The 230,686-nt window shown below is 43.4% G+C and carries 240 protein-coding genes and 3 pseudogenes (2 of these 243 running past the window's edge); 153 read left to right on the forward strand and 90 right to left on the reverse strand.

From position 1 onward, the window contains the following. From murF to lpxC, 12 genes are all read left to right on the forward strand, one after another. Positions 1-1,370 carry the 3' portion of a UDP-N-acetylmuramoyl-tripeptide--D-alanyl-D-alanine ligase gene (gene murF, locus ICV89_RS00845; protein WP_251370862.1) on the forward strand. 67 nt of this gene lie to the left of the window's left edge, so 1,370 of the gene's 1,437 nt are visible here — the last part of the coding sequence; its start codon lies off the left edge, out of view; its stop codon occupies positions 1,368-1,370. Further along, positions 1,361-2,530, forward strand: coding sequence for a phospho-N-acetylmuramoyl-pentapeptide-transferase (gene mraY / locus ICV89_RS00850; protein WP_215308841.1), 1,170 nt, complete (start codon positions 1,361-1,363; stop codon positions 2,528-2,530). The genes murF and mraY overlap by 10 nt, the downstream gene beginning before the upstream one ends. A gap of 10 nt (positions 2,531-2,540) precedes the next feature. Beyond that, a complete protein-coding gene (gene murD, locus ICV89_RS00855; protein ID WP_215308843.1) occupies positions 2,541-4,160 on the forward strand; it encodes a UDP-N-acetylmuramoyl-L-alanine--D-glutamate ligase in 1,620 nt (539 codons plus the stop codon). Beyond that, complete coding sequence (gene ftsW, locus ICV89_RS00860; protein WP_215308845.1) at positions 4,157-5,428, forward strand: putative lipid II flippase FtsW; 1,272 nt, start codon at positions 4,157-4,159, stop codon at positions 5,426-5,428. The genes murD and ftsW overlap by 4 nt, the downstream gene beginning before the upstream one ends. Continuing rightward, entirely contained in the window at positions 5,425-6,498 is a 1,074-nt protein-coding gene (gene murG / locus ICV89_RS00865; RefSeq protein WP_215308847.1) for an undecaprenyldiphospho-muramoylpentapeptide beta-N-acetylglucosaminyltransferase, read from the forward strand. Before ftsW ends, murG begins: the two co-directional genes overlap by 4 nt. Further along, entirely contained in the window at positions 6,495-7,931 is a 1,437-nt protein-coding gene (murC, locus tag ICV89_RS00870) for a UDP-N-acetylmuramate--L-alanine ligase (RefSeq protein ID WP_215308849.1), read from the forward strand. The genes murG and murC overlap by 4 nt, the downstream gene beginning before the upstream one ends. A gap of 13 nt (positions 7,932-7,944) precedes the next feature. Further along, positions 7,945-8,937: a D-alanine--D-alanine ligase gene (locus ICV89_RS00875; RefSeq protein WP_251370928.1), complete on the forward strand. Its 993-nt coding sequence runs from the start codon at positions 7,945-7,947 to the stop codon at positions 8,935-8,937. Beyond that, on the forward strand, positions 8,934-9,806 hold the full coding sequence (locus ICV89_RS00880) for a cell division protein FtsQ/DivIB (protein ID WP_251370863.1): 873 nt from the start codon (positions 8,934-8,936) through the stop codon (positions 9,804-9,806). Before ICV89_RS00875 ends, ICV89_RS00880 begins: the two co-directional genes overlap by 4 nt. Positions 9,807-9,808: 2 nt before the next feature. Next, complete coding sequence (ftsA, locus tag ICV89_RS00885) at positions 9,809-11,038, forward strand: cell division protein FtsA (protein ID WP_215308851.1); 1,230 nt, start codon at positions 9,809-9,811, stop codon at positions 11,036-11,038. Positions 11,039-11,083: 45 nt separating this feature from the next. Next, positions 11,084-12,424, forward strand: coding sequence for a cell division protein FtsZ (ftsZ, locus tag ICV89_RS00890; protein ID WP_215308852.1), 1,341 nt, complete (start codon positions 11,084-11,086; stop codon positions 12,422-12,424). A 111-nt stretch (positions 12,425-12,535) separates the two neighbouring features. Continuing rightward, positions 12,536-13,036 carry a peroxiredoxin gene (locus tag ICV89_RS00895; protein ID WP_215308853.1) on the forward strand — a complete coding sequence of 167 codons (501 nt, stop codon included), beginning with the start codon at positions 12,536-12,538 and terminating at the stop codon, positions 13,034-13,036. Positions 13,037-13,063: 27 nt separating this feature from the next. Beyond that, positions 13,064-13,978, forward strand: a complete 915-nt coding sequence (lpxC, locus tag ICV89_RS00900) for a UDP-3-O-acyl-N-acetylglucosamine deacetylase (protein ID WP_215308854.1) — start codon at positions 13,064-13,066, stop codon at positions 13,976-13,978. Between the two features lie 2 nt (positions 13,979-13,980). On the opposite strand, the gene ICV89_RS00905 is transcribed toward lpxC, so the two are convergent. Continuing rightward, on the reverse strand, positions 13,981-14,514 hold the full coding sequence (locus tag ICV89_RS00905; RefSeq protein WP_251370864.1) for a hypothetical protein: 534 nt from the start codon (positions 14,512-14,514) through the stop codon (positions 13,981-13,983). 24 nt (positions 14,515-14,538) lie between these two features. On the opposite strand from ICV89_RS00905, the gene secA reads away from it, so the two are divergent. The 4 genes from secA (at position 14,539) to ICV89_RS00925 (ending at position 19,911) form a co-directional block, all read left to right on the forward strand. Then, positions 14,539-17,304 (forward strand): preprotein translocase subunit SecA, encoded by a 2,766-nt coding sequence (secA, locus tag ICV89_RS00910; RefSeq protein WP_215308855.1) that lies wholly within the window; start codon positions 14,539-14,541, stop codon positions 17,302-17,304. Between the two features lie 69 nt (positions 17,305-17,373). Next, positions 17,374-18,609, forward strand: a complete 1,236-nt coding sequence (gene argJ, locus ICV89_RS00915) for a bifunctional glutamate N-acetyltransferase/amino-acid acetyltransferase ArgJ (protein ID WP_215308856.1) — start codon at positions 17,374-17,376, stop codon at positions 18,607-18,609. A gap of 11 nt (positions 18,610-18,620) precedes the next feature. Continuing rightward, positions 18,621-19,481, forward strand: coding sequence for an ATP-binding protein (locus ICV89_RS00920; protein ID WP_215308857.1), 861 nt, complete (start codon positions 18,621-18,623; stop codon positions 19,479-19,481). Positions 19,482-19,494: 13 nt separating this feature from the next. Beyond that, positions 19,495-19,911 (forward strand): NUDIX domain-containing protein, encoded by a 417-nt coding sequence (locus ICV89_RS00925; protein WP_215308858.1) that lies wholly within the window; start codon positions 19,495-19,497, stop codon positions 19,909-19,911. Here ICV89_RS00925 and zapD read toward each other — a convergent pair. The 6 genes from zapD to ICV89_RS00955 are packed head-to-tail and all read right to left on the reverse strand — an operon-like array spanning position 19,908 to position 25,233. Next, on the reverse strand, positions 19,908-20,660 hold the full coding sequence (gene zapD / locus ICV89_RS00930) for a cell division protein ZapD (protein ID WP_215308859.1): 753 nt from the start codon (positions 20,658-20,660) through the stop codon (positions 19,908-19,910). The two genes, ICV89_RS00925 and zapD, sit on opposite strands and share 4 nt — an antisense overlap. A gap of 11 nt (positions 20,661-20,671) precedes the next feature. After that, positions 20,672-21,358 carry a dephospho-CoA kinase gene (gene coaE / locus ICV89_RS00935; RefSeq protein WP_371817855.1) on the reverse strand — a complete coding sequence of 229 codons (687 nt, stop codon included), beginning with the start codon at positions 21,356-21,358 and terminating at the stop codon, positions 20,672-20,674. Beyond that, positions 21,313-21,813 carry an A24 family peptidase gene (locus ICV89_RS00940; RefSeq protein WP_215308861.1) on the reverse strand — a complete coding sequence of 167 codons (501 nt, stop codon included), beginning with the start codon at positions 21,811-21,813 and terminating at the stop codon, positions 21,313-21,315. The genes coaE and ICV89_RS00940 overlap by 46 nt, the downstream gene beginning before the upstream one ends. Next, a complete protein-coding gene (locus tag ICV89_RS00945; RefSeq protein ID WP_251370865.1) occupies positions 21,813-22,886 on the reverse strand; it encodes a type II secretion system F family protein in 1,074 nt (357 codons plus the stop codon). The genes ICV89_RS00940 and ICV89_RS00945 overlap by 1 nt, the downstream gene beginning before the upstream one ends. After that, positions 22,877-23,947 (reverse strand): GspE/PulE family protein, encoded by a 1,071-nt coding sequence (locus tag ICV89_RS00950; RefSeq protein ID WP_215308863.1) that lies wholly within the window; start codon positions 23,945-23,947, stop codon positions 22,877-22,879. The genes ICV89_RS00945 and ICV89_RS00950 overlap by 10 nt, the downstream gene beginning before the upstream one ends. Then, complete coding sequence (locus ICV89_RS00955; protein WP_215308870.1) at positions 23,944-25,233, reverse strand: HlyC/CorC family transporter; 1,290 nt, start codon at positions 25,231-25,233, stop codon at positions 23,944-23,946. The genes ICV89_RS00950 and ICV89_RS00955 overlap by 4 nt, the downstream gene beginning before the upstream one ends. A gap of 117 nt (positions 25,234-25,350) precedes the next feature. Between ICV89_RS00955 and ICV89_RS00960 the strand changes: the two genes are divergently transcribed. After that, a complete protein-coding gene (locus ICV89_RS00960) occupies positions 25,351-25,845 on the forward strand; it encodes a methylated-DNA--[protein]-cysteine S-methyltransferase (protein WP_215308872.1) in 495 nt (164 codons plus the stop codon). Here ICV89_RS00960 and ICV89_RS00965 read toward each other — a convergent pair. After that, entirely contained in the window at positions 25,842-26,819 is a 978-nt protein-coding gene (locus ICV89_RS00965; RefSeq protein ID WP_215308874.1) for a squalene/phytoene synthase family protein, read from the reverse strand. The two genes, ICV89_RS00960 and ICV89_RS00965, sit on opposite strands and share 4 nt — an antisense overlap. A gap of 120 nt (positions 26,820-26,939) precedes the next feature. Between ICV89_RS00965 and ICV89_RS00970 the strand changes: the two genes are divergently transcribed. Together ICV89_RS00970 and ICV89_RS00975 are read left to right on the forward strand one after the other, a co-directional pair. Next, complete coding sequence (locus ICV89_RS00970; protein ID WP_215308876.1) at positions 26,940-28,373, forward strand: sodium:solute symporter family protein; 1,434 nt, start codon at positions 26,940-26,942, stop codon at positions 28,371-28,373. Between the two features lie 82 nt (positions 28,374-28,455). Next, complete coding sequence (locus ICV89_RS00975; RefSeq protein ID WP_215308878.1) at positions 28,456-29,475, forward strand: 2-dehydropantoate 2-reductase; 1,020 nt, start codon at positions 28,456-28,458, stop codon at positions 29,473-29,475. A gap of 121 nt (positions 29,476-29,596) precedes the next feature. Here the strand turns inward: ICV89_RS00975 and ICV89_RS00980 are convergent, their stop codons facing one another. Continuing rightward, positions 29,597-30,364 carry a fumarylacetoacetate hydrolase family protein gene (locus ICV89_RS00980; RefSeq protein WP_215308880.1) on the reverse strand — a complete coding sequence of 256 codons (768 nt, stop codon included), beginning with the start codon at positions 30,362-30,364 and terminating at the stop codon, positions 29,597-29,599. Positions 30,365-30,419: 55 nt separating this feature from the next. On the opposite strand from ICV89_RS00980, the gene ICV89_RS00985 reads away from it, so the two are divergent. Continuing rightward, on the forward strand, positions 30,420-31,355 hold the full coding sequence (locus ICV89_RS00985) for a reductase (protein ID WP_215308882.1): 936 nt from the start codon (positions 30,420-30,422) through the stop codon (positions 31,353-31,355). On the opposite strand, the gene ICV89_RS00990 is transcribed toward ICV89_RS00985, so the two are convergent. Next, positions 31,352-32,356 (reverse strand): polyprenyl synthetase family protein, encoded by a 1,005-nt coding sequence (locus tag ICV89_RS00990; protein ID WP_215308883.1) that lies wholly within the window; start codon positions 32,354-32,356, stop codon positions 31,352-31,354. The two genes, ICV89_RS00985 and ICV89_RS00990, sit on opposite strands and share 4 nt — an antisense overlap. Positions 32,357-32,431: 75 nt before the next feature. Between ICV89_RS00990 and rplU the strand changes: the two genes are divergently transcribed. The 4 genes and pseudogenes from rplU to proB all read left to right on the forward strand — a co-directional run. Then, a complete protein-coding gene (rplU, locus tag ICV89_RS00995; protein WP_041484800.1) occupies positions 32,432-32,743 on the forward strand; it encodes a 50S ribosomal protein L21 in 312 nt (103 codons plus the stop codon). A gap of 34 nt (positions 32,744-32,777) precedes the next feature. Beyond that, complete coding sequence (gene rpmA, locus ICV89_RS01000) at positions 32,778-33,038, forward strand: 50S ribosomal protein L27 (protein ID WP_015420374.1); 261 nt, start codon at positions 32,778-32,780, stop codon at positions 33,036-33,038. Positions 33,039-33,125: 87 nt separating this feature from the next. Then, positions 33,126-34,220, forward strand: a complete 1,095-nt coding sequence (obgE, locus tag ICV89_RS01005; protein WP_215308885.1) for a GTPase ObgE — start codon at positions 33,126-33,128, stop codon at positions 34,218-34,220. 29 nt (positions 34,221-34,249) lie between these two features. Then, positions 34,250-35,035, forward strand: a pseudogene (proB, locus tag ICV89_RS01010) (glutamate 5-kinase); the annotation flags it as partial. 23 nt (positions 35,036-35,058) lie between these two features. On the opposite strand, the gene ICV89_RS01015 reads toward proB, so the two are convergent. Both ICV89_RS01015 and ICV89_RS01020 read right to left on the reverse strand, forming a co-directional pair. After that, on the reverse strand, positions 35,059-35,628 hold the full coding sequence (locus ICV89_RS01015) for a CNP1-like family protein (protein WP_251370867.1): 570 nt from the start codon (positions 35,626-35,628) through the stop codon (positions 35,059-35,061). Further along, the gene (locus tag ICV89_RS01020) at positions 35,625-36,221 is read right to left on the reverse strand and encodes an RNA pyrophosphohydrolase (protein WP_215308889.1); all 597 of its coding nucleotides are present in this window, start codon (positions 36,219-36,221) and stop codon (positions 35,625-35,627) included. Before ICV89_RS01020 ends, ICV89_RS01015 begins: the two co-directional genes overlap by 4 nt. Positions 36,222-36,271: 50 nt before the next feature. Here ICV89_RS01020 and ICV89_RS01025 point away from each other — a divergent pair, with 50 nt between their 5' ends. Beyond that, a complete protein-coding gene (locus ICV89_RS01025) occupies positions 36,272-38,014 on the forward strand; it encodes a proline--tRNA ligase (RefSeq protein WP_215308891.1) in 1,743 nt (580 codons plus the stop codon). A 19-nt stretch (positions 38,015-38,033) separates the two neighbouring features. On the opposite strand, the gene ffh is transcribed toward ICV89_RS01025, so the two are convergent. Continuing rightward, positions 38,034-39,416 (reverse strand): signal recognition particle protein, encoded by a 1,383-nt coding sequence (gene ffh, locus ICV89_RS01030; RefSeq protein ID WP_215308893.1) that lies wholly within the window; start codon positions 39,414-39,416, stop codon positions 38,034-38,036. A 20-nt stretch (positions 39,417-39,436) separates the two neighbouring features. On the opposite strand from ffh, the gene ICV89_RS01035 reads away from it, so the two are divergent. From ICV89_RS01035 to ICV89_RS01055, 5 genes are all read left to right on the forward strand, one after another. After that, the gene (locus tag ICV89_RS01035; protein WP_215308904.1) at positions 39,437-40,285 is read left to right on the forward strand and encodes an inner membrane protein YpjD; all 849 of its coding nucleotides are present in this window, start codon (positions 39,437-39,439) and stop codon (positions 40,283-40,285) included. A 4-nt stretch (positions 40,286-40,289) separates the two neighbouring features. After that, entirely contained in the window at positions 40,290-41,105 is an 816-nt protein-coding gene (gene ampD / locus ICV89_RS01040; RefSeq protein WP_256441775.1) for a 1,6-anhydro-N-acetylmuramyl-L-alanine amidase AmpD, read from the forward strand. A 273-nt stretch (positions 41,106-41,378) separates the two neighbouring features. Further along, a complete protein-coding gene (locus ICV89_RS01045; protein ID WP_215308906.1) occupies positions 41,379-44,345 on the forward strand; it encodes a ribonucleoside-diphosphate reductase subunit alpha in 2,967 nt (988 codons plus the stop codon). A 45-nt stretch (positions 44,346-44,390) separates the two neighbouring features. Further along, positions 44,391-45,578 carry a ribonucleotide-diphosphate reductase subunit beta gene (locus ICV89_RS01050; RefSeq protein WP_215308917.1) on the forward strand — a complete coding sequence of 396 codons (1,188 nt, stop codon included), beginning with the start codon at positions 44,391-44,393 and terminating at the stop codon, positions 45,576-45,578. A 334-nt stretch (positions 45,579-45,912) separates the two neighbouring features. Further along, on the forward strand, positions 45,913-46,200 hold the full coding sequence (locus tag ICV89_RS01055; RefSeq protein WP_370624461.1) for a hypothetical protein: 288 nt from the start codon (positions 45,913-45,915) through the stop codon (positions 46,198-46,200). Between the two features lie 203 nt (positions 46,201-46,403). Here ICV89_RS01055 and ICV89_RS01060 read toward each other — a convergent pair whose 3' ends face one another. From ICV89_RS01060 to ICV89_RS01085, 7 genes and pseudogenes are all read right to left on the reverse strand, one after another. Next, a complete protein-coding gene (locus ICV89_RS01060; RefSeq protein WP_215308919.1) occupies positions 46,404-47,363 on the reverse strand; it encodes a carbohydrate kinase family protein in 960 nt (319 codons plus the stop codon). A 57-nt stretch (positions 47,364-47,420) separates the two neighbouring features. Continuing rightward, positions 47,421-47,822 (reverse strand): DUF3426 domain-containing protein, encoded by a 402-nt coding sequence (locus tag ICV89_RS10900; protein WP_251370929.1) that lies wholly within the window; start codon positions 47,820-47,822, stop codon positions 47,421-47,423. A 225-nt stretch (positions 47,823-48,047) separates the two neighbouring features. After that, a pseudogene (gene prmA / locus ICV89_RS10905) lies at positions 48,048-48,968 on the reverse strand (50S ribosomal protein L11 methyltransferase); the annotation flags it as partial. A gap of 34 nt (positions 48,969-49,002) precedes the next feature. Continuing rightward, positions 49,003-50,367, reverse strand: coding sequence for an acetyl-CoA carboxylase biotin carboxylase subunit (gene accC / locus ICV89_RS01070; RefSeq protein ID WP_215308923.1), 1,365 nt, complete (start codon positions 50,365-50,367; stop codon positions 49,003-49,005). Between the two features lie 52 nt (positions 50,368-50,419). Continuing rightward, positions 50,420-50,881 carry an acetyl-CoA carboxylase biotin carboxyl carrier protein gene (gene accB, locus ICV89_RS01075; RefSeq protein ID WP_215308925.1) on the reverse strand — a complete coding sequence of 154 codons (462 nt, stop codon included), beginning with the start codon at positions 50,879-50,881 and terminating at the stop codon, positions 50,420-50,422. Between the two features lie 36 nt (positions 50,882-50,917). Continuing rightward, the gene (gene aroQ / locus ICV89_RS01080; RefSeq protein ID WP_215308927.1) at positions 50,918-51,367 is read right to left on the reverse strand and encodes a type II 3-dehydroquinate dehydratase; all 450 of its coding nucleotides are present in this window, start codon (positions 51,365-51,367) and stop codon (positions 50,918-50,920) included. A 248-nt stretch (positions 51,368-51,615) separates the two neighbouring features. Next, the gene (locus tag ICV89_RS01085) at positions 51,616-52,143 is read right to left on the reverse strand and encodes a TlpA disulfide reductase family protein (RefSeq protein WP_215308929.1); all 528 of its coding nucleotides are present in this window, start codon (positions 52,141-52,143) and stop codon (positions 51,616-51,618) included. Positions 52,144-52,169: 26 nt separating this feature from the next. Here ICV89_RS01085 and mpl point away from each other — a divergent pair, with 26 nt between their 5' ends. The 6 genes from mpl to mtgA are packed head-to-tail and all read left to right on the forward strand — an operon-like array spanning position 52,170 to position 58,856. Continuing rightward, complete coding sequence (gene mpl, locus ICV89_RS01090) at positions 52,170-53,576, forward strand: UDP-N-acetylmuramate:L-alanyl-gamma-D-glutamyl-meso-diaminopimelate ligase (protein WP_215308931.1); 1,407 nt, start codon at positions 52,170-52,172, stop codon at positions 53,574-53,576. A 5-nt stretch (positions 53,577-53,581) separates the two neighbouring features. After that, positions 53,582-54,310 carry a 3-oxoacyl-ACP reductase FabG gene (fabG, locus tag ICV89_RS01095; protein ID WP_215310273.1) on the forward strand — a complete coding sequence of 243 codons (729 nt, stop codon included), beginning with the start codon at positions 53,582-53,584 and terminating at the stop codon, positions 54,308-54,310. Positions 54,311-54,312: 2 nt separating this feature from the next. Continuing rightward, complete coding sequence (locus ICV89_RS01100) at positions 54,313-56,301, forward strand: ribonuclease catalytic domain-containing protein (protein ID WP_215308933.1); 1,989 nt, start codon at positions 54,313-54,315, stop codon at positions 56,299-56,301. After that, entirely contained in the window at positions 56,285-57,145 is an 861-nt protein-coding gene (locus ICV89_RS01105) for an energy transducer TonB (protein ID WP_215308935.1), read from the forward strand. The genes ICV89_RS01100 and ICV89_RS01105 overlap by 17 nt, the downstream gene beginning before the upstream one ends. Before the next feature lie 41 nt (positions 57,146-57,186). Further along, positions 57,187-58,095 (forward strand): shikimate dehydrogenase, encoded by a 909-nt coding sequence (gene aroE, locus ICV89_RS01110; RefSeq protein ID WP_215308937.1) that lies wholly within the window; start codon positions 57,187-57,189, stop codon positions 58,093-58,095. A gap of 17 nt (positions 58,096-58,112) precedes the next feature. Continuing rightward, on the forward strand, positions 58,113-58,856 hold the full coding sequence (gene mtgA, locus ICV89_RS01115) for a monofunctional biosynthetic peptidoglycan transglycosylase (RefSeq protein ID WP_215308938.1): 744 nt from the start codon (positions 58,113-58,115) through the stop codon (positions 58,854-58,856). 2 nt (positions 58,857-58,858) lie between these two features. On the opposite strand, the gene pyrF is transcribed toward mtgA, so the two are convergent. Further along, complete coding sequence (gene pyrF / locus ICV89_RS01120; protein ID WP_215308940.1) at positions 58,859-59,704, reverse strand: orotidine-5'-phosphate decarboxylase; 846 nt, start codon at positions 59,702-59,704, stop codon at positions 58,859-58,861. Positions 59,705-59,778: 74 nt separating this feature from the next. Here pyrF and corA point away from each other — a divergent pair, with 74 nt between their 5' ends. After that, the gene (gene corA, locus ICV89_RS01125) at positions 59,779-60,750 is read left to right on the forward strand and encodes a magnesium/cobalt transporter CorA (protein ID WP_046329509.1); all 972 of its coding nucleotides are present in this window, start codon (positions 59,779-59,781) and stop codon (positions 60,748-60,750) included. A gap of 18 nt (positions 60,751-60,768) precedes the next feature. Here the strand turns inward: corA and ICV89_RS01130 are convergent, their stop codons facing one another. From ICV89_RS01130 to thiL, 3 genes are read right to left on the reverse strand one after another with little or no spacing between them, the layout of a single operon-like run. Then, on the reverse strand, positions 60,769-61,293 hold the full coding sequence (locus tag ICV89_RS01130) for a CinA family protein (RefSeq protein WP_215308943.1): 525 nt from the start codon (positions 61,291-61,293) through the stop codon (positions 60,769-60,771). Continuing rightward, positions 61,290-61,871, reverse strand: coding sequence for a phosphatidylglycerophosphatase A (locus tag ICV89_RS01135; RefSeq protein WP_215308945.1), 582 nt, complete (start codon positions 61,869-61,871; stop codon positions 61,290-61,292). The genes ICV89_RS01130 and ICV89_RS01135 overlap by 4 nt, the downstream gene beginning before the upstream one ends. Next, positions 61,868-62,890 carry a thiamine-phosphate kinase gene (thiL, locus tag ICV89_RS01140; protein WP_215308946.1) on the reverse strand — a complete coding sequence of 341 codons (1,023 nt, stop codon included), beginning with the start codon at positions 62,888-62,890 and terminating at the stop codon, positions 61,868-61,870. Before thiL ends, ICV89_RS01135 begins: the two co-directional genes overlap by 4 nt. Before the next feature lie 84 nt (positions 62,891-62,974). Between thiL and ICV89_RS01145 the strand changes: the two genes are divergently transcribed. Continuing rightward, complete coding sequence (locus ICV89_RS01145; RefSeq protein WP_215308948.1) at positions 62,975-65,302, forward strand: NADP-dependent malic enzyme; 2,328 nt, start codon at positions 62,975-62,977, stop codon at positions 65,300-65,302. A 138-nt stretch (positions 65,303-65,440) separates the two neighbouring features. Beyond that, positions 65,441-66,061, forward strand: a complete 621-nt coding sequence (locus tag ICV89_RS01150) for a barstar family protein (RefSeq protein WP_015420405.1) — start codon at positions 65,441-65,443, stop codon at positions 66,059-66,061. A 46-nt stretch (positions 66,062-66,107) separates the two neighbouring features. Here the strand turns inward: ICV89_RS01150 and ICV89_RS01155 are convergent, their stop codons facing one another. Next, positions 66,108-66,869 carry a 16S rRNA (uracil(1498)-N(3))-methyltransferase gene (locus ICV89_RS01155; protein WP_215308950.1) on the reverse strand — a complete coding sequence of 254 codons (762 nt, stop codon included), beginning with the start codon at positions 66,867-66,869 and terminating at the stop codon, positions 66,108-66,110. A gap of 43 nt (positions 66,870-66,912) precedes the next feature. Here ICV89_RS01155 and tkt point away from each other — a divergent pair, with 43 nt between their 5' ends. Together tkt and gap are read left to right on the forward strand one after the other, a co-directional pair. After that, a complete protein-coding gene (gene tkt, locus ICV89_RS01160) occupies positions 66,913-68,907 on the forward strand; it encodes a transketolase (protein ID WP_215308951.1) in 1,995 nt (664 codons plus the stop codon). 56 nt (positions 68,908-68,963) lie between these two features. Beyond that, a complete protein-coding gene (gene gap, locus ICV89_RS01165) occupies positions 68,964-69,992 on the forward strand; it encodes a type I glyceraldehyde-3-phosphate dehydrogenase (RefSeq protein WP_215308953.1) in 1,029 nt (342 codons plus the stop codon). 105 nt (positions 69,993-70,097) lie between these two features. On the opposite strand, the gene fur is transcribed toward gap, so the two are convergent. Further along, positions 70,098-70,550: a ferric iron uptake transcriptional regulator gene (gene fur / locus ICV89_RS01170; protein WP_215308956.1), complete on the reverse strand. Its 453-nt coding sequence runs from the start codon at positions 70,548-70,550 to the stop codon at positions 70,098-70,100. A gap of 48 nt (positions 70,551-70,598) precedes the next feature. Between fur and ICV89_RS01175 the strand changes: the two genes are divergently transcribed. The 10 genes from ICV89_RS01175 to hemL all read left to right on the forward strand — a co-directional run bounded on the left by ICV89_RS01175 (position 70,599) and on the right by hemL (position 81,377). Beyond that, on the forward strand, positions 70,599-71,318 hold the full coding sequence (locus ICV89_RS01175; protein ID WP_251370868.1) for an outer membrane protein assembly factor BamE: 720 nt from the start codon (positions 70,599-70,601) through the stop codon (positions 71,316-71,318). A 68-nt stretch (positions 71,319-71,386) separates the two neighbouring features. Then, complete coding sequence (gene dapB, locus ICV89_RS01180) at positions 71,387-72,187, forward strand: 4-hydroxy-tetrahydrodipicolinate reductase (RefSeq protein ID WP_215310275.1); 801 nt, start codon at positions 71,387-71,389, stop codon at positions 72,185-72,187. Positions 72,188-72,227: 40 nt separating this feature from the next. Further along, the gene (gene leuS, locus ICV89_RS01185) at positions 72,228-74,900 is read left to right on the forward strand and encodes a leucine--tRNA ligase (RefSeq protein ID WP_215308958.1); all 2,673 of its coding nucleotides are present in this window, start codon (positions 72,228-72,230) and stop codon (positions 74,898-74,900) included. A gap of 36 nt (positions 74,901-74,936) precedes the next feature. Beyond that, entirely contained in the window at positions 74,937-75,464 is a 528-nt protein-coding gene (gene lptE, locus ICV89_RS01190) for an LPS assembly lipoprotein LptE (protein WP_215308960.1), read from the forward strand. Between the two features lie 19 nt (positions 75,465-75,483). Further along, positions 75,484-76,545, forward strand: coding sequence for a DNA polymerase III subunit delta (gene holA / locus ICV89_RS01195; RefSeq protein ID WP_215308962.1), 1,062 nt, complete (start codon positions 75,484-75,486; stop codon positions 76,543-76,545). Between the two features lie 32 nt (positions 76,546-76,577). Beyond that, positions 76,578-77,864, forward strand: coding sequence for a glutamate-5-semialdehyde dehydrogenase (locus ICV89_RS01200; protein WP_215308964.1), 1,287 nt, complete (start codon positions 76,578-76,580; stop codon positions 77,862-77,864). A gap of 45 nt (positions 77,865-77,909) precedes the next feature. Then, a complete protein-coding gene (locus ICV89_RS01205; RefSeq protein WP_215308966.1) occupies positions 77,910-78,335 on the forward strand; it encodes a CopD family protein in 426 nt (141 codons plus the stop codon). A 31-nt stretch (positions 78,336-78,366) separates the two neighbouring features. After that, positions 78,367-79,833, forward strand: coding sequence for a class I SAM-dependent RNA methyltransferase (locus tag ICV89_RS01210; RefSeq protein ID WP_215308968.1), 1,467 nt, complete (start codon positions 78,367-78,369; stop codon positions 79,831-79,833). A 24-nt stretch (positions 79,834-79,857) separates the two neighbouring features. After that, entirely contained in the window at positions 79,858-80,028 is a 171-nt protein-coding gene (locus ICV89_RS01215) for a rubredoxin (RefSeq protein WP_011902084.1), read from the forward strand. A 56-nt stretch (positions 80,029-80,084) separates the two neighbouring features. Next, positions 80,085-81,377 (forward strand): glutamate-1-semialdehyde 2,1-aminomutase, encoded by a 1,293-nt coding sequence (hemL, locus tag ICV89_RS01220; RefSeq protein WP_215308970.1) that lies wholly within the window; start codon positions 80,085-80,087, stop codon positions 81,375-81,377. 25 nt (positions 81,378-81,402) lie between these two features. Here the strand turns inward: hemL and ICV89_RS01225 are convergent, their stop codons facing one another. Next, positions 81,403-82,242: a symmetrical bis(5'-nucleosyl)-tetraphosphatase gene (locus ICV89_RS01225; protein WP_215308972.1), complete on the reverse strand. Its 840-nt coding sequence runs from the start codon at positions 82,240-82,242 to the stop codon at positions 81,403-81,405. 40 nt (positions 82,243-82,282) lie between these two features. Beyond that, entirely contained in the window at positions 82,283-83,773 is a 1,491-nt protein-coding gene (locus tag ICV89_RS01230) for a deoxyribodipyrimidine photo-lyase (RefSeq protein ID WP_215308974.1), read from the reverse strand. Positions 83,774-83,851: 78 nt separating this feature from the next. Here ICV89_RS01230 and ICV89_RS01235 point away from each other — a divergent pair, with 78 nt between their 5' ends. From ICV89_RS01235 to ICV89_RS01275, 9 genes are all read left to right on the forward strand, one after another. Next, positions 83,852-84,670 (forward strand): YdcF family protein, encoded by an 819-nt coding sequence (locus tag ICV89_RS01235; RefSeq protein WP_215308975.1) that lies wholly within the window; start codon positions 83,852-83,854, stop codon positions 84,668-84,670. A 113-nt stretch (positions 84,671-84,783) separates the two neighbouring features. Next, positions 84,784-85,368: a YqgE/AlgH family protein gene (locus ICV89_RS01240; protein ID WP_215310276.1), complete on the forward strand. Its 585-nt coding sequence runs from the start codon at positions 84,784-84,786 to the stop codon at positions 85,366-85,368. Continuing rightward, positions 85,361-85,786, forward strand: a complete 426-nt coding sequence (gene ruvX, locus ICV89_RS01245) for a Holliday junction resolvase RuvX (protein ID WP_215308977.1) — start codon at positions 85,361-85,363, stop codon at positions 85,784-85,786. The genes ICV89_RS01240 and ruvX overlap by 8 nt, the downstream gene beginning before the upstream one ends. Before the next feature lies 1 nt (position 85,787). Next, the gene (gene pyrR, locus ICV89_RS01250) at positions 85,788-86,294 is read left to right on the forward strand and encodes a bifunctional pyr operon transcriptional regulator/uracil phosphoribosyltransferase PyrR (protein WP_215310277.1); all 507 of its coding nucleotides are present in this window, start codon (positions 85,788-85,790) and stop codon (positions 86,292-86,294) included. Positions 86,295-86,299: 5 nt separating this feature from the next. Continuing rightward, positions 86,300-87,271 carry an aspartate carbamoyltransferase catalytic subunit gene (locus ICV89_RS01255; RefSeq protein ID WP_215310278.1) on the forward strand — a complete coding sequence of 324 codons (972 nt, stop codon included), beginning with the start codon at positions 86,300-86,302 and terminating at the stop codon, positions 87,269-87,271. 24 nt (positions 87,272-87,295) lie between these two features. Next, positions 87,296-88,636 carry a hypothetical protein gene (locus ICV89_RS01260; RefSeq protein ID WP_215308979.1) on the forward strand — a complete coding sequence of 447 codons (1,341 nt, stop codon included), beginning with the start codon at positions 87,296-87,298 and terminating at the stop codon, positions 88,634-88,636. Then, complete coding sequence (locus ICV89_RS01265) at positions 88,633-89,535, forward strand: DUF6492 family protein (protein WP_215308980.1); 903 nt, start codon at positions 88,633-88,635, stop codon at positions 89,533-89,535. Before ICV89_RS01260 ends, ICV89_RS01265 begins: the two co-directional genes overlap by 4 nt. A gap of 7 nt (positions 89,536-89,542) precedes the next feature. Further along, positions 89,543-90,496, forward strand: a complete 954-nt coding sequence (locus ICV89_RS01270) for a glycosyltransferase family 2 protein (RefSeq protein WP_215308981.1) — start codon at positions 89,543-89,545, stop codon at positions 90,494-90,496. A gap of 73 nt (positions 90,497-90,569) precedes the next feature. Next, positions 90,570-92,456: an acyltransferase family protein gene (locus ICV89_RS01275; RefSeq protein ID WP_215308983.1), complete on the forward strand. Its 1,887-nt coding sequence runs from the start codon at positions 90,570-90,572 to the stop codon at positions 92,454-92,456. A gap of 206 nt (positions 92,457-92,662) precedes the next feature. On the opposite strand, the gene ICV89_RS01280 is transcribed toward ICV89_RS01275, so the two are convergent. Continuing rightward, positions 92,663-93,691: a glycosyltransferase family 10 domain-containing protein gene (locus ICV89_RS01280; protein ID WP_215308985.1), complete on the reverse strand. Its 1,029-nt coding sequence runs from the start codon at positions 93,689-93,691 to the stop codon at positions 92,663-92,665. A gap of 501 nt (positions 93,692-94,192) precedes the next feature. On the opposite strand from ICV89_RS01280, the gene rfbB reads away from it, so the two are divergent. The 5 genes and pseudogenes from rfbB (at position 94,193) to waaC (ending at position 98,036) form a co-directional block, all read left to right on the forward strand. After that, positions 94,193-95,251, forward strand: a complete 1,059-nt coding sequence (rfbB, locus tag ICV89_RS01285) for a dTDP-glucose 4,6-dehydratase (RefSeq protein WP_215308987.1) — start codon at positions 94,193-94,195, stop codon at positions 95,249-95,251. Beyond that, on the forward strand, positions 95,223-96,221 hold the full coding sequence (gene rfbD / locus ICV89_RS01290; protein ID WP_251370869.1) for a dTDP-4-dehydrorhamnose reductase: 999 nt from the start codon (positions 95,223-95,225) through the stop codon (positions 96,219-96,221). Before rfbB ends, rfbD begins: the two co-directional genes overlap by 29 nt. 25 nt (positions 96,222-96,246) lie before the next feature. After that, positions 96,247-96,333 (forward strand): annotated as a pseudogene (locus ICV89_RS01295) (sugar phosphate nucleotidyltransferase); the annotation flags it as partial. Between the two features lie 78 nt (positions 96,334-96,411). After that, entirely contained in the window at positions 96,412-96,969 is a 558-nt protein-coding gene (gene rfbC, locus ICV89_RS01300) for a dTDP-4-dehydrorhamnose 3,5-epimerase (protein ID WP_215308989.1), read from the forward strand. Positions 96,970-97,010: 41 nt separating this feature from the next. Further along, on the forward strand, positions 97,011-98,036 hold the full coding sequence (gene waaC, locus ICV89_RS01305; protein ID WP_215308991.1) for a lipopolysaccharide heptosyltransferase I: 1,026 nt from the start codon (positions 97,011-97,013) through the stop codon (positions 98,034-98,036). Positions 98,037-98,040: 4 nt separating this feature from the next. On the opposite strand, the gene ICV89_RS01310 is transcribed toward waaC, so the two are convergent. After that, complete coding sequence (locus ICV89_RS01310) at positions 98,041-99,660, reverse strand: TolC family protein (protein WP_215308993.1); 1,620 nt, start codon at positions 99,658-99,660, stop codon at positions 98,041-98,043. A 119-nt stretch (positions 99,661-99,779) separates the two neighbouring features. Here ICV89_RS01310 and ICV89_RS01315 point away from each other — a divergent pair, with 119 nt between their 5' ends. Genes ICV89_RS01315 through trmB form a run of 4 tightly spaced genes read left to right on the forward strand, consistent with a single transcriptional unit; the run spans position 99,780 to position 102,895 of the window. Then, positions 99,780-100,625 carry an undecaprenyl-diphosphate phosphatase gene (locus ICV89_RS01315; RefSeq protein WP_215308995.1) on the forward strand — a complete coding sequence of 282 codons (846 nt, stop codon included), beginning with the start codon at positions 99,780-99,782 and terminating at the stop codon, positions 100,623-100,625. Between the two features lie 42 nt (positions 100,626-100,667). Next, a complete protein-coding gene (locus ICV89_RS01320) occupies positions 100,668-101,126 on the forward strand; it encodes a DUF2721 domain-containing protein (protein WP_215308997.1) in 459 nt (152 codons plus the stop codon). A gap of 4 nt (positions 101,127-101,130) precedes the next feature. Beyond that, positions 101,131-102,081 carry a UDP-glucuronic acid decarboxylase family protein gene (locus ICV89_RS01325; protein ID WP_215308998.1) on the forward strand — a complete coding sequence of 317 codons (951 nt, stop codon included), beginning with the start codon at positions 101,131-101,133 and terminating at the stop codon, positions 102,079-102,081. A 4-nt stretch (positions 102,082-102,085) separates the two neighbouring features. Next, positions 102,086-102,895: a tRNA (guanosine(46)-N7)-methyltransferase TrmB gene (trmB, locus tag ICV89_RS01330; RefSeq protein WP_251370874.1), complete on the forward strand. Its 810-nt coding sequence runs from the start codon at positions 102,086-102,088 to the stop codon at positions 102,893-102,895. A gap of 35 nt (positions 102,896-102,930) precedes the next feature. Here trmB and nusB read toward each other — a convergent pair whose 3' ends face one another. From nusB to ribBA, 3 genes are read right to left on the reverse strand one after another with little or no spacing between them, the layout of a single operon-like run. Then, entirely contained in the window at positions 102,931-103,440 is a 510-nt protein-coding gene (gene nusB / locus ICV89_RS01335; RefSeq protein WP_215309002.1) for a transcription antitermination factor NusB, read from the reverse strand. Positions 103,441-103,448: 8 nt separating this feature from the next. After that, entirely contained in the window at positions 103,449-103,964 is a 516-nt protein-coding gene (ribH, locus tag ICV89_RS01340; RefSeq protein ID WP_215309003.1) for a 6,7-dimethyl-8-ribityllumazine synthase, read from the reverse strand. A gap of 18 nt (positions 103,965-103,982) precedes the next feature. Next, positions 103,983-105,122 (reverse strand): bifunctional 3,4-dihydroxy-2-butanone-4-phosphate synthase/GTP cyclohydrolase II, encoded by a 1,140-nt coding sequence (ribBA, locus tag ICV89_RS01345; RefSeq protein ID WP_215309004.1) that lies wholly within the window; start codon positions 105,120-105,122, stop codon positions 103,983-103,985. A gap of 411 nt (positions 105,123-105,533) precedes the next feature. On the opposite strand from ribBA, the gene ICV89_RS01350 reads away from it, so the two are divergent. Genes ICV89_RS01350 through ICV89_RS01370 form a run of 5 tightly spaced genes read left to right on the forward strand, consistent with a single transcriptional unit; the run spans position 105,534 to position 108,874 of the window. Beyond that, positions 105,534-106,160, forward strand: a complete 627-nt coding sequence (locus ICV89_RS01350) for a PilW family protein (RefSeq protein ID WP_215309005.1) — start codon at positions 105,534-105,536, stop codon at positions 106,158-106,160. Between the two features lie 7 nt (positions 106,161-106,167). Then, positions 106,168-106,497, forward strand: coding sequence for a hypothetical protein (locus ICV89_RS01355; RefSeq protein WP_215309006.1), 330 nt, complete (start codon positions 106,168-106,170; stop codon positions 106,495-106,497). Then, on the forward strand, positions 106,490-107,038 hold the full coding sequence (locus tag ICV89_RS01360) for a GspH/FimT family pseudopilin (protein ID WP_251370876.1): 549 nt from the start codon (positions 106,490-106,492) through the stop codon (positions 107,036-107,038). The genes ICV89_RS01355 and ICV89_RS01360 overlap by 8 nt, the downstream gene beginning before the upstream one ends. 47 nt (positions 107,039-107,085) lie before the next feature. Beyond that, a complete protein-coding gene (gene ribD, locus ICV89_RS01365) occupies positions 107,086-108,201 on the forward strand; it encodes a bifunctional diaminohydroxyphosphoribosylaminopyrimidine deaminase/5-amino-6-(5-phosphoribosylamino)uracil reductase RibD (protein ID WP_215309008.1) in 1,116 nt (371 codons plus the stop codon). Positions 108,202-108,256: 55 nt separating this feature from the next. Then, positions 108,257-108,874, forward strand: a complete 618-nt coding sequence (locus tag ICV89_RS01370) for a riboflavin synthase (RefSeq protein ID WP_215309010.1) — start codon at positions 108,257-108,259, stop codon at positions 108,872-108,874. A gap of 12 nt (positions 108,875-108,886) precedes the next feature. Here ICV89_RS01370 and queC read toward each other — a convergent pair whose 3' ends face one another. From queC to tolQ, 7 genes are all read right to left on the reverse strand, one after another. Beyond that, positions 108,887-109,627, reverse strand: a complete 741-nt coding sequence (gene queC / locus ICV89_RS01375) for a 7-cyano-7-deazaguanine synthase QueC (RefSeq protein ID WP_215309012.1) — start codon at positions 109,625-109,627, stop codon at positions 108,887-108,889. A gap of 29 nt (positions 109,628-109,656) precedes the next feature. Beyond that, on the reverse strand, positions 109,657-110,388 hold the full coding sequence (ybgF, locus tag ICV89_RS01380; protein WP_215309014.1) for a tol-pal system protein YbgF: 732 nt from the start codon (positions 110,386-110,388) through the stop codon (positions 109,657-109,659). Further along, positions 110,388-110,888: a peptidoglycan-associated lipoprotein Pal gene (gene pal / locus ICV89_RS01385; RefSeq protein ID WP_215309016.1), complete on the reverse strand. Its 501-nt coding sequence runs from the start codon at positions 110,886-110,888 to the stop codon at positions 110,388-110,390. Before pal ends, ybgF begins: the two co-directional genes overlap by 1 nt. A 125-nt stretch (positions 110,889-111,013) precedes the next feature. Then, complete coding sequence (tolB, locus tag ICV89_RS01390; RefSeq protein ID WP_215309018.1) at positions 111,014-112,321, reverse strand: Tol-Pal system beta propeller repeat protein TolB; 1,308 nt, start codon at positions 112,319-112,321, stop codon at positions 111,014-111,016. Positions 112,322-112,324: 3 nt separating this feature from the next. Beyond that, a complete protein-coding gene (gene tolA / locus ICV89_RS01395; protein WP_215309019.1) occupies positions 112,325-113,143 on the reverse strand; it encodes a cell envelope integrity protein TolA in 819 nt (272 codons plus the stop codon). A 19-nt stretch (positions 113,144-113,162) separates the two neighbouring features. After that, entirely contained in the window at positions 113,163-113,582 is a 420-nt protein-coding gene (locus ICV89_RS01400) for an ExbD/TolR family protein (protein ID WP_215309021.1), read from the reverse strand. Positions 113,583-113,584: 2 nt separating this feature from the next. Then, complete coding sequence (tolQ, locus tag ICV89_RS01405; protein WP_215309022.1) at positions 113,585-114,241, reverse strand: protein TolQ; 657 nt, start codon at positions 114,239-114,241, stop codon at positions 113,585-113,587. A gap of 76 nt (positions 114,242-114,317) precedes the next feature. Between tolQ and glyA the strand changes: the two genes are divergently transcribed. Both glyA and nrdR read left to right on the forward strand, forming a co-directional pair. After that, positions 114,318-115,562: a serine hydroxymethyltransferase gene (gene glyA, locus ICV89_RS01410; RefSeq protein ID WP_215309024.1), complete on the forward strand. Its 1,245-nt coding sequence runs from the start codon at positions 114,318-114,320 to the stop codon at positions 115,560-115,562. A gap of 41 nt (positions 115,563-115,603) precedes the next feature. After that, positions 115,604-116,050 (forward strand): transcriptional regulator NrdR, encoded by a 447-nt coding sequence (gene nrdR, locus ICV89_RS01415; RefSeq protein WP_046329561.1) that lies wholly within the window; start codon positions 115,604-115,606, stop codon positions 116,048-116,050. A 3-nt stretch (positions 116,051-116,053) separates the two neighbouring features. On the opposite strand, the gene ICV89_RS01420 is transcribed toward nrdR, so the two are convergent. From ICV89_RS01420 to ICV89_RS01450, 7 genes are all read right to left on the reverse strand, one after another. After that, positions 116,054-117,022 carry a GDP-mannose 4,6-dehydratase gene (locus ICV89_RS01420; RefSeq protein WP_215309026.1) on the reverse strand — a complete coding sequence of 323 codons (969 nt, stop codon included), beginning with the start codon at positions 117,020-117,022 and terminating at the stop codon, positions 116,054-116,056. A gap of 4 nt (positions 117,023-117,026) precedes the next feature. After that, positions 117,027-117,692, reverse strand: coding sequence for an adenylate kinase (gene adk / locus ICV89_RS01425; RefSeq protein ID WP_215309028.1), 666 nt, complete (start codon positions 117,690-117,692; stop codon positions 117,027-117,029). A gap of 103 nt (positions 117,693-117,795) precedes the next feature. After that, a complete protein-coding gene (gene kdsB / locus ICV89_RS01430) occupies positions 117,796-118,560 on the reverse strand; it encodes a 3-deoxy-manno-octulosonate cytidylyltransferase (protein WP_215309030.1) in 765 nt (254 codons plus the stop codon). A 24-nt stretch (positions 118,561-118,584) separates the two neighbouring features. Continuing rightward, the gene (locus ICV89_RS01435) at positions 118,585-118,764 is read right to left on the reverse strand and encodes a Trm112 family protein (RefSeq protein ID WP_215309032.1); all 180 of its coding nucleotides are present in this window, start codon (positions 118,762-118,764) and stop codon (positions 118,585-118,587) included. Between the two features lie 19 nt (positions 118,765-118,783). Next, positions 118,784-119,875 carry a tetraacyldisaccharide 4'-kinase gene (gene lpxK, locus ICV89_RS01440; RefSeq protein ID WP_215309034.1) on the reverse strand — a complete coding sequence of 364 codons (1,092 nt, stop codon included), beginning with the start codon at positions 119,873-119,875 and terminating at the stop codon, positions 118,784-118,786. A 40-nt stretch (positions 119,876-119,915) separates the two neighbouring features. Next, positions 119,916-120,362 carry a biopolymer transporter ExbD gene (locus tag ICV89_RS01445; protein ID WP_215309036.1) on the reverse strand — a complete coding sequence of 149 codons (447 nt, stop codon included), beginning with the start codon at positions 120,360-120,362 and terminating at the stop codon, positions 119,916-119,918. Beyond that, complete coding sequence (locus tag ICV89_RS01450; RefSeq protein WP_215309038.1) at positions 120,359-120,985, reverse strand: MotA/TolQ/ExbB proton channel family protein; 627 nt, start codon at positions 120,983-120,985, stop codon at positions 120,359-120,361. The genes ICV89_RS01445 and ICV89_RS01450 overlap by 4 nt, the downstream gene beginning before the upstream one ends. A gap of 314 nt (positions 120,986-121,299) precedes the next feature. Here ICV89_RS01450 and xseA point away from each other — a divergent pair, with 314 nt between their 5' ends. Beyond that, entirely contained in the window at positions 121,300-122,514 is a 1,215-nt protein-coding gene (gene xseA, locus ICV89_RS01455) for an exodeoxyribonuclease VII large subunit (protein ID WP_215309040.1), read from the forward strand. Positions 122,515-122,516: 2 nt separating this feature from the next. On the opposite strand, the gene murB is transcribed toward xseA, so the two are convergent. Beyond that, positions 122,517-123,557: a UDP-N-acetylmuramate dehydrogenase gene (gene murB, locus ICV89_RS01460; RefSeq protein ID WP_215309042.1), complete on the reverse strand. Its 1,041-nt coding sequence runs from the start codon at positions 123,555-123,557 to the stop codon at positions 122,517-122,519. 117 nt (positions 123,558-123,674) lie between these two features. On the opposite strand from murB, the gene ICV89_RS01465 reads away from it, so the two are divergent. From ICV89_RS01465 to ICV89_RS01495, 7 genes are all read left to right on the forward strand, one after another. Further along, on the forward strand, positions 123,675-124,160 hold the full coding sequence (locus tag ICV89_RS01465; RefSeq protein ID WP_215309044.1) for a YajQ family cyclic di-GMP-binding protein: 486 nt from the start codon (positions 123,675-123,677) through the stop codon (positions 124,158-124,160). Continuing rightward, on the forward strand, positions 124,144-125,079 hold the full coding sequence (gene xerD, locus ICV89_RS01470) for a site-specific tyrosine recombinase XerD (protein ID WP_371817883.1): 936 nt from the start codon (positions 124,144-124,146) through the stop codon (positions 125,077-125,079). The genes ICV89_RS01465 and xerD overlap by 17 nt, the downstream gene beginning before the upstream one ends. Positions 125,080-125,133: 54 nt before the next feature. After that, positions 125,134-125,769 carry a glycerol-3-phosphate 1-O-acyltransferase PlsY gene (gene plsY / locus ICV89_RS01475; protein WP_215309048.1) on the forward strand — a complete coding sequence of 212 codons (636 nt, stop codon included), beginning with the start codon at positions 125,134-125,136 and terminating at the stop codon, positions 125,767-125,769. Further along, the gene (locus ICV89_RS01480) at positions 125,766-126,137 is read left to right on the forward strand and encodes an MAPEG family protein (RefSeq protein WP_215309050.1); all 372 of its coding nucleotides are present in this window, start codon (positions 125,766-125,768) and stop codon (positions 126,135-126,137) included. Before plsY ends, ICV89_RS01480 begins: the two co-directional genes overlap by 4 nt. A gap of 46 nt (positions 126,138-126,183) precedes the next feature. Next, complete coding sequence (gene folE, locus ICV89_RS01485; protein ID WP_215309052.1) at positions 126,184-126,963, forward strand: GTP cyclohydrolase I; 780 nt, start codon at positions 126,184-126,186, stop codon at positions 126,961-126,963. A 15-nt stretch (positions 126,964-126,978) separates the two neighbouring features. Further along, positions 126,979-127,212, forward strand: a complete 234-nt coding sequence (locus ICV89_RS01490; RefSeq protein ID WP_251370877.1) for a hypothetical protein — start codon at positions 126,979-126,981, stop codon at positions 127,210-127,212. 148 nt (positions 127,213-127,360) lie between these two features. Beyond that, positions 127,361-127,669, forward strand: a complete 309-nt coding sequence (locus tag ICV89_RS01495; protein WP_215309054.1) for a high-potential iron-sulfur protein — start codon at positions 127,361-127,363, stop codon at positions 127,667-127,669. A gap of 98 nt (positions 127,670-127,767) precedes the next feature. Here ICV89_RS01495 and ICV89_RS01500 read toward each other — a convergent pair whose 3' ends face one another. Further along, positions 127,768-128,997 (reverse strand): PQQ-dependent sugar dehydrogenase, encoded by a 1,230-nt coding sequence (locus ICV89_RS01500; protein ID WP_215309056.1) that lies wholly within the window; start codon positions 128,995-128,997, stop codon positions 127,768-127,770. Between the two features lie 318 nt (positions 128,998-129,315). Here ICV89_RS01500 and ICV89_RS01505 point away from each other — a divergent pair, with 318 nt between their 5' ends. The 7 genes from ICV89_RS01505 (at position 129,316) to ICV89_RS01535 (ending at position 137,176) form a co-directional block, all read left to right on the forward strand. Further along, the gene (locus ICV89_RS01505; protein ID WP_215309058.1) at positions 129,316-130,059 is read left to right on the forward strand and encodes an FkbM family methyltransferase; all 744 of its coding nucleotides are present in this window, start codon (positions 129,316-129,318) and stop codon (positions 130,057-130,059) included. Next, complete coding sequence (locus ICV89_RS01510; RefSeq protein WP_215309060.1) at positions 130,056-131,123, forward strand: glycosyltransferase; 1,068 nt, start codon at positions 130,056-130,058, stop codon at positions 131,121-131,123. The genes ICV89_RS01505 and ICV89_RS01510 overlap by 4 nt, the downstream gene beginning before the upstream one ends. 376 nt (positions 131,124-131,499) lie before the next feature. After that, positions 131,500-132,045, forward strand: a complete 546-nt coding sequence (locus tag ICV89_RS01515; protein ID WP_215309062.1) for an HPP family protein — start codon at positions 131,500-131,502, stop codon at positions 132,043-132,045. A gap of 38 nt (positions 132,046-132,083) precedes the next feature. Further along, positions 132,084-133,565, forward strand: a complete 1,482-nt coding sequence (locus ICV89_RS01520) for a mannose-1-phosphate guanylyltransferase/mannose-6-phosphate isomerase (protein ID WP_215309064.1) — start codon at positions 132,084-132,086, stop codon at positions 133,563-133,565. 44 nt (positions 133,566-133,609) lie between these two features. Beyond that, positions 133,610-134,737: a GDP-mannose 4,6-dehydratase gene (gene gmd, locus ICV89_RS01525; protein ID WP_215309066.1), complete on the forward strand. Its 1,128-nt coding sequence runs from the start codon at positions 133,610-133,612 to the stop codon at positions 134,735-134,737. 43 nt (positions 134,738-134,780) lie between these two features. After that, positions 134,781-135,755, forward strand: a complete 975-nt coding sequence (locus ICV89_RS01530) for a GDP-L-fucose synthase (RefSeq protein ID WP_215309068.1) — start codon at positions 134,781-134,783, stop codon at positions 135,753-135,755. Positions 135,756-135,793: 38 nt separating this feature from the next. Continuing rightward, on the forward strand, positions 135,794-137,176 hold the full coding sequence (locus tag ICV89_RS01535; RefSeq protein ID WP_215309069.1) for a hypothetical protein: 1,383 nt from the start codon (positions 135,794-135,796) through the stop codon (positions 137,174-137,176). Positions 137,177-137,315: 139 nt separating this feature from the next. Here the strand turns inward: ICV89_RS01535 and ICV89_RS01540 are convergent, their stop codons facing one another. The 10 genes from ICV89_RS01540 to ICV89_RS01585 all read right to left on the reverse strand — a co-directional run bounded on the left by ICV89_RS01540 (position 137,316) and on the right by ICV89_RS01585 (position 147,588). Beyond that, complete coding sequence (locus ICV89_RS01540) at positions 137,316-138,050, reverse strand: class I SAM-dependent methyltransferase (protein ID WP_215309071.1); 735 nt, start codon at positions 138,048-138,050, stop codon at positions 137,316-137,318. Further along, positions 138,037-138,618 carry a hypothetical protein gene (locus ICV89_RS01545; RefSeq protein WP_215309074.1) on the reverse strand — a complete coding sequence of 194 codons (582 nt, stop codon included), beginning with the start codon at positions 138,616-138,618 and terminating at the stop codon, positions 138,037-138,039. Before ICV89_RS01545 ends, ICV89_RS01540 begins: the two co-directional genes overlap by 14 nt. An 868-nt stretch (positions 138,619-139,486) precedes the next feature. Continuing rightward, positions 139,487-140,797, reverse strand: coding sequence for a nucleotide sugar dehydrogenase (locus tag ICV89_RS01550; RefSeq protein ID WP_215309076.1), 1,311 nt, complete (start codon positions 140,795-140,797; stop codon positions 139,487-139,489). Then, a complete protein-coding gene (asnB, locus tag ICV89_RS01555; RefSeq protein WP_215309078.1) occupies positions 140,794-142,629 on the reverse strand; it encodes an asparagine synthase (glutamine-hydrolyzing) in 1,836 nt (611 codons plus the stop codon). Before asnB ends, ICV89_RS01550 begins: the two co-directional genes overlap by 4 nt. A gap of 1 nt (position 142,630) precedes the next feature. Beyond that, the gene (locus tag ICV89_RS01560) at positions 142,631-143,377 is read right to left on the reverse strand and encodes a cytidylyltransferase domain-containing protein (protein WP_215309080.1); all 747 of its coding nucleotides are present in this window, start codon (positions 143,375-143,377) and stop codon (positions 142,631-142,633) included. Beyond that, positions 143,367-144,527, reverse strand: coding sequence for a UDP-N-acetylglucosamine 2-epimerase (gene neuC, locus ICV89_RS01565; RefSeq protein WP_215309082.1), 1,161 nt, complete (start codon positions 144,525-144,527; stop codon positions 143,367-143,369). The genes ICV89_RS01560 and neuC overlap by 11 nt, the downstream gene beginning before the upstream one ends. Continuing rightward, complete coding sequence (locus tag ICV89_RS01570) at positions 144,524-145,564, reverse strand: N-acetylneuraminate synthase family protein (RefSeq protein ID WP_215309084.1); 1,041 nt, start codon at positions 145,562-145,564, stop codon at positions 144,524-144,526. The genes neuC and ICV89_RS01570 overlap by 4 nt, the downstream gene beginning before the upstream one ends. 9 nt (positions 145,565-145,573) lie before the next feature. After that, entirely contained in the window at positions 145,574-146,482 is a 909-nt protein-coding gene (locus ICV89_RS01575; protein ID WP_215309086.1) for an SMP-30/gluconolactonase/LRE family protein, read from the reverse strand. Continuing rightward, positions 146,483-146,701: a hypothetical protein gene (locus ICV89_RS01580; RefSeq protein WP_215309087.1), complete on the reverse strand. Its 219-nt coding sequence runs from the start codon at positions 146,699-146,701 to the stop codon at positions 146,483-146,485. Beyond that, entirely contained in the window at positions 146,695-147,588 is an 894-nt protein-coding gene (locus ICV89_RS01585; protein WP_215309089.1) for a class I SAM-dependent methyltransferase, read from the reverse strand. Before ICV89_RS01585 ends, ICV89_RS01580 begins: the two co-directional genes overlap by 7 nt. Before the next feature lie 41 nt (positions 147,589-147,629). On the opposite strand from ICV89_RS01585, the gene ICV89_RS01590 reads away from it, so the two are divergent. From ICV89_RS01590 to ICV89_RS01730, 29 genes are all read left to right on the forward strand, one after another. Continuing rightward, on the forward strand, positions 147,630-149,384 hold the full coding sequence (locus ICV89_RS01590; protein ID WP_215309091.1) for an ABC transporter ATP-binding protein: 1,755 nt from the start codon (positions 147,630-147,632) through the stop codon (positions 149,382-149,384). A 58-nt stretch (positions 149,385-149,442) separates the two neighbouring features. Beyond that, entirely contained in the window at positions 149,443-150,657 is a 1,215-nt protein-coding gene (locus ICV89_RS01595) for an N-acetyl sugar amidotransferase (RefSeq protein ID WP_215309094.1), read from the forward strand. A gap of 2 nt (positions 150,658-150,659) precedes the next feature. Further along, positions 150,660-151,421: an imidazole glycerol phosphate synthase subunit HisF gene (gene hisF, locus ICV89_RS01600; RefSeq protein ID WP_215309095.1), complete on the forward strand. Its 762-nt coding sequence runs from the start codon at positions 150,660-150,662 to the stop codon at positions 151,419-151,421. Then, positions 151,418-152,068, forward strand: a complete 651-nt coding sequence (hisH, locus tag ICV89_RS01605; protein ID WP_215309097.1) for an imidazole glycerol phosphate synthase subunit HisH — start codon at positions 151,418-151,420, stop codon at positions 152,066-152,068. The genes hisF and hisH overlap by 4 nt, the downstream gene beginning before the upstream one ends. Continuing rightward, positions 152,065-153,201: a hypothetical protein gene (locus ICV89_RS01610; RefSeq protein ID WP_215309099.1), complete on the forward strand. Its 1,137-nt coding sequence runs from the start codon at positions 152,065-152,067 to the stop codon at positions 153,199-153,201. Before hisH ends, ICV89_RS01610 begins: the two co-directional genes overlap by 4 nt. After that, a complete protein-coding gene (locus tag ICV89_RS01615) occupies positions 153,202-154,173 on the forward strand; it encodes a hypothetical protein (RefSeq protein WP_215309100.1) in 972 nt (323 codons plus the stop codon). Between the two features lie 6 nt (positions 154,174-154,179). Further along, the gene (locus ICV89_RS01620) at positions 154,180-155,340 is read left to right on the forward strand and encodes a sedoheptulose 7-phosphate cyclase (protein WP_215309102.1); all 1,161 of its coding nucleotides are present in this window, start codon (positions 154,180-154,182) and stop codon (positions 155,338-155,340) included. Then, the gene (locus ICV89_RS01625; RefSeq protein WP_215309104.1) at positions 155,337-156,032 is read left to right on the forward strand and encodes an SDR family oxidoreductase; all 696 of its coding nucleotides are present in this window, start codon (positions 155,337-155,339) and stop codon (positions 156,030-156,032) included. Before ICV89_RS01620 ends, ICV89_RS01625 begins: the two co-directional genes overlap by 4 nt. 11 nt (positions 156,033-156,043) lie before the next feature. Beyond that, positions 156,044-156,769, forward strand: a complete 726-nt coding sequence (locus tag ICV89_RS01630; RefSeq protein ID WP_215309106.1) for a sugar phosphate nucleotidyltransferase — start codon at positions 156,044-156,046, stop codon at positions 156,767-156,769. Between the two features lie 70 nt (positions 156,770-156,839). Next, on the forward strand, positions 156,840-157,769 hold the full coding sequence (locus ICV89_RS01635) for a WavE lipopolysaccharide synthesis family protein (protein WP_215309107.1): 930 nt from the start codon (positions 156,840-156,842) through the stop codon (positions 157,767-157,769). Further along, a complete protein-coding gene (locus ICV89_RS01640; RefSeq protein WP_215309108.1) occupies positions 157,762-158,808 on the forward strand; it encodes a Gfo/Idh/MocA family protein in 1,047 nt (348 codons plus the stop codon). The genes ICV89_RS01635 and ICV89_RS01640 overlap by 8 nt, the downstream gene beginning before the upstream one ends. Next, positions 158,805-159,413: an SIS domain-containing protein gene (locus ICV89_RS01645; protein ID WP_215309109.1), complete on the forward strand. Its 609-nt coding sequence runs from the start codon at positions 158,805-158,807 to the stop codon at positions 159,411-159,413. Before ICV89_RS01640 ends, ICV89_RS01645 begins: the two co-directional genes overlap by 4 nt. A gap of 3 nt (positions 159,414-159,416) precedes the next feature. Further along, positions 159,417-160,154 carry an SDR family NAD(P)-dependent oxidoreductase gene (locus tag ICV89_RS01650; RefSeq protein ID WP_215309110.1) on the forward strand — a complete coding sequence of 246 codons (738 nt, stop codon included), beginning with the start codon at positions 159,417-159,419 and terminating at the stop codon, positions 160,152-160,154. Next, entirely contained in the window at positions 160,144-161,214 is a 1,071-nt protein-coding gene (locus ICV89_RS01655; RefSeq protein ID WP_215309112.1) for an AroB-related putative sugar phosphate phospholyase (cyclizing), read from the forward strand. Before ICV89_RS01650 ends, ICV89_RS01655 begins: the two co-directional genes overlap by 11 nt. Then, positions 161,211-162,182, forward strand: coding sequence for a phosphoglycerate dehydrogenase (locus tag ICV89_RS01660; RefSeq protein ID WP_215309113.1), 972 nt, complete (start codon positions 161,211-161,213; stop codon positions 162,180-162,182). The genes ICV89_RS01655 and ICV89_RS01660 overlap by 4 nt, the downstream gene beginning before the upstream one ends. A 2-nt stretch (positions 162,183-162,184) precedes the next feature. Beyond that, entirely contained in the window at positions 162,185-163,273 is a 1,089-nt protein-coding gene (locus ICV89_RS01665) for a histidinol-phosphate transaminase (RefSeq protein WP_215309115.1), read from the forward strand. After that, entirely contained in the window at positions 163,260-164,375 is a 1,116-nt protein-coding gene (locus ICV89_RS01670; RefSeq protein ID WP_215309117.1) for a Gfo/Idh/MocA family protein, read from the forward strand. The genes ICV89_RS01665 and ICV89_RS01670 overlap by 14 nt, the downstream gene beginning before the upstream one ends. Beyond that, entirely contained in the window at positions 164,372-165,139 is a 768-nt protein-coding gene (locus ICV89_RS01675) for a 3-deoxy-manno-octulosonate cytidylyltransferase (RefSeq protein WP_215309119.1), read from the forward strand. Before ICV89_RS01670 ends, ICV89_RS01675 begins: the two co-directional genes overlap by 4 nt. Positions 165,140-165,177: 38 nt before the next feature. Further along, positions 165,178-167,070, forward strand: coding sequence for a TIGR04326 family surface carbohydrate biosynthesis protein (locus ICV89_RS01680; RefSeq protein WP_215309121.1), 1,893 nt, complete (start codon positions 165,178-165,180; stop codon positions 167,068-167,070). A gap of 29 nt (positions 167,071-167,099) precedes the next feature. Beyond that, positions 167,100-168,176 carry a CDP-glucose 4,6-dehydratase gene (rfbG, locus tag ICV89_RS01685; protein ID WP_215309123.1) on the forward strand — a complete coding sequence of 359 codons (1,077 nt, stop codon included), beginning with the start codon at positions 167,100-167,102 and terminating at the stop codon, positions 168,174-168,176. After that, entirely contained in the window at positions 168,166-168,597 is a 432-nt protein-coding gene (locus ICV89_RS01690) for a WxcM-like domain-containing protein (protein ID WP_215309125.1), read from the forward strand. The genes rfbG and ICV89_RS01690 overlap by 11 nt, the downstream gene beginning before the upstream one ends. Further along, complete coding sequence (gene rfbF / locus ICV89_RS01695; RefSeq protein ID WP_215309127.1) at positions 168,594-169,361, forward strand: glucose-1-phosphate cytidylyltransferase; 768 nt, start codon at positions 168,594-168,596, stop codon at positions 169,359-169,361. The genes ICV89_RS01690 and rfbF overlap by 4 nt, the downstream gene beginning before the upstream one ends. Beyond that, positions 169,349-170,281, forward strand: a complete 933-nt coding sequence (locus ICV89_RS01700) for an NAD(P)-dependent oxidoreductase (RefSeq protein WP_215309129.1) — start codon at positions 169,349-169,351, stop codon at positions 170,279-170,281. Before rfbF ends, ICV89_RS01700 begins: the two co-directional genes overlap by 13 nt. After that, positions 170,268-171,143: a glycosyltransferase gene (locus ICV89_RS01705; protein WP_215309131.1), complete on the forward strand. Its 876-nt coding sequence runs from the start codon at positions 170,268-170,270 to the stop codon at positions 171,141-171,143. The genes ICV89_RS01700 and ICV89_RS01705 overlap by 14 nt, the downstream gene beginning before the upstream one ends. Positions 171,144-171,148: 5 nt before the next feature. Continuing rightward, a complete protein-coding gene (locus ICV89_RS01710) occupies positions 171,149-172,276 on the forward strand; it encodes a hypothetical protein (RefSeq protein ID WP_215309133.1) in 1,128 nt (375 codons plus the stop codon). After that, positions 172,273-173,367, forward strand: coding sequence for a glycosyltransferase family 1 protein (locus tag ICV89_RS01715; protein WP_215309135.1), 1,095 nt, complete (start codon positions 172,273-172,275; stop codon positions 173,365-173,367). Before ICV89_RS01710 ends, ICV89_RS01715 begins: the two co-directional genes overlap by 4 nt. After that, positions 173,357-174,373, forward strand: coding sequence for a hypothetical protein (locus ICV89_RS01720; RefSeq protein ID WP_215309137.1), 1,017 nt, complete (start codon positions 173,357-173,359; stop codon positions 174,371-174,373). Before ICV89_RS01715 ends, ICV89_RS01720 begins: the two co-directional genes overlap by 11 nt. A gap of 86 nt (positions 174,374-174,459) precedes the next feature. Further along, the gene (locus ICV89_RS01725; RefSeq protein WP_215309139.1) at positions 174,460-175,554 is read left to right on the forward strand and encodes a glycosyltransferase; all 1,095 of its coding nucleotides are present in this window, start codon (positions 174,460-174,462) and stop codon (positions 175,552-175,554) included. 30 nt (positions 175,555-175,584) lie between these two features. After that, entirely contained in the window at positions 175,585-176,562 is a 978-nt protein-coding gene (locus ICV89_RS01730) for an NAD(P)-dependent oxidoreductase (protein ID WP_215309141.1), read from the forward strand. Here the strand turns inward: ICV89_RS01730 and ICV89_RS01735 are convergent. The 4 genes from ICV89_RS01735 to ICV89_RS01750 form a co-directional block, all read right to left on the reverse strand. After that, a complete protein-coding gene (locus tag ICV89_RS01735; RefSeq protein WP_215309143.1) occupies positions 176,546-177,271 on the reverse strand; it encodes a hypothetical protein in 726 nt (241 codons plus the stop codon). The genes ICV89_RS01730 and ICV89_RS01735 overlap by 17 nt on opposite strands. Before the next feature lies 1 nt (position 177,272). Continuing rightward, positions 177,273-178,166, reverse strand: coding sequence for a glycosyltransferase (locus ICV89_RS01740; protein WP_215309146.1), 894 nt, complete (start codon positions 178,164-178,166; stop codon positions 177,273-177,275). 344 nt (positions 178,167-178,510) lie between these two features. Beyond that, complete coding sequence (locus ICV89_RS01745; RefSeq protein ID WP_251370878.1) at positions 178,511-178,906, reverse strand: hypothetical protein; 396 nt, start codon at positions 178,904-178,906, stop codon at positions 178,511-178,513. 284 nt (positions 178,907-179,190) lie between these two features. Continuing rightward, positions 179,191-179,490 carry a hypothetical protein gene (locus ICV89_RS01750; protein WP_215309150.1) on the reverse strand — a complete coding sequence of 100 codons (300 nt, stop codon included), beginning with the start codon at positions 179,488-179,490 and terminating at the stop codon, positions 179,191-179,193. Between the two features lie 192 nt (positions 179,491-179,682). On the opposite strand from ICV89_RS01750, the gene ICV89_RS01755 reads away from it, so the two are divergent. Continuing rightward, positions 179,683-180,045 (forward strand): sirohydrochlorin chelatase, encoded by a 363-nt coding sequence (locus ICV89_RS01755; RefSeq protein ID WP_215309152.1) that lies wholly within the window; start codon positions 179,683-179,685, stop codon positions 180,043-180,045. Here ICV89_RS01755 and cobA read toward each other — a convergent pair. Genes cobA through ICV89_RS01770 form a run of 3 tightly spaced genes read right to left on the reverse strand, consistent with a single transcriptional unit; the run spans position 179,968 to position 183,113 of the window. Continuing rightward, entirely contained in the window at positions 179,968-180,828 is an 861-nt protein-coding gene (cobA, locus tag ICV89_RS01760) for a uroporphyrinogen-III C-methyltransferase (RefSeq protein WP_215309154.1), read from the reverse strand. The two genes, ICV89_RS01755 and cobA, sit on opposite strands and share 78 nt — an antisense overlap. A 6-nt stretch (positions 180,829-180,834) precedes the next feature. Then, complete coding sequence (locus ICV89_RS01765) at positions 180,835-181,395, reverse strand: DUF934 domain-containing protein (protein ID WP_215309156.1); 561 nt, start codon at positions 181,393-181,395, stop codon at positions 180,835-180,837. A 2-nt stretch (positions 181,396-181,397) separates the two neighbouring features. Continuing rightward, the gene (locus ICV89_RS01770) at positions 181,398-183,113 is read right to left on the reverse strand and encodes a nitrite/sulfite reductase (RefSeq protein ID WP_215309158.1); all 1,716 of its coding nucleotides are present in this window, start codon (positions 183,111-183,113) and stop codon (positions 181,398-181,400) included. Positions 183,114-183,289: 176 nt separating this feature from the next. Between ICV89_RS01770 and ICV89_RS01775 the strand changes: the two genes are divergently transcribed. Beyond that, entirely contained in the window at positions 183,290-184,561 is a 1,272-nt protein-coding gene (locus tag ICV89_RS01775) for a serine hydrolase (protein ID WP_215309160.1), read from the forward strand. 121 nt (positions 184,562-184,682) lie between these two features. Here ICV89_RS01775 and ICV89_RS01780 read toward each other — a convergent pair whose 3' ends face one another. Next, on the reverse strand, positions 184,683-186,911 hold the full coding sequence (locus ICV89_RS01780; RefSeq protein ID WP_215309162.1) for a xanthine dehydrogenase family protein molybdopterin-binding subunit: 2,229 nt from the start codon (positions 186,909-186,911) through the stop codon (positions 184,683-184,685). Positions 186,912-186,921: 10 nt separating this feature from the next. Next, positions 186,922-187,419, reverse strand: coding sequence for a (2Fe-2S)-binding protein (locus tag ICV89_RS01785; protein WP_215309164.1), 498 nt, complete (start codon positions 187,417-187,419; stop codon positions 186,922-186,924). 351 nt (positions 187,420-187,770) lie between these two features. Between ICV89_RS01785 and ICV89_RS01790 the strand changes: the two genes are divergently transcribed. After that, positions 187,771-188,016, forward strand: a complete 246-nt coding sequence (locus ICV89_RS01790; RefSeq protein WP_215309166.1) for a hypothetical protein — start codon at positions 187,771-187,773, stop codon at positions 188,014-188,016. Between the two features lie 8 nt (positions 188,017-188,024). Here ICV89_RS01790 and ICV89_RS01795 read toward each other — a convergent pair whose 3' ends face one another. From ICV89_RS01795 to ICV89_RS01820, 6 genes are all read right to left on the reverse strand, one after another. Then, positions 188,025-188,390, reverse strand: coding sequence for a type II toxin-antitoxin system death-on-curing family toxin (locus ICV89_RS01795; RefSeq protein ID WP_251370879.1), 366 nt, complete (start codon positions 188,388-188,390; stop codon positions 188,025-188,027). Next, the gene (locus tag ICV89_RS01800; protein WP_215309168.1) at positions 188,390-188,620 is read right to left on the reverse strand and encodes a hypothetical protein; all 231 of its coding nucleotides are present in this window, start codon (positions 188,618-188,620) and stop codon (positions 188,390-188,392) included. Before ICV89_RS01800 ends, ICV89_RS01795 begins: the two co-directional genes overlap by 1 nt. A gap of 83 nt (positions 188,621-188,703) precedes the next feature. Further along, a complete protein-coding gene (locus ICV89_RS01805) occupies positions 188,704-189,075 on the reverse strand; it encodes a hypothetical protein (RefSeq protein WP_215309170.1) in 372 nt (123 codons plus the stop codon). 27 nt (positions 189,076-189,102) lie between these two features. Then, complete coding sequence (locus tag ICV89_RS01810) at positions 189,103-189,330, reverse strand: hypothetical protein (protein WP_215309172.1); 228 nt, start codon at positions 189,328-189,330, stop codon at positions 189,103-189,105. 27 nt (positions 189,331-189,357) lie between these two features. Continuing rightward, positions 189,358-190,266 (reverse strand): amidohydrolase family protein, encoded by a 909-nt coding sequence (locus ICV89_RS01815; RefSeq protein WP_215309173.1) that lies wholly within the window; start codon positions 190,264-190,266, stop codon positions 189,358-189,360. A 15-nt stretch (positions 190,267-190,281) separates the two neighbouring features. Then, positions 190,282-191,292: a tripartite tricarboxylate transporter substrate binding protein gene (locus ICV89_RS01820; RefSeq protein WP_215309175.1), complete on the reverse strand. Its 1,011-nt coding sequence runs from the start codon at positions 191,290-191,292 to the stop codon at positions 190,282-190,284. 114 nt (positions 191,293-191,406) lie between these two features. Here ICV89_RS01820 and pcaD point away from each other — a divergent pair, with 114 nt between their 5' ends. The 6 genes from pcaD (at position 191,407) to ICV89_RS01850 (ending at position 197,759) form a co-directional block, all read left to right on the forward strand. Beyond that, positions 191,407-192,222, forward strand: a complete 816-nt coding sequence (gene pcaD, locus ICV89_RS01825; RefSeq protein WP_215309177.1) for a 3-oxoadipate enol-lactonase — start codon at positions 191,407-191,409, stop codon at positions 192,220-192,222. 31 nt (positions 192,223-192,253) lie between these two features. Further along, positions 192,254-192,433 (forward strand): hypothetical protein, encoded by a 180-nt coding sequence (locus ICV89_RS01830; RefSeq protein ID WP_215309178.1) that lies wholly within the window; start codon positions 192,254-192,256, stop codon positions 192,431-192,433. Between the two features lie 64 nt (positions 192,434-192,497). Further along, a complete protein-coding gene (locus tag ICV89_RS01835) occupies positions 192,498-194,618 on the forward strand; it encodes a TonB-dependent receptor (protein ID WP_215309179.1) in 2,121 nt (706 codons plus the stop codon). A gap of 122 nt (positions 194,619-194,740) precedes the next feature. After that, positions 194,741-196,006: a sorbosone dehydrogenase family protein gene (locus ICV89_RS01840; RefSeq protein WP_251370880.1), complete on the forward strand. Its 1,266-nt coding sequence runs from the start codon at positions 194,741-194,743 to the stop codon at positions 196,004-196,006. Between the two features lie 12 nt (positions 196,007-196,018). Further along, the gene (locus ICV89_RS01845) at positions 196,019-196,597 is read left to right on the forward strand and encodes a c-type cytochrome (RefSeq protein WP_215309180.1); all 579 of its coding nucleotides are present in this window, start codon (positions 196,019-196,021) and stop codon (positions 196,595-196,597) included. An 85-nt stretch (positions 196,598-196,682) separates the two neighbouring features. Beyond that, positions 196,683-197,759, forward strand: coding sequence for an acyltransferase (locus ICV89_RS01850; protein ID WP_215309181.1), 1,077 nt, complete (start codon positions 196,683-196,685; stop codon positions 197,757-197,759). 9 nt (positions 197,760-197,768) lie between these two features. Here the strand turns inward: ICV89_RS01850 and yjgA are convergent, their stop codons facing one another. After that, positions 197,769-198,296 carry a ribosome biogenesis factor YjgA gene (yjgA, locus tag ICV89_RS01855; RefSeq protein ID WP_215309182.1) on the reverse strand — a complete coding sequence of 176 codons (528 nt, stop codon included), beginning with the start codon at positions 198,294-198,296 and terminating at the stop codon, positions 197,769-197,771. A 113-nt stretch (positions 198,297-198,409) separates the two neighbouring features. On the opposite strand from yjgA, the gene ICV89_RS01860 reads away from it, so the two are divergent. The 6 genes from ICV89_RS01860 to ICV89_RS01885 all read left to right on the forward strand — a co-directional run bounded on the left by ICV89_RS01860 (position 198,410) and on the right by ICV89_RS01885 (position 206,017). Beyond that, complete coding sequence (locus ICV89_RS01860; protein ID WP_215309183.1) at positions 198,410-200,044, forward strand: GMC family oxidoreductase; 1,635 nt, start codon at positions 198,410-198,412, stop codon at positions 200,042-200,044. Next, positions 200,037-200,966, forward strand: a complete 930-nt coding sequence (locus tag ICV89_RS01865; RefSeq protein ID WP_251370881.1) for an EamA family transporter — start codon at positions 200,037-200,039, stop codon at positions 200,964-200,966. The genes ICV89_RS01860 and ICV89_RS01865 overlap by 8 nt, the downstream gene beginning before the upstream one ends. Positions 200,967-201,111: 145 nt before the next feature. Continuing rightward, a complete protein-coding gene (locus tag ICV89_RS01870; protein WP_215309184.1) occupies positions 201,112-202,296 on the forward strand; it encodes an ABC transporter substrate-binding protein in 1,185 nt (394 codons plus the stop codon). Positions 202,297-202,447: 151 nt separating this feature from the next. Next, a complete protein-coding gene (locus ICV89_RS01875; RefSeq protein WP_215309185.1) occupies positions 202,448-203,326 on the forward strand; it encodes a branched-chain amino acid ABC transporter permease in 879 nt (292 codons plus the stop codon). Positions 203,327-203,328: 2 nt separating this feature from the next. Further along, complete coding sequence (locus ICV89_RS01880; RefSeq protein ID WP_215309186.1) at positions 203,329-205,257, forward strand: ATP-binding cassette domain-containing protein; 1,929 nt, start codon at positions 203,329-203,331, stop codon at positions 205,255-205,257. Between the two features lie 31 nt (positions 205,258-205,288). Beyond that, a complete protein-coding gene (locus ICV89_RS01885) occupies positions 205,289-206,017 on the forward strand; it encodes an ABC transporter ATP-binding protein (protein WP_215309187.1) in 729 nt (242 codons plus the stop codon). 104 nt (positions 206,018-206,121) lie between these two features. On the opposite strand, the gene ICV89_RS01890 is transcribed toward ICV89_RS01885, so the two are convergent. After that, positions 206,122-206,946: a sulfite exporter TauE/SafE family protein gene (locus ICV89_RS01890; protein WP_215309188.1), complete on the reverse strand. Its 825-nt coding sequence runs from the start codon at positions 206,944-206,946 to the stop codon at positions 206,122-206,124. Between the two features lie 133 nt (positions 206,947-207,079). Here ICV89_RS01890 and ICV89_RS01895 point away from each other — a divergent pair, with 133 nt between their 5' ends. The 3 genes from ICV89_RS01895 to ICV89_RS01905 are packed head-to-tail and all read left to right on the forward strand — an operon-like array spanning position 207,080 to position 208,436. Further along, complete coding sequence (locus ICV89_RS01895) at positions 207,080-207,886, forward strand: MBL fold metallo-hydrolase (protein ID WP_371817858.1); 807 nt, start codon at positions 207,080-207,082, stop codon at positions 207,884-207,886. A gap of 19 nt (positions 207,887-207,905) precedes the next feature. Beyond that, complete coding sequence (locus tag ICV89_RS01900) at positions 207,906-208,217, forward strand: metalloregulator ArsR/SmtB family transcription factor (protein ID WP_371817884.1); 312 nt, start codon at positions 207,906-207,908, stop codon at positions 208,215-208,217. Between the two features lie 33 nt (positions 208,218-208,250). Then, positions 208,251-208,436: a DUF2892 domain-containing protein gene (locus ICV89_RS01905; protein ID WP_215309192.1), complete on the forward strand. Its 186-nt coding sequence runs from the start codon at positions 208,251-208,253 to the stop codon at positions 208,434-208,436. Between the two features lie 69 nt (positions 208,437-208,505). On the opposite strand, the gene ICV89_RS01910 is transcribed toward ICV89_RS01905, so the two are convergent. From ICV89_RS01910 to ICV89_RS01925, 4 genes are read right to left on the reverse strand one after another with little or no spacing between them, the layout of a single operon-like run. Continuing rightward, positions 208,506-208,922 (reverse strand): hypothetical protein, encoded by a 417-nt coding sequence (locus ICV89_RS01910; protein WP_215309193.1) that lies wholly within the window; start codon positions 208,920-208,922, stop codon positions 208,506-208,508. Continuing rightward, positions 208,919-209,746, reverse strand: a complete 828-nt coding sequence (locus ICV89_RS01915; protein ID WP_215309195.1) for an FAD:protein FMN transferase — start codon at positions 209,744-209,746, stop codon at positions 208,919-208,921. Before ICV89_RS01915 ends, ICV89_RS01910 begins: the two co-directional genes overlap by 4 nt. Beyond that, complete coding sequence (locus tag ICV89_RS01920; RefSeq protein WP_215309197.1) at positions 209,743-210,297, reverse strand: FMN-binding protein; 555 nt, start codon at positions 210,295-210,297, stop codon at positions 209,743-209,745. The genes ICV89_RS01915 and ICV89_RS01920 overlap by 4 nt, the downstream gene beginning before the upstream one ends. A 10-nt stretch (positions 210,298-210,307) precedes the next feature. Beyond that, on the reverse strand, positions 210,308-211,216 hold the full coding sequence (locus ICV89_RS01925) for a DUF6662 family protein (protein WP_251370882.1): 909 nt from the start codon (positions 211,214-211,216) through the stop codon (positions 210,308-210,310). A 153-nt stretch (positions 211,217-211,369) separates the two neighbouring features. On the opposite strand from ICV89_RS01925, the gene ICV89_RS01930 reads away from it, so the two are divergent. After that, positions 211,370-211,612, forward strand: coding sequence for a DUF3820 family protein (locus ICV89_RS01930; protein WP_215309201.1), 243 nt, complete (start codon positions 211,370-211,372; stop codon positions 211,610-211,612). A gap of 4 nt (positions 211,613-211,616) precedes the next feature. Here ICV89_RS01930 and ICV89_RS01935 read toward each other — a convergent pair whose 3' ends face one another. After that, positions 211,617-212,636, reverse strand: a complete 1,020-nt coding sequence (locus ICV89_RS01935) for a DNA/RNA non-specific endonuclease (protein WP_215309202.1) — start codon at positions 212,634-212,636, stop codon at positions 211,617-211,619. Positions 212,637-212,650: 14 nt separating this feature from the next. On the opposite strand from ICV89_RS01935, the gene ICV89_RS10965 reads away from it, so the two are divergent. Both ICV89_RS10965 and ICV89_RS01940 read left to right on the forward strand, forming a co-directional pair. After that, complete coding sequence (locus ICV89_RS10965) at positions 212,651-212,776, forward strand: hypothetical protein (protein ID WP_256441778.1); 126 nt, start codon at positions 212,651-212,653, stop codon at positions 212,774-212,776. A 411-nt stretch (positions 212,777-213,187) separates the two neighbouring features. After that, complete coding sequence (locus ICV89_RS01940; RefSeq protein WP_251370883.1) at positions 213,188-214,138, forward strand: transglycosylase SLT domain-containing protein; 951 nt, start codon at positions 213,188-213,190, stop codon at positions 214,136-214,138. Between the two features lie 87 nt (positions 214,139-214,225). Here the strand turns inward: ICV89_RS01940 and ICV89_RS01945 are convergent, their stop codons facing one another. After that, complete coding sequence (locus ICV89_RS01945) at positions 214,226-214,573, reverse strand: FKBP-type peptidyl-prolyl cis-trans isomerase (protein ID WP_215309207.1); 348 nt, start codon at positions 214,571-214,573, stop codon at positions 214,226-214,228. A gap of 75 nt (positions 214,574-214,648) precedes the next feature. On the opposite strand from ICV89_RS01945, the gene ICV89_RS01950 reads away from it, so the two are divergent. Next, positions 214,649-215,665 carry a DUF6352 family protein gene (locus ICV89_RS01950; RefSeq protein ID WP_215309209.1) on the forward strand — a complete coding sequence of 339 codons (1,017 nt, stop codon included), beginning with the start codon at positions 214,649-214,651 and terminating at the stop codon, positions 215,663-215,665. Positions 215,666-215,668: 3 nt separating this feature from the next. Here the strand turns inward: ICV89_RS01950 and ICV89_RS01955 are convergent, their stop codons facing one another. After that, the gene (locus ICV89_RS01955) at positions 215,669-216,865 is read right to left on the reverse strand and encodes an MFS transporter (protein ID WP_251370884.1); all 1,197 of its coding nucleotides are present in this window, start codon (positions 216,863-216,865) and stop codon (positions 215,669-215,671) included. A gap of 251 nt (positions 216,866-217,116) precedes the next feature. Between ICV89_RS01955 and ICV89_RS01960 the strand changes: the two genes are divergently transcribed. From ICV89_RS01960 to ICV89_RS01980, 5 genes are all read left to right on the forward strand, one after another. Beyond that, positions 217,117-219,354, forward strand: a complete 2,238-nt coding sequence (locus ICV89_RS01960) for an NADP-dependent isocitrate dehydrogenase (protein WP_215309211.1) — start codon at positions 217,117-217,119, stop codon at positions 219,352-219,354. A gap of 156 nt (positions 219,355-219,510) precedes the next feature. Beyond that, entirely contained in the window at positions 219,511-220,473 is a 963-nt protein-coding gene (gene msrP, locus ICV89_RS01965; protein ID WP_215309212.1) for a protein-methionine-sulfoxide reductase catalytic subunit MsrP, read from the forward strand. A gap of 23 nt (positions 220,474-220,496) precedes the next feature. Next, a complete protein-coding gene (locus ICV89_RS01970) occupies positions 220,497-221,084 on the forward strand; it encodes a sulfite oxidase heme-binding subunit YedZ (protein WP_215309213.1) in 588 nt (195 codons plus the stop codon). Positions 221,085-221,097: 13 nt separating this feature from the next. Next, positions 221,098-221,682 carry a lipocalin family protein gene (locus ICV89_RS01975; protein ID WP_215309214.1) on the forward strand — a complete coding sequence of 195 codons (585 nt, stop codon included), beginning with the start codon at positions 221,098-221,100 and terminating at the stop codon, positions 221,680-221,682. Next, positions 221,669-222,613 (forward strand): MBL fold metallo-hydrolase, encoded by a 945-nt coding sequence (locus tag ICV89_RS01980; protein WP_215309215.1) that lies wholly within the window; start codon positions 221,669-221,671, stop codon positions 222,611-222,613. The genes ICV89_RS01975 and ICV89_RS01980 overlap by 14 nt, the downstream gene beginning before the upstream one ends. An 8-nt stretch (positions 222,614-222,621) precedes the next feature. Here ICV89_RS01980 and ICV89_RS01985 read toward each other — a convergent pair whose 3' ends face one another. Next, a complete protein-coding gene (locus tag ICV89_RS01985; protein WP_251370885.1) occupies positions 222,622-223,446 on the reverse strand; it encodes a hypothetical protein in 825 nt (274 codons plus the stop codon). A gap of 51 nt (positions 223,447-223,497) precedes the next feature. Here ICV89_RS01985 and ICV89_RS01990 point away from each other — a divergent pair, with 51 nt between their 5' ends. Further along, positions 223,498-224,271: an SDR family oxidoreductase gene (locus ICV89_RS01990; RefSeq protein ID WP_215309216.1), complete on the forward strand. Its 774-nt coding sequence runs from the start codon at positions 223,498-223,500 to the stop codon at positions 224,269-224,271. 3 nt (positions 224,272-224,274) lie between these two features. On the opposite strand, the gene ICV89_RS01995 is transcribed toward ICV89_RS01990, so the two are convergent. After that, positions 224,275-224,814: a DUF2889 domain-containing protein gene (locus ICV89_RS01995; RefSeq protein WP_215309217.1), complete on the reverse strand. Its 540-nt coding sequence runs from the start codon at positions 224,812-224,814 to the stop codon at positions 224,275-224,277. A gap of 100 nt (positions 224,815-224,914) precedes the next feature. On the opposite strand from ICV89_RS01995, the gene ICV89_RS02000 reads away from it, so the two are divergent. Both ICV89_RS02000 and ICV89_RS02005 read left to right on the forward strand, forming a co-directional pair. Then, on the forward strand, positions 224,915-225,649 hold the full coding sequence (locus ICV89_RS02000) for a pseudouridine synthase (RefSeq protein WP_215309219.1): 735 nt from the start codon (positions 224,915-224,917) through the stop codon (positions 225,647-225,649). Next, on the forward strand, positions 225,642-225,944 hold the full coding sequence (locus ICV89_RS02005; RefSeq protein ID WP_251370886.1) for a 4a-hydroxytetrahydrobiopterin dehydratase: 303 nt from the start codon (positions 225,642-225,644) through the stop codon (positions 225,942-225,944). The genes ICV89_RS02000 and ICV89_RS02005 overlap by 8 nt, the downstream gene beginning before the upstream one ends. A gap of 6 nt (positions 225,945-225,950) precedes the next feature. On the opposite strand, the gene ICV89_RS02010 is transcribed toward ICV89_RS02005, so the two are convergent. Genes ICV89_RS02010 through ICV89_RS02020 form a run of 3 tightly spaced genes read right to left on the reverse strand, consistent with a single transcriptional unit; the run spans position 225,951 to position 227,297 of the window. Beyond that, complete coding sequence (locus ICV89_RS02010) at positions 225,951-226,169, reverse strand: hypothetical protein (protein ID WP_015420558.1); 219 nt, start codon at positions 226,167-226,169, stop codon at positions 225,951-225,953. Between the two features lie 58 nt (positions 226,170-226,227). Continuing rightward, a complete protein-coding gene (locus tag ICV89_RS02015; RefSeq protein ID WP_251370887.1) occupies positions 226,228-226,770 on the reverse strand; it encodes an isochorismatase family protein in 543 nt (180 codons plus the stop codon). After that, complete coding sequence (locus ICV89_RS02020; RefSeq protein WP_215309221.1) at positions 226,767-227,297, reverse strand: GNAT family N-acetyltransferase; 531 nt, start codon at positions 227,295-227,297, stop codon at positions 226,767-226,769. The genes ICV89_RS02015 and ICV89_RS02020 overlap by 4 nt, the downstream gene beginning before the upstream one ends. A 144-nt stretch (positions 227,298-227,441) precedes the next feature. On the opposite strand from ICV89_RS02020, the gene ICV89_RS02025 reads away from it, so the two are divergent. The 3 genes from ICV89_RS02025 to ICV89_RS02035 all read left to right on the forward strand — a co-directional run bounded on the left by ICV89_RS02025 (position 227,442) and on the right by ICV89_RS02035 (position 229,300). Further along, the gene (locus ICV89_RS02025) at positions 227,442-227,759 is read left to right on the forward strand and encodes a hypothetical protein (RefSeq protein WP_215309222.1); all 318 of its coding nucleotides are present in this window, start codon (positions 227,442-227,444) and stop codon (positions 227,757-227,759) included. Beyond that, on the forward strand, positions 227,680-228,627 hold the full coding sequence (locus ICV89_RS02030) for a peptidylprolyl isomerase (protein ID WP_215309223.1): 948 nt from the start codon (positions 227,680-227,682) through the stop codon (positions 228,625-228,627). Before ICV89_RS02025 ends, ICV89_RS02030 begins: the two co-directional genes overlap by 80 nt. A gap of 148 nt (positions 228,628-228,775) precedes the next feature. Then, positions 228,776-229,300, forward strand: a complete 525-nt coding sequence (locus ICV89_RS02035) for a phasin family protein (RefSeq protein ID WP_215309225.1) — start codon at positions 228,776-228,778, stop codon at positions 229,298-229,300. 55 nt (positions 229,301-229,355) lie between these two features. Here the strand turns inward: ICV89_RS02035 and ICV89_RS02040 are convergent, their stop codons facing one another. Both ICV89_RS02040 and ICV89_RS02045 read right to left on the reverse strand, forming a co-directional pair. After that, the gene (locus ICV89_RS02040; RefSeq protein WP_215309227.1) at positions 229,356-230,138 is read right to left on the reverse strand and encodes a DUF6671 family protein; all 783 of its coding nucleotides are present in this window, start codon (positions 230,136-230,138) and stop codon (positions 229,356-229,358) included. A 92-nt stretch (positions 230,139-230,230) separates the two neighbouring features. Further along, a protein-coding gene (locus ICV89_RS02045; RefSeq protein WP_215309230.1) for a sodium-dependent bicarbonate transport family permease crosses the window boundary here: on the reverse strand, positions 230,231-230,686 show its 3' portion. It continues 513 nt past the right edge of the window; only the last 456 of its 969 coding nucleotides appear in the window; its start codon lies off the right edge, out of view; its stop codon occupies positions 230,231-230,233.

Raw genomic sequence — 230,686 nt, forward strand, 5'->3', positions numbered from 1 at the left:
CTGCGCAAGCAATCACTATTTCTCGTATTGGTAGTGATAGTCGTCAGATTGAGTCTGGTGAATTATTCATCGCTTTGGCGGGCGAACGTTTTGATGCACATGATTTTTTGGATGATGTCATCAAGGCAGGCGCCAGTGCAGCACTCATTAGTCAAAAAGAAAAGTGCCCTGCAAACTTAGCTGCAGTATGTGTCCAAGATGTTAAGCAAGGCTTGGGTGAATTAGCAAAGGCATGGCGTGCACAGTTTTCTATTCCAGTGGCTTTAGTAACTGGATCTAATGGCAAGACCACAGTAAAGGAGATGATTGCTTCGATCTTTAAGGTGGCTGCAGGTGAAGAACGCACTCTGGTTACTAAGGGTAACCTCAATAACGATATTGGCTTACCTTTAACCTTGCTACGCATGCGATCAACTGATCGCCTAGCAGTGATTGAGTTGGGTATGAATCATCCTGGTGAAACGGCAGAGTTAGCAGTCATTACTCAGGCCACTATTGCTCTGATTAACAATGCACAGCGTGAGCATCAAGAATTCATGGCGACTGTGGAGACTGTTGCAAAAGAACATGCAACTGCCTTAAGTTCACTCCCTGCAGATGGTGTCGCAGTATTTCCAGCTGACTCTGAATTTTCTGATGTTTGGTATCAAGCTGCTGCAGGACGAAAGGTAATTGATTTTGCTTTATCTACTAACTCTGCCTTGGCTACGGCCTCTGTTACGGGCAAATTATTGACTAGCGGAAAAATTGAGATTGCAACTAAACTCGGCAAGATTGAGGTCCAGCTCAAGACCTTGGGAAATCACAATGTGCGTAATGCTTTAGCAGCTAGCGCCGTTGCTTTAGGCGCCGGCTTAAGTTTGGAGCAAATTCAAGCAGGTCTGGAATCTTTTGTCCCAGTAAATGGACGTATGCAATCAAAGCCTTTCAATGCAGGCCGAACTCTGATTGACGATAGCTACAACGCGAATCCTGATTCTGTAAGAGCTGCTATTGATGCACTTAAGCAGTCTGGAAATATTTCTTGGTTGGTATTGGGTGATATGGGTGAAGTGGGCGATCAAGGCCCTGACTTCCATGTGGAAGTTGGCGCCTATGCTGCCGAGCAGGGTGTTAGCAAGTTATTTGCATTCGGAGAGCAGTGTAAATACGCGGTGCAGGGTTTTAATGAATCAGAGAAGTTTTCGCTTACTAGTAGCGCTACTCATTTCGCCACATTGGATCAGTTGCTTGAAGAGCTTAATGTAGCGCTAGCAGATCATGAGTCAAGCCAGCAGCTGCATTTAGATATTTTGGTTAAGGGATCTCGTTTTATGCGTATGGAGCGTGTAGTGCATGCCCTATTAGAGGAGGCTAAAACATGCTCTTGATATTGGCGCAATGGTTGCAAGATGATTTTGGATTTTTCCGAGTCTTTAGCTACATCACATTTAGAGCAGTGATGGCAACACTGACTGCTTTGCTGATAGGTTTAGCAGCTGGTCCATGGGTTATTCGGAAGTTGACTGCATTAAAGATGGGTCAAGCGGTTCGTACTGATGGCCCACAAACTCATTTGGTGAAATCAGGTACCCCTACTATGGGTGGCGTACTAATTCTGTTGGGTATTTTTATCTCCTGCATGCTGTGGGCTGATCTGAGCAATCGTTTTATCTGGATTGTGATGATTGTGACTTTTGGATTTGGCTTGGTTGGTTGGGTTGATGATTACCGCAAAGTAGCACGGAAAGATCCTAAAGGCATGGCCTCAAGAGAAAAATTCTTTTGGCAAACTTTGATTGGCTTATTTGCTGCTATTTATTTGGCTTTTTCTGTATCTGAAGTGAATAACCTCAAAGTTTTACAGTTGTTCTTTGATTGGCTCAAGAGTGGCTTTGCTTTGAACTTGCCAGCTAAATCAAACTTACTCATTCCTTTCATGAAAGAGGTGAGTTACCCATTAGGTGTAATGGGCTTCATTATTTTGAGCTACTTGGTGATTGTTGGAAGTAGTAATGCCGTCAATCTGACGGATGGACTAGATGGTCTAGTAATCATGCCAGTCATATTAGTCGGTGCTGCTTTAGGCGCATTTGCTTATGTGATGGGAAATGCGATTTACGCAAAGTATTTATTGTTTCCTTATATTCCCGGTGCAGGTGAGCTCATGATTTTCTGTGGAGCTATGGGTGGTGCGGGATTAGCCTTTCTTTGGTACAACACGCATCCGGCCCAGGTATTTATGGGCGACGTTGGCGCACTCGCATTGGGTGGCGCACTCGGAACTATTGCCGTGATTGTTCGCCAAGAAATCGTACTCTTTGTCATGGGCGGGATCTTCGTCGCAGAAACACTGTCAGTGATGCTGCAAGTTTTCTGGTTCAAATTCACCAAGAAGCGTTTTGGTGAGGGCCGTCGTATTTTTAGGATGGCTCCACTGCATCACCATTTCGAATTGGGTGGCTGGCGCGAAACACAGGTTGTGGTTCGCTTCTGGATCATCACTATTTTATTAGTTCTCATTGGCCTCTCCAGCCTGAAATTAAGGTAAGCCAAAGAATATGCATAACTTAGACCAAGCCTTCGCTAACCCAGCTCTCATCGCAGATGGGAATTATCAAGCACCCCAACATTTCTTGATCTTAGGATTGGGTGAATCTGGCTATGCTATGGCTAAGTGGTGTTTAAGGAATGCTGCAAAGGTCAGACTGGCAGATACGCGTGATCGTGAAAAGTTGAATGAGCAACAAAAAGCTTGGTTAGCGGATCTTGAATTTGCAGGGCTTCAAGAGGCTTATTTCGGACCTTTGGATGGTCTTAATGTAAAGAGTGTTGAAGTCATTGGAATTAGTCCTGGTTTATCGCCACTTCAAGAGCCAGTAGCTACTTTCTTAGTTAAAGCGCAAGAATCTAATATTGATATTTGGGGAGAATTAGAATTCTTTGCCAGAGCCATTGCTGCAATGGATCGCATGGCCCAAGTTCAGCAGTCTCAATACAAGCCTGCTGTATTGGCCATTACTGGAACAAATGGAAAGACAACCACAACGGCCTTAACAGGTCAATTGTGTGAACGAGCTGGTAAGAAAGTTGCTGTAGCTGGCAATATCAGTCCAGCAGCTCTAGATAAGTTGATGTCTTGTTTAGATGGGTCTGACCAAGTTGCCGACATGCCTGAGATATGGGTACTCGAGTTATCTAGCTTCCAGCTGGTTTACACGAGTAACTTCAATGCAACAGCAGCGACCGTATTAAACATTACGCAAGATCACTTAGATTGGCATGGTGATATGCAGGCTTATGTTAATGCAAAAGCCAATATCTTTGGACGGGACAGTATCTGCATCTTGAATCGCGATGATGCGCTGGTCATGAATCTGCTTACTGACGAGCAGAAATCCAATAAATCAGTCATTACTTTTGGTGCCGGCCGCCCTGATGAGCAGGGTGATTTTGGAATTGAACATGATCTACGTGCTGGTGGAATTGATTGGTTGGTCTGGGCTGAAGTTGATGAAGATCTCGAGCCACAACCGAAGCGTCGCCGTAAAGCAGTTGTTGTAGAGGATGAACCATTAAGACTCAAGCGTTTAATTCCAGCTGATGCTTTACGGATTCGCGGACGCCACAATGCTTTGAATGCGCTAGCTGCTTTAGCCTTAGCACGATCAGCTGGTTTACCAATGAATGCGCTTTTACATGGTTTGCGTGATTACCATGGCGAGCCTCATCGTGTTCAAACTGTTTCAATTGTGTCGAATGTTGAATATGTGGACGATAGCAAGGGCACTAACGTAGGAGCAACAGTAGCTGCTTTAAATGGCTTAAGCGCTAATGAGTCTGGCAAGCGTATTTGGTTGATTGCTGGTGGTGAGGGTAAGGGCCAAGACTTTGGCCCCTTGCGTGATCCTGCATTACGTTTTGTAAAAGGTGTTTTCCTGATTGGCAAAGATGCCCCAATCATTGCTCAAGCTTTAGGTGATTCAGTGCCATCTGTCATGAGCGAGACTCTGCAAAACGCAGTAGCACAAGCCGCAAAAGTAGCTCAGTCAGGCGATATTGTTTTGTTATCACCGGCTTGCGCTAGCTTTGATCAGTTCAGTGATTACGTTGCACGTGCTGAGGCGTTTATTGCTGAAGTCCAAGAATTGGGAATGCAATTTGAAGGAGCTGATGCATGAGTTTGAAGGAAAAACTTTTTCCTGAGAATCGTTTAGGTCTTGACCGCTTCTGGAATTTTTCCAGAGGTGGGATAGATAATTTCCGCAGTGGCTTGAGAGATGCAGTTTCTGGCGTTGAGCAAACGCGCTCACGCATGATGGACTATGACCAGCTTCTAGTTTGGGCGGTACTTTCTTTAGCCCTAATTGGTTTAGTTATGGTGTATTCAGCGTCCATTACTTTGGCAGATGGCCCTAAGTACGCAAATTACAGCAGCAATTTTTTCTTAATTCGACATTGCATTTCATTGGCAATTGCGATTGGTGTTGCTATTTGGGTATTTAAGATCCCAACTCAAGTGTGGGATCGCTATTCCCCAATCATTTTTGGATTTACCGTCTTGTTATTAATTGCCGTACTTATTCCGGGCATTGGAAAAGGCGTAAATGGCGCCAAACGTTGGATTCCATTGGGTCTCATGAACTTCCAGCCGTCCGAATTAATGAAGTTTGCTGCGGTGATATTTGCTGCAAGCTATACAGTTCAACGCCAAGAATATCTCCACTCATTTGTTAAAGGCATGCTCCCAATGGGTATTGCTGTTGCCTTAGTTGGTGGCTTGCTGATGGCTGAACCAGATATGGGTGCGCTCGTCGTGATATCGCTCATTGCATTTGGAATTTTATTTTTAGGTGGGATCAACGCTAAATTATTTGGTGGATTGTTAGCAGTTGGAATATTAAGTGCAGTGACAATTATTGCCTTCTCGCCATTTCGTCAAAAGCGAATCATGGCTTTTATTGATCCTTGGCAAGTCGACAATGCAGCTAATAAAGGCTACCAGTTAACTCACTCTCTGATGGCATTTGGTCGAGGCGAATGGTTTGGTCTAGGCCTGGGCGGTAGTGTTGAAAAATTACATTACCTACCTGAGGCACATACCGATTTCATCATGGCAGTAATTGGTGAAGAGCTCGGATTTGTTGGTGTTGTAGTGATGATCTTCTTGTTCTACTGGATCGTGCGTCGTGCATTCTTGATTGGCCGTACTGCATTGCAATTGGATCGTAGTTTTGCAGGTCTTGCCGCTAAAGGTGTGGCGATATGGATTGGTTGGCAAGCATTTATCAATATGGGTGTGAATTTAGGTTTGCTTCCTACTAAAGGATTGACACTTCCACTCGTTAGTTATGGTGGCTCAGGAATCTTGATGAATGCCGTAGCTATCGCAATGCTACTTCGGATTGATTATGAAAACCGCATCTTAATGCGGGGTGGCAAGCTATGACCAAGCCATCCATCTTGATTATGGCCGGCGGTACTGGGGGACATATTTTCCCGGGGCTCGCTGTTGCCCAATACCTACGCATTTGTGGTTGGAATGTATCTTGGCTAGGTAATCAAGGCGGGATGGAGTTTCGCTTAGTAAAAGCTTGCGACTTCCCATTTGAGGCGGTTAACTTTGGTGGCTTGCGTGGCAAAGGCATCAAAGCGACATTGATGTTGCCATTTAATCTTGCAAGAGCCTTTATGCAGAGTTGGAAGATTATGCGTCGCATCAAGCCAAATGTAGTTTTAGGTATGGGTGGTTACATTACTTTCCCCGGTGGTCTAGTGACAAAGTTTTTGAAGACGCCACTCGTTCTGCATGAAGCCAACTCCGTTGCAGGAAGTGCCAATCGCGCTTTAGCCAAAATTGCTATGCGTACCTTGACTGGATTTCCAGATACGATGACTCACGCTGAGTGGGTAGGAAATCCAATCCGTGAAGAATTTGAAGCTGTAGGTGCGCCAGCAAAACGTTACGAAGAGCGCATCGGCCCACTGTCGATTTTGGTTGTGGGTGGCAGTCTAGGTGCCGCCGCCTTAAATGAAGTCATTCCAGCAGCCTTGGCATTGATGGATAAAGAGGCGCGACCCCATGTAATTCACCAGGCAGGTGATAAGCATCTTGTAGATCTACAACAGCGCTATACCAACTTAGGTGTTGCTGCTGATATTCGCCCTTTTATTGAAGATATGCCAAGCGCTTACGCCCAAGCAGATCTGGTGATCTGCCGCTCTGGTGCAATGACCGTATCTGAGATCGCAGCTTGTGGTGTTGCATCTTGTTTGATTCCATTTCCATATGCAATTGATGACCATCAGACTGCAAATGCACGATTTTTATCGGATGCAGATGCTGCTATTTTATTACCACAGCAAGATCTCAATCCGCAGGATCTGGCATCTATGATTCAAAATTTTAGCCGCCAAGATTTACAGGCGATGGCTAAGCGTGCTCATGCTTTAGCTAAGCCCCATGCAACTCAGCGTGTGGCTGAAGTATGTGCAGACTGTGCAGGAGTGGGTATATGAAACATATCGTTCAGCAAATCCATTTTGTTGGTATCGGCGGAGCAGGCATGAGTGGTATTGCCGAAGTTTTGCTGAATCTGGGATATCAGGTATCTGGATCCGACTTAGCTGAAGGTGCTGTAACGAAGCGCCTAAAAGATTTGGGTGCAGTGATTCATATTGGGCATGACCCTAAAAATATTGGTACTGCAGAAGCGGTAGTCATTTCGACTGCAGTTGCAGGCAATAACCCCGAAGTATTAGCTGCTCGCGCAGCCAAGGTGCCCGTTATTCAGCGGGCTGTCATGCTCGGCGAGCTTATGCGTTTAAAGCAGGGTATTGCGATTGCAGGTACTCATGGCAAAACAACGACCACTAGTTTAGTTGCCTCAGTCTTGGCTGAGGGTGGTTTAGATCCAACCTTCGTTATTGGAGGTAAGTTAAATTCTGCAGGTGCAAACGCACGCTTAGGTCAGGGCGACTTTATTGTGGTGGAAGCTGATGAGTCTGATGCCTCCTTCTTGCAATTATTTCCTGCGATGGAAGTCGTTACCAATATTGATGCTGATCATATGGATACCTATCAACATGATATGGCCAGATTGAAGCAGGCTTTTGTGCAGTTTATTCAACGTATGCCTTTTTACGGTGTTGCTGTTCTGTGCATTGATGATGCCAATGTTCGCGATATTGTTCCGTTTGTATCACAGCCAGTATTGCGCTATGGCTTGTCTGATGATGCAGATATTCGTGCAAGCAATGTACGGGCCGTAGGTACTGGTATGCACTTTACGGTTGATCGTAAAACTGTACGCCGTCATGGCAATAAGCCAGGTCGACTTGAGGTGCAATTAAATTTACCCGGTCTACACAATGTTCAAAATGCTTTAGCAGCAATTGGTATTGCAACGGAATTGGGTGTTAGCGATGAGGCTATTGTGAAGGCTTTATCTGAATTTAGTGGCGTTGGTCGTCGCTTCCAAAGGTATGGAGAAATTCCTTTGGCCTCTGGTGGAAGCTTCACATTAATAGATGATTACGGACACCATCCCGTTGAAATGGCCGCTACATTATCCGCAGCCCGTGGTGCTTATCCAGGCCGTCGTTTGGTATTGGCATTCCAGCCCCATCGCTTTACAAGAACTCGTGATTGCTTTGGTGAATTTGTGCAAGTACTCAAAAATTTTGATGCACTTGTGTTAACCGAAGTATATCCAGCTGGTGAGGCAAAGATTCCAGGTGCGGATGGTCAAAGTCTTATTAAGGCAGCACTCACAACCGATAAGGGTGTGAACAGTTCCTTGGATAGCGCAGCCGTTGCGTTTGCTTTAAACGTTGCGGAAATGCCAGAAAAACTCAGCGTCTTATTGCGTGATGGCGATGTCTTAATCACGATGGGTGCAGGCTCTATCTCCGGCTTACCTCATGTATTAGCGGAGGCGAAACATGTCTAAACAAAATACGCAAATGCATTCGTGGGGCGAGCGTGTAAAGAGTGATCTCGTTCACTTGGATGTCAAGTCATTAGGTCGAGTAGGCGTTTTATTGGGTGGTCGCTCCGGTGAGCGAGAGATTTCCCTAATGTCAGGTAAGGGCGTATTGGAAGCCTTGCTCTCTAAGGGGGTTGATGCGCACCCATTTGATCCGGGATTACGTTGTCCAACTGAGTTAGCCCAAGAAAAATTTGACCGTGTATTTATTTCCTTACATGGACGTTACGGTGAAGATGGCACTATTCAAGGATTGCTCGAACTATTAGGCTTACCTTATACCGGTAGTGGTGTACTAGCTTCTGCACTGGCAATCGACAAAATTGCGACCAAGCTGGTTTGGCTTAGTAGTGGTCTTTCAACTCCTGAATTTGAAGAGCTGAAAGCCGACAGCGACTGGAATGCTGTAGTGAAGCATTTGGGCTTGCCATTAATTGTGAAGCCCGCACATGAAGGCTCTTCACTGGGCTTAACTAAAGTGAAATCCGCTGAAGAATTGCCTGCTGCCTATAAGTTAGCCGCCGGAATGGATAAGAAGGTGATTGCTGAGACTTGTATTGTTGGCGATGAGTTGACTTGCCCGTTGGTTGGGTTTGGAGCAAATGCAGAAGCATTGCCTGTGATCAAAATCATTCCGCCGGAAGCTAACTATGATTTTCATAATAAGTATTTCTCTGATGAGACCAAATACCTATGCCCAACTGGACTTGCGCCAGAAGTAAATAAAGCAGTTCAAGAATTAGCGTTAGCTGCTTATCGTGCGCTTGGATGCAAAACGTGGGGTCGAGCTGATGTGATGCTCGATAAAAAAACTGGTAAACCCTATCTCTTGGAGATGAATACCTCTCCAGGTATGACCTCACATTCTTTGGTTCCTATGGCGGCAAAAGCGGCTGGTATTGAGTATGCCGAACTAGTTCTCTGGGTCATTAGCCAAACCTTAAATGTTAAAGGGATTGCGCAAGCATGAGTCGGATCGGCGCCTTCTTAAATGGTTGTGGTGAAGTATTTACTTCACTGGCCTCTCCGCTTTGGAATTATCCAGGGCGGATGCAAAAGCTGAGCCGTTTTTTGATGCGCTGTTTTGTAGTGATGGTTTTAGTTGGAATGTTGATGTGGTTGAGTCAGCGCCCAGTATTTGCATTGCGCCAAATAGTGATAGAGCCAGTGGCTGGCCAAACGCTCAAACATATTAATAAACCTGTTGTTAAACAGCAGGTTTTAGAGACGGTCCAAGGTAACTTCTTTAGTGTGAGATTAGAGGATGTCAAGCGTGGCTTTGAGTCGATGCCTTGGGTGCGTCATGCAAACGTTCGAAGAGTTTGGCCTAACGGATTAATAGTCAGTATTGAAGAACAAAAGCCCTTTGGTACATGGGGCGGTGCTGATAGTCATACCCTCATGAATACGCATGGCGAGCTTTTTGCTGGGCGCGTCTCTGATGTGGGAGATGGTATTTCTTTGGTTGATTTCTCAGGACCAGAAGATGCCAGCAAAGAAGTAATGCGCTTGTATGAAAGAGCGAACGCTTGGTTTAAGCCTTGGAGTACAGAAGTGAAAAGCTTAACTCTTTCTGATCGTTACGCTTGGCATGTCAAGCTGTCCAATGGCATGAAGGTGGAGTTTGGTCGGGATGAAGAGAATTCGGACAAAACATTAACTGAAGATCGTGTCGCACGTCTTTTTAAGTATTGGCCGCAGGTTCAAGAGAAGTGGGCTAACCGGGTAGATGCAATTGATCTGCGCTATGCAAATGGTTTTGCAGTGCATCTTGCTTCGGTCAGTTTGAAAAAAAATGAAGCAGATGGCAAAAAAGCGAGCAGAAGCAATGAGGAATGAGAATGAGTAAAGACAACCGCGATTTATTGGTCGGATTAGATATTGGAACATCCAAGGTGGTTGCTTTGGTTGCTGAGTTAGCCGCTGACGGCCAATTTAATGTCGTCGGCGTTGGTCAAACTGCATCTAAAGGTTTGAAGAAGGGTGTAGTTGTCAATATTGAAGCTACTGTTCAGTCTATTCAGAAAGCGCTTGAAGAAGCTGAAGTGATGGCCGATCGCCAGATTGTGCAAGTATTTACTGGTATTGCTGGAAACCATATTGTGAGTTTTAACTCCAGCGGTATGGTAGCGATACGCGATAAAGAAGTTAGTGCTGGCGATGTTGAGCGTGTTTTGGAAACTGCAAAAGCAATCAATATTCCAACGGATCAACAAATCCTTCATATCCTTGTTCAAGAATTCATTATTGATGGGCAGGAGGATGTGCGTGAGCCAATTGGTATGAGTGGTTTGCGCCTAGAGGTGAAGGTGCACATTGTTACTGGTGCCGTTAGTGCTGCGCAAAATATTGTGAAGTGTGTGCGTCGCTGTGGATTAGAAGTAAATGATCTCATTTTGCAGCCGCTTGCATCTAGCTTAGCCGTGTTAACGGAAGATGAAAAAGAGCTGGGCGTTGTCTTGGTGGATATTGGTGGCGGCACAACTGACATTGCTATCTATTGCCAAGGCTCCATTCGACATACTGCTGTGATTCCAATTGCGGGCGATCAAATTACTAATGACATTGCAATGGCATTGCGCACCCCGACTATTGATGCGGAAGATCTCAAGATTCAATATGGCATTGCTCGCCAGGATATGGCAGATCCAAGCACCATGATTGATGTCCCAGGCGTTGGTGATCGTGAGTCACGACCAATGTCAAAGCAAGCATTAGCCGCTGTGATCGAACCACGTGTTGAGGAGTTATTCACTTTAGTAAGGGGCGTAGTTCGTGATTCTGGTTATGAAGATATGGTGTCCTCAGGAATCGTGCTGACTGGTGGCACCTCTTTAATGCCGGGCATGGTTGAGCTTGCTGAGCAAGTGTTCTTGCGCCCAGCGCGTATCGGAACTCCTGAATACCGTGGCCACTTACATGAGGTTTTGCGTAGCCCCCGTTTTGCTACCAGCATTGGTTTATTGATGGAAGGCCAGGCGCAGTTGTTGCGTGGTCGTCGAGTATCGCAGTCAGGCGCCTTGCAAAGTGTGGTTACGCGCATGAAGGAATGGTTCGCAGGAAATTTTTAAGTTTTTCGTCGTCGTCAATGTAGTACTTATTACCTAGGAGGGTATATGGAATTTGAAATGTTAGATCAAGAAACAGCCGGTAAAACCATTATTAAAGTGGTTGGAGTTGGTGGGGCAGGTGGTAATGCAGTTCAGCACATGATTCGTCGCGGTGTTAATGGCGTAGAGTTTATTTGCATGAACACCGATGCTGGCGCTTTACAGCGTTCTGAGGCATCTGTGAATTTGCAACTAGGCTCTAGCGGACTCGGTGCTGGTGCAAAACCTGAAATCGGTGCAGCTTCCGCTGAAGAAGCGCGAGCCCGTATAGCAGATACATTGCAAGGTGCACACATGGTCTTCATCACTGCCGGTATGGGTGGTGGCACAGGTACTGGTGCAGCGCCAATCGTTGCTCAGGTTGCCAAAGAGATGGGTATTTTGACTGTCGGTGTGATTAGCAAGCCATTTGATTTTGAGGGCGTTAAGCGTCTTAAGGTTGCGGAGAATGGCGCTACCGAACTTGAAGCATATGTTGATTCATTGATTGTAGTTCTCAATGAAAAACTCTTTGAAGTCATGGGTGAAGATGCGGAGTTTGATAAGGCATTTGCATGTGCTGATGATGTATTGCACAACGCTGTTTCAGGTATTGCAGAAATTATTAACGTGCAAGGTTTGATCAACGTCGACTTTGAAGATGTCAAAACAGTAATGGGCGAACAGGGCAAGGCAATGATGGGAACTGCAACAGTTTCCGGTATGGACCGTGCACGCTTAGCCGCTGAAGCTGCAGTTGCTTCGCCACTACTCGAAGGGGTCGATTTATCTGGTGCGCGTGGTGTATTGGTCAATATTACTGCTAGCCGTTCATTGAAATTGTCTGAAACTCGCGAAGTAATGGCAGCAATTCGTGGTTATGCTGCAGATGATGCTACTGTGATTTTTGGTACTGTGTATGACGAGAGCTTAGGGGATGCATTGCGTGTCACAGTTGTTGCTACTGGCTTGAATAATCCACAAGCACGCCAACATCATCAACCAGAAGTGGTTTGGAGACAAGCTACTGGTACGCATGATGCGATGCCAACAATGGCTGACTTAAACAGCTTTGCTCCAGCAAGTGCTTCAGCAGCAATCAGTAGAGTGAATTTAGATTCAGCTCTGAGTACTAGTGCTGGTTTGGCAATGACAGGTGCAGGGAATGCGCCTTCGATAGCTGCTCAACCTACCTCTAGTGGTGTTGATTACAGTCAATATGATTTGCCACGTGTATTCCGTAGTTCTCGTGAAGCGACACCTGCTCCTGCATTGGGTGCTGATAGCTCTCCGCAGGCAAAAACCATGTTGGATAAAGGGGCTGATTACTACGAAATCCCAGCTTTTTTACGTAAGCAAGCAGACTAAACCACTGCTCAATACAATAGATCTTGCAGAATGCCAGCGCGGCGCCCCTCCGGACGACGAATCCCGCGCTAGCGTTGGCATACTCATGACAACTATTTCATTGGAGACTTTATGATCGCAGTCGGACAAAAATTACCAAACGCTACTCTTTATGAGTTTTTAGATGAAGCTAGCGAGGGTTGCGCTATTGGACCAAACGCATTTGAAGTTGAAAAACTCACTGCCGGCAAAAAGATAGTGATCTTTGCATTACCTGGTGCATTCACGCCAACTTGTTCAGCAAAGCACGTTCCTAGCTATGTTGAGCACTTTGATGCAATCAAAGCAAAAGGCGTTGATGAAATTTGGTGTGTTTCTGTAAACGACCCATTCGTTATGGGTGCTTGGGGCCGAGACCAAAAGGTTGGCAAAAAGATTCGCATGCTGGGTGATGGTAGTGCTGAATTTACTAAGAAACTTGGCCTAGAGCTGGATTTGGTTGCTCGTGGTTTGGGTGTTCGTTCAGATCGCTACGCCATGATTGTTGAGGATGGTGTTGTGACAACCTTGAATCGCGAAGCGCCTGGTAAATTTGAAGTAAGCGATGCCGCTTCTATCTTGAAAAAGCTTTAATAAATCATCCCTGAATTTAGACAAATCATGATGAAGCAACGCACAATCGCCACCCCGATTAAAACCGTGGGGATTGGCTTGCACTCTGGACGCAAGGTGACTTTGTCTATTAAGCCTGCACCGGTAAATTCAGGAATTGTATTTGTACGTGTAGATACCCCAGAGCAATCGCTTATACCGGCCACTGCTCTGGCGGTTTGCGATACTCGCCTGGCCTCAGTAATACAAAAGGATGGCGTGCGTGTCTCCACTGTGGAGCATTTACTTTCAGCTTGTGCAGGCCTAGGACTTGATAATTTATTAATTGAGCTTGATGGCGAAGAAGTGCCCATCATGGATGGCAGCGCAGCATCATTTTTGTTCCTAATGGAATCAGCTGGTATAGCTGAGCAAGAAGCTTCTAGACAGTTTGTGGTGATTAAAAAACCTGTAGAAGTAAAGGAGGGCGACAAGCTTGCACGCCTAGAACCTTTTTTTGGATTTAAGTTGGATTTCACCATTGACTTTAAGCATCCCGCAGTAGATAAAACTGGCCAACGTTTTGTGGTGGATTTTGCTGAGCATGCTTATCGTAGTGAGATTGGCCGTGCCAGAACCTTTGGTTTTGCTCACGAGGTTGAGGCCTTGCGAGAGATGGGTTTAGCGCGTGGTGGAAGCTTGGATAACGCGATTGTGCTCGATGAGCACCGTATTCTCAATAATGAAGAGTTACGTTATGAAGATGAGTTCGTGCGCCATAAAATCTTGGATGCCATTGGCGATCTGTATTTAGTTGGGCACCCGATTGTGGGTTCCTATGTTGCTGAAAAATCAGGACATGCCTTAAATAACGCGCTCTTGCGTAAACTTTTGGAAGATCCTAGCACTTATGAAATCAGCAGTTTCCCGGAAAACAAGGCTCCAGCAGCCTATTCCAAAGAGAGTCAACCCCTCTTTTTCTAGGTTTATTTAGGCTTGCTATGAAGTAGGCGTTCAACTGCCTTATGTAGATCCGAATCAGGCGCTAATTTATTCAACAATGATTCCCAAGAAGCCCTTGCAACAGCATTAAAGCCCCTTGGTTTTTGGCTAGCCTGGAGACCCTCGCGAGGCTTGATTTCCCAGGTGGATGGCGCTGGCTTTAGACGCACCTTAATACTAGTGCAGACTACCCCTTTTTTAGCTAACTCATTGATTAGGCTAGGTAAAACTTGTTGAAGGCGAGTAGCAACACTTGCCCCGTTCACTAACAAAAAGAGTTCATTCTGACCACCTGAACGCCACCCAGCCTCAATTTTGGGCGCTAAATTTTCTAAATCTAGCTCGAATAGAGCAGCTTTTAGAGCAATTTTGAGTTTGGCCAAATCTTCAGTTTTAGCCAGAATTCCGCCCAAGCCCTCAGACTCGCGCAAATACTCCAACCACTCATGGGCGGCTTTCGTACGAATAGGTTTAGGGGCAAAGTTCATATAAAAAGAGGGTGCGGGTGATAAACTCAAGGTCTTAATTTACTTCAATATCCCATGGTAATCGGTCTTCTTAAAACCCTGGTTGGCAGTCGTAACGACCGCCTCTTAAAACAGTATCGCAAAGTAGTTGCCAAAGTTAGTGCTTTCGAGCCTAGCCTGCAAGCTTTGGGTGATGCCGCACTGCAAGCAAAAACTGCTGAGTTCAAATCACGTTTGGCTGCGGGCGAGTCATTAGATGATATTGCTCCAGAAGCTTTTGCAGTAGTTCGTGAGGCAAGCACAAGGGTAATGAAGATGCGCCATTTTGATGCGCAGATGATGGGTGGCCTCGCACTTCATCAAGGCAAGATTGCTGAAATGGGAACTGGTGAAGGCAAGACCTTAACTGCTACGCTTCCCGTCTATTTAAATGCTCTCACAGGCAAGGGTGTTCACGTCATTACAGTAAACGATTACTTAGCTCAGCGCGATGCCGAGTGGATGTCAACGCTCTATAACTTTCTAGGAATGAAGGTTGGCGTGAATCTATCGCAAATGGATCACGCTACTAAGCAAGAGGCTTATGCAGCTGATATTACCTACGGGACCAATAACGAATTTGGTTTTGATTACCTTCGTGACAATATGGTCCAAGACTTGGGTCAGCGTGTTCAGCGTGGTCTAGCCTATGCAATTGTTGACGAAGTAGACTCTATTTTGATTGATGAGGCGCGCACCCCATTGATCATTTCGGGGCAGGCTGAAGATCATACTGATTTATATATCAAGATCAATGCATTACCTGCTCACTTAGAGCGCCAAATCGGTGAAGAGAAAGCAGATGGCACTGGTGTTGAAAAGCCGGGTGACTACTGGGTTGATGAAAAGTCCCATCAAGTTTATTTAACAGAGCGCGGCCATGATAAGGCTGAGACAGTCTTAGTTGAGATTGGCGCCTTGAATGATGGCGACTCCTTATACGCCCCACAAAATATTACCTTGATGCACCACGTTTACGCAGCTTTGCGTGCGCATACTCTTTACAACCGCGACCAGCAATATGTCGTTCAAAATAATGAAGTCATCATTGTTGATGAGTTCACTGGACGCTTAATGCAGGGTCGTCGCTGGTCTGATGGTTTGCATCAAGCTGTAGAGGCAAAAGAAGGCGTGCAGATTCAGAATGAGAATCAGACGCTAGCGACGATCACTTTCCAAAACTACTTCCGTATGTATGGCAAGTTGGCCGGTATGACTGGTACTGCCGATACTGAAGCTTATGAGTTCAAGGAAATCTACAGTCTTGAGACTGTAGTCATCCCTCCAAATCGTATTAGCCAAAGAAAAGATCGCCAAGATCAGATCTATAAGACATCGCGCGAGCGTTATGACGCAGTGATTAAGGATATTGAGGACTGTTACCAGCGTGGTCAGCCTGTCTTGGTGGGTACAACTTCGATTGAGAACTCAGAACTCATTGCAGGCTTGCTAGATCAGCGTCAACTACCCCATCAAGTCTTGAATGCGAAACAGCATGCTCGTGAAGCAGAGATCATTGCTCAAGCCGGTCGGCCTAAGATGATCACCATTGCTACCAATATGGCGGGCCGTGGAACAGATATCGTTTTGGGCGGCAATGTTGGTAAGCAATCATCCTTGATTGAGGCTGATGCCGCTCTTTCAGATGTAGAAAAATCAGCCAAGATTAAGACTTTGCAGGACGAATGGCAAAGCCTGCATGACAAAGTGTTAGTTGCTGGTGGTTTGCACATTATCGGTACGGAGCGCCATGAGAGTCGTCGTATCGATAATCAGCTTCGTGGTCGTGCTGGTCGTCAGGGTGACCCAGGCTCTTCCCGCTTCTATCTCTCTTTAGATGATTCGCTTTTACGTATTTTTGCTGGAGATCGTCTACGTGCAGTCATGGACCGTCTCAAGATGCCAGATGGCGAGCCGATTGAGGCGGGTATGGTGACTCGCTCCATCGAGTCCGCACAGCGCAAGGTTGAAGGTCGCAACTTTGATATTCGTAAGCAATTATTGGAATACGACGACGTTGCTAATGATCAACGTAAAGAAACTTACCGCCTCAGAAATGAAGTATTGGAAAGTAGCGATGTTGGAGATCTGATTGCGAACTTGCGCGAAGATGTATTGCGTGGCATTTGCGCCCTATACATTCCTTTGGAGTCTATGGAAGAGCAGTGGGACTTAGTTGGTCTAGAGAATGCATTGGCCGGCGATTGGGGTTTAACAGTCGATCTAAAAAATTGGGTTGAAAATGCTACTTCTATGGACGATGAGCAAATTGTTAATCGTGTACTAGCAGTTGCAAAAGAAACTTATGATGCAAAAGTAGAGCTTTCTGGACGCACATCTTTCGCTGGGTTTGAGCGCTCGGTTTTGCTATACAGTTTAGATACCCATTGGCGTGAACACTTAGCTGCCTTAGACCATTTACGTCAAGGCATTCATTTGCGTGGCTATGCTCAGAAAGATCCAAAGCAGGAGTACCGTCGCGAAGCATTTGAGCTTTACGGTGAGTTGCTCAATGTTATCAAGAATGACGTTGTGAAAAGCATCATGACGGTGCAGATTCGTAGTGCCAGTGAGTTAGATGAGGCCTCCGAGTCAATTAATGAAGATTTAGCCAAACTCTCAGATGTCCAATATCAGCATGCCGATGCAGATCTTGAGCTGGCAGGGTCGACAGGTGATCGTGGCGCAGCCATCGAAATTGCTCCAGCACCATTACGTGCTGGTCCTAAGGTGGGTCGTAATGATCCTTGCACCTGCGGAAGTGGTAAGAAGTACAAGAACTGCTGCGGCGCATTAAGCTAAATCGATTAGGATGAAAAAGAGCTGCTAGACTCCGCAGCTCGGCAATGCCTCATCTACAATTGTCAGATCATGACAGTTAACTTACCACTCCCCCAAAAAGACCAACTAAAACCTGTTAAAGGTTTTCAGATGGGCATCGCTGAAGCTGGAATCAAAAAAGCTAATCGTAAGGATCTATTGGTGATGACCTTAGTCCCTGGCTCACAAGTTGCTGGTGTTTTTACCTTAAACCGGTTCTGCGCTGCACCAGTTCAGGTTTGCCGAGAGCATTTGGCTTTGGATGGCGCTAACGGCGAGATTCGGGCGCTGGTGGTCAATACGGGTAATGCCAATGCAGGAACGGGTGAGCGGGGCATGAAAGATGCGCTGGGAACTTGTGCCGAGTTAGCAAAAGAGCTTAAGCTCAACCCAGAACAGATTCTGCCTTTTTCAACTGGCGTTATTCTAGAGCCACTGCCAATTGATAAATTGATTTCTGCTTTACCGAAAGCAGTAGCCAATCTAGACGAAGACCATTGGTTTGATGCGGCAGAAGCGATCATGACAACGGATACGCAGCCTAAGGCAACATCGATGATGGCGCAGACTCCAGCTGGTACTGTGACTATTACTGGTATCTGCAAGGGTGCGGGAATGATTCACCCGAATATGGCCACTATGTTGGGATTCATCGCAACTGATGTTGGTTTTGCACCGGGTCTACTTGCCGCCTTGACTCAAGAGGTTGCTGATCAATCATTTAACGCAATTACGATTGATGGCGATACCTCGACCAATGACTCATTCATCATCATGGCAACTAATCAATCGGCTGTACAGATTAAATCAAAGGATGATGTTGCTTATAGTGTAGTTCGGACTGCATTAATTGATCTTGCACGCAAGCTTGCTCAAATGATTGTGAGAGATGGTGAGGGCGCAACAAAATTTATTACGATTCATGTACAAGGTGGCAAGACTGAAGAGGAGTGTCGCTTAGTGGCGGAGGCAATCGCCCACTCACCTTTAGTAAAGACAGCCTTCTTTGCGAGTGATCCTAATTTAGGTCGTATCCTTGCTGCGATTGGCTATGCTGGCATAACTGATCTTGACGTGAACCAAGTGCAAATGTGGCTTGGAGATGTATGGGTTGCCAAGAATGGTGGCCGCAATCCTGATTATCAAGAGCTTGATGGTCAGAGGGTAATGCAGGCTCCAGAAATTACGGTCAAGATTGATCTAGGTCGCGGATCAGCGCAGCAGACAATGTGGACTTGTGATCTATCGCATGACTACGTTTCTATAAATGCTGATTACCGGTCATAGGAACTCGTTATATGAATGAAAAATTAGAGCAACTCTTAAGCCATCTTGAAACATTTTTGCCTAAGGCGCTGACCGAAGAGCAGTGGAAATCTTCAACTGCTTTTAGATGGCGTCGTCGCGATAGTATATTTGGCAGCATTGGATTTTTGCAGTCAGTAAAGCATGTCGCTGATATCTCCTTTGAAGATCTAAAAAATATCGATCGTCAACGTGATGCGATTCGTGACAATACGAAAAATTTTATTCAGAAGAAGCCTGCTAATAATATTTTGTTAACGGGCGCACGTGGTACAGGAAAGTCATCGCTTATTAAAGCTAGCTTACATGAGTTTGCTAGCCAGGGCTTGCGCTTAGTTGAGGTTGAAAAAGAGCATTTAGCAGACTTAGCTGATATCACGGATTTATTAGCCGATCGTCCAGAGCGCTTTATTGTTTTTTGTGATGATCTCTCATTTGAGGATGGCGAATCTGGTTATAAGGCGATGAAGTCTGCCCTGGATGGTTCTGTGTCAGCTCAAGTGGACAATATTTTAATTTATGCCACTTCTAACCGACGCCATCTTTTACCTGAATATATGAAGGACAACGAGGGTTATGTTCATGGCGATGATGGAGAAATTCATCCGGGTGAAGTCGTGGAAGAAAAAATTTCTCTATCAGAGCGTTTTGGCTTATGGCTCTCTTTCTATCCACCAAAACAAGACGAGTATTTAGAAATTGTCGCCCATTGGCTAGGCCATTTTGGTTTAAGTGATGCGCAAATTGAGGGCGCTAGAGCTGAGGCATTGGTTTGGGCCCTAGAGCGCGGTTCGCGTTCTGGTCGTGTAGCTTGGCAGTTTGCTAAGCACTGGGCTGGTTCACATACCGCTTAATCATTGATAATTCATGAGTGACGCTAATCGCCCTGTGACGGAAGTTGCCGCTGGAATTCTGTTGGATGCGGAAGGACGCTATCTTTTAGGTCAGCGCCCTGAGGGCAAGCCATATGCGGGTTACTGGGAAGTGCCAGGTGGAAAAATTGAAGCCGGTGAATCCGTTTTTACAGCCCTGAAACGTGAATTACAAGAAGAGCTTGGGATTGATATTGAGTCTAGCGAAGAGTTGCTTATCTTAGAGCATGACTATCCACATGCTTATGTACGTTTGCATGTCAACATCATTCGAAACTGGTCTGGTATACCCACAGGTTGTGAGGGTCAGGCGCTCTCTTGGCAGTTGCTTGGGGATGCGCATCCGACGGTAGAGCCTTTATTACCGGCTGCATGGCCCATGCTAGAAAAGCTCAAACAGCTCAAGATTTAGAGCTGGCAGAGGGTGATCCTAAAAGGTACATTCTCATTCATCGTCTGCGGCTTTTTATCTTGATCAATTTTCAGAAAACGAATTGAGAGCAGATATTTATTGGCGCTGATTTCTGAATAGAGAGAGTCATCTTCAACAGCAATGCGCATTAATTGATACACCTTGCCTGACGGCGCCTGTTGATAGGCGCCTTGATGTGCCACAACATCTTTCGCCTCGCCAGATTGGCGAAGTAGTCTTAAGAAAATTTGACAAGCTTCATGCCATGGCAAAAGTGGTGCAACATATTTTTCTAACAACTCTCTACGTTGAGTCGAAGAAGTATTTTTCCAAGCATGATAGCTAGGTAAATCAATCGGACTTGTTCCGCCTGGAATATTTAACCTAGTCCGAATAGCATTAAGCCACTCACTCTCGGTAATTGCAGCATTAGGCTTACCCACAGACTGATTAATATTTTGCGCAGCTTTGTCAATTTCAGACAGCGTTTGTGTGAGCGCTTCTTGATCTACCTTTTGGGAGGACTTCAAGCCATTTAAGGCATATCTTTGGCGCTCAAATTCTTTAAGCAATAGGGACTTAATATCGCCTCTAGAACCAATATCTCCCAGGTCAAACAACATTGCAATCGCATTGTGGTGCAGCTCGGGGTCATCTGATCGGAGAAAGTGATTAAAACGGGCGAACAAATACTCAAGTCGAAGCATGCTTCGAACTAATTCATTGAAAGGGTATTCGTAGACAATCACAAGCCTATATTCTATGACGAACTTAAAGGTTCTTCTAAAATTTTGAGCAATTGTTGGTGCAGTTTTAAAACCGCTGGCTTGAGCTCATCTAAGCTACCGTGATTTTCAATAACAGCATTGGCTGTTGTGAGACGAGTATTTCGGCTAGTTTGTGCTTTGAGAATATTTTCTACTTCTGAGCGTGCCATATTGTTGCGGTGCATCACCCGTTGAATTTGGCTCTCTTCTGTGCAATCCACCACTACAAGATAGTCAATGAGCTTGATCCAAAATCCAGACTCAATTAGTAGGGGAACTACAAAAACAAGGTAGGGCACTCCGGACTTGGCTAGCTCCAGGGCTTGCTTAGCAGTTTCTGCCTGAATCAATGGGTGGGTGATTTGCTCTAAAACCTGACGGGCACTAGGATCTTCGAAGACTACAGCCCGCATTTTGGGTCGATTAAGAGCGCCTTGGGGATCAATAAAGTCAGCCCCGAAGGCCTTGGTAATTAATGGAATAGCTTTTCCGCCAGGGGCGGTGATTTGATGTGAAATCTTGTCTGTATCAATAATGCCGGCGCCGTACCCACCTAGCAAGTCACTAACTACAGTTTTTCCAGACCCAATGCCACCAGTTAAGCCAACGAGAGGAATTTTCCCTTTTAAGGCTTTTAAATCAGCTTGGGCAGAATCAAAGTTTGAATGAGTTGAGGCCATAACAACTCAATGATGCCAGCAATAGCTAAAAAGGGGCCAAAAGGAAATGCTTCCTGTAAATGATGTCTACGTAATTTAAGCCAAATGATGCCACCCAGCATCCCTGTAAGGGAGGCCATCAGTAGGATGCTAGGCAGGGTACTCCAGCCTAAGCAAGCACCCAGCGCCGCTAGGAGCTTGGCATCGCCCATGCCAATACCATCTCGGTTTTTCAGGAGGCGATAGCCAGTATTTAATGCCCACAACAAACCATACCCTAGAAATGCGCCAACTAATGCCGAGCTTGGACTGGTAAAGCGCAAGTCTGAGAATGCGTTAAAGGCAATGCCCAGAATAATCAAGGGGAAGGTGATTGCATTCGGTAGACGGAAAGTGCGCCAATCGATATAAGCTAAATACAGTAAAACCAGTATCAGCAGAGATTGAATTATCCAGATGCTTACTTTGGGATCCACTAAACGATTTGTCCTAAATTAAAGATGGGTAGATATAAGATTATGACTAAGCCTCCAATGATGGCGCCAACAAACAGAATCAATGCAGGCTCCAAGCTTTGACTGAGTGCATTGAGTCGGCCACTCAGTTGGGAGCCTAGAGTTGTGGCGCGCTTATTTAACATTTCAGCCAATGCGCCACTTTCAGCGCCAATGTGAAGTAGTAGTAGCGTCTCTACATCAAGAATTCTTGACTTGGGATCGGCTCGCTTGAGCGATTCCCCCAAGGGCCAGCCACGAGTGAGGTGTTTAAATACCTCGGCACTGAAGTCATGGCTGACCCAGTGATTGGAGGACTGTGCGGTAACTCTGAGCGCATCTGGGAGTGGTAAGCCAGTTTCTAAAAGATGTCCTAAAGTTCGACACCAATGGCTTAGTGTCGCTAGCCTAAACAAGCCGCCAAAAAATGGAATGCGCAACAAGAGGGCATCACAATATTTTTGGAGTGAGCTTGATTTGAGCCAGACGTATACAAAGCCTGTGGCGATTAAGAAAATAGTTAGCAATATTTCTCTAAAGTAATTTTGAATACCTGTGGAAATGAAGATGAGGATTCTGGTTGGCGCTGGTAACTCAGCCTGAAAATGCCCAAAGACCTCTTTAAATACAGGTACAACCCAAATCATCATCACCAGGACAAGTAGAAAAGATGTTAGTAAAGTAATGATGGGATACGTTAGTGACTGCTGTACTTTTCTTCGCAACTCAATCTGAGCTTCCAGTTGTTGTGAAATTGTTCGTAGCGCTAGGCCCAGATCACCTGTTCTCTCGCTCACTCTGATGAGGTTAGAAAACTCTGGGGAAAATTTTCCATCTGGTGCACTCAGGCAAAAAGAAAAACTATTCCCCTTTTGAAGAAGGGTACGAACATCTTCTAGCCAAGCCTGCCAGGATTTTGGTGCAGACTGAATTAATAGCTCGATAGCATTGAGCAAGGGAAGTCCAGCCTGAAGAAGGGCGAGCATCTGCTCTGCAAAATGGAGTTGCTCAGACTTGCTGAGTTTTCTCTTGAAAAGCATTTCGACTAATGCCAAGTACCAAGCTCAGCATCTAGCGATAGCTGATCAATTAAGCCGGACTTTAGTAATTGCATTCCTGCTGAGTGAATATCTAGAGCTTTAGCTGACTCAAACAACTGTTTTTCTCCCAAGACCTCATGTATGCCAATGCGACCAAAGTAGCCAGATCCCTTACAAAGCTTACAAGGCACCTCATTTAGAATGAGATTGCAATGATTGCAGCGTTTACGAATTAATCTTTGAGAGCTGACGCAAAGAAGGCAAGATTCAATAGATTCTTGATCTATACCGAGGCTTTTAAGTCGGCTTAATGCACCAATGGCATTGCGTGTATGAAGGGTACTTAAAACCAAATGCCCTGTTTGTGCCGCTTGAATAGCAAGCTGTGCGCTGGCTGCATCCCGTATTTCACCAATCATGATGACATCCGGATCTTGGCGCAAGAGTGCGCGAATAATAGTTGGAAAATCAAGCCCTGCTTTTGGGTGATAGGCCACTTGATTTATTCCGGGTAGCCTGATTTCAATAGGATCTTCAACCGAGCAAATATTGCGTTGCACGTGATTCAATGAGCTCAAACAGCTGTACAAGGTTCGTGTCTTGCCGCTTCCAGTAGGTCCTGTTACCAGAATCAATCCATTAGTTTGGCTAATCGCCTCTTGGACTATTTCTAGCTGCTCCGGGAGTAAGCCAATTTGATCTAAGGCTAAATCTTCTAAGCAGCTAGGCAAAATACGTACTACTGCCTTTTCACCATGCAAGGTGGGAAGAATGGATACTCGGCAATCAATATTGGGTTTGCTAAAGTTATAGCCAATCACAAGACGCCCATCTTGAGGTAGACGTTTTTCTGCAATATCAAGACGCGCCAATATTTTGATGCGCGTAATTAGACGTTCATGAAAATCAATAGGGTATTGGTTTTGTAGGGTGAGAAGGCCATCTATTCTCATGCGTACTACAGTTTCTTGAGATCTCGCCTCAATATGAATATCCGTAGCACGATTATTTAATGCATTAACAGCGATGTCATGCCAGGTTCGAATGATGTGGGAGTCATGCAGTAGGTCACTCAATCTTGGTTCGGCTGAGCAAGGGGTTGGTATAGCTTCACTGTTTTCACGCCATGCTCATCAAACTGTACGATTTCCATCACCACGCCAGCAATTCGAATGCTGACATCGTAATCAGGAATGGCTTCGAGCTTTTCTAGGATAAGCCCATTTAAGGTGCGCGGCCCATCGAGCGGGAGATCCAATTTCAGAAGACGATTTAAGTCTCGTAATGAGGCAGTGCCGCTAGCAAGGTAAGTGCCATCGGTAAGCCAATGAGGATCATGAGAAAGATTAGAAAAAGAGGTGGTGAACTCACCAATAAGTTCTTCAACAATATCTTCAAAAGTGACTAGACCTAGGACTTCGCCATATTCATTTACTACTAAGCTTAAGCGTTGTTGGTTATCTTGAAAAAATTGCATCTGCTGTAGAACGGGCGTACCACTAGGAATGAAATAGGGCTCATTGAGTAGGGATCTGAAGTCTTCATGATGAAGTTCTGCATTACCTAGTAATGAGAGTGCTTTTTTCACAGATAGAATTCCAACGATGCGCTCAGAGTCGCCATCGCATACTGGAAGTTTGTTGTGATAGCAGGTTTCTAATTGCTCGATCACCTCCTCAATAGGGCGAGAAAGATCAAGTACTTCGATTTTGGAGCGCGGCGTCATCACATCATCAACCAAAATATTTTCAAGATTGAAAAGATTTAACAAAATATTGCGATGATGTGCAGAAACAAATCGATTGGATTCTAGAACTAAGCTACGTAATTCTTCTTTACTCATGACCCCGTTATCAGTCGATGCTTGTAATCCTGAAACCTTCATCAATCCCGATACAAAGCTATTAATGAACCAGAGTAGTGGCTTGAGTGCAAAAGTGAGGGGCAGAATGAACCAGCCAACATTACTTGCAATTTTTTCTGGAAAAGCAGCACCGATTACTTTCGGAGTGATTTCGCTAAAAATAATGATGAGTAGTGCAACAGCCAATGTAGCAATAGATAACACTAGGCCGCTATCACCAAAAATATGTAAAGCAATACCAGTGACTAAAATTGGTAGGATGGTATTGATGAGGTTATTGGATATCAGTAATACTGAAAGCAGTGAATCCATCCGCTTTAATAGTCGTTCGGCAAGCGCAGCTCCAGCATTACCACCCTGAGCCATAGCCCGCAGACGATGACGATTGGACGAAAGCATGCTGGTTTCGGCCATAGAAAAGAAACCAGATAGTGCGAGTAAGAATAGGACTAATGCGACTTGGCCAATAAAAGGCCAATCATCAAAAAAAGTGTCCATCAGTTATGCCTGCAAAGAATAAGGAACAACCAATATAGCAAAGTGCTATTTCACTAGCTATAGCTATATCGGAATCCCGTATGAATTTATCCCTCAATCTGTGTCAGAATCTTCTGCATGTCTACCCTTGGATCAGTCGAGTATTGCGTTATATCCGCCCCTTTTGGGCGTTTAGGCGTGCAAACAGAGTTAGTGGATGGGAGTTTGATGATCTCAAAAATCGATTACCTCCCTCCAGAAGCTGCCTTGATTCCGCCGGGAAATGCGTTGGCGAGAGCTTTCTCAAAGCAGTGCGCTCAGTACTTCAATAATGCTTTATCCATATTTGATGTTCCGCTCAAGCCTGCCGGAACTGCTCATCAGCAAAAAGTTTGGAATGCCACTCTAGGTATTGGGGTGGGAAAGACAATCACCTATGGTGAGATTGCAAAACAGATTAAAAGTGGGCCTCGTGCAGTTGGGACTGCTTGCGGCGCCAATCCTTACCCTTTAGTTACCCCATGCCATAGAGTAGTTTCTGCACAAGGTCTTGGGGGTTTTATGAAAGAAGATAGCCCAGGTTTTTATCGCCAGATCAAAATTTGGCTCTTAAAGCATGAGGGCGCGCTCTAACAACTCTTTGCCGAGAGTTTTCTGAGTTGCTGAGATGCTGCGTAAAAGAATGATTTCATCAGGAGTGCATTCCCGGCTGCAATCTTTGTGAAGGCATAGAAAATCCAAACGGAATTTCTAGAAAGTTTTACCTCAGACTGATTGCTAAATTCTTTTCCACGAGCAATTTTTTCTAGCGTCATGACCGCAAGCCCAAAGGCTAGGAAGCAGAAGCGTCTCATGCCAATTTCATTCTCTGGAAGCAAAATAATGTAGCTCATGGAGTTTTGAAGTTTTTCGTAGGCAAGCTTTAGGAGCTCTAATTGGCTCATCTGCGCTGGTTTCCAAGAGACGCCACGTGCATGATCTGCTGGTGAGTCTTTCAGAATATTGGTCATTTGCAAGGCTTGACCAAAAGCGATGGCTAACTGCTCATGACCTTGAATGCGTTTTGCAAACTCCGGGGAATAATGACTAAAGATGTCTGTCAGCAACTCTCCCACTACGCCAGCTACTACATAGCAATACTCTTCAAATTCTGCGAGGTCTTTTAGTCCTGCTTGCGTTTGTCGATTATGAAAATGGGACATACCATCAGACATAATCGAAACACAACGGTTAATGGCCGCCTGATCCTTATCTGGGAAAGTATGCAGAATGCGCAGAACAGTAGGGGTGTGCCTAATTAAATCTAGCTCATCAACATTGGAGTAGCCCTTTAGAGCATCCAGACAAGGACCTACAAATGACGCTACTGGAATAGTCCCTAGCGTTGCCTCCAAAAATAGCTTAGATAAGCGCTGCTTTTCTGCTGGAACGAGATCGGTGGCATCTTCGATCGTGTCGACAATGCGGCACAGTAAGTAGGTGTTACCAACTACTGCTTCAATCGCTGGCGGCAAGAGAGGAATTGTGAGCGCAAAAGTGCGTGATACAGAACCCAAAATCGCTTTTTGATAGGCTAAATCGCTATCGGGGTTCTCTTTAGGGTGCATGGCGGAATTCACCCCTGAATTATGTCAGACCAGCATGCCCAAATTTAGCCCCAGTTGGTTAAATGGCATAAGTAACAAAGCCATATAATTTGTGCAAATTCCAGGAGGAGAAATTAGGCGATGTTGATTTGGTTTGTCATCATCTATTGGGTGGTTTCTGTAGGTATTGGCCTATGGGCTGCGCTACGAGTCAAAAACACTGCTGACTTTGCTGCAGCGGGTCATAGCCTTCCTTTACCTATTGTTACCGCCACCGTATTTGCTACTTGGTTTGGCTCCGAGGCAGTTTTAGGTATTCCTGCAACCTTCTTAAAAGAGGGTTTGGGGGGAATCGTATCTGACCCCTTTGGCTCATCTTTATGCCTCATATTAGTGGGCCTGTTTTTTGCTCGTCACCTCTATAACCGTCGCATGCTCACTATTGGTGATTTCTTTGGAGAGAAATACGGTCGTACCGTTGAAGTACTGGTTACGCTTTGCATTGTAATTTCATATTTAGGGTGGGTTTCAGCTCAAATTAAAGCTCTCGGACTAGTTTTTAATGTAGTTTCCGACGGCAGTATTACGCAAACTGCTGGCATGTTAATTGGTGCTGGAAGTGTGCTGATTTATACATTGTTTGGTGGTATGTGGTCGGTAGCAATAACCGATTTCATTCAAATGATCATTATTGTGGTGGGCATGCTCTACATTGGTGGGGAGATGACAACCCAAGCGGGTGGGGTGGGTATAGTTTTTGATCATGCGCTTGCAGCGGGCCAATTTTCTAATTTTTGGCCTGATATGAACCTAGCCTCCATTCTGGGTTTTACTGCTGCTTTGTGCACCATGATGCTAGGTTCCATTCCGCAGCAAGATGTCTTTCAGCGGATTACCTCATCTAAGAACGTCAATATTGCCGTTCAGGCTGCCTTGTTAGGTGGGGTCTTGTATTTCGTATTTGCCTTTGTGCCGCTATACCTAGCTTATTCAGCAACCATTATTAGCCCTGATTTGGTAAAGCAGTACATAGATGCTGATCCACAAATGATTTTGCCTAAACTCATTCTGAATCATGCTCCACTGATTGCGCAGGTGATGTTTTTTGGCGCCTTGCTATCGGCAATTAAGAGTTGTGCCAGTGCGACTTTGTTGGCACCCTCTGTCACTTTCGCTGAAAATATCATGCGGGGTTTTTATAAGCACTTATCTGATCGAGACTTGCTGAAGATTATGCGAATCACCGTACTATGCTTCACAGTGGCGGTAACCTTTTTTGCAATTAATTCAGAGCTATCTATTTTTAAGATGGTTGAAAATGCCTACAAGATCACGCTAGTAGCGGCTTTTGTGCCCTTGGCATTTGGTGTGTATTGGTCAAGAGCAAATTCTTTGGGCGGATTGTTGGCTGTTTTAGGGGGTTTAGCGACTTGGATTAGCTGTGAAATCATGGCCCCGACAGCAATCCTGCCCCCTCAATTGGCTGGTCTTTTAGTCAGTATTGCCGGCATGCTATTGGGCGGATTGATAGCAAGGCCGGGGCCAATAGTAAGCTCAGGCGCATTGGATAAGTAGGACCTCAATATTTTATTGCACCCCTAAATGTTCTCCTCTAATATGAGATTAATTCAAAATTTCTTATCTTTATGGGGTTCCTATGAAAATCTGTGTGATCGGTGGAGGGGGTGCGATTGGCGGCTATCTTGCTGTCATGTTGGCGCGGGCCGGTAATGAAGTTACGGTAGTTGCGCGTGGCGCCACCTTGGCGGCAATCAAAGAGCGTGGGCTTGCATTAATTATGGATGACCAACCTGAGCCTTTAGTAGCGCAGGTAAAAGCAGTTGAAAAAATCCGGGATGTAGAAACACCTGACGTAGTGATCTTGGCGGTAAAAGCCCATCAGGTTGAGCCAGTCATTGAAGATCTTGCCGCAATCATGGGCCCGGAAACCATTTTAATTCCAATGCAAAACGGAATTCCTTGGTGGTACTTCCAGAAATTAGGCGGCGATTATCAGGATCATTCTGTTGAAACGGTTGATGCGGGCGGCCTTGCTAAAAATGCAATCAATCCCAATAATATTATTGGTTGCGTAGTGTATCCAGCAACCTTTACACAAGCTCCTGGCGTGATTCGTCACGTTGAAGGTAACCGTTTCCCATTGGGCGAGTTGGACGGTAAGCAAACTGAGCGTATTCAGAAGATATCTGAAATGATGACAACTGCTGGATTTAAGTCACCCATCTTAGAAGATATTCGCTCTGAGATTTGGTTGAAATTATGGGGCAATATGACTTTCAATCCGATTAGTTCTCTAACGCATGGAACATTGGAGGGCATTTGCCAATATCCGCTCACTAAAGAACTGGCTCGCAATATGATGGCTGAAGCACAAACCATTGCCGAGAAGTTGGGTGTCACTTTCCGCGTGGATATTGAACGTCGTATTGCTGGCGCAGAAAAAGTTGGCAAACACAAGACCTCGATGTTGCAGGATTTGGAAGCCGGCCGTAGCTTGGAAATTGATGCCTTATTAGGCTCTGTAATTGAGCTTGGCCAGATTACTAAAATACCAACACCATGCCTCAATACGGTCTTTGCTTTAACAAAGTACCTTGATGAAAATGTTCAAGCCTCTAAAGGTAGCTTGGCATTGCCATCTGTTTCTGGCTATTAAGAATCTGCTGCATAGGTAGATTCAATACCTAGAGTAATTGAGCATTAAAAACCCTCGCCGCTAAACACGGTGAGGGTTTTTGTTTTGAGGCTTTAGTTTTTAAATCAACAGCCTTGATGATTTACTCGAAGCGATTATCTAGGCGTCCAACACCCTCAATAATGATGCTGACATTGCTTCCGGGTTTCATCGAGCCAACACCAATAGAGGTACCACAGGCGATGATGTCGCCAGCCTGCAGTGGGACATCTTGAGAAATCAAGCTGACCAATTTTGCGGGTGCAAAAATCATGTCTGCAACGGGGTAGTTCTGGCGCTCTTGGTCATTCAAGATGGTTTTAATTGTTAACTTGCTTGGATCTATATCAGTAGTGATATATGGACCAAAGACACCAAAGGTATTGAAGCTCTTAGAGCGAGTCCACTGCGCGTAGCCGGGATCGCGATTCAAAATCTCGATTGCAGTGACATCATTAATGCAGGTGTAACCAAAAATAGCATTGGCTGCTTGGGCCTCATCTGCTTCATGACAGGCTTTGCCGATAACAATACCAAGTTCACCCTCATAAACTACTTTTCCAGAGTAGGACTTGGGAGTACGAATGAGTTGATTGGCTGCCAAGAAAGAATTATTGCCTTTCAGAAAATACAAAGGCTCTACTGGCACCGCATGCTCAAGCTTGGTAACTAGTGCATGAAAGTTGTCCACCATAGCAACCATCTTGGATGGGATACATGGGGTATCGATAGTGACATCAGATAGCTTTAATGTTTCGCCAGTAGCTTGCGGATGATTAAATAGATCACCGGTGTACACAGCGACCTGATCACCCTGTACTTGTCCTAAGCCAGTCTTGCCTTGATGTTGAAACCTGAGCCATTGAGCCATAATGAATCCTCCTGATGGTTAATATTTATAAGCAATATCTTACAGGGATGAATTGATGGTTAAGCATTCTGAATTACTATTTGCGCCTGAATTCGATCAGCCAGTTCGCTATATTGAGCGTACCCGTAATTACTATCTTGGCTTGGGGTATGAAACGCCGTATGTTTGGGCTCATTACACTAATGTGCCTTTTACTCCGTTGCAAAAACCTCTTAGTCAATCAACCCTCGGTTTAGTGACTACTGCCGTACCCTTTGATGCCAGTAAGGGCCCACAAGGACCTGGTGCGCCTTATAACGCTGCCGCTAAGTTTTATGACCCCTATGTATGCTCGATTGATGAGAATGTGGATCTACGTATTGCCCATGTGGGTGTTGATAGGCTCAATGCCAATATGCAGGACAGTAACTGTTGGTTTCCAATGAGTGCGGCGAAACGGGCTGTTGCAAAGAGGCGTATCCAATCTCTATCTCAGCATTTTTACGGCCTGCCAACCAATCGCAGCCAACGCCATACTCTGGAAATTGATGCGCCCTTGATTCTGAGCAAGATGCGCGCAGATCACGTGGATGTTGCTGTATTAATTCCAAATTGCCCGATTTGTCACCAAAGTCAAAGTTTATTAGCGCGTTATTTAGAGGAAGCTGGTATCCCCACGGTCATTATGGGCGCAGCGAAAGATATTGTGGAATATTGCGGTGTGCCACGCTTGCTCTTTAGCGACTTTCCGCTGGGTAATGCTGCAGCACTCCCTGATCATGAGCAATCGCAAGACTCTAATTTTGAATTGGCTCTGCGTTTGCTGGAAAGCGCTCCAAGCGCACGTACAACGGTGCAGTCACCTTTGGTCTGGGATTCTGACCCCTCTTGGAAATTAGACTATTCCAATCTAGAGCGTCTGAGTACTGAGGAAATTGAGCATTTGCGTGATGAAGCTGAAAAGGCACGTATTACAGCGCGTGATATCAGAATGAAAAGCGTTGGCGCTTAAGTCTGTCTAGATAGCGAGTATCTGCTCAGGGCATGTAGCGCTGTTGTCGCCGCATTTTGAGGAAATTCTTTAAGGCATTCAAGTGCGAGATCAACCTCTCGCTTAGCGGCAGCTTGGGTGTAATCCAATGCACCAGAATTTTGAACCGCACTCAGAATCTGTTGGAAGACATCATCCGGCAAATCTTGATTTTGTTCAATTGCCGCGCGAACCAGTAAGCGTTCTTCGGTGCTGCCATTTTCTAGAAGATAAATGAGTGGTAGGGTGGGCTTACCTTCTCTTAAATCATCACCAGCATTTTTTCCCATTTGGGAAGCATCGGCGGTGTAATCCAGCAGGTCATCCATTAATTGGAAGGCAGTACCAATATGGCGACCAAAAGCAGCAGATTGCTCTCTTTGCTTGGCGTCAGCGCCAGCCAAGATTGCTCCAAGCTCGGTGGATGCTTCAAATAACTTAGCGGTTTTATAGCGAATCACCCGTAAATAGCTCTCTTCATCCACCTCAGGATCGTTCATATTGAGTAGCTGCAAAACCTCCCCTTCAGCTATCGTATTGGTGGCATCGGAGAGGATTTCCATGACCCGGAGATCGTTGGGCCCCACCATCATCTGAAAGGCTCTCGAATACAGAAAATCGCCTACCAGCACGCTTGCTGCATTGCCAAAAGCAGCATTGGCGGTTTCTCGACCTCTTCTGAGGGTGGATTCATCGACAACATCATCATGCAGTAGGGTGGCTGTGTGGATAAATTCCACTACTGCTGCCAGCTCTAGTGCATGTGGACTTGTTTTGTTATTGGCTAAAGCCTTACTGACTAAGAGCAAAAGAGCGGGCCTAACCCGTTTTCCACCCGCTTGAATGATGTAAGTCGAGATTTGATCAATTAAGGCAACTTTTGAGGCCAATCGCAGGCGAATAACCTCATCTAAGGCCTTGAAATCTAAGGCAATTGGGGCCAAAATTTGGCTTAATTCGTTGGTTTTGACAGTGCTCGTCATGCAAGATATAATAATCGGCTTAGCTCATCCAGGGTGGATTAGCTTAAATGTAGATATTAATTGAGGTTTCACACCATGTACGCGGTCATAAAAACCGGTGGCAAACAGTATAAAGTTGCTGCAGGCGAAAAATTGAAAATAGAACAGATACCAGCGGAAATCGGCAGCGAAATCACTCTTGACCAAGTCTTAGCCGTAGGCGAAGGCGCTTCACTCAAATTGGGTGATCCATTGGTTAATGGTGCAGCTGTGATGGCCACTGTCGTCTCCCAGGGACGTCACGATAAAGTGACAATCTTTAAGATGCGCCGTCGCAAGCATTACCAAAAGCACCAAGGCCATCGTCAGAATTACACAGAAATTCTGATTAACACGATTAAAGCCTAATTTAGGCTAACGGCTCAATAGCAGGAGAAAAGATATGGCACAGAAAAAAGGCGGCGGCTCGACACGAAATGGCCGCGACTCAGAATCGAAACGTTTAGGCGTTAAAGTTTTTGGCGGCGAGCAAATCAATGCTGGCAGTATCATCATTCGTCAACGTGGTACACGAGTTCATCCGGGCATGAACGTTGGTATTGGTAAGGACCACACTTTGTTTGCCTTGGTTGACGGACAAGTGGAATTTGGCGTTAAGGGTGCTTTGAAGAAGGCCCAGGTTTCAGTTCTCCCGCGTTCATAAGACGCCTGACTGAGACACGTTTGATTCAGATTTATTCCGAATTTAACTCTTAGGAACAGGCCTCGCTAAGCGAGGCCTTTTTTATTCATGAAATTTATAGACGAAGCTCGTATTGAAGTCATAGCTGGCCAAGGTGGCGCCGGGAGTGCCTCCATGCGCCGGGAAAAGTTTATCGAATTCGGTGGTCCTGATGGTGGTGACGGTGGCAAAGGCGGAAGCGTTTGGGCTACTGCAGATCGCAACATCAACACCTTAATTGACTATCGCTACGCTAAAACGCACACCGCAAAAAATGGTGAGCCTGGTCGTGGCGCTGATTGCTATGGTCGCGCGGGCGACGACATTGAATTGCGTATGCCAGTTGGTACGATTATTTCTGATTATGAAACTGGTGAGCCAATTGCTGACTTAACTACCCACGGGGAGCGCCTTTGCTTAGCGCAAGGCGGTGTGGGTGGCTGGGGAAATATTCACTTTAAGAGTAGTACGAACCGTGCTCCTCGGCAGAAAACAAATGGTAAAGAAGGTGAGCGTCGTAAGCTCAAGCTGGAATTAAAGGTATTGGCTGATGTAGGTTTGTTAGGCATGCCTAATGCTGGTAAATCGACCCTGATTACTGCTGTATCCAATGCACGTCCAAAGATTGCGGACTATCCATTTACAACACTGCACCCGAATTTAGGGGTGGTGCGCGTAGGTGCTGAGCGTAGCTTTGTGATTGCAGATATTCCGGGATTGATTGAAGGTGCTGCTGAAGGTGCCGGTCTGGGGCATCGTTTCTTAAGGCACTTACAACGTACTGGTGTACTGTTGCATTTAGTAGATATTGCACCATTTGATGACAATATTGATCCAGTGGCAGATGCTGTTGCTATCGTGAATGAATTGCGTAAGTATGATGAAGCCCTGGTTGAAAAGCCACGTTGGTTGGTGCTTAACAAAGTCGATATGATTCCTGAAGAAGATCGTAAGAAGGTAGTTGCGGACTTTATTAAACGGTTTAAGTGGAAGGGTCCGGTATTTGAGATCTCTGCTTTGACAGGCCTCGGTTGCGATAAGCTGTGCTATGCATTGCAGGATTATTTAGACTCTATTCGTAAGGATAGGGATGATGAAGATGAGCGTGCTTCTGATCCGCGTTACCAAGAGCAAGTTCAGCCAGAAGATAAAAGCCCAGATTAAACAGTAGTCATTTGAGATCCGCATTTGTTATGAACACTCAGAAAGCTAAACGAATCGTAGTAAAAGTTGGCTCAAGCCTAGTTACCAACAATGGTGAGGGCTTAGATCATGCTGCAATCGGCATGTGGGCTGAGCAAATGGCTGCCTTATTAGCTGATGGCCATGAGGTATTGATGGTCAGTTCTGGCGCTATTGCGGAAGGTATGCAACGTCTTGGTTGGACTAAGCGTCCAACAGAAATTCATCAGTTGCAAGCTGCGGCTGCCGTTGGTCAGATGGGATTAGTTCAGGTTTATGAAAGTTGTTTTGCACGTTTTAATTTACGTAGCGCACAGGTCTTGTTAACTAATGCTGATTTGGCAGATGCTGAGCGTAACGCCAATGCCAAGGCAACTTTAGATACCTTGCTCAAGCTAGGTGTTGTTCCCATCATCAATGAAAACGATACTGTGGTTACTGATGAAATTAAATTTGGCGATAACGATAGCTTAGCTGCTTTGGTAACGAATCTTATTCATGCGGATTTATTAGTAATCCTGACGGATCAGGGTGGCTTATATACCGCTGACCCTCGTCAAGATGCTTCCGCGACTCTTTTAATTGATGCTATTGCAGGTGACCCTACTTTAGAAAAAATGGCTGGGGGTGCTGCAAGCGAGTTAAGTAAGGGTGGCATGCTGACGAAAGTATTGGCTGCGAAAGTCGCTGCTCTGACAGGTGCAGATACTGTCATTGCTTCTGGGCACGAACCTCAGGTTCTCACTCGTTTGATGCGTGGTGAAAAAATTGGTACTTGCTTGACTGCTACCTCAGCAACAAAAACTATTTAATTCCGGATTTAATTGAACACGCCATATGAATTAGTGGGTTTGGTCTGCCCTGTAAATCCATTAGGATTGAGGGCGTTAATAATAGTCTTGATATTTTTTTCTTGAGACGCAAAGTTACAAAAAGCGCCCTGAGCTAATGCTGCTTGATATCGATTTGGTACATTGCTCTGGATGGTGCGCCAAGTAGATAAAGGATTTTCTTTCCATACTCCGCTTTCAAATGTGCCATAAAGGCGCCATTGGAACGAGTCACAGCGAATGCCTTCATATTGAACTTGGCTATTGCCATTAGGGCTGGTCAGAGTCACGATGTATCTGGTGATGCCATCGTTACCAATCAAAATAGAGTTGGTATCGACCGCAAACTTAAAAACGGTTTGTTGTGATACATAAAAAGGCTGAATAGTTGCTTGATTAGGCGGGTTTAGTGGCATCGCTGTTGCACCCTCTTTAAAAACCATCGGAGCAAATGGATCAACACCACTTTCTAATGGATCTCCCGCACATCCTGCTATAGCTAAGCTGATAGCTAAGCCAGGGATTGAAAGTCGAAGATTGCAAATGGAGAGTTTCATCATGGCTTATCGGTAGGTTTTATTTCTGTAGGCTCGTCTTCCTCGCCCCCGTAAAGGGATTGAAACAAATCGAGCGGGGATCCCCAGGCAAGTTGTTGCATACGCATGCCACGGGATAAGTAGCGCGCAAGCTCAGAAAGGGCTAATTGATAGACTTCGCGTTTGAAATCAATGACTGAGTCGAGCTGGATCCAAAAAGGAACCCAGCGCCAAGCATCGAATTCAGGGTGCTCCGAAGCGCGTAAGTGAATATCGCTGTCTAAGCCCACTAAACGCAGTAAAAACCAGATTTGCTTTTGGCCGCGATAGCTTGCACGATGATTTTTTGAGGTTTGCTGGCGGCGTAAGAACTCCTCCGGGACGTCATAACGAAGCCAGTCCCTGGTTCGTCCAATAATTTGGACATGTTCTGGCAGCAAGCCAACTTCCTCATGCAATTCGCGGTACATGGCCTGCTCCGGGCTTTCTCCATGTTGAATGCCACCCTGCGGGAACTGCCACGAATGCTGCCCAACGCGTTTTCCCCAGAAAACCTCGTTATGGCTGTTGAGGATGACTATGCCGACATTGGGTCGATACCCTTCACGGTCAAGCATGAGATCGCGCCTCAAATCCTTTAAAATCAATGATTTGATTATATCCATACATGAAAGCTTCACAATCATTTCTCGCCACGCTAAAAGAAGCCCCTTCAGACGCTGAGGTGGTATCGCACAAACTCATGGTGCGCGCCGGTTTAATTCGTAAGCTCAGTGCAGGCATTTATAACTATTTGCCCTTGGGTTTGAAGTCCATACGCAAGGTTGAAAATATTATTCGCGAAGAAATGAATCGCGCTGGTGCCATTGAGTTACTCATGCCAATGATTCAACCTGCAGAGTTATGGCAAGAGACCGGTCGCTGGGAAAAGATGGGGCCAGAATTGCTCCGCATCAAAGATCGCCATGATCGCGATTTTTTAATTCAGCCAACCTCTGAAGAGGTGGTAACAGATTTAGCGCGCAACGAAATTAAGAGTTACAAACAGCTCCCAGTGAATTTTTATCAAATTCAGACCAAGTTCCGAGATGAGCGCCGCCCACGTTTTGGAATTATGCGTGGACGCGAGTTCAGTATGAAAGATGCTTATTCCTTTGATCGTGATGCTGAGGGCTTGAAGAAATCCTATCAAATCATGTTTGATGCATACACTCGTATTTTCAAACGCATGGGTTTGAAGTTCCGTGCAGTCACGGCGGATAACGGCGCTATTGGTGGTTCTGGTAGTCAAGAGTTCCATGTGATTGCCGATACCGGTGAAGACGCCATTGTGTATTGTCCGAATTCGGACTACGCCGCTAATCTTGAGGCTGCTGAGTCGGTCTCATTGATTGATACGCGTGTTGCTGCAGCTCATGCTCTGACTAAAGTTGCGACACCAAATCAAACAAACTGTGCAGAGGTAGCCCAATTTTTAAAGTTGCCACTTGAGCAAACTGTGAAGTCCTTACTGTTTGCTGCCGATCAAGAAGAAGGTCCAGCAAAATTATTTATGGTGCTAGTGCGCGGTGACCATGAGCTTAATGAAATCAAGGCGAGCAAGATTCCTGGTATGGCTGAATCACGTTTTGCTAGTGAAGCTGAGATCAAGCAAGCCTGTAATGCGCCAGCAGGATATTTGGGTCCGGTTGGAGTTGCTGCTGATGTAACCGTAGTCGCAGATCGTACCGTAGCTAATATGTCTGATTTTGTTTGCGGTGCTAATGATGTGGGGCATCATTTGACCGGTGTGAACTGGGGCCGTGATTTACCAGAGCCTTTGGTGATGGATTTGCGTAATGCTGTAGCGGGAGATCCTTCCCCTGATGGTAAGGGGGTTGTCGATATTTGCCGCGGCATTGAAGTGGGCCATGTATTCCAATTGGGTACGCGTTACTCTGAAGCGATGGGTTGCACCTACTTAGATCAGCAAGGCAAAGCGCAGCCAATGGTGATGGGTTGTTATGGCATTGGTGTAACTCGCTTATTAGGCGCTGCAATTGAGCAGGGCAATGATGAGCGTGGAATCATTTGGCCGATTTCGATGGCACCATTTGAAGTGGTGATTTGTCCAATGGGTTACGATAAATCAGAGGCTGTGAAAGCTGCTGCCGATCAATTACATGATGAATTAATTGCTGCCGGGGTAGATGTAGTACTCGATGATCGCGGCGAGAGGCCCGGTGCGATGTTTGCTGATTGGGAGTTAATCGGCATTCCGTTCCGAGTTGTGATTGGTGATCGCGGCCTTGCAGATGCTCAAGTGGAATTGAAGGGTCGCACTAATGCTGAATCAGCAAATATCCCACTAGCAGAAATTAAAGCAAAAGTGATTGCTGAAGTTGATGCAGCCAGAAAACTCGTTTCTTAAATTAAAAATTTTTTGACTATTACTTCTTAAAGAGTCCGCCAATGCCCTTGGCGGCTCCTTTGGCTGCCATGGAGGCCATGGTGCGGGCCATCTTGCCACCCTTAAACTGCTTCATCATGGTTTGCATTTGCTCAAACTGCGCTAATAGGCGGTTGACTTCTTGAACCTCAACGCCTGCACCAGCTGCAATACGACGCTTGCGAGTCGCTTTTAGCAATTCAGGTTTTGTGCGCTCTTGAGGTGTCATGCTATCGATAATGCCGCGCATACGCTTGGTCTGTTTGTCAGCAGCGCTCATATTCGTTTTGGAAGCCGCTTGTGCCATATGACTTGGTAGCTTATCCATCAAGCTAGCCATGCCACCCATCTGTTGCATCTGTGCAAGTTGATCTCTGAAGTCACCTAGATCAAATCCACCTTTAGAAATCTTACTCGCCAGCTTTTCTGCTTTGGCAACATCCACGTTCTGTTGGGCTTGCTCAACTAGGGCAAGAATATCGCCCATGCCCAAAATACGGCTTGCCATTCTCTCAGCATCAAATGCTTCGAGACCGTCCATTTTTTCGGCAACACCAATGAACTTGAGTGGCACGCCGGTAACCTGACGCACTGAAAGTGCTGCACCACCTCGTGAATCACCATCTAGCTTGGTGAGGATCACACCCGTAAGTGGGAGTGCCTCATGGAAAGCTTTAGCTGTATTGACGGCATCTTGACCCAGCATGGCATCAACCACAAACAGGGTTTCAATCGGCTTGAGATTGGTATGCAAGGCTTTGATTTCTTGCATAAGCGCTTCATCAATACCGAGACGACCAGCTGTATCTACTAGCAGCACATCAAAATAATGGCGGCGCGCCCAATCTAGAGCAGCAGCAGCGATTTCACTCGGCTTTTGATTGATATTGCTTGGGAAAAATTCAGCGCCAACTTGTTTGCTGACAGTTTCTAGTTGCTCGATAGCTGCAGGACGATAGACGTCACAAGAGACGGTGAGTACTTTCTTTTTCTTTTTTTCTTGCAGAAATTTGGCTAATTTACCAACTGATGTGGTTTTTCCTGCGCCCTGCAAGCCAGCCATGAGGATGACTGCTGGTGGTTGGGTTGCTAGATTCAGCTCACCGTTTTGGGTAGCGTCACCTCGCATGACCTGAGCCAGTTCGCGCTGAACAACGCCAACCAGCGCTTGTCCTGGACTGAGGCTTCCAACCACTTCCTCGCCAAGGGCTTTAAATCTAATTTGCTCGAGTAAGGATTTAACGACTGGAAGGGCAACGTCCGCCTCCAGCAAGGCCAGGCGGATCTCCCGGAGCATTTCTGCAGTGTTCTCTTCGGTCAGGCGAGCTTGGCCCCGCATTGTTTTAACAACACGAGATAGGCGATCGGTGAGATTCTCTAGCATTTATCGATTAGACTTTCTAGATGGATATTTTAGGTTACTCAAGCTTGAATTGGCTCCCTTCGGCGCTTTATTTGCTTCTTTTGGTCTTTTTGGGTTCACGGCCCAAGGGAAAGATTGAATCCCCGGCTTTTACAGGCCTAGTTCAGGCATTGATTCTATTGATTTTGCTGGTGCATGGAATTGAGCTACACGACTCGGTTTTTACACCCCAAGGATTTGTATTTGGTTTTGCTCAGGATCTTTCTCTGATTGCTTGGGTGGGTCTCGCGTTTTACTGGTTTCAGTCATGGTTCCTGCCGATTTCCAGTTTACGTTGGCTTGTCTTATGTTTTGCTCTGTTTTGCTCTGTATTGCCAGTGATGTTTTCCGGTACCTTGATTTCGCCAAAGGCGGTATCCGATCCTTGGTTTAAGGGGCATTTTATTGTTGCCACTATTTCAGTTGGATTATTGAGTTTGGCAGCATTGCATGCCATGTTGATGAGTATTCAAGATCGAGCATTACACCGTCAGTTAGCCGTCACCCCTAATAGCCGCATCTCCCATTGGTTGGAAGATTTGCCACCACTGATGGCAATGGAAAGCCTTCTCTTTAACTTGCTCTACGTGGGTGTTGCACTCCTGAGCTTGACAGTCTTTTCTGGACTCCTCTTTTCGCAAACATTATTTGGTAAACCACTTGTTTTTGATCACAAGACCATCTTTGCTTTGATTTCCTGGTTCTTATTTTCTGGTCTTCTAATAGCCCGTTGGCGTGTTGGTTTACGTGGGCGCGTAGCTGTTCGTTGGGTCTTGAGTGCTTATACCGCCTTGCTTCTGGCCTATGTTGGCAGTCGATTTGTTTTGGAAGTGATTCTTCAGAGAGCATGACGTTTTGATTAAGTGGCTTCTATTATTTGCTGGCGTAGGCGTTTTGTACCTTTGGATAAAAGGCAAAAAACAAGTAAAGCTCAATACGGATGAGGCCGCCAAGATAAAGGCAGAGCAAAGCAAAGTTGTTGAGCCGGAGGTGATTGTCCAGTGCCACCATTGCTCTCTTCACCTTCCAAAATCTGAAGCAGTCATGCAAGAGTCGCGCTTCTATTGCTCTCAAGAGCATCTTGATAGCTTGGATGCCCAAGGTTGGCTTGGTTCAGCTACTTGGCGTATCTCACCCAACCAAGATATGCGACCAGAGGGTCTTGTTCCGGATTTGCTAGTGATTCATCACATTAGCCTTCCCCCTAGTGGATTTGTCGATCACAACTCCACCCGCTTTATTGTGGATTTTTTTCAAAACAAACTGGATTCTTCTTTGCATCCCTATTTTGAAGAAATTGCTGATCAAAAAGTATCTAGCCATTTTTTGATTTCTCGTCGTGGCGAGGTCTTTCAGTTTGTATCCACTCAAAGCAAAGCCTGGCATGCCGGCGCATCATCGTTTTTGGGGCGAGAAAAGTGCAATGATTTTTCGATTGGTATTGAGCTAGAGGGGGATGGCGACCATCCCTTTGAGGATATTCAGTATTCCGCTTTGGCTAAATTAAGCGCCCAAATACACTCTGTTTACCCTAATCTTCAAATTGCTGGACATAGTGATATTGCCCCGGGCAGAAAAGTCGATCCAGGAGTGCAATTTGATTGGAAAAAGTTTCAGGGTAAAAGCAACACTCCTGTCGAAAAATTCCCCTTTGGTTTAGGCCCGCGTTAGGGCTCTAAGTTAGTATGTGAGCACACGCTCACTTTCTTGCCCTTTAGCTAAAAAGGGCTGCAAAAACTGCACCAAAATGAACCCTAATTTATTGAAAATATAGGGAAAAATACTTATAAATATTCGTCAGAAATGACTTACTAATTTCTGAATATTTCCCTATACTTAGTGTCAAATGCACTTCGAAACACTAGATGTAGTGTTTGAATACAGCAATACCCTATTGTTTTTTAACGATTTTTGTCCAAATAACTATATATAAGCAGGAACAATATGACATACGCCAACCCCCAAGCAGTGGGACAAACTACCGGCACAAATAATCCAGGGATAAGCTCCTCCGAATCGATGAATCAAGCCCCATCAGCCGGCTTTGTAGCTGGCGGAATAGGTGGTGGCCAAGCTACTCAATTATCAGATTACAAGATTATTCGCCGAAATGGCTCAGTGGTGGCATTCGAGCCATCCAAAATCGCCATTGCAGTTACAAAAGCTTTTTTAGCGGTTAACGGTGGTCAGGGCGCGGCTTCTGCGCGTGTACGTGAGCAGGTTGAGCAACTAACCCATGCAGTAGTTCGTGCCTTATTGCGCAGCCGTCCAAATGGTGGCACTTTCCACATTGAGGATATTCAAGATCAAGTGGAATTGGCGTTGATGCGCAGTGGTGAGCATAACGTTGCACGCGCATATGTTCTTTATCGTGAAAAGCGCAATCAAGAGCGCGCTGCACAACAAACTACTGCACAAGAAACTCAAGCATCAACTCAGACTAGTGAGCCTGGTTTGAAGGTAACTGATAATGGTGTTGAGAAGTTATTAGATATGGCGGCCTTGCGCACCATTATCGAGGCTGCCTGTGAAGGCCTTGGCAACCACATTGACGCAAGCCCAATCATTACTGAAACCATCAAGAATTTGTACGATGGCGTACCGATGGCTCAAGTGTATGACTCCGCAATTTTGGCATCACGCACATTGATTGAAAAAGATCCTGCATACAGTCAAGTGACTGCACGCATTTTGATGCACGTGATTCGTAAGGAGATCCTTGGGCGCGAAGTGTTGCAAGGCGATATGCAAGCTGAGTATGGTAGCTACTTTGCCAAGTACATCAATGAAGGCATCTCTGCTGAGCTCTTAGACCCACGTATGCGTGAGTTTGATTTACCAAGATTGGCTGCCGCTTTGAATGCAAGCCGTGACTTACAGTTCAACTACCTCGGTTTGCAAACCTTGTATGACCGTTATTTCTTGCACATTGAAGACCGCCGTATTGAAATGCCGCAGGCATTCTTCATGCGCGTTGCCATGGGCTTGTCTTTGAATGAGTTAGATCGTGAGCGTCGTGCAATCGAGTTCTATGAAATCCTTTCTACATTTGATTTCATGTCCAGCACACCAACCCTATTTAACTCAGCGACGACACGCCCGCAGTTATCCAGCTGCTACCTAACAACTGTAGATGATGATCTTGACGGGATCTATGAGGCTTTGAAAGAGAATGCACTCTTGTCGAAGTTTGCTGGCGGTTTAGGTAATGACTGGACAAACGTACGCGCCTTAGGAAGTCATATCAAGGGCACTAACGGTAAGTCACAAGGTGTTGTGCCATTCTTAAAAGTGGTAAACGATACAGCGGTGGCAGTAAACCAAGGCGGTAAGCGGAAGGGCGCAGTTTGTGCCTATTTAGAGACGTGGCACTTAGATATTGAAGAGTTCCTTGAGTTACGTAAGAACACCGGCGATGATCGTCGCCGTACGCATGATATGAATACTTCAAATTGGATTCCTGACTTGTTCATGAAGCGCGTGATGGAAGGTGGAGAGTGGACACTATTCTCACCTTCAAATACACCTGACTTGCATGACAAATTCGGCAAGGCCTTTGAAGAGGCTTATGTTGCTTACGAGAAAAAAGCAGACGCTGGTGAATTGAAGCCATTCCGTCGCATTCCTGCGCAGCAATTGTGGCGCAAGATGTTAGGCATGTTGTTTGAAACTGGCCACCCATGGATCACATTTAAAGATCCTTGCAACATTCGTAGCCCGCAACAGCATATCGGCGTAGTTCACTCTTCTAACTTGTGTACTGAGATCACTTTGAACACAAATGAGAGCGAGATTGCAGTTTGTAACCTAGGTTCTGTGAACTTGACAGCCCACATGACAACCGATGCATCTGGCAAGATGATTTTGGATCATGAGAAACTCCAAAAAACAATCCGTACTGCAATGCGGATGTTGGATAACGTGATTGACATCAACTATTACGCTGTTGCTAAAGCGCGTAACTCCAACTTGAAGCATCGTCCAGTCGGTATGGGCATCATGGGCTTCCAGGATTGCCTGCACATGCAACGCATTCCTTATGCTAGTGATGAGGCAGTGAAGTTTGCCGATTCTTCAATGGAAGCAGTTTGCTACTACGCCTATCAAGCATCTAACGAGTTAGCCGAAGAGCGTGGCGTTTACAGCACCTATAAAGGTTCATTATGGGATCGTGGCATTCTTCCACAAGACTCGGTGGCATTGTTGGCGGCAGAGCGTGGTGGGTACCTTGAAGTAGATAGCTCTTCCACTATGAATTGGGATGGCTTGCGTGCCCGCATTAAGCAGCATGGTATGCGTAACTCAAACTGTGTTGCGATTGCACCGACTGCAACCATTTCCAATATCATTGGCGTATCAGCTTGTATTGAGCCGACATTCCAGAACTTGTTTGTGAAATCCAACCTCTCAGGTGAGTTCACAGTAGTAAACGAGTATTTGGTCCGTGATCTGAAAGATCGTGGTCTCTGGGATGAAGTGATGATTGCGGATTTGAAGTATTTTGACGGTACCTTGTCCAAGATTGATCGTGTGCCACAAGATTTGCGTGACTTATATGCCACCGCATTTGAAGTGGAGCCAAGTTGGTTGGTTGAAGCCGCTTCACGTCGTCAGAAGTGGATTGACCAGGCGCAGTCACTCAATATTTACATGGGTGGGGCATCTGGCAAGAAATTGGATGACACGTATAAATTGGCATGGCTGCGCGGTTTGAAGACCACCTATTACCTCCGCACAATGGCCGCAACGCACGTGGAGAAGTCTACGGTTGCAAGTGGCCAGTTAAATGCGGTATCTAGTGGCGGTGGTGTGAATGGTACTGATGCATCAGCAGCCCAAGAGTTAGATGGCCCTGCTTGCACAATGCGCCCAGGCGATGCTGGATTTGAGGAATGTGAAGCATGTCAGTAAGCTATTTGCTAACTGATTTAGAAAAATAAGAATTTGGAGAAAGTTATGTTGAATTGGGAAGAAGAAGTAGCTCCTGCGATAGCCAAGGTTGGCTTGGTGCCACAACCTGTGTTTGCAGAGCCACAACGTCCACAAGCAGACCAGGTTGCCATTGCCGCCCCTCAGAATGTGGAGTCTGCACCTGTGCAAGCCGCTGCATTGACTGGTGGTGCTGCTTTGCGTGTCAATGCTGCTGATAAGCGCGTGATTAATGCCAAGACTGACGTGAATCAACTGGTTCCATTTAAATATAAGTGGGCTTGGGAGAAATATCTGGCTGGTTGCGCAAACCATTGGATGCCACAAGAGATCAATATGAACCGCGATATCGCGCTTTGGAAGGATCCTAATGGCTTAACTGAGGATGAGCGTCGCATCATTAAGCGTAATCTTGGTTTCTTCACAACCGCGGACTCTTTAGCGGCAAACAATATTGTTCTGGGTACTTATCGCCACATTACTGCCCCAGAATGCCGTCAATATCTATTACGTCAGGCTTTTGAGGAAGCAATTCATACTCACGCCTATCAATATATTGTGGAATCTTTGGGTTTAGACCAGAGCGAAATCTTTAATGCGTATAACGAAATCGAGTCAATTCGTGCCAAAGATCAGTTCTTAATTCCGTTTATTGATGTATTGACTGACCCTAATTTCAAAACCGGGACATTAGAAACTGATCAAATGTTGCTCAAATCATTGATCGTTTTTGCCTGCGTAATGGAAGGATTATTCTTTTATGTTGGTTTTACGCAAATACTTGCAATGGGTCGTCAAAACAAAATGACGGGTGCTGCTGAGCAGTATCAATACATCCTTCGTGACGAGTCTATGCACTGTAATTTTGGTATTGATTTAATTAATCAAATCAAGCTGGAGAACCCGCAGTTATGGACTTCTGCGTTCAAAGACGAGATCAAATCTATCTTCGAAAAAGCAGTGGAATTAGAGTACCGTTATGCAGAGGATACGATGCCTCGCGGAGTGCTTGGATTGAACGCGCCGATGTTCAAAGGTTACCTAAGATACATCTGTAATCGCAGATGTTTGCAAATAGGACTTGACGCGATGTTCCCAAATGAAGAGAATCCATTCCCATGGATGTCAGAAATGATTGATCTGAAAAAAGAGAGAAACTTTTTTGAGACACGCGTTATTGAGTATCAAACTGGCGGTGCGCTAAGTTGGGAATAAGTAGTTAATTAAAAAGCGCATAGCCGGCTAAATAGGAGATTAGACGGTTGGATAGTTTTAAAAGTCAGCAAAACCAGACTCAAATCCGAAAACCCTTGTCCAAGGGTGTCTGGTCTACTCTCTCTATTTTTTCCAGCAAATTCAAGAAGCCGTTGCCCTTTGGGGTCGCGGCTTTTTTTCCAAGATTCATTAGCGTGCAGCACTTAGTATCAAGCCGCGCGCCGATGAATGGCTCGCTCGTCGGCTCCAATCGGTTGCAAAACCAGGCGGAAATGAATGGTCGGGTCTTCTTAATCGGTAGTTTGTACTAATCCTCACGTGAAGGAGCATTACTATGGCAATCGCCAAGAAAAAAGTTGCTGCAAAGAAACCAGCTGCAAAGAAAAAAGTAGCTGCTAAGAAGCCTGCTGCTAAAAAAGCTGCTGCTAAGAAGCCTGCTGCTAAGAAGAAGCCTGCCGCTAAAAAGCGCCCTGCTGCTAAAAAAGCTGCTGCTAAGAAGCCTGCTGCTAAGAAGAAGCCTGCCGCTAAAAAGCGTCCTGCTGCTAAAAAAGCTGCTGCTAAGAAGCCTGCCGCTAAAAAGCGTCCTGCTGCTAAGAAGCGCGTAGCTGCAAAAAAAAAGTAAGTAAGCCTGCTGCGAAGAAAGCGGGCAAAGCTGTAAAAAAGCCCGTGGCTAAAAAAGCTGCTACTTCAACAACGTTGAATCCTGCCGCTGCTTGGCCCTTCCCAACTGGCACACGTCCATAAGCTCTGTTTGTAGGCGTGTGAAGTTCAAAGGGATCTCTCACGAGATCCCTTTTTTATTACTACTCTAGGTAATTATTAGCTTTAGAGGGCAAATCCAAATGCGGATTTGAATTGAGCGGCGATTTCATCTTTGCTTATTTGGTGATTTTGTGGTCCCTGATGGGTGATTTTGATCGAACCCATTAAGCTAGCCAATCGCCCAGTGGTTTCCCAATCCATGCCGTTTTCTAATCCAAATAGCAAGCCGCCCCGGAATGCATCACCGCAACCAGTTGGATCAACTACTTTCGCTGCTGGTACCGGCGGAATTGAGATACATTGACCTTCAAAGTAAATGTCTGCACCTTCAGCACCCTTGGTAACGATGAGAGCTTTGACCCTCTCAGCTACTTTTGCCAGGTTCAAGCCAGTTCTTTGCGATAGCATTTCACCTTCATAGTCATTTACGGCCAGATAGCTTGCAATATCTACAAGCTCAAGGAGTTCTGGGCCATTGAACATCGGCAAACCTTGCCCTGGATCAAATATAAATGGAACACCTGCTGCTGCTAACTGATGACAGTGTTCCCACATGCCTTGGCGACCATCTGGGGCAACGATTCCGAATTTGGCAGCACCCTTCATGTTCTTGCTGCGCTCCGTAATAACGGCCGAAACTTGATTTAAGTGAGACTCATTCATGGCGCCTGGATGAAAGGCAGTGATTTGATTATTAGTTTGATCGGTAGTAATCATCGCTTGAGCAGTGAATGCTTGCTCAATCTGACCAATATGCGTTGTATCAATCTGGAGCTGCTTCAGGCGATCCAAATAAGGAGCTGCATCACCCCCGACGGTTGCCATGATGATCGGATCGCCCCCGAGAAGTTTGAGGTTATAGGCGATATTGCCTGCGCAACCACCGAATTCACGACGCATGGTAGGAACTAGGAAGGCAACATTCAAAATATGAATCTGCTCTGGCAGAATTTGATCGGCAAATTTGCCTTCAAAGTTCATGATGGTGTCGTAAGCGATGGAACCGCAGATCAAGCTAGCCATAAATAATTACTTTCTAATAAAAATCAATTGAAATGAGTATGAAATAGGGTTTGCAGTCTATTTTTCAGGGTAAAAAATTCTGACACGATATCCAGCAGCATTTTGCGGAAGTGAAATCAGCAATGCAGACGAAAAGATTTCACCGGCAGGGGCGCCTTGACGTAAAAAATCTGAATGTGACTCTTGCCAAGTAGTCGGTAACCATTCTTGCGGAGTGAGTTGAATCTTTTTGATTTCAGATTCCTCTGCATCGGTGAGGGAAATTTCTAAATTTGGGAATAAAACAGGGATGGCAAGACGATTTTGTACGCCAACTTGTAAAACAGATTGATTTGAAACGTTTTTAAGGCCCTCTCGCACGTTTTCGGTCGAAAGGGTAACCGAAGTTATTTTCCAAGCAGCAAAATCGCTTACAGGGCGATTTACGCACCCTAGTGCATGACATACTTGTTGATCCAACTTCTGTAAAAGAGAAAAACTAGTTCTTGCAATCGCAGAGGAGCTGCCATCAACACGCGTTGCTAATGCTGATAGTAGGAAATTTCTGGAAAGGTGCTCGCCAAAAATAATGAGCAGAATGAAAAAAAGACTGAGAAAAATGAATTTAAGACTTTTTTTTTGAGCCGGAGCAAAAGTATCTCTATTTTTGTCTGCTGAACTTGCTTTAGCATCTTTTGCAAGAAGTGTGCCGTGCAGACAGACCCAGCCTTCGCTTTCCTTCCAAACAGAAAGGCTTAGCCATTGGCTATAGGTTGTAATTACTTCCTCTGCTTGACGCGCAAGCACGCCTGAGAGAACAATTTTTCCACCTGGGCGCATCTTGTTTACCAGCGCTGGCGCTAAAACTTGCAAGGGATTAGCCAAAATATTGGCCATCACGATGTCGTACTTGGTTTCTGCCGCAAGTTCTGGTGCATTTTCATTAGGCAGGACAAAGCGAATGACTACCTTGTTGATTTCTGCATTGCTACGTGCTGCAACCATTGCTTGTGGATCAATATCAGTGCCAACTACTGGCTTGCATCCCAGTTTCGCGGCCGCAATAGCTAAGATTCCGGATCCACAACCATAATCGAGCAAGCTTTGCTTGGCAAGCTGGGTATTTTGTTCAAGCCAAAGCAAGCAAAGATGTGTAGTCGGGTGACTGCCTGTGCCAAATGCCAAACCTGGATCTACCGCCAAACAAATTGCGTTGAGGTCGGTAGGCGCTTCATGCCAAGAAGGCACTACCCAAATACGCTCACCTATCTGAATCGGAGCAAATTGACTCTGGGTTAAGCGAACCCAATCTTGCTCTTCAACAATCTTTTCTTGCGGAGTTGGAAGATTGAATCCCGCTTCCTGAAGGGATGCGAGAAGTTCGGGGATAAAGTTCGCTGCATCAGAATTATCAATTTCTGGATTGAAAAGTGCAGTGACAGCAGATCGATCCCAAGCCTGTACTTCCGGCGATAGACCTGGCTCACCATAGAGTGGATTTTCATCGTAACCGCCAGCAGCATCATCTTCAACAGTAACGGAGAGTGCGCCCACTTCCAGTAAAGCATCACCTAAAGGTTCTGCAATCTCAGCCGGGACCGTGAAAATAAGTTCACGATAGGACATGCTCACCCCAAATGGACATTAACTGACCTGCAACTTAGGGCTTACCGCGACTAGCGGCTTGCTCTTCGAGGCGATGCTCCAAATAGTGAATGCTGGTTCCGCCTTCGATGAAGTTCGGATCAAGCATGAGTTCACGATGCAGTGGCACATTGGTTGTGATGCCATCGATCACCATCTCGGAAAGCGCAATCTGCATACGGCGTATCGCTTGCTCGCGAGTATTGCCATAAGCAATTAACTTGCCAATCATGGAGTCGTAATTGGACGGCACTACATAACCACTATAGGCATGTGAATCGACGCGAATGCCGGGGCCGCCTGGCATATGGAATGAACCAATTTTTCCTGGGCTTGGTGTGAATTTGAATGGGTCCTCTGCATTCAGACGGCATTCGATGGCATGGCCACGGAAAACAATGTCTTTCTGGCGATAGCTGAGTTTTAAGCCGGCAGCAATACGAATTTGTTCTTGAACAATATCAACGCCTGTAATCATTTCGGTGACTGGGTGTTCAACTTGAACGCGGGTATTCATCTCAATGAAGAAGAATTCACCATCTTCATACAAGAACTCAAAAGTACCAGCACCACGGTAAGCAATTTTCCTACAGGCTTCAGCGCAGCGCTCACCAATTTTGGCGATAGCGCGGCGATCAATACCGGGTGCCGGAGCTTCTTCGATCACTTTTTGGTGGCGACGTTGCATGGAGCAATCACGCTCACCTAACCAAATGGCATTGCCATGGGTATCAGCCAAAATCTGGATCTCTACATGGCGAGGCTTTTCTAAAAACTTCTCCATATAGACTTCTGGATTACTAAAAGCACGACCAGCTTCTTCTTTAGTCATATTGACCGCATTGAGAAGAGCAGCCTCAGTATGCACGACACGCATTCCACGACCACCGCCACCGCCAGCAGCTTTAATAATGACCGGATAGCCAACGCGTTTTGCGGTTGAAATAATTTCTTTTGGGTCGCTTGACAGCGCACCCTCAGAGCCCGGAACGCAAGGAACGCCGGCTTTAATCATGGCGCGCTTCGCTGAGACCTTATCGCCCATGAGACGAATTGAGGTTGCGGTGGGGCCAATGAATGCAAAACCGGACTTCTCAACACGTTCTGCAAAGTCGGCATTCTCAGAGAGGAATCCATAGCCAGGATGAATTGCTTCAGCATCTGTCACTTCCGCTGCTGAAATGATGGCCGGCATATTGAGATAGCTGAGTGGTGATGGGGCGGGCCCAATACAGACCGCTTCGTCTGCAAGCTTTACATATTTAGCTTCTTTATCTGCGGTCGAGTAGACCACCACAGTTTTAATTCCCAACTCGCGACATGCGCGTTGGATACGGAGAGCAATTTCTCCGCGATTGGCAATCAGAATCTTATCGAACATGTCGGCTCTGAGTTAAGTAACGGTGGATTGGAATAGATCTAAGGGAGATCTATTAAGCGATGATGAACAGCGGCTGATCAAATTCAACGCCTTGACCGTTTTCACACAGAATTTGTTTAATAACACCCGCTTGCTCAGACTCAATCTCATTGAGAAGTTTCATCGCTTCAATAATGCACAGCGTTTGCCCCACTTTGACTGTGTCGCCGACTTTGACAAAATCTGGAGACTCAGGGTTTGGTGCGCGATAGAAGGTGCCGACCATTGGTGAGCGAGCAACAAAACCAGTTTCAGCTTGCGCTTCATCAGCAGCAGGTGTAGTAACTGGTGCAGCCGCAGGAGGAGCTTGCATTACTTGAGCAGGCGCTGGATTGGCGTATACCACTTGACCTGCAGGGGCTGGAGAGCCGGCATTCACAATGCGAACACGATCTTCACCTTCATTGACTTCTAATTCAGAAATTCCTGATTCAGAAACAAGGTCGATTAGGGTTTTTAGTTTTCTTAGATCCATGGAAAGGCTTCCTCTCTGGTAATTCTTAGTTAATCTTTATTTTTGCAAGCGGGCGATAGCTGCTTGCAGTGCTAATTCGTAACCAATCGCGCCCAAACCGCAGATAACGCCAGTAGCAATATCAGACAGGTAGGAGTGTTTACGAAACTCCTCACGTTGGTGAATGTTAGACAGGTGTATTTCAGTAAACGGTATAGCAACTCCAGCCAGTGCATCACGCAAGGCAACGCTGGTGTGGGTAAAAGCGCCTGGATTAATGATGATGAAATCCACCCCATCTTGTTTAGCCTTTTGAACTCGGTCAATCAGCTCGCCCTCATGGTTGCTTTGGAAGGTGGATAAATCGACTAAGTGGGACTTTGCGATGACACCTAGCTTGGTATGAATATCTTCGAGAGTAGTTTTGCCATAAACCTCTGGCTCACGGGTTCCCAACAGATTGAGGTTGGGGCCTTGGATAACGAGAATTGAAGTATTTTTCGACATAGATCGATATTTTTAGAGGCAGTTAGGTTTTATTGCGGAGATAAAGCTTTTCTCTGAAAACTGCTTATTTAATGAAGAATGCTCCTCATCTTGCTCATAAAGTATACCCCCGGAGTCCCACCTCAAGCCTAAAAATGACACAATAAACTGGCTATTTTTTAAGATTTGAAGCGTAACTATTGCAATTTTTGGCTCAGAAAACGCTAATTTTGACCTAGATGGTGATCACAAAGATCATTTAAAAAGTCTTATAAAGCCGATTTAATTGCACTTCTGAGCTCTTCTTCGCTTATCTTTCCTAATTTACTGCTAGTCGCCTTGCCTTGAGTATTAACAATAACGGTATAGGGAAGCGCCCCTTGGGCATTCCCCATCTGTTTCGAGATATTGCTGCCCTCAAGTCCACCAATCACAATTGGATAAGAAACTGGGGTCTTTTCTAGAAATTCACGAATATTAGAGGGTGAATCGATACCGATGCCTACAAATAAGACATGTTGACTCTTAAACTCTGACTGTAATTTATCCAAAGTAGGCATTTCTTCAACGCAGGGAGGGCACCAGGAAGCCCAAAAGTTGATAACCAAGACTTTTTCGCGCCATTCTTTGGTGTCAACCGATTTTCCATCAGATGTTTGCCAAGGGTTGGTAAAAAAGGCCTTCATTGCAGGATCGTCTGCCGGCTCTGTTCTGAAGATCCATTGCGAAGTCGCCACTCCCGCAGCAAGGGCTACTAGGTTAAATCCAATGATGCTTATCCACTGTCTTCGGTTCATTGCTGCTCCTTAGCTAAAATTGCCCAATGCATATTCATATCTTGGGCATTTGCGGTACTTTCATGGGCGGCATTGCCGCAATCGCTCGGCAGGCCGGACATCGTGTTACTGGGTGCGATGCCAACGTATATCCACCGATGAGCACGCAGCTGGAAGCGCAGGGCATTGAGCTCATTGAGGGATTCTCGCCCGATCAATTATTACAGTTTGAGACGATGCCAGATTTATTTGTAATCGGTAATGTGGTTTCGCGTGGCAATCCACTAATGGAGGCCATTCTGAATCAAGGGCTTCCTTACACCTCTGGACCTCAGTGGCTGGGTGAGCAAGTTCTATTTGGTAGACATGTCTTGGCTGTTGCCGGTACGCATGGCAAAACAACTACCTCCGCCATGTTGGCTTGGATTTTAGAGTTCAATGATTACAAGCCAGGTTATCTCATCGGTGGAGTGCCACTGAATTTCACGGTATCTGCTCGCTTAGGTGAGAGCAAGTATTTTGTAATCGAAGCCGATGAATATGACACAGCGTTTTTTGATAAGCGCAGTAAGTTTGTTCACTATCGCCCACGCACCGCTTTGTTGAATAATCTCGAGTTTGATCACGCCGATATTTTTGCTGATCTTGCTGCAATCGAGACCCAATTCCATCATTTAGTGCGCACCGTCCCGGGTAATGGTCTTGTTGTGGTTAATGGCGAAGAGCCCGCCCTAGAAAGAGTTATTTCCAGAGGTGCTTGGGCGCCCGTTGAAAAATTTGGGCAAGATAAACACAATGTCTGGTCATTAGTTTCTCAAGCAGCGGATGGCTTTATTGTGTTGCAAGATGGTAAAGAGGTCGCCACAGTGACCTGGGCTCCAGACTCGGGAGTCATGGGCCGTCACAATCAACTCAATGCATTGGCAGCCATTGCGTCAGCAAATCATATTGGCATTGCACCAACCGATGCCGCACGTGCTTTAGCTGAGTTCAAAAATGTGAAGCGTCGTTTAGAGACGATTGGTGTCGCAAATGGAGTAACTGTATACGATGACTTTGCGCATCACCCAACTGCCATAACTACCACGGTAGATGGCTTGCGTCGCCGTGTAGGGCAGGCACGAATTTTGGCAGTCTTGGAACCTCGCTCCAATACGATGAAACTCGGGGTGATGAAAGCTCAACTACCCAATAGCCTCGAAGCTGCTGACAAGATTTTTACTTACGGCGCAAGCACTGGTAAAGATTCTTTGGGCTGGGACTTAAATGCAGTATTAGCCCCATTAAATGCAATGAGCGAAAATCGTGCTGCAGCCTTTGATGATCTATCTACTTTGGTTAAAGCTGTTGCAAATGAAGCAAGGCCTGGCGATCATATTTTGGTGATGAGCAATGGCGGCTTTGGTGGGGTGCACCAAAAGATATTGACTGCAATACAAGAGAAAGCAAAGTAATGAGCATGAGACTGAAAGATAAAGTAGCCATCATTACTGGTGCTGCAAAAGGCATTGGTTTTGCAACTGCAAAACGTTTTGCTCAAGAAGGTGCCAAAGTCATGATTGCCGATGTGAATCCCGATGCGGTTAAAGCTGCTACAGATCTGATTCCGGGCTCAGAAGCTTATGTCATGAACGTGACTGATCGTGCAAGTGTTGAAGCGGCTGTTGATCAGATCATGCAGCGCCACGGACGCATTGATATCCTAATTAACAATGCAGGCATTACACAAGATGCACGCTTAGTCAAAATGACAGAAGCACAATTTGATACGGTAATTGATGTCAATCTCAAGGGTGTTTTTAATTGCACGCAGTTGGTAGTGCCGCATATGTTGGAGGCTGGTAAAGGCGCTGTCGTCAATGCTTCTAGTGTTGTGGGCATTTATGGAAACTTTGGACAAACTAACTATTCAGCAACCAAGTTTGGAGTGATTGGATTTACTAAAACTTGGGCGCGTGAATTGGGCCCAAAAGGTATTCGGGTAAATGCAGTTTGCCCAGGCTTTATTGCTACTGAGATGGTGAAAGCGATGCCAGAAAATATTCTGAAAGATATTGAGAGGCGCAGTTGGCTTGGTCGCTTAGGGACTCCTGAAGAAATGGCGAACGTCTATTTATTCTTAGCAAGCGATGAAGCTAGCTATGTGAACGGTGTTGCACTTGAGGCCAGTGGCGGGATCTCCCTCTAAGCATGCATCTTTTATATGAAGAGGGTGGCGACATCAAGGTCGCTACGGTTCAGTCTGCTTCGGGCGCTGGAGATGCTGAATCATGGCAAGCAACTAGTCTTTCTGGGAAAAAGATTAAGTTAAAAGCCAAAGAAGTTTGGCTCCGTTTTGAAAAGCCAGAACCGCAAGTCTTAATGGATGAGGCAAATATTTTATCCAAAGAGATTGATCTGCAGTTCTTATGGGATTGCGCACCTGATGAAGAGTTTGGCTTATTAGATGTTGCTCATGAGTACTTTGGCGCACAAGCCAGCGTACCGCAACAGACTGCATTAGCCATCGCCTTGCAAAGTGCGCCAGTATTTTTTCGTCGTAAAGGGCGTGGACGTTTTCAAAGGGCGCCACTAGAGCAACTGCAGGCTGGTTTGGTTGCGCTTGAGCGCAAGCAAAAAGAATTAGAGCAACAGACTGCATGGCAGCAAGAACTGGTGGCTGGGGTGTTTCCAGAGATGCTTCAATCTCAGGCAAATCAACTTCTGTTTTCTCCGGATAAAAATACCTCTGCCTATAAAGCATTAATTGCAGCATGTACTGAGTCAGGAGAATCACCTGCGCAGCTCATGATCCGCTGTGGCGCGATTGACTCACCTTTGCAATATCACCAAGGGATGTTCTTAAAAGCGCATTTCCCTCAGGGCGCTGCACATGACCTAAGTTTGGCGGTTGATCAAGCTGCTTTAGATGCTGCTATTTCAGAATTGCCTATCGCTGAAGTCACTGCGTTCTCAATAGATGACTCAGGTACTACTGAAATTGACGATGCTTTATCAGTTACTGCGCTCGAGGGTGGCGGACATCGTATCGGTATTCATATTGCGGCCCCTGGTTTAGTGATTACTAAGGATGACGCTTTAGATAAAGTTGCACGCATACGTATGTCTACGGTGTATTTCCCTGGCGACAAAATTACGATGTTGCCTGATCAGGTGATTACTCAGTTCTCATTAGATGAGGGTGCTGCTCGCCCAGCTTTATCGATTTATGTAGATATTGATGCGGCTGGAGTTGTGGATAAAGAGACTCTGCAGTTACGCGCTGAGATGGTTCCGATAGGGGCCAATCTTCGCTTGGAGAACTTAGAGCATTTGGTGACGGAAGAAAGTTTGGCCGATGAATCTGCTGAGTATGCTTATCGTCAAGAGCTCAGTGTTTTGTGGGCAGCGGCAAAGTTATTGCATGCAGGGCGCCAGGAGCAGCGTATAGCTAATGGATTGCGTTCTGAGCAATTAGGGGTCTTGGATCCCAATGCCTTGGCAAGAGACTTTCATTTTCAAATTAAAGAAGTTGATGGTGCGCAGCGAGTGGAGATTACTCCTCGTCAACGCGGCTCCATTCTCGATACCATCGTTGCTGAGTGGATGATTTATTGCAATAGTGCTTCAGGACGTTTATTGGCAGATCATGGAATGCCTGGTTTGTTCCGTACTCAAAAGGGCTGGGGCCCCTTACGCACGCGTATGCAGACAACCCCCGGTCCACATGAAGGATTGGGTTTGGAGTATTACGCTTGGTGTACTTCGCCTTTGCGCCGTTACTCAGATTTAGTGAATCAGTGGCAGTTAATCGCTATAGCAAAACATGGCATTACCGCCAAAATGGTGGCACCTTTTCCTCCACGTGATGCTGCATTAATGGGTATCGCCGCCGACTTTGAAGCTTGTTATTCAGCCTATGGTGAATACCAAGATCGCCTTGAGAAATATTGGTGTTTGCGCTGGATTGCTCAAGATGAAGTTCCTAGACAAGTCTTTGTGAGGCATCTCAAAGAAGGGATGTCTCGAGTAGAGTTAGTCCCATTGCATCTTCCAGTTCCCGAGTTGGCGGCCCATCCACGTATGACTCGAGCTGAAGTGAGTGTGGCTGATGTAGACCTATTGCAGCTCACTGCCGGGGTTCGGGTTCTTCATATAGAAACTCCAGAAGTTCCTGAGGGTGATGAAAGTTCCATCTAAGCTGACGCAGCTAGTAGGTCGTTTAAATGGTATTTGGCGACGCCACCCATTTCGCTATGCCCTTGGCCTCTCAATTTTGTTTCATCTGATCTTTTTATCCTTCCGCTGGGGTCTAGGAGAAATAGAAAATCGTCGTCTGAATACACCACTCAGCGTTGTCTTGGTGAATGCTAGTAATCAAGTCGCACCCAAGCAGGCCAATAAATTAGCCCAAGCAGATTTGCATGGAGGCGGCAATACCTCCAATCAAGATGCTAGTGCGCTCCATCAGGCAAGACTCGGTGCCGATGCCCGCCTCGAGGTTTTGGAAAAACAGCAAAAGCAAATGCTGGCCAAGCTTGAAGCGGATCGAGCGCTCTCGGGCGGTCGCAAAAGTGGAGATGAGAAACTAGCAACATCCCAGCTGAATTCTTTAGAGGCTGAGCTAGCTAAGCGTTTGCAAGCCAATGGTCGAGAACCTCGTCGTAAGGTCTTGACTGGAGCCAGTACCAAGGCAGTTGTCTTTGCGCAGTATTACGATGCCATGCGCCAAAAGATAGAGGCTTATGGCAGCGCATTTTTCCCGCGTGCTAACGGTCGCCCTTTGTATGGCAGTCTGGTGATTGTCGTTAGCGTGGATTCCCAAGGACGCATTGCCAATAATGCTCAGGGTAAGGATGGTTTGAGTATTGGAAGAAGCTCTGGTAATCCCGAGTTGGATCGCCAGGCCCTAGCGATTATTCGTGCTTCTGCCCCCTTTGGCGCTTTCCCTGCAGAAATGCGTCAGCAGATTGATGTCCTAGATTGGGTTTCTACTTTTGATTTCACGCGGGATGGATCTGATCGCCTAGATTTGCGTCCTTAATTCAGAGGGCATCACGCAATTTCGCTTATCCTGTAGTTACTATGAGTCAAGTCACTTCTGCCCAATTGCATACTGATCCCACCCAATTTCCTGGTGTGGATGTGTATGTGGTTGCCGGTAATCCGATCGCACATAGTAAATCACCCGCCATTCATAAACGATTTGCTGAGCAGTCAAATCAAAAAATGCATTACGGGCGTTTACAGCCTGAACTTGGTGAATTCAAAACCGCTGCGCAAGCTTTCTTTGCTGCTGGCGGTAAGGGTATGAATGTTACTGTCCCATTTAAGTTGGACGCTCAGGCTCTGGCAGATGTATTAACACCGCGTGCGCAGCTAGCTGGCGCTGTCAATACTTTGCGTATTGAAGATGGAAAAATATTTGGTGACAACACGGATGGCGCTGGCTTAGTTAGAGACTTATTGGCTCAGGGTATTCAGATTCAAGGCTCCCGAATTTTATTGCTGGGAGCAGGTGGCGCTTCTCGCGGAGTGCTAGGTCCTTTGCTAGAGAAATCGCCCGCAGAGTTAATTATTGTCAATCGATCCAATGCTAAGGCCCAGGACTTGGTTCAATTATTTAGCGATTTGGCTCTCTCTCTACAAGTTATATTGACAGCAGCAACTTTGAACGAACTGGAAGATGTAAGTAAGACCACATCTCCTTTTGATCTCATTATTAATGCTACTGCTGCAGGTCTATCGGATGAATCTCCTATCAGCGATGCTGCGGCAAGCAATGTATTTACTCCCAAGTCTTTTGCCTACGACATGGTCTACGGCAAAGTCACTGCTTTGATGCAGCAAGCACTGCATCGCGGTGCGCGGGTTAGTGATGGTTTGGGTATGTTGGTTGAGCAAGCTGCAGATGCTTTCTTAATTTGGCGTGGTGCTCAGCTGACTGATGCGATTAATTCTCGCGCTGTATTGGCAGAACTTCGCACTTCCTAATTCCTAGCTAAGCTTGAATGCGTTGGCTTTCTTATCTTCTGAAATGTTTAGTGGGTGGCTTTATTGCCATGCAAATGTACTTTGTCATGCAGATTGGCTTATGGGTAGTTCTTGATCCTAGCAGCACTGCATTTCAAAGGGCTGAACGTTGGCGTCTTTGTGGTCTGTCATGGCCTTGCCCAGTGCAGTCATCTTGGGTTCCATACGATAAAATCTCGGCCAATCTCAAGCGTGCTGTTTTAGTGAGCGAAGACGATATCTTCTTTCAGCATATGGGTGTTCGGGTTGAGGATATGAAAAAAGCATGGGCTAAAAATTCACAACTCAATCAACAGGGTAGTGGCAAATCCAAAACTGCATTGCGTGGGGGCTCTACGATCACACAGCAACTAGCAAAGAATCTTTTTCTTTCTTCTGAGCAGAATTATTTTCGCAAAGCTCAGGAGCTCATCATTACGGGCTTATTGGAGGTAATGCTGCCTAAGCAACGTCTTTATGAAATCTATTTAAATTCAGTGGAGTGGGGCGAAGGCATTTTTGGTATTGGCGCAGCTTCTCAGCATTACTACGGTATTAAGCCAGCATCACTTGATCGCGAACAGGCAGCAGCTTTAGCATCAGCTTTACCTGCACCGAAGTGTTTTGACAAAGTGCAGTACTGCCGTAAGGCTAATATTCATTTCCCCACACGACAAGACTTTATTCTAGAAAATATGGACAGGGTCGCTTTGGCGCCTATTCAGAAACCAAAAGCGCGCTAGCCTTACTTATTACTTGCAGTTCTTAACGCATCTCTCGTTGCGATGGCCACTGTTCTAGCTGCCTCAGCAAAATCATGATTAGCGCTTGCATACAAGATTGCTCTAGAGGAGTTGATCATCATGCCCGAGCCTGGCTGGTTAGGTATGCCGCCAGCTTTAACAGTGGCATCAATATCGCCACCTTGAGCACCAATGCCCGGAATGAGTAAAGGCATCTCACCAACAATCGCTCGCACCCGAGCAATTTCTTCAGGGAAGGTTGCCCCAACTACCAAGCTAATTTGTCCAGAGGTATTCCACTGTTGTGCAGCGAGTTTGGCAACGTACAAATATAGCGGTTCACCATTGGGCGAAACATTCAAGAACTGAAGGTCCGAACCTCCTGGATTTGAGGTGCGACATAAAACAATCACGCCCTTGCCAGCGTGCTTTAGATAAGGCTCGATGGTGTCAAAACCCATATACGGGTTCACAGTGACAGCATCAGCGCCATAGCGCTCAAACGCCTCTAAAGCGTAGTGGTCAGCTGTACTGCCGATATCCCCGCGTTTGGAATCGAGGATGACGGGGATGTGGGGGTATTTATCTTTAAGGTAGCGAGTCAGTTTTTCTAGTTGAGCTTCGGCTCTTTGGGAGGCAAAGTAGGCGAACTGGGGCTTAAAGGAACAGGCGGTATCCGCAGTAGCATCGGCGATCTCGCGGCAGAACTCAAAAATCCCCTCAGGCTTACCCTGAAATACAGCAGGCAAACGCTTGGGATCTGGATCAAAGCCCACGCACAACATACTGCCTTGGGAAGCCCACGCAGACTGGAGTTGTTGGGTAAAGGTATTTGAGCTAGAGTTCATTAGGATTAAGCTTATTTTAGTCAAACTGTCATGAGCTATAGGATAAACTAGCGACCATTCCTTAGGAGTTCACCATGATCAACTTGTTCGTCCTGCAAAATGGCCGCCTCTCTCAAGAGCAAGTGGAAGATCGCAATGAATTGTTGCAATACTCCAACCCTATCTGGATCGACGTTGTAGACCCTGAAGAGGAAGAACTCCTGTGGATTAAAGAGGCTTTTGGCGTTCTCTTGCCTGAATTGGATGATTTGGGTGACTTAGAAGCTTCTGCGCGTTATTTCGAGGCGGATGATGGCCACCTTCATATTCGTACCGATTTCTTATTAGACGAAGAAGAAACCTCTCGCAACGTGCGAGTTGCTTTCGTGATGACCAAGCAAGTTTTGTTCTCTATTCATGACGAAGATTTGCCAGTATTCCGCTTGGTGCGTTTGCGTGCCCGTTTGCGTCCAGGATCAGTCAGTAACGCGAAAGACGTTTTACTTGACCTGTACTCCACTGATGCTGAGTATTCTGCTGATGCCTTGGAAGAGGTTTATGAAAACCTCGAGCAAGCAGGTAAGCGCGTTCTGCAAGATGACATCACCGATCACGATGCAGAAGAAGTGCTCGAAACAATTGCTAAGGAAGAAGATACCAACGGACGTATTCGTCGTAATGTGATGGATACTCGCCGTGCATTGTCTTTCTTGATGCGGAGCAAATTATTATCTGATGAGCAGCAAGAAGAGGCGCGTCAGATTCTGCGAGATATTGATTCATTAGAAAACCATACTGCGTTCTTGTTCGATAAGATTAACTTCTTGATGGATGCGACAGTTGGTTTTATTAATTTGAACCAAAGTAAGATCATCAAGATCTTCTCGGTGGTGTCGGTTGCCTTAATGCCGCCAACATTGTTAGCTAGCGTGTGGGGAATGAACTTCCGCTATATGCCTGAACTAGAGCAGACCTGGGGTTACCCAGTTGCCATTATTTCTATGGTGATTTCAGCGATGATTCCATTGGGCTACTTCCGCCACAAGGGTTGGTTAAGCTCACGCTAATTCTGTAGTGCTACCTTGTTATGCGTTTTTGGGTTTAAGTAATTCCAAAAAGTGAGAAAGCGCAAAATCACGCGCTTGTTCTCGCACTACTTGACGATCGCCATTGAAGTGTTTGGTGAGCGTGACAGTATTCATCACATCATGCCCAATATTTTCTTTGACCGCCCAGCCAAAGCAGACGGTGCCAACCGGCTTTTCTGCTGAGCCACCTGTTGGACCAGCGATGCCGGTAATCGAGATCGCAGCGTTGACATTGGCATGACGTAGTGCCCCCTCGGCCATGGCTTTGGCGACCTGCTCGCTCACTGCGCCAAAAGATTCAATCGCTTCCATTGAAACATCTAAGCATTCTGATTTGGCGGCATTGCTGTAGGTGACATAGCCTCGCTCAAGCCAATCACTGGAGCCTGCTAGGTCTGTTAGTGTTGCGCAGACGAGGCCACCAGTGCAGGACTCTGCCAAGGCAATTTTCCAGCCCCGGTTCATTAAAGTCAGGGCAATAGCTCTGGCTAGTTCATGCTGAGGATCATTATTATTTTTCATGAGATGTAGCTCAATCCAATAGGTAAAAGCATCATGGTGAGCAGTGTAAAAAATGCTGCAGCAAGATCATCTGCAATGATTCCGAAGCCGCGCCATAGTATTAAGCCAACACTGGATGGAGATGAGTGATCACCATTCTCTACATGTTTAAAGTACCGATCAATCATTCCGATCGGACCGGGTTTCACGGCATCAAAGAATCGGAATAGTGCAAATGCCAACATCTGCATCCATAAGTTTGCTGGCATGATGAATATCAATACAAGCCAGAAAGCGACTACTTCATCCAACACAATTCCACCAAAATCTTTTTCCCCTAACTCTTCGCTGACTTGTCCGCAGATCCAGCAACCTAGAAGAATGCCTGCGCCAATAACCCACAGCCATGCTTCGGTAGATAGAAAATATTCGCCAAGTAAGAATGCGGCCCATGCCCACAGCGTTCCTGCAGTGCCGGGTGCAAATGGTGCTAGACCACTGCCCATACCGAATGCAATAGCGCGGCTGGGTTTGCTAAATACCCACTTGAAGCTGGGGGTAAATCCGGAGGAGCTTGGCGTATTAGTTTGGGTATTCATGCGAAGTGATCAAAAGATTTCAGTAGTAAACCCGCTTCTTGAGTATCCAATTCTTTTCCATCGTTACCGACGATGTGTATCTCAGGTGCCGAGGATTGCATGGATTTGATGCTGCCAATTTGGGTGAGTGGAAGATTTAAGTCCTCACTGATTTTGGTGATCGCATCTCTTGAACTGCTTGCTGCAGTAAAACATAGCTCGTAATCATCACCACCAGTCGCTGCGTATTGATTCTGAATAGTTTGCGATTGCTTACGCAATGTTGTCGATTTTGGGATTCGGTCTAAGAAGATTTCTGCATCCTTGCCTGATTGCTTGAGGATATGCCTCAGATCACCCAACAGGCCATCAGAGATATCTAGAGCAGAATTGGCAATGCCTCTTAAGGCAATGCCTAAATGAACTCTAGGGGTGGGTTGATGCATGCGAGCCTCAATGATTTCCAAATCCCCGTTTTTTAATTCCAACTCATGACGCAGTGCAGCAAGGGCAAGTCGGGCATCACCAACGGCACCGGAAACCCAAATGTCATCACCTGCCAATGCCCCTGTTCTACGAATGGCCTCGTCTTTTGGGATGCTGCCAAAAGCGGTGATACAAATATTGAGTGGACCAGCGGTAGTGTCGCCGCCAATGAGTGGACAAGCAAATTGATTGGCGATGGTAAATAAACCTTTGCTAAAGGCCTCTAACCAAGCTGAATTTGCCTCAGGCAGTGCCAGTGCGAGTGTGAAACCCAGCGGCCTAGCGCCCATAGCCGCTAGGTCTGAGAGGTTGACTGCTAGGGCTTTCCAGCCTAGCCACTCTGGATTAGCGTCTGGAAAAAAGTGTCTGCCACATACCAACATATCGCTGGTAATAGCAATTTCCTCAGCGGGGTCAGTTTTTAGTAGTGCGCAATCATCGCCAATCCCCAGCTTTACTGAGCCGGGGTTGCTGACAAGCATGAGTTCCGACTGCGTTTTAAAGAAACGCTGAATGAGATCAAATTCGCCGAGCGAGGAGGTTTGAGATTGCATGCCCCATTTTATGGCTCTTGGGACTCTTTCATCTGAGAGGAATAGAATTAGAAGCTTGAATACGTCTGATTGATGAGTGAACTAATGAGCAAACCAAGCAATAGCAGTAAAGAACAGCAAATAGCGGATTTAAGGGCGGCTGCTCTTCACTATCATGAGTTTCCAACTCCGGGGAAGATTGAAATCGCCCCAACGAAGCAGCTAACCAATCAGCGTGACTTGGCCCTAGCTTATACGCCAGGCGTTGCTGCGCCTTGCGAGGAAATTGTTAAAGATCCCGCGAATGCTTTCAAATATACCGCTCGAGGTAATTTAGTTGGTGTGATAACCAACGGTACCGCAGTATTGGGTCTAGGAAATATTGGCCCATTGGCTAGTAAGCCGGTGATGGAAGGTAAAGCAGTTCTTTTTAAGAAATTTGCTGGCATTGATGTTTTTGATATTGAAGTTAATGAAAACGATCCAGATAAATTAGTTGAAATCATTGCAGCGCTCGAGCCTACTTTTGGCGGTATCAACCTAGAAGACATCAAAGCCCCAGATTGTTTTATTGTTGAGCGCAAGTTGCGAGCACGTATGAAGATTCCGGTCTTTCATGATGACCAACATGGAACTGCAATTGTGGTTGCTGCTGCGATTCTGAATGGCTTAAAAGTAGTCGGTAAAGATGTCGCTAATGTGAAATTAGTCACTTCTGGTGCTGGCGCTGCTGCATTAGCTTGTTTAGATTTATTAGTTGACCTTGGTATCCCGCGTAAGAATATTTGGGTTACTGACTTAGTTGGTGTTGCATACAAAGGTCGTCAAGAATTAATGGATCCGCAAAAGGAGCCGTTCTGTCAGGAGACAGATTTACGCACTCTAGATCAAGTGATTGAAGGCGCTGATATTTTTTTAGGCCTTTCAGCTGGCGGTGTTCTGAAGCAATCGATGGTGAAGAAGATGGCTGATAAGCCATTGATCTATGCCTTGGCAAATCCAACTCCTGAGATTCTGCCTGAGGAGGTAAAGGAAGTTCGTCCTGACGCGGTGATGGCAACTGGCCGTACTGATTACCCAAACCAAGTAAATAACGTGTTGTGCTTTCCATTTATCTTCCGCGGTGCATTAGACGTTGGCGCTACCACCATCACGCGTGGCATGGAAGTCGCAGCGGTTAAGGCTGTGGCGGAGTTGGCACGTGCTGAGCAGAGCGAAATAGTGACCTCGGTATACGGTATTGAGAACTTGTCTTTTGGTCCGGAGTACTTAATTCCGAAGCCGTTTGATCCGCGTTTGATTACCGTCATCGCACCCGCTGTTGCTAAGGCGGCCATGGAGGACGGCGTAGCTCTGCGCCCAATTAAAGACTTCGATGCTTACCGCAATCAATTACAACAATTTGTGTACCACTCCGGTACTTTGATGAAGCCATTGTTTAGCATTGCTAAGGGAGTGCCTGCCGCTCAAAAACGGATTGTGTTTGCTGAAGGTGAGGATGAGCGCGTATTGCGTGCAGTACAAATCATTATTGATGAGCATTTAGCAACACCAATTCTGATCGGTCGTCCTGCGGTAATTGAGCACCGCATTGACAAGTTCGGATTACGTATTAAAGCGGGTGAAGACTTTGAGATCGTGAACCCAGAGAGTGACTCACGCTTCCGTGATTTCTGGCAAACGTATTTAGGCTTGACTGAGCGTAAGGGTGTTACCGAATCTTTTGCTAAGCTAGAAATGCGTCGCCGCAATAGCTTGATCGGATCCATCATGATTAGTAAAGGCATGGCTGATGGCATGATCTGTGGCACCGTTGGCAATTTAGCAACCCATTTGAAGTACATCGATGAGGTGGTCGGTCAAGAGCCGGGTGCCAATGTGTATGGCGCCATGTCTGGATTAATTTTGCCGGGTCGCCAAGTCTTCTTGGTCGATACCCATGTGAATATCGATCCAACAGCAGAACAATTGGCTGAACTCACCTTGATGGCTGCAAACGAAATGCGTAAATTGGGCATAGCGCCTAAGGTGGCGCTCTTGTCCCATTCCAACTTCGGTTCAAGTAGCGCTCCATCTGCAGTCAAAATGCGTGACGTTCTCGCTTTGATTCAAAAAGCAGACCCTAGTCTTGAAGTGGATGGTGAAATGCACGGTGATAGCGCTTTGGATGAAACTATTCGCGCCGGTGCGGTTACTTCATCACCGCTAAAAGGTGATGCTAATTTGTTAGTTCTGCCAAATATTGATGCTGCCAATATTTCTTACAACTTATTGAAGACGGCTGCCGGTAACGGTATCGCAATCGGACCATTACTTTTAGGGGTTGCTAAGCCAATTCATATTTTGACGCCAGCAGCTACAGTGCGTCGTATCGTCAATGTGACTACCTTGGCGGTAGTTGAAGCTGCAAGTAACGCTAGAGGGGCGGCCTAAGACCTGGGGATGGGCCTTTATTTATGTTAGTTAGCATTAACTAACATAAATAATTATTATATAAATCAATGGTTTATATAAAATGTACTGTAATTGGACTTGATTTGATGGCGTGTTAAGGGTAATCTAGCATCCATCATGAATAATCGCTCTGAAAACGGCACTACAGTAGGCTTTGACGAACACAGTCGGGCTGAAAGTTGGGATAGTAACGATCGACTCGAAACCGAGTCATCCGCTGCCAATATCTATGCTGAGGGCGGTTTATCTCGTTTACAAACCTATGCAGCAAATCAAGTTTCGGGGAAAAAAGTGACTGCTTCTTGGCGTGCCGCTTTGGCCGTTCGCGATGCCGGACCGCCGGCAATGTTGCGCAGTGTGCGCCCTAATATCGTGCAATCTATTCGTGCTTTTCGCACTCCTGATCTTCAGGAGGCGGCTACTGAACTTGGCCAGCATTTCATTTACGCAAATTGTGCAAATGCAATGACTAAAGGCGAAGTTTTAGAGGCGATTGCAATTGCTTACACCTTTACCAAGCAACAGGCGAAGAATTTCGATCCTTTATTGGACGCTTTGACGACAACTGTTGATAAGTCTGGCCCTCAGCCAGGTTTTGTAGTGGTGCTCGAAGGTTTGCCTTGTACTCAGAAGTTTGACAAAGAGGCCCGTGAGACCCTGCTAGATGTATTCCGTGATGCTGTGGACTTTTGGTCTGAACGCCGCACACCGTATCGCGTGTTCTACTCTTTTGCTTAATTCCTTGTTTAACAAATAAGCAGCAGTCAATCAGCAAAAATCGCCTCTATTTGAGGCGATTTTGCATTTCTGGGCCCCAAATACTGTGAACAACAGTAATAGCCACAATTCCAGCAGTTTCAGTTCTCAATACGCGATCACCCAGAGAAACTATTTGATAACCGGCTGCCTGAGCTTGTGCTTCCTCTTCTGGGGAGTGTCCACCTTCGGGCCCAATCATCAAAATGACATCCTGCGGTGGGTTATCCACTAAAACAGAATATAAGCTTTTATCAGTATCTGGGCTTAAAAGTAGTTTAAGTTTAGCTTTTTGAGTCTTCTGTAGATAACTTGCAAAACTTTGAACAGGCTCTACTGTAGCTAAGACTGTGCGATCACATTGTTCGCAAGCTGCTTGAACAATGCCTTGCCAGTGCAAAAGACGCTTTTGGGCACGTTCAGCATCACTAGAGCGGGTTAATTTAATCACTGAGCGCTCACACTGTAATGGGGCAATAAGCTGAGCCCCAGTCTCTATAGCCTTTTCAACCACCCAATCCATTTTGTCGCCCCCAGCAAGCCCTTGCGCCAGAGTAATGGCATACGGGCTCTCACGATGAGTGTCTTGGCGAATATCGCTCAACTCGGCTTCCCCCGATTTATTGCTGAGGGAAAGGAGTTTGGCTAGGGCAACTTGGCCATTTCCATCAAAGATGGGGAAAAATTCTCCAACTTGGATACGGCGCACGCGCAGGTGATGTGCAAGCTCGGGGGTGAGGGTATTTGGCTTTTGGTTTTCCCATGGGCCGGGAAGATAAAATTGAGGCATTACTGAAATATAGCTAATTAATTTTCTCGAGACCCAATTTACGATGTCAAACCTTCAAATTCGTATGGCAAATGCCATTCGTGCTTTATCCATGGATGCAGTTCAACAAGCCAATTCCGGACATCCTGGAATGCCAATGGGTATGGCTGATATTGCAGTTGGTCTGTGGAATGAACATTTGCAGCACAATCCAACCGATCCCCATTGGATGAATCGTGATCGCTTCGTTTTATCTAACGGCCATGGCTCGATGTTGTTGTATTCCTTATTGCATCTCACTGGCTATGACTTGCCGATGAGCGAGTTAAAAAATTTCCGTCAGTTGCACAGCAAAACTGCTGGCCATCCAGAATATGGAATTACTCCCGGAGTAGAAACCACTACCGGTCCTTTAGGTCAGGGAATTTCAAACGCGGTTGGCATGGCGCTGGCAGAAAAATTATTATCTGCGGAATTTAATCGCCCAGGCCACGATATTGTTGATCACTACACCTATGTTTTTTTAGGCGATGGATGTTTGATGGAAGGCATCAGTCATGAAGTATGTTCATTGGCTGGCACACTCAAACTTAATAAACTCATTGCACTATGGGATGACAACGGCATCTCGATTGATGGCAAAGTAGTCTCTTGGTTTAACGAGGATACGCCAAAGCGTTTTGAGGCTTACGGCTGGAATGTTCTTCGTGCTGTGGATGGTCATGATGCAGAGGCTGTATCTAGTGCAATCGCTCAAGCGAAGAAGAGTGACAAACCGACATTGATTTGTTGCAAGACTGCGATTGGTCAAGGTTCTCCCAATATGGCGGGTAGCGATAAGGTGCATGGCTCCCCATTGGGCGCAGCTGAAATTGCTGCAACCCGTGTTGCATTGAACTGGCCCTATGCGCCGTTTGAAATCCCAAACGATATTTATGAAGCTTGGGATTTTAAGAAGCGTGGTCAAGCTGCTGAGCATGAGTGGAATAAAGAATTCCAGGCCTACAAAAATAAATATCCAGAGTTGGCTTCTGAATTACAGCGCCGTATGCAAGGCGATTTATCTAAAGACTTTTCAAAAACTTTAGACGCTTATTTAAAAACCTGTGAAGTCAAAGCAGAAACAATTGCTACTCGCAAGGCCAGTCAAAATGCGATCGAGGCATTAGCGCCAGCTTTGCCGGAGTTCATGGGCGGATCTGCCGACTTAACAGGCTCTAACTTAACCAACTGGTCTTCATGCAAGGCTGTGCGTGGAGATCAATGGGGCAACCACATCAACTACGGTGTGCGTGAGTTTGGTATGAGTGCCATCATGAACGGTATCGCTTTACATGGTGGATATATTCCATTCGGTGGCACCTTCTTAACCTTCTCTGATTACAGTCGCAATGCATTGCGCATGGCTGCATTGATGAAATTGCGTAGCATCTTTGTCTTTACACATGACTCTATTGGCTTGGGTGAGGATGGTCCAACCCACCAGTCTGTTGAGCATGTCGCAAGCTTGCGCCTCATTCCGAACTTGATGGTCTGGCGTCCATGTGACACCACTGAGAGTGCAGTTGCATGGGGTGCTGCGATTGAACGTCAGCATGGCCCAAGCGCCTTGATCTTCAGTCGTCAAAATTGCCCATTTGTGCCACGTAATAGTCAGCAAGTAAAAGATATTGCCCGCGGTGGATATGTTTTACGTGATCCCAAGAAATTGAAGATCAAGGCGGTGATTATTGCTACTGGTTCAGAAATTGCCTTGGCATTGCAAACAGCCGAGCGTTTAGAGGGTGAAGGTTTTGGTATTCGTGTGGTATCGATTCCATCAACGACAGTATTTGATCAACAGGACGCTGCGTATAAAGCAACAGTTTTACCAGCGGATATTCCACGCATTGCTGTTGAAGCGGGCGTAAGTGATTTCTGGTGGAAGTATGGTTGTGCAGCAGTCCATGGCGTTGATACCTTCGGAGAATCTGCGCCAGCACCTGTGCTCTATGAATACTTTGGTTTAACGGTTGATCAGATTACTAAAACAGTGAAGCAATGTATTGCAAAGAAATAGACAAGATTAGAAATAAAGTATTTATTTAAGAATTCAAAATTAGCAAGGGAAATGGAATGACAATTCGTGTCGCAATTAATGGTTATGGTCGTATTGGTCGTATGGTCTTACGTGCTTTGTATGAAGATCAAGTCAATGGCAAGCCTAGACGTGATATCAAAATCGTTGCAATTAATGCGATGGGTGATATCGACATCAATGCGCACCTGACTCAGTATGATTCTGCGCATGGTCGTTTTCCTGCTGAAGTAAAGGTAGATGGCGATTGCATGGTGGTCAATGGCGATAGCATCAAAATGTTCTCTACTCGTAATCCTTTGGAAACTCCTTGGGGTGAGTTGGGTGTGGATTTAGTGCTTGAGTGCTCGGGCAAATTCACTTCCAAAGAAAAAGCCATGGTGCATATTTCTCAGGGTGCGAAGAAGGTATTGATCTCTGCCCCAGGTGAAAAAGATGTTGATGCCACTATTGTTTATGGTGTGAATCAACAAGTTCTCAAGTCAAGCGATGTTGTAGTTTCTAATGCGAGCTGCACAACCAACTGTTTAGCCCCATTGGTTAAGCCATTACTAGAAAAAATTGGGATCGAATCTGGTTTGATGACCACGATTCATGCGTTTACTAATGACCAGGTTCTAACCGATGTGTACCACAAGGATATGCGCCGTGCGCGTTCTGCTGTGACCAGCATGATTCCAACCAAGACAGGTGCAGCAAAAGCAGTTGGCTTGGTATTGCCAGCTTTAGCAGGACGCTTTGACGGTTTTGCAATGCGCGTACCCGTCATTAACGTTTCGGTTGTGGATTTAACCTTTGCCGCCAGCCGAGCTACTAGCGTGGATGAAGTGAACTCCATCCTCAAAACAGCCAGTGAGGGTGAGTTGAAGGGTATTTTGGGTTTCAATACCCTGCCTTTGGTGTCAATCGACTTCAACCACGATCCTCGCCCTAGTATTTACGATGCTTCCCAAACTCGCGTTTCAGCCGATGGTAAGTTGGTCAAAGTATTGGCTTGGTATGACAATGAGTGGGGTTATTCAGTCCAAATGCTCAATGCTGCTGAGGCATTGATGGCTGTAAAGTAAGAAATTAAATCGGTTTTAAGTCTAACAGCGCTTAAAATCTTGTTTTTCATGTAAAAAAGACCTCAATTGAGGTCTTTTTTCATTATCCGATCTTATCTTCCCAATTTAGGACTTTGGCTTATTGCGGCAATTCTTCTTTTGGCAGTGGCCGTACATCGCTAAAGAGTGCTCCTGGAGCTTGAAACCGAGGTTTTTAGCAATATCGCGCTGCCTTTTCTCGATGGCCTCATCTACAAACTCCTCAACGTGACCGCAGTCTAGGCAGACCAAGTGGTCATGGTGCTGACCTTCGTTCAGTTCATAAATAGCCCTGCCATCCCCTTTGCTGGACTCAAAATGACTGCGGAGCAAGAGGCCTGCTTGTTCAAACTGGGTGAGCACTCGATATACCGTGGCTAAACCAATTTCTTTGTCATCCTTGGCCAAGGCCATAAAGACGTCTTCAGCGCTAAAGTGCGTACCACCATTTTGATGAAAAAAGTCTAGGATTTTCATGCGTGGACCGGTTGCCTTCAGGCCAATGTCGCGTAAATCTGCTGGAGTCGGATTTTGGTTCATATTCGGGGTTTGGGAGCTAAAATCAATGTCTTAATGATACGGCCTGCCATGCAAATTTGCCTTCAACTTTTTACCCTTCTATTGAACTCCATTTTGAGGGTTTTTGAACTCGCTCGGGCGGGCTTAGTTATTGCTGCAGTGAGTTCAGCAATGATTGCCACTGGCTGTACTAGTGCTGTCGATGACACACAGCGTGCCTGGATGAACAAAGTCTTTAGACCTTATGTTCCAGATGTGGTGCAGGGCAACTTTATCTCCAGCGAGCAATACGCAAAGTTACAGGTCGGGCAGAGTCGTGAGCAAGTGCGTCAAATTCTGGGTACACCTTTGCTTGCAAGTTATTTCCATGCCAATCGCTGGGATTACGTTTTTGAATTTAAGCGCGCCGGTCAACAAATGAGTAAAGAGCGTCGCGTGACGGTGTTTTTCGAAGGCGATAAGCTGGTTAAGTTTCAGGGTGATGCATTGCCAACCGATGTCGAGTTGGTTGCGGAGATTGATGGCTATGCAAAAAGCAAACGCTCATTCTGGGAGGTCATGACTGGATCGAACAAGCCACCAGTAACCCCACCTTTGCAGCAGCCAGAGTTGCTGGTTCCCAGTCCAACGAATAATTTGCCCGCTGGGGCTACAGTGCCTGCAGCTCCTGCCAGCAGTTCATTTTGGGACTTTTTTAGCTTTTCAAAAAAGTCGCCAGATTCTCAGCCGGTGCCTCAACAGTTAGGTCCTGGTGCTCTTAACGTTCCACAGGCTAGTGAAGCAAAGTAAAGATAAAGTTGTGTTGATGTCGAGTGAAGTTTTTCGGCAACCCTGAATAAGAAACGAAGATACAAATGATGAAAATCGCAATTGCTGGTGCAACCGGCCGTATGGGAAAAATGTTGATCGAGGCAGTGCTCAATTGCACGGACGCTGAGCTTGTTGGTGCACTAGAGCATGAGTCTTGCCCTTTGCTTGGGGAAGATGCTGGTGCATTCTTGGGTAAAAAAACTGGCGTAGTCATGACATCGGATATTACGAAGGCTCTGAGTAGCGCTGAGTTTTTAATTGACTTCACTCGTCCCGAGGGTACGATGGCCCACTTAGCCGTGGCGCAAAAGACGAACAGCAAAATGATTATCGGTACCACCGGTCTTAGCTCAGAACAAATTGATAACCTGAAGAAAGCTTCTGCAAACTTGGCTATCGTATTTGCTCCAAATATGAGTGTGGGTGTCAATGCGACATTGAAGTTGCTAGAGATCGCCGCAAAGATGTTGAATGAAGGTTATGACATTGAAATCATTGAAGCCCATCACCGTCACAAAGTGGATGCACCATCTGGTACCGCCCTCAGAATGGGCGAGGTGATTGCAGATGCGCTTGGTGAGAAATTAGGTGATGTTGCGGTATATGCACGCGAAGGTCATACCGGTGAGCGCAAAGCTGGCTCGATTGGTTTTGCCACTATCCGTGGTGGAGATATTGTGGGTGATCACACTGTCTTATTTGCGGGCGAGGGTGAGCGCATTGAGATTAGCCATAAGTCTTCTAGCCGTCAGTCTTATGCACAAGGTTCTTTGCGCGCTGCACGCTTCTTGCAAGCTCAGGCTTCCGGTCTTTATGACATGCAAGATGTTCTTGGCCTGCGTAAGTGAATGTTCAGTAAATCAGAATAGAAGAAAAGAGTTGTATTGAATGAGTAAGGATTACGATCACCTCAGTATTGAAGCTGCTGCACGAGCTGATTGGGAAAGTGCGCAAGCTTATCAGGTAGCGGAGAACGCAGTAGATTCTTCCGGCAAGCCAAGACCAAAATACTACGCCTGTTCTATGTTGCCTTATCCATCGGGTAAGTTACATATGGGGCATGTTCGTAACTACACCATCAATGATGTGATGGCTAGGCAGTTGCGCATGCAGGGCTATAACGTACTCATGCCGATGGGCTGGGATGCGTTTGGTATGCCCGCTGAAAATGCAGCAATTCAGAATAAAGTACCACCAGCTAAATGGACCTACGACAACATTGCTTATATGAAAAAGCAAATGGCGGCGATGGGTCTTGCAATTGATTGGTCGCGTGAAGTAGCTACTTGCAGCCCTGATTACTATCGTTGGAACCAATGGCTCTTTTTAAAGATGCTTGAAAAAGGTATTGCTTATCGCAAGACCCAGGTGGTCAACTGGGATCCAATCGATCAAACCGTATTGGCAAATGAGCAGGTGATTGATGGGCGTGGTTGGCGCTCTGGTGCTTTAGTTGAAAAGCGTGAGATCCCAGGCTATTACTTCAATATCACTGCCTATGCAGAGCAATTACTTTCTGGTTTAGATAACTTAGGCTGGCCTGAGCGCGTCAAAACGATGCAGCAGAATTGGATTGGTAAGAGTCGTGGTGTGCGGTTTGCGTTTAAGCATGAGATTGCCGATGCGCATGCTAACTTTGTTCAAGACGGTCAGTTGTATGTATTTACGACGCGTGCTGACACCATCATGGGTGTTACTTTCTGTGCCGTTGCAGCTGAACATCCGTTGGCAACATTAGCAGCCGCCAATAATCCAGAGTTAGCTGCATTTATTGAGAAATGTAAAACAGGTAGCGTGATTGAAGCTGATCTAGCTACTCAAGAAAAAGAAGGCATGTTCACCGGCCTATATGTGACCCATCCACTAACTAATGAGCCAGTGCCAGTTTGGATTGGTAATTATGTCTTGATGTCATATGGCGACGGCGCTGTCATGGGCGTACCTGCACACGATGAGCGCGATTTTGCATTTGCTCTCAAATATGATTTACCAATTAAGCAAGTGATTGCTTTGCGAACCCCTTCGGACATGTTCAATACCAGCCATTGGCAAGATTGGTATGCCCAGAAAGATGATGTTGTTTGCCTCAATAGCGGTAAGTACGATGGCTTATCTCATGAAGAGGCAGTGGATGCAGTAGCCAAAGATTTAGAGCAAATGGGTATTGGTGAAATCAAAACCACTTACCGTTTGCGCGATTGGGGTATCTCTCGCCAGCGTTATTGGGGAACACCGATTCCGATTATTCATTGTGGTGATGAGAACAATCCTGGTTGTGGCGCAGTTCCAGTTCCTGAAGCAGACTTGCCGGTGGTATTGCCTGAAGATTGCGTACCGGATGGTAGTGGCAATCCACTGAATAAGCGTGCCGACTTCCTCAATGTGAAGTGTCCAAAATGTGGCAAGCCTGCGCGTCGTGAGACTGACACCATGGATACCTTTGTCGATTCTTCTTGGTACTTCATGCGCTATACCGGTCCAGATGCGAAGACCATGGTTGATGAGCGTAATGAATACTGGATGCCAATGGATCAGTACATTGGTGGCATTGAGCATGCGATTTTGCATTTACTCTATGCACGTTTTTGGACCAAGGTCATGCGTGATCTCAAGCTCATTACTTTTGATGAGCCCTTCCAGAACTTGTTAACGCAAGGCATGGTGCTCAATGAGACTTATTACTCTGAGGAAGCGTCAGGTAAAAAGACTTGGTTAAATCCTTTGGATGTAGAACTCGAGCTCGATGATAAAGGTCGCCCTCAAAGCGCCAAGCTGAAAGGCGATACCGCTGGCACGCCAGTCATTATTGGTGGCGTTGAGAAGATGTCTAAGAGTAAAAATAATGGCGTTGATCCTCAAGCTTTGATTGATCAATACGGCGCAGACACTGCACGCCTCTTTGTGATGTTTGCTGCTCCTCCTGAGCAGCAGCTTGAGTGGTCTAGTGCTGGTGTAGAAGGTGCCTCACGTTTCTTGCGTCGTGCTTGGATGTATTCCAGTAGTCAGGCGGATGCAATCCGTGCTGCCGATGCTGTATTACCAAGCGATTTAAATGATGCTGAAAAAGAATTGCGTCGTGAAGTGCATACCATTCTGAAGCAAGCTAACTTTGACTACCAGCGTCGCCAATACAACACAGTAGTTTCTGCAGCGATGAAGATGCTCAATGTCTTGGAGCCTGTAAAGCTCGGTGATAAGACTGCAGTGCGACCTGCTGTATTGCGTGAGTGCTTGAGTATTTTGATTCGGGTACTTTACCCAGTAGTACCTCACTTGACCCATGCTCTCTGGAATGAGATTGGGTGCGATCAATCGTTTGGCACTCTTTTAGATGCGCCATGGCCTGTAGTAGATGAAGCTGCGCTGATTCAAACAGAGTTGACCATCATGTTGCAAATTAATGGCAAGTTACGTGGCGATATACGTGTTCCTGCGGATGCAACTAAAGAGCAAATTGAGGCTTTGGCATTACAAAGTGAGCCAGCTATAAAAGTATTAAATGGCGCAGCACCTAAAAAGGTGATTGTGGTTCCGGGTCGCTTGATTAATATTGTTGCTTAGATCGCTAACGCTTTATTTTAAATAGAAACTAAACACATGCGCGTAAATCACCTTCGACGTACCATGCTTGGGTTTCTGACCTTGGCTCCAGTCAGTGGTTTGATTGCCTGCGGCTATCGTTTGCGTGGCATGGTGGATTTGCCATTCAAGGTTATTGCGATTACTGGTAACCCATCACCACCATTGCGTGCTGATTTGCAGACGGCTATTTTGACGGGTACAGATGCTAAGGTGGCTATCAATCCTAAAGATGCCGATCTCATTTTAGAAATTACCAGCGATCTCAATGGTCGTGAGATCTTGGCCTACAACTCCAATGGTCAAGTCTCTGCCTATCGCTTAAACATTCGAGTCGGATTTAGGGCGTATGACAATACTGGTGCGGATGTTGTGCCTGAAGCTGAAATCTATATGACACGTGATATGGATTTCTCGGTGTCTACCGTTTTGGCGAGCGACGTCCAGATACAGCAATTTCTATCTTTGATGCGCAGAGATCTTGCGGTGCAAATTCTGCGTCGTGTTTCTGCATCTGCTCGAGCACCACAGGCTCGAAGATTTTAAAGAATGACGATCAAATCGCATGGTTAAGAGCGATGCCCTACAGCTTCATTTGAAGTCACTGAATTCAGCGGCTTCATTAAAGCCTCTCTACATATTTAGCGGTGATGAGCCTCTTTTGATGATGGAAGCGATGGATCAATTGCGTTCCATTGCCAAAAAAATGGGTTACACCGATCGTGAAGTCTTATTGCAAGAGCGTGGGTTTGATTGGAGCGCTTTGTTAAGTGCTGGCCAAACCATGTCTTTATTTGGGGATAAGCGCTGGGTTGAGTTACGCATACCAACAGGTAAGCCTGGGCGCGATGGTGCTGATGCGCTTAAGCAGTTTTCCGCCCAAATCGAGTCTCAGTCACTAGGGCCTGATGGTCCAGATACGATTTTTTGCATCATTTTGCCCAAATTGGATAGCAAGACTAAAACCTCTGCTTGGTTTAGCGCTCTAGATGAAGCGGGTATGGCGATTCAATTGGATTCCTTGGATCGCACGCAATTGCCGCAGTGGATTGCGGGCCGCTTAAAAAAACAGGGTCAAGAGGTGCAGTCGGGCCCAGACGGCCAACGCGCCTTAGCCTTCATTGCAGAGCAGGTGGAGGGGAACCTCATTGCTGCTCATCAAGAGATTCAGAAGTTGGGTTTGTTGCATCCTGCTGGCATTCTTACTGAGGAGCAAATTCGGTCGGCTATTTTGAAGGTGGCACGGTATAACGTCTTTGAGTTGACTGAAGCCATGCTAGCTGGCGATCTGCCTCGTCTCAATCGCATGTTAGATGGCCTTAAAGGTGAGGGTGAGCCCCTAGTCCTGATTCTGTGGAGCGTAACTGAAGAGCTTCGGATACTATCGAAACTAAAGGCGGCAAGCGATGCTGGGGAGTCTGTGCAGAATTTAATGCGCACTAATCGCATCTGGGGTAATAAAGAGCGTTTATATCCCATGGCTCTAAAGCGAGTGCAGCCTTTGAGGTTGCGCAGGGCAATGCAGGTGGCTGCAGGTTTGGATCGTCAAGCCAAGGGATTGCATGCTGCGGAATTGCCGGCAGATCCTTGGGATGGCTTGCGTTTGGTGGGTAATTTGTTGCGCTAGATAAAACAATATTAATTTGACATAGTAAATATATGAGTAATTCAACAAATACCATTCAGCAAATGATGCAAGATGTTGGCCGACGTGCTCGTCAGGCATCACGCGCAATGGCGCGCGCATCAAGCGAGCAAAAAAATCAGGCGCTATTGCATATTGCCAAGTTAGTGCGTGAGCGTTCTGGGGAGATTCAGAGTGTTAATGCACTCGATGTTGCTCGAGCAAAAACCAATGGTCAAGATGCAGCGTTTATTGATCGCCTTACGATGACGCCAAAGACCATTGAATCTATGGCATTAGGTTTGGAGCAAATTGTTTCTTTGGAAGATCCGATTGGCAAAATAACGCCATTGCAAAAGCAGACTTCCGGTATTGAGCTTGGTCAGATGCGAGTGCCACTCGGTGTGATTGGCATTATTTATGAATCTCGCCCCAATGTGACGATTGATGCTGCTGCACTGTGCCTAAAATCCGGTAACGCAGTGATTTTGCGCGGTGGCTCAGAGGCGATTGATTCAAATTCCTTATTGGCACAATTGATTCAAGAAGGTTTGGGCGCTGCTAATTTACCGATGGATGCGGTGCAGGTTGTGAGTACTATAGATCGCGCTGCTGTCGGTGAAATGATCACCATGACTGAGTATATTGATGTAATCGTTCCTCGCGGTGGCAAGAGTTTGATTGCCCGCTTGATGGCGGAAGCGCGCGTGCCAATGATTAAGCATTTGGATGGTATATGTCATACCTATATTGATGCCGATGCGGATATTGCGATGGCGATTAAGGTTTGTGATAACGCCAAGACTCAGCGCTATGCACCTTGTAATGCGATGGAAACACTCTTGGTTAACAAAACCATTGCACCTCAAGTGTTGCCAGCGCTTTGTAAGATTTACCAAGACAAGGGTGTGGAGTTGCGTGTTGATGATCAAACCCGAAGTACTCTTGAGGCGGCAGGTTTTAAAGACTTAGTCAATGCCACGGAAGAAGATTGGAAAACAGAATATTTGGCACCCATTTTGTCGATTAAGACTGTGGCAGACATGGATGAAGCAATGGGTCATATTGAGCAATACGGCAGTAAACATACCGATGCCATCATTACTAATAATCAAGCGCAAGCGAATCGATTTTTGCGAGAAGTGGATAGTGCCAGCGTGATGGTTAATGCCAGTACCCGTTTTGCCGATGGCTTTGAGTATGGTCTAGGCGCAGAGATTGGCATCTCTAATGACAAATTACATGCCCGCGGCCCGGTTGGCTTAGATGGTCTGACTTCTCTCAAATACATCGTCATGGGTCATGGCGAAATTCGTACTTAAATGCGTACTTAATCTAGCCTCATAACAGAACGGAAATGATTCATCATGGGTAATGCATATTTATGGACCAAGACTTTTCATATCGTCTTGATTGCCTCTTGGTTTGCTGGTTTGTTTTATCTCCCACGCATCTTTGTGAACTTGGCCGATGAAAAAAATCCAGAAGTTCAGGCGCGCCTTCTAGGAATGGCGAATCGCTTATTTCGATTTATGACAATCTTGGCGGTACCTGCCGTATTGCTAGGTCTTGCTTTGTGGTTGTATTTCAAAATAGGTTCAGGCGAAGTATGGATGCATGCCAAGATGTTCTTCGTGCTTCTGGTGATTGGCTATCACCATGCGTGTTGGGGCTTGCTCAAAAAGTTCCGCAATGGCGTCAATACCCATTCAGGAGTTTGGTATCGCTGGTTTAACGAAGCGCCAGTCCTCCTCCTCTTGATCGTGACCGCTTTGGTAGTCATTAAGCCTTAATTTTTTTCATCCCTTTTAGATTGCTAGCCTCATGAGATTTTTTGTTGTTTGTCCAGGCGGACTGGAAGTGCCTCTTGCACAAGAGCTAGCAAGTATTGCGCAGCGTCCTGACTGTAAAGCGCTAGGTGCTTGGATGATTGATCCTACGCCTACGAGCCCTACAGGTGGGGTAGGTTTGGCGGCGCCAATATCGGCTGCTATGGCATTGAACTTGCATTCACGGATTGCCAGTCGAGTATTACTGCAGATGGCGGAATCGCCATACCGCCAGGAAGAAGATTTGTATAAGCTGGCTAGTGGTTTAGCTTGGGAAGAATGGTTTTCTTCTAATCAAACTCTGCGTGTTGATGTCACGGCGCATCGCTCCCCATTGAAGAGCTTAAATTTTGCAACCTTGAAAATCAAGGATGCGATTGTTGATCGTTTGCGTGATGTGACTGGTGATCGTCCCAGCATTGACACCGCATTTCCGGATGTACGGGTACAGGCCCATCTTACGGCTACTCATGCCACGATCTATTTAGATACTTCAGGTGAGGCCTTATTCAAACGTGGCTGGAGAGATGAAAAGGGCGATGCACCTTTAAAAGAAAATCTTGCAGCAGGTATCTTGTCAATTACCGGCTGGAGACCATCACAAACTTTATTTGATCCGATGTGTGGAAGTGGCACCTTTTTGATTGAGGCTGCTCAAATGGCTTTGGCTATTCCGCCGGGAGCTATTCGGGCAGGAATGTATGGTGATGACGCTAAGCCGAGTCGTTTGGCCTATCGCCCATTAGTTACTTCCGCTCATGGCTTTGGATTTGCGCGACTCAAGCCATTTAATGAGGTTGCTGAACAAAAGCGTTGGGCCTCTCTAAAAGACGCTGCACATGCTGAAATGATGGAGAAGCGTAAACAGTTCCCAGATTCAGAATCTTTGGGTATTAGCGGTGGTGATATTAATGAGCGCTTGGTAGCCATGTTTAAAGGTAACTGGCAGCGGGCTCAGTTGCCGGGATTGCCAGTAACCCGTCAAATTGATGCTTTAGCAAGTAGGCCGCCAGCAAATACTCAAAATGGTGTGATGCTATTGAACCCGCCTTATGGTGAGCGCTTGGTGATCAAGGGTGGACGGGGTCAAGATCGCGCTGCAGGTGGCGATATGGAGCGAGATTCATATGAACAGGCTGAAGAGCCAGGGGATCGCTATGCCTTTAATCTGGAAACAGGGCGTCAAAGTGCTAAACGCTCTAGCCGTGAGTCTCTCAAAAAGCTACAAGCTCAAGAAGAGCAGGATCCTAAATTTGTCGAGTTCTTAAGGCAGTTTGGCCAGCATCTCAAGGATACTTTTGGTGGCTGGAATGTCTTTGTGTTGACGGCAGATATGGCACTACCGGGGCAGTTGCGTATCAAGGAATCTAAGCGTACGCCTTTATTCAACGGCCCTCTTGAATGCAGGTTGTTTAAGTTCGAGATGCATCCAAAGCGTGATGCTGCATCCGATTTAAAATAAAAAAGATCAATAAGGGATACGGTAATGGAATTCAAAACATATATGTGCTTAATTTGTGGCTGGGTCTACGACGAGGCTGCAGGTTTGCCTGAAGAGGGTATTGCGCCAGGCACTCTTTGGAAAGATGTACCCATGAACTGGACCTGTCCTGAGTGTGGTGCACGCAAAGAAGACTTTGAAATGATGGCGATCTAATAGATCAATTTACTTAGGCAATATTTAAATTCATTATCTAAATCGGGAAAAGTATCTTGGGAAAAAATGACATCTTATTTGAGCGCGCACAAAAGACAATTCCTGGGGGTGTGAATTCTCCAGTACGCGCCTTTCGTCAGGTAGGCGGTACACCGCGTTTTGTTGCTAAAGCAAAAGGCCCTTACTTCTGGGATGCTGAAGGTACGCGCTATATTGATTTAATTATGTCTTGGGGTCCTATGATTGCGGGCCATGCAAATCCAGAAGTGGTGGAAGCAGTCAAGCGGGCTGCAGAAACTAGCTTTAGCTATGGCGCCCCTACCGAAGGCGAAATTGAATTAGCGGAACGCATTTGTCAGTTGGTTCCAAGCATTGAGCAAGTGCGGATGGTATCGAGTGGAACTGAAGCCACTATGAGTGCTCTGCGTCTTGCACGTGGTCATACGGGGCGTGATCTCATTATTAAATTTGAAGGTTGTTATCACGGCCATGCTGACAGTCTTTTGGTAAAAGCAGGCTCTGGTCTCTTGACCTTTGCAGATTCAACTCAAAATGCACCTTCCTCTGGTGGTGTACCACAGGATCTAGTTAAACATACCATGGTATTGCCATATAACGATGTGCAAGCCCTAAGGGAAGTATTCGCAAAGAAGGGTAATCAGGTTGCTGCGGTGATTATTGAGCCGTTTGCTGGCAATATGAACCTCATTAAGCCCTCAAAGGAATTTCTCTCGACACTGCGTCAGTTGACAAGCCAGCATGGCAGCGTGCTTATTTACGACGAAGTCATGACGGGCTTTAGGGTTGCTTTGGGTGGCGCCCAATCCTTGCAAGGTATTACTCCTGATCTCACATGTCTTGGCAAGGTCATGGGCGGCGGTATGCCGATGGCTGCTTTCGGCGGTAAAAAAGAAATCATGTCTAAATTAGCTCCGCTGGGCAACGTTTATCAGGCGGGCACCTTATCCGGTAATCCAGTGGCGGTAGCAGCAGGATTGAAGACGCTGGAGATTATTTCTCGAGAAGGTTTCTTCGATTGTCTAACTGGTCAAACTGAAAAACTGATGGCCGGCTTAAAGTTAGCCGCGGATGAAGCGGGTGTGCCATTTGCTGTTGATAGCGTTGGTGGTATGTTCGGCTTTTACTTTGCCAATGAGGTCCCAAGCTCTTTTGAGGCGGTCACTAAAACCGATATCGAAGCATTTAAGAAGTTCTTCCACTTGATGTTAGATCAAGGGGTGTACTTAGCACCCTCTGCTTATGAGGCTGGATTTACTTCCATTGCTCATGACAATACAGTTTTAGAAGAAATCATCACTGCCGCAAAAACTGCATTTAAGAAGCTATAAGAAACTATAAGGGGCAGAGTCAGAATTACATTCTGAGTGGATGGTCATAACCATCTACTTGGATAATTTTTAGATCCTTGCTTGGCTTACCTGATTCTGGAACTTCCATGGCAGTCAGTTTTCCACCCCAGACGCAGCCTGTATCAAGACCAATGACATTCTCATGTTGGAGTAGTCCTAGAGTGGACCAGTGCCCGAAGTAAATCAGGGAGTCTTGCGTTTTTCGTTTAGGAGTTTTAAACCAAGGGATATAGCCTTTGGGACCATCCTCAAAGCCTTCTTTGCTTTCAAATTCCATAGTGCCTGTTGGAGTGCAAAAACGAATACGGGTTAGTGCATTGGTGATGACGCGTAAACGCTCATATCCTTTAAGGGAGTTACTCCACTTATTTGGGGTGTTGCCATACATGTTCGCTAAGAAATCTTTATAGGATTTTTTGCGAAGCACTTTTTCTACTTCTTGCGCGCATTCAATCGTTTGTTGAAGATCCCATTGAGGTAAAACTCCAGCATGAACAGTAAGCACTTTTCCGTTACTCAGAGCCATTGGCCTATGGCGTAGCCAATTCATTAATTCAGCTCTATCAGGTGCATCTAGAATCGGTTGTACGGTATCTAGCCCTTTAGTTTTTCGGATGCCGGCATCTACCGCAAGCAAATGGAGATCATGATTTCCGAGAATGCACTCAATGTGTTTCTCTTCTTGTAATTTCTTGAGGTAGCGTAGGGTGCCTAATGAGTCAGGGCCTCTGTTTACGAGGTCACCTAAAAAAATCATCTTAGATTGGGCGGGTAGTTTTTTAACGAGCGCCTTCAAAGAGGGTGCACACCCTTGAATATCACCTACGGCATAGATCTTGCTCATGCCCTATTTTAAATCGGAAAGTGTCAGAGTCTTGAACAAGTTAATCAGATGCAGATTCTGGGCTGACCTTTTTGACGACGCTATAGCGCACTAAGGTCTTTTTGCGTGCCTCATCATGATTTACAACTGGCAGGGGATATTCACGTCCTAAAAGAAGGCCGGCAGCCTCTAGTTCAATGTGACCAGCTTCCCAAGGAGCATGAATCGACTTCTTGGAGAGTTTTTCTAGTTGAGGCAAATAGCGACGAATGAACTTGCCTTCGGGATCGAACTTTTGGGACTGGGCAATCGGATTGAAGATGCGGAAGTAAGGTTGCGCATCGCATCCCGATGAAGAGGCCCACTGCCATCCACCATTATTGGAGGACAGTTCAAAGTCATTGAGGTGTTTTGCAAAATACATCTCCCCCCAGCGCCAATCTATGCCTAAATCCTTAGTAAGAAAGCTAGCAACCACCATACGTAGGCGGTTATGCATATATCCACTTTGGTTGAGCTGACACATTGCTGCATCCACTAATGGATAACCCGTTTTGCCATCACACCAAGCTTTAAATAATTTCTTAGCAGTGGCACCACTTTCCCACTCGATATTGTCGTAGTCTGGTTTGAAGGCCGCACCTTCAGCAAGGCGTGGGTGATTGGCTAGAATCATGAAATAAAAATCACGCCAGATGAGTTCGCTTAACCAGATCGTCGCACCCATACTGCCAGCCAGCATACGACGATGTGCTTCACGCACTAAGCCGCGAATGGAGAGCATGCCAAAGCGAAGGTGTGTGGATAGATAGCTCACACCTTTAATGGCAGGGAAGTCTCGGCCAATTTGGTACTGATCAATGCGGTGAAGGAAGTCTTCCAAGAAACTCTGGCCACCTTCAGATCCTGGCGGCAGATAAGTTTCAATTCCAGTTGGGCTAAAACCCATAGATTCTAGAGATGGAATAGGGGATTCCAAAGTATTTGGGATGGCTGCGAATTGCCCTTTTTTAGGTGTGCAGTCATAAGCTGCGATATCTTTTTCTTGTAGCGTTTTAAGCCAGCTGTTCTTATAGGGCGTAAAGATTGAGAACACCGTGTTCGAGTTCGTTAGAATTTCTTTTTTCTCAAAGATCACTTGATCTTTGAAAGTCTCCAATTCAATACCAAGTTTTTCTAGTGATCTGGCAATAGAGGCATCGCGTGCAATTGCCGATGGCTCATAGTCATGATTGGTGTAAACGGTATTGATACCCAAAGTCTCAGCAATTCTCGGAATACACGTAGTGGGTTTGCCATACTGAACAATCAGTCCGCCACCTTGTTTACGTAATTGCGCATCTATTTGTTGCAAGCCCTGCCAGATAAAGTCGACACGTCGATCATGCGTTAAGCCGCTACCCGCCAGATTATCGACCTTCAGTGGGTCTAGAATTTCGGTATCGAAGATGAAGGTCATCCAGACCTGGTTGTTATTGGTAAGGGCATAGTGAAGCGCCGCATTGTCATACAGGCGTAAATCACGTCGGAGCCAAACTAGTGCTTTTTTCATAGCCCCTATATTAGGGCTAATTAGGTCGACCTGCTTGGCTTACGAGTAATATCCTGCTTATCAATAGATTATGAATTTATGGACACTTTATTTTTTGTTTTCTCTAAGATCGTACAGTTTTGCATTGAGCCGCTCAACTGGGTTATTGTTTTTGTAGCGCTCAGCTTGTTATTTCTGAGTCTTAGAAAACCCCATCTATACAAACGATTCTTGCTATTTGCTTTGGCAGATTTGTTACTAGTAGGATGGCTGCCTACTTCTGAGGTCTTTTTAAGAACTCTCGAAGATAGAGTGCCTAAGATTCAGATTTCGCAGATGTCAGAGGCAGACTTTGGTGGAATCATTATTTTGGGTGGCGCCGTTGAGGGCGGTGAAATCGCCTTGGATCGGGGTGAGATCTCTATTGGATCTGCTGCTGAGCGGGTTACTAAAGCCTTTGAGCTGATTCGCAAGTATCCCGATCTGCCCTTTATCTTTACCGGCTTTTCTGGGCGCCTATCGCCGGTTGGCGTGTCCGAGGCAGATGCCTTTAAGCAATTGGTTGCTGAGCAGGGTTTGCCAGATAAAAACGCCCATTATGAAAACCAATCCCGTAATACCTATGAGAATGTTGTATTGATGAAACCTATGATTTTGGAGTTGGGGGCTAGGAGCGCCAAAGAAGCTGATGCGCCCCCTAAACCTTGGCTGCTGATTACTTCAGCGAGCCATATGTATCGGTCGGTAAAGATATTCCAAAAACAGGGGATTGTGGTGATTCCTGTTCCTGTCGATTACCAAACGGGAAATCGATTGCATTGGGGTTCTTTTGATCTGATGGAGGGTGCCGGGCAGTGGAATAACTTCCTGCATGAGACGGTCGGTCTTCTAGCCTACCGGATTACTGGAAAGATCTGAGTAGGGCAGAGAATTCGGTAAAATAAAACCACATGAACACGGCTAAAAAAGCCCCTGTGGGTCAAGCTGCAATAACCACCCAAACTTCCCAAGCTTGCGCTCCGGGGTCCTCAATTGCTTATTCTGCTGATCATCTAGCAAATCAATTCCTGATTGCTATGCCTGGGATGGTCGATCCCAATTTTGCTGGTTCAGTCATCTATCTTTTTGAGCATACTGAACGGGGTGCAATGGGCTTGGTGATTAATCGCCCGACCGAGCTTGACATGGGTGCCTTATTTGAAAAAATTGAGGTCAAGCTGGAGGCTGAGCCAGTATCGGAACAGCCGGTCTATTTTGGTGGTCCAGTGCAAATCGAGCGTGGCTTTGTCTTGCACGAACCCACCACTGAGGTGGCTTACAGCTCTTCCTTAGTCGTTCCAGGAGGTTTGACTATGACGACATCTAAGGATGTGCTTGAGGCCGTTGCAACTGGTTCTGGACCCAGTAAGTTTTTAATGACCTTGGGCTATGCGGGCTGGGGTGCTGGCCAACTTGAGGAAGAAATTACCCTCAATGGCTGGATCAATGTCCCCTTGTCCCAGAAGCAAATGGTTGAGATTATTTTTAATACTCCCTCTAGCCAGCGCTATGAGCGGACAATGAGTCTGTTGGGGTTTGACCCATCCCATCTATCTGGCGAGGCGGGACATGCCTGAGAGTATGAAGAAGGACGCAGAGTTGACGGTGATGGCCTTTGACTTTGGGACGCGGCGGATTGGTGTTGCCGTTGGCAATACTTTGACCAAAGTTGGCCAGCCCTTAAAGATTATTGAGGAGCCATCAGAGGATGTGCGATTTATGGCTATTCAGGCCCTTATAAAAGAATGGCAGCCAAATCAGTTGGTGGTGGGGCTACCATGCCATCCTGACGGTACAGAGCATGAAATGAGTGTCAAGGCCCGTCGCTTTGGTAATCAGCTGCATGGACGCTTTCAGTTGTCGGTGGAGTGGGTGGATGAGCGCTATACCTCGGCTGTTTTAGAGGGCAATCCTGAGATGCGAGACAATTTGGATGCCGAGTCTGCGGCCTTGATTTTGGAGCAGTATTTTCTTGAGAAGAATTGGATTAGTTGAGATGAATGCAGAGCAGTCCTATCTGAAATTACTAGCAACTTTGAGTCAGCGCAAAAAGGCTGGTGAGGTATTTGAGTTGGCCGGTCTTGCAATGGGTGGAGCGTGGATTGCAGAACGTTTAGCTACCGATTTAAATCTTCCCTACTTTGGCGTAATTAATGTGGCGTTTCATCGCGATGACTATGCTGAGAAGGGGATGACAGCGCTTCGCACTGCCAGCACGATGTCCACCCATCTTCCTTTTGAGGTCAATGGTGCAAACGTGATTTTGATTGATGACGTTTTGCTTACTGGTCGTACGGTTCGTGCAGCGCTCAATGAGTTATTTGATTTTGGTAGACCTGCCCAAGTCGAGTTGATGGTTTTGGCGGATCGTGAGAACCGTGAGTTGCCGATCTCAGCCGGCTTTGTAGGAGAGAGAGTGAGTGTTCCAGAGAATCAAATATTAGTTTTAGAAAAAGATGATGCTGGTAAGTTCAGCTTCCAATTAGAGGAGCGCGCAGCATGAGTGGAATGAATGGCTTAGTAAACGCTCCGGTAAATCAATTTAATGCTGCCGGTGAGTTAACTCACTTGCTAACCTTAGAGGGTTTACCAAAAGAGCAAATCCTCCACATCCTTGATACTGCGCAACAGTTTGTCAGCATCACAGATCCTGCGAGAGAGGTAAAAAAGGTTCCGCTACTGCGTGGCAAGAGTGTCTTCAATCTATTTTTTGAAAACTCCACCCGTACCCGCACTACTTTTGAGATTGCTGCTAAGCGTTTGTCTGCAGATGTCATTAACTTAGACATCTCTACATCTTCTACTGCAAAAGGCGAAAGTCTTTTAGATACGATTGATAACTTAGTGGCTATGCAGGCGGATATTTTTGTAGTGCGCCATAGTGTTTCTAGAGCGCCGATTGAGATCGCCCAGCACGTTCCTGCGCATGTTCACGTAGTCAATGCCGGTGATGGTAGTCACCAGCATCCTACCCAAGGCTTGTTGGATATGTATACGATGCGCCACTTTAAGAAAGACTTTAGCGGTCTGAAAGTAGCGATTGTGGGCGATATTGTGCACAGCCGAGTTGCTAAATCGAATATTTGCGCATTGAGAACTTTGGGTTGTACAGATATTCGTGCGATTGGACCCGAGAGTCTTTTGCCAAGCGACTTAGATATGCTGGGAGTAAAAGTATTCCACAGTATGGAAGAGGGCTTAAAGGGTGTTGATGTAGTCATGACCTTGCGTATTCAGAAGGAGCGCATGGAAGCAGGGCAGGTCCCAGAGGGTGACGCTTTCTTTAAGCAGTATGGCTTAACGCCTACGCGCTTGGCTTTGGCTAAGCCTGATGCCATTGTGATGCATCCAGGTCCTATGAATCGAGGTGTGGAAATTGATTCTGCTGTAGCGGATGGTTCTCAGTCGGTCATTCTGAATCAAGTCACCTTTGGCATTGCAGTGCGTATGGCGGTGATGTCCATCGTTGCTGGTAACTAGTCGCTGTTGCGAGTAATTGCGCTAATGCAAAAAAAGAACTGGTTGATTCTGTCGCATGGCTTCAATATGGATGGAAGAGCATCTAGTCTCACCATTACTGACAAGATCCCTTATTTATTAGATGCTGGTATCAAGCCGCATGTCTTTAGTGCAATTACTGGCATTAGAGATGCCCGCTTTCCGCATAAACAATTTCTAGCTTGGGGTCCAGCAGCTTTTCGTTTTGATTTCCGGCATTGGATTGCTAATCAATACGGCAGGGGATGGTTTTACAAGATCTCCACGGGATTGGTCTCACTGGTGCTTGCGCCGTTTATTGCGCTGGAGAAATTCTTTCTTGGTTGCTCTAGTCAATGGTCATGGGCAATGCCGGCTTATTTCCATGGTCTAAAGCTAATAAGAGATGGTAAGGTCGATTTAATCTACTCGACTGGAGGCGCTTGGTCTGCCCACTTAGCAGGTTTATGGCTTAAGAAAAAAACAGGCTTACCCTTGATTGTGGAAATTCATGATCCGCTAGTAATACGTAATAGTCCAACTGATCCAGGGTTTGATAAGCCCAAAAATCGCGATGCACAATTTCGTCAATACTTAGAAAAACAAATTTGTAAATATGCGGATTTAGCTTGGTGGTTTACTGAAGGTGCTTTGCATTACGCAAAGCTACGTAATCCTAATCTCAATACGCATGACAATGCTCATGGGTTTGTCTTGATGCCGGGAGCTGAGCCTCCCGGAGGGTTAGATGCGAATCCAGTACATAGCTATACCAAGCAACTGAATCTTTGTCACTTTGGATCCTTGGCAAATGATCGTTCGCTATCAACCATCCTGAATGCCTTAGTTCTGTTGCTAAGTAAGCATCCAGAAGCGAGAGAATGTATACGAGTGCATGCCTATGGTGCGCCCTTAGACCCTTTAACTGTGGAGGCTCTGAAAAGCCTTAAGTTCGATGATCTGTTGTTGGCTCATGGTCGCCTAGAGAAAGATCCTGTAACTGGTATGTCTGGCAGAGAGCGTGTAGTGGAAAAGATGCAGTCAGCCGATGTACTGATTTTGTTGCATGGTAACGATGAGTGGTGTGCTGAATATATTCCTTCTAAGCTCTACGACTATCTTTGGACGGGAAGGCCTATTTGGGGTATTACGCATCGCAATCCACAGTTAGATCAAATGTTGCTGGATCGGGGCGCTTACCTAAGTCCGCAGAGTGAACCTCAGGCTGTAGCGCTTGCTTTAGAAAGAATCTGGCTAGATTGGAAAAATCAGCAATTGATAGCGCCGAAGTGGCTACCGGTTGGCGCTGATCAGGCTGCGTATAGAATACTTTCAGAAGTTCACACACTCACTGAAAGAAGCGCTTGAACGACCTAGTTCTATATTGCAAATCCTATTGCCGAGATTTTATTCGGCTAAAGCGTTTGTTGTCTTCGATAAATCAATATAACGTTGATCAAATCCCTTTTTATATCTCCACTCCGCAAGATCAATATCAAGATCTGGTTTCTGTCTTAGGTAATATCGGTGGTTATGAGTGGGTTTCAGATGAATCAATTATTGCTGCAAACCCACGTGTTCCACAGGGGATTGAAAAAACACGATCTGGCAGCCTTAGTCAGCAAGCCATTAAGTCGGAGTTTTGGCGTCTAGGAATAGCCAATAATTATGTCTGCTTTGATTCTGACTGCATCTTTATTAAAGCGTTCAAAAAGTCTGATTTTATAAGTTCAGACGGAAATCCTTATACAGTTATCTATCAAAATAAAGAGTTTTATCAACTTGCCATTAATCGTGGGCAAGATCAGGTTGAGTCCAATCTATGTCAAGAGGGTGATCGTGTTAAGGCATTGTTTTCTAGATCTGGCCCAAATTACTATTGCCCGTGCCCACCATTTATTTGGTCTGCCAAGGTTTGGGAATCTCTGGACCTCCAGTACCTTCAGCCAAGGGGTCTCACCTTCTGGGATGTCTCGAGCGACGACCATCCAGAAACTTTGCTCTACCTAGAGGCTTTGTTAAATTATCGGGTGATACCTTTGCACCCCATTGAGCAGTTGTTTAGAATTTATTATTACGACTGGCAATACTATCTTTTGCGCAGAATAGGTGAGAAAGAGGATAATTTAAAAGTGAATTACTTGGGCGTGATCTACCAATCTAATTGGGATTCAGGAATGGATTTTGGCGCTACATCCAAATCCCTTGGATCACGCATGCTCCGCCGTTTAAAGCGATTTGGACGCTATTTACAAAGTTATATTTAAGGTTGTAATGAACGCTAAACCACTCGTTAGTATTTTGATGCCAGCTTTTAATTCGGAGTCCTATATTAATGAGGCTATTGATAGCATATTGGATCAAACGTATGACAATATCCAACTCATTATTTACGATGATGGTTCTACAGATGCAACCAGGACACTAATTAAAGATTACCTTGATCCAAGAATCATAGGGATATTTGCTGATCAAAATTATGGCGTAGTTCATGCTCGAAATGTAATGATTGACCGAGCAGAAGGCAAATATATTGCCCTTATGGATGCAGATGATATTGCTCACCCATCGCGAATTGAAAAGCAGTTGGTCTACTTGGAGAATAATTTTTGCGATGTTATTGGCAGTGCTCAGTTGGTCTTAAATCAAAAAACGGGGGAAGTTAAGAAGTCAAAAGACAACTTTACTGATTCTGATATACGTGCATTATTGAGTGTGTACTGCACGCTATGTAATTCATCGGTAACAATGAGATCTGAGATATTGAAGAAATTTAAGTACGATGCGAATTTTCTGTTTGCGGAGGATTACTTTCTATGGGCTCGTCTAGCAGGCGCTCAATACCGTTTTAAAAATTTGAAGGATCGATTAATTACATATAGGATCTACCCGCAGCAAAGTAGCTTGCTAAGTAAAGAAAGGTCCAATATGGCTTCTATGTCGGTTAGGCGTCAGTACTTGGAAATGCTGGGAATTTCTGCAAAATTTACGCCACAACCAATGGCTATCTATTCAAGGCTTAGGCTGGGTGTTGGGTTGATTGGATTATTAAACCAACAATTTAGTGGCATTTCTTTTCGTGCTAATTGCGAAATTTATGCTCGTTTCCAGTCCCGTAATAATGCCATCTTATCAATTATGCAGCGTTTGGAGAGGGTGATTATTGGGGTTATTTGTTTAGTTTCCGCTCGTCTACTGAGGTTTAAAGATCGATATCACCTAAGGTAGATACAAGTACCATTAATTCAAAACAAGCATTACCCACAATTTGATTGACTAGCCTCATCTTCAATATGTTTTTATGAATTCACTACTACGGCCCCAAGCTAACTATCGCCCTGATATTGATGGCCTGCGTGCAATCGCAGTTATCATGGTTGTGGTTTTTCATACCTTCCCAAGCAAACTGGGCGGTGGTTTTATAGGTGTGGATATATTTTTTGTCATCTCCGGCTTCTTAATAACAAATATTCTTATTAATGGCTTAAAAGAAAATAAATTTGACCTCGTCAATTTTTACTGTCGACGTATTCAACGTATTTTCCCCGCGTTAATAGTTGTGCTAGTGGCATGTTTTACTTTTGGTTGGTTTAATTTGCTTGCGGATGAGTATAAGCAGCTAGGAAAGCATATTGGCGGGGGCGCATCATTTAGCTCTAATTTCATTTTGTTAAGCGAAAGTGGATATTTTGATGCCTCATCTATTTCAAAGCCCTTGCTCCATCTTTGGTCTTTGGCAATTGAGGAGCAATTTTATCTTTTATGGCCCATCCTTCTCTGGATTGGCTGGAGGCTCCACCTTAACTTAGCTTTTGTAACCCTTTCTCTTTTTTGCTTTTCTTTTTTGGCGAATTTATATACATTGCAATTCTTGGCTGGTGGCGCACCTCTTTTCTACTTGCCACAAAATAGATTTTGGGAGTTAATGCTGGGTGGTTTATTGGCATGCCAACCCCAACTTTTTTCAAAACAACTGAAGGGGCTGGTATATCCAGCTTCCGTAGAAATAAAAAATACCCTTTCGATAGCAGGTCTTGGGTTAGTTGCCCTTGGGGCGTTATTTATTTCTGAGCATTCAATGTATCCAGGTTACTGGGCGCTTATTCCAACGATAGGGGTTTTTTTTATTATCTCTGCTGGGCCAGATGCATGGATTAATCGAAAATTCTTATCTCACCCAGCAGTAGTTTGGGTCGGGTTAATTAGCTTCCCTTTGTACCTTTGGCATTGGCCAATACTTTCTTTTTTGCACATCATCAGCGTAGATGAACCTTCTAATTTATACAAGTCGATGGGTTTGCTATTTTCTTTGCTACTAGCGGTTTGTACATATTACTTTGTTGAGAAATTTTTTCGTTTTGGTCCCGTCAGTTTAATCAAGGTTTTCATCCTAATTGCCCTCTTGTCAACAATTGGTTTTGTTGGATATAACACCTACGTTAGAGATGGCCTTACTTTTAGGTTAAATCAAATTCAATTTCGACTTCCAATAGCGTTGCAGAAATTAGGCGAAAAATATATAAAGCCACCTGAAGATAGTCTAAACCTAGCTGAAAATGATATTAAGAAAGATAAAATTTTTCTTTGGGGTGACTCATATGCTGAGCATTTGCTTGTTGGGTATAAAAAAATATTAGGCGAAAAATATCAAATTGAAAATATTGGCATCCAAGGATGCCCGCCAATTCTCAAGCTTGATATTACATGGCGAGAGGGGTGCTCCAAGAGCAATGAAGACAAGATTGAGAAAATCAAAAATGAGTGGCCAGAGCGTCTAGTTCTCGCAGCAAATTGGACTGATTATGATTGGAGGCGAGTGCAGGTAACGATTGATGAATTAAGGAGGATAGGGTATGACAAAATCGAAATCGTAGGCCCCGCCCCTCAATGGAGAGAAAGTCTTTATAAGCAACTCTATCTCAATTATCTAGCAACCAAAGATGAAAATATTCCCTATCGCATGAATTTTGGATTAAATAATAATTTTCTTGAAATCGAACCCCAATTAAAAGCTATTGCAATTCAAAATAAAATTAACTATCTTTCTATAGTTGACGTTTTATGCAATAACTCGGGATGTATAACAAGATTTGGTGAGGACTCAAGGGACCTTGCCAGTTTTGATGGCGGTCACCTGACCTCCGCGGCTTCTATATATGTTGTGTCAAGATTTTATAAGTCCAAATAAGTATCAAATTTAAAGTCTGGCTTTAGCAGTTTTTGGGATGGTGTTGCTAGGTAAATAGATTTGCATATATTTATAGAGCGTTGGAGCAGTTTTTCGTAGGATCTATGACTCCTCTCTGGATGGGCAAGGTTTTCCTGAGAAAATATTATTCTAAGCTCTGATTCGTAGATCAATATTGATGCATGCATTTAGTTGTATGCTGCAGTTTATTGTTTATCAGGCTGCCAAATTAAATCATTGCATATCTTGTCAATAATTTTCGCAACGTATTTGCTTGTATCAAACTCCATTGCTTTTGGGCTAGTTAAGAATTCTTGAATGCTATCCTGGTATTTTTGATATTTGGCTTGGTCTATCCCCAGGAGAAATTTATGGGCTTCCTCCGTGCTTTTAAAGTCACGACGATCAATAAAGCAGTCATTGGGAATGTGTTTATCTATAGTGTTTGCACCCCAATATATGGGTACGCAACCATTAAAAAAGCAATCATAGATTTTTTCGGTAATGTAGTCTGGCAAATTAGCGACGTTTTCGTAGCAATAAGCAAACTTGGCATGCTGATATATGCTTCCCTTATCTGCGACCTCTCCGGCGTAACTTGGAAATGGATTATATCCAAATGATTGGGTTGCTAAACGCTTCATACGTCTAGTTATTTTTTTGGAAAAAGTGAAGGCGGGTTCAGGCTTATTCCAGCCCAATCCATATAGTAAAAAATATTGAGGGGCATTTTTTTCGTACCAGCGGATGACCTTGATACGCTCCTTGTAGAGATCGCCGTCAACTTCAATAGGAAATGCTTTGTTGGCATTAATGATGCACGAAAAAATAGGGCGTTCTTTAAATGAGGGCGTCACTCTTTTTTGAATTTGATTGGGTACGAATATATGAGTGACATTTGGCAGATCCAGCAAGTTTGTATTCCAAGTGAACACGCCATTAAATGAATTAAGGTAACGCCTATCGTTGTTGAGTGGACATATGTATGGATTTTCAGTAGCAATAAGGTATTTTGGCGCAGGGATTTGATCGACATCTTGACCATCATGCAAGATGCTAAAAGCAACCTCCTTGCCTTGATTGACGTCAGGATTATTTAGTTCAATACCGCGCTTCAGAAATTCTGACCTCAACAATCGGTTAGTGAATGTGGGATTGTATGTGTGGTGCCTATCAATTTCTTCAAAAGAGGCATTATTAACTCTATCTTGTTGGTAGTAATTGGCGAGTAACATAGTTTTTTTCGTGACTCTGTTTAAATGGCTGAAAATTTAAGTCGCTGAGTTTGGAAGGAATTAATAATAACGTGAAAAATTAAAGGGGTTAAAGGGGATTATCAATAATTGTCTTTATACAGAAATAGCCAAGTTAGGTAAAAATCTCTCTAAGTGTATTAATTTTTTCATTCTCTAGAATTTATTGCCCTTTATATAATTAACCTTGACTTTTTTGATGTTGATCATTTTGTAGACGTGGGTATTATGGAGGGCTTTGCTACACATAAAAAATGATTGCCGTCTGCTGAATGGGTGATTGCCTAGATCATTTGCCTGCCTTGACCGGTCGTAATCTATTTTCGAATAAATTAAGGACTAAAAGTTATAGAATCCTATTTAAAACAGTTAACTCGTTCCTTTGAATTCTAGATTTTATTAATTTTTATATTGATCAACACCCTTTAAAAAATGGTCAATAGGCATTTAGTTTTTATAAAAACGCTTATAAGTGAAGATAAAATGATATTGGTAACAGGTGGAGCTGGGTTTATTGGCGGTAATTTTGTTTTGGATTGGTTGGTCGATCCTAATGCTGAAGGCATTATTAATCTCGATAAATTGACCTATGCTGGTAATTTAGCTACCCTAGCATCTTTGAAGGATGATCCTCGCCACGTTTTTGTACATGGTGATATTGGTGATGAAGATTTAGTAGCTAAATTGCTTAAAGAGCATCAACCGCGCGCAATTGTAAATTTTGCTGCCGAGAGTCATGTGGATCGTTCAATTCATGGGCCAGCAGAATTTGTTGCTACCAATATCGTGGGTACTTTTAATCTTCTTGAGTGTGCTCGTGAGTATTGGGGTGGATTGGATGAGTCTGCTAAGAGATCATTTCGCTTTCATCATGTATCCACCGATGAGGTCTATGGATCACTTGCTGCTTCTGATCCTGCTTTTACAGAAACTAATTCCTATGAGCCCAATAGCCCATACTCCGCATCTAAGGCGGCCTCTGATCATTTAGTGCATGCCTGGTTCCATACCTATGGCTTTCCAGTGCTTACAACCAATTGCTCCAATAACTATGGTCCATATCACTTCCCGGAAAAGTTAATTCCCCTAGTGATTCTGAATGCACTTAACAGTAAGCCATTACCAATTTATGGTGATGGTCAGCAGATACGTGACTGGCTTTACGTGGGTGATCATTGTTCGGCGATTCGAGAGGTATTGGCCAAGGGCAAGTTGGGTGAAACTTACAACATTGGCGGCTGGAATGAAAAAGCAAATATCGATGTAGTTAAAACTATCTGTGAAATTTTGGATGAATTAAAGCCACGTGCTGATAGCAAGTCTTACGTAGATCAAATTACCTACGTAAAGGATCGCCCTGGTCATGACCGTCGCTATGCTATTGATGCCAGTAAGGTAGAGCGTGATCTTGGTTGGCGGCCGGCAGATACCTTTGACACAGGCATTCGCAAGACGGTGCAATGGTATTTGGACAATCCCGTTTGGATTGAGGGTGTAGTCAGCGGATCTTACCGTGACTGGCTCTCTAAGCAGTACAGCTAAAGAACGCATGAATATCCTCGTATTTGGCAAGGATGGCCAGCTGGGAAAAGCCTTTCAAGAAGAGTTGAGTAAGCTCACTACGGCTTTGCTTGTAAAACCTACCATTCAGTATGTTGGACGCTCTGAATGTGATCTTGCTGATAGAGAATTACTTAGTCAACTACTCAATCAAGTTGAACCTCGGTTAATTATTAATGCTTCTGCTTATACTGCAGTCGATAAGGCAGAAACGGAATCCAACTTAGCTTTTGCAATTAATGTAAGAGCTCCTGAAGTTATGGCGCAATATGCTGCAGACCATGGCGCTACTTTTCTTCATTACTCCACAGATTATGTCTTTGATGGCGAGAAATATGGCTATTACCTGGAAGACGATATACGCAACCCTTTGGGGATTTATGGAAAAAGCAAGGCTGCTGGTGAAGATGTAATTGCCAGAATCTTTGCTAGCAATAATGGTAGTGGTCAATATGCCATTTTCAGAACCAGTTGGGTTTATGGCGATGGCGGTAACTTAATTCAGACCATTTTGCGTTTAGCAAAAGAGCGTGAAGAATTGAAAATTATTAATGATCAATTTGGCGTTCCCACGAGTGCCAATTGGTTGGCACAAGTGAGTCTGAATTTAGTTCTGGATGAACATCCCCACTTAAGAAAATTTACATCGGGTATCTATCATGCTGTTCCTGCCGGAGAAACTACTTGGTACGGCTTGGCGTGTTTGGCTGTGCAAGTAGCTCTCGATGCTGGCGTAACTCTTAAAGCTCACCCAAGCACTATTAAGCCTATTCTTGCGGTGGAATACCCTTTACCAGCCCCAAGGCCCATAAATTCAAGGATGTCGACAGATAAGCTCCATCTAGTGTTTGCGGGGTTGGGTGATATGTCAAAATTAGAACAATTAAATCAGCCTTGGGATAAGGCTGTTCAGTCTTATGTCGCTAGTTTGGCTAAAGACGGACTAATTTAGAAAGAATGCTATGCCAGTAAATCAGATGAATCGTAAGGGTATCATTTTAGCGGGGGGTTCGGGCACTCGTTTATACCCAGTCACTCAAGCGGTCTCTAAGCAGCTGATACCTGAGTAAGATTGTTAACGAGTTGAATGCCTCCGGCCAAGCTGTTTCACTATCGAATAAAAAGATGATTGGATGAGCGCGATGTTGAAGTTGCAAATCACTCCCATTGCGATTCATGATGTACTCGTGATAGAGCCTAAAGTATTTGGCGTTGAGCGCGGCTGGTTTACCGAATCCTTTAACGCTCAAGACTTTGCAGCAGCTACTGGTCTGAATGTAGAATTTGTTCAAGATAACCATTCCTTTTCTCGTCAATGGACATTGCGTGGCTTACATTATCAGTTAGAGCAGACGCAGGGAAAATTGGTTCGTGTTGTGGCTGGTAGTGTTTTTGATGTTGTTGTAGATATCCGCAAAAATTCACCGACATACGGAAAGTGGGCTGGCGTTGAATTGAGCGCCCAAAATCACAAGCAGCTATGGATACCGGCTGGTCTCGCTCACGGTTTTTTAGCCTTATCTGAGACTGCAGAGTTCCTCTATAAAACAACGGATTACTATCACCCGCAAAGCGAAGCATGTTTGGCGTGGAATGATCCAACCATAGGCATCGATTGGCCATTACCAACAGACATCATGCCGAATATGAACGCCAAAGATTCTGCTGGTCTATCGTGGGAGACTGCTCCTAAGTTTTAATTAAATTTAGGGGTATTTTCAAAAGATAAGATAATGCTCACATGAGCACTTCTCCTAAAATCTTGTTGGTAAAACTATCCTCTCTCGGGGATGTATTGCATAACTTGCCGATTTTGTGGGATTTGCGGGCACGTTTACCAGATGCTCAAATTGATTGGGTGGTGGAAGAGGCTTATGTTCATTTACTTGAACCCTTGCTATTAAGAGATGGTTTTAAGGGTATTGATCGAATCATTCCTTTTGGTTTACGTCGCTGGAAGAAAAATCTCTTTAGCTTGGCCACCTGGAAGGAGTTTTTTGCGTTTAGAACAACACTTCAATCTATTGCCTATGACGTATTGATTGAAACACAGGGCCTACTTAAATCAGCCACCATATGTTCCCTTGCTAAGAAAAGCTCTAATGCCGTGGTTGCAGGCCTTGCTAATGCAACGGAATTTTCTGGATACGAGCCATTGGCTAGATCTTTCTACAGCCAGTCAGTACAAGTTCCTGCGCAGTGCCATGCCGTCGATCGTTCGCGTTGGGTGATGTGCTCGGCCTTGGATTGGTCTTTGATAGAGCGTGGTGATACGCCACAGTTTTATTCACCAGAATTTATTGCTAGCATTCCAAAGACTTCTATCGCTAGTTTGTGTTCTCCTTATGTTTTGTGCTTTCATTCGACGGCTAGAGAGGCTAAGCGTTGGCCTAATGACAATTGGATTGCGCTAGGTAAAGATTTATCTACTCGAGGATATCAACTGGTTTTTCCTTGGGGAAATGCCACTGAAAAATCTGTGAGTCAATTGCTTGCCTCGCAGATTCCTGGGGCTCTAGTACCACCAGCCTTTTCAATTGAAGAGGCTTTTTCAGTTATTGCTGGCGCAACCTTAACGGTGGGGGTGGACACTGGTCTTACGCATTTAGCAGCAGTACTCAACAAGCCTACCGTAGAGATCTATTGCGACTCACCACGTTGGAAAACTGAAGGCTATTGGTCTGGGCGGATTGCTAATGTGGGCCATATTCAAGATCCACCAAGCGTCCAAGAGGTTCTTGACGCATCACTAAAGCTTTTAAAGTAAGTTTTTAGCGCAGCAGGGCATTAATAGAAATTAGATCTTCATCCGATAGTGTAGCTGCATGCGCTTTTAGCCTCATCGCATTGAGAATGGTGTTGTAGCGCGCCTGTTGCAGTTGTGAGCGGGTAGTAATGAGTGTGTCTAGTGCAATGAGAACGTCAATATTAATCAGCGTTCCCACTTGAAATCCTAGCTTGCTGGATTCTAGTGCGGAGTTAGATGATCGCTCTGCTGCTTCATAGGCTTTGACGCTAGCTAGACCTCCGTAAAATCCAGTAAAGGCAGTCCTAGTATTCTGAGCTGCAGTGCGCCGAGCACTATCGTAGTTAGCTTTGGCTGCATCGAGTAAGGCTGCATTCTGGCGAATGACAGAGCTATTAAATCCCCCTGAAACCAGCGGGATTGTCATTTGCAGCGCAATCGTATTGTTATAAATATTGGTGTTGCTCGGGGCGTAGCTATTAGCACTTCCATTTGCGGTGTTGTAGCCCGCCGTTCCAACAAAGTTTACAGAAGGGTAATTAAGTGCTTGTGAGCCTCGGTAAGTGCTCTCGGCAAGACTCACAGATAGTTGACCAGCCAAGACATTAAAGTTTGCAGTCTCTGCTTGTTGGATCCAATCATCCAGAGTTTGGCCTTTTGGTAATTGTGGGTTAACACTTTCCGCAATTGGAATGCCGTTACTATCTTTATTTTTGGAGCGAGGATCTTTTAAAACACCATCAATCTTCGCTTCTTTAATCAGTGGGCGCAGAGATCCTACTGGGCGCCCAGTAAGCTGTTCTAATACACCACGTTTAACCACTAAATCAGCTTGAGCGCCAATCTCTTGGGAGTTGGCAAGATCCAATGCTGCCTGTGCCGTATTGACATCAACAATGGTGGCTAGGCCAGCATCAAATTTAGCTTGTGCGATCTCAAGTTGTTGCTTGATGAGACTTTTCTTATTGCGAAAAAGTTCTACGTTGTCTTGGCTAGTAAGTGCATCAAAGTAAGCTTGCGAGACCCTCAAGATCAGATCTTGTTGCGCTAAATAAAAGCGCATGTCTGCAATTTTCGTATTGAGATCGCCTTGCTTTGATGCCTCAAATGCCGCTACGTTAAAAACGGGTTGTGTGAGGGTTACGGTATAACCCTTTTGATCAAAAACACGAGAGTTAGCCGAATAACTTGTTAAAGCCGATCCATTGGTTGCATGTTGATAGTATCTAGTGCCAATCGGGGATGCGCTTGCTTGGGGCAGCAAAAGAGATAAGCCCTGCCAATAGAGTTCTTTGCTTGCCTGGTAGTTAAAGCGTGCGGCATTGAGGACTGGATCGCTAAATGCAGCTTCTTGATAAAGGCGAATGAGGTCTGAAGCCGGTCCGGCAGGGTTAGCTGCGCCATTTCTGTTGAGGTTTGAGGGTGCATCAGAAGTCGGTATGGCCAGCTTAGGGGCAACCACCATTTGTGGGGGCATATCTAGCCCAATTAAGGCTTGAGAGCTCATTGGGGTGGGTAGCGATGGCTTTGCCCCATTGGCAGCCTGTGCAAAGGTGTTGGTCGACGCCGTACTGAGTCCGAGTGCTTGGCACAGGATTAAACCTAGGATGCTGGGTTGCGAGAGGCGAAAACGGGCTGGGGTCATCTAATTTAATTACTTTTTATGTGCCATGAAGTTTAAGGCTTATTTCAGCAAAACGCCTTAATTGAACCTCATTTTGCCAAATCGTCTACAAGGCTTCATCTATCTATAAAATTAGGACCATGGATCTAATTTTGCTAGGTAAAGCAGTAATACTGGGTGTTGTCGAGGGCTTAACGGAGTTTTTGCCAATCTCTAGCACAGGACATCTGATTTTGGCGGGTGATTTGCTCGACTTCAATGACGAGCGGGGAAAGGCCTTCGAGGTCATTATCCAGTTTGGTGCCATTTTGGCGGTGTGCTGGGAGTTTCGAGAAAAGCTCTGGAAGGTAGCCTCTACTATCAAAACAAGCGCAATCTCTCGGCGCTTTGTAATGAACTTAGTCATTGCCTCGATTCCTGCGATGGGTCTTGCCTTTCTGTTTGGTAAGCATATCAAGGCTGTGTTGTTCGCACCCATTCCGGTTGCTAGCGCTTTTATCGTAGGGGCACTCGTAATCTTTTGGGCTGAGAAACGTCAGAGAACAGTCGCCGCGAGTAAAAACTCCATTCAGTCAGTAGATGAGCTCACTCCTTTGGATGCATTGAAGGTGGGCTTAGCGCAGTGCGCTGCTTTAATACCAGGCACCTCCCGCTCCGGGGCAACCATTATTGGTGGGATGTTATTTGGTTTACCACGCGCAGTTGCTACGGAGTTCTCATTCTTCTTGGCTATCCCAGTTATTGTTGGTGCTACTGCCTATGAGTTACTGAAGCTTTGGAAGAGCCCTGTTTATTTGTCTGGGGACTTTACTTGGGCAATTGTGGTCGGCTTTATTTCTGCTTTTGTATCGGCTTTCATTTGCGTACGTTGGCTGATTCAATATGTTGCTGGACACAACTTCATTCCTTTTGCTTGGTATCGAATCATTTTTGGTGTGCTGGTGTTGTTAAGCGCATTCAGCGGTTTAGTTGCTTGGTCACATTGAGGTGGCCCTCATCAATATTAATAAAGATCGACTGGAAAAATAATGGATGTATCAATAGACGCAATTACGAACAATATTCAATTGGCTCTTGCCCCGGTATTTTTGTTGACTGCAGTTGCTACTTTGATTAATGCGATCTCTGCTCGCCTAGCCCGTTCAGTCGATCGTATGAGGGCTATTCAGCACCGCATTCAGGAGGGTAGTATTCAGGATCAAGTCATGTTGAATCACATGATGAAAGAGGCTAACGAAGCAAAAGTGCGGGGCCGTCTTTGTACTGCTGCCATTTTCTTTGACGTATTAAGTGGTGTATTTATTTCACTGACCGTACTAGAGCTGTTCTTCTTTCAAGCGGGCGCGGTTCGATCATTGCAGGCAACTTATGTTATTTGGACATTTGTACTTGGATTAATATCTTTTATGACATCACTTTCTATTGTGCTGGGCGAAGTAGTTTATGCCTATCGTTCGGCTGGATGGAATACCCCTTTCCCAAAATAAAATTATGCAAAATTACAATCGAAATCAAAAAATCCTCATTACTGGTGGCGCCGGATTCCTAGGCTCCCATCTCACCGAGAAACTTCTTAAAGAGGGTAATGAGGTTTTAGTAGTCGATAACTTTTTTACGGGCACTAAGCAGAATTTGGCTCACCTATTAGGAAATTCAAATTTAGAGGTGATGCGTCACGATGTGACTTTCCCTCTCTATGTGGAAACTAATCAAATTTATAATTTAGCTTGCCCCGCTTCGCCGGTCCATTATCAGTACGATCCTGTGCAAACTACCAAAACCAGCGTACATGGTGCTATTAACATGCTGGGACTTGCCAAGCGAACCAGGGCTCGCATTTTGCAAGCTTCTACCAGCGAAGTTTATGGTGACCCTGAAGTGCATCCTCAGCCAGAAGAATATTGGGGAAGAGTCAACCCAATCGGCATACGTTCTTGTTATGACGAGGGTAAGCGCTGTGCTGAAACCTTATTCTTTGACTACCATCGTCAACATCAGCTAGAAATCAAAGTTGTACGAATTTTTAATACCTATGGTCCACGCATGCACCCAAATGATGGTCGTGTTGTGAGCAACTTCATTGTTCAGGCATTACAAGGCAAAGACATCACTATTTATGGTGATGGCCAGCAGACTCGGAGTTTTTGCTATGTTGATGACCTAATCGATGCAATGGTCAAAATGATGAACTCAGAAGAGGGGTTTACTGGCCCAATTAATATCGGTAATCCAGGTGAGTTCACTATGCTGCAATTAGCTGAAACAATTCTCAAGCTCTCAGGAAGTAAGTCAAAAATCATCCATCAACCCTTGCCATTAGATGATCCAAAGCAGCGTCAACCTAATATTGATCTAGCTAGGGATAAGTTAGATTGGCAGCCTAAAGTCAATTTAGAGGATGGTCTCAAGGAGACAATTACATACTTTAAGAAAATGGTTTAATAAGTTGCCCCAAGGAAAATCAGAAAAACATTTTGATCGTATCCGTTCTTTTGTATTGAGGGCGGGCCGGACTACTGCCGGACAGCAACGCGCCATTGATGAATTGGGTCCCCAATTTTTGATTCCGTTTCAGGAATCCGTTCTAGATCTGCAGCAAGCATTTAATGGATCTTCACGTCCCAAGATTTTAGAGATTGGTTTTGGTATGGGTGAGACCACTGCCAAAATTGCTGCTTTGCGCTCCGAAGATGATTTCTTGGCAATTGAAGTGCATACTCCTGGCGTGGGCGCCTTGCTGAAATTGATTGGCGAAAATAATCTCACTAATTTGCGTCTGATTCGTCACGATGCCGTTGAGGTTCTGGAAAAAATGATTGCTCCCAATTCTTTGGATGGCATCCATATTTATTTTGCAGATCCATGGCATAAGAAGCGCCATCACAAACGACGCTTGATTCAAGCAGAGTTTGTAAGATTATTAATTTCTCGTTTAAAGCCCGGAGCTTATTTACACCTCGCGACCGATTGGCATAACTACGCTGAGCAAATGTTGTTAGTCTTAAATGAAAAGTCTGATTTAGTGAATACCTCGACCGAGCAAATGAGTATTAAAACTTTTTCTGCGGCTGATATAGCAAGTGATCTTGAGCTTTCTAAAGAGTCCCTTAAAGAATTTAAGCCTACCCTTGAACAGCTTGATGCTAAGCATCCTGGATATGTTGAGAGGCCTGCATACAGGCCGACCACTAAGTTCGAAAATCGCGGAATTAAGTTAGGCCATGGAGTGTGGGACTTGGTTTACAAAAAGAAGTAAAACCAATCACCAAGAGCGAGACCACAGCTAGCTGCTTAACCAGCCTGAATTTCAGTGCTACGTAATCTTTGAGCTAGTAGGTCGAGTACGCCATTGACGTACTTATGGCCATCAGTGCCACCAAAGGTTTTCGCCAATTCCACGGCCTCATTAATAGCCACTTTGTAGGGAACCGCTAAATCAATAGCCAGTTCGTATGTACCAATGAGTAGGGCTGCATGCTCTACAGGGGATAGTTCATTAATAGGTCGATCGAGAGCTGGGGTAATGATGCCCTCTAGCTCATCGGTGCGCTCAAGGACGCCAGTAAAAATACCCTGAAATAAATCATGTTGGCAACGACGAAAGCCAGGATCTTCAGCTAACTGCTTAGCAATTGCCGCAGCATTCGGAAGACTACCTGCACGGCGCATGACTAGGCTTTGATAAACACCTTGTAAAGCATATTCACGTGCACGACGACGTGGCGTGAGTGAACGTTTAGGAGCGCTGGGCGCACTGGGTGTGCCTGATGCTGCCTGTGGACTAGGTACGTTTTTATTCATCTTGGGAATTACTCTTCTGAAGGATTGATTTCAAAATCAATATCGGGAGTAAGGGCTAAAGCCAAGTTAGCCATTTCAACAACTGCTCTTGCGCAATCAAGACCCTTTACCTGAACACGAACCTGAGCTTGCTCATCTGTTTCGCAGGTGAGGACACCATTGGCGATCGGTAATCCAGACTCAAGGCAAACACGGGTAATGCCAGCACCAGATTCATTCGATACGAGTTCAAAGTGATAAGTCTCGCCACGGATGATGGCGCCTAGTGCAACCAAGCCATCGAACTCGCCTGTTTCAGCAAGCTTTTGCAGTGCAAAGGGGATTTCTAGTGCGCCTGGGACGGTGACCAATTTGATGTCAGATTGCGACACACCCAGTTTGATTAACTCTTCAATGCAAGCGGTAGTGAGTGCAACGCAATACTCTTCATTGAAGCGCGCTTGCACAATACCTACACGCAGATCTTGGCCATTGAGGTCGGTGGCGAGTACGCCTACTGCGGATTTATCGTTACTTGTATTCATATTGTTTGCCGAAATTGCTTATTGATTAGATTTAAATGGTGTGTAGCCTGTTACTTCAAGCTTGTATCCGGAAAGGCTAGGCACTGGAATAGGATTGGCGAGTAAGCGCATTTTGCCAACGCCGATATCTTTGAGGATTTGCGCGCCGATGCCGTAGCTACGGAAATCAGTTTTGCGAGCTAGTGGCTTTACTGCGGATTCAGCATGTGTGCCATTCAATTTATGAAAATGAGCTAACCAGTCTGCATCATTAGGAGCTGCAACGCCAGAAGCATTGAGAAGAACTGCTACGCCAGAAGGGGCTGCAGCCAACTTCTGCAAAGCTTGAGCCAAAGGCCAGGAGTGTGTGCTGACATTCGAGTCTAGGAAATCTAATACTGTGACGGGCTCATGAACACGGACTAAGGTTTCTTCAGTCTCTGTGGGTTTGCCATGAACTAGCGCCAAGTGAATGCAAGAGCTTGGCGTATCGCGATAAATGATTCCCTGAAACTTGCCCCAAGGAGTGGTGAACTCACGTTCACCCTCGCGCACCACAATACTCTCGTGTTGGCTGCGGTATTGAATTAGGTCGGCAATGCTGCCAATCTTTAATTGATGTTCTTTTGCAAACTCGAACAAGTCTGGCAATCGCGCCATGCTGCCATCATCCTTCATGATCTCGCAAATAACGGCAGTAGGAGAGCAACCAGCCATTGCAGCTAAATCGCATCCAGCCTCAGTATGACCAGAGCGAATCAATACGCCACCGGGTTGCGCCATCAATGGAAAGATATGGCCTGGCTGAACTAGATCATTAGGCTTCGCATTTTCGGCAACTGCGGTCTTGATGGTGTGGGCACGATCTGCTGCTGAAATACCAGTAGTAACACCACTTGCTGCCTCAATCGAAACAGTGAAATTAGTGCCCATCGAAGTGCCATTGTCCCGCACCATTAGGGGCAGGTTAATTTGTTGGCAGCGCTCACGCGTTAAAGTCAGGCAAATTAAGCCACGACCATGCTTGGCCATGAAATTCACCGCCTCTGGGGTGACGTGGTCGGCAGCAAGCACTAAATCACCTTCATTCTCGCGATCTTCTTCATCGACCAGAATGACCATCTTGCCGGCTTTGAGCTCGGCAACAATTTCTTCTGTGGAGGCGAGGTTATTTTGCATAGCCCTCTATTTTAAGCTGAGGAGGGGGTTTCGAGCTTCAGCCTAGGTTCCTGCGGTCAATATTGGAGCAATATCCAGTTTTTCTGACAGTGGATACCCATGAAAGGCCTATTTTTTCAGCCTTCATCTCGAGAAAATGGGCCGTGCACTCACGAATTCAAAAATCCTCACCACCCCTTAAATCAAATGTCATGGCTAATGGATTCATCTTATTGGAAGTTCTGGTGGCCATGAGTCTAGTTGCAAGCAGTTGGATGGGCTTGAGTAATAACTACCAGGGGATGATTTTACGTTTAGGTCAATTTCAGGAGAAAAGGGCAGGGCTCAGAAAAGAGATGGATAGGCATGAGCTCGCCATATTGACTGCTGCGCAACTAAATCACTCAAACCAAATTTCACGAAAGTTAGCGGATGAATCTATTGGAATGTCTCGTCGGTCTCGCCCTATCCCTAGTCTTGGTCGCACCACTCATAAAAAATAGCGGTGAGTTCATCGCCAAACAAATCCAGCATGAAAAATCACAGTCTCTTACAGCGGAAGCAGATCGTGCACTGGAATTAATCAGGCGTGCTATTCGGATGGCTGGTTATCAGAATGCTCATTCAGCGATTGCATCTATAGGAAAAAATTCTCCTTCGGGTAGTTACATTCAGATTCAGAAAAATAATGGATATCGAGGTTCCGACTCGCTGATGGTGAAACAAGAGATTTCTCAAGGGGTTGACTATGATTGCATCGGTAATACTTTGTCAAAAGAACGCACTAAAAATAATTTAGCGCAGCAAGGATTTTTAGTGGATCGGCAAGCATCTGCTCCAAAAGGAGTGAAGGTCAATGGTGGCTCTCTAATCTGCCAATCACTTGATCGTCAGGGGCGTATCCAAAACACAACCTTAATGAATGGTATTCACCATCTTTCCTTTGAGCCGCTTCCAGCCAGTGCTGGTAAGGCTTTTAAGGTAAAGCTGGAGATGACTGATGGCGGATCCATTCACCAGAGCTTTGAGCGAATATTTACCACTCGTAATCTACGGTGAATCTACTATGGTTCTTGCTTGGGTCTTATCGCTACTGGCGCTTCTCTCTATGCTGGTCATTCAGTTAGAGCGCTTAGCTGCACTTGAAGTTATGAGCGTCAATACGTATGTAGAAGCTCAGAAGCAATTTATTGCTGCAGAAAAAGCACTTCTTGAATGTGAGCAACATCTTTCTAATATTACTGTCATAGAAAATCCTCCTTGCCATATACAGTCAGTCGGAAAAAATCTTTGGCTACTATCGAGCAAATTAAAACCAAGCTTGGAGATTCTCATATTCTTAGATGAAAAAAACAATATCGTTACACGGTTAAATTGGCGACAGAACTTTGAGTAAGCAAGATCAAGGTTATAGCTTGTTAGAGTTGATGGCTGTTGTGCTAATTATTGCCATCATGGCGATATCGACATTGCCTCTATTGCATGAGCAAATGGCCGCTAGGGAAATCGATATCATTGCTAGACGTTTTATTGCGCATGCTCAATTTGCACGAGCCCAAGCATTTCTATTGGGCGTGCCTGTACACATCACTCCATTGAATGGAGATCTATGGGAAGAGGGTTGGGTAGTTAAAAACGTTTGCGATAAACGTCAGCCAAAATCAACTTGTATTGAGCGGCAGTGGATTTCTCAAGGCGATCTTGGGCGGGTGTATTTCAAGGGTGGGGGTAAGCAGTTTATTGATCCTCACACATCTAAGAGGGGTATTTTATTTAACGCTGCTGGTGCTGCCAAAACAGCCCAAGGCGGGTTTGTAGCGAATCGTCTGATATTGGGTCACGACCGAGAGTCTAGGCTCGAGAGGCATCTTATACTAGGTAGCGGGGGGCGCTGGAGAATTTGCGATCCGACTAAGGACTCCAAAGCCTGCAAGTAAGGTGGGTAAATTTGCTGCTTCTGCCCACAATCGGTTTTAATAGACCCATGTACACCGCAGTCGACCATCAATTTATGAGCCAGGCAATAGTCGAGGCTCAAAATGCCCTTTATCTATCTAACCCCAACCCACGGGTCGGATGCATCATTGTGAAAGACGGTTTAGTGATTGGGCGCGGACACACCCAAAGAGTGGGAGGACCCCATGCAGAAGTTCAGGCATTAGCTGATGTAAAGGCCAATGGTTTGGACGCTGCTGGATCTACGATCTATGTCACCTTAGAGCCCTGCAACCACACTGGTAGAACGCCGCCTTGTGTCGACGCTTTAATTGCGGCCAAACCGTCCTTAGTGATTGCGGCAATGTCCGATCCCAATCCCTTGGTTGGTGGCAAAGGTCTTGAGCGATTAAAGGCTGCTGGTATTGATGTGCGTTGTGGTTTATTGGAATCTGAAGCTCAAGCATTGAATCAGGGATTTATTTCTAGGATGACTCGAGGTTTGCCTTGGGTTCGTATGAAGATCGCTGCCAGCTTAGACGGCAAGACAGCTTTAGCAAATGGCCAAAGCCAATGGATTACTGGTCCCTTAGCTCGGGCGGATGGCCATCATTGGCGTGCTCAAGCTTGCGCCATATTGACTGGGGTAGGTACCGTCAAAGAGGATAACCCATGCCTTGATGTACGGGATGTCAAAACCGAACGCCAGCCCTGGAGAATTATTGTTGATTCAAAACTAGAAACACCGCTGAATGCTAAGGTATTGAGTAAGCACCAAGCATCAGGCGTCATCTTGGTTTGCGCCTCCTTGGATTCTCAGGAGAGTCAAGAAAAGGCAAAAGCATTTGAGGCTATTGGAGTTGAAGTCATTGCGATAGCTAACGCTAATGGCAAGGTGGATTTACCTAAACTCTTTGCGTATTTAGCAAAAGAGCGCCACATGAATGAAATCCATGTCGAGGCTGGATTTAAGCTCAATGGATCCTTGCTGAGAGAAAATTGCGTTGATGAATTGTTGCTCTATTACGCACCCTTCTTTATGGGTGAGGGTATCGGGATGGTTAATATCACCCCGTTGACGGCATTAGATCAACGTCAAGATTGGCAAATCATCGATCAAAGTCTGCTTGGCTCTGATCTTCGTTTGCGCCTGAGCAAGACATAACAAATAAGCAATAACGATTCATACAAATTACAAAACACCTATTTAAGATCCCACTATGTTTACTGGAATTATTACTGCAGTTGGTCAAATCAAAAGTGCTCAAGCTAAAGGCGATGGCCTGCACTTAGTAGTTGAAGTGCCCTCTGGGTATCTCGATGATGTTGCTTTGGGTGACAGTATTGCGATTCAGGGTGCTTGTATGACAGCCACTGAATTGACTGATACTACTTTTGCTTTAGATATCTCGCGTGAGTCTTTGAATAAGACGATTGGCCTAGATAAAGTGGGGCCAGTGAACCTAGAAAAAGCCTTACGATTAAATGATCGCTTAGGCGGTCATTTAGTGAGTGGGCATGTGGATGGTGTGGGCAAGGTATTGCACTTTGCAACTGTCGCTGAGGATGCTTATGGTTCTTGGCTTCTGCAAATTGAAGCCCCGAAGACATTGGCCCCATTCTTGGCATACAAGGGATCAATTGTTGTTAATGGTGTTTCCTTAACAGTCAATAAAACGCAAGATCGTCAAGACGCTTGCTTGGTAGATATTAATATCATTCCCCACACACTCGAGAACACGACCTTGGGCAAGCTAAAGCAGGGCGATGCAGTGAATCTAGAGGTAGATTTGATTGCGCGTTATGTTGCACGCATGATGGAAACGCAAGCTCAGTAAGCTAACTGTGCTTTACTTCTTTTGATATCGCGTTGGATCACTTAAGTTGGCTTGCTTAAAGCCTACTTGTCTTAGGCGGCAAGATTCACATTCGCCACAAGCTTCACCCAAATCATTTGCCTGGTAGCAAGAAACAGTTTGTGAGTAGTCGACATCTAAAGTAGTGCCTAATTGAATGATGTCTGCTTTGCTCATACTAATGATCGGCGCATGAACCCGAAAGCGATTTTCATTATTAAGCGCTTCAACACCGGCTTTAGTGGCTAGGTTTGCCATTGCCTCAAATGAAGCAACATATTCTGGACGGCAGTCTGGATAACCAGAGTAGTCAACTGCGTTGGCACCATAAAAAATATCTAGGCCGCCTAATGACTCAGCCCAGCCTAAAGCAAGTGATAGCAAAATCGTATTGCGAGCAGGAACATAAGTCACGGGGATTTCTAGATCTTTGCCTGGGGTAATTGGGATATCGATGGATGAGTCAGTCAAAGCTGAACCACCAAAGCGAGTAAGGTCTAAATTCACTACCTCGTGACGAATGACGCCCATCTTCTTGGCAAGATGTTTTGCTGCTGCCAACTCAGAAGAGTGACGTTGTCCGTAACTAACTGACAAAACATAGGGCGCGTAACCAAGGTCTTTTGCCAGAGCCAGAATCGTGCTCGAATCTAAGCCGCCAGAAAATAAAATGACGGCAGGTGCGTTTGGCTTGCGTGGAGCAATTTTTTGAAAAGCAGCAGATAACTTAGACATAGAAAAGTATTGAAACCTTAGTTACCGAATTACTTCGTAGCGGCGATGAGTTGCTGCGCGTCTTTTGCTGCCTCAGTATCTGGATACTTGCTGATGATCTCGCTAAAAGTTTTCTTAGCAGCTGCTTTATTGCCACTCTCTAATTGCGCATTGCCCAGAGTCAACATAGCTGATGGAACGCGAGGATGTGTTGGGTAGCGCTTAATGAGGCTTTGTAGCTGAGCAATCGCACCAGGGTAGTCCTTGTTGGCATATTTACTATTGCCACTCCAAAATAGTGCCAGTGGTACGTATGGGCTCTTGGGGTAGCGATTCACAAAAGCTGCGAAGCCCTCGTCTGCCCTCTTGAGATTGCCTGACTGGAAGGCTTTTAAGGCATCGTCGTAAGCTTTTTTCTCGCTAGGTTGAACTGTGCCGCTGACACCCTCAATCGTGGCTGTTCGGGGCTCAAAATTGCCTAAGCGGCTATCCAGATCTTGGTAGTAAGTCTTCTGGCTGGTGCTGATATCATCACCTTGCTTTTCAAGGTTTTCAATTTTGCCGCGAAGCTCTGCATTATCAGCCTTGAGTTTTTCAATCTGATTTTGTAAATCCATTTGCGCGGTCGCAAATGATTTTCGTAAATCTAAGATGGCTTTGCGTGCATCATCATCAGCAAAGAGTGCCCATGCATTGTTCGAGGCACATAAACAAAGAGCCGTAGCACTTAAACAAAACGCTCGTGAGAGCGTTTGTTTAAAAGAGTGTGTAAGAGTGCGCATTAGTTAGTAATGTAAACAATGTCAGCACGGCGATTTTCTGCCCACGCTGCTTCATTATCACCTTCAGCTTTTGGTTTTTCTTTACCAAAGCTCACTGCTTCCATTTGATTTTCAGAAACACCCATCAAATTGAGTGATTTACGTACTGCATCTGAACGACGCTGACCTAAAGCTAAGTTGTACTCTGCAGTGCCACGCTCATCGGTATTGCCTTGAATAATGATCTTCTGCTTTGGATTCGCCTTTAAGAAGCTGGCATGAGCAGACAATTGTTTTTGGTATTTAGTTTGAACAGTGTATTCATTCAAATCAAAGTACACGCTACGCTGAAAGAGTGGGCTGCTTGGATCATTCCATGGCTGTGAGCCAAAGTTTCCGCTACCGCCACCGTTAGCACCGTCAACATCATCTAGTTTGACGCTAGAGCATGCCGCCAAAAAAAGTGCTGTTACGCCAACAAGGCTGAGGGTTGCTGCACGACGTGCAATAGAAATCTTCATGATCTGTCCTTTTTCCTACAAACTGAGTAACTAAATAAGCTAATAGACAATATTATGCCCCTAAGAGCTCAATATTGGCTATTTCGCCAGAAAGATCTGGCTGCCGAACTATGGCCTAGTAAGGCTTAGTCCATAAATGGCCCCCAAGATGGCTGACGTACATCAGACCCTGGAATACTTAATATTTGCTTAGAGTTTCCATCCACTGACACCGCAGCTAAAACCCGCTTACCGCCTACCTTAGTGGAATACAGAACATAACGACCGTTTGCCGCAAAAGATGGGGACTCATCGCTAGTTCCATCGGTGAGCGCTTGGGAATCGCCTGTTGCTAGATTGAGGATATAGAGGCGGAAGGCTCCACCAATGTTGGCGATATAGGCCAGATATTTACCATCCGGTGAAATGCGTGGCGAAGTGACAAAACCCTGCTTGAAGGTAATTCGTTTGGCGCCATCAACCTGTTCACCTTCAGCACTCATGCGGTAAATCTGTGGATTGCCGCCACGATCACTTGTGAAGTAGATGTAACGACCATCAGCAGAATATTGAGGTTCAGTGTCAATGGTGTAACCACGAGTAAGGCGCTGCAAGCCCGTTCCATCAGCATTGATGCTATAGATCTGGGTATTGCCGTCTTTTGAGAGGGAGATCGCTAACTTTTTGCCATCGGGTGACCAGGCTGGCGCACTGTTATTTCCTTTTTGGTTTGAGAGGGCAATGCGGCGGCCAGTAGCGAGCTCGTGAACATAGATGACTGGCTTACGATCTTCAAAGGAAACGTAGGCTACTTTCTTGCCATCTGGCGACCACGATGGGGAGATGATTGGTTCCCCACTATTCATGGCATTACGAATATTTTGACCATCCGCATCGGATATCACTAAACGATAGCGTTTACCTTCTTTAATAACGTAAGAGAGTCGGGTTGAAAAAATACCGCGCTCACCCAATAGCTTGAGGATGATGTCATCGGCAATTTTGTGAGCTGCTGCACGTAAATTATCTGCGCTGGAATTAATATTTAAGCCGCCAAGGCTTTCGGATTTACGAATATCAAAAAGTTTATAGCGAATTTCAAATTGACCTGCGCTAGTCTGCACCACAGAGCCCACAGTCAAAGCATCTGCACCACGAGCTACCCAAGATTTGTAGTTAGGTGTGCCCTCATCACTTTCGCTAGCGTTACCATTTTCGGTATTTTTAAAATAGCCGCTGCGTGCTAAGTCTTGGCGAATGATGTCAGTTACGCTGGTTGGAAGCTTGCTCTCATCCTTAAAGCGCATCACTGCGATGGGATAGAGCGACTGGCCTACACCAGTGATTTCAATATTCATTTGCGCTAGCGCTGAAGAACTTAGGCTGGCCATTGATAGCACCGCTAGGGATGCTGACACTACTGATGAAAAATACTTTTTAGCAACTCGCAACATGCTTTAGTCCTTGGGTTTAAAGGTCAGCTTAACTTCTCTTTGAGGAATTTTTCCATTGTCGTCTCTCGGCAGACTTTCTGCGCGACTCAGTGCGAGGAGAACTGCCCGATCCCATCCTGCGTTACCGCTGGAGGTGACGAGATCTGTACTTAAGATTGCACCATCCGGTGCAAGGTTTACTTTAACAACTGCCGCAGGGTTGCCGCTGATAGATTCTGGATTAAACACGATGAGCGGTTTTACTTTCTTAACTACTTTATCTGTCCAGCCAGGAGGCGCATTGCCGCCACCGCCGACACCGCTACCGCTTGTGCCACCACTACCACCTTCAGCCCCGGCAGCTGCGCGTAAGCGTGCTAGCTGATCTGCGCGAACTTTTTCAGCGGCAGCATTGGCTTTAGTTTCTGCAGGGGCAGCAGCTTTCGGTGCTTCAGGCTTTTTAGGCTTCTCTTTTTCTTTTTCCTTGGGTGGAGGAGGCTTAGTTGGAGTAACTGGCTTCGGTGTTTCTTTCACCACTTCTTTCTTAGGGGGCTCTGGTTCAACCTTCTTTTTCTTAATGGCGATGTCCGCTGCTTCTTCCTTCATCTCAGTTTTGACTTCAGGAACGACAGGCGTTTCGACTTGTTGGCTTGCATCCCAAAGTTCAACTTCAACGCCAGAAGGGGTTGAGTTATTCCAGCTAATGCCGATGACCAAGAAAGCTATTAGGCCTAAGTGTACGGCTAGTGAAAAACTAAAAGCACGTGTAGTGCTTTCGTTTTTAGTAGGTCGCCCTCGTTTAAAGTTTAATGAGCTTGGACGAAAAGTTTGCGCGCTATTCATGTATGCAAGGCAAGGAGTCTTATTGGCTCTTCACGGCAAGGCCGACACGCTTCACGCCATTCTCTTTTAGCTTGGACATCACTTCCATTACCACTTCATACTTAATGGATTTTTCTGCAGCAAGGACAACAGGTTGCTCAGCAGATTTTTCTGCCTGTGATCTTGCAAATGCACCGAGTTCAAATTTATTTAGGGTTTGAACTGGATCACCATCTTTGCGTACGATGACATTTTCATTGGCATCGATTGTTAAAAAGACGGGTGGCAATGATTGCACTTTTGCACCGCCTACAGTTGGTAAATTCACAACGCCAGGATTAACCATTGGCGCTGTCACCATAAAGATGACCAGCAATACCAACATCACATCGATGTAAGGCACCACATTGATGTCGGACATTGCCCGACGTTTCGAGGATTTTCTGAGTGAGCCTGCCATGCTTATCTACCTGAAGCTTGACGTTGCAAGATGTTGGTGAATTCTTCAATGAAGGTTTCAAAACGAATTGCTAAGCGATCCACATCCGTTGCTGCGCGGTTATAGGCAACCACCGCAGGGATAGCAGCAAAGAGGCCAATAGCAGTAGCCACCAGTGCCTCGGCAATACCCGGGGCGACCGCAGACAGAGTGGCATTTTGTACGTTAGCTAGACCGCGGAAGGCATGCATGATGCCCCAAACGGTGCCAAATAGGCCGATATAAGGGGAGACTGAGCCTACGGAGGCTAAGAATGGCAGATTAGCTTCCAGCACGTCCATTTCACGTTGGTAAGTGGCTTTCATGGCGCGACGGGCAGCATCTATCTCTCGACCCTTGGTGAACTCCTGCATGCCTGCTTCGAAGATGTGCTCCAGAACGGCATCGCTACGGGTATTGCGCTGGGCGACCTCTAAAAGGGTGTGGAGGTCGCCGCCAGACCAAAAGTCCCGCTCAAAGCGCTCGGTATCGCGCCTTACCCCTCTCAGAATGGCAGTTTTCTTAAAAATGATGGTCCAAGAGGCTACTGACATGCCCAGTAATAACAACATTACTAACTGGACTAATAGGCTGGCATTCAGGACGAGAGAGAGAAATGAGAGATCTTGAGTAGGTGTCATGGTGGATTTTGTATGATGTAGGTTGATTTTACTAAGTTAATTCACTCAGCAATACAACTTCATCAGGATTATGACCATGTTTGACCGCCAAAATACCTTAGCCAAAACCGACCCGGAGCTATGGGCATCGATTCAGAATGAAAATAAGCGTCAAGAAGATCACATTGAACTGATTGCATCTGAGAACTATGCCTCTCCAGCAGTGATGCAGGCGCAGGGCTCTCAGCTCACCAATAAGTACGCTGAAGGCTACCCAGGCAAGCGTTATTACGGTGGTTGTGAGTTTGTAGACGTGGCTGAGCAGTTGGCGATTGATCGAGTAAAGGCTTTATACGGTGCTGAAGCAGCTAACGTTCAGCCTCATTGCGGCGCATCCGCAAACCAAGCGGTATTTTTGGCTTTCCTGAAACCTGGCGATACCTTCATGGGAATGAGTTTGGCTGAAGGCGGTCACTTGACCCACGGCATGGCCTTGAATATGAGTGGTAAGTGGTTTAACCCTATTTCTTATGGCCTCGATAAAAACGAAGCGATCGATTACGAGCAAATGGAGCGTTTAGCTCGTGAGCACAAACCTAAATTAATTATTGCTGGTGCATCTGCTTACTCTCTTGTAATCGATTGGGAACGCATAGGTAAGTTGGCTAAAGAAGTCGGTGCCATTTTTATGGTGGATATGGCGCATTACTCTGGTTTGATTGCTGCTGGCGTATATCCAAACCCAGTGCCCCATGCTGACATCGTTACCTCCACAACGCACAAGAGTTTGCGTGGCCCTCGCGGCGGTATCATCTTGATGAAAGCTGAGCATGAGAAGGCAATTAACTCTGCAGTGTTTCCAGGTCTTCAGGGTGGTCCATTGATGCATGTGATCGCAGCTAAAGCAACAGCATTTAAAGAAGCGCAAGAGCCTAGCTTTATTGAGTATCAAAAACAAGTGATTGCAAACGCAAAAGCATTGGCTGAGACTTTGATCTCACGCGGTCTGCGAATTGTTTCTGGTGGTACAGATTCTCATGTGATGTTGGTGGATTTGCGTGCTAAGAAGATGACTGGTAAAGAGGCTGAGCGTGTACTAGGCGAGGCGCATATTACTTGCAATAAGAACGGTATTCCGAATGATCCAGAAAAACCAATGGTCACCAGTGGTATTCGTTTGGGTTCACCAGCAATGACTACGCGTGGCTTTAAAGAAGCTGAAGCACGTCAAGTTGGTAATTTTATTGCAGATGTTTTGGATAATCCAAATGATGCTGACAATATCGCCAAGGTTCGTGCGCAAGTTGCTGAGTTGACTAAGCGTTTCCCGGTTTACGGCTAATACAGATAACTAGCCAAACTAAAACATAAAGAAGAACCACATTGCGCTGCCCTTTCTGCCATAACGACGATACTCAGGTGCTAGATACCCGGGTATCGGACGAAGGCGATACCATTCGCCGTCGCCGCCGTTGCGCCAAATGCGATAAACGATTTACGACTTATGAGCGTGTAGAGCTTGTGCTGCCAGCAATTGTGAAGAAGAATGGAAGCCGTGTTGAGTACAGTCACGAGAAGTTGGTCAGCTCAGTCAAGCTGGCATTGCGTAAGCGCCCAGTCTCTTCCGACTCAGTTGATGAATCGATTGCTCGTATTGAAGAAAAGCTTCTTAGCTTAGGCGAAAAAGAAATCCCGAGTGAGCGCGTAGGTGAGTTAGTGATGCGTGAACTCAAGCGTTTGGATAAAGTAGCTTACATCCGCTTTGCTTCTGTCTATAGAAGCTTTGCAGATATTGAATCTTTTGAGAGCGCGCTTAAGGAGCTTAAGTGAACCTTAGTTCAAATATTTTTTTGCTTGTGTTTCACACATCATCTGAATAACGCTATCGACGTCGTTTGGATGTTTCCAGTTTAGAATTTTAATTGCCTTGGAGGGGTCGCCAACACTGCATAGAATTTCATTGGGTCTAAAAAAGCTCGACTCAATTTCTACATGGGCTTGCCAGTCTAAATCAAAATACTCAAACGCTTTTGCAGCAAAATACTTCAGTGATTCCATGCGACCGGTAGCAATCACAAAGTCATCGGGCTTATCTTGCTGCATCATCAGCCACATGGCTTCTACATAATCAGGAGCCCATCCCCAGTCTCTAGCAATATCTAGATTTCCAAGTTGAAGCATCTTGAGTTGCCTCGCTTTAATTTTTGCAGCGCCAGCAATGATTTTTTGAGTTACAAAACGTTCTGGACGCAATGGCGATTCATGATTAAACAAGATTCCAGTGCAGGCATAAATTCCATATGACTCACGATAGCTATTGATTAACCACTTGGCGGTAGATTTAGCAACAGCATAGGGGCTACGCGGTGCAAAGAGTGTCTTTTCGTTGGCAGGCAGGCTTCCAGTGTCGCCAAAGCATTCGCTTGAGCCGGCATTGTAAAAGCGTACCGGCTTATTTAGTAGCCGAATAACCTCAAGGATATTAAGTGTGCCAATAGCAATGCTTTCAATGGCTTCTACAGGCTGATCAAAAGAAAGGCCTACAGAAGTTTGACCAGCGAGGTTGTAAATCTCATCAGGGTTAAATATCTGAATTGCGTTAAACACACTTCGAAAGTCGTTAATTGAAACTGACATTAGCTTCACTTTTTCGCGAATACCAAGGGCGTTGAGATTGCTAAATGAAGAGGCCATTACATCACGTGATGACCCTGTAACCTCATAACCTTTTGCCAGCAAATGTTTAGCTAGGTAGGCACCATCTTGACCAGCAATGCCAATGATTAAAGCTTTTTTAGACACTAATTTATTTCAATGCTGAAAAAATAGAAGCGGTAATATTATCAACGCTACCGGTGCCGCTAACCTTGCGGTAGGAAGGAGCCTTTACTTTATCAGCTGTATTACTTTGTGTTGCCCAAGTAGAGTAGTACTCCACTAACGGACGGGTCTGGTCGTTATAAACCTGCAAGCGCTTGCGGACGGTTTCTTCTTTATCGTCATCACGCTGAATCAATGCTTCACCAGTCACATCGTCTTTACCTTCCACTTTTGGTGGATTAAAGGTGACGTGATAAGTGCGACCTGAGGCTGGGTGAACGCGACGACCACTCATGCGGTCAATGATGGCATTAAACGGCACATCGATTTCTAAAACGAAATCGATTGGTACGCCCGCATCCTTCATGGCTTGAGCTTGTGGAATGGTTCTTGGGAAGCCGTCAAACAAGTAACCCTTGTTGCAATCAGGTTGAGTTAAGCGATCTTTTACCAAACCAATGATGATGTCATCGGAAACGAGACCGCCAGCATCCATAATTTTTTTGGCTGCAATGCCAAGTTCAGTTCCGGCCTTAACAGCAGCGCGCAACATATCGCCTGTCGAGATTTGTGGAATGGCAAATTTTTCGCAAATGAACTGAGCTTGTGTTCCTTTGCCAGCACCTGGTGCACCGAGCAGAATTAAGCGCATTGTTTTCCCCTTAGAAGCCCTCATTGTCCCGTATTTTTTCGGGATCTTTTGTTATCAATTCCTAGGATTATCCCCGAGAACCCCCGAATAAACAGATTCTGGGCTAGCTGGCCAAGATGCGGCGTACCCGCTCGAGGTCCTCAGCTGTATCAACCCCTGCTGGTGGGGCTTCGCTGGCTGTGTAGACGGCAATACGATAGCCATTCCAGAGGGTGCGGAGTTGTTCTAGAGCTTCAGCTTGCTCAGGGGGCGCCGGTTCAAGGCGGGTGTAAGCCTGCAGAAAGTCGGCACGATAGGCATAGATGCCCAAATGACGTAAATGGGTGACCACTTGCCCAGCGTTTGGATCCCGAACAAACGGAATAGTGGCTCTAGAGAAGTAGAGCGCTTCATTAGAGCGGTTGAGGACCACTTTGACTACATTGGGGTTATTAATTTCCGCGGTATCAACAATGGGGACTGCCACAGTTGAAATCGCACACGTAACATTGTCGGCCAAAGTTTGAGCAACTTGATTAATTAACTCTGGCGGAATAAGTGGTTCATCGCCTTGCACGTTCACTATCAAAGTATCTGCTGGTAGTTTTAGCAGTTGAGCTACTTCTGCAATGCGGTCTGTTCCAGTTGGATGATCTGCACTAGTTAATAAACATTCAATACGATGTTCATCACACGCTGCCTGAATTTCTGTTGAGTCAGTTGCTACTACAACACTTTGGGCATTGGATTGCTGCGCACGCTCAGCCACACGAATCACCATAGGCTTGCCACCAATATCAGCTAGCGGCTTACGAGGCAGGCGAGTGGATCCTAGTCTTGCAGGAATAACAACCAAAAACTCAGGAGGCTTGGAGGTGTTGTTACTCATTGGATTGCTTGCGCTGAGTCAATGCTAGATGATTTCATCAGCAGATAGATTGCGGGCTTCATCAACAAGCATGACAGGGATGTCATTACGAATGGGGTAGGCCAAGCGATCTGCTTTGCAAATAAGCTCATGTTTTTCTGCATCTAAATGCAAAGTACTTTTGCATAAAGGGCAGACCAAAATCTCTAATAAGCGTTTGTCCATATTTGATCTTTGCTATTTTTTATAAAGTGTATTGATTTGGATCAGGTCTCTGCAGAATAGACTGCAACCATTCCGCGAATGTATTTGGAATCTCTAAACTCATCGGAACCACCCAAATGCGTTCATCCTGTATTGAGGTACATTTTACGGCATCCTTTTCGGTAATGAGGATGCACTCAGCATTAATGTCAGAGAGAAATTCTTGGGTGTAGGTGGCGTGATCAGCCAAACCAATACATTGACCTTTAATCCCCTGTTTCAGTAAGTCATCAAAAAATCGTTGTGGATTACCAATTGCAGCAACAGCCGTAATCTTGTTTGGAGGATAAGTTTCTGCAATGGAAGATAAAGATTGCGTATTGCTTGGATGATTTAGTTGATAGGGTATGCCAAGTTGACTACTTAGCGTGAAAGCGCGTCGCCCTAAAAAATATTCATCAATGTGGTTGGAGGGCGCGATAGTACCAGTCATTAAAGTGGCATCTCGCTCGCGTGATGCAGGCTCGCGTAATGGGCCGGCAGGCAGCAAGAAGCCATTACCTTCACCGCGTTGATCGCGCACTACAAACTCAACATCACGACCGCCTTCCCGGGCAGGCCAGCGCAGCAGACTTCGATGCTGTAAGCCATCATCACTGATGATGATGTTCACTATAGGGTCTTGTTTTAACAAGGCCTGAATGCTGAGGGTTCGTTTGGGGTGGACCCAAATCGGAAACTGATTGTCTGTGCGCTTGGCAATTAATACGGGTTCATCGCCGACTTCAGAGGGATTGGAGTCGCTCTTGACTTGGCGAGGCGTGCTTGGTGCATTAGCACCATAACCCCTACTAATAATTCCGGGCTTCCAACCCATGCTTGCAAGTTGCTCAGCCAAGGCAATGACGATAGGAGTTTTGCCGGTGCCGCCTACGCGAATATTGCCAACAATAATGATCGGAACTGGCGCTGGTTTGCGTCTTCCTAGGTTCAGCTCATGCACCGAATCTAAAGCTTGATTTACCCAACCATAAATCTTAGATAAAGGCCAAAGCACAAGACTGATTGGCCCGCGCCTTTCCCAAAACCGAGGAGCCTTATTAAAGAAAGAAGATTTTTTTTGGGATGACATTAAAGGCGACTGTTTGTGCTCAATGTTTTGGCGTGTTGGATTACTTCTTGGTAGTTTGACTGCTAAACACAATATTAGATAGGTTGGCATCACGCGCTGCTTCTAAAGCACTCATAACGGCCTGGTGGGGAGCTTTAGCATCAGCATCGATATTGACTTGGATGGCATTGTCTTCGCTGAGTGCATTGAGGTTATTGCTCAGTTGACTTCGGTCAGTTATCTTGCCATTGATAGCAAAGCGCCCATCACGACTGACTGCCATATGAATTTGTTTCACCTCCGACTGGCTTGCTGCGCCATTTGTAGTGGGTAGGGTGATAGCTAACTCTTGGTAGCGGGTAAATGTAGTAGAGATCATCAGAAAGATCAGTACCACTAACAACACATCAATAAAAGGAATGAGATTGATCTCAGGCTCTACCGGAGCTGTCCTGACCCTCAGTGAAAATTGACCTCGATGCTGAAGCTGACTTTCTAACCAATTCATTTTGTATCTGCCGAGTGTGGATAGAGTTTTTTAAATAATTGACGAGTAAATTCTTCGCACTCATGTTGGCGTTGATTTGCCATTGCACGCAGGCCGCGCCATGCAGCCAAAGCAGGAATGGCAATCAGCAAACCAAAAGCCGTGTTGTATAGGGCAATAGAGATGCCATGCGCTAGCTGCTGGGGGCTTCCGACGCCCTGACTACCAAAGATTTCAATCATGCCGACAACGGTCCCAAAGAGTCCTAGGAGAGGGGCAACAGTCGCTATAGTGGCCAAGACCCCAAGATAGCGCTCCAGCCTTAACCAAGTGGATTGAGCGCTGACTTGCAATTCTTCTAAGGCGGAGTCTGCGGGGTTGCCAGAGGCTTTTTCCCGAAGGATGCAGGCAAAGAGGCTGCCCACTGGGGAAAGTTGGCTGACAGCCCTAATTTCGGGTTCTGAGACTGTTTTTTGCTGGGAAATGGCATTGGCTAGGCCAAATACCGTTTCTAAACTATCTTTAGGAAATAGATGAATTTGACGCAAATACCAGGCGCGCTCAATGACAATAGCCAACCCAATAATGGAAATGAGAAGAAGGGGCCAGATAGGCCAGCCAGCAGACAGTAAGATTGAGTACATAAGCTCAGTACTTTAGCTGAATTAAAAACCCGTTTTCACAAAGACATCCTGTGGATAACTCTGTGCAAAACTTTTAAAGTAGTGCGTTGTAAGTCCTTGATTGATGGTGGAATCATCCTGTTTTTGGAAAATTTACTTACAATAGGGCAGAATAATTTATTATATAAATCAATTAGATAGAGAATATCTGTTGGATTTATGAGACGCTTTGGGTCAGTAATTACTTACTTATCTAGCTGAGGCCAAGTCCTAATAGGCTTCTGTGGATATTTATTGACTGAAAGCCCTTATGCTTGTGTAGAAAAAGAGAAAAAATGTCGGAAATATCAAGGGAAATCCTCAGTGTTGGCGATCTCAACCGCGCCATTGCAAGCTCTTTGGAGGAGCGCTTCGATACCGTTTGGGTGAGCGGTGAGATTTCCAATTTCAAGGCCTATGACAGTGGCCATTGGTACTTTTCCCTCAAAGATGAGGAGGGGCAGATCCGTTGTGTAATGTTCCGGGGCCGTAATGGACAAGTCGGATTTATGCCCCAATCGGGGGATTTGGTAGAAGTTGCTGCCAATCTGGGGTTTTATGTTCCGCGTGGGGACATTCAGCTGACGGTGCAAAGTATGCGCCGGGCTGGCATGGGCGGTCTTTATGAAGCCTTTTTAAAGCTCAAAGCCAAGCTCGCCAAAGAAGGCTTATTTGATCTTGAGAATAAGCGTTCTATTCCAACTCATCCGAGAGCAATTGGTATTGTTACCTCTCCGCAGGCTGCAGCTCTAAAGGATGTTTTAAGTACGCTTGCCAGAAGAGCGCCGCATATACCGATTGTGATTTACCCAACATTGGTCCAAGGACCAGATGCACCAGCTGGAATTATTTCTGCACTCAAGGCTGCTGAAAAAGAAAATGCAGTCGATGTGCTTTTGCTGGTGCGAGGCGGTGGGAGTATTGAAGACCTATGGGCATTTAATGACGAGAAACTAGCTTATGCGATTGCACAGTCTTCCATCCCAATCGTGAGTGGTGTTGGTCATGAAACTGACGTCACGATCGCCGACTTTGTTGCTGACTTGCGAGCACCAACTCCTACGGGCGCAGCAGAATTGGCAGCGCCACGACGCGATCAAATGTTGCAAGAGCTAGACGCCATCATGCAAGCATTGTTGCAAAGAGTAAATCAACGAGTAGAGCGCGAAGCGCAAACCTTAGATCAATTGGCCTTACGTTTGAGTCACGCCTTGCCCAACCCTGATCGCATGCGTGAGCAAATTAGTGGTTGGCAAAAACGATTGAATCAAGCATGGTCAGTCAGGTTTGAGAATTGGAAACGTGATCAAGGCCACTTCCAGTCTCAATTAGAAATGCTTAACCCGCAAAGAACTCTAGAGCGTGGTTACGCGGTGATATTAAGCACGAAAGAGCAAGCAATGCATGCAGTACGCAATCCAAGTGAGCTCAATACCGAGAATGCGTTTCAGGTACGCTTAGCTGAAGGCCAAGTAGAGGTTGAATTTGCAAAGCTTGGGCCGCTGAAGTAAAGCTACAGAATATTTGGTTCAATCTCGAGTTGTACGCCGAATTTACTCAACACCTCTTCCTGAATATTTTTTGCCAAACCTAGAATATCCGTTGATGTCCCGCCGCCATGATTGACCAGGACTAGCGCCTGTTTTTCATAAACGCCAACATGGCCCATGCGCTTGCCCTTAAAGCCACATTGATCAATTAGCCATCCAGCTGCCAACTTTCGTGTTCCGATGGCATCCGGGTAAGACACGAGATTCGGAAATTCTTTAATTAATTGCTCAAACTGTTGGTTACCAACAATCGGATTCTGAAAGAAGCTTCCGGCATTACCAATTACTGCAGGGTCTGGCAATTTCTTAGATCGGATAGTGCATACCGCATCAAAAATTTGCTTTGCACTTGGGTTGAAGTTTGACCCTGCAAATTGCTTTGCAAGATCTGCATACTGCAATCGTGCCTGCCAAGTCTTAGGGATTTTAAAAACAACCTTTGTCACGATAAATCGATTGGGATTTTGCTTGAAGTAGCTATCGCGATAGGCAAACTGGCAGGCCTCTTGCGGGAGAGTGACAAAGGCATGGGCCGCAGAATCAAATGCCTCGATGCTGTCGATGTATTCCCCAACTTCAACGCCGTATGCCCCAATATTCTGAATGGGCGCGGCGCCAACAGTGCCTGGTATCAGTGCGAGGTTCTCAAATCCCGAGATATTTTTCTCTAGTGTCCAAGCGACTAATTCATGCCAATTAACACCGGCGCCTACTGAGAGCCAGGAGTTATTGTCATCTGCTTTAATAAGCTCTTGACCCAAAATATTGATGAGTAGCGTTGCACCAGGCAAGGATTCTGGAAGAATCACATTGCTTCCGCCGCCCAATACACGCCAGGCAAGTTTTTTATCCCCAAGCTCTTTCATGAGGGCTGGCAACTGATCAGCGGATGTGATCTCGTACGCCAGCTCCGCCTTGGAATCTAGGCCAAAGCTATTCCGGTGCCTGAGTTCTAGATTGAGGGTCAATTTTGCTAGTTTGGGCGCATTTTTCGCGGAGTTCATGCCACAATCTTATTCGTGTTCGAGTTTCTGTTCGTAATTTATGAGAAAACTTGAAAAGTAACAATGCAATCATTGAATTTGCAGAATTCATTACCCAGATTATTTAAGGAGTTTGAGATGCCCTCATTTGACGTAGTGTGTGAGCCTGACATGATTGAGTTGAAAAACGCAATCGAGCAATCCAACAAAGAAATTACTAATCGTTTTGACTTCAAAGGCTCCGATAGCCGAGTTGAGCAAAAGGATGAGACTTTGATCTTGTTTGGTGATGACGACTTTAAATTGGGTCAAGTCCGCGATGTCCTTTATAGCAAGATGGCTAAACGCAATGTCGATGTGCGCTACCTTAAAGACGACAAAAAAGAGACTATTGGTAACGATAAGCGCAAGCAAACCATGAAGATCCAAAAAGGCATTACTTCAGAGTTGGCTAAAAAAGTAGTGCGCATTATCAAAGACAGCAAGATCAAAGTGCAGGCCAGTATTCAGGGCGATGCTGTACGCGTAACAGGTACAAAGCGCGATGATTTGCAAGAAACCATGGCTATGCTCAAGAAAGAAGTCAGCGAGGCTCCATTAGGCTTTAATAACTTCCGTGACTAATGTAGTTGTGCCGGCAATCCACCCAGCTAGTCAAGAAGCCATTGAGCGTTTTTGTGACGCTTGTTGGCTGGAGGATGGCTTGGCACAAAACAGTTTGTCCGCCTATCGTCGAGACCTATTGCTCTTGGCTCAGTGGCTTCAAAAAGATTCTGGCGCCGATCTCTATGGCGTCACTGAAAAAGATCTTACTGCATATATTTCACATCGCCGAGCTGATAAAGCAACCACTGCTAATCGTCGGCTCACGGTATTCAAACGTTTTTATCGCCATGCCCTGCGCATGAACTTAGTGAAAAGTGACCCCTGTATTGGTTTGCGTGCCGCAAAGCAAGCATTGCGTTTCCCTAAGACTTTGAGCGAAGACCAGGTTACTGCCTTGCTGAATGCCCCTGATGTTGAGACATCATTAGGATTGCGTGATCGTACTATGTTGGAGTTGATGTATGCCAGCGGCTTACGGGTCTCCGAGATAGTGTCATTAAAGACGGTTGCCTTGGGATTAAATGAGGGTGTTATTCGGGTGGTCAATGGCAAGGGTGGTAAAGAGCGACTAGTGCCATTTGGTGGTGAAGCAGGACAGTGGTTGCGTCGCTATTTGGCTGATGCCAGAACGCCCTTGCTGGAAGGTAAGACTTCGGATGAAGTCTTTGTGGGTCGCCACACTGGAACAGGCCTAACCCGTCAAGCTCTCTGGGCATTAATAAAGCGCTATGCGACGATCGCCAATATTCCTGTCGCTTTATCTCCGCATACCTTGCGTCATGCTTTTGCTACCCATTTACTTAATCATGGGGCTGATTTAAGAGTTGTACAGCTTCTCTTGGGCCATGCTGATATCTCGACTACTCAGATCTATACCCACGTCGCAAGGGAGCGCCTAAAGTCGATTCATCAGCAACATCATCCCAGGGGTGCATAAAGTATGTCGATCCAAGCAATCATCAACAATGCAATAAGTGTTTAAGATATCCCTATGAATTTAACTTTAGATCTATTGCTGATTCCGATTGCTTACCTGATTGGTTCCATCTCTTTTGCGGTGGTGGTGAGCAAGTGCATGCGCTTGCCCGATCCCCATTCTTATGGATCCGGTAATCCAGGGGCAACTAATGTTCTGAGAACTGGTAATAAGTTGGCAGCTGTTCTTACATTAATTGGAGACGCCTTAAAGGGCTATCTTGCAGTCATGTTGCCCCGAATTTTGTTGGGTGATGAATCTTTGACATCAACACTCAATTCTTGGTTGTTATGTGGCGTTGTAGTTGCCGTGTTCTTGGGCCACCTATTTCCAATCTTCCATGGTTTCAAAGGCGGCAAAGGTGTGGCTACTGCTTGTGGCATTTTGTTTGGCATTAATTGGATTTTGGGTTTAGCTACCCTGGGTACCTGGATCATCGTAGCGGTGTTCATGCGCTACTCCTCCTTGGCTGCTTTAGCGGCTGCGGTCTTTGGCCCAATCTATTTTGTATTTTTGTTCGGCTTTCAGCCGATGGGCATTGCGCTGCTGGTAGTTTGTCTTCTGCTGATTTGGCGTCATCGCAGCAATATTCATAATCTCATGAATGGCAAAGAGAGTCGTATTGGCTCCAAGAAGAAAGGGCAGTCATGACTATTGCTTATTGGTGTGTGCTGTTCATGGGATTGTTTCCCTATGTAGCAACAGGAATTGCTAAAAAAGGTTTTGAGGATTATGACAATGGTATGCCTAGGCAATGGCTAACCAAGCAGACAGGATTTCGGGCGCGAGCCAATGCTGCCCAAGCCAACCTTTTTGAATCTCTCCCATTCTTTTTTGCGGCAGTTGTTATTGCATCCATAGCTCATGCGCCACAAAATAGAGTGGATCTGCTGGCAATCGGATTTGTTGGAGCACGCATTACTTATTTGATTTGCTATGTAGCGGACTGGCCAACTACACGATCTATTGTGTGGCTTGCGGGCTTAGCTTGCGTAGTAGCACTCTTCTTCCAGATTTAAAAGAACAAAAAATAATTCACTAAATTCATCGAGGTAATAAACAGATATGCGTACTAAAAAAATTCCTGCAAAGACGGTTGCTAAGGCCTCTGCCAAGAAGGCCTCAACCGTTAAGCCTGCCAAGAAAGTGTCCGCCCAAAAGAATGACGTTGGCACTCCATTGTCTGTGGTGATTCGTCGCCGCATTGAGGCGCAAAAGGCACGCTTCCATGCAAATGACAATATCTCTAAATTCATTCAACCTGGTGAGCTGGAGGGCTTAGTGGATGAAGTGGCTGAAAAGATGCTGGCAGTTTTAGAAAGCTTGGTCATAGATACTCAGAGTGATCACAATACCAAAAATACTAGTCAGCGTGTGGCTAAGATGTTTGTTAAGGAAGTATTTAATGGTCGTTATGTTGAACAACCAACCTTAACGAAATTTCCTAACGTCAGCCGTTTAAATGAGTTGATGATTATTGGGCCCATCACTGTTCGTAGCGCTTGCTCTCATCATCTTTGTCCAATTATGGGTCGTATTTGGATTGGAGTGCTGCCAAATAAAGAATCTGCTTTGATTGGTTTATCAAAGTACTCACGCCTAACGGAGTGGGTCATGTGCCGTCCGCAGATTCAAGAAGAGGCGGTAGTCGAATTAGCGGATATGCTCGAGAAAAAAATTAAGCCAATTGGAGTTGCGATCGTCATGGATGCAGATCATTTCTGTATGCAGTGGCGGGGAGTTAAAGATTGCGACTCGAAGATGGTGAACAGCGTGATGCGTGGCGCCTTTCTCAAGGATTCTAATTTGCGCAGAGAGTTTTTGTCCCTGCTTGATAAAAGGTAGATAAAAAGCTAGCGCATGACAGCATATATATTCGGTCGGCATCTGATGGAGCTCGCCTTTGCTTTACTGGTGGGATCTATTCTGATGGGGTGCTCTTTGTATCCCGACATCAATACCGACCCAGCTAAAAACAATAAAGTCACTTTTCGTCAAGACGCTCTTGATTGTGCGCAATCCTATCCAGACTCAGGATCAGGTGTTCACGTAAAACAGCGTATTGCCTGCATGAATCTCAAGGGCTGGCATTAGAAATTCGCGGCAAATTCAATTTGAGAACTATTCTCAACTAAATAGCCATATAAATCAGCCACTTAAACTACCTATAGTTGGCTAATTCAATCTGCACTATGATCCTTTCAGATGCAATCTTTGTTCTATTTCACCCTCTGGAGAACGTATGAAAAATAGTCGTCGCCAATTTATGATTTTGTCCGCTGCTGGTGCTTGTACATTGGCTTTGAACGGTAAAGTTCAAGCTCAAGTTATGGTTGCTGAAACTGATCCACAAGCTGCAGCTTTGGGCTATAAAGCAAATGCTACTACTGTAGATAAAGCTAAGTATGCTAAGTACGCTGCAGGTCAGCAATGTGACAACTGTGCTTTGTATCAAGGTAAGGCTGGCTCTCCTGCTGGTGGTTGCTCACTATTTGCCGGCAAGCAAGTTGCTGGTAAAGGTTGGTGCTCCGCTTACGCTAAGAAAGCTTAATTACTTATTTAGGCTGTATTCATCAAATAGACTACAACTCCCCGGGGTTTTAGATAACCATTGTGCTGTAGTCTATTTGTAACAATTTATTTTTGGCATTACTGAGCAAACTCAGGAATATCGCTAAAGACGATTTTAAACATGGGACCTTCATCAGAGGTCACATACAGATCATGGGTAGCTTGGTTTAAGAAGAACTCCCTCAGCCTAGTTCCAACCCCAATCTTTTCGATCGATAGCACTTTTTGGCTTGTAGGCTCTATTAACGTCACAAATATAGATTTTCCACGTAGTGAGCTCACAAGCACGCAAGTTAGTGGCTTGTATCTTGAGGCAATATTCTCCGGGCACTGAATAATATTACTGGCGGCAACAGAGGGTACAAAAGAAAATAAGGGCGGCTCGAATCGAGAAAGATTACCGCTAGCCTTATAGGCACTACCATTATATTTTGAACCTAGTGTATACAGAGGCCAGCCATAATTTTTTCCCTGCTTGATTAAATTAATTTCATCACCACCTTTGGGGCCTTGCTCAACCTCATATATATGATCATCCAAATTAATTAAGCCTTGAGGGTTTCTGTGGCCCAATGAATAAATTTTAAATTGTGTAATAGCTTGATCTTTTGTATTGAAAAGTTGCGCGTCAGAAAATTCTAAAATTTTCCCATATGGCGATTTTAAGTTTTGTGCAAGATCGGCTATTTGATTTGTATCAGTTGTCGGGGTGCCGATAGCAAGCAAGAGTTGATCATGTAATTGCGTCTGCCCGCCCCCTATTGCATTAAAGTCTACATTAGCCTTGTCTGGCAAACAAGGCGCCTTAAACACTTCTTTTTGTGTGCTTAAATTAATTAAAGATACATACAAACAGTTAGCATCTTTTGTATTTTGGAAGGCAAATAGCCCAAATAAACCATACTTATATTGGAAAAACTTTTTTAATCCCCCATTGTGACTCAAGGTCGCGTTGGTATCAGCATCTTTAAGATGTACTGAGTATTTAATCAGTATTTCTTGAGCCTTTGATTGCTCTAAAACTTGTATACCATCTGCATCAGTATAAAATATTCCAGCAGTTTTTTGATATAAGTCATTTTGATATGGCAAGAGATCTAGGATAAAGTCATTACCATATAGTTTTAACGGCTTTGTGCCATTGGAAAAATTTGATTTCCACGCATCCACATTTTCAGTCGAAAAAAATTTTTTTATTGGAAAAATTTTTTTGTCTTTAGCTAAATATCCCAGCCAAAATATAAATATGGAAATTAGAACAATTACGATATATTTTAATGATTTTTTAATCACAGCTGAAGGGTGCATAGCATGAGTTTTTAATTTGAATATAGCACTAAAGCTTATCAACTATTAAGTGAAAATGATAGCTTAGATTTCTTTATTATTTTTGAAGGCAAATAATAATATTTATAAAATTTATTCTTCAGATATAACTTTAATTTTAGAGCTATTTTATAGACTTACCTCAGTCTAGTCAGATAAAGAATTCATTATTTTTTGTTAATAAAACAATTACAATAAAATAGCACAATTCAATATTTTATGAACCAGTCGAGCAAATTATGTATTTTTATGTCACTATGGTTAGCAGGTCAACCAACCAACAATAGATGCCCAAATGTTATGAGTACATACCTTCGATTTCTTAAGTACGCAGTTTTACATCGTATCCCAAAATATCAGAAAAAATTAACCGATCTACTGGCAAATGAAAAGCTCAAATCTACCCTCTTAGATTTGAGTAATCAAGGCCTTGAGCTTGGGGTTGTTTATGATATCGGAGCAAGGCATGCAGAGTGGTCCTCTACTCTTAAAAAGACATTCTCAAAGTCCAATTTTTTTCTGTTTGAGGCAAACGAAAAATGTACAAAAATTTTAAATGACAGTGGTTTTAAATTTTTTATCGGAGCGCTATCATCTGAAATCAAGACAGTTGATTTTTATCACAATGACTCTACTGGCGATTCTTACTATAAAGAAAATACCTCTTTTTATGAAGAAGTAAGGCCAATAAAAAAACAAGCTATTACTTTGGATTCCATTGTTAAGGATCAAAATATAGCTCTACCCGATTTTATTAAGCTCGATACTCAGGGTTCAGAATTAGATATATTGGCTGGTGGAGTGGCTTGCTTAAGACACGCATCATTAGTTTATATTGAGCTTCCTATTCTGTGTTACAACTTAGGAGCTCCTAACTTTCAAGACTATATTGAGTTTATGAAGATGAATAATTTTGTACCGTATGATATTTGTGAATTGCATTACTCTAATGGGGTAATGATTCAAGTTGATATACTATTTATCCACGATGCTAAGTTGAGTAAGATCAACCCCACATTTAATCCCTCCCTTTATTTTTTATGAAAATTGGCTTTCAGGCTGGAACCTTAAATTACAGAGGGGTGCATATTGCCATTTTTGATTACGCTCTTCATAATCAACTGATATTGGGAAATGAGTCTATTATTTTTTATGACGAGAATAATCCCGGGCCATTGCCTATCATAGAAAAGTTTAAACGCCATTTTGAGTTAGTGCCTTATAAGAATTTTTCGGATGTTAATAGGCTTAGCGATCAGCATCGCATTGATGCTGTTTATATTCAAAAGGCTGGATTGCGAGATGCTGAGTGCGTGTCTTCTGTGCCAAATTTGATCCACGCCGTCTTTCCGCAGAAGGTATCGGAGCAACATGGCGATGTTTATGCCTATATTTCTAGATGGTTAAGCAAGGAATGCTCTAACTCCAGAATTCCATACGTTGAGTATATGGTTTTATTTCCCGAGGCCAAAGGTGATCTTCGTGCACAGCTAAATATTCCTGCTAAGGCTACGGTGCTTGGCTGCTATGGGGGGCAAGATAGCTTTAATATCGGATTTGTTTTAGATCTTGTTCGGGAGTTATCGCAAGCAAGTACAAATTTATATTTCCTATTTATGAATATAGACCCTTTTACAAATCAAGAGCGCGTCATTTTTTTACCCGGCACTCCTGATATGACATATAAAAGACTTTTTATTGATACGTGCGATGCGATGCTGCATGCTCGAGAGATGGGTGAATCTTTTGGATTGGCCTGCGCAGAGTTTTCTATATGCAATAAGCCGGTGATTACTTATGGGCTATCTAGACAAAGAAATCATATTGAGGTTCTTGGAAATAAGGCTTTGCTTTATTCCAATAAAAAACAATTAAAAGAAATTATTAACCACCTTGATCGCACGTGGATTAAAAATCAAGATTGGGATTGCTACTCCCGTACTTTCTCAGCAAAAAATATTATGCAACAATTTCAAGATGTATTTCTAGCGCCAGTGTCCTTGGGTAGCACTGGCCTAACCCCCATTTCTTTTTTAGATCGCTGCCATATCGTGGGGTCGAAACTTAAAAAGAAGGCAAGGGCTTTTCAAGCAAAGCGCCAACGCTAATAATAATTGTTACGCAGTATTGATTGAGTGCTATTGTTTGAGGGTTAATACGATTAAGCGCTGCAAATTTATGGGTTTGATCGCTTATGTTGGAGGGCTCTTTCATCGGGGTAAACAATGCGAGTAGTTCTAGCCTTCCGAGGCGCATGTCAGTCCTGCGCTACCTTCAATCAAATATGCGTGTGATTTTGGGTATGCTGCGTTTAGCCTTCGGCGATAGGGTGAAACCTCTTCCTCGCTATTTGTGCCCGTTGTGATAGCAGGGCTATCTAATGGGTGGGGGGTATTAAAATATAAATTTCGTTGAATTGTCAATGTTGGTGCTGCTGTGGTGTTTGCAAAACTATTAATTAAATTACTATTAAATAGGCAAAATATGAGTCGTATTGCTATGCGCTTAATCAAGTATTATTCCTTTTACTTTGGGGGCGACCAAACACCAATGACTTGGACGGAGCGTTTTCGTTCAAGTTTTGATGTTTTTATTGGCCTGTTGTTAGTGATTACTATTGCCAAGTACCTTGGAGAATTAAGTGGTATTGATGAATGGCTCATTGCATCCTTAGGCGCAAGCGCGCTTTTGGTATTTGTCTTGCCAAACAACCCAATGGCTCAACCTTGGGCGGTGATTGCAGGTAATACTCTTTCGGCTCTCGTTGGTATTTCGACGGCTAATCTCATTTATGAGCCACTACTGGCTATTCCGATTGCCACAAGCTATTCTGTTTTAGCATGTTTATGTTGCGCTGTTTGCACCCCCCCTGCGGCTGCAGTCTCATTGATTACGGCTCTAGGGCATGTGATGCATTACCGGTATGCAGTGTTTCAGGTAATGATTGACTCTGTTTTACTCGTATTAGCGGCATTGCTTTACAGTAATGCGGGTAAGTCTTACCTTAAAAGACCACCTAGGCAGTCATAAGCCATTAAAATCAATCATTAGATAATAGCGGATGGATTATGACTCAAGTATTGCCAGTAATTTTGTGCGGCGGTTCAGGTACAAGGCTGTGGCCTATATCTCGATCTGGCTTTCCAAAGCAGTTTTTAGTACTTTCAGGTGACGGCTCCCAAAAGAGTCTATTTCAGCAAGCTATCGAGCGTGCGAATTCGGTTGCTAATTCCAGCATCCAACTGGGCCCGACACTAATTGTCACCAACGAAGAGCATCGTTTTTTAGCGCTTGATCAACTGCGCGAACTAAAAGATGTACAAGCCACATTGATATTAGAGCCTTCTGGCAGAAACACCGCACCTGCATTAACGCTTGCTGCTTTAGAAGCTCGTGAGCATGGGGAGGATCCAATTTTATTGGTTACCCCTGCTGATCAAACTGTGATCAATGGCACCGCCTTTACCCAAGCATTACAGAAAGCAGTCCGTATAGCTAGTGAAGGTGCGATTGTCATTTTAGGCATTACACCAAATACTCCTCAAACTGGTTACGGTTACATCAAGGCAAAGTCAGACATACTCAATAAAGATCGGGATGGCTTAATGGTGGAGCGTTTCGTAGAAAAGCCTGATGAGCAAACTGCCAAGCAATATTTGGCGGAAGGTGGTTACTTTTGGAATGGCGGAATGTTTGTGCTTAAAACCAGTGTTTGGTTGGCAAGCTTAAAAGAGTTTCGCCCTGATATTTTGGCTGGCGCTAAAAAGGCGTGGAAGACTAAAGAACAAGACGCCTCAGCTGATGCGATCTTTGTGCGCCCTGATAAGGATGCATTTAATGACATCCCTAGTGAGTCGATTGATTACGCTGTCATTGAAAAATGCCCAAGCATGGAGAGAAAAGACGCATTCCCTATAAAGATGGTGGAGTTAGATGCCGGTTGGAGTGATTTAGGTGCTTGGGATGCGGTATGGCAAGTTGGAATGCAAGATCAAGATGGAAATGTCATAAGTGGCGATATCTTGCTGAGCAATACTAAAAATTCATTAGTCTATGCCAATAGTCGTTTGGTTAGCGTTGTTGGGGTAGAAAATCTGATTATTGTGGAAACAGCTGATGTAGTCTTAGTCGCCGATAAGGCAAACAGTCAAGACGTTAAAAATATTGTCGGGCAGTTGACAGTCCAGCAGCGTGAAGAGAAAAATCTGCATCGTAAAGTAGTAAGGCCATGGGGTTGGTACGACAGTGTAGATGAGGGCGAGCAGTTTAAAGTAAAACGGATTTGCGTAAAACCGGGAGCTAGCCTCTCATTACAAATGCATCATCATCGAGCCGAGCATTGGATCGTGGTCAAGGGTATTGCTGAAATTATCAATGGCGATAAGACTTTAATCTTGACTGCAAATCAAAGTACATATATTCCACAAGGACAAACTCATCGTTTGGCAAATCCTGGGAAATATCCATTGGAGATTATTGAGGTACAGTCAGGTAGTTATTTGGGTGAAGATGATATTGTGCGATTTGAAGATACTTACGGAAGAAAATAAGTTGAATATTTGTTCTAGACGGATGGTTTTTTAAGAGGGTGCACATGAGCAAGCAAAAAGTAGCCTTAATCACTGGCATCACCGGGCAAGACGGCTCTTACCTGGCTGAGTTCTTATTGGAAAAAAGATATATCGTTCACGGTATTAAGCGCCGAGCCTCTTTATTTAACACTGAGCGTATTGATCATATCTACCAAGACCCTCATATCAATCATCCTGATTTGATTTTACATTATGGCGATTTGACTGACACCAGCAACCTGGTACGCATCATTCAGCAAACTAAGCCTGATGAAATCTACAATTTAGGTGCACAGTCTCATGTTGCAGTTTCCTTTGAGTCTCCTGAGTACACGGCTGATGTTGATGCAATTGGCCCCTTGCGTATCTTGGAGGCTATTCGTATTCTTGGCCTGGAAAAGAAAACCCGTTTTTATCAGGCATCCACCTCTGAGTTGTATGGCTTGGTTCAAGAGATCCCGCAAAAAGAGACTACCCCATTTTATCCAAGAAGTCCGTATGCAGTGGCTAAGATGTATGCTTACTGGATTACTGTGAACTATCGTGAGGCTTATGGCATCTATGCTTGTAATGGCATTCTCTTTAATCATGAATCCAAGCGTCGCGGCGAAACTTTTGTCACTCGTAAAGTAACTCGCGGCCTAGCCAATATTGCCCAAGGCCTTGAGAAATGCCTCTTCATGGGTAATATCGATGCCTTGCGTGACTGGGGTCATGCAAAAGACTATGTGCGCATGCAATGGTTGATGCTTCAGCAAGAGAAGCCTGAAGACTTTGTAATTGCCACTGGTATGCAGTTCACCGTACGTGAATTTATTATTCGTAGCGCTAAGCAGTTGGGTATTACGCTGAAATTTGAGGGTAAGGAAGAAAATGAGAAGGCCATTGTTTCAGCAATTGAAGGTGATAAAGCCTCGGCATTAAAAGTGGGTGATGTGATTATGCAAATTGATTCACGTTACTATCGCCCTACCGAGGTAGAGACTCTCTTGGGTGATCCTGCTAAAGCAAAAGAAAAGTTAGGCTGGGTTCCAGAGATTACTTTAGATCAAATGATTTTTGAGATGGTGGAAAATGATTTAGATAGAGCCAAACGGCATGCATTATTGAGCAATCATGGCTTTAGTATCGCAGTTGGTAAAGAGAGTTAAATATAAAAAAGCCTGAAGAAAAAAGAGACAATAAAGCAAAAGCATGATTAAAGATCTGAACCAAAAGATTTATGTGGCAGGCCATCGTGGCATGGTGGGGTCTGCCATTGTCAGAAATTTGCAGTCTCAGGGTTATGCCAATATTATCACTCGTACACGTGAAGAAATGGATCTGACCGATCAGGCTGAAGTAAAAAAATTCTTTGCTCAAGAAAAACCAGATCAAGTCTATTTAGCTGCTGCTAAGGTAGGCGGTATTCATGCCAACAATACTTACCCCGCTCAATTTATTTACGATAACTTGATGGTGCAAAATAATGTCATTCATCAAGCTTTTTTGAACGGCGTCAAAAAACTGCTGTTCTTGGGGTCTAGCTGTATTTATCCTAAGGTAGCAATACAACCAATGAGTGAAGATGTATTGCTAACTGGCAAGTTAGAGCCAACTAACGAGCCCTATGCAGTTGCTAAGATTGCTGGCATCAAGATGTGTGAAAGTTATAACCGTCAATATTGGCAATCTCACGGAGTCGATTATCGCTCAGTGATGCCCACTAATCTATATGGGCCAGGTGATAACTACCACCCCGAAAATAGTCATGTGATCCCAGCGCTCATTAGTCGCTTTCATAAAGCTAAGGTAAGCAATATACCTGAAGTAGTCATTTGGGGAACTGGGAAGCCAAGACGGGAATTTCTATATGTTGATGATATGGCTGCTGCCTCTGTCTTTGTAATGCAGCTCGATAAGCCAGTGCTTGACAAAAGTGTCAACCCAATGGAAGGACATATAAACGTCGGTTTTGGTTGCGACACCTCAATTGCAGAGTTGGCATTAGCAATTAGCAGTGCTGTGGGGTACGAAGGTAGGATTAGTTTTGATGCCAGCAAGCCTGATGGTGCCCAAAGAAAACTAATAGACAGCGCAAAACTGAGTAAGCTAGGTTGGTGTCCCGCGGTAGATTTAATGCAAGGCCTTCAGTTGACTTATAGAGATTATATTTCTAGGTCACTCTAAAGAAGAAAAATTAATTTAAATTTTGAATGAGTGAGCGATTGAATATTAAAGACAGAATTACAAAAATAATATTGAAAAATAATTTTGAATATTATTTTCTTTTAGCGGTTGGGTTGCTTCTGGCAATTTGGACGATTTCAGAAACGATAGCTTTACGAAATATTTTAATGACAATTCTTTCAATCGCGAGCTTATTAATGTTTATTAGTAAGAAAAATATAAATATATATGTGAAACAAATTTCAACATATGATGTATTGATATATATGATGATTTTAGTTGCAGTTTATTTTATTGGGTACCATGCTTTTTCTTACAACAGCTTTGATTTATCCGAAATGAATGAGTTAGTTTCGGTATTTATTAGATCTACAGCATCTTTAATAATAGGTTTCGGTGCTGGCTATTTTTTATTATTAAAGCCAAGACTTACAGCATATTTAGGCTTTGGAATTTTTATTCTATTTATTTATGAGTTAACAATTGATATTAAGGTTCTAAATGAAGCCAGTTTGGCGGTATCGGCATTGGATTACAGTAAATCAATATATTTGGGGAAAATAAATGCAGTCTTTTCTGGGGGTATTCTAATTGCCCTCATAATTTCAAGGGTATTCGATTGCTATAAAAAACAGCAACAAGTGTACCTCAAAGAATTAGTCTATTGGCTTGGAGTACCTGTGTTGTTATTTTATATCTATTATTATCACCTTAGATCTAATACAGGTGTTTTAACACTCTTTTTGCTGGCCATAATACTTTTAAGTTCAATAATATATATTTCTATTTATAGATCTATTAAATTTAGTATAAATTTTAATAAATGGAATTTTATAGTAGTATTTTTTTACTTTTTATTATTTACAGCGATGTTTTGGATAATTTTGAATTCTGCATTTTGGAAAAATATTATAGAGAATGCTTCGGTTGGATTTGATACTAAGACGTATAAAAATTGGATTAACACATCCAAGTTTGGCCCCCCTGACGCCCCATCAGGAAGACCAATTCCTATGAATGCGTATGAAAGGGCTGCGTATGCAAGTATTGGAATAGATATGATCATTCAAAATCCAATAGGTCACGGTCGTTCTAGTGAGCCATTAAAGAGGGCTCTATTATTAAACTACAATGATACCGAGATAGCATCTTCAAATGCAATCTCGACTCATAGTGCATTCTTAGATATTGCGTTGACATATGGAGTTATTACGAGCGCATCTATATTCATTATTTTTTTTGCTGTCCTAATAAAATCAGTAGCAAATATAGATCAATTAAAAACTTCAGCACCAATTTGGATTGCCATAATTATGTTAATAATGCTTTCAATTGGCGAGGCCTCAAGAAAACATTTTTTAGAAATAATATTTTTTTGTCTTAGTTTTATTTTTGTATTGTCTAAGCCGTCTAATAAGTGAAATTAAATATATAGATTAACAATTATGTTGGCATTGATTAAAGCACTTAGCTATCTAAGTTATTTTTTGATAAATTAGCTTGCATATCATTACTGTATTTCGAAAATAGCCTCTTCTTTGTTCGATGATTTAGTCGATGTTATTCAATTAACAATTCAAATGTAGGGTGTTTTACATTTTTTTCAAGCAAGATAGACAGCATCAAAATTTTATCCGCTGGCGTTACGGCTAAATGAGTTGGTTTTTGATAGTAGCCAAAAGCTTTCATTGAAATTTTTATATTTTTCAGTTGGATTGCAAGCTCTAAAATTTTATTCATAGAGATTATGTTGTAAGAAATTATACTTTCACCATCCCAAGAGTTGCCAAGGGCCAATTTTTGATAAGAGTTTTTATTTCCGACCAATGAGTCTTTATCCCAAACTCTTAAGTCGAATAAGAAGTATCTTGATGAAACTCTCAATGCTTCAATGAGCATTTCACTCCAATGGTTTAGGTGGTGAAATACGCCAAATGAAAAAACAAAATCAATTGATCCATCCTCCAATGGAATTTTTTTACCATCAAAATGTATAAATTTAGTATCTGGTTTATTGGAAAAACGAGCAATAGCAGCATTTAATAAATTATGGCTTACATCAATCCCTGTATACTCAATTGCTTCCTTGCCTTCCCTGCAAAATAGGGCTGATCCACCTGCTGCACAACCTATATCTAAAACTTTATTGCTAAATTCCAGTGCCTTAGAAAAAAAATATAATTCTGATTTATAAAGATCTTTTAATTTTGTTCGATTAATTAGCCAATAATCTATCGATTCTTTGTCTTTACCATAGCCATCACCTTTCAAATTTAGAGTTTTATCTGTATTCATCAATTTCATTCGATCTTATCCGATTCATTTGTAATGCTTCTAAAATTTGATCTCTGTGCCACAAGAACATTGATCTCATATTTTCAGGTTTTTGCCAGTCTGATATTTGAAATAAATAATTACTTGTAAGATTATACGGTTCACCAAATAAATCTATTAGTCTAAAGTCACCAGTATCGATATCTGAGTTAATAAAATCATAATCATTTATGTGTGAGGTGGTGAGGATATAAGGGATGTTAGAGTTAAGGTAATTAATAAAAAACTTTTTTATATCTGAATTGGAGAGGTGAAATAAACAATCCCTATTAATTAACAAATCCGCATACGGTAGAGGCTGTTCTGTGATATCTATATGTATAAAATTAATAGAGTCGCATGAATATTTTTTATTATTGATATCAATCAAGGGTAAGACTATGTCGCCGCCAATATATTTAATTGGATAATCTGCCAAAAATTTCTTCATCCAATTAAAGTCACCACAGGGGGCATCAAAAATTGATTGAATCTTAAATTTGTTAAGCATGAGTGGAAGATTATCCCGCAAATTTTTTGTGTAGGACAATGTTGATCCTCCGCCACTTCTGCTTTCTAGGGAGCCCCAGAAATTTAAACGGTAGATATTGGTGAATTTTTCCTCCGGATTGATGGATTTGAATATGCAATTTTTCTTGTATTTGAAGATAAATCCCTTGAAAGGGAAGCATGCAATCTTTAAAAAAAGCTCCTTTAAGTTCCTGTCATGAAATAGCACTTGCGTCTTGTTGATTAAGTACCTGAATTTATTCATTATTTGACGTGTATTTTTAGTAAATATTGGGGTTGAAATATGCAAAGGCCATTAAGGAAGGTTAGTTCATTGTCAATATTAACAGCCCAACTTCTCACGGGACCATTTTTATTTTTTTGGGGCATGAAGGTAAAGTTTCAAAAGAAAAATATCCCGCTCACCTTGCTTTGCAGTATCTTTATTAAGGGCTTCTAATGATGGCATATATAAAATTTACACATCCAAGGGTGGGGCTGGATTAAACAAGTTAAATATATAGTTAGCGCCCCTGGCGTTATCAGAGTTAAGAAGTTATTGATTGCTAAATCAGGCTCGGAAAAATTTTTTATCATGCCAAACATAGTTGCAACATTAAATTTACTTTGGGGTGGTGATCTGGAGTCGTTGGTTGATCTGTGAATATAGTCCAGATGATTGATGGATATTGATTTAGCAGATGATAGTAAATTCTGCCCATATTCTATGTATGCAACCTTTATGATTGGATATGTTTGTAGGGTGCCAACGGCACCCCCTATTTCAATAAAAGAATTGGGCTGAGATGAGATACTTTTTACCTGACAATTAACATTGTCCACTATAAGTTTATTATTTTCTTTAACAGGTTTAGGGGACTGCATACTTCTTTTATTTCCAATTGTATTTACGCCCTGAAGCAATTGGTTTTGTTTGTTATAAACTTACCGCGAGTATCTATTAAAAGTCTCGAATAGTCTTGTATTAACTTATAATCAAAATCATCATGGTCTGTTATTAAAGCTACGCAGTCAAACTTTGTTATTAATTCTTTAGTTAAATTATTTTTTAAAATATTAAATTCTTTATTTTGCAGAAGAATCTTGTTTTGTTTTATATGTGGATCGTAAAGTGTGACATTTGCGCCGGCCAATTCAAGGTTTTTGGCTATATCAATGCATGGCGATTCTCGCATATCGTCGATATTTTTTTTGTAAGCCAAGCCCAAAAGAAGTATGCTGCTGTCATTTAGAGATTTTTTGTGCAAATTTAATGCGAATTGTATTTTATCAATCACAAAGTTCGGCATCGCAGAATTAATTTCCCCTGCAAGCTCTATAAACCGAGTGTGAATTCCATACTCTTTGGCTTTCCAGGTTAAATAGTAGGGGTCAATTGGTATGCAGTGGCCACCCAGTCCTGGACCGGGATGGTAAGCTACAAATCCAAAGGGTTTGGTAGATGCTGCCCCAATAACCTCGTAAATATCAATCCCCATCTTATCTGCAACCAGTTTTAATTCATTTACTAAGCCAATATTGACTGCTCTATGAATATTTTCCAATAGCTTGGACATTTCTGCAATCTTAGGCGAGGAAACCCGGATTACTTTATCAATTACCGATTCATAGAGACTTGCGGCAACCTCCAGACAGTTTTTTGTTACACCACTACAAATTTTTGGGATTGTTTGGGTTGAATAATTTGGATTTCCTGGATCCTCCCGTTCTGGAGAGAATGCAACAAAAATATCTTCGCCAATTATCATTCCAAGGGCTTGAATTGGTGTCGCTAATTCTTCTTCAGTAGTGCCTGGGTAGGTTGTTGATTCTAGTGAAATAATCTGTCCCTTTTTTATAAATGGGAGTATGGCTTTAACTGTGCTTCGTATATGGGACAAATCCGGGGTCAAAAATTTATCCAAAGGTGTTGGTACGCAGATTATGATTGCATCAACCTGAGATATTTTTGAGAAATCTGATGTTGCTGTAGCACCTCGTGATACTGCGGAGATGATTCTATCTTCAGGGATATGGGCTATGTAGCTTTCTGATTTTTTGAATGAGGCAATCTTATTTTGATCAACATCAAACCCCATAACCTTAAATCCAACATCCGAAAATCTTAATAATAGCGGTAAGCCAACATACCCCAATCCAATAATACCAATGCATGCAGACTTGTCACTCAGCCTTTTTCTAGTATTCAAATAGTTCATTTTGATTTGTTCTCGTAAATAAATGCATCAAACCATAAGGCGGTATTTACCCACTGCCATATGGGAAATGAATTGGCCAATCCATTTTTTTTGTAGATAGACATGGATCTATTAATTTCTGTTACGTTAAAGAAGCCAATATTTCTAAAGTTGGTTGAGTTTACTAAATCAAGCACCCAATCCGATAACTGTTTTGTCATCCACTCTCGCTGTGGTGTGACTACAGGACGTTTTTTAGACCAAGTGATTTCATCGGGTAGTTTATTGCGCATTGCCGCCCTTAGAACATACTTATTAAAATTAGGAGTAATCTTAATATCGGCGGGGAGGCTGGCTGCAAATTCTACAACCCTATAGTCTAAAAGTGGTTGACGTAATTCAACGCCATGAGCCATTGATTTTCGGTCATTCATGCGTAAAACTCTATACAACTTCGTTTGGGTAAGATCCCTATGTAATTCATTTGCTAGATTGTCTGAGAATGGGCGATCAAAAATCGTTGGCTTTGCAAGATGGTGTATCTCATTTTTTATGCACAATGTATTTAAATAGTTGGAACCGTCTTGGTAGACTGCTTTTTTAATGAATTTAGTATTAAAAGCTTGTGACAATAGCTTTCTTTGGTTGCTTGTTCTCAAGAGAAAAGAGAAGGCTTTAAAAAAATCTCTACTATTGAGTAAGTTGGAGAAATAGGAGTATTTGAAGTATTCATATCCAGCAAATAGCTCATCACCACCCTGGCCTTCAAGGGAAACCTTGAGCCCTAGTTTTTCCATCTCTATATCAATTAATTCATAAGAGAGTGTGCCAATTCCACCATAAGGGGCCTCCTGGGACAGCATTGCATTTATTGCCATTGATGGAACCAGTTCAGGCGTTAATCTTGGGGTATGCCGAATGATGTTTTTTCCGTTAATAACTTTGCTGGCATATTGATCTTCGTCATACCGTGGATCATCAAACAAAGCCGTAAATACATGTATGCCTTGATGAAAATTTGATTGCCTTAAGAAAGATTCGGTAATGGCCGAAGAATCAAGACCACCAGTTAAGTTTAGGGATATTGCAACATCACTCCTCATTCTTATTTTTACGGCTTGATCCATTAACCAACCCAATTCTTCTATGATTTCATCTAGTGATTTTTTGGGTGAGCGAATGTTTGGTGATGTTAATTTCCACCATTGGTGTATTTGAATGTTTAAGTCAATATTAATTGTCAGGGAATGTCCAGGCTTGAGGGAGTGAATTTCATTAAAAAAACTTTCATCCGGCTGCTCATACTCACCAAGTGAGAGATATTTTCCCCATACCAATAAGTTCGGTGATGCTTCAATACCGGCCGCGAGTAAGCCCTTTATTTCTGAAGCAAAAAAGAATTGACCATTTCTTTGTGTGTAAAAGAAGGGCTTTACGCCCAAGCGATCCCTGCTGCAAAATAATTTATTTTTATCATGATCCCAAATCGCAAAAGCAAACATGCCATTAAAGTGATGGACGCAACTTTCGCCCCAGGCAATATAGGCAGCTAATATAATTTCTGTGTCGGAAGAGCTGGAAGAGTTATATGATAAGGCTCTTTTAATTTCTATATAGTTATATATTTCCCCATTGAATACAATGGTATACCTTCCGCAGGAGGAGTGCATGGGCTGATTGCCAGCACTGCTGGTGTCAATGATCGCAAGCCTTCTGTGACCCAGCCCAATATGAAACCTGTGGTTAATCCATACTCCTCTGCCGTCCGGCCCCCTATGTGCTAAGCTGTCCGTCATTTTATCCAAGAGATGTGGGTCTATCTCTCCTCCAAGTATCCCGGCAATTCCACACATATTAGAGCGCCTCAAATGCTTTGCCACAAAGCATTAATTGTTCTGCAATAAAAAAATCAAACTTATCATCTATATCAACAGATCTTTCAATTGGCATATAGTACGGAACAGTTTTCTCTCCATACATGGAATTACTACCCATAAGAATATTTCTTTTAGTTAGATAGATGGCCCCATTTCTAGAGAAGGATGCAGGTGATAAATCCTGTCGCCTTATACTCTGATCGCTTTGCGAGATAAAGGGGGTAAGGTATCCATCGGGATCAATCTTCTTGGTTAAATAAGGATGATTTTTTGATTCAGTGATTGAGGTTAGGCTATCGCAAGTTAGGGTTTCAATTAATTGAATGGAATTTTTTATATCGCAGGGTCGTCGAAGTGGCGAGGTAGGCTGCAGAGTGAGGATCCAGTCAATAACTATTTTGTCTCTAGTTTCCACAAAATTGGTTGCATGCTGAAGAACTGCTACTGAACTGGCGTCATCACTTGAAAGTTCAGGAGGCCTAATAAATGGAGCTGAAATATTATATTTATCTGCAAGCTCGATAATTTCTGGATCATCGGTAGAAAGAACTATGTCGTAAAAAAGATCGCGACAAGCACAAACACATTCAAATGTCCATGCTATCAAAGGTTTTCCACCAATTGCCTTTAAATTTTTCCCGGGCAATCGTTTGGACCCCATTCTGGCTGTTATGACTGCTATGGTACGCCCACTAGTATTTTGTTGGCGGCTTTTAAAGATCATGGAATACCTTTTGCGTACTTCCTAGAGTTACCGTGGAAAGAATTTGTGCAATTTTTAGTCCTGAATTTCCATTGCCAAAGAGGGGATTGCTGGCATATGGACCGTGAGAGACTTGTATTCTTATCAACTTTTCGATTTCAGATGAGATTGCGTGTGAGTCAATAACATTTTCAGCTCTTTCCCTATTAAACTGTCTGCTGCCTATGTTGATGGCAGGCGTACCTAAATATGCCCCTTCTCTGAGAGCGCTTGAGGAATTTCCAATAAAGCAAGCACAGTTTTTCATGAGGCGGGCGTAGTCTTGAATGCTAAAGTTTCTATGCAATCTCAACCAGCCTGGATTTTCTGTCTCCCTAAATGATCTGAGTTCATGAGAGATTGCATCGCTACCTGCATCGATATTCGGCCACAACCATATCGTCGGCATCTTAATTCTATTTAAAGCCTCGATTGTTTCTTTAATTTGTGATGATGCTAAATTAAACTCCGTTGTTACAGGATGTTGTAAGACCAGTAAATAAGGCTTATTTAAATCTATCGTTGCCCCCACGCCACCATTTTTTTCTAGCAAGTCAGGGGTTACTTGAAGATCCGTATTTGTAATTTCATCAATAGACGGACAGCCTGTTAAGAAAACCCTTGAGGGATCTTCCCCCATTTGAATAACGCGTTTTTTTGATAATTCAGTTGTAACAAAATGAAAATGTGCAAGTTTTGTAATCGCATGTCGAACCGATTCATCGATCGAGCCCGTAACCTCACCCCCTTGAGTATGCGCTACATGAATATTCATATAAGATGCAGCCACAGCTGTTGCAAGTGTTTCGTATCTATCGGCAACAGTAAGAACAATATCAGGCTTTAAAAAATCGAAAATTGTTGTTAATTCTTGTATCGCAAAACCAGTAGATTTTGCCATGGCAGAGGGCGTATCGCCCTCTAAAACAACATGGGCTTTTGCCGAAACGTTATATCCATCGCTTTCAATAAGTTTGATAACCTCACCAAATCTATAAAGTAAAGCAGATGCAGTAACAACAATTTGAAGGTTAATGTTTGAATTAGCTTGTAAAGCTGAGAGTAGCGATCGTATGCGACCATAGTTTGCTCTCGATGCTACAACAACACATATATTTCTTTTCCCGTTCACTCAAAATCCCCTTCTTGCAAAAATTCACCAGCTGAAATATCACGGGATAATTTCTTTTTGGAGTATTTTTGATCATAATCTTGTTCGCTTATACCAAACCCTGGTTTTAGCCAAACAATATCAGCCTCTTTCAATAATTTTCCTTTTTCAATATTTCGACATGCTGCAACTGATTTGGAAAATAATTTTCTGATTGATATCTTTTTGTTTACATTTTTATTCTTATCAAAATCTGAAGATATTGCCTTATAAGTAAAGTCAACCCCAATCTTTAGTTCTTTGAGTTGCTCGATTGTCAGGGATGATGTTGTGTCCGGGCCAAACATGCATTTGCTAAATGTTGCATGTACCTCTATAACTCTGGCGCCTCTGGATGCGGCGATAATAGCGGGCCAAATTACCCCTGAGTGATCAGATAGTCCAATGGGACAATTAAACATGGAAATGTATTTATCTAATACGTTTATGCCAACATTCTCGGCTAAAGTTGGGTATTCCGTGGTGCATTGCAAAATTGCATATCTATTTGGGGCTTTTGAGTTAAGAAATTTTACCAAAGCGTTAACTTCATCAAAGGTGGTCAGTCCAGTAGAGGCAATAATCGGCTTTTTTGTATTGGCTACCCATTCCAGCAATCTTCTTGAGTGTATTTCACCGGAAGAAATTTTCCATGCGCATATTCCTATTTCATTTAGCATCTGCGCTGCTGCAATTGAGAATGGGGATGACAGAAAAATTAGACCTAGTTCCTCAGCATGAGATTTAAGCCCCCTCCACTCTTCAAGCGTAAATTCAGTTCTTCTCCAATAATCATAGCGAGTTTTATCTTGATAGCTAAAATTAATTCTAAAAGGCTCATCTAGACTGCTCTCATGGGATGCAATATGGGTTTGAAACTTGACCGCATCAAAGCCAGTCTTTGAAATCGCTTCAATCATAGAGTGCGCGAAACCGAGACTACCATCGTGAGACAGTCCTATCTCAGCAATCAAAAATGGGGTTTGATTGCATTGAAATATAGAGTTAATTTTTGACATGATCTTAACTTATGAGGCGAGGTTAAAGGAATAACACGGTGCACCGCATGCATTGGTTTGAAATGAAAATATTTGGCCTGCAAAAGCAGAGTGATCAATACCTGAATTGTTTGAGTTATAAACAGAGGAGGTAACAAATAGGCTATCCATATGTTTTCCACCAAAGCATGGCATCGTTGGATTTTTCACTGGCATTTGCATTCTTTCGATTACCGCTCCATCGGGAGAGAGAACCACTATCTCTGAAGCGTTATACATAGCTACCCAATAATTTCCCTGTTGATCTACGGCAGCACCATCTGGCTTTCCTTTGTAATTCGGCCAATCATTAAAATCAAAGAACAAACGCCTATTACGCAAATTTGCCGTCTTAATATCTAAATCAAATATTTCAATAATTTGATTTGTGGAGTTTGACCAGTAAATAAATCTTTGATCCGGGCTAAAAGCAATACCGTTTCCTGTAATATTATTATCTGCAACGCACCTAAGATATGGGGTGCCATCCTTGAAAAAAAAAGTATAAAGATTTCCTAGCGGACGATCTTTGGAGCGATAAAGCGATCCTACCCACAATCTGCCGAATGAGTCACATTTCCCATCATTAAATCTAATTAATGTTTTATCATAGGGCGCTTCAATTAGGAGGGTAAATATACTTAGCTCAGTATTTAAGTGATAAATTCCATCAGATTGGGCTACTATTAATCCACCTTGTGCACATAAAACAATGCAACCAGGTTCATCATTAGTTACCCAACTCCTTAGTAGCTCGCTTTTTAAGTGAAGCTCGTAAATTTTTTTGCCAAGAATGTCACACCAATAAATTAAGCCGTTGATATCATCCCAGATAGGTGATTCGGCCAATAAATTTGAAGGATTGAATTTGGAGTGTAGAACAGCTTTAATAGCATTCATCTATAGTTTTTTTAATAAATACCTATTTTCACCAACACCATGTTTCCATACAAGATCCTTCGTTAAGCCCTGTAAATTCTTTTGATAGATATATTCAACTTGATCAAAATCACAACCACGCTTGAGACGTTCGAACTGAAAACCATGGTCAACTAATAAACCTTCAATCTCATCTTGCGTGCTTCTTGTATTGATGGGGGCCATTATGTGATCTAGCATGTAAAAAATTCTGTTGGTTGGGGTTCCCAGCATTTCAAAAATTGCTTGTGCGATATGTTGATCAACGGTTTCATTACATTCCTTAGTAATTCAGTCATATCCCAGTGAAGTCCACCTGGTTTTTCGATAAGATATAAAAAACATTCACCATGTGGTTTTAGAGTCCTGTGAATTTCTTTTAATCCAAGAGGAATTGATTCGGTATGATGAAGGACTCCATTGGAAAATATAAAGTCAAAAGTATTATCCGCAAAAGGTAAATTATGAACACTCCCTAATTTAAAAGAGGTTTTAGGGGAGATTCTTTTGTGGCGATCTAATGCGGTATTAATATTTAACTCAGAAAAATCAATCCCAGTGACGTGCTTAAAACCAAGTGCGCTAAGAGCGTAAGTATATCTTCCGCCTCCACAACCAGCATCTAGCGCAATCTTATCGCCAATCTTGCCAAGATTGACTTGATTTCTTTCCAAACGAGTTTTAAGAAGCTCTAAAGACTCAATATAGTAGTGATTCTCATCAAATTTAGAAAAAAGACTGCCGTAATGATTTTGTGTCTCCACTTTAAAATCAAGCAATTTATTAGAATGAGGTTGAAATTCTAGTTGAGATTTAAAGTACGAGATTGAATCATTAAATTGTTTCGCTCTTAGGGTTATGTCCGATAATAAATTGGAAAAATCTACACATTCAAAGTCAGACCTGCAAAGCATTTCATCAGTTCTTTGAAAAAGTTCCCATGCTATGATAGTTCTTTGAAAGAATGAATCTGGCGTCGTTGGCAGAGACTGTATAAAGTTTAAAAAACTATCTGCTTCTTTGGCGAATGGAGCACCATTTTTTATACAATCAACCTCTGTATCGAATCTGGTAATGGGGGCATTCATATTTTAATTTTCCGGTGATTACTTAACGCTCTATTTTACATATGACAACCAATCAAAAAACTTTATATAAATTACTTGTGGAGGCTTGGGGCTTATTAAGCACTCAAAGACATTTTCAGCTTATGGGTTTAGTGATATTGATGATATGTGCTTCCATATCGGAGGTAATAGGTGTGGGAGTTGTATTGCCTTTTATTGGAATTTTATTGTCCCCAGATCCATCTGATCAACCATACATACCCAAAACTGCCCTAGAATTGATTGGTGTAGAAGGTGAATCTGTTATTTATTTATTTTTAGTAATATTTTCAATTGCAGTAATATTATCCGCTTTTATCAGACTGCTTTTACTATACGCAAATACAAAATATTCATTTGCTATAGGATCCGACTTAAGCATTGATTTATATAAAAAAACAATACATCAAAATTATTTGTTTCATATATCTAGAAGCAGTAGTATTCCAATCGATATTATAATAACAAAAACAAATGGACTAATACACAATTGTGTATTATCTGTAATTAATTTAATTTCTTCTTGTATATTAATTTTTTTTATTAGTTTAATATTGTTTATAATAAAACCAATTCTAATATTTGTATTATTTATAGTAATATCAATATTATATTTTTTTGTGTTATTTAAGAGCAAAAAGAAATTATTAAATAACAGTAATATAATATCTAAATCCTCTGAGAATATAATGAAGCTTTTGCAGGAATCTTTGGGTGGGATTAGGGAGGTAATACTTGGAAATAATCATGAATTCTATGTATCTCGTTACAAAGATTATGATTCTGCACTCAGAAAGTCTCAGGGTTCAAATATCTCAATTAGTCAATCTCCAAGATATGTCATAGAGGCGGCTGGGGTTTTATTGATAGCAATTTCTTCAGTTGTACTTGTTGTGTTAATTGGTATGCCGAAAGAATTTGCACTGCCGATTTTGGCTGCTATAACTTTAGGTGCTCAACGTCTAATCCCATTAATTCAAAATACATATGTTTCATGGTCAAATCTACAGGGTTCATATCATAGCTTAAGGGACGTTATTGGGGCGATTAAACAGCCATTACCCAATAAAAGTAGCTCAATTATTGACGGTTTAGATTTTCATCAATGCATTAAATTAAATGATGTATATTTTGCTTATACTCCAAATAACTTTATTTTGAAGGCTGTTAATATAACCATAGAGAGTGGTGATAGTATTGGACTAATTGGAGTGACTGGGGGTGGTAAAAGTACGCTGATTGACCTAATTTCAGGATTAGTAAGGCCTACATCCGGGAGTTTAACTGTTGATAATGTCGAAATTGACTCATCTAATTCTGCATCTTGGTGGGATTTAATCGCTTATGTTCCCCAAGATATATTTTTGTTTGATAGCACTTTAATTGAAAATATCGCGCTAGGGCTATCTATTGATATGATTGATTACGATTTTGTTATTGAGTTAATTAAGAGGGTGAACTTATTTGATGAAATTATGTCTATGCCTAATCAACTTATGACTCATGTTGGAGAGCGAGGCGTTCAATTATCAGGCGGGCAAAAGCAAAGAATTGCAATTGCTAGGGCTTTATATAAAAATCCTAAAGTCCTTATTCTCGATGAAGCTACTAGCGCACTAGATAATCATACAGAGTCTAATATTATCGAATCAATTCATGGCTTCTATTCACATCTTACTATTATCATGGTGGCGCATAGAATTTCTACTTTAAATTCATGCAATAAAATATATGAAATTAAGAATAAGAGATTAATTCAAAAAGATAGCCTAATATAGCTTTTTGGGTATAAATCTTATTTAGTTAGAGTAAAAATTATATTTAAAAGGAAATACAATGACTGCATATTTTGGCTTACCAGAGAAAGTTCTTTTTTGTAAGCGGTGTGTTATTTCAAATCAACGCCCAAGTTCAACAGTAGAATTTAAGCATACAAGTGATGAAAAAAAATCTACGATTTGTTTTGATGAGGATGGGGTATGTGATGCATGCCGTTACCAAGAGGTTAAGGCTGGAAAAATTAACTGGGATCAACGAGAAAAATCATTAATCGAAACTCTTGATAAATTTAGAAGCAAGGATGGTAGTTATGATGTTGTAGTGCCGGGAAGTGGCGGGAAAGATAGCGCGTATGCCTCACATATACTCAAGTATAAATATGGAATGAATCCATTAACGGTTACATGGGCCCCCCATAAGTACACTGATATAGGCTGGAAAAACTTTGAAAACTGGATTCATGTTGGAGGTTTAGATAATATTTTATTTACTCCGAGCGGACACCTGCATCGTTATCTTACACGTCAGGCTTTTTTGAATTTGCTGCACCCATTTCAACCTTTCATTGTCGGTCAGCGGATGATTGGGCCGTTAATGGCTGCAAAGTTTGGCATTAAGCTCGTTATGTATGGCGAAAATCAAGCTGAATATGGAAATGATCCAAATGACAACTTTCGACCAACAATGGATCGAAAGTTTTTTTCTATCGGTGACCCCGGGGACATTGCATTGGGGGGTAAAAAAATAAGAGACATCTTGGCAGAAACAGACTTTACATTGAATGATTTTGCTCCCTATATTCCCCCTAGCGCTGACTATTTAGAGCAACGTGGTATTGAAGTGCATTATTTGGGATATTATTTAAAGTGGGATCCTCAGGAATGTTATTACTATGCCACTGAGCACACAGGCTTTCAGGCTAACACTGAGCGCACTGAGGGAACATACTCTAAGTACAGCAGTATCGATGATAGGATCGATATGTTCCACTATTTCACAACGCTAGTAAAGTTTGGCATAGGTCGGGCAACTTACGATGCTTCACAAGAAGTGCGCAATGGAAAAATAACGCGTGAAGAAGCGGTTCTCCTGGTTAAGCGATACGACGAAGAGTTCCCGACGAAATATTTTAAGGATTTTCTCGAATATATCTCGCTGACCGAGGATCAATTCCACGCTACGGTTGACGTATTTAGATCGCCTCATTTATGGGGTAAAGAAGATGGATTATGGAGGCTAAAACATGCAGTTTGGAAGGAATTTGCCTCGTGAGCATGCGTCTAACACGGTTGATAGCCCGATTAGATGTAAAAGGGCCTAACTTAATTAAGGGAGTTCATCTTGAGGGCTTAAGAATTATTGGCGCACCGGAGAAATATGCCAAAAAATATTATGAACATGGCGCCGATGAGATTATTTACATGGATGTCGTTGCTAGCTTATATGGGCGAAGTAAGTTGACTGAAATTGTAAGGCGTACTGCACATGATGTTTTTGTACCATTGACTGTAGGTGGCGGCATCAGCTCCGTTGATGATGTTCAAGACCTTTTATGTGTAGGGGCGGATAAGGTAGCAATTAATACTGCCGCTCTGGCTGACCCATCCTTAATTAATCGGATTACGCGGAGATTTGGTTCTCAGTCTTTGGTACTTTCAATTGAGGCTAAGCGTCAAAGTGAGGGATCTTGGAGTGCATACTCACACTGCGGACGAGAGAAATCAGGGTGGGATGTGATTGAGTGGGCCAAAGAGGGGGTTAAACTTGGAGCGGGGGAAATCTTGATCACCTCTATAGATCAAGAGGGAACGCGTAAAGGTTTTGATTTAGAACTAGTAAAGGCAATTAGTTCAGCGGTAAAGGTGCCTATAATTGCAAGTGGTGGATATGGAGCGCCCCAACATTTAGTTGATGTAATTAAATTTGGCAAGGCAAATGCTGTTGCATTTGCTGATTCGATTCATTATGAGCGCGCTACTTTTAATGATTTTCGACAAACTGCATTAGAAAACAATATTTCCGTTAGGGTGATATGAGTCTTTTGAATGTTTCGATAATTGATTACGGAATTGGAAACTTATACAGTGTTCAGCAGGCATTTGAGAGATGTGGTGCCACAGTAAGGCTTGCTCGGACTCCAAGGGACATTGAATTAGCGGAGAAACTTGTTTTGCCTGGGGTCGGAGCTTTTGCAGATGGAATGCTAGAGCTTAATAGGCGTGAATTAACCGGACCAATCTTAGAATACGCAGCATCTAATAGGCCGCTGCTAGGAATTTGTTTGGGTATGCAAATGTTAGCGACATCAAGCGAAGAGTTCAAACTTAGTCACGGTTTAGATTTAATACCAGGAAAAGTCAAAAAAATTAATACAAAGACGGCAAGTGGCGCAGAGCTGCGGCTTCCGCACACAGGGTGGACGAAAATATACCAAACCAAATTGGGCTGTTGGGATGAGTCAATACTTAACGGTTGTAAAGATGGGGTTGCAGTTTATTTAGTCCATTCATATGCCTTATCAACGGAGGATAACTCGAGTGTTCTTGCAGAATGTAGCTACGGCGATAATAGAATTGCAACCGTTGTGCGCAAGGGGAATATTTATGGGTGCCAATTTCATCCAGAGAAGAGCGGACTAGATGGGTTAAAAATCCTTAGCAACTTTCTCACAAGATTATCATGAAAACAATACTGTTAATATCAGATAGATATATTAATCAAAATACCCTTGATAAGTTTTCCTTGGTTAAGTGGGAGGAGGGGGGGTGGAAGTTTATTGCAATAGATTTATCTTATCTGCTGGAAAGAAAAGCATCCCTAAGGCAGGGCTATATTAACCAAAAAAGGAATAACAAAATAATCCTAGTGCACTCCTACTTGGAGTTTTATACAATAGTTAAAAACTTAAATCATGTGCATATATATATCGATGAACTTAATGGTAATGGTATTTTAATAAATGCGTTGAGATTATGTTTGGCCATTAAAAATATAAAACGCATGGTGATGAGTTGTGGTGGAGTGCCAGAGGGAAAAAGAAAACTAATTTTTAGAGTTTCATTTGTTAATTTATATTTATACCCAATTAATAAAATTTTTAATCTATTTTTTAAGCCAGATATAGTTGTGCTTTCTGGGGACTATTCGTGCCTTAGATACAAAAATATTAAACATAAAATCTTTGCACATAATTACGATTATGATAAGTTTTTAGCTGTAGAAAATATTAAATATAAAGCTAGTGAGGTAGTTTATATAGATCAGAGTTTCCATAATCATCCTGATGATTTATACTCGCGATCAAATAATACAGTGCAAATTAAAGATGTTGATAATTATTACTTCAGTATTAAAAATTTTTTATTGCATTTCTCGAAACTTTTAAATGCAAATGTACTCATTGCACTCGGTCCACAATCTGATGATTCAAAATTTTTTGAAAAATACTTCAATCACAACCAAATTATTTCTGGAAAAACATTTGATTTAATCGCAAATAGCAAATTAGTTGTAGGGCATTCTAGTACGGCCATGGAAATTGCAATTTTATTTAAAAAGCCAATAATTATTCTTACGGCTTCATGTCTAGAGAATTCAAATTCTGGGCTAGATGTAGAAGCCATGGCTAGCGCCTTAAATAAAAAACCAGTGTACATAGAGTCGAATGACTATGAATCAGATGTCGGGAGTTGGAGTGAGTTTGATGAAAAAAAATATGAACACTATATCCATCACTATATCAAAACCAAAAATTCAACAAAAATAAAGCTTTGGGATATCGTCATACCAGCTGTTGACAAGGTTTTACAAATCTAAATGGATAAAATAAAGCTTAAGGGTGGGTCTCTTAGTGGCACCTATCTTTGTAAAGATTCTACGGGAGGCCTATTCGTTAGAAAAGAAGTTTCTCTCTCCGAAAATAGAGAATATGGCTTCCAAAGATGGTACTCGCAATTAAAAAAACTTCAGAGATTTGGGGTTCTATTCCCCGGGGTTTTTCCAAAAGTTATAGAGTTTGGCTGTAATGGTAATTGTGCCTATTTCGATATGGAATACATACAAAATACAACCACAGTAATTGATTTTTTAAAGATCAATTCTGATGAGCAGTCCATTTCAAAAATAATTAAGGCAATAACTAAAGCAAATAATATTATACATTCTCAAAAAATTCCTTCAAGTATGGGTGGGATATCGTTGTACTTTGAGGAGGAGGTGGATCGGAAATTTAATGACTGTATATCAAATCCTGATTTTGAGAGGTTAGCTAGCGAACGATATGTGTACTTTAATAATGAAAAGATTCTTGGCATTTCCCATTGTCTTGAGGAGATGAAGGATCTTATGATCAAGCTTTACAGGGAAGGGCATGAGGTTTTTACACATGGCAATATGACATTAGAAAACATGCTTTATTCTGCTGAAGACGATAGGATTTATTTTGTTGATCCCTATGAAGAGAATATACTAGACTGTATTATGTTGGAGTCATCCCAGATTCTCCAATCATGTAATTCTCATTATGAGCTTTACAATGAGGCAAATACTACAGTCAACGAATTAAGCGCTAGCATTGACCTAGATATTCCTAGTGGCGTCAAAATTTTTAATGATATGTACAAAAAGTATTTACAGTCAAATTTCTCCAAAGAGGAATTAAAAATGATTTCATTATTTGAAGTTTCTCAATTTATCCGCATGCTCCCTTTTAAAATGAAAATAGATGTAAATAAAATGAAATTTTTTTACATATATAGCTCATATTTGTATGCAAAGGTAGTAAATTAAAATCCAATGCTAAATACTCAAGATAAAGATTGCTGGAATATATCTAGCTCCCAAGATATAAATTTTTCAATTATCGCTTCAAGGCAGTATTTATTTGATCCCTTAAATATTGCTTTATCTTCTTCAATTAAATCAAGCGCAAATAATAGAAGGTTAATAGTTGTTGATAGAAATATTTGTGAATTTTACTTGGAAGATATAAAAAATTACTTTGATTACCATGATGTTGAACATCATATGTTAGCAATTGATGCAACAGAAGACGATAAAAATATTGAATCTCTTCTGACAATATTAACCTCAATGGAGGATTTTGGACTATTAAGGCGCTCTGAGCCAGTAATTGCAATAGGTGGCGGAGTATTGCTTGATCTTGTTGGATTTGCGGCAAGTATTTATAGAAGGGGGGTGCCTTACATTCGCATTCCCACAACCCTTGTTGGTCTTGTAGATGCTAGCGTAGGAATTAAAACTGGTATTAATATTTTCACGAGAAGGAATAGGTTGGGGACTTACTTTCCGCCAATTTGCTCATACTTAGATAAGGGCTTTCTCAAGACCTTGCCTAAACTGGAGATACGCTCAGGTATGGGTGAAATACTGAAGATGGCCGTGATTAAAGATGCAAAACTTTTTGAAATTCTTGAAAACTACGGTGGAATTTTAGTGGAGGATTTTGTTAATTGCGTAAAGGCCGACGAAGTCATCCAAAGGTCAATAAATGGCATGGTGGCAGAATTGGAGAGCAATTTGTGGGAATTGGATTTGAAAAGAAAGGTTGACTTTGGACATTCTTTTAGCCCGATCATTGAAATGAGATCCTTGGAGGATTCGGCTGTAGATAGCTTAACTCACGGACAGGCCGTTGCGTTAGATGTAATTTTCTCATCCGTACTGGCGTTAAATAGAGGATTTATCCAAAGTCGGGATATGGAGAGAATATTAATGGTTGCTAAAGACATTGGACTACCGATAATTCACCCTTATTTTAAAAGGCCTTTACTTATTTTTGAGGCATTAAGCGATACAACAAAACACCGCAATGGATCCCAGAATTTGCCGCTACCATTCTCAATTGGAGATTGTTGTTTTATTAATGATGTAACTTTGTCAGAAATTGAAAAGGGTGTAGATACCCTAATTGCAATTACAGGCCAAATTAAATGAAAAACATTTTAATTACTGGATGTAGTAGTGGCGTTGGGTATGCAATTTCTGAATTTTTTATAAAAAAAGGATGGCGTGTACTTGGGCTATCAAGAAACATATCTCGTCTAGAAAAAATGAAGGAAGACTTAGGCATAAATTTTTATTCATATCCTGTGGATATCTCAGACTCCGATGCTGTTGAAAAGTGTTTTGAGATGATCAAAATTAGCTGCAAAAAAATAGATTTATTGGTTAATAACGCAGGTATTTTTCTTAGCAAGCCTTGTGATTCATTGAGCATTAAAGATGTTGATAGGGTAATTGATACGAATTTAAAAGGCCTTATATACACAACTTTACTTTCATTGCCATTGTTAAGATATGGATCAAGAATAGTCTATATTTCATCAGTTTCTGGCCAGTCTGGCATTATTAATCAATCAATATATAGTGCCTCTAAATTTGGGGTAAATGGTTTCTTTGAATCTATCTCTCAGGAGTTACAAACTAGAGGCATTCTAGGGACAGCCATTTGTCCTGGCGGAATAAATACCGAACTATGGAATCCCCTAAACCCTTATAGTAATGGCTCTACCAAAGATCTTTTGCAACCTATGGAAATGGCTAAAATGGTGCACATGCTAGCAAGCCTTCCTGAAAATATGGTTATAAAAAATATAACCACATTCCCATCCATTGAATGGCATTAATAAGGGGCGATATGAACTTGATATTAACAATGGCTGGTAAATATAAAAGATTTCAAGATGCGGGATTTAATATTCCGAAGTATTTACTTCCTTGGGGGGACAGCACGATTTTATCTGCTGTATTGCGGGGATTTTCAAAGTCTAGACAGATTAAAAATATTTATTTAATTGGAAACAAGAGGGATCATGCCTTCACACCCCATATTCACGCCTTGTTGAGATCGTGTGGAATTGGCACAGGCAATTTATTTTTAATTAACGATACTCATGGTCAGGCAGCAACAGGAATGATAGGTCTAGATTTAATTGCAAATGTTGATAAGGGGGTTATGAGTGAGCCTATCCTTTTTCACAATATCGATACCTTGCTTACGAACCGAAATTTTGAAGATATTCTAGAATCGCTATCAAAAAGTGCAGCTTACGTTGATGTCTTTCATGCAAATCATCATCAGTATAGTTATGTAGTCTGTAATGAGAATAATGACGTAACAGAGCTTGCGGAAAAAATTGTAATTTCAAACTGCGCTAGCTCTGGTCTCTATGCTTTTCAATCGGGTGAAACCTATAAAAATTACTATAAAAATTGCGATATTTATATCTCAGATGTAATACGTAAAATTTTGAAGGATGGAAAACGGGTGAAGGCAAGCAACCCTCATAGCGAGCACGACACGATCGTTCTTGGTACCCCTAGCGAATACTTCAATCAAGCCATAGTTAGCAATTTTCTGTAATTACAATTTATCTGAACTGAAAAAATTGAAATATTGTGTTGTAGTACAGGGCCCAACCGAAAGTCGTGGCTTGGAAGCTAAGGGCTATTTAAAAGAAAAATATAAAAAAATTAAGCCATCACATGTAGATTATCAGAGCAATCTTAACAAAGAATTTTACGAGGCCCTTGTCAATCAATTTGAATATGTAATTTTATCTACGTGGGAGGGTGAGCATCCCTTACCTGGAATCGATGTAATTTATAATATAAAGCCGAAACCATTAGTAGAAGCAGAGATTGGTAAATTAGAAAATAATTCAAATTTACAGGCAATCTCAACTCTTGCTGGAATAAAAAAAATTCAAGAGAAGTTTGGTGACAGTTCGGTAGTGGTAAAAATTAGGGCTGATATAAGTTTTAAGCCGCAGGTTCTTAAGGAGGCGCTAACAAGGATTGGGGATAATAAAATTTACCCATCATATTTTATGGGGCTAGCATCGATTGACGATTTTATTATTGCAGGCAATACAAAACAGATGAAGATTTTTTTTGAAGAAGCTTTAAGGAGCTACCCTGGCTATTCAAAAATTTCACATAGCTTTTATGTATTAAATTATTTGAGAAGTATATATGGAAACGTTAAGTACCTTCATGAATCAGTAGAGGAATTCTACCCTCTAATGGTAGATTTTTATAAAAAATTTAGATATAAATTTAGATATATTTTTATTTTGCCTATTTTTAAAAAATATATAAATATTTTGCAAATTTTTGAATTTAACTTTGAACCTCTATTTTCTAAATCTGAATATATCGAGCTAGACTTGTCTTGGAGGGGTAGTAAATTTAGTTCTGAGAGTTTGAATGCGGAGCACCTCTCAAAACAAATATTCTCCTTGGAGGAAAAGATTTACTCAAAAAAAATATCCAAATCATTATTTAATGCATACCTTATGTTTCGAATGAGAGCTATTTATCGTAAATTAAAATTCTTATTGGGTAGATTTTTTTATGAATAAAATCAAAGTTGGTATTGCAGGGTATGGAATTGTTGGAAAGAGAAGGCGCAAGGTTGTAGATACTAATTCAAATTTAAAGTTAGTTGCAATATGTGACCGGAATATTCAAGCACTTAAACCCAGCCAAAATGATGGGGTTACTTACCACGAAAATTTTGATGAGTTTCTTAAGGAAGATTTAGATGCAATGATTATTTGTTTAACAAATGATGTTGCTGCTGAATCGACTATAAAGGCCGTTAACAGAGGAATCCATGTTTTTTGTGAGAAGCCTCCTGGCAAAAGTGCTCAAGAGGTATTGCAAGTAATGGATGCTGAAAGGTTAAAACCATCAATTAAGGTTATGTACGGCTTTAACCATAGATATCATGAGTCAATAAAAGAGGGTTTGAAAATCGCAAGTAGCAATCGTTTGGGCAAGATTATTAACATGAGGGGGGTCTACGGAAAGTCAAAATTAGTGACTTTTGATCAAGATGACTGGCGCACAAAAAGAGAAATTGCAGGAGGTGGCGTACTATTGGATCAGGGGATACATATGGTGGACTTGATGAGGCTTTTCGCCGGTGAGTTTGATGAAGTTTATAGCTTTATTGAGAATACTCACTGGAACTATGATGTGGAGGATAACGTTTATGCATTGATGAAAAATAAAAGAAATGGTGTAGTTGCAATGCTGAACTCATCAGCTACTCAGTGGCGTCACCGCTTCAACTTAGAGGTAAATTTTGAAAATGGAGGCCTTATTTTTGGAGGAATCCTCTCGGGCTCCAAAAGTTATGGAGCTGAAACATTAACAATCATAGAGTCTGATCATGAATTAGATAATGGTGACCCAAAAGAAATCACTATAAAATACAATAAAGATAAATCTTGGGAAGAGGAAATTCATTTATTTTCTGAAGCAATAAAAAATAATGAGGATATTAAGAGTGGATCATCGCTAGATGCGCTTAATACTATGAAATTAGTAAATGAAATATATTATGCTGATGATCTTTGGCGATATAAATACGATATTAGAAGGATTTCCATATGAATCAGTTAGTTAGTATGTATGACATAGATATAAAAAATTACGCAAAATCATATTTTTCTTATTTAAACAGAGTTTTAAATGAAATTGATTTAGTAAGCGTTGAAAAGTTCGTTGAATATGTGCTGTCAGCCAGGGCAAACAATAAAACCATATTTTTTATAGGCAATGGTGGGAGTGCTTCAACCGCAAGTCATTTTGCCAATGATTTTTCAATTGGGGTAAATAACTTTAAGCCGCCTTTGAAGGCATTGTGCTTAGCTGATAACGTTGCAATCGTAACTGCAATTGCAAATGATTATGGGTATGATGAAATTTTTTCTCGTCAATTAAAGATCTTGGGACAACCCGGCGATATTTTGGTTGGGATATCCGCCTCTGGTAATTCAAAAAATATCATTAATGCAATTGAAGTTGCTGGCGATATGGGTCTAATGACTGTGGGAATAACTGGTTTTGATGGCGGAGCCATGAAATCAAAGGTTGACCTGAATATTCACGTTCCCTCTGGAAATAAAGAATACGGCCCAGTTGAGGATGCTCACATGATCTTGGACCATCTTATAGGTTCTTATTTAATGAGGCGTACTCAAGAAGAGCTTGAATAGATAATGCCAATCAGAATGGAGGGGACAATAAGGCGTGTAGTTATAACTGGTGCTTCTCGGGGTATTGGATACGCTGTCACTCAAAAGTTCAAAAGTTTGGGTTACGAAGTTATTGCCTTGTCCTCAGGAAGATCTGTGCAAATTAATGAGAAATTATCTGATGGTCTAAATTTTTTTGATTTTAATCATGTGGAGGATATTGAGAGATGTGCAAATTACCTTCTTGAACTAAAACCAGATATATTAATCAATAATGCAGGAATGAACATAAATAATGATTTTCTAGATATTTCTAATGAAACTTTTAATGCAATTCAGAGGGTTAATGTTTTTGCTCCTTTTCGTCTTTGTCAGGCCTCCCTTCCTGCGATGAAGGAGCGTGGATGGGGGAGGATTGTAAATATTAGTTCAATTTGGGGGAAGATTAGCATGTCAGGTAGGGCCGCCTACTCGGCCAGTAAATTTGCCCTAGATGGAATGACAGTGGCATTGTCTGCAGAATATGCAAAATATGGTGTCATGGCAAACTGTGTAGCGCCAGGATTTACCGCCACAGACTTAACAAGAGAAACCCTGGGAATAGAAATGATGGAGCATATTAGCAGTCAATTTATTCCCCTGAAAAGATTGGCAACTCCAAATGAGGTTGCTAATTTCATTGTTTGGTTATGTAGCGAAGATAATAGCTATATCTCTGGCCAAAATTTGGCCATTGATGGTGGGGTGTCTCGTGTCAGATAATTTTAAGATAACCTCAAGTCGGGGTGTATATGAGGTAAATTTTGTGGAGGATTTTCAAGCAACTTTGGAGATCGATTTATCCGCAAAAATGCATTTTATAATTGATAAGAAGGTTGCTTGTATTTATGGATCTAAGCTCGAGAAGATACTTTCCTTACAAAATACGATTCAAGTCGAAGCGGTTGAGGCTAGTAAGTCGTTAGAAAATACAACTGAAGTAATAAAAAAAATCGTTAGACATGGAATCCGCAGAGACCATTGCATAGTTGCAATTGGCGGTGGAGTTATTCAAGATATTACATGTTTTATTAGTTCAATCCTTTTGCGTGGGATAGGATGGCAGTTTTACCCAACTACTCTTTTATCTCAGGCGGATTCATGCATTGGATCGAAAAGCTCAATAAATATTGATTCATTTAAAAATATTTTAGGCACCTTCTGGCCCCCTGAAAAGGTCTTTATATGTAGTAAATTTTTAACGACACTTAGTGAAAGTGAAATCGCATCAGGAGTGGGTGAAATTATTAAAGCTCATGCCATTAAATCACGCTCTAAGTTTGATGAGGTTGCAACTCTCTATAAAAAATTTGAATGTACTTCGACTTATTTAGATCAAATGATTATTCAATCGCTTGAGATAAAAAAAGAATATATAGAGAGGGATGAATTTGATGTGGGAATAAGGAATTTATTTAATTATGGGCATAGCTTTGGACATGCAATTGAGTCAGCCACGAACTTTACAATTCCTCATGGAATTGCAGTAACCATTGGCATGGATATGGCGAACTATATCTCTTATTTGAGAGGCTTATTGCCTGTAAGTGAGTTTGAAAGAATGCATAGTTTGCTGGCAAGTAATTATGCGTTGGCAAAAAAAATCAAAATTAATGTGGCGCGGGTAATAGAAGGTCTATCTAAGGATAAGAAAAATTTAGGCGACCAATTAGTTGTGTTGTTACCTATAGGGTCGGATGCAAAAATTACAAAAGTAAGCATTGATCTAAATGACCATTTCAAGAATCAATGTTCTGAATTTTTTAAATATTACTATTCATGAATCTAGAATCTCATGTTGCAGTATGTTCGCGTTCATTTTCACGAGACTCTTATCTAAGAGGGATTTTGAGTGAAAAATACAGAAACATCAAATTTAATGATAGTGGTGAAGCGCTAGCAGATAGAGATTTAGCTCTATTCTTAAGGGGTCATGACAAGGCAATTATTGCTCTTGAAAAAATTGACATAAATCTATTGTCGCAATTACCCGAATTAAAAGTTATCAGTAAATACGGTGTTGGTTTGGATATGATTGATTTTCCTGCAATGGTTGAGAAAAAAATTTCGTTAGGGTGGTTTGCGGGTGTGAATAAAACATCAGTGGCAGAGATGGTTATAGGAATGGTAATACATGCTTTGCGTAATACCAACGATGCCATGAGCTTGGTAAAAAATGGAGGATGGAGGCAAATCATTGGGCGAGAGTTATCGGGGGCAACTATAGGAATTGTTGGATGTGGGCATGTTGGCCATGAATTAATTAGGTTGTTGACGCCATTTAAATGCAACATCTTGATTCATGATATCTTAGATAAATCGCAAATGGAGCGGGATTATGGTGTAAAAGCTGTTAGTTTGGAAGAGCTGTTGATGATGTCTGATGTAGTTTCAATACACGTGCCATTAGATAGTTCAACTAGATATATGTTCGGGATGAATCAATTGGCATTAATGCAGAAGGGAGCCATCTTAATCAATTTTGCAAGAGGCGGCATTGTTGATGAAAAGGCTCTTCAGTTTTGCCTTGAAAATCAGAGGATTAAAATGGCTATCTTTGATGTTTTTGATTGTGAGCCCCCTCAAAATAATGCGTTGCTAAGCTTGGCAAATTTTATTGCCACTCCTCATATTGGAGGAAGTTCAATTAATGCTATCAGGAATATGGGCATCGCAGCAATTAATGGTCTAGATGATTATTATCACTGGACAAGCTTAAAAGAGTCCTTCTCAGCACAATTTGATTATTAAAGATGATCTTAAGACCTAAAAAATCCTTAAAAAGCGAATTAATTATTCGCCCCTTTGCGGGACTGCAGGAGGATCGTGACTTGAGCAAGCTCTGGTTAGATAAAAATGAAAATCTAGATCCTGAGATGCGGAAAGTATCCGCAAAAATCTTACTGGAATTTCAAGGGAGCGAGAGCTCAAATTATCCATCCTTGGGCGCTTTATATAAAAAAATGGCAACTTGGTTGAGGGTGTCACCATCTCAAATAATGCTTACCCAGGGAAGTGATGGGGCAATTAGATCGGTATTTGACGTATTTATTGAACCTGGTGATGTTGTTTTCCATACTAGACCTACCTTTGCAATGTACCCAATATACTGTCAAATATATGGGGCGAAAAACTATCCCATAGATTACATGCCTACACTAAATGGGCCTTCATTGACCATCAATAATTTGTTGAAAAGAATTGAAAGTGCCAAGCCCAAATTAGTATGCATTCCAAACCCTGATAGCCCTACCGGACATTATTTTTCCGAAAATGAGATCAAGACTATTTTAGAAAAGTGTATTACTACCAACTCGTTATTATTGGTAGATGAAGCATACTTTCCATTCTCTAAATGGTCAGCAGTTTCCCTCGTAAATCAATCACCCAATCTAATAGTGGTAAGAACCTTTGCAAAGGCGTGGGCCTCAGCTGGTTTGAGGGTTGGTTATTGTGTAACTAATGCAGAGATTTGTAGTTATCTTCATAAGAATCGTCCAATGTATGAAATTGGAGAAATTGCTGCGCACCATACTTTTAGATTATTAGATTTTGAAAAAGAAATGCTTGTATCCGTAGGGAGAATCAATGAGGGTGGAGATTTTTTTAGTGCGGAAATGGGTAAACTGGGCTTTCATGTTTTGCGTAGTCAAACAAACTTTATTCATATCAATTTCGAGTCTTTAAAAGAATTGATGTTTAAAAGGCTTGACCTCAAAGTCTTGTATAGAAAGTCTTTTGATCATGATTCATTAAAAGGGTTTACCAGATTCACGTTGGCGCCAGTACCGATCATGCGGAATGTTGTCGATACCATAAAGGATGCATATGCCCGCAAATAACTTGCTTAAGGTTGGCATTATAGGTTGCGGAAGAATTGCCGGACACCATTGCGATTCAATAGTTAAAACGGAAAATGCAGAGCTAATTGCGGTGTGTGATATTGAGATTGAAAAGGCAATTAGCTATTCCAAAAAATATGAAGTAAAACATTACTGTAGTTATCATGAAATGCTAAAGATGCATCCAGAAATAAATACGGTTGCAATAATTACCCCCTCTGGAATGCATCTGGAACATGCGGTGGATGTTATTAGGCGCTATAAAAAAAACATCATCATAGAGAAGCCCACTTTAATGAAGCCTTCACAATTTGAGGCGGTAAGAAAACTTGCTCTTGAGTCAAATATCAAAATATATCCAGTATTTCAAAATAGACACAATAAAGCAGTTCAAAGGACCAAACTCGCATTGCAGTCATCAGAGCTTGGGCGGATACATTGTGTGTCTGTGCGCGTTAGGTGGTGTAGAACAGATAAATATTATCAGCTATCTCCCTGGAGGGGTACTTTCTCAATGGATGGTGGGTGTTTGGCAAACCAGGGAATACATCACATCGACTTGTTGCAGTATTTAGGTGGAAAAGTAAGATGCGTTAGTAGTCTTCATAAGACTATAGGCTCAAATATTGAAGTAGAGGACGTTGCAGTTGCAGTTCTGGAGTTTGAAGAAGGCCACTTAGGCATCTTGGAGGTTACAACTGCGGCGCGACCACATGATTATGAAGCAAGCATATCACTTGTATGTGAAAAAGGTTTAGCCCAAATTGGAGGTATAGCAGTCAATGAGCTTCAAGTATTCACACCTGAACCTAGCGCATGTATAGAGTTTTCTGAAGATTTTTCAGGCAACATTTACGGTAACGGTCATTCAAAGGTTTATGAAGAGATTGTGAAAAGTTTAAATGAAAGTCAGCCATTTTCGGTTTCTATTGAGGAGGCAGAGAGCACAATACAGCTTTTAAACTCATTTTATATTTCAGATGAAACTAGGAGCTGGGTTGACGTATCAAATGCTGGTGATAGCACTAGGCTTGGATCTGAGAATGAGCTCCTTTCAAGTATGTATAAAATAAATGATTATGAAAAATCGGAAGTGAAATGAAAATAATTGGGGTAGTGCCAGCAAGAATGGCGGCATCTAGATTTCCAGGTAAGCCTTTGAAGTTAATTAAAGGACGGCCAATGATCGAACATGTTTTTAGGCGTGCAGAGTTGTATCAAGGATGGTCTAATCTTGTATTGGCAACCTGCGACAATGAGATTCAAGAATACGCTAGCCGTCAATCAATACCTTGTGTAATGACGGGTAGCCACCATGAGCGCGCCTTAGATAGGGTTGCAGAGGCAGTGCAAAAAATGAATTTGCAAGTAGATGATGAGGATATAGTGGTGTGCGTTCAAGGTGATGAGCCAATGATGCGACCAAATATGATTGATGCGGTGCTCGAACCTCTTTTAGTAAACACTAGTATTAAAGCAACAATATTGGCAATGCACATAACAGACGAAACTATATGGCTTAATCCAGATACAGTCAAAATTGTTAGTAATGAGTCTGGCGAGATACTTTATACATCGAGAGCACCAGTTCCCTATTGCAAGGGACAATTTGATGCGAAACATATGGCCAGAAGAATTTATGGTATCTTTGCCTTCAGGTGGGGTAATTTAAATAAATTTACTGCTCATAAGCAGACAAGATTGGAGCGTCTTGAGGCTTGTGACAGTAACAGGGTATTGGACATGGATTTCAGGCAATACATAGCACCATACCCAGAAATAAAGTCCTTTTCAGTCGACAGCCTTAATGACTTAAGTATGGTTGAAGCTTCAATGGAGAAGGATTTGCTTTGGGGGGCATACTGAATTTTTCAGGCCATCTATTAATATAAGCGTTATATTAAATGCCGCTAAAAGAATGTATTTGGATTTGTGATTCAAAGAATATTGGGTATGCAGCACCAAATTCATCAAAAATACTACTAGATTCTTACTCTACTGATAAGAAAATACTTTCGTTACCAGAGTATATTGATCAAAAATCGGATAGTCTGAGGTCAAGATTTCTTTCGGAAATTCATGCCCTAGGTGAGATGAACATTCGTGGAAAGAAAGTACAGGAGCATTTACAGGTTTCCGCTGGCGCCAGCTATTGGTGGATGAGCGCCTTAGCTGAAAAAAGCCCATTTAAATACGACTTCATTGAAGATGTAATCCGCGTATTAGCAATTATGGATTTATTGGTTGAGAGAAAACCAAATAAAGTTTGCATCTTAATAGAGGGTAAGCCAAATTTAGTCACCTCAATTAAACGTGCATGTAGCACCCTAGGAATTACCATTCAAATAATCGGTTCAACTGGGTTAACGCCAAAGTTTAATGCAATTGTTGGGATTAAAAAACTGCCGCTAGCAGTTCAAGCGATTGGTATTGGCTTATTAGAGATCTACAAAAAAAGGGGGTTGGGAGAGCGAGGATCGATTATTAGAGCGGCAAAAAACGGAGGGGAGATTTTATTTTTATCCTACTTCATCCATTTAGACTTTAAATCAATAGAAAAAGGATGTTTTAGATCTGCTCAGTGGAATATTCTTCCCGACATAATTGAATCATTGGGGCTTAATTATAATTTTTTTCATCATTTTTTATATAGCGCTGATGTGAGGAGTCCGGCAAGTGGAAATAAATACCTTGATTTTCTAAATGGTCCTCATGATAAAAATGGAAATCATTTTTTTATAGACTCTTTTTGGTGTTGGTCCGTACAATTCAATATATGGTGGGAATGGATAAGACTGCAATTCAAGACATTTCATCTTTTAAATATTGAAAATTTGTTACAAAAAAAGTCCCTTACTTTAATAATTTGGCCAATAATTAAGGACGCATGGGATGATTCTTTGCGCGGGCCGCTATCAATGAGAAACTGTAAATTTCAGGTTATTTTTAGTGAGATTTTAAAAAATATTCCAAGGCAGAAAATTGGGATATATATTTTTGAGGGACAGCCCTGGGAAAAAGCTTTTATCTACTTCTGGAGAAAGTATGGTCATGGTAAGTTAATAGGTGTATCAAACTCAACTATGCCATTTTGGCATTTATATTTGTATGAAGATAAGAGAGCATATAACTCCCTTGGTGAATTCAGTTATTCATTACCCTATCCTGATATTTTGGCCGTCAATGGACTCGATGGATTTAATGCTTCATTATCAGCCGGAATCCCGCTTGAAAAGTTAGCGGTAGTAGAGGCATTAAGATATTTAGACTTACCTATTAAAAAGCGTATGCCATTCAAAGAGAAAAAAAATTTTAATAAGAAAATTAAAATCTTGATCTTAGGTGGGATTATCAAAGAAGAGACGGTATTTATCTTAGATTTATTAAGTAATCTAGAGCCATGTATTAGATTAAATATTGATCTGCATATAAAACTGCATCCATATTGCGTATTTGATATGAGCAAATATGCACTAAATGATGTTAGCGAGCTGAATAATTCCTTATCCGAAATCATAAATGAGTATGATTTTGTATTGGCAGAAAATTCAACATCAGCTGCAGTTGATGCCATATTGTGTGGCGTACCTGTTTTTGTGGTTACAAAAGGAAACCATTTAAATTTAAGCCCGATTTTTAAGGGTGGCGCTGAAATATTTATTAGGGATGCGGATAGCTTAGTTAAAGTTATCCTTAATTTCATCAACAAGAAAGAATATAGGGAAGTTAATAATGTGAGCTATTGCCTAGATAAAAAAATAACTAAATGGGTAAAATTGATCAACGACAACGTTTAAAATAATCGAAATAAATTAAGGCAAATTAATTGAAAAATACTTTTGCAAACAAAGTTGTGCTTATTACTGGGCATACGGGGTTTAAGGGTAGTTGGTTGTCGCTATGGTTAAGTCATTTGGGTGCGGATGTTCACGGCATTTCACTCCCAGATCCAATATCATTTCCATCCCACTTTGGTATCACTCAAGGAAGCTATTCGATTACCAACCATTTCTATGATATCTCAAACCCCCTTGAGATATCTAAAGTTATTAAAGAGATTAAGCCTCAATTTATATTTCATTTAGCGGCTCAATCACTCGTTAATAAATCATATCAAAATCCTCTGGAAACATTCCAGACTAATGTTATTGGATCCATTAACATTCTTGAGGCAGTAAGATTTATTGATCATCCATGTAATGTCGTTATGGTTACAAGTGATAAATGTTATGAGAATGTTGAATGGGTTTGGGGCTACAGAGAAAATGATAGATTGGGAGGGGAGGATCCTTACAGTGCGTCAAAAGGTGCGGCAGAACTTGTAATACATTCTTATGTTGCTAGCTTACTTCCTAATTGCGGGCCAGTTCGTCTAGCTACTGTTAGGGCGGGAAATGTAATTGGTGGAGGTGATTGGGCGGAAAGTCGTATAGTCCCAGACTGCATGAGATCATGGGGATCTGGGGAAGTAGTAGAGTTGAGAAATCCGCTGTCTACAAGGCCTTGGCAGCATGTATTGGAACCGCTTGGCGGATATTTGTTGTTAGCGAAAAATTTAAATGATTGCCAATTACTTCATGGCGAGGCATTTAATTTTGGGCCTAATTCCGAACAAAATCGCTCAGTAGCTGAGTTAGTTGGCGCTCTGTCACTTAGGTGGCCTGGTACGGATTGGAAGGATGCATCCAAATTAACTAAGTCGTTTAAAGAGGCTGGCTTACTTAAGTTAAATTGTGACAAGGCGCTAAACCTTTTAGGTTGGAAATCACTATTAAAATTTACCGATACTGTTGAAATGACCGTGGAATGGTATAAAAATTATTATGAAAATAAAGGTGATATAGCTGAATATTCTTTGGGTCAAATTAACTCATATATGAAGAGAATAAAAAATGACGTGTGATGAGATTAGAAAATTCCCATTGAAAAGATTACGAGTGAATGGTGGAGATGTTTTGCATGGAATGAAAGCTAGTGATATTGGATATAAGGGCTTTGGGGAAGTATATTTTTCTTGGGTTGAGGCTAACGCAATCAAAGGCTGGAAACGTCACAAAAGGATGACGTTAAATTTAGTCGTGCCAACAGGTGATGTGAGGTTTATATTCTTTGACAATGCTGATAATTCTCATTTTAAGGAATTAATTATAGGGGATCAAGATTATTCAAGGTTATGCGTTCCCCCTGGCATTTGGTTTGGTTTTCAGGGTATATCAAATGGTAAGGGCAGTCTAATAATGAATTTGGCTGATATCATTCATGACCCAATAGAGGTGGAGAGAATTCCATTGGATGCCGTTTCGTTTGATTGGAGAAGAGAGTGAAGACAGTAATATTAGCTGGAGGATTTGGAACTAGACTTTCTGAATATACTGAATTGATACCAAAGCCAATGGTGGAAATAGGCGGTGTTCCTATTTTGATTCATATTATGAATCTTTATGCCCATTATGGGCATAAAGATTTCTATCTAGCATTGGGTTACAAAGCAAATTTAATTAAGCAGTATTTCCTAAATCTTGCGAATTCTAGCCTTGATTTTACGATTGAATTAAAGGATGGCAAGATCATTGGTCACAATTCTAAGGGTTTCGACTGGAAGGTTACGCTTGTTGATACGGGCGTGAACTCTATGACAGGGGGCAGATTAAAGAGATTGAAGGATTATTTGGGCAACGAACCATTTTTCCTGACATATGGGGATGGATTATCAAATATAAATATCAATGAATTGGCCAAGTTTCATAGTGAGAATAAAAGGTTAGTAACTGTTTCAGCTGTGAGACCGATTGCTAGATTTGGTGAGCTATCCATAGATCCAAATGGGACTGTCAGAAGCTTTAAAGAGAAGCCACAGATTGATCAAGGCTGGATAAATGGCGGCTATTTCGTTATTGACCCAAAATTTATAGACTTAATTCAAGGTGACGACACTGTTTTGGAGAAAGAGCCGCTCGAGCGGGCAGCAGAAATGGGGGAATTGGTTGCAAGAAGGCATCAAGGTTTTTGGCAATGCATGGATACAAAAAGAGATTTAGATGCGTTAAGGGATGAGTGGGACAGTGGAGGGGCCCGATGGAGGATTTAACAGGCCTGAATATACTTGTGATTGGTGGGACTGGTTATTTAGGGCGTCATATAGCAGCAAGAGCCAATGAATTGGGGGCCAAAGTTTATTGTGTTTCAAAAAATAAACAACCACCGAAAAAAAAAATGCCAGGGATTATTTATTGGAAAGTTGATATTACAAACAATGCTGAGATAGAAATATTAAGAAATGTGCAGTTTGAATTTGTTGTTAATGCATCAGGATATGTTGATCATACATATTACAAGGATGGTGGGAAAAGTGTAATTGACATGCACTTAATTGGACTATTTAACATTATTAGTTGTTTAGATAGATCTAGATTAAAAAGGTTCGTTCAAATAGGTAGTAGTGATGAGTATGGGAAAGTTGCCGCCCCTCAAAAAGAATCTGTAAGAGAGATGGCAAGCACTCCATATGCATACTCAAAAGTTGCATCAACACACTTTATTCAGATGTTGTATAGATCTGAGGGATTTCCTGGTGTGGTGGCAAGGCTATTTTTGATTTACGGGCCTGAACAGGAGTCTAATAGACTAATACCTCAAATCATGGGTGCTGCAAGAGGAGTAAAGCAAATACAGTTCACAAAAGGAGAGCAAATAAGAGATTTTAGTTATATCGATGATGTGGTGTCTGGTATTTTTAAAATTCTTTTGGGTGGCAACTCCCTGAATGGAGAAGTTATCAATATAGGAAGTGGAGTGGCGGTTAGCGTTCGGACTATTATTGAAATGATTTCTAAGATTGCCAAAATAAAAAAAATAAAATTAGGCGGAAAAGAATATAAAGAGAATGAAAACATGCAACTTTATCCAGATTTATCAAAATCCAAAAGATTATTAACTTGGCTGCCTGTAGTTCAGCTAGAAAAAGGCCTAAAAATTACATGGGGCTCTATAAATAATGACAAAACCTAGTAGGAATCAACTAGTTTCAATAATTATGAATTGTTATAACGGTGAAAAGTATTTATCAGAGGCTGTCGATAGCATTCTAAGTCAAACATATCAAAATTGGGAATTAATATTTTGGGATAATCATTCGGTAGATAACTCAAAAAAAATAATTAAAAGCTATTCTGATTGCAGAATTAAATACATAAGGAGTGAAAAACATACCACCCTGACAGAAGCTAGAAATGGTGCAATAAGACATTCATGTGGAGAATTTATTGCATTTTTGGATGTCGATGATAAGTGGAGCCCAGATAGGCTTACCCTCCAAATAAAAAATTTTAGGGATGAGGATGTAATGCTTGTTTATGGAAACTATTATATACAAGCTCAAGGATTACGCAGACCAAAATACTACTTCAGATTGCCGAAAGGGTATATATTTAATCAGCTAATATCCAACTACAGAGTTGGTTTATTAACACTATTGATAAGAAGAAAAGTATTTTTTGAGCTTGGAATAATTTTTAATGAAAATTATCAAATTATTGCCGATTACGACCTAGTGTTAAATATTTCAAAAAATTGTAAGATTGGATGTACCCAAAAAAAAATAGCTACATATCGAATACATGCTGACAATGATTCGAATAAAAGGATAGACTTATTAATTTCTGAGTATGAGCAATGGATAAATACTTTCAAATTGCCAAATACTAGCAGAGTATATGTTAATAATAAGTTAAATTATATAATGGCAAATAAATATTTGAAATATCAAGATAAAAAATCAGCCTATAATTCAATAAATAAAGTTGTCGGATTTAGTCCTAAGAAAATATATTATTATATGAAGGTGCTTGCACCAGAGTTTCTATTAAAATAGTTTCCATGAAGAAAAATATAATAGGAGATGGGTTGTGTGCAGCCGGGGCTCTACTTGGTTGTAATGTTAAAAAAGATGACTACCAAATATTTCTTAGTAATACAACTGGCGCTGACTTTGAAAAAGTATCCACCAATTGGAGATTGAGCCCGATAATCTCCAGCAAGGCTTTCGGAGGCCTGTCAAAGAGCTATCATGGAATAATGCCAGCCTCTGTAATTTTGGATATAAATAATAGCCCTATATGGAGAGCATTAGGGTATGAAAAACTTAGAAAGTTATATATAGCTGACTACATGTCGGAGTCAAAAATTTTCATCCCTTATTTCCCCATACGACCTGGTCAAATTATAAAAAAATTTTCCAATCCTAGCAAAATTAGCCGGAGAGAAAATCTCGATTTAAAGGCGTTAATCAACGATAAAAATAGCAAGACCTTCTTGGCGCTTTCGGTTATCGGCAATCTCCGAGTATTGCAAAGCCTAAATCTCATAAACAAAAAAGTTACTGTTGACGATCATGTAATTATTAGAATGGGCTCTATAGGTGGTGAAGAGCTTTTTGAATACTTAAATGGTGAGGAGCTTGTTAAGAGGTTTAGCAAGGGGATTGCTATAGAAAGTCTTGAAATTTCAACCGGTTGCACGATTTTTTTTAGACCTAATTTTGGTGAATATAATTTCGATATTGACTACACCGCATCAGTCAATGGACTTGGAAAATTGTTTATGAAATTTGATTCACCGGCAAAAATTCGGGAAGCATTCTTCAACAAAACAGGCTATCCAACTCGACATAATTCTTACAATATTTTTGCTCAGATCCACATGCCAGACATCTATTCAATGGAGGGGGGTATCGTAACGGAATCAGTAGACTCGCAGGCTAAATTTTACGAAATAAAATTAAAGGTATTAAATTTAATAACAAGAAAATTTAATACCTTTAAGGTATATAAAAATGATTCCCCGGAAAGTATTTTGCCTGGCATACACTTATCCTATGATAGGGAGGTTATCTCAGGTATACCCCGTAATTTAGAAATTCTTGATACTTCACTTTGCAATGATAATAGTAAGCATCCATCAATTATTGCAATGTGTAAATCATTTCATAAAACAATATTATTATGAAATTAATAGCTATAGATGGTAGGTTAATAGATTTCAAGATGCGAGGCATGGGTGTATTTATATTTAATGTTGTAATTAATTTAAGCTGTAGTATTAAAGACAATGAAAAATTAATTATCTTTACCAATAAAAAGTCTACATCAGTATTGCTTAATTCAAAAATAAATAATAAAAATGTACGTATAGTTTTTTTTAATATAAATGAGTTAATTTATGAGCAAATAATCTTGCCCATAGCAGTTGTATTACATTGTCCAGATTACTTTCTGCACTCTGGAAATACGTGCAGCCTTATTTTTCCTCCTATAAAAAGAGGGATGTTGATTCATGATGTTTCATATTTAAGCCCCGATATAAATTTAAAAGCAAATAATGTATATCGTGCATTAGGAAGGCTCTATCGAAAATTAACAGTAACGATTGCGAGCAAATTTGTAGATCATATTTTTACAGTTTCTCATTTTGCTAAAAATGACATTATTTCTAGGCTTAATTGTGGGTTGAAGGATAAAATAAAAGTCGTTTATAACGGTGTTGATTTGAGTAAATTTACGCCCGAGCTGAGTACCAAAAAAGAAAATCAGGTTTTATTTGTTAGTGGCTCTGACAGGCAAAAAAACTTAAAGAAATTTCTAAAAAGAGTAATAAATTTTGAAAAAAGGTTAAATGATCTCAAATTTATTGTTATTGGAGTATCAAGCGCAAGCGAATTAGGGCTGACAGAGGTTGAATCTATAAGTTATATGGGGCACTTAACGGGTGAAGAATTAATAAATATGTATAAAAGTTCAAAATACTTCGTTATACCTTCGCTTTATGAGTCATTTGGAATACCAGGTATTGAGGCTCTTGCTGCAGGATGTATTCTATATGCAAGTAAGGGGGGTGCTTTACCAGAAATATATCAAGATCATGCAAGCTTTTTTTCCGGATCTAGTGATGAGGAAATAGATAATGTTATTTTGGATATTTTAAACGGGCCAAGTGAGGTTGATATTAAAAAGAATTTAATGTATGTTGCTAAATATAACTGGAGCGCTGTTGCAGATGCAGTCTTGCAAGAAATGCGAAAATCAATCATTGACAATTAGAGCCTTGATTTTTGGAATTGGTACTTCGTTAATATTCCTTAATCCAAAATTATCATCAAATGAAATTTTTCCTTATTATGCATTAGCACTTCCATTATTTAATTATAGTAAGAGGATTATTCTAATTATTTTTGTAATATTATTATTTGGGATAATAAATCAAATTATATTCAATGACTCAAGATCTGTAATTAATGCTATTCAAATTGCTGTGCTCTTGGCAACCCTATATGCAGTTCAGACTATGTGCATAATTGAATTAAGGTTGATTTCAAAGATTTTTAACATTTTTATATTGATGCACTTATCAATATGTATATTTCAATATATATATCCCGAATCTATGAATTTAAGTTATTGGTTTTTTAGTTCCAGGGAATCTCAGGTTGAACAGTTATTGCTCAGAAGTGCTGTTGTGGGTCTGGGCCCAGAGCCAGCTTACGTTGCATCCCTTTTGTGTGGGATGTTGTTATTTTCTATTCTCCTTAACGGATTTAATTTCCTAATAATTAGCATGGTAGTTATTCAGCTATTTCTCCTAAAGAGTGTAGTTGGATATATACTTTTCTTTATTATTTTTAACTTCTTTATTTTAAAATTTAAAAAATATAAATACTTAATAATAATGGTGATAATAACGTTGATATCGTTATTCTCAGGTTTAATGGAAAGATTATCAATTTATATTTCCAATGTTTATACTATGGGTAGTATATTTTCAGCGGAGGTTTCTACTGGCTCAACCCGGCTAGCTAATTTACGAGAATCTTTGGAGCTAATTATTTCCTTTCCTGGGATAGGCTTTTCTCCATTTGGTGCAATTTCTTATGCCATGCATGGATCAATATTTGCCTCCATAATTATTCTAGCAATGTTTAAAATTAAAATAAATGCTCTAGAGTTCATGGTGGGATTGGCAGTTTTTATATTCTTTGGCCCCATACTAATTTGGCCGATGTATTATCTTCTGACCCCATATTTTTTAAATAGTATTTCAAAAAAATAGTGAAATATATATTAGCCGTCTCCCCTAGAGTTCCTTCTAAATACGGCAAGGGCGACCAAATAATAGCATACCAAAGGCTATCTAATTTGTCTAAGTTATATAAAATTAAATTGATTATCCTTCAAGGTAATAAATTGGAAAGTAATTCTGATTTAGCGGAGTTAAGAAACTTGGGCATTGATATTTATTTAATGAGGATTACGATTCCAGAAATTATTATAAATTTATTAATTTCTGCATTTGATCCCACAAGACCTTTTCAATGCTCCTTTTTTACTTCAAGAAATAGTAAAAAATTAATTGAAAATCTTTTAGTAAAATATAATATTTCAATTGTCTACTTGGTAACTGCTAGGGTTTTATTTAATTTTAAATCGTTTAAATATTTAATTTTCTTAGATTTAATAGACTCATTTGCCTTAAATTTTCATCGGAGATTTCTCAACACAAGAAATTTAATATTAAAATTACTTTTTTATATTGAGTATTGTAGATTAATTAAATTAGAAGATTTTGCAGTTACTATAAGTTATCGTTGCTTTTTAGTTTCTAGTATCGATAAAAATTATATAAACCCTCAATTGGAGAATGTAATAGTTATTCCAATTGGTGTATACAACTTCAACCATGAAAGAAAAATTTATTCTCCAGGCGGAAATTTTATATTAACATTTTCAGGTAATATGAATTACCAGCCTAATATATTAGCTGTTTTGTGGTTTTATTCGAATTGCTGGAAAATATTAGAGTGTAAACATTACAATTTAAGACTTAAGATAATAGGTAGCAATCCGCCGCACTCAATAAGTATTCTGTCCAAAAACCCTAAAATTGAAGTTACAGGTCGCGTTCCTTCGGTATATGATGAATTAAATGCTTCTCATCTTTCTATTGCACCAATGCTTACTGGTTCAGGCATGCAATTTAAGATTCTTGAGGCAATGATGTGTGGGTTACCTGTTGTTACTACCCCCCTTGGCCTTGGAGATATTAGAGGTATACTAAATCATAATATTTTAATTGCGAACACTCCTTCAGAATTTATTGATATTATTTCTTCTGCAATTATGGAATATGAGACATTTTCTAAAATAGGAGAGAATGGATCCATTTTTGTTAAGGAACATCATTCTTGGTCAGTTATCAACAGCTTATTTATGGCTGAATTTATTGATGTTTGAATTTTTTTATTTATTCCATCGGGGTCTAGGGTGAAAATTGGTATTTTAGGGGGGAGCGGTTTCATCGGAACAAGGCTCTTTGAAAAGCTTTTACAATGTGGTTATAAACCCACCATTTTTGATAAAGTGGTTTCTAAATCATATCCATTAAATACAATTCAAGTAGACATTAGAGATTACGATGAGCTTCAAAAAGCGATTAATGATTTTGACTGCATTATTAATCTTGCGGCTGAGCATGCGGATAATGTATCTCCTAGCTCCTTATACGAAGAAGTTAATGTACTAGGTGCCACCAATCTTTGTCGTGCTCTTCACGTAAATTCAATTAAAAAGCTTATCTTCACTAGTTCTGTAGCAGTGTATGGCCTTAATAGTGAAATTTTAAATGAAAGTGCTCGTTTAAGTCCTTTTAACGAATATGGTATATCTAAATTGCGTGCAGAGGAGGTTTATAAAAATTGGCAAGAATTAGATGAGGCCAATAATTCATTAACTATTATTAGGCCAACTGTTGTATTTGGTGAGGGTAATCGAGGAAATTTATATAACTTGATGAATCATATATATCATAATAAATTTATAATGATTGGAAAGGGCGATAATAAAAAATCCATTGCTTACGTAGGTAATCTTGTCGATTTTATATTACATTCATTGGCATGTAAATCCGGAACTCATATTTATAACTATTCCGATGAGCCGATTATGAAAGTTTCCGATTTAGTTAAATTAATACACGAAGCCTTTGGAATAAAAATGAGGTTCAGATTTTATATACCCGAATTAATAGCATTAGTACTTGGTAAACTACTAGATAATATCAGCGAGATATCAGGTATCAACTTTCCAATTAGTGAAGTTAGGGTGAAGAAGTTTTGCTCAGACACAATCATTATGGGGCCCGATAAGTGTTTAAATTTTAGGCCTCAATTCACATTAGATCAGGCAATACTGAAGACTATTCAGGCCGAATTTGTGCCCAAGAGGATTAATCCGAATGGTTAGTTTTGATTGCTAAGAATGTAAGATATATCAAAATAAAAATGAACGAGATCCCCAATGCCGTTCCTATTGCATTGATTACTTTATATTTATTAGGATTGATGGTGTCAATATTATCAATCATTACCAATGGCTTATATGAATTAAACATGTGAGCATCGGATTTTATGCTGATTAACTTTAAATGTATTTCTTGAATGTTTGTGGATGAAAAGAATTTCAGTAAATTAGCATTAAACAATAAATCGTCATCAGTATTATTTTTATTTAATTTCTCTAAACTTGCCCTCTTAGAGTGATACAAAAGCTCCTCGTTCTTGCAAAGTTGGTCTATCAGAGTTGTAATGTTCTGAATGTTCGATTCTGGCTTGCTTGATGTTAATGTAATTTCATATATTGAATCGCTTTTCTTTATTCCAATTTTATTTAGCGGATCAACTAATCCAATTTTTAAATCTGCGAAATCAGGATTGCGATAGAATTGTTTGGTGTTAATTCTTCTAATTAATTCTAAATTTATGGGGCTTAAAATTTCTCCCAAGTCGCTATCGGCAAGTAATTTGGCGGTTGTTTTGAATTCACTTTTGGGTCCAATTGCGAGACTAATAGCTAGTCCAATTAAAAAGCCTAAAACCCCTACCTTCCAAATCGTATTTTTATTTGAAAGGTAAACCTTAGTAAATGTTAATATATTAATATCATTAGTGTGCATTTTATTTGAAAATATATAGCCAGGCTGGAGTTTTAAATTTTATTACTCTACTGTATATGTTAACGTAAATTATTGAAAATAATATAATACATATTATTAATAATTCTGTTGATTCATATAGAAATATTGATGCCATTACACACAAACCTGTTGAAACCCAAAAGAAATGCGATGTTCTTGCATTGGTATTTATGGTGATTTTTTTGTTGGATTTTAATTTATGTTTCTGAAGTCGTCTAAATATCAAGGTGTGGAAATGCATTCCATCAGCGTGACCAGGGTTTTTTCCTTGTATAACGACTCTGCGATATATTGTGTAAAGGGTCTCCATTATTGGATATCCATTGATTAAAACCCCTAGCCATGGTGATATCACATTATTTCTATAAACTAAAGCAAGCGTAATAAATCCAATCCAAAGGCCAATAAAATAGGCTCCGCCATCACCCATGAAAATTAGTCCTCGAGGGTAATTCCAAATAAAAAATCCCAGGATTGAGCCGCACAAAATTAAACAAAGTGAGATGATGACGTAGTCGTTGACTTTAAAGCCTATGAACCCCAAACCGACTAGAGTGATAATTCCCACCATACTCGATAATCCATTAAACCCATCAATAAGATTGTAACTATTTGACAGCCCAGCTATGGCAACGGCCGTAAAAGGTATTGCCACGATTGAGTAGCTTAGCAGATTATCTATTCCTGGAATATTGATGTATGAAATTTGAATACCAATGAGTTGCACCCCAATTACAGCTGTAATTATAGTTACCGCCAGCCTTAGCTTTACTCCAATTTTTTTTGTGACATCTTCAGCTAGCCCAATAGCAAAGCATGGTAAGGTAGACAATCCAATAAGAACACCTACGTCTGAATAAATAGGATGTTTCATATTAAGCAATAATCCTACTAGCACTGCCAAGAAAATACTAATACCACCAATTCTCGGCGTGTTAGAATCGTGATGAAATTTTTGCGGCCCTGAAAGATCGTAATCGCTCGAAATGTGTTTATGTAGGTCTATGCAATAAATTATTGCATAGCTCAATATCAATGAGGTTAAAAAAGGTGCCAGAAATATAGTCATATCAATTAAACACAATATTGGGAAGTCACCAGCTTAATTATACTTAATTAATCCTATCTTTTCGAAAATAAAAAAACTTAACTGAAAAATCAATGCGCTCTAATATTCACCATGGCTGCTCTTATTAATTCTTGTCCTTGTGAGTAGATCTAGGGTGCTATGGTTAGGAATAAGTATTCGAAGAAAATTATTACGTGAACCGCGCCTTTTAATAAGTTTGTTTTGCCTATTGCTAATGTGAGCCCGCCAATGAAGAATGATAGATACATCAAGGTCATATTGAGCCAACTTATTCCTAGGCTGATTGGTAAATAAAAAGATATTGCACATGCAGCCACGGTGGGGATAGTTAGTCCAATACTGGCAAGAGCAGACCCCAAGGCGAGGTTCAAGCTGCTATGCAATTGATTCGCTCTGGCAGCTCTAACAGCTGCATAGCCTTCGGAAAGCAGTACGAGCATTGCAATCGCTATACCCACTAATGATCTGGGTGCGCTAGCGGCTTTAACTCCAGCCTCGATGGCGGGGTTAAGCGCTTCAGTCAAACTCACCACCATTGCAAGCGGTAGTAGAAGTAAAGCAACACTCAGGACAGTCTTGGGGTTGCTGGGTTTATCCGCGTAAGCTTCGCAATTGGTTTTCTGATCCTAAGCTTTTGGAAGGTAGTAGTCACGGTGACTGACTGTTTGGAGAAAGATAAAAGCGCCATATAATGAAAAAGAAGTGATGCCTGCAAAGGCAAGCTGACTCTTGGTGAAGTCTGGCCCTAGATTGCTGACAGTCACCATGGGCATCACAAGAATGAAAGTTGCTAAAGCGGTACGAGCTGCTAGTGCAGAGTTGGCCCCCTCATTGCGAAAAGAAATTTCATGATGCTTGAGCCACCCATAAAAATACACATGCCAATGACGCCACTTACCACAATCATGACGGTAGCAAAGACAGCATCGTGAGCAATAAATTCAGCGCCCTCATGGCCTGCAAACATCATTGCAATAATTAGTGATACCTCAATAATGGTGACGCTGATAGCTAGCACCAATGTGCCATATGGCTCACCAGTCTTGTGGGCAATGACCTCTGTATGATGCGCTGCAGATAAAACTGCGCCAATTAAAGCAGCAGCCATTAAGGCGATGAACCAAGCCTGGTTAAGTAAAGAGGATAAAGAGTGTATAAATTACTGGGCTTTTTTGTGTGAAAAGGGAAATTGCTCATTAATGTGGAGGGGTAAACAAGTAGTCTTACTTATGAGTCTATTTTAAAGTGGTTTAATTGGAATTATTAAAAGTTCATTGCCACTATTTTTATAAAGATTAATATGAAAAACCTCATCTTTTTTGGCCATGGTGCTCGTGATAGTCGTTGGCGTGAGCCATTTGACCGCTTAGTCTCATTGTGGAGAGTTCAGTATCCGCACGCGCGAGTGGAATTGGCTTTTTTGGAATTGATGCAGCCCAGCCTTGAAGAGGCTATTACAACTTTAGTGGTTGCTGGGGAGGTAGAGGTGGTTGTGGTGCCCGTCTTTTTTGGCCAAGGCGGCCATTTGCTCGATGACTTCCCATTGCTGCTATCAGATTGTCGGCAAAAGTTTCCTCAGGTGAGCTTAAGCGCTACGCCTGCTGTCGGTGAGGATGAAGCTGTTTTGCAAGCCATAATTGATTTCAGCGCTAGAGCTCTTTAAGTTCTCTACTTGATTGATGTTATCACTCGCTTGTTGTTTTGCTCTCAAGCCTTCGCCAACCATAATCAATGCTGGTGATTTACTATTAAACCAACTATTAGCTCTACCAATCGCTAGTTCACCAAGAGTGCTAGACCAGTGACGCTCATTCTTCGTACTCACTGCCTCCAAGATATGCACAGGTGTACTGCTATTTTTCTGTGAGTCGTTTTCTATCAATTGCTTGGCAATGTTTACAGCATCTTTGCGACCCATATAATACACCAAGGTATCGGCTTGTGGGTTCTGAATTAGTTGCTGCTGACTACCGTTATCAACGAGATTTTCAGTTCCTTGTGCCAAAGTAACAAAGGCCACACTTCTACTCACACCTCTTAAGGTGAGTGATTGCTGAATAGCAGCTGCTCCAGCTAGAGCTGCAGTAATGCCTGGCACTACTTCCACTGCAATTCCGGCTTGCTTTAAGGCCTGGATTTCTTCATCTGCTCTGCCGAACATCATGGGATCGCCACCTTTGAGGCGAACAATCACTGGATATTTTTGTACGGCATCAACCAACCTTTTGTTGATGAAATGCTGCGCGGATGATAACTTGCCGCAACGCTTACCCACAGGCACTATAATCGCTTGGGGGCAGAGCTCGAGCATTACTGAATCTACCAAGGCATCATGAAAAACAATATCGGCTCTCTCCAAAAGCTTAGCGCCACGCACGGTAATGAGATCAGCTGCGCCAGGGCCTGCGCCAACTAAATAGACTTTACCGAGAGCCGTTGATGTCATGATATTTTATCTATCTACTAATTGGGCTACAGTAGTAGCGCGCTGATCACGCCAGCTATTTTGAGTGGTGACACTAATGAGATCAAACTGTTTGAGCCCAATATCGAGCTTTTGATCGGGACGAAGCTCAAAGGCATCAAAGCCGACTCGTGCACCTTTTAAGAGTTGATCAATTAAGACATCACCGATGGCCCTCACTTCACCTGTCCAAGCAAATCGCTCTCTCAGTAGGGCTGCAGTACTAAAACTTCTACCATCTCTAAAGATGGGGAAGTGAGCAGCTATAACCGGCCAGCGGTTTTTGCCTTCTTCAATGATGTCAGCATGCTTGAGAATGTCATCATCGGCAGCAAACCAAACGCCAACCTCACCCTTATTTGCTCTGTCTATGATATCGGAGTTTTTGTGATGTGTAATCCACCAATGAAACGGCACTAATACCTTATGCAATTCATGATCTAAATTCGGAATACCACCTGCATCACGCTCACCATCCCAGACCTGCCATTTATTGATGATGAGAGTGGGCTTACCGTCTTTCGGGAAGTAAATAATCTGCTTATTCATGATTAAGCCAGCGCTCCTTTGGAGTGCTTGCCATTGTTCTTATAGGCTGCTTCTTTAAAGGGGCTCACACCTAGACGGCGGTATGTCTCGATAAAAGGCTCATCGGTAGTGCGTTGTTCAACGTAAACATTGATGAGGCTAGTCATTACATCTGGGATTTCATTGGCATAGAAAGAGGGCCCAATTACTTTGCCAATAGAGGCATCATTGCCTTGTTCTCCACCCAAAGTGATTTGATACCACTCTTCACCATCTTTATCCACGCCAAGTACACCAATATTGCCAACGTGATGATGGCCACAAGAATTAATACATCCAGAAATATTCAGACTAATATCACCTAAATCAAATAGGTAATCCAAATCATCAAAGCGCTCCTGAATCGCTTTAGCAATGGGGAGTGATTTGGCATTGGCTAGTGAACAGAAATCGCCACCAGGGCAAGCGATGATGTCAGTTAGTAATCCAATGTTGGGTAGTGCCACATGCTGTTGCTTAGCAGCTTGCCAGAGCTCCAATAGTTTAGATTGCTCTACATCAGCTAGCACTAAGTTTTGTTCGTGGGTTACCCGTAATTCACCAAAGCTATATTGATCAGCTAAATCTGCAATAGCATTCATCTGCGCACTGGTTGCATCGCCAGGAGCAACAGTACCATGGGGCTTGAGAGACAGGATTACGCTGGCATAACCTGGCACTTGATGCGACTTGACATTACGCTTAAGCCAGCGAGTAAAAGCACCTCTCTCAGCCTCGGTAGCAGCTGCAGGAATGGCTTCATCACTCATTGTATTTAACTGTTGATATGCAGGCTTAGTAAAGTGTTTAGCAACACGCTCCCACTCATACTTTGTGAAATTATCTTTGCTCTGTTTTGCTTCGTTATGAAGATATGCCCACTCACCTTCGACTTGACGTGCAAACTCTTCAGGACCTAAAGACTTTACTAATATCTTGATACGAGCTTTGTAGAGATTGTCTCTTCTACCAAAGCGGTTATACACACGCAATAGAGCAGTCAAATAGCTTGGTAAAACTTGCCATGGTAAGCCTTGCTTAATTAAGGATCCCAGTATGGGTGTACGACCCATGCCACCTCCAGCATAGATATCGGCAGTCAATTCTCCATTATTAATATTTGGATCTTTCTTGAGTTCAATACCAACGTCATGGCACAACAAGACTGTACGATCTTCTTTGGCGCCATTAATGGCAAACTTAAATTTGCGTGGCAGGTGTGCAAACTCCGGGTGTAATGTTGACCATTGGCGGAGTAACTCACAGATGGGCCTTGGGTCGATGTATTCATCTGCAGCAACACCTGCAAAGGCATCGCTTGTAATGTTGCGAATACAGTTGCCTGATGTTTGGATGGCATGCATCTCTACTTTGGCTAATTCAGCCAAGATGTCCGGTGTCTGTTCTAGCTCTACCCAGTTGAATTGAATGTTTTGACGGGTTGTGAAGTGTGCGTAACCGCGATCGTATTTATCAGCAATGAAGGCTAGGGTGCGAAGCTGTTTGGCGCTTAGCAAGCCGTAAGGAATAGCAACGCGCAGCATATACGCATGGCGCTGATGATAGAGACCATTCTGTAGACGGAGAGGGCGGAATTCTTCTTCAGCAATGGTGCCGTTCAGGCGTCGTTCAACTTGGTCTCGGAATTGGATAACCCGTTGATCTACAAGGGTTTGGTCAATATGGTCATATTTGTACATAGCCCTGTATTGTCTGGGGCTATGAGCATAACTACAAATACTTAAATATTGAATCTATATAACTAAAAGTATATATAGATTGGGATGGGTAAATCCTAGCTCATCGGGGCTAATTTACCCCATCTCGGAGCTTAAGATGGCTCAGTTGTATATAAAAAATAGATATCGGAGAACAAATGAAAAAATTACTCTTAGCTAGTAGCGCTATTGCGATATTGGCTACCCCTGGATTGTTATTGGCGCAGACCAGTAAATCCCCCTTACCATCAGCATCAGGTCAAGGCTTTACGCAGGAAGGCCTCAAGCGTATTGATACTTTCTTCGCAGACCAGATTGCCAGCAACCAAATGCCGGGTGCCGTTTTGGCAGTTTCCAAAAATGGCAAGTTGAGTATTTTTAAGCCCTATGGCTATCTCGATAAAGATGCTCAAAAACCTATGACAACCGATGCCATTTTTAATTTGGCATCGATGACTAAGGTAATGGCAACAGTAGGCGCCTTAACTTTTTATGAAGAAGGAAAGCTGCCTCTGAATGCACCAATCTCTGATTGGTTACCCCAATTTAAGAATATGAAAGTCGGCCAGGTAGACGCTGATGGCAAGCTCACTACGACTCTTGCAAAAAATCCCATCACCGTACAAGATTTGATGCGTCATACCAATGGTCTTACTTATGGCGGTCGTGGTGCAACTCCGATTCACCAGTTTTATCCTGCTGGCTCAGCTCCCGCTGCAATCAATCTCTCGACTGAAGAATTCATCGATAAGTTGGCTGCCGCGCCATTGTTATATGAACCTGGCACTGTTTGGGATTATGGCTTTGGACTTGATATACTGGGTATCATTGAGGAGAAAATTGCAGGTAAGTCTCTTGGCGGTGTTTTGCAAGAGCGAGTGTGGAGCAAAGTAGGTATGCCAAATACATCCTTTCAGTTAGCTGAAAAAGATCGTCCGCGTTTAGCCCAACCATTGCCATTAGATCCTTTAACAGGAAAGCCACAAAAGGTCGACATTCATACCAAGCAAGTCAAGTTTGATTGTGGCGGTTCATGCGCTTACTCAACAGCAGGCGATTATTTGCGCTTTGGTCAAATGTTGCTCAATGGTGGCAGCATTGATGGTAAGCGTGTCTTAGGACCGCAAACTGTGGCATTCATGACGGCCAACCATTTAAATAAAGATATTAAAAATAATGTGAGCGGTACTGAGCCTGCCCGTGTTGGTTATGGCTTTGGCTTGGGAGTGGCCGTGAGAACAGAGCGAGGACTATCAGCGAATAACGGTAATGTTGGGGATTACTCTTGGAATGGCGCTTACGGCACCATCTTTTTTGTTGATCCAAAAGAGCGGATGGTAGTCGTCATGATGGGTGTTGCGCCAGGCGAGATCCGTAAGGTGCATCGTGAGAAGCTCAATGCATTAATTTATGGAGCGCTTGAGAAGTAAGTTAATGCCAGTGATCGCTGATCACCAATAAAAAAGCCCCTCAGTTGAACATCATGTCTAACTGAGGGGCTTTTGACTTGCTTGGTTTGTATTGCTGCAATATTTTGGGATAAGCCACTTATTAAGCTAGGCTCAGATTCTCCTTGGATAGCGGGAAGTTGCGCACCGGTCTGCCGATTGCTGCAGAAATTGCATTTGCTACAGCCGGGCCTACAACGCAAATGGTAGGTTCGCCAACGCCACCCCAAAAGTCATAGGTTGGAACTAGTACGGTTTCGATTCTAGGTGTGGAGCTCAATTTCAGCAGTGGATAGGTATCTAAGTTCTGTTGTTTGATGCGACCTTTTTCAACCGTAATTTCTGGAAGAAAGATCGCTCCAAGCGCCATTGCTACGGACCCTTCAATTTGCTCACGAGCTAAATACGGATTCACAATGTGACCAGCATCTAATGCAAACACTAAACGATTGACCTTAACCACATTGTTTTGGACGGCGACTTCAGCGACGCAAGCAGAATAGCTGGCATACCCCATAAATTGCGCAACACCACGATACGTTCCCGCTGGCAGAGGCTTATCCCACTCTGCCTTTTTGGCTACGGCATTTAAAACACCTAGATGCTTGGGATGGTTTTGCATTAATGCGCGCCTAAATTGCACTGGATCCTTGCCTGCAGCCTGGGCACATTCATCCATAAAGCATTCCATAAAAATACCATTTTGATTGGTATTCACGCCGCGCCAGGGACCGACTGGTATGTGCGTATTTTTCATCACATATTCAGTGAGTAGGTTAGGGAAGGTATAGCCTAATTGCGCATCTGGTCCCTTCTCATAAAAACCTTGCAACTGACGCTCATCTTTACCATTTTTAATATTATGGGGCGCAGCTCTCGCATTAATTGATGGGCCTGAAACTTTAATATGCATGCCAGTGACATTACCAGTCGAATCCAAACCTGCCGTCATTTTTGCCATCGCAATCGGATGGTAAAAATCCTGCGTCATATCTTCTTCACGACTCCAAATCACCTTCACTGGAACTCCAGGAAACTTCTGCGCTACTTTTGCTGCATAAGTCGTAAAGTCTTGGGTTGATCCACGCCGACCTAAGCCACATCCTGAATCCAGTTTATAGACTTCGCAATTGGCCAACGGTAAACCGGTTGCTTCAGACAGGGCTGCGTGAGAACCTTCACCATTTTGCGTGGGTACCCAAGCCTCCGCGCGATCACCAGAAATCTTGACTGTCGCATTCATAGGCTCCATCGTGACGTGAGCTCTATATGGTGTGAAATAAATCGCCTCTACTTTTTTAGCGGAAGACTGAATGACTTCAGGAGCATCACCAACCTTACGTTGCCAGAAATCACCTTGTTCATCCAAGCCATCTCGTAATGTCTTATTGATGCCATCTTGTGAGGTGTTGGCTGCCTTTCCTTCATCCCAAACAATCGGTAAGGCATTGAGTGCGGTATTAGCGTGCCACCAGGTATCGGCTACCACTGCGAGAGTGCTGTCATCAATTTTGACGATGCCTTTTACTCCGCGCAGATTACTGATCTTGGCTTCGTCATAACTTACTAACTTGCCCCCAAATACAGGGCACGACTTGACTGATGCGCAAAGCATTCCAGGTAGTTGTAGATCAATGCCATATACCTTGCTGCCGTTGACTTTATCGGCTGTATCTAATCGGGCATAAGGCTGGCCGGCAACCTTCCAAGTTCTTGGATCTTTTAAGGTAATCGATTTTGGGTCGGGTGGAGTGAGGGTAGATGCTAGCTCGGCAACTTTGCCGTAGGTAGTCTTGCGTCCAGTCGGAATATGCGTAATGACACCTTTATCTACCTTTAATTCGCTAACGGGAACATTCCACTGATTGGCGGCAGCTTGTACGAGCATGATGCGTGCTGCTGCTGCGCCTCGGCGCACATAATCTTCTGATATCCGAATACCACGACTGCCGCCAGTGCCATGCTCCCCCCATACGCGTTTGCGAGCCAAACTCTGCCCTGGAGTTGCTGATTGTGTTTTTACCTTTCTCCAATTGCACTCTAGCTCCTCTGTGACCAGTTGAGCTAAGCCAGTGCGAGTGCCTTGCCCCATCTCGGAGCGAGCCACCCGAATGAACACCGTGTCATCCGGTTTAATGCTGACCCATGCATTGACCTCTGCATCGCCAAATCGGGTTGGGGTATTGGGGTCATAAGTAGCTCCAGCTTGAGCAAATGCCTCGGGTAGAGCGCCTACGCCTAGCATTAAGCCTCCGCCTACTAGGGTGCCTTTAATAATGAAGTCGCGACGTGCGCTATTAACTAATGGAGTGTCTAGTGTATTGAGTGTCATATCGATTCCCTTAGCCGCGTGTTGAAGGAGATGCGTCGTACTGAGCCAGTACTTCTGCCAATTTCTTCTGACCAGAGGCAACATGAATTCCGTCACGAATCTTTTGATAGGTACCACAGCGACAGAGATTACCCATGGCACTATCTATGTCAGCATCAGTAGGTTTTGGAATTCTCTTCAATAGAGCAGCAGCAGCCATTACCTGTCCAGATTGGCAATAACCGCACTGAGGAACATCAAGAGTAATCCAGGCTTGCTGCACGGGATGCGTATTGTTTTTAGAAAGCGCCTCAATTGTTGTAATTTTGGCTGTACCTACTGCAGAGACTGGTAATGAGCAAGAGCGCACGGGTTCACCATTGAGATAAACCGTACAAGCGCCACACTGAGCCACACCACATCCATACTTCGTTCCGGTAAGGCCCACTACTTCACGAATGGCCCATAGCAAGGGCATGCTTGGCTCGACATCTATATTGTGAATCTTGCCATTAACTGATAGCTGCATAAGGATCTCCTCTACTGTTTTGAATCACTTTAAATGATTGTGGAGGATTTGGCATATCTGTAATTAGATAAGGCGCAATAAACCCTTTGGCAGCATCATCTTTTTAGTATTGATGAGTAAATACCCTAATTAATATTTACTTTTTATGACAATGGCCATCTTCGGGATTGCTGGGTCGCTACCAACCTTTTCTATTTCATGGTTTTTGCTAAGAACTAAAATTTTGTCATCAGTATTTTGTAATTCATCTAATCAAGGAGATCGACATGACATAACTATCAAAAAGGAGTTTGTTATGTCACGTACATTAAGAAGAAAAAATCAGCAGCATGATTATGGTTGGGTCTACCAATGTCTAGAATTGATAAGGATGTAGGCGAATTCAATATTGATGGGGCACATATTAGGATACGAGACTATCCACAGTTAAGAAGCTTGTCATGGCAGCTTGATCACAACATACTTTTAACTGATAAAGAAGCGATAGGGATTTATGAGCGAAACAAGCGCTTCCTAGAGATCCACGAGATTGATGAGCGGGAAAGATTATTAATGCAACGACTTATTGATGAGCATGGAATGGAACAGTTGCTTTGAAAATTCCTTTATTTGCAGATAGTTCGGAGCCATGCATCAATTTGGTCGAACTTGAGCTCCTGCACTTTGAACATATGCATTATTTGACGATAGGCTTCCATCGAATCTGTATTGAGTCTCTTGTTATTGATGCGTAAAAAAGTATCCATTGCAGCAAAGGCAATTCTTTTATTGCCATCAATGAAAGGGTGATTAATGATGAGGCTTTCAAACAATGCCGCTGCCTGAGAAATAACATCTGGGTAGTAGCCTGATTGAGGGCGCATTAACGCCGCCTCAAGACTTGCTTTGTTTCTTAAGCCCTGTGATCCACCAAATCTATTAATCAAGACACCGTGCATCAGCATGATGTCTTGCATGGTAATAAAGAGCATTACTTGGCAAGCTCTTTGTATAGATCCTCAAACTCATGCAGGCTTTGTGCAAAGCTTGCCATTACTTGGCGATCGGGGGTTGATACCCCCTTTTTGTTTAAGAAGTCACGAAAGGCCTCATCCAAAACCGCATGAAACTTTTTACCTTCAATATCGGCAATTTGACGCAAGGTATGAAGTATCTCGGGATTTGCCTGAGAGGAGAATTTGCTTAAGTGAAGAGTGCCCATATGTTTATTCCAGTATTTTTCATTATTTTTCTTGAAATTTCATGAAAAATCAAGAAATTAGTAAAAATAGCCTAAATTGGGGCTTAAAACTGAACTTCTCTGTAATGTCGATACAGATTGGCAATCGATGCGAAGCCTAGAACCACAATCAGAACAGCAAAAAGGTACTCAATCGTCAGGTATGTAAATACACCTGTTTGAATGGCTACTGCTGCCGCAGTAAAGGCTGCAATCGCTCCGAAGACTACGAGTTTGAAGTTGGGGATAAAAGCGCCAAGCGTAATAGCTACAAATAACAAAATCAGATCTGATACTAATTGATCTGCAGTCTGAAAAATTTGATTGGTGAGCTCAGGGTTGGTCATCTTTCCTAGGACTGCCAACATCAATATACTGGCAAGTACCGCAAAGTTCAGTTTCGCTTTATTGAAAAGAATTTTGAATTGATCATTCACGGCAGGCAGTCTTTATTAGTGAGATATTTAGGAGGCGGCACTACCGCTAAACACAAGGCTGATGCCAATCCACAAGAGAATAAAAGCAACCAAGATCGTGAGGCCGAGCTTCTTGAGAAAGTATTCAAGGGTATCCATATAAGCTTCGTCATTACGACCAAAGTATTGATCAAAGCGTTTCCATACCAGGCGACCTACCACCAGCGGAAGTAGCATGGCAACAATGCCGAGAATAATAGTAAGCGTGTTATCCATGGGGTTTGTATTCTTTCTTGCTAATGTCTATTGAGTACCAATGAAGGCTGGATAGTCGTATAGCATACAGGGATTGTCCGAGAGAATTACTTTTCTCAGGTTTGGATCTGTTACCCAAGACCCGAATAGATCGCAGAGATCAGCGTCATGTGGCATTTGCTTTTTGACCATCACGTGAGGCCAATCGCTACCCCAAATTAATCGCTTGCTGTTGGCCTGAATTACCTCATCATTGAATGCTCGCATATCTGTATAAGGAAAGTCCCCATCACAAATACGGTAGGGACCAGTCATTTTGACCCAAGCCTTTTGCTCTCGTAGAAGTTCTAGTAAGCCTTGAAAGCCGGGGTCATTCACACCATGTCTTGAGTGGGAATAGCCAAAGTGCCCAAATACCAAGTCCACTGGAAAGTTTGCAAATGTTGTGGCGAGATCGGGGTATTCATTAACGTGGGCAAGTAACTCCAAATGCCAGCCAAAAGGTTTAATACGTTTAGCGATGGAAGTTAATTCATCGATCGGTAAACCCTTTGTTTTATCAGCAACATCTACAACATTGCAACGAATGCCACGAACACCAGCATGATGCATGACCTCTAATTCTGCATCGGAGATTTTGGGATCAATGACTGCAACCCCACGAAATTTGTCGGGCTTGCTGGTGAGTGCCGCGAGCATGGCTCGATTATCAGTGCCGTATACGCTGGGCTGAACTAAGACGGCGCGCTCAACACCCAGCACATGCAATAAAGATTCGTATTGGGTCAGCGTAGCATCGGGCGGAGTGTAGATGCGCTCATCAGCATAAGGAAACGCCAGAGCTGGCCCGCATATATGGGCATGACAATCTACCGCCCCAGGGGGAAATTGAATCTTTGGAGATCGAATTTCTGAATCTGGGGCTTGGCAGAGTGGTGCAGCGTGAGTTGAGTTCAATTTACTGTGGATAAATTACTGAGGCTCGATGTTGGCATCTTTAGCAATCTTCTGATACTTCGCCATTTCTTCGCGCACAAACTTACCGAACTCTTGTGGGCTCATGGGAGTTGCTTTGATACCCTTGGCTTCATAAGCGGTTTTCACTTCGGGAGATTGCATCGCCAAATTAATATCTTGATTAATCTTTTTCACAATTGCAGCTGGTGTACCAGCGGGTGCCCACACACCAAACCACAAACCAATTTCAAAGTTGGCATAACCCAACTCAGCGATGCTCGGAATATCTGGTACGGCAGCATTACGCGCTTTACTAGTTACACCAAGCGCTCTCACTTTCCCACCTTTGAGTTGTCCGATGGCGGTATCGAGTGGTGCCATATAAAAAGCGGTGCGTCCAGCCATCGTATCTTGAATAGCTTCTGGTGAGCCTTTGTAAGGAACGTGTATGAGCTTGATGCCCATCATTTGATTAAAGTATTCAGCGGCAAGGTGAGTTGAGCTACCAACGCCTGCAGATGCAAAAGTAATCTCGCCAGGCTTTGACTTGGCCGCAATAACTAAATCACGAACGGATTGATAAGGACCATCTGCGGAGGTAATTAAGACATAAGGTGTTTGCCCAAGGATGTCGACATCCACTAGGCTTTTGAGTGGGTCGTAAGGCAGCTTTTTATAAATGGCTGGATTGGCCGCGTATGACGCTGATTGCACCAGAAGAGTGTAGCCATCCGGTTCGGCACTTACAACCGCGCCAGTACCGATTAGGCCACCAGCACCAGGACGATTTTCAATAATGACGGATTGTTTCCAAGTCTCAGAAAGGCTTTTAGCAACAATGCGACCAGCAATATCAGCACCAGAACCCGCGGTCAGGGGCACAATCATCTTTACTGTGCGATTGGGGTAGCTTTGCGCGCTGGCGGCCGTAGAAATCAGGTTGAGGCTAAGCCCTAGGCTAATGAATAAGCTCAACATCAAGTTGCGCTTCAGTGAGCGAGGGGATTGCAATATCTTTTGCATCATGTCTCCTAAGTATTTTTATAGTTTCATTGGATAATCTACCATGCTCCTTTCAAGATCTCCATGATCAAGATGGGATATATAAAAATTGCTGAACCAGCTAGAAAGCAGAGACAAATGAGCCAAAAACTAGAAAAACAGATCATCAAGATCAACGGGGTCGATATTGCCTATCGTTTTGATGGCCCTAGTGACGGCCATGTGGTGATGATGGCGAATAGCCTGATGTCAGATTGCAGTATGTGGGATTGGAATGTGCCTGCATTAAGCGATCGTTATCGAGTCCTCCGTTTTGATAAACGGGGCCATGGCGATTCAGAAACAACCCCGGCACCCTACAGCATCCCCCAATTGGCTGATGATGCGGTTGCTCTATTGGATGCCCTGAAGATTGATAAAGTGCATTTCATTGGACTCTCAATGGGCGGCATGATTGGTCAGCAACTAGGTGCTCGTTTTCCGGAGCGCGTTTATTCTCTATCCCTCTGTGACACAGCAAGTGAAATGCCCCCTCGTAGTTTGTGGGAAGAGCGTTTTGAGCTTGCGCGCAAAGAAGGTATTGCCGGTTTAGTGGATGGCACTATTAAGCGTTGGTTTACTGGCCCATTTATTGCGCGCGCACCTCAAGATATTGCCAAAGTGCGGGGGATGATATTGGGTACCGGGGTTGAGGGTTATCTAGGGTGTGCAAGTGCTGTTAGGGATATGGCGCAAACTACCATGCTCTTAAAAATCAAGGCCCCAACGTTGATTCTGACAGGGCGTCAGGATCCAGCCTGTACGGTAGATCAAGCAATTGTGCTCAATCGTATGATTGATGGCTCGAAGTTAGTCATACTGGAGGATGCAGCGCATCTTTCTAACATCGAGCAGCCCGAGGAATTTAATCGCACTGTCCGTGACTTTATTGATACAGTGGACAACACTTTGTAGGAATGTATTTAAACATTAAAGCGCTATGCCAATGAAAAAAACGGATCTCTATAAAAACCTCGCCCTGGCAACTGCACAACGCATGAAAAATGCCGCTAAGACGCCAAAGCCGGGTGCGGCAGAGGGCATTGCTAAAACCAAAAAAGAGCTTGCTAGTAGCAATCCTATGCTTGCCTCTTTGATGGGTAAGACTAAGTCAAAGTCGAAGTAGTACATAGCTTGATGGGTAAGGAGATATTGCTTTGAGAGTAGGGCTGTGCCAAAGCGCACTGGTCTTGGCTTTTATTACGCCATTAGCTCTGGCGCAAATTGCTCCCCCACCCAATTACGATCAAAAGTTAAGTGATGTGGTGGTCAATGCCACTCGCTCTGATACGCCCTTGGATCGGATGCCACTGAACACGACGATTTTGACCAAAGAGGTATTGGAGGGTTCCCCAGATCAAACCATCGATCAGGTACTTAAAAATGTGCCGGGTGTATTTCTGAATGATGTGCCGTACTATCAAAAGGACCCGACAGGGCAGAGTATTAATGTGCGCGGTTTGGGTTATGGGCGCACATTGGTATTGATTGATGGGTTGCCTGCAAACGATGCTTTTTATGGAACGGTGCAGTGGAATTTAGTTCCCATGTCCTCGATTGAGTCTGTTGAATTTATTCGCGGCGGTGTATCTAGCCTGTGGGGTAATTACGGCATGGGTGGCGTTATCAATATCAATACTAAGACGCCCAAGAACAGTTCCCAGGATGTATCTGCTAGTTACGGGTCCTTTGGCACTGGCAATATTGCTGCCTCTAAGGACCTCATTGTTTCAGATGCAATGCAGATGCGGTTCTCAGCAGATTATTTTTCAAGTGAGGGTTTTCAAAACTACGCCACAATTTCTCCGGGCTCACCAAGCAATATTAAAAATGGGATGGGTACGGATACGGTTAAGAATTCGAATGTGCGTTTGCAGAATTATTTCAAGCCAACACAAGATACCAATGCCTTTTTACGCATGGGCTACAGCACGATGTCCGATTTAAGTAATAACTATGCAATAGCGCCTAATTTAATTCAAATGGCGGATATTGCAGCGGGCTCAACAACGCAATTGGATGCGAACAAAAAGACTCAGGTCAACGTGTATTACCAGGCAACGAACTTTTATAAGCAGACTGCGAATAATTTAAGTGCTGCACCATTTAGGCCATACGTTAACGCAAACTATACGGATCCTTACTCTACTGTGGGTGCTTCAGCTCAGTACACTCATGATTTAAAGGTTGCAGGAATTGATCAATATATTATTGGTGTTGATGCGAGAAATATTTCTGCATCAAATCAAACAAATAGTTTATCTACAGCTGGCGCTGTAAGCTCTGTAAGTTATGCACAGGGGCAGCAAAATTTTTATGGCCTCTTAGGCCAGATTAAATCGAGCGCTAGCAGCATTCCTCTTGAAGCTACTTTAGGTGCGCGTATTGATCAATGGAATAGCCAGACCCCAAGCTCATACAACGCTGGTGCAGGTGGTTCTAATCCCCAATATCAGGCAATTCCCAATCAAAGCAAAACCCAATTAAGCCCTTCATTGGGTTTGCTCTATAAGGCAAATAAAAACTGGGATTTGCGAAGTGCAGCCTATCAGGCTTTTCATGCGCCCAGTATGAATAACACCTTGCGTAGTTATGGGAATTCTATTAGTGGCTACTCTTTAGCAAACCCGAATTTAACTCCTGAGACGATGACGGGCTACGAGCTTGGAACGGATTACCGCTGGAAAAGTGGATTTGCTCAGTTAACAGCATTTAACAATTACATTCAAAATGCCATTACGAGCTACAAAATTACCACCGCAAATTGGGCGTTCGCGAACAGTCTGTGTGGAACGTCAGGTCTGTCGGGCTGCTCTTCAACTAGCTTGACGCCTGGCTATACCAATGTGAGTTACTACACTAATCAGCAAAACTTGCTTAGTCGTGGAATTGAGCTGCAATACCATCATGACCTTAATGCGCAATGGGCATTGGATGGGGGATACAGCTACACAAGCACAATTCTGACCTGGAGTGCCACTACAGATCCTATCAATACACAGGTAGGTGGCGTTCCTAAAAATATGGCGAATGCTGGAATTACTTACTACCCAATTCCTCAGGCAAGCTTAACTACTACAGTGCGTTATGTTGGTAACTCTTGGATGTCTACCGGCACTTTGCCAGTGCCCGCTTATGCAGTTGTTGGTTTAAAAGCTAACTACCAACTCACGCAACAAGCCTCCATCTTTGCCTCAGTAGTCAATTTATTTAACCGTCAATATGTGACATTTAATATTGCCAGTCAGGCATCTGCTTACCAAGCGGGTATGCCACAGGCTTTATCAGTTGGTGCGCGTATCAACTTTTAAGGGTCTGATGTAAGGCATAACCCTAACAAAGTGGGGTGGTTCTGTGGTCAAAAGAGTGATTAAATAAGCATACAAAAACAAAAAATAAAAAAATATAAATACAAATTAAGAGAAGGGTTCAAATGAAATCTATTAATACCGGCATGAAGGTGAAACTCATGCCATTAGTTGCAGCTTTATTGGCGTCCTCAGTGCTTGGTTTGCAGGGCTGTTCCACAGGATCTACAGCGGTAACAGAGGCGCCTAAGCCTGCTGCAGCACCAGCCTGGAAACAGGGAATGGGCGCAGATATGTCCACTTCAAAGTTGGCTCCCTTGGCAGGCAAGATGACTGCTACCCCAGCTAGTGAGATTCCCCTGAATAATCTCAAGTTACCCTCAGGTTTCAAGATTGAAATCTATGCGACCGGCATTCCTGGTGCTCGTGAAATGGCTATGGGTGATAACGGCAAGATTTATGTTGGTACCCGTGCAATTGGCCGTGTTTATGAGGTCAGCAATAACGGCAAAGAGCGCACTAGTCGTGTGGTGGTTGATAAGTTAGTGCAGCCCTCAGGTGTGGCGTATAAGAATGGATCACTTTATGTCATGGCGATTGATAAAGTCTTACGTTATGACGGCATTAGTAAGAATCCTGGCGTAGCGCCAGTCGATTTAACTTCTAAGTTTAATTTGCCACCAGAGCAGCACCATAACTGGAAATACATTGCCTTTGGTCCGGATGGAAAGTTATATGTTCCTTTTGGCGCACCTTGTAATATTTGTGAGTTACCCACTCCTGAATATGCTCAGATTCGTCGCTACAATCCAGACGGCTCCGGCATGGAAGTATTGGCGACAGGTGTAAGAAATACTCAGGGATTTGACTGGCATCCAGTGACAAAGCAACTCTGGTTTACAAATCATGGACGCGATTGGATGGGTGACGACAAGCCAAATGACACCCTACATCTGCTTGCTAAAAAGGGTGAAAATTTTGGCTTCCCATACTGCCATGAAGGCAATATGCCAGACGATAAAATTGTTAAACCTAATCCATGCGAAGGTGTGACTCAGCCAGTAGCACTGTTAGGTGCTCATGCTGCAGTGATGGGTATTAAGTTCTATACCGGCAATATGTTCCCTGCAGAATATAAAAACGTAGCATTTATTGCACGTAAGGGCTCTTGGAATCGTAATGTTAAATCTGGTTATGACGTAGTTACTGTGAAGGCTGATGCAGATGGTAAAAATGCCAAGGTAACCCCGTTTATCACCGGTTTCATGAACTCCAGCGATCAATCATTCTGGGGTCGTCCTACATTCTTTATGCAAATGCCCGATGGATCTATGTTGCTGACAGATGAGCAATTAGGAGCAATTTACAGAATCACCTACAGCAAAAAATAAACATTGGTATTTGTGAGATCTTTGAAAATAGCGGCGTTACTCTCGGGGATTTATCTCTCCTTGGTTGCGCCGCTGTCATTTGCACAGGATGTCAGTGCCAAGTTGGCAGTTTGTGCTGCATGCCATGGGTCTGATGGTAATTCAGCCATGGTGGGGGTCCCTTCTCTTGCAGGGCAACCCAAAATATTTCTAGAAAATAATCTCATCATGATTCGCGAGGGTATTCGAGATATTCCCGCGATGAAGGGGCAGTTGAATGGATTTACTGACCCACAAATTATTGCCTTAGCCAAGTTCTACTCTACTCAGCCCTTGAAATCTGAACCGGGTAAACGGGATGATGCGCTTCATGAAAGGGGTCAGCTGCTTTCGAAGCAGGCACTTTGCGGGACATGCCACTTACCCGACTATGTTGGTCGTGAGCAAATGCCTAGACTTGCTGGGCAACGCGAGGATTACTTATTGCATACCATGCGTCAATTCCGAAGCAATCAAGCAACTGGGCGAGATACCATTATGGCGGCTTCCTTGTATGGTATGAATGATGATGATTTGAAAGCAATTGCGCAATATCTCTCGCAATTAAAATAAGATTTCCCGTCCTTTGAATGAAGATTAAATTCATGAGGGCGCACATGTAGCACCCTTACATTAGGGACCTGAAGAGACTATCGTATTGCAATCAAAAAACCACTTTTTATTAGTTGACTCTTTTAAAGTCTTTGCCGCTTTACTAATCATCCTGCACCATCTATCGAGTTATGGTCAGATGGCAGTGGATGCACGCTCAGTTTTGCCGGGCTTGATGACATGGCTTTTTGAATACGGTCGTTATGCTGTGCAAGTCTTTTTGGTGATGGCGGGGTACTTGGCAGCCCAGTCACTTACGCGTTTTGCTAATACGCAGTTCAGTAGCCAAACCCTATTGCGAGTCATCATCAATCGCTATTTGCGTTTGTTTGCCCCCTATATTGCCGCTTTAGTTTTTACTATCTTCTGCGCTTGGATTGCGCGCTTTTGGGTTAATGATGAATTCGTTGGCGAGCAAGAAACGCTGAGCCAATTTATTGCCCACCTGTTTTTTCTGCAAGGCATTCTGGGGCTTGACTCCATCTCTGCGGGCGCCTGGTATGTAGCGATTGACTGGCAGCTCTACTCAGTATTCGCTGTATTGCTTATTTCCTTTTCGTCTTATCAAGCTTTGATATGGCTGATCAGTATTGTTGCTGTGAGCTCTTTGCTCTACTTCAATCGTTCCGCACAATACGAGGCCTACTTTATTTATTTCATTGGCTCTTATGGGCTTGGCGTACTAGCCTATCTTGCGAAGCACTTTGCTGATAAGAAGATTCAAGTCTTAGCTAAGTTTGCACTGATTGCAATTGGATTAATTATTGCGATCTCCGCATTACATCAAGTGTGGTTGCGAAATTTCTTGGCTTGGTTTGTGGCTTTGCTTTTATTCGTGTGGGGAAATACGGGCTACCCAAGCTTGCTGCCTAGAGGTTCAAAAGTAAAAGCATATATATTGCACTCTATTGCATGGGCCAGCCCCCTCTCATACTGTGCCTTCTTAATTCACTTTGCATTTATCTTGCTAGCAAATACACTTTATATTGCTTCTGGAATGCATGCTCACGAGAGTGGCTTAATTGCAATTAGCTTAATGTTGGGAGTCGTAGTGTGTAGCACTATTGCTGCTAGCTACCTATATCGCTGGGTAGAAATTCCCTCAGCTAAGCTAAAGATTTAAAGCAAATACTTAAATACCCATATCCTTTAAGACGCGGAAGATTTCTCGATAAGCCTTAGGGGGTTTATTGGCTTCTTTTTCTTTGCGAGCATTGCGGATGAGGGTGCGCATATTCTGAATATCCATATCGGGATATTGCTCAATCATCTTGGTAAAGGTTTCATCATTTGCTATCAGGCGATCGCGATAAGACTCTAAATGATGTAGTTTTGCAGTTTCTTCCTTGCTAACGCCCTGAATTGCATCTAGGCGCTTTTGAATTGCATCTAATTCCTCTTCATCCAAAAATCGCATGAGCTTGCCAAGATACTGCTTATGACGACGAATTGCTTCAAAACTCTTAATCTTGTTAGTTTCCGCAATGGAGGCCTTAATCGCCTCATCCATTGGTATAGTCTTTAAGGCATCGCTACTGAGTGCTGCTAGAACTTCGGCCAGCTTTTGGCGCTCAGTCATCAAGCGCTTTAGCTCGGATTTGCTAGGCCCATCATCAAGATCATCTTTCTTGGGGGTGCGGTTCTTTTCGTTGACGTGCATGAGCGTATTTTAGACGGGTATTTACCGTTTCTAGCTGAATCTTCCAATTTCTTCTTATTGGAAGATTTGGTAAATAATAGAGTTTATAAATGGGCGTCTATATAACTAGAGATATGAGCACAACAAGCCATCAAAATACCTACGACTACATCATCATCGGCGCTGGCAGTGCAGGCTGTATGTTAGCCAAGCGCCTGACTGAGAATCCCGCTAAACGGGTTCTCTTAATTGAGGCTGGTAAGAACGATAACTACATCTGGATCCATATACCGGTTGGTTATTTATATTGTATCGATAACCCAAGAGCAGATTGGCGCTTTAAGACCGCTACTGAAAAAGGCCTAAACGGACGCTCACTCCTCTATCCGCGCGGCCGTGTTTTAGGTGGCTGTTCATCTATCAACGGCATGATTTACATGCGCGGCCAAGAGGGTGATTATGCATCTTGGGTCAAAGCAACAGGTGATGATTCTTGGTCTTGGCAAAACGCTTTGCGTCGTTACAAATCATTTGAGGATTATCACGGCGCTCCCAATCAGTGGCACGGCAAAGGTGGTGAGTGGACTGTGTCTAAGCAGCGTTTGCGTTGGCCCATCATGGATGTTTTCAAAGAGGCTGCAGTGGAGGCAGGCATTCCAGCATCAGACGACTTTAACCAAGGCGATAATTTTGGGGTGGGTTACTTTGATGTGAGTCAACGCAAAGGTTGGCGTCTCAATACGTCCAAAGCATTTTTGCGTGATGCTGCTAAGCGACCTAATCTCACGGTAATTACTGAGGCGATGGTCAATAAATTATTAATTGATTCAAGCTCTAAAAATTGCTACGGCGTTCAATATATTCAGAACGGCAAAAAAACCGAAGCACTTTGTAATATCACCAATCAAGGCGAAGTGATTTTGAGTGCAGGTGCCATTGGTAGCGTGCAGGTTTTAGAGCGCTCAGGTATTGGATCAGCTGCGCATCTGAATAAATTAGGCATCCCCGTCATTGCAGATTTACCGGGCGTAGGTGAAAACTTACAAGACCATTTGCAATTACGCATGATCTACAAGGTCAATGGCATAAAGACTCTCAATACGAAAGCAAACTCTTTACTTGGCAAGCTGTCCATTGGTATGGAGTACGTGTTTAAGCGCTCCGGACCGATGTCGATGGCCCCATCTCAGTTGGGTGCATTTGCATACAGCTCACCTGACCAGCCCTCTGCTAATTTGGAGTATCACGTTCAACCGCTATCACTAGAAAAGTTCGGTGAAGATTTGCATTCCTTTAATGCGATTACTGCCAGTGTTTGTAACTTACGACCTACATCTCGTGGCAGTGTACATATCAGTTCGATCGATCCAGAAGCGCCCCCAGTCATTGCACCAAATTATTTATCGACCGACGAAGACCGCAAAGTAGCTGCTGACTCATTGCGTCTCACACGCAAGATTTTAGAAAGTCCTGCGCTCAAACCGTACACGCCAGATGAGTACAAGCCAGGCAATCAATATCAAAGCGATGAAGAACTCATCAAAGCTGCTGGTGATATCGGCACAACGATTTTCCATCCAGTGGGCACCTGCAAGATGGGGCGCGATGATGATCCGATGGCAGTGCTTGATTCACAATTGCGAGTTAGGGGTATTCATCATTTGAGGGTGGTTGATGCATCTGCAATGCCGACAATTACTTCCGGTAATACTGCGGCGCCTACTATGATGATTGCGCAACGCGCTGTTGAATTGCTTACTGGTGAGTAGTTCAAAAACATCAGGCAGTACTCAGTTGTATCCGAGGCTTCCTACAAGCCACTTGTTATTAGCGCTTGCCATTGTTGCTGTGTGGGGAACTAACTTTGTGGTGATCAAAGTTTCTCTTGAAAGCTTCCCACCATTTTTATTCGCTGCTCTGCGATACATTTTTGCTTTATTGCCAGTAGTATTTTTTATTCCCAAGCCCAAGGTTTCTTGGGTCAATTTGTGTATCTATGGTTTGGCAACTGGACTTGGGCAGTTCGGCGTGATGTACTTTGCGATTGATGGACGAATCTCTCCGGGGCTAGCATCCTTGCTTATTCAGACCCAAGTGTTTTTTACGATCGGCTTTGCGATGTTCTTTGCTAAAGAAGGTCTAAGGCTATATCAGGCAGTGTCCGTGGCGGTAGCAATGATGGGTTTGTTCATTATTGCGCTGCACACTGATGCCACAACGACTTTCTTGGGCCTAGCCTTAGTGGTGTTTGCTGGCTTCTCTTGGGGGGTTGCTAATACAGTGAGTCGTAGGGCTGGTGCTATTAATATGCTGTCCTATGTGGTTTGGGCAAGCGCGTTCTCAATACCTCCTTTGCTGCTTGTTTCACTCATCTTTGAGGGTGGTGCCGGCCATTTATGGGAAGTCACTCTAGTAGCACCAATGGGCGCTTGGATTGGAGTGCTCTGGCAGGCATGGGCTAATACCCTGTTTGGCTATGCTGCTTGGGGGTGGCTGCTTTCAAAGCACCCGGCTGCCGTGGTGGCTCCCGCCCCCTTACTAGTTCCCATCTTTGGCATGGGGGCATCTGCTTTTTTCCTAGGCGAAGCCTTGCCAGGCTGGAAAATCAGCGCTGCTGGCTTGGTAATTGCTGGTTTAGTGATCAATCTTTTCTGGCCTGCATTGCGAGAACAAAGTCGTAAGTTTTTTTAAAACGACCTCTATCCCTAGGGGCTAATGTAAAACCCTAATACTGAGCCCTTTTTTTGCCCCTATATTGACTGTAAGATAGCAATTCGCTTCAAGTTGTACCTACAAAAGAACTTATTTAATTAGCATTTTTAGTCATGGAGACTTTATGAATATTCGTCGTCACATTTTTGCAGTGGCTGCTACTGCAATGTTATCAACCGGCGCTTATGCTGCCGATATCAAAGTAGGCGTAATCGGCCCGTTCACTGGCGGCTCAGCTTCAATGGGCGTGAGTATGCGTGATGGCGTGCGTTTGGCTACTAAAGAAATTAACGCAGCTGGTGGCATTGACGGCAACAAGATTGTTTTAGTTGAGCGCGATGACGAAGCTAAAAACGAGCGTGGTGTACAAATCGCTCAAGAATTGATCAATAACGAAAAAGTAGCTGCTACTTTGGGTTACATCAACACTGGTGTGGCCTTGGCATCACAGCGCTTCTTCCAAGAAGCAAAGATCCCAGTCATCAACAACGTTGCTACTGGTACTTTGATTACTAAGCAATTTCCAAATGCCGCTGAGAACTATGTTTTCCGTACTTCTGCTGCTGACAACATCCAGGCTCCAATGATCGCTAAAGAAGCGGTTGAGAAGCGTGGCTTGAAGAAAGTAGCTATCTTGGCTGACTCAACTAACTATGGTCAGTTAGGTCGTGAAGACTTAGAAAAAGCGCTCAAGACTTATGGCGTAACTCCAGTAGCTACTGAAAAGTTCAACCTCGGTGACGTTGATATGACTTCACAGTTGCTCAAGGCAAAAAATGCTGGTGCAGAGGTTATTTTGACTTACGCAATCGGACCTGAGTTGGCGCAAATTGCTAACGGTATGGCGAAATTGGGTTGGAAAAAGCCAATGATCGGATCATGGACATTGTCTATGGCCAGCTTCATTGATACAGCTGGTAAGAATGGTAACGGCGCAACAATGCCAGAGACTTTCATTCAGAATCCCCCAACAACACCAAAGCGTAAAGCTTTCGTTGAGGCTTACCTGAAGGATTTCAAGCCAAAGAACGGCATTATTGCTTCTCCAGTATCAGCAGCTCAAGGATACGACTCTGTATATCTCTTAGCAGCTGCGATCAAGCAAGCTAAAGGCACAGAAGGACCAAAGATCTTGGCTGCATTGCAAGATCTGAAAACTCCAGTCGAGGGCGTTGTAATGACCTACAACAAGCCATTTAGCGCAACTGACCATGAGGCTATCAAAGCTAAAGACGTTGTGATGGGCATTGTTGAGGACGGCAAGGTTGAGTTCTTGAATGCTGAAGATGCAACACCTAAGAAGAAGTAATCCTTCTTAGAGTGGGTGCGGAAACTCAAATTTTCCGCACTGCAGCAATTTAAAAGGTATTAATAAGCAAAACGCCGCCCACAAAGCGGCGTTTTGCTTACAATGTCGGATCGTTCATAAAACAGTTTTAGAATTTTTTTAGGTCTACATCATGGAAATGTTTGCACAAATCCTCTCCAGCGGTATAGCGGTGGGCATGATCTACGCGGTCATTGCTTTCGGCTTTCAGCTGACTTTTGCCACATCTGGCACATTGAATTTCGGTCAAGGTGAGGCCTTGATGTTGGGCGCCTTAGTCGGCCTGACATGTGTTGACATGTTCGGTATGAACTACTGGCTCATGATCCCAATCGTCTGCCTATTCGGGATGGTGCAAGGTGGCTTCGTTGAGCTGATTGGTGTTCGTCCTGCGATTAAGATCAAATCTGAGTTTGGTTGGATTATGTCCACTATCGCGTTGGGCATTATTTTCAAAAACGTGGCTGAAAATATTTGGGGTCGTGATGCATTGCCATTTCCATCCCCGTTGCCGATGGAACCAATGGCATTCCTTGGGGCAAACATTTTGCCAATGGAAATCTTGGTTGTAGTTGGCGCTTTAGTCATGATGTTGTTGGTGGAGTTCTTTAACCGTAAAACAATTTACGGTAAAGCGGTTGTCGCAACAGCAAACGATCGTGATGCTGCCGGCTTAATGGGAATTAATACCAGCTTGGTAATTACCTTCTCATATGCACTCTCATCCTTAACTGCTGCCTTTGCAGGTGTTCTGATTGCACCGTTGACATTGACTGGCGCTGCTATGGGTGGTGCTCTGGGTTTAAAAGCATTTGCAGTGGCCATTATTGGCGGCCTCTCAAGTGGTATGGGAATCATTGTGGGTGGTTTGATTCTCGGAATTGTTGAGACTGCCACAGGCTTTTATATTTCTACCGGCTACAAAGACGTACCAGGCTTGATCTTGCTCTTATTAGTGCTTGCATTTAAGCCATCTGGTCTCTTTGGTAAAACTGCAATCAAGAAAGTTTAATAATGAAATCGAAGTCTCTATTACCTCTATTAATTGCAATTGTTGGCTTATTTAGCCTGCCTTTATTTATCAGCAATCCGTACTATATTCACTTGATAGAAACGATTCTGATTTACACCATCCTGTTGTATGGCTTAGATATTGTGGTGGGTTATGTAGGTCAAGTTTCCTTGGGTCATGCCGCCTTATTCGGAATTGGTTCGTACACCGCAGGTGTGCTATTTTTCCATTTCGGTGCCTCAATTTGGCTGACCTTGCCAGCAGCAATCGTGGTTACAGCGATCTTTGGCGGAATTCTAGCCCTGCCTGCGCTGAAGGTTATTGGACCTTACTTGGCGATGGTGACCTTGGCATTTGGAACCATTACCCAGATCTTAATTAACGAGATGACATGGCTCACAGAAGGCCCACTAGGAATCAAAATTCCTAAGCCTGATCTGATGGGTGCCCCAATGTCAAAGGCACAGTTTTTCTGGTTGGTCTGTATCGTTTTGATCATTGCCTTGGTGGTGGTTGATCGTTTTGTTAAATCTCAGATGGGCCGTGCTTTTGAGGCTTTACGTGATAGTCCTGTAGCTTGCGACTGTATGGGTGTCTCCGTTTATCGCTATAAAGTCATTGCCTTCGTGATTAGTGCTGGCTTTGCTGGTCTGGCTGGTTGCTTGTATGCCTACTCGGAGCAATACATCTCACCAAATACCTATAACAATGAATTAGCCGTTCTTTTCTTGTTGGCAGTCATTATGGGTGGTCGTAAGTCTCGTTTGGGTTCATTACTAGGCGCTGCCATTATTGTTCTGCTGCCTAAACTCCTCGACGATATTAATTTATTCCGTATTGTGGCTACTACGATCGCGGTTGTAGTTGCCGTAGGTGCGGCTATGGCTCTTTCTAAGAAAGTCACTACGCCAAGACGCGTGATGGTGCCTTTGGCGGGAGTAGTTGGTCTGGCAGCGTTCTCATTTTGGTTAGACAGAATCTCCGATTGGCGTTTGAGTATTTTCGGCTTCATGATTTTGTTGGTGGTGTATTACTTGCAAAACGGTATCGTTGGTTTTGCGAAGAGCTTCTACCAATCTATCATCGGCAAGACAGTGACAACTCGCGGTGAAAAAGCAGATGAAATCGATGATTCAATCAGCTTCATTAGCGCGGTTAATAATCAAAATGCGGGTACTGAGCTTCTTAAAGTTGACTCCGTGCTGATGCAGTTTGGTGGTCTGAAGGCCTTGAATAATGTTGACCTCAGCATTAAGCGCGGCACCATTCATGGTTTGATTGGACCAAACGGCTCCGGTAAGAGCACCATGATGAACGTTCTGACTGGCATCTATCAACCTACGGCCGGTAATGTGCTGTATGCAGGTCAGAGCGTAGTTGGTCGCACTTCCTCTGATATTGCTTTGTCTGGTATTGCGCGTACCTTCCAAAACGTTCAGCTCTTCGGTGAGATGACTGCCATCCAAAATATTTTGGTTGGATTGCATCACACCTTTAAATCCAATATGTTGGAGATTGCGCTGAACTTGCCACGCTACAAAAAGGAATCGCAAGAAGCACATGCTCGCGCAATGGCCTTATTGAAGTTTGTGGGCTTGGAAGATTTAGCGAATGAAGAGGCGCGTAATTTGCCATACGGTAAACAACGCTCCTTAGAGATTGCCCGCGCCTTGGCTTTAGATCCTGAGTTGCTCTTGTTAGATGAGCCAGCTGCTGGTTTGACAGCTCCAGATATTAAAGAACTCTTGCGCATTATTCGTAAGATCCGCGATAGCGGTATTACCTTCATCCTGATTGAGCATCATATGGATGTGGTGATGTCAGTGTGCGATACCGTTTCTGTATTGGACTTCGGTCAGAAGATTGCAGAAGGTAAACCAGCTGAAGTTCAGGCAGACGAGAAGGTGATTCATGCCTACTTGGGTACTTAATCACTAGAACTATATTGAATCGGTAAATACCATGTTATCTATTAAGAATCTTGAAGCAGGCTATGGCAAAGTAAAAGTTCTGCACGGCATCAATATTGATGTTCCTAAAGGACAAGTTATTACTTTGATTGGCTCTAACGGCGCTGGTAAAACAACGACGATGCGCGCTATCACCGGCATGATTAAGCCGACCGGTGGCGAAGTCACGCTAGGTGGCGAAAAAATTGATGGTTACGACTCTCATAAAATCGCACGTCTTGGTTTAGCGCATAGTCCAGAAGGCCGTCGTGTATTTACGACGATGTCTGTGAACGACAACCTCCTGTTAGGCGCATTTCCACGTTTTACGGGTAGTCGTCCAAAAGGTGACATTAAGAACGATCTTGAGAGATCTCTCGAAATGTTCCCACGCTTAAAAGAGCGTCGCAATCAGTTGGCGGGAACATTGTCAGGTGGTGAGCAACAGATGTTGGCGATGGCCCGTGCTGTGATGCTCAATCCAGAGATCATTCTCTTGGATGAGCCTTCAATGGGCTTGGCGCCGATTTTGGTTGAGGAAGTTTTCAGAATTATTTCTAATCTCAAATCACAAGGTGTCACGATGCTATTGGTTGAGCAGTTTGCTGCCGCAGCCCTAAATGTTGCTGATTATGGATATGTGCTTGAGAACGGTAAGATTGCAACTCATGGACCAGCAGATAAGTTAATGCATGATCCTGCTGTGAAAGCGGCTTACTTAGGTGGTGCTAGCAGCCACTAAGATTGAGTGTCAATGTGTTTGTCAAAAGCCCTCGAAAGAGGGCTTTTTCTATTGGAGAGTAAGCCAACCCTCTACTTTTCTAGTTCTGAATAAGCAAGATAGGCTCACAGATTCAAAATTAGTACGCCTTTAATCAGTAAGCTCACTGCAATTACTAAAGTGAAGATCGAGAAAATGAGTTGAGTGTGCGGACCACTTAATTTTTTACCTAGTAGTAGTCCAATCAGTAGTCCGCCCAAGGCGGCAAGTGCAAAGGGCGCAGCAACTAAGATATTTAAGCTACCGCTAACTGCCGAGAATATTGCTCCTCCACCAGTGATGATGGCGAGCACTCCCAGTGAGGTGGCAACGATTGATTTGATAGGTAAATCGGTATAGCGCTTCAGTGCAGGCACGATGATGAATCCACCGCCAACGCCAAGTAAGCCAGATAGGAAGCCTGCAATACTACCGGCGAGCATGAGGGCGCGCGCACAAGGCAGGGTCCATTGGAGTTTCCCAATAGCAGGATTGATGAGGCAGGGTGGGGGCTTTCTGTTTTCCTCCGGAATACCCCGAATCAGATTGCGAGCCTGACTCAACAAGCGAATAGCTACATATAACAAGATCAAGCTAAAGAGGATCTGTAAGGGCGCATTCGGAATCTGAGGTGCAATCCAAAGCCCTAGTGGGGATAGTACTAAACCAAAGACAGCCATAAAACCTGCTGCTTTATAGCGCAAGATCTTATTTTTAAGACCCAGAATGGCGCCAATAGTGGAGGCTAGGGCAACGGCGCAAAGCGCAATTGGCGCTGCTTCTGCAATAGGTAGGCCTAGGAAGAAAACCAATAGCGGAACAGACAAGATCCCGCCGCCCGCGCCAGTAAGGCCCATGAGGATGCCTACTAGGATGCCGAGCGAGGGGCTGATGAGAGTTGAGTAATCCATTGCAATTTATTTTATATTAATATAGTATATAAAAATATATACTAATAATGCATCCGAAAGAATGAATTGACTATAAAGCCCGCCCCCTTGATTAAAGATTTTTTTTGATCCAGAAACATGGACTTATACCTATGTGGTCTATGAATGTGAAGGAGCTCCTTGCGTCATCATTGACTCTGTCTTGAGCTATGACCCTAAATCAGGCAGAACAAGTACCAAGTCTGCTGATGAGGTGATTACTTTTATAAAGGCGCACCAACTCCAAGTTGATTGGATCTTAGAGACGCATGCTCATGCAGATCACCTAACAGCAGCCCCATATTTACAAAGTCACTTAGGTGGCAAGTTGGTCATTGGGGATCACATTACCAATGTGCAGAAAGTATTTAAAGGCGTCTTCAATTTAGATGATCACTTTAAAGTAGATGGCACTCAATTTGACCATTTGTTGAAAGAGGGTGAATTGCTCACTTTCGGAAATCTCTCATTAAAGGCGCTGTTTGTGCCGGGTCATACCCCTGCTTGCATGGCCTATGAAATCGGTGATGCCATCTTTGTAGGCGATACCCTATTTATGCCAGATGTCGGCACTGCCCGTTGTGATTTTCCGGGCGGTGATGCGAAGAGGCTCTATCAATCTATTCAAAAGATTTTGTCTTATCCTGATCAGACCAAGTTATATATGTGCCATGACTATCCGCCAAATAATCGACCTGCAACTGGCATGACCACTGTTGCTGATGAGAAGGCAAATAATATTCATTTACATGATGGCATGACTGAAGCGCAATTTGTGAAAATGCGCACCACACGAGATAAAACTCTAGAGATGCCAACACTAATCTTGCCTTCTATTCAGGTCAATATACGAGCTGGACATTTTCCTGAGGCCGATAGCAATGGAGTTTCTTATTTAAAAATTCCCTTGAATGCACTCTGATCGGAGAATGACAATGAATATGCCCATCTCCAAAGCGGAGTTAAAGAGGATGCAGTCAGCCGCAGATGATGCTTGTAAGCTCATGAAGGTCTTATCCAACCGAGATCGCATGATGCTCTTATGTGAAATCGGGCAAGAAGAAAAATGTGTTGGTGAATTAGAAACAGCGCTGGATTTACATCAGCCCACTCTCTCGCAGCAACTTACCGTGTTGCGTAAAGAAAAGCTAGTTAAAACACGTAGAGAAGGAAAGCAAATTTATTACTCTCTATCTAGTGAAGTTGCTGTAGCAGTGATGAGTTTGCTCTACAAATATTTTTGCAAGAAGTAATCAATCATTAAACCGTTTTAAAGGGAGTTCAATATGAAATGTAACGTCGGTAGTATCGATCGTATTTTAAGAATCTCAGTAGGTATTGTGCTGGTTACACTTGCAGCTAACGGTATCGTAGGCTGGTGGGGTTGGCTCGGACTTATCCCTATGACTACTGGTATTTTCCGCTTCTGCCCAGCCTACCTATTACTGGGAAATCATTTTTGCTCTAAGTGAGCGACTCAAATCTAGATAAGACATATTGAGATTAAGCTCCTCAATATGTCTTACTGATATTGATGACGCTTATTTTTTAGAGTAAACACCGTGTAGCAAAAAGATAGAAAAAAAGGCAATACCAAGCATCCAGTGTGTCGCAATGACCCCATCCCGAATTTCTTCAGGGCCGTAGTACAACAAGGCGCCCGATACTAATAAGGCGGCTAAAAAAGCCAATTGACTTAAACCGCTCCACAGTTTCCTCTTGGACTTCAGCCCCGCTTTCAGATGAAAGGGTAAGACTGAGCCCAAAGCTATCGTGGCCAATATGGCAGCAATGCCGTGACATGCCAATACCGGGTGTGCCCCCAATATGGTGCGTTCAATATGAAATTCATGGCCAAGTAAATAGGCCGTCCCAGTGAGAGAGCAACTCAACATACCGATTTGGACAAAGTGTTTTTGCCATGCTGGCATCTTGCCAAGACGATTTGTATTTTTCATAGGGATTGGGTGTTGGGGATTCTGATTGCCTGGGCAGAAAAATGGCTCAAGCAGGGATGGCGAGTATTCCTAGAAATACTCACTACCTTGGTTAAGGCATCTGCGTAAACACATCTACTAGCTACTACCGAGTAAGACTCTGAAAACTCAACATGTTCTTGATTGAGAGGGTTTACCATAAAACTCTTTGGGCTGGTATTGCAGTTGGAAAAGTAGAGACTGCTAGTGGCAATCGCACCTACTGCCATGCTGCCAATCTGAATGAGCTCATGCGGTCTTGATGGATTACGGATTTGAATATCTTGGGAATGATTTCCGAATACGCGGATATCGCCACCCGCGTTGACTGATCCAACTTCAATACCCTTAGCAATTAAAGCGTCAACAGCTTTATCTACTGCGTAGCCTTTGGCAATGCCGCCAAGATCGAGGCAAAGCGGTAATGGCGATCGAACCAATAAGGGTTTAATAAATTGAAGATCTTCAATGCCTCCAAATGCGTAATCCTTGAGTTTCTTATGCTTGGGGAGTAGACCCGACTTCACTAGGTGATGACCAATTCCACAATTAAATAGCCCTTGGGATTGAAGGTAAACCTCTTTTGCAATCCTAAGAACTTCAGCAGTCCAGGGATGAATCCGAACGGACTCCAAATGGGATCTAGCATTGATCTGAGAAAGCTCGCTGTCAGGATTGTGAAAACCCATCAAAGATTGCACTTGTTCAATGGCTAAAAAAGCCTCCTCTAGCGCTTTTAATGGAGGCAATTGATCTTCAATTCTGATTTCTACGAAGGTGCCTAAGAGCGGCTTGCAGCGAATCATTTTGCTTTTAGGCTTACGGTTTGATTTTTTAAGGCCACCTCATATAAGACTGCAACCCGCTTGACGCCGTCCGTAAGATGTTTACAGGAGAGCGTTGCACCACCAATATTCTGAATATCTTGATTGAGCTTGATGGGGTCTGCAGCTGTCTTTCCGACAAACTGTTTTCGCCAGTTAGCTTCTGCCACTTCGTATCCATAGGATTCAACGTATTCTAGAATTTCAATTCCAGTTACTGCGCCCGATGGATTAAGTGATACGGCGTAAGTAATCATTTCATGCTTACCAACTACCTCATCTACGATGAACCAACTTCCATCAGCCGCTCTCCAAATTCGATCCCCTTGAAAAGGATGACGAATACTCGAAGCTGAGCGCATTTTGTCTTGTAGATCATCGGTAATGATGATGGGATTTTTAACAAGCGATTTATTAGGTATCAGTATCTTCTGAGCTTGTTCAACGGATACATAAATCTTGGCCTGCGCAATGATTGGTGCAGTAACTGCAGCTAGACCAATGATGAATAGGGGGTTGGGTTTCCAGTTCATATTCATTTCATTAGTTCAAAGGAAAACCAACTTTGACAATAAATTCATTTACTGAATGGCTATCCCAAACGCGAGCATTGGAGCACTCGGCTTCCCCGCCACCCATGCAAGTGCCACCCTTGAGTTGATAGCGCCAAGCGCCAGTGACCCACCAGTCTTTTGCGGCATAGTGCATATTGGGTCCCACAAAAGTTGCACGTTGGACTTGATTGCGTAAATTTAATTCTGAGTAGTCATTATGGAAACGCGCCTCAACGCCAGCAGACCATTTAGGGGCAAACCGATAGCTAGCGCCCACAAGGAAGTCGAGCATCGATTCTGGTACGTTGCCATTTTCAATAAACTTCAAGCGTTCATTTGCTACAACTACGTTACCCGCCAAGACCAATCGATCGTCAATGAAATTCGATTGCAAAAGTAAGCGTGCCTCAATCTCATTTTTATTTCTACCAATCGTTGGCTCTAAGTACAGACCCACTCCAACGGGTGATGTCACTGGATTGGTCAGCCGATAAATAGCCTCTAGTGACCCGCCTTCAATACCGCTTTTTCTGTAGGGAGTGGCTGGATCATGGCTGGATGGCACCCCATACCCACCTGTACAGCTTGCACTATCACCGCAGGCTTCTGGATTGGTGTAATTCTGATTTGCACTGGTGTAGTAGGAGTTGATATAGCCGGCAATTTGCAAATCATTGGTAAGGCCATATTCCAGCTCGGTTCTAGCTGTCCAGGCATCGTAGGTACCGGCAGCTTGTTGTTTATTGAGTTGTAAGCGCTGCTCAAACTCGAGTTTTCCTTTGGGCTGGAGATCGAGGGTGTAAATCCACCCGAATGCACCTTCACCCGCATTTGCGAATGAGAAGTGCAGGGCTGTGGCTAATAGGATGCTAAAGGCAACAAGTCTTTTGATAGTCATTTTCATGGTCTAGTGGGCTGGTCAATAAAAGTAAATAAGAATGATTCTCAATATACAGTAAATGAGAATAATTCTCAATTGAGAAATTGACCCTGCGCTCTTTGGTGTTGCGTTTTTGCCTAGGACTAGCCTGAGCTTGTAAGATTTGGGTCTATGGATTCAGAAGCCCTGGTGAAGCTAGTCACAATGAAGATGCCTTTCGGCAAGCATGCCGGCCGTGCGCTTGCAGAATTGCCTGGTAATTATTTAGCCTGGTTTGCTCGGGAGGGATTTCCTCAGGGTGAGCTGGGGCAGTTACTGGAATTAATGCACACCCTAGACCACAATGGCTTACGCGGATTATTGGCCCCTATCCAACGGGCCCATGGAATTGCTTCCCGTAATCCTGAGCAATAAAGGTTTATTTAGAGCGCACTATTACTATGACGCGATTACGTTCATAGCTTACATTGGGTGAATCTGGCGGACTGTTATGGGAGAGAGTTGCCTGCAATGCACTTTGCATCTGAATTTCTAGCGCCAGCTTTTGAGCCAACTCTAGATTACGGTCGTACTGAATCTCTACGCTGGCAATCTTTCCTGCTTTGATGTTCTTGGCCAGTGCCGCAAGCTTTTCAGGAGAATACTGATCGAAAAAGACGGGATACCAGCCGCCCACCATCGGTCTAGGTCCCGAACTACTCTTTTCAGCTGGTTTACTAGACTGGCTTGCGCCAAGCTCAATCGGTAGATGAAAGTCGATGCCGGTCTTCTGGATCAGTTCGGTATACGAGATCGGTGGACCCATTTGCGCGTCATCTGTGTTTTCGACCCAATGCGCCCAGGCTAATTTTTTGGCGGGATCGTAGATCAGTTTGTAGAGATAACTTGGAATCGTGACTTTGCCCTTACCAATACTTCCAGCATAACCTACTGATCCAGTAAAGACATAGACATCACCTTGTGCGCGCTTGATGTACATTCTCGTAGGCTCTTCAACCCGTTTGGCCCAGATGCCCTGATTGTTTTGCCGTGCTTGCGGCATCATATTTGCCAGGGAGAATGATTGCGCCATTCCCCGTTCACTTGTCATGTCCCCAGCTGGTACGTTGTGACCCCGGTCATATCCGCTGCCGCGATAGTCTGACAGTAGGGCGCGTTCATGTACTGGGAGTCTGGCCTCTTCGTAGAACTGATTGGTACGGCGAGGATGTGGCGCCTGGAGTTGCTCGCCATTTAACTTTTCAACGGCATAGATGGGTTTTTTGTCTAGAGGCGAGTAATAGATCGCAAAATCATCAAAACAGAGGTCCCGACCCACCTGAGCAGTGCTTGGTATTTGTTGGGATGGGAATAGATCTTGGCATTGCTCAAAGAGGGCAGACGCACTCAGGGGCAGTAAAAGCGAGATTAATAAGAGGGTTTTAACCAAGAATTTCATTGCATTTCAGTGTAATGAGTGTCGTCACCAGGGGGCTAAAAGTTTTGCGCTTATCTGGCGATCAACTTAGCTTTAAGGCTAGTATTAATGAGTTCTTAGAAGTCTTTTGCCTGATATTTCATGCCGCCATCACTCAATAAGTTAGGCTAATGGGCAAATGGACTCATAAGCAAAAAAACACTACCGGTAGAAATTTTAGTCCATCAAAATACTAGATGTACGGGTCAGACATCTCTTTTAAGGAGTAAAAATAGTAAAAAAGTCCGAATTTAAGCACTTTTTTATTATATGAAATAAGCCCCCACTAACTTCTTTAAGTTATTGAATTTAAATGGATAAATATCAAATTTAAAGACCTTACTAGGGAACATCCTGATATCAAGACCTATAAGTTATTGAAATCAGGTTCTTTATTCTTGACTTGATATAAGAACCTTTTTAGAGTGACTCATGTTTTTTACTTATTGCGTTGCAACATAAATCTGAAGTTTGATTTTTGGGGTACTGCAAGACTACGAATGATTAAATGTTTTTCTAGCGATTCGAGTGACATGCAACTAGCGCAGCCAGCATCGGCTCACGCTAAGGATTTGTTGGCTCACGCACTATCCCCCGTCTATCGGGTCATGAATGGTCTATTGATTGTGACTGTTTTCATGATTGTCGGACTCTGGCTCTCGGGTAACGGAACCCAAGCAGGTGCATTCGATTTGGCTCGAATCCTGGTTCCAGACGAAGCGCGCCATATAGTTTGGCAAAATGGTTTCAGCATGCTCGATCAGTATCAAGAAGCTGCTTCTAAGGCGTCTGCGGATGAAGAAATCGCCAATGTGCTTTACGGAAATGCATCGGCTATCCCGGGCGCTGGTTTGATGGGTGCTAAGCAGCAAACAGTTGCCCTCTTGATGCCCTCCGTGGCGCACACCCAGGTAAAACCGATCTCCCATTTGGCTGATCGCATTCCCACTTCAAAAATTGATCCTCAGGCATTAGATTCAAAGCTGATGGTCTCGATTCAAAACCAACGCGCAGTAGCTGACTTCTTTGAGAAGAAGTACAAATTAGATCGTGCCAAGATTGAGGAATACATCTCTAATACTGTGTTGATTGCAAAAGAAGTCAAAATCGATCCAGTGTTATTGCTCGCCGTGATTTCGGTGGAGTCCAACTTCAACCCGCTCATTAAAAGTCATGCTGGTGCCGAAGGTCTAATGCAGGTGATGACTACCATCCACAAAGATAAATATGCTCTGTATGGTGGCGCAACCGATGCGGTCAAGCCTGAAGTCAATATTCGGGTAGGCGCTTACATTTTGAAGTATTTGATTGCCACTAGCGGTTCATTACGTAATGGCTTGAAATACTATGTTGGTGCTGCAAATGCAGAGAGCGATGGTGGTTATACCGACAAGGTGATGGCTGAAAGAAATCGTTTGATTAGTTTGTGTCAGCCAGTAGCACCTAACAAACTTACTTTGAGCGGTAAAGATTTACGCTCATAAGATCTGCAGTTTTTCCCCAGAGAAAAATAAAGGCCACTCAGTGTATTAAACCGAGTGGCCTTATTACTTGCTAATGCAGGGGCAGAGTTAATTTACGCCATGTAGTTCCACATCAAATACCAGTGTTGCATTGGGTGGAATCACGCCGCCGGCGCCACGTGGACCATAACCCATCTCAGATGGAATGATTAAGGTGCGCTTGCCACCAATTTTCATGCCTTGCACGCCCTCATCCCAGCCTTTAATGACATGGCCAGCACCCAAAGGAAAGCTAAATAATTGGCCGCGATCGAGTGAGCTATCAAACTTCTGGCCTTTGTGCTCAGGCGCCTGTTCATCAAACAACCATCCGGTGTAATGCACGTCTACATGATTGCCTGCAGTCGCTTCTTTACCATCGCCCACAACGGTATCTATTTTTTGGAGTTCGCTCACGTTTATCTTCCTCTTTGGCTGAAATTGAAGGGCTAGTATATTCTGAGCGTAATCTTTTTGTTCGAGCAAACTAACATGACAAACTTCTGGTCTCATTCTGCGTACAAAACCCTTACGGTTGGGTCAGATAAGCAATTGCTGGTAACCGATGATTTTCTGCGTACTTATTTATTGCGCCCCGAGTTAAACCTCGTTCCCGAATCCTGTGATGTTGAGCGAGTCCTGCATCAGCGCCTAAATGCAAACCCCCGCGCGGTGATTTCCGATGAGGAAATTGCTGGCATGGCAGATCCCGATATTCAGGTGAACTACCAAGTGTGGCTGAGGTATCGAGCCAAGCTATTGGCCGCCAGTTCTTTAGAAAACTTTTACATGAGCTTGTTTAAGGGTGATGGCGTAGATGTACCGCCTCTATTTATATCTCAACTAGCGCAAATATTTATTCGGCATATTTTGGGTGAGGATTGCCATCCTTTAGATGCACGTATGGGTGAGCTCTTCTTTCGGACTCAAAAGATCACTGTGTTGGAGGACGGTGTGGTGATGGGTGCGGATGATGAGGTGGTGACTCGTAATGCGCAGGCAGGTGAGACTGGCAACATCCTGGATTTGCTCAAGAGCAAGTCGATGTCTATGCGCTCGATCGACTTAGATGTATTACATGAGGAAAACGCTGAGCTCTATTGGGGTAAGAGTGAAGATTATGACTTTGCAGTGCAGTTGAACTTCGGTCAACCGCCTATTAATCATTTTTGCCGTGTCCTCGAAAAATGGGTGCAGCACTTCTTAGGTGCCCAGGTACGCATTACTCCAATGCAGCAAATCTCAGATCCAAAATGGTCTTGGCATGTTGGTCTAGATGCTGCTGCGACGGATATTCTGAATAAGCTTTACAACAAAGAGACAGTCGATACTGACGAACTGGAGAAGGTGATTTGCTTATTCCGTTTGGACTTTATTGATGAGGCAGCCGTTACCCAATCTCAGGCTGGAAAGCCGGTATATATGGGTATAGCAATGAATGATGACAAACAGCTCAAACTCAAACCGCAAAACTTACTCTTCAATCTCCCTTTAGCAAAAGTTTCTTAGGCGCTAGGGGGAGGCATTAGCCTGCTTTCGATTGGCGCTAAGCCAAAGTAAAGCGCCAGCAGTGACGGCAACGGGAAGCAGCGATCCTAGATTGAGGATATTCCAGCCCTGCGAGGTAATGAGGGCTCCAGAGCCAAATGAAGTAAAGGCCATTGTGCCAAACACAAAGAAGTTAATGGCTGCTTGAGCTTTGTCACGCTCCTCAGGTCGGTATGCAGTCATCGCTAACGATGTGGATCCGGTAAATAAAAAGTTCCAGCCAACACCCAGCAAAAATAAGGCAATTAAAAATTGGTGGAAGTCGACACCAGTGAGTGCGATTGCAATGCACAGGAGATTGAGGAGGACCCCAACACCCATAATTTTGAGTGCACCAAAGCGCTGAATGAGTGAGCCAGTAAAAAAACCGGGCGCGAACATGCCAATCACATGCCACTCTAAAACCATGGCTGTATCAGAAAATGGGAGCCCACAAATTTGCATGGCAAGTGGGGTAGCCGCCATGAGTAGGTTCATCACGCCGTAACCCAAAGAGGCGCCAATCACCGCAACCATAAAGACTGGTTGCTGCAGGATGATTTTGAGGCTTCTTCCAGCAGAAAGCGAATGCTGCGTCTTGAATTCTTCTGGAAAATGGATAAATTGCATCACGATGACGCCAATCAAGCCCGCTATCGAGAGGGTGAGGTAGGCCCCCAAAAAAGCAGTGTCAAAGTAATCTTTGGTCCAGGATGCGAGGTTGGGCCCAATGACGGCGCCAAGGATTCCGCCAGCTAGCACCCAGGAAACTGCTTTATCTCTCTGGCTGACCGCAGTTAACTCAGCAGCGGCAAATCGATAGAGCTGACCATTGGCGCTGTAATAGCCTGCAATAAAGGTGCCGAGGACTAGCAGCCAGAAGTTTTTGGAAACGGCGGCGTAGGCACACAAAAGGGCTGAAAATACCGCTACCAGAAGACCTAGCTGAAAAGATATCTTGCGGCCAAAGTAATTTTGGGTTTTGGCTACGATTGAAGTGGAGAAAGCGCCCCCCACAACGTAGCCCATCACGGGTAAGGTAGCCATCCAGGCCACTGGGCTTAGGCTGAGCCCAACTAGGCCATTAATAGCAATAAAGGTCACATTGTTGGTCAAAAACAAGCCCTGGCAGAGAATCAACAGTACGAGGTTTTTGTTGAGTAGGGGGTGCTTGTTCATCATGCATTGCAGTTTACGATGTAAGTGGTGACGGCCTTGCCTCGGTGGATTCCCTTAAATTGACCGACTTCAGTCAATTTGCAGCCCAAATCCCCTTAAATTGCCGGGGTCGATGATTTAAAATAGATTTCTCGGTCCAGTATGTGAAATTACACCCAAGACAGCCACAAGCGCCTGAAGTGTTGCATACGGAATGCGAGAGTGGTTCGGTATAAGGCCGACCCCTAATATTTACCCATATCGAGGAAACATCAATGGCTTCAGAGACATCAAAGATCATTTACACGCTGACAGATGAAGCGCCTTTATTGGCGACCTGTGCATTCTTACCAATCATTCGTACTTTTACGGCTCCAGCTGGAGTTCAGGTTGTAGAAAGCGATATTTCTGTTGCGGCACGTATCTTGTCAGAGTTCTCTGATTGTTTAACGGATGAGCAAAAAGTTCCCGATAATTTGGCTGAGCTTGGTCGTATGACCTTATTGCCTGATACCAACATCATTAAGTTGCCTAATATCAGTGCATCAGTTCCACAACTGCTCGCCGCTATCAAAGAGTTGCAAGCTAAGGGTTACAAACTTCCTGATTTTCCAGATGATCCTAAAAATGATGCTGAAAAAGCAATTCGTACGCGTTACTCCAAATGTTTGGGTAGCGCCGTAAACCCAGTATTGCGCGAGGGCAACTCTGATCGCCGCGCACCAAATGCCGTTAAGCGCTATGCCCGTAAGAACCCGCACTCGATGGGTGAGTGGAGTCAAGCCTCCCGTACGCACGTATCGCATATGCATGGTGGTGATTTCTACGCAGGTGAGAAGTCAATGACGATGACTAAAGCATGTGATGTGAAGATGGATTTAGTTACGAAGAGTGGCAAGACGATTGTTCTCAAGCCAAAAGTAAGTTTGCTTGCAGGTGAAATTATTGACAGCATGTACATGAGTAAAAAAGCACTCTGCGAGTTCTATGAAAAAGAAATTGAAGATGCTTACAAGACTGGCATGATGTTGTCCTTGCACGTCAAGGCCACCATGATGAAGGTGTCACACCCAATCGTGTTCGGTCACGCTGTCAAGATTTTCTACAAAGATGCATTTGAAAAACATGGCAAGTTGTTTGAAGAGTTGGGTGTAAATCCAAACAACGGTATGAGTAGCTTATACGAAAAAATCAAGACTTTGCCAGAATCTAAACGTGAAGAAATCATTCAGGACTTACATGCTTGCCATGAGCACCGTCCAGCGTTGGCAATGGTGGACTCTGCCAAAGGCATTACTAATCTTCATTCACCAAGTGATGTGATCGTAGATGCATCGATGCCAGCAATGATTCGTGTGGGTGGCAAGATGTGGGGTGCTGATGGTCGTTTACATGACACTAAAGCAGTCATCCCAGAAAGTACCTTTGCTCGCATCTATCAAGAGATCATTAACTTCTGTAAGACGCACGGTAACTTTGATCCAAAAACGATGGGCACAGTACCCAATGTGGGCTTGATGGCTCAGCAGGCGGAAGAGTACGGTTCACATGACAAGACCTTTGAAATCACTGAGGCAGGTGTAGCTCGCATTGTTGCGGATGACGGCACAGTCTTGCTGGAGCAGAATGTGGAAGAGGGCGATATCTGGCGTATGTGCCAAGTAAAAGATGCGCCGATTCGTGACTGGGTGAAGTTAGCAGTAAACCGCGCACGCTTGTCGCATACTCCAGCCGTATTCTGGCTAGACGAGTATCGTCCACATGAAGCCGAGTTGATCAAGAAGGTGCAAACCTATCTGAAAGAGCACGACTTAACTGGCGTTGATATTCAGATCATGTCGCAGACTCGCGCAATGCGCTACACCTTAGAGCGCATCATTCGCGGTAAGGATACGATCTCTGTGACCGGCAATATCTTGCGTGATTACCTCACTGACTTGTTCCCGATTATGGAGCTCGGTACCAGCGCCAAGATGTTATCTATCGTGCCTTTGATGGCTGGTGGCGGCCTCTTTGAGACTGGTGCGGGTGGTTCTGCTCCTAAGCACGTTCAACAGTTGGTCGAAGAAAATCATTTGCGTTGGGATTCCTTGGGCGAGTTTTTGGCCTTAGCAGTTTCTCTAGAAGATATTGGTGATAAGACTGGTAACGCCAAAGTCAAAATCTTGGCTCGCACTTTAGATGAAGCTACCGGCTCATTGTTAGATAACAATAAGTCACCATCACCACGCACAGGTGAGTTAGATAATCGCGGTAGCCAGTTTTACTTGGCGATGTACTGGGCTCAAGCTTTAGCTGCGCAAACCGAAGATAAAGAATTGCAGGCTCACTTTGCTCCGATTGCAAAAGCGTTGACTGAGAACGAGCAAAAGATTGTTGCCGAGTTTAAGGCGGTACAAGGAAAGCCTGCGGATATTGGTGGCTACTACATGCCTGATCACGACAAGTTCGTAGCTGTGATGTGTCCAAGCACTACCTTGAATAGCATCTTAAAAACGGCATCAGCCGCTTAAAGTAAGTTCGTTTCATCAAAAGGGCAAGCCGCTTGGTTTGCCCTTTTTTCTTGTCTGCCTTTTGGGTTAATGCAGTAGCTCAGCAATAAATTGGTAGGCATAGGAGAATAAGGTCTATTGTCATTATTAGATTCAATCCATTGAGGAGACTTTGATATGTCCACAAATGAGGAAAAACGGCTTTCCCAGGAAATTACCCCTAAAGCGGTCTTTGAGGGACGTCGTGACTTAATCAAGAATGCTGCGGCCGGAGCCTTTGGTCTAGCGTTAGCTCCTTGGTTCTCGCGCGAGGCAATTGCCAGCAATGCTCAAAAGTTAATTGCTACGCCAAACCCAAACTTTGTTTTGAAGGATGAATCAACCAGTTACCAGTATGTCACTGGCTATAACAACTTTTATGAGTTTGGAACAGATAAATCAGATCCCGCTGCTTATGCCCAAAGTTTGCAAACTCGGCCATGGACTGTGACGATTGAAGGTTTGGTTAAAAAGCCAATGACCTTGGATATAGATGCCTTGCTTAAGCTTGCTCCGATGGAGGAGCGTATTTATCGTATGCGCTGCGTTGAGGGTTGGTCTATGGTCATTCCTTGGGATGGTTACTCTTTATCCAAATTGCTGAATCAGGTGCAGCCTTTAGGTTCTGCGAAGTATGTTGAATTTATTACCTTAGCTGATCGCAAACAAATGCCAGGCCTGAAGAGTCAGATTATCGATTGGCCTTATCGAGAAGGTCTACGCTTAGATGAGGCTATGAACCCCCTGACACTCCTCACTTTTGGTCTTTATGGCGAGACACTACCAAAGCAAAATGGCGCCCCAGTCCGAATCGTCGTGCCCTGGAAATATGGTTTTAAGAGCGCTAAGTCGATCGTGAGCATTCGTTTAACAGAAGAAATGCCCAAGACGAGCTGGAGTCAGTTTGATGCGCGTGAGTATGGGTTTTATTCCAATGTAAATCCTTTGGTAGATCACCCCCGCTGGAGTCAGGCGACTGAGCGACGTATCGGTGACTCTAGAGGTGGCTTTGCTCCTAAAATCAAAACCCAAATGTTTAATGGTTATGGTGATCAGGTGGCGAGTATGTACACCGGGATGGATTTGAAAAAATTCTATTGATGCAAAACGATAAGTAAAGTTGGATGAAGTTACTGATCTTCCTATTGGCCCTACTGCCGCTAAATCGTTTGATTTGGCTAGGGTTTACTGATGGTCTGGGCGCCAATCCAATTGAGTTTATTACGCGCTCAACGGGAACATGGGCGCTAGTCTTTTTGTGTTTGACGCTGGCGATGACTCCATTACGTTTGCTAACGAATTCAATAGGGTGGATTCGGTATCGCAGAATGTTGGGCCTATTTTGTTTCTTTTATGCATCACTCCATTTTGTCATTTGGCTTTGGCTAGATCAGGATTTTAATTTAATAGAGATGCTCAAAGATGTAGTAAAGCGGCCCTTTATTACAATGGGCTTTATTAGCCTAGTTTTGCTATTTCCTCTGGCACTGACTTCAACCCACTGGGCTCAAAGAAAACTGGGTCGTCGCTGGGCGCTCTTGCATCGACTGATTTATCTCATTGCCTGCACCGCAATCCTCCACTATTGGTGGCATAAGGCAGGTAAGAATGATTTTGATACCGTCACAATCTATGCAGTAGTTTTGCTATTGTTGTTATGTTGTAGGATTCCTTATATTCGCAAGCTTTTAGGTAAGCGATCTACCATCTAAGAATGTTCAGTTGATGACCCTATTGATATTTTCTCGCACTTTCTTGATTTCTACATTGGGCTTACTGCTGATTTGTTTTGGATCGTCCCAAGTCTTTGCACAGCAAAGTGATCAGAATGTGAGAACCATCGCTACTTTAGATGTTCCTCGCTACTTAGGTACTTGGTACGAGATTGCAAAATTCCCAAACTGGTTTCAGAAAAAATGTGTCTCTAATACTAAAGCTGTTTATAGCGCTAAGCCTGATGGCAATCTTCGAGTCCTTAATAGCTGCAAAACTGCCGCTGGCGAGACTTCAGAGGCAGAGGGTTTGGCTCGCCAAATTGGCAGCAAGAATTCACCCAAATTAGAGGTCCGTTTCGCCCCTGAGTGGCTCTCTTTTTTACCTTTAGTATGGGGTGACTATTGGGTAATTGATTTGGATCCGCAATATCAATTAGCTGCTGTGAGTGACCCTAGAAGAGAGTATCTTTGGGTTCTATCAAGAACCCCTCAGCCTGACCCCAAAGCCTATGCTGATTTATTGCAACGCCTAAAGCAACAACAATTCGATATTCAAAAGCTTGAGATTACTACGCAAAAAAATGAAGGCTCTTGAAAAGCGCATCGGTAATTACTTACTCCCACCCGGAATTGAAATTTTCGAGCGTGGATGGCTATCGGCAAACAATATATTGCTCTTCAGTGAGGAAGATGTATCACTAGTTGATAGTGGCTACTGTGCGCACCAGCAGATGACTGTTGATCTGGTTACTAATACACTGAAGCAGCATGGCTTAAATAAGCTCAATAAAGTGGTCAATACCCACCTGCATTCTGATCATTGTGGCGGTAACGCAGTCTTATCAGAGGTATTTGATTGCGAGATATGGATACCAGAAGCAGAGGCAATTGCCGTACGAGACTGGAGCGAGGATTTACTGAGCTTTCAGCAACTAGGGCAAGAGTGTCCAAGCTTCACACACCATGCCCTACTTGTGCCTGGTGAAGAAATACTCTTAGGCTCTTATCGCTGGCAAATTCTGGCTGCTCCAGGCCATGACAACCATTCAGTCATGTTGTACCAAGAGCAGCATCAAATCTTGATCTCTGCCGATGCGCTATGGGAGGAGGGCTTTGGAGTCATTTTTCCTGAGCTTTGGGGTGAGAGTGGTTTTGAAGAAGTGGCGCAGACCTTAGAGTTAATCGAAGGTCTCCCTGTTGCCTTAGTTATTCCTGGGCATGGCAAGCCTTTTACGGATGTCAAAAAGTCAATTGAGACCGCAAAATCCCGCCTCGATTACCTCTCAAGCGATGCTGACCGCAATGCACGTCATGGTGCTAAGGTGCTCCTGAAGTACAAGCTGTTGGAATGGCGAAGCCAGAAGCTAGCAGTGGTCAATCAGTGGATTGCAGGTACGCCTGTACTGGAAAATATTCGCAAGCAGCTCAATATGAGCAGTGAAGCTTTCCAGGCCTGGTTGGTGGAGGCTTTAGTGAAATCGAAAGCAGCTGTTATCGAAAACGGTTTTTTAATGAATCAAGACTAAAGTGTTCGTCAGAAATTAAACGATAGTTTTCCATAAAAAGACCAGTCGTAGACAGAGTAGCTTTGCACGACCTGTTTGCTGGCACCCACCGCGAATAAAAAACTTTTATTAAGACGATGAGTCACCATGGCATCGAGCGGGATAAACCAGCCACCCCCTCCACCGGTATTCCAAACAATTCCATTCTCATCCCACAATCGAAGTTGCGTGCTGGGGGAGATATTCAATCCAAGCGTTGGAAAAATATTGAGATTGCGAACTAAGGGCGGTTGATTGGGGTTACTAGCAAACGAATTACTCTTGGTATCAAACCCATACATATATCTGAGTAATGGTGAAAAGTCTGAGAGTCTTGAATCGCTTCCCTTATTTGGTACATATACTGTGCCGATCTGAGGGCCGGCAGCCCATTGCCCGTTATTGCCAAATGGAAGCACAACCCTAGCACCTAATGTACCCTCCCAATTCCTCAGAATACTGGGGTGATTTCCCCAGACCGTTAGCATGGTGTTACCGGCGTTATAAGTGCCGGATGACTGCTCGGTAAGAGTGGGTCCGTAAGTTGAAACATAGGAGGTGTCGAGTCGCATAGTGCCTCGCCACTGGTCAAACTGCAGGGGCTGGTAGTAGCGAAGCTTCAATGTGTCGCTTTGGGTTTGTTCTCCAAAGGTATTGTGATACCCCCAAAATTCCAGAACCCGTTGACTTGAGTACTGATCAGATGCTTTCTCTAGATTTAAAAAGCCTCCAGAGAACTTGCTTTCATCAGCACAAGCATTTCCTATTAATCCCAATGAAATCAGGAGGCGAGCAAAAATACGTAACAATGTCATATACGCAGTAATATAAATGACTCAGCCAATTGGAAAAAATAAGTAGGATATATGGAACATACAGTTTTAGTCACCGGCGCTACTGCTGGCTTTGGAGAGGCAACTGCAAGGCGGTTTTTGGCACATGGCCATCAAGTGATCGCCTTAGGTAGAAGAGTCGAGCGCCTAGCAGCTTTAAAAGCATCCCTGCCAGTAGAGCAGCAGAAAAAATTACTCACCTTGGCGCTAGATGTTTGTGATAGCGCAAAGGTTGATGAATTGGCAGCTACACTACCAGCCGAGTTTTCTAGGGTGACAGTGTTGGTTAATAACGCTGGGTTAGCTTTAGGGCTTGAGCCGGCGCATCAGGCTTTACTTACGGATTGGGATCAGATGATTGATACTAATATCAAGGGGCTAGTGCATATGACGCGTGCCTTTTTGCCGGGAATGGTAGAGCGCAAGTGCGGCCATGTGATTAATCTGGGCTCAGTAGCGGCAAATTATCCCTATCCTGGTGGCAACGTCTACGGCGGCACTAAAGCCTTTGTTCAGCAATTTAGCTTAAATCTCAGGGCAGATTTAATTGGTACTCCAGTACGCGTTACTTGCGTTGAGCCAGGGATGTGCTCTGGAACTGAGTTTTCGAATGTGCGCTTTAAAGGTGATGACAGTAAGGCTGGTAAGGTTTACACCGGAGTGAAAGCATTAAGTGCTGATGATGTAGCGGAGGCTATTTATTGGTCCGCTAACTTACCAAGTCATATGAATATTAATTTAGTAGAGCTAATGCCAGTGCAGCAGTCTTTCAATGGTTTTAATGTTCACCGTGGTGAACTGCAATAAAACCTAAATTGTCGGTTTCCATTGGTAAAACTTGGGGTAGACGCGCATCACTACTGGCCCGTCGAAATCCCACGATTTACAGGTACCCAAATAGAGTGGTGGTTTGTTGTCATCCGGATCAAATAGCGCTCCTGGAATAGATTGAAATGCAGCGGTAGCAATATTGCTGAGTAACTCTCGTAAATGAGTGCACCCCTTAATACCTCCAAGGTGCTCGTTGATAATTTTGCGCCAACCCTTACCAATGCGAGCGCCAATCAGTGCATCCATTGGAGGTATTACTTGCGGACATTCTGGGTGGGGGTGGCTGTCCATGGCCACTTCAATTGCTTGAATCACTAATTCAGTGTTCACAGTAATGCGAACCCACATATCGTGGAAAGCTTGGCCTGGCTCCCAGGTTTTTCCGCCGGTAGTAAATGGCTGAAATTTAAAATCTCGTAAATGCGCTTCAATATCCCACTGGCCATCTTCTCGAGCGTAGCCCTGAAAAGTAATTTCACGAGTATGGAGAGGATTTCTGGGTGCTGGGATTGAGAGCATGGCAGTAGTAAGTAAGAAGCTTGTAGGCGATATCTAGCCATCATAACGGCTTCATTTGTCGGTTACTGGGAGTGCGGCTTTGTAGTATTCTCGGCATGATATGGCCAAACCAATTTCTCTCGAAAAAATACTATTTAGCCAAGGCTTTGGGACCAGGCGCTATTGCAGCGATTTAGTCTATGCCGACCTAGTCAAGGTCAACGGTGTTCCAGCAGATGATCCAGAAGAGCGTATTGCTACAGAGGGATTAATGCTGAATGTAGAGGGGAAAGATTGGGAGTTTCATGAAAAGGCCTATATTGCGTTTAACAAGCCGCCAAACTATGAGTGTTCCCATAAAACCACGCATCATCCAAGTGTCTATAGCTTATTGCCTAAGCCTTTTGTAGAAAGGGGATTGCAATGCGTCGGGCGTCTAGACTTTGACACTACCGGCTTAATTTTGATATCGGATGATGGTCAGTTTATTCATAAGATGACTACGCCAAAGAAAAACATTGGCAAGATGTATGAAATCACAACTCCTGAGCCCATTACCCAAAATCAGATTGATCATTTGTTAACAGGCGTGGTGTTGGATGATGATCCAAAGCCCTGTTTTGCTTCAGCATGTAAGCAGCTTGGAGAGAATATATTAGCCATGACTATTGTTGAGGGTCGCTATCATCAAGTCAAACGAATGATGGCTGCAGTAGGTAATCATGTTGCTAAGCTGCACCGTACTGAAATCGGACAATACATCATGCCAGCAGATTTGGCTGAAGGTGAGTGGCGCTGGCTGTATCCAGATGATTTGCAGAGACTATCGCAGAGTATTGGAGCTCTCATTGCCTAAACCGAATCTACTTGCTAAAGATTTTGACTTTGCAACAGTGTTGCCGCAGTGGCAGGTGCATCCTGATACTCAAGAGCTAGAGCGGGTGTTTGTATTTAAGGACTTTAAGAGTGCCTTTGAGTTCATGACCTTGTGTGCAGACTTCGCTGAAGAGTTGGATCATCACCCCGACTGGTCAAATACATGGAACAAGGTATCAGTACGATTGAGTACCCATTCCCTGAGGGCACTGACTGAGTTAGACGTCGCCATGGCACGTGCCATGGATCAGTTCGCCCTACAAATCTTGGCTTAATTCGTTTTACTGCGCTTCCTCATCATCTTCATCCTCGGAGGTGATGCTCATGAGGATGGTTGCTAAGAGACCATAAACCACTTCTGTGGCGATCATGCCATCTTCATCAAGCTCATCAATCAGATCATTCAGGCAATCTTCTGTTGGCTCATTTAAGAGTGTCATGGCGCATTCGCACCCGTAATCAAAATCTTCGTCGTTTTGGGTTTGAGTATCGTTCGTCATAGGAATCCTTTAAGTGATGCTGCAGAATAGCAAATAAAGACTCGCAAGCCCAGCCCTATTATTTTAGTAGCGCAAGAACTTCTTTGAAGACAGGGTTTTGAGCTGTCTTGAGCCACTCAAATCCAAGCATCTCAACAGTAATCAGTCGTGCTCCAGCAATGCCTAGTCGATCAAGCGCAATTTGCTTATCGAGTGCTCGGCGCGAACCAACTCCATCCACTACTACGGAAACATCGTAGCCCTCATCGATCAGTTTAAGTGCTGTTTGCATTAAGCAAACATGGGTTTCACATCCCATCAGAATGCACTGTTGGCGATTATCAGGAATGGCGGCAGTTAGGCCATCCGCGCAGGCATTGAAGTGCTCTTTCTCAATCGTTTTACTGCAATAAGACTGAATGGGATCGAGATTGCTGCCTAAGCTACTCGGACTTTGCTCTGTGCCGATAATTGGAATCTCGAGTAGTTGGGCAATTTGCGCAACGCGAATACATTGCTTGAGCACTGCTTCACCTTGAGCAATCGCAGGCATCAGGCGTCCCTGTAAATCGATCAAGATGAGAATTGAATTTTCTGAGTGGATTTGGTTTGATGGATTCACAGTGTCAGGCTCACAGTTTTAAAGTCAAGCTCATCATCCTGACTATGAATCTGAAAACCCAGATCAGAGACAAGATGAAGCATTCTAGAATTTTTACTCAAGACATACCCCAGCATTTCTTGTAATCCATTCTTTTTCGCATATGCAATGAGATCACGCATTAAATGCGTGCCAACACCCTGTGTAGTATGGCTATCACTCACACTCAGGGAGAATTCACAAGCATTTTGATTGGGAGGTGTTACATAACGTGCAATTCCAATAATCTCCTCAGTACCAGCATGACTTGTCATGGCCGCAAGCAATGCCATTTCTTTTTTATAGTCTAAGTGCAAGATGTCATCCAGAAAGTCATCTGGAAGTTTAGAGATAGCATGGGCAAATCGGAGATAGCGACTTTCTGGCGAAAGATGATTAAACAGCTCTATGATTCGCTCTCGATCATTCACTTGGATGGGGCGAACCTGGTAATGACTCCCATCACTAAGCGTATAGACCTTATTGGTAAAAGGAGTCGATGTATTCATAAGAGGTGGATAAGGGCTAGTTATTCTAGGATACCTGCTTTATGTATCTACTCGAAGTCTTTTGGCTCTAGAATGGCATTCTGATGTTTCAGCTCTCAGCAGCCTATTGGCGATTGTGTGATCCAGTACAAATAGGAAAGAGTGATGCGTATTCCAGTCCAGTTCAGAATAATTTTTGTTTTCAGTATTGCTTTTGGTTTTGCACCCTCAAGCATTCTTATTGCGCAAACATTCTCTCCTTACACTCCAGCGCAAATCCAAGAATTCAATAGCCAGCCTATTGCTCCTTTAGAAACTCCTGCTGGCCCGGTTTATATAGAGCGCCCACCTATCAGTCAGCTTCCAAATACACCTATTGATTCGCGTTATATCAAAAATCCAGATGGTGAGGAACAGGCTGAAGCGCAGGGTGCCCAATCCGCCGCGCCGTTTGAACCAATCCCAGCGACCATGGTTTTTTAATGATCGCAAACTGTTAAAATTACTTCTACATTTTAAAAAAGAGTTATCCATGAAATCCCTTTCCAGTTTATATCTCATAAGTCTTGTAATGGCCTTAGGACTGTCAACGGCTGCATATTCTCAGAATGCATTACCCGTAAATGCCGCTGCTTCTGTAAATGGAATGATCATCAGCAATGATGTTGTTGAGCAAGGTATTCAAGCGGCCTTAGCCCAGGGTCAAAAAGATTCTCCAGAGTTGCGTAATGCAGTCTTAGGAAAAATGATTGAAATCGCACTCCTGTCTCAGCAGGCTGAGAAAGATGGGCTTGCTAACTCTGATAGAGCTAATACGCAACTGGCCTTGATTCGCCAAAATTATTTAGCAGACTTAGAGTTGTCTACTTATATGTCTAAAAATCCAGTGAGTGATGCTGACGTGCAAGCAGAGTACAACCGTGAGATTGCGTCTTTAGGTTCACAAGGCATGATCGTGGAGTACAAGGTAAGTGACATTGCTGTAGCTACTGAGGCTGATGCACAAGCTACCCTAGCTAGAATTAAGAAAGGTGAGTCTTTTGATAAAGTGGCTAAGAGTGTTTCACTTGCACCCAATAAGGTGCAAGGTGGTGCTGTAGGCTGGGTGCAGGCCGGGCAAACTTTGCCGCAGATTGCCGCTGTTCTCACAGTCTTGTCTAAGGGCCAGGTTTCTCCTAACCCAATTCAGATGCCGCAGGGGTGGTATTTAATTAAGTTGGAAGATAAAAAATCTAGCAAGCCCCCAACTTATGAGCAAGCTAAAGCAGTCATTCGTAATGGCCTGGTGCAGAAGAAGCAGTTTGAATTCCTCTCACAGTTACGTCAGGGTGCAAATATCGTCGTACGCTAAACCAGAGTAATTTAGCTTGCTACACCAAAAAGGGCGCCAGAGCGCCCTTTTGCATTTCTGCCTGCCTCTCTAGTGGTATTTCTCTATCTCAATGCCTGGCATTCAGGAGTAGATTAAATAAACCACTAATTGAGCTAGGGAGATATGCATGAGTAAGAATCCATTTGACTTGAATGCAATGGCAAATCAAACCAAGGGTATGAAGGCTGCACAGGCAGTCGGCCAAGTAGCGCTAAGTAGCGCTCAGGAGATCGCTCAATTAAATCAGCGCGCTGCACAAGAGCTTTCCTCTCGAATGCAAGCTAAAGTGGCGGAGCTCATGAAAACACAGGATCCTAAGGCGGTATTTGATTATGTACATGCTGAGGTATTGCAAGAGGCCGCTAAAGAGGTTGCCGAGTATCAGTCCCAACTATTTCAAGCCTTAGCTAGTGGAAATAAAGAGCTAGCAAAAATTGCCGAGGCAATGATCAAAGAGTCGCAACATGACTTAATTCATTTTGTGAATGAAGCGACACAAAATTCTCCTGCAGGTGCTGAGCCATATACCTCGATATTCAAAACCTCTTTTAATAATGCACTTGAAAATTTTGATCTGATTCGAGCAGCTATGACAGATTCATTTTCAAACTTTGAGAAGAGTAGTTCTGCAGTAAGGCAAAAAAAGAAGTAAATAAAAAACAGTAAATAAAAAACCAATACAGAGTCTTGAAAGCCCAAGAATTCAATTATGGGTTGCAGTGACTACAGAGAGATGGGTTTGCAAATGTTAGCGTCTTGATGCCCTTGGCATCTCGATACTCACATTTGAGGCATCCCCATATTTTTGTGATCTCTTGATTGGTGGGCATGCCACACGCATTGCAGGGTAAGCCACGCTGGATGTCTTTGATCCAATAGCCCGGTATCTGGCATGCTGGGCATAAAGAGTTGAGCTTGTTTGCAAGATCGAGAGTTGCTAGCCGAATATTTTCCATTCGCGTAGGATTGGCAAAGGCTCTGAGATCATTTTCAACATACACAATCCCTTTCGACGAGTGCGCGCAAGCCCATTCAAAGGCATCCCTCAGTTGCTTGATATTGCCAATATTTTTGATTGATTGTGGGTGGTATTGATCCGTTGGCTTAATCACTAGAAGATGAGATGGAAATAGCGCAGTATGCGCAAATTTTTCTAACTCCTCCCAATGTTTTACATAGGCATGATTGTTTTGTGCAGGAGCGCTGTGAAACCCCGTAATTTCTAGTTGTAGTTTTGAGTCAATCAGAATAACTAGTTCGCTATTCCATGCCAACATGCCAGTAAATGGGTCAGCATTAAACGCCCCCTCATTTGCAAGGCCAAGATCTGTGCCGATCAGGCCCATGCCGATCTGAGCTTTCTTTCTTGCAGCATCAAGCTGGCTGCCATACCTGGGTGTTTCTAAAGTAAAAGTTCCCAGTAGATCGGTATCGTAAGCATCAGTATGTTGTATGTCCATCCCGGTGGCGGGCTGTAAGACTGAGCTCAATACATGCTCTTTGCCATGTTTTGTTAAAACGCTTGCTGTTCTATTGAAATAAATACCCATCTGAATATCTCATCGTAGGACTCATGGACTGATTACATTACTAATTTTGCAATCATGGCATAAAGAGGTATGCCTAAAATAATATTGAATGGGAAGGTGATGCCAAGGGACATACCCATATAGAGGGCTGGATTAACTTCTGGCAATGCATGTCGTAAAACTGCTGGCACGGCAATGTAAGAGGCGCTTGAAGCGAGCACCATCAGTAAAATAGTATTGCCAAGTGGTAGGCCAATGAACTTGCAGAAGGCTAGTGCAATCAAGGCATGTGAAAGCGGGGAGGCAAGGGCGTAAAGCAAGGTAATGGGGGGCTTGCCATACAAGCCCTTAATATTTCTAGCTGCCATTAAACCCATATCGAGTAGAAAAAATGCGAGCATTCCTTTGAAAAGATCAATCGAAAACGGCGCCATGAGTTTTTGGCCGGCATCACCGCTCACGAGGCCAACCAGCATTGAACCAAGCAGTAGGAGCTGCGCACCATCAGT

This window comes from Polynucleobacter sp. Adler-ghost (assembly GCF_018688495.1).
GTDB lineage: Bacteria > Pseudomonadota > Gammaproteobacteria > Burkholderiales > Burkholderiaceae > Polynucleobacter.

Coding starts and splice junctions, on each gene's coding strand:
- murC (WP_215308849.1), top strand. CDS start 6,495: ATGAAACATATCGTTCAGCAAATCCATTTTGTTGGTATCGGCGGAGCA.
- ICV89_RS01280 (WP_215308985.1), bottom strand. CDS start 93,691: ATGTTACTCGCCAATTACTACCAACAAGATAGAGTTAATAATGCCTCT.
- ICV89_RS01665 (WP_215309115.1), top strand. CDS start 162,185: ATGATCTTAAGACCTAAAAAATCCTTAAAAAGCGAATTAATTATTCGC.
- gap (WP_215308953.1), top strand. CDS start 68,964: ATGACAATTCGTGTCGCAATTAATGGTTATGGTCGTATTGGTCGTATG.
- accB (WP_215308925.1), bottom strand. CDS start 50,881: ATGGATCTAAGAAAACTAAAAACCCTAATCGACCTTGTTTCTGAATCA.
- ICV89_RS01990 (WP_215309216.1), top strand. CDS start 223,498: ATGGAACATACAGTTTTAGTCACCGGCGCTACTGCTGGCTTTGGAGAG.
- mpl (WP_215308931.1), top strand. CDS start 52,170: ATGCATATTCATATCTTGGGCATTTGCGGTACTTTCATGGGCGGCATT.
- ICV89_RS01860 (WP_215309183.1), top strand. CDS start 198,410: ATGAGCACAACAAGCCATCAAAATACCTACGACTACATCATCATCGGC.
- ICV89_RS01400 (WP_215309021.1), bottom strand. CDS start 113,582: ATGGCAGGCTCACTCAGAAAATCCTCGAAACGTCGGGCAATGTCCGAC.
- secA (WP_215308855.1), top strand. CDS start 14,539: ATGGTAATCGGTCTTCTTAAAACCCTGGTTGGCAGTCGTAACGACCGC.
- ICV89_RS01780 (WP_215309162.1), bottom strand. CDS start 186,911: ATGACACTCAATACACTAGACACTCCATTAGTTAATAGCGCACGTCGC.
- ICV89_RS01930 (WP_215309201.1), top strand. CDS start 211,370: ATGGATTCAGAAGCCCTGGTGAAGCTAGTCACAATGAAGATGCCTTTC.
- ICV89_RS00895 (WP_215308853.1), top strand. CDS start 12,536: ATGATCGCAGTCGGACAAAAATTACCAAACGCTACTCTTTATGAGTTT.
- ICV89_RS01715 (WP_215309135.1), top strand. CDS start 172,273: ATGAAATTAATAGCTATAGATGGTAGGTTAATAGATTTCAAGATGCGA.
- ICV89_RS01585 (WP_215309089.1), bottom strand. CDS start 147,588: ATGAATGCCCCCATTACCAGATTCGATACAGAGGTTGATTGTATAAAA.
- ftsW (WP_215308845.1), top strand. CDS start 4,157: ATGAGTTTGAAGGAAAAACTTTTTCCTGAGAATCGTTTAGGTCTTGAC.
- ICV89_RS01575 (WP_215309086.1), bottom strand. CDS start 146,482: ATGAATGCTATTAAAGCTGTTCTACACTCCAAATTCAATCCTTCAAAT.
- ICV89_RS01200 (WP_215308964.1), top strand. CDS start 76,578: ATGAGTAATTCAACAAATACCATTCAGCAAATGATGCAAGATGTTGGC.
- ICV89_RS00955 (WP_215308870.1), bottom strand. CDS start 25,233: ATGGACACTTTTTTTGATGATTGGCCTTTTATTGGCCAAGTCGCATTA.
- gmd (WP_215309066.1), top strand. CDS start 133,610: ATGAGCAAGCAAAAAGTAGCCTTAATCACTGGCATCACCGGGCAAGAC.
- glyA (WP_215309024.1), top strand. CDS start 114,318: ATGTTTGACCGCCAAAATACCTTAGCCAAAACCGACCCGGAGCTATGG.
- tolB (WP_215309018.1), bottom strand. CDS start 112,321: ATGTTGCGAGTTGCTAAAAAGTATTTTTCATCAGTAGTGTCAGCATCC.
- ICV89_RS01735 (WP_215309143.1), bottom strand. CDS start 177,271: ATGCACACTAATGATATTAATATATTAACATTTACTAAGGTTTACCTT.
- msrP (WP_215309212.1), top strand. CDS start 219,511: ATGTCCACAAATGAGGAAAAACGGCTTTCCCAGGAAATTACCCCTAAA.
- ICV89_RS01175 (WP_251370868.1), top strand. CDS start 70,599: ATGCAAATTTGCCTTCAACTTTTTACCCTTCTATTGAACTCCATTTTG.
- ICV89_RS01915 (WP_215309195.1), bottom strand. CDS start 209,746: ATGATTCGCTGCAAGCCGCTCTTAGGCACCTTCGTAGAAATCAGAATT.
- ICV89_RS01510 (WP_215309060.1), top strand. CDS start 130,056: ATGAAAATTGGCTTTCAGGCTGGAACCTTAAATTACAGAGGGGTGCAT.
- ftsA (WP_215308851.1), top strand. CDS start 9,809: ATGAGTAAAGACAACCGCGATTTATTGGTCGGATTAGATATTGGAACA.
- ICV89_RS01840 (WP_251370880.1), top strand. CDS start 194,741: ATGAAATCTATTAATACCGGCATGAAGGTGAAACTCATGCCATTAGTT.
- ICV89_RS01995 (WP_215309217.1), bottom strand. CDS start 224,814: ATGCTCTCAATCCCAGCACCCAGAAATCCTCTCCATACTCGTGAAATT.
- ICV89_RS01690 (WP_215309125.1), top strand. CDS start 168,166: ATGACGTGTGATGAGATTAGAAAATTCCCATTGAAAAGATTACGAGTG.
- ICV89_RS01975 (WP_215309214.1), top strand. CDS start 221,098: ATGACCCTATTGATATTTTCTCGCACTTTCTTGATTTCTACATTGGGC.
- ICV89_RS01540 (WP_215309071.1), bottom strand. CDS start 138,050: ATGAATACAGATAAAACTCTAAATTTGAAAGGTGATGGCTATGGTAAA.
- tkt (WP_215308951.1), top strand. CDS start 66,913: ATGTCAAACCTTCAAATTCGTATGGCAAATGCCATTCGTGCTTTATCC.
- leuS (WP_215308958.1), top strand. CDS start 72,228: ATGAGTAAGGATTACGATCACCTCAGTATTGAAGCTGCTGCACGAGCT.
- ICV89_RS02025 (WP_215309222.1), top strand. CDS start 227,442: ATGCGTATTCCAGTCCAGTTCAGAATAATTTTTGTTTTCAGTATTGCT.
- ICV89_RS01315 (WP_215308995.1), top strand. CDS start 99,780: ATGGATCTAATTTTGCTAGGTAAAGCAGTAATACTGGGTGTTGTCGAG.
- corA (WP_046329509.1), top strand. CDS start 59,779: ATGATCAACTTGTTCGTCCTGCAAAATGGCCGCCTCTCTCAAGAGCAA.
- ICV89_RS01985 (WP_251370885.1), bottom strand. CDS start 223,446: ATGACATTGTTACGTATTTTTGCTCGCCTCCTGATTTCATTGGGATTA.
- ICV89_RS00875 (WP_251370928.1), top strand. CDS start 7,945: ATGCATTCGTGGGGCGAGCGTGTAAAGAGTGATCTCGTTCACTTGGAT.
- ICV89_RS01135 (WP_215308945.1), bottom strand. CDS start 61,871: ATGAATACCCAAACTAATACGCCAAGCTCCTCCGGATTTACCCCCAGC.
- ICV89_RS01480 (WP_215309050.1), top strand. CDS start 125,766: ATGACTATTGCTTATTGGTGTGTGCTGTTCATGGGATTGTTTCCCTAT.
- pcaD (WP_215309177.1), top strand. CDS start 191,407: ATGAGCCAAAAACTAGAAAAACAGATCATCAAGATCAACGGGGTCGAT.
- ICV89_RS01880 (WP_215309186.1), top strand. CDS start 203,329: ATGAAATCGAAGTCTCTATTACCTCTATTAATTGCAATTGTTGGCTTA.
- ICV89_RS00985 (WP_215308882.1), top strand. CDS start 30,420: ATGGTTAAGCATTCTGAATTACTATTTGCGCCTGAATTCGATCAGCCA.
- ICV89_RS01920 (WP_215309197.1), bottom strand. CDS start 210,297: ATGAACTGGAAACCCAACCCCCTATTCATCATTGGTCTAGCTGCAGTT.
- ICV89_RS01940 (WP_251370883.1), top strand. CDS start 213,188: ATGCAACTAGCGCAGCCAGCATCGGCTCACGCTAAGGATTTGTTGGCT.
- ICV89_RS02010 (WP_015420558.1), bottom strand. CDS start 226,169: ATGACGAACGATACTCAAACCCAAAACGACGAAGATTTTGATTACGGG.
- ICV89_RS01055 (WP_370624461.1), top strand. CDS start 45,913: ATGGCAATCGCCAAGAAAAAAGTTGCTGCAAAGAAACCAGCTGCAAAG.
- ribD (WP_215309008.1), top strand. CDS start 107,086: ATGTACACCGCAGTCGACCATCAATTTATGAGCCAGGCAATAGTCGAG.
- ICV89_RS01770 (WP_215309158.1), bottom strand. CDS start 183,113: ATGTACAAATATGACCATATTGACCAAACCCTTGTAGATCAACGGGTT.
- ribBA (WP_215309004.1), bottom strand. CDS start 105,122: ATGCAAAATAACCTCGCCTCCACAGAAGAAATTGTTGCCGAGCTCAAA.
- ICV89_RS01755 (WP_215309152.1), top strand. CDS start 179,683: ATGAAAAACCTCATCTTTTTTGGCCATGGTGCTCGTGATAGTCGTTGG.
- ICV89_RS01270 (WP_215308981.1), top strand. CDS start 89,543: ATGAACGCTAAACCACTCGTTAGTATTTTGATGCCAGCTTTTAATTCG.
- ICV89_RS01615 (WP_215309100.1), top strand. CDS start 153,202: ATGGATAAAATAAAGCTTAAGGGTGGGTCTCTTAGTGGCACCTATCTT.
- ICV89_RS01530 (WP_215309068.1), top strand. CDS start 134,781: ATGATTAAAGATCTGAACCAAAAGATTTATGTGGCAGGCCATCGTGGC.
- ICV89_RS01670 (WP_215309117.1), top strand. CDS start 163,260: ATGCCCGCAAATAACTTGCTTAAGGTTGGCATTATAGGTTGCGGAAGA.
- ICV89_RS01700 (WP_215309129.1), top strand. CDS start 169,349: ATGGAGGATTTAACAGGCCTGAATATACTTGTGATTGGTGGGACTGGT.
- ICV89_RS00920 (WP_215308857.1), top strand. CDS start 18,621: ATGAATGAAAAATTAGAGCAACTCTTAAGCCATCTTGAAACATTTTTG.
- xseA (WP_215309040.1), top strand. CDS start 121,300: ATGTCGGAAATATCAAGGGAAATCCTCAGTGTTGGCGATCTCAACCGC.
- ICV89_RS00925 (WP_215308858.1), top strand. CDS start 19,495: ATGAGTGACGCTAATCGCCCTGTGACGGAAGTTGCCGCTGGAATTCTG.
- murG (WP_215308847.1), top strand. CDS start 5,425: ATGACCAAGCCATCCATCTTGATTATGGCCGGCGGTACTGGGGGACAT.
- ICV89_RS01310 (WP_215308993.1), bottom strand. CDS start 99,660: ATGACCCCAGCCCGTTTTCGCCTCTCGCAACCCAGCATCCTAGGTTTA.
- ICV89_RS01620 (WP_215309102.1), top strand. CDS start 154,180: ATGCTAAATACTCAAGATAAAGATTGCTGGAATATATCTAGCTCCCAA.
- lpxC (WP_215308854.1), top strand. CDS start 13,064: ATGATGAAGCAACGCACAATCGCCACCCCGATTAAAACCGTGGGGATT.
- adk (WP_215309028.1), bottom strand. CDS start 117,692: ATGCGCTTAATTCTGCTCGGTGCACCAGGTGCTGGCAAAGGAACACAA.
- ICV89_RS01650 (WP_215309110.1), top strand. CDS start 159,417: ATGCCAATCAGAATGGAGGGGACAATAAGGCGTGTAGTTATAACTGGT.
- mraY (WP_215308841.1), top strand. CDS start 1,361: ATGCTCTTGATATTGGCGCAATGGTTGCAAGATGATTTTGGATTTTTC.
- murD (WP_215308843.1), top strand. CDS start 2,541: ATGCATAACTTAGACCAAGCCTTCGCTAACCCAGCTCTCATCGCAGAT.
- rfbC (WP_215308989.1), top strand. CDS start 96,412: ATGTTGAAGTTGCAAATCACTCCCATTGCGATTCATGATGTACTCGTG.
- ICV89_RS10965 (WP_256441778.1), top strand. CDS start 212,651: ATGAGTGTCGTCACCAGGGGGCTAAAAGTTTTGCGCTTATCTGGCGAT.
- ICV89_RS01980 (WP_215309215.1), top strand. CDS start 221,669: ATGAAGGCTCTTGAAAAGCGCATCGGTAATTACTTACTCCCACCCGGA.
- ICV89_RS01580 (WP_215309087.1), bottom strand. CDS start 146,701: ATGCTAGATCACATAATGGCCCCCATCAATACAAGAAGCACGCAAGAT.
- ICV89_RS01370 (WP_215309010.1), top strand. CDS start 108,257: ATGTTTACTGGAATTATTACTGCAGTTGGTCAAATCAAAAGTGCTCAA.
- ICV89_RS01830 (WP_215309178.1), top strand. CDS start 192,254: ATGAAAAAAACGGATCTCTATAAAAACCTCGCCCTGGCAACTGCACAA.
- ICV89_RS01515 (WP_215309062.1), top strand. CDS start 131,500: ATGAGTCGTATTGCTATGCGCTTAATCAAGTATTATTCCTTTTACTTT.
- dapB (WP_215310275.1), top strand. CDS start 71,387: ATGAAAATCGCAATTGCTGGTGCAACCGGCCGTATGGGAAAAATGTTG.
- ICV89_RS01705 (WP_215309131.1), top strand. CDS start 170,268: ATGACAAAACCTAGTAGGAATCAACTAGTTTCAATAATTATGAATTGT.
- lpxK (WP_215309034.1), bottom strand. CDS start 119,875: ATGTCATCCCAAAAAAAATCTTCTTTCTTTAATAAGGCTCCTCGGTTT.
- ICV89_RS01230 (WP_215308974.1), bottom strand. CDS start 83,773: ATGAAAAAAGCACTAGTTTGGCTCCGACGTGATTTACGCCTGTATGAC.
- ICV89_RS01505 (WP_215309058.1), top strand. CDS start 129,316: ATGAGTACATACCTTCGATTTCTTAAGTACGCAGTTTTACATCGTATC.
- ICV89_RS01215 (WP_011902084.1), top strand. CDS start 79,858: ATGGAATTCAAAACATATATGTGCTTAATTTGTGGCTGGGTCTACGAC.
- ICV89_RS01445 (WP_215309036.1), bottom strand. CDS start 120,362: ATGAATTGGTTAGAAAGTCAGCTTCAGCATCGAGGTCAATTTTCACTG.
- tolQ (WP_215309022.1), bottom strand. CDS start 114,241: ATGACACCTACTCAAGATCTCTCATTTCTCTCTCTCGTCCTGAATGCC.
- ICV89_RS01885 (WP_215309187.1), top strand. CDS start 205,289: ATGTTATCTATTAAGAATCTTGAAGCAGGCTATGGCAAAGTAAAAGTT.
- hisH (WP_215309097.1), top strand. CDS start 151,418: ATGAGTCTTTTGAATGTTTCGATAATTGATTACGGAATTGGAAACTTA.
- rfbB (WP_215308987.1), top strand. CDS start 94,193: ATGATATTGGTAACAGGTGGAGCTGGGTTTATTGGCGGTAATTTTGTT.
- rpmA (WP_015420374.1), top strand. CDS start 32,778: ATGGCACAGAAAAAAGGCGGCGGCTCGACACGAAATGGCCGCGACTCA.
- ICV89_RS00990 (WP_215308883.1), bottom strand. CDS start 32,356: ATGACGAGCACTGTCAAAACCAACGAATTAAGCCAAATTTTGGCCCCA.
- ICV89_RS01435 (WP_215309032.1), bottom strand. CDS start 118,764: ATGGACAAACGCTTATTAGAGATTTTGGTCTGCCCTTTATGCAAAAGT.
- obgE (WP_215308885.1), top strand. CDS start 33,126: ATGAAATTTATAGACGAAGCTCGTATTGAAGTCATAGCTGGCCAAGGT.
- plsY (WP_215309048.1), top strand. CDS start 125,134: ATGAATTTAACTTTAGATCTATTGCTGATTCCGATTGCTTACCTGATT.
- ICV89_RS01085 (WP_215308929.1), bottom strand. CDS start 52,143: ATGAACCGAAGACAGTGGATAAGCATCATTGGATTTAACCTAGTAGCC.
- ICV89_RS01035 (WP_215308904.1), top strand. CDS start 39,437: ATGGATATTTTAGGTTACTCAAGCTTGAATTGGCTCCCTTCGGCGCTT.
- ICV89_RS01785 (WP_215309164.1), bottom strand. CDS start 187,419: ATGCAGCTATCAGTTAATGGCAAGATTCACAATATAGATGTCGAGCCA.
- ffh (WP_215308893.1), bottom strand. CDS start 39,416: ATGCTAGAGAATCTCACCGATCGCCTATCTCGTGTTGTTAAAACAATG.
- ICV89_RS01910 (WP_215309193.1), bottom strand. CDS start 208,922: ATGAAAAATACAAATCGTCTTGGCAAGATGCCAGCATGGCAAAAACAC.
- ICV89_RS00970 (WP_215308876.1), top strand. CDS start 26,940: ATGTTGATTTGGTTTGTCATCATCTATTGGGTGGTTTCTGTAGGTATT.
- fabG (WP_215310273.1), top strand. CDS start 53,582: ATGAGACTGAAAGATAAAGTAGCCATCATTACTGGTGCTGCAAAAGGC.
- ICV89_RS01350 (WP_215309005.1), top strand. CDS start 105,534: ATGAATCTATTGGAATGTCTCGTCGGTCTCGCCCTATCCCTAGTCTTG.
- ICV89_RS01100 (WP_215308933.1), top strand. CDS start 54,313: ATGCATCTTTTATATGAAGAGGGTGGCGACATCAAGGTCGCTACGGTT.
- ICV89_RS01560 (WP_215309080.1), bottom strand. CDS start 143,377: ATGATCTTTAAAAGCCGCCAACAAAATACTAGTGGGCGTACCATAGCA.
- ICV89_RS01775 (WP_215309160.1), top strand. CDS start 183,290: ATGAAAAAATTACTCTTAGCTAGTAGCGCTATTGCGATATTGGCTACC.
- queC (WP_215309012.1), bottom strand. CDS start 109,627: ATGTCTAAGTTATCTGCTGCTTTTCAAAAAATTGCTCCACGCAAGCCA.
- ybgF (WP_215309014.1), bottom strand. CDS start 110,388: ATGCGCACTCTTACACACTCTTTTAAACAAACGCTCTCACGAGCGTTT.
- pal (WP_215309016.1), bottom strand. CDS start 110,888: ATGAAGATTTCTATTGCACGTCGTGCAGCAACCCTCAGCCTTGTTGGC.
- ICV89_RS01225 (WP_215308972.1), bottom strand. CDS start 82,242: ATGAGCAAGATCTATGCCGTAGGTGATATTCAAGGGTGTGCACCCTCT.
- ICV89_RS01820 (WP_215309175.1), bottom strand. CDS start 191,292: ATGATGCAAAAGATATTGCAATCCCCTCGCTCACTGAAGCGCAACTTG.
- ICV89_RS01795 (WP_251370879.1), bottom strand. CDS start 188,390: ATGCTCTTTATTACCATGCAAGACATCATGCTGATGCACGGTGTCTTG.
- ICV89_RS01590 (WP_215309091.1), top strand. CDS start 147,630: ATGACAACCAATCAAAAAACTTTATATAAATTACTTGTGGAGGCTTGG.
- pyrR (WP_215310277.1), top strand. CDS start 85,788: ATGAATGCAGAGCAGTCCTATCTGAAATTACTAGCAACTTTGAGTCAG.
- ICV89_RS01630 (WP_215309106.1), top strand. CDS start 156,044: ATGAACTTGATATTAACAATGGCTGGTAAATATAAAAGATTTCAAGAT.
- ICV89_RS01520 (WP_215309064.1), top strand. CDS start 132,084: ATGACTCAAGTATTGCCAGTAATTTTGTGCGGCGGTTCAGGTACAAGG.
- ICV89_RS01765 (WP_215309156.1), bottom strand. CDS start 181,395: ATGAATAAGCAGATTATTTACTTCCCGAAAGACGGTAAGCCCACTCTC.
- ICV89_RS01710 (WP_215309133.1), top strand. CDS start 171,149: ATGAAGAAAAATATAATAGGAGATGGGTTGTGTGCAGCCGGGGCTCTA.
- asnB (WP_215309078.1), bottom strand. CDS start 142,629: ATGTGTGGAATTGCCGGGATACTTGGAGGAGAGATAGACCCACATCTC.
- ICV89_RS01105 (WP_215308935.1), top strand. CDS start 56,285: ATGAAAGTTCCATCTAAGCTGACGCAGCTAGTAGGTCGTTTAAATGGT.
- ICV89_RS01680 (WP_215309121.1), top strand. CDS start 165,178: ATGCCGCTAAAAGAATGTATTTGGATTTGTGATTCAAAGAATATTGGG.
- rplU (WP_041484800.1), top strand. CDS start 32,432: ATGTACGCGGTCATAAAAACCGGTGGCAAACAGTATAAAGTTGCTGCA.
- ICV89_RS02020 (WP_215309221.1), bottom strand. CDS start 227,297: ATGAATACATCGACTCCTTTTACCAATAAGGTCTATACGCTTAGTGAT.
- ICV89_RS01640 (WP_215309108.1), top strand. CDS start 157,762: ATGAATAAAATCAAAGTTGGTATTGCAGGGTATGGAATTGTTGGAAAG.
- holA (WP_215308962.1), top strand. CDS start 75,484: ATGGTTAAGAGCGATGCCCTACAGCTTCATTTGAAGTCACTGAATTCA.
- mtgA (WP_215308938.1), top strand. CDS start 58,113: ATGCGTTGGCTTTCTTATCTTCTGAAATGTTTAGTGGGTGGCTTTATT.
- aroE (WP_215308937.1), top strand. CDS start 57,187: ATGAGTCAAGTCACTTCTGCCCAATTGCATACTGATCCCACCCAATTT.
- ICV89_RS01060 (WP_215308919.1), bottom strand. CDS start 47,363: ATGGCTAGCTTGATCTGCGGTTCCATCGCTTACGACACCATCATGAAC.
- ICV89_RS01025 (WP_215308891.1), top strand. CDS start 36,272: ATGAAAGCTTCACAATCATTTCTCGCCACGCTAAAAGAAGCCCCTTCA.
- accC (WP_215308923.1), bottom strand. CDS start 50,367: ATGTTCGATAAGATTCTGATTGCCAATCGCGGAGAAATTGCTCTCCGT.
- ICV89_RS01675 (WP_215309119.1), top strand. CDS start 164,372: ATGAAAATAATTGGGGTAGTGCCAGCAAGAATGGCGGCATCTAGATTT.
- ICV89_RS00980 (WP_215308880.1), bottom strand. CDS start 30,364: ATGGCTCAATGGCTCAGGTTTCAACATCAAGGCAAGACTGGCTTAGGA.
- ICV89_RS01970 (WP_215309213.1), top strand. CDS start 220,497: ATGAAGTTACTGATCTTCCTATTGGCCCTACTGCCGCTAAATCGTTTG.
- ICV89_RS01955 (WP_251370884.1), bottom strand. CDS start 216,865: ATGATGAACAAGCACCCCCTACTCAACAAAAACCTCGTACTGTTGATT.
- ICV89_RS01045 (WP_215308906.1), top strand. CDS start 41,379: ATGACATACGCCAACCCCCAAGCAGTGGGACAAACTACCGGCACAAAT.
- ICV89_RS01500 (WP_215309056.1), bottom strand. CDS start 128,997: ATGCACCCTTCAGCTGTGATTAAAAAATCATTAAAATATATCGTAATT.
- ICV89_RS01260 (WP_215308979.1), top strand. CDS start 87,296: ATGCAAAAAAAGAACTGGTTGATTCTGTCGCATGGCTTCAATATGGAT.
- ICV89_RS00960 (WP_215308872.1), top strand. CDS start 25,351: ATGTCTACCCTTGGATCAGTCGAGTATTGCGTTATATCCGCCCCTTTT.
- ICV89_RS00880 (WP_251370863.1), top strand. CDS start 8,934: ATGAGTCGGATCGGCGCCTTCTTAAATGGTTGTGGTGAAGTATTTACT.
- ICV89_RS00975 (WP_215308878.1), top strand. CDS start 28,456: ATGAAAATCTGTGTGATCGGTGGAGGGGGTGCGATTGGCGGCTATCTT.
- ICV89_RS01935 (WP_215309202.1), bottom strand. CDS start 212,636: ATGAAATTCTTGGTTAAAACCCTCTTATTAATCTCGCTTTTACTGCCC.
- cobA (WP_215309154.1), bottom strand. CDS start 180,828: ATGACATCAACGGCTCTCGGTAAAGTCTATTTAGTTGGCGCAGGCCCT.
- fur (WP_215308956.1), bottom strand. CDS start 70,550: ATGAACCAAAATCCGACTCCAGCAGATTTACGCGACATTGGCCTGAAG.
- ICV89_RS01255 (WP_215310278.1), top strand. CDS start 86,300: ATGAATGGCTTAGTAAACGCTCCGGTAAATCAATTTAATGCTGCCGGT.
- tolA (WP_215309019.1), bottom strand. CDS start 113,143: ATGAATAGCGCGCAAACTTTTCGTCCAAGCTCATTAAACTTTAAACGA.
- ICV89_RS01205 (WP_215308966.1), top strand. CDS start 77,910: ATGGGTAATGCATATTTATGGACCAAGACTTTTCATATCGTCTTGATT.
- ICV89_RS01020 (WP_215308889.1), bottom strand. CDS start 36,221: ATGCTTGACCGTGAAGGGTATCGACCCAATGTCGGCATAGTCATCCTC.
- ICV89_RS01870 (WP_215309184.1), top strand. CDS start 201,112: ATGAATATTCGTCGTCACATTTTTGCAGTGGCTGCTACTGCAATGTTA.
- ICV89_RS01660 (WP_215309113.1), top strand. CDS start 161,211: ATGAATCTAGAATCTCATGTTGCAGTATGTTCGCGTTCATTTTCACGA.
- ICV89_RS01015 (WP_251370867.1), bottom strand. CDS start 35,628: ATGATGAAACTCTCCATTTGCAATCTTCGACTTTCAATCCCTGGCTTA.
- waaC (WP_215308991.1), top strand. CDS start 97,011: ATGAGCACTTCTCCTAAAATCTTGTTGGTAAAACTATCCTCTCTCGGG.
- ICV89_RS01275 (WP_215308983.1), top strand. CDS start 90,570: ATGAATTCACTACTACGGCCCCAAGCTAACTATCGCCCTGATATTGAT.
- folE (WP_215309052.1), top strand. CDS start 126,184: ATGCGTACTAAAAAAATTCCTGCAAAGACGGTTGCTAAGGCCTCTGCC.
- ICV89_RS01145 (WP_215308948.1), top strand. CDS start 62,975: ATGAGCAAACCAAGCAATAGCAGTAAAGAACAGCAAATAGCGGATTTA.
- ICV89_RS01050 (WP_215308917.1), top strand. CDS start 44,391: ATGTTGAATTGGGAAGAAGAAGTAGCTCCTGCGATAGCCAAGGTTGGC.
- ICV89_RS01875 (WP_215309185.1), top strand. CDS start 202,448: ATGGAAATGTTTGCACAAATCCTCTCCAGCGGTATAGCGGTGGGCATG.
- ICV89_RS01800 (WP_215309168.1), bottom strand. CDS start 188,620: ATGGGCACTCTTCACTTAAGCAAATTCTCCTCTCAGGCAAATCCCGAG.
- ICV89_RS01905 (WP_215309192.1), top strand. CDS start 208,251: ATGAAATGTAACGTCGGTAGTATCGATCGTATTTTAAGAATCTCAGTA.
- ICV89_RS02035 (WP_215309225.1), top strand. CDS start 228,776: ATGAGTAAGAATCCATTTGACTTGAATGCAATGGCAAATCAAACCAAG.
- ICV89_RS01790 (WP_215309166.1), top strand. CDS start 187,771: ATGTCTAGAATTGATAAGGATGTAGGCGAATTCAATATTGATGGGGCA.
- kdsB (WP_215309030.1), bottom strand. CDS start 118,560: ATGAGTAACAACACCTCCAAGCCTCCTGAGTTTTTGGTTGTTATTCCT.
- ICV89_RS01750 (WP_215309150.1), bottom strand. CDS start 179,490: ATGGCTGCTGCTTTAATTGGCGCAGTTTTATCTGCAGCGCATCATACA.
- ICV89_RS01320 (WP_215308997.1), top strand. CDS start 100,668: ATGGATGTATCAATAGACGCAATTACGAACAATATTCAATTGGCTCTT.
- nusB (WP_215309002.1), bottom strand. CDS start 103,440: ATGAATAAAAACGTACCTAGTCCACAGGCAGCATCAGGCACACCCAGT.
- yjgA (WP_215309182.1), bottom strand. CDS start 198,296: ATGCACGTCAACGAAAAGAACCGCACCCCCAAGAAAGATGATCTTGAT.
- ribH (WP_215309003.1), bottom strand. CDS start 103,964: ATGAATACAAGTAACGATAAATCCGCAGTAGGCGTACTCGCCACCGAC.
- ICV89_RS01210 (WP_215308968.1), top strand. CDS start 78,367: ATGAGATTTTTTGTTGTTTGTCCAGGCGGACTGGAAGTGCCTCTTGCA.
- ICV89_RS01625 (WP_215309104.1), top strand. CDS start 155,337: ATGAAAAACATTTTAATTACTGGATGTAGTAGTGGCGTTGGGTATGCA.
- ICV89_RS01950 (WP_215309209.1), top strand. CDS start 214,649: ATGACAAACTTCTGGTCTCATTCTGCGTACAAAACCCTTACGGTTGGG.
- ICV89_RS01645 (WP_215309109.1), top strand. CDS start 158,805: ATGAATCAGTTAGTTAGTATGTATGACATAGATATAAAAAATTACGCA.
- ICV89_RS01150 (WP_015420405.1), top strand. CDS start 65,441: ATGAATAATCGCTCTGAAAACGGCACTACAGTAGGCTTTGACGAACAC.
- hisF (WP_215309095.1), top strand. CDS start 150,660: ATGCGTCTAACACGGTTGATAGCCCGATTAGATGTAAAAGGGCCTAAC.
- ICV89_RS01355 (WP_215309006.1), top strand. CDS start 106,168: ATGGTTCTTGCTTGGGTCTTATCGCTACTGGCGCTTCTCTCTATGCTG.
- murB (WP_215309042.1), bottom strand. CDS start 123,557: ATGAACTCCGCGAAAAATGCGCCCAAACTAGCAAAATTGACCCTCAAT.
- argJ (WP_215308856.1), top strand. CDS start 17,374: ATGACAGTTAACTTACCACTCCCCCAAAAAGACCAACTAAAACCTGTT.
- lptE (WP_215308960.1), top strand. CDS start 74,937: ATGCGCGTAAATCACCTTCGACGTACCATGCTTGGGTTTCTGACCTTG.
- coaE (WP_371817855.1), bottom strand. CDS start 21,358: ATGGCCTCAACTCATTCAAACTTTGATTCTGCCCAAGCTGATTTAAAA.
- ICV89_RS01490 (WP_251370877.1), top strand. CDS start 126,979: ATGACAGCATATATATTCGGTCGGCATCTGATGGAGCTCGCCTTTGCT.
- ICV89_RS02000 (WP_215309219.1), top strand. CDS start 224,915: ATGGCCAAACCAATTTCTCTCGAAAAAATACTATTTAGCCAAGGCTTT.
- ICV89_RS01960 (WP_215309211.1), top strand. CDS start 217,117: ATGGCTTCAGAGACATCAAAGATCATTTACACGCTGACAGATGAAGCG.
- ICV89_RS01325 (WP_215308998.1), top strand. CDS start 101,131: ATGCAAAATTACAATCGAAATCAAAAAATCCTCATTACTGGTGGCGCC.
- ICV89_RS00965 (WP_215308874.1), bottom strand. CDS start 26,819: ATGCACCCTAAAGAGAACCCCGATAGCGATTTAGCCTATCAAAAAGCG.
- ICV89_RS01465 (WP_215309044.1), top strand. CDS start 123,675: ATGCCCTCATTTGACGTAGTGTGTGAGCCTGACATGATTGAGTTGAAA.
- ICV89_RS02030 (WP_215309223.1), top strand. CDS start 227,680: ATGGTGAGGAACAGGCTGAAGCGCAGGGTGCCCAATCCGCCGCGCCGT.
- ICV89_RS01235 (WP_215308975.1), top strand. CDS start 83,852: ATGGACACTTTATTTTTTGTTTTCTCTAAGATCGTACAGTTTTGCATT.
- ICV89_RS01495 (WP_215309054.1), top strand. CDS start 127,361: ATGAAAAATAGTCGTCGCCAATTTATGATTTTGTCCGCTGCTGGTGCT.
- ICV89_RS01900 (WP_371817884.1), top strand. CDS start 207,906: ATGCCCATCTCCAAAGCGGAGTTAAAGAGGATGCAGTCAGCCGCAGAT.
- ICV89_RS01570 (WP_215309084.1), bottom strand. CDS start 145,564: ATGTCAAAAATTAACTCTATATTTCAATGCAATCAAACCCCATTTTTG.
- thiL (WP_215308946.1), bottom strand. CDS start 62,890: ATGCAATCTCAAACCTCCTCGCTCGGCGAATTTGATCTCATTCAGCGT.
- aroQ (WP_215308927.1), bottom strand. CDS start 51,367: ATGTCGAAAAATACTTCAATTCTCGTTATCCAAGGCCCCAACCTCAAT.
- ftsZ (WP_215308852.1), top strand. CDS start 11,084: ATGGAATTTGAAATGTTAGATCAAGAAACAGCCGGTAAAACCATTATT.
- ICV89_RS01890 (WP_215309188.1), bottom strand. CDS start 206,946: ATGGATTACTCAACTCTCATCAGCCCCTCGCTCGGCATCCTAGTAGGC.
- ICV89_RS01155 (WP_215308950.1), bottom strand. CDS start 66,869: ATGCCTCAATTTTATCTTCCCGGCCCATGGGAAAACCAAAAGCCAAAT.
- ICV89_RS01810 (WP_215309172.1), bottom strand. CDS start 189,330: ATGGATAACACGCTTACTATTATTCTCGGCATTGTTGCCATGCTACTT.
- ICV89_RS01610 (WP_215309099.1), top strand. CDS start 152,065: ATGAAAACAATACTGTTAATATCAGATAGATATATTAATCAAAATACC.
- ICV89_RS01740 (WP_215309146.1), bottom strand. CDS start 178,166: ATGAAACATCCTATTTATTCAGACGTAGGTGTTCTTATTGGATTGTCT.
- ICV89_RS01130 (WP_215308943.1), bottom strand. CDS start 61,293: ATGAAAAATAATAATGATCCTCAGCATGAACTAGCCAGAGCTATTGCC.
- ICV89_RS01550 (WP_215309076.1), bottom strand. CDS start 140,797: ATGAACTATTTGAATACTAGAAAAAGGCTGAGTGACAAGTCTGCATGC.
- ruvX (WP_215308977.1), top strand. CDS start 85,361: ATGCCTGAGAGTATGAAGAAGGACGCAGAGTTGACGGTGATGGCCTTT.
- pyrF (WP_215308940.1), bottom strand. CDS start 59,704: ATGAACTCTAGCTCAAATACCTTTACCCAACAACTCCAGTCTGCGTGG.
- ICV89_RS01925 (WP_251370882.1), bottom strand. CDS start 211,216: ATGACTATCAAAAGACTTGTTGCCTTTAGCATCCTATTAGCCACAGCC.
- ICV89_RS01595 (WP_215309094.1), top strand. CDS start 149,443: ATGACTGCATATTTTGGCTTACCAGAGAAAGTTCTTTTTTGTAAGCGG.
- ICV89_RS01450 (WP_215309038.1), bottom strand. CDS start 120,985: ATGTACTCAATCTTACTGTCTGCTGGCTGGCCTATCTGGCCCCTTCTT.